230 protein-coding genes, 2 tRNA genes, 6 pseudogenes and 1 riboswitch (2 of these 239 cut by a window edge) are annotated in these 227,726 nt (G+C 56.4%); of the genes and pseudogenes, 93 read left to right on the forward strand and 145 right to left on the reverse strand.

The features are described from left to right. Positions 1-1,390, reverse strand: the 5' portion of a protein-coding gene (locus tag ETHHA_RS07700; RefSeq protein ID WP_013485419.1) for a putative polysaccharide biosynthesis protein. 326 nt of this gene lie to the left of the window's left edge; only the first 1,390 of its 1,716 coding nucleotides appear in the window; it begins with the start codon at positions 1,388-1,390; the stop codon falls past the left edge of the window. A 175-nt stretch (positions 1,391-1,565) separates the two neighbouring features. On the opposite strand from ETHHA_RS07700, the gene ETHHA_RS07705 reads away from it, so the two are divergent. Then, entirely contained in the window at positions 1,566-2,213 is a 648-nt protein-coding gene (locus ETHHA_RS07705; RefSeq protein ID WP_013485420.1) for a VTT domain-containing protein, read from the forward strand. On the opposite strand, the gene ETHHA_RS07710 is transcribed toward ETHHA_RS07705, so the two are convergent. The 13 genes from ETHHA_RS07710 to ETHHA_RS07770 all read right to left on the reverse strand — a co-directional run bounded on the left by ETHHA_RS07710 (position 2,210) and on the right by ETHHA_RS07770 (position 17,961). Then, positions 2,210-3,406, reverse strand: a complete 1,197-nt coding sequence (locus ETHHA_RS07710) for a class I SAM-dependent rRNA methyltransferase (protein WP_013485421.1) — start codon at positions 3,404-3,406, stop codon at positions 2,210-2,212. The two genes, ETHHA_RS07705 and ETHHA_RS07710, sit on opposite strands and share 4 nt — an antisense overlap. Beyond that, positions 3,400-4,467 carry an aspartate carbamoyltransferase gene (gene pyrB / locus ETHHA_RS07715; RefSeq protein ID WP_013485422.1) on the reverse strand — a complete coding sequence of 356 codons (1,068 nt, stop codon included), beginning with the start codon at positions 4,465-4,467 and terminating at the stop codon, positions 3,400-3,402. The genes ETHHA_RS07710 and pyrB overlap by 7 nt, the downstream gene beginning before the upstream one ends. Before the next feature lie 106 nt (positions 4,468-4,573). Then, positions 4,574-5,812, reverse strand: coding sequence for a glycosyltransferase family 4 protein (locus ETHHA_RS07720; RefSeq protein ID WP_013485423.1), 1,239 nt, complete (start codon positions 5,810-5,812; stop codon positions 4,574-4,576). Between the two features lie 32 nt (positions 5,813-5,844). Next, entirely contained in the window at positions 5,845-8,100 is a 2,256-nt protein-coding gene (locus tag ETHHA_RS07725; protein WP_041686771.1) for a glycosyltransferase, read from the reverse strand. Positions 8,101-8,107: 7 nt separating this feature from the next. After that, positions 8,108-10,744, reverse strand: a complete 2,637-nt coding sequence (locus tag ETHHA_RS07730; RefSeq protein ID WP_013485425.1) for a glycosyltransferase — start codon at positions 10,742-10,744, stop codon at positions 8,108-8,110. A gap of 78 nt (positions 10,745-10,822) precedes the next feature. Further along, positions 10,823-11,587: an ABC transporter ATP-binding protein gene (locus ETHHA_RS07735; RefSeq protein WP_341349184.1), complete on the reverse strand. Its 765-nt coding sequence runs from the start codon at positions 11,585-11,587 to the stop codon at positions 10,823-10,825. A gap of 18 nt (positions 11,588-11,605) precedes the next feature. Continuing rightward, complete coding sequence (locus ETHHA_RS07740) at positions 11,606-12,409, reverse strand: ABC transporter permease (RefSeq protein ID WP_013485427.1); 804 nt, start codon at positions 12,407-12,409, stop codon at positions 11,606-11,608. A gap of 53 nt (positions 12,410-12,462) precedes the next feature. Further along, complete coding sequence (rfbB, locus tag ETHHA_RS07745; protein ID WP_013485428.1) at positions 12,463-13,482, reverse strand: dTDP-glucose 4,6-dehydratase; 1,020 nt, start codon at positions 13,480-13,482, stop codon at positions 12,463-12,465. An 18-nt stretch (positions 13,483-13,500) separates the two neighbouring features. Next, the gene (gene rfbC / locus ETHHA_RS07750) at positions 13,501-14,058 is read right to left on the reverse strand and encodes a dTDP-4-dehydrorhamnose 3,5-epimerase (protein WP_013485429.1); all 558 of its coding nucleotides are present in this window, start codon (positions 14,056-14,058) and stop codon (positions 13,501-13,503) included. Positions 14,059-14,112: 54 nt separating this feature from the next. Further along, entirely contained in the window at positions 14,113-14,964 is an 852-nt protein-coding gene (gene rfbD / locus ETHHA_RS07755; RefSeq protein WP_013485430.1) for a dTDP-4-dehydrorhamnose reductase, read from the reverse strand. A 181-nt stretch (positions 14,965-15,145) separates the two neighbouring features. Next, entirely contained in the window at positions 15,146-16,036 is an 891-nt protein-coding gene (locus tag ETHHA_RS07760; protein ID WP_013485431.1) for a glycosyltransferase family 2 protein, read from the reverse strand. Then, positions 16,033-16,899: a glucose-1-phosphate thymidylyltransferase RfbA gene (rfbA, locus tag ETHHA_RS07765; RefSeq protein WP_013485432.1), complete on the reverse strand. Its 867-nt coding sequence runs from the start codon at positions 16,897-16,899 to the stop codon at positions 16,033-16,035. Before rfbA ends, ETHHA_RS07760 begins: the two co-directional genes overlap by 4 nt. A 21-nt stretch (positions 16,900-16,920) precedes the next feature. Next, entirely contained in the window at positions 16,921-17,961 is a 1,041-nt protein-coding gene (locus ETHHA_RS07770; RefSeq protein ID WP_013485433.1) for a glycosyltransferase family 2 protein, read from the reverse strand. Between the two features lie 217 nt (positions 17,962-18,178). Here ETHHA_RS07770 and ETHHA_RS14580 point away from each other — a divergent pair, with 217 nt between their 5' ends. Next, positions 18,179-19,246 carry a glycosyltransferase family 2 protein gene (locus ETHHA_RS14580; RefSeq protein WP_013485434.1) on the forward strand — a complete coding sequence of 356 codons (1,068 nt, stop codon included), beginning with the start codon at positions 18,179-18,181 and terminating at the stop codon, positions 19,244-19,246. 7 nt (positions 19,247-19,253) lie between these two features. On the opposite strand, the gene ETHHA_RS07780 is transcribed toward ETHHA_RS14580, so the two are convergent. After that, complete coding sequence (locus tag ETHHA_RS07780) at positions 19,254-19,616, reverse strand: EamA family transporter (protein WP_013485435.1); 363 nt, start codon at positions 19,614-19,616, stop codon at positions 19,254-19,256. Positions 19,617-19,620: 4 nt separating this feature from the next. Then, positions 19,621-19,971, reverse strand: coding sequence for an EamA family transporter (locus ETHHA_RS07785; protein ID WP_013485436.1), 351 nt, complete (start codon positions 19,969-19,971; stop codon positions 19,621-19,623). 313 nt (positions 19,972-20,284) lie between these two features. Between ETHHA_RS07785 and ETHHA_RS07795 the strand changes: the two genes are divergently transcribed. From ETHHA_RS07795 to gpmI, 4 genes are all read left to right on the forward strand, one after another. Next, positions 20,285-20,794, forward strand: a complete 510-nt coding sequence (locus ETHHA_RS07795) for a tRNA (cytidine(34)-2'-O)-methyltransferase (protein ID WP_013485437.1) — start codon at positions 20,285-20,287, stop codon at positions 20,792-20,794. A 159-nt stretch (positions 20,795-20,953) separates the two neighbouring features. After that, positions 20,954-22,147, forward strand: a complete 1,194-nt coding sequence (locus tag ETHHA_RS07800; RefSeq protein WP_013485438.1) for a phosphoglycerate kinase — start codon at positions 20,954-20,956, stop codon at positions 22,145-22,147. 113 nt (positions 22,148-22,260) lie between these two features. After that, positions 22,261-23,028: a triose-phosphate isomerase gene (tpiA, locus tag ETHHA_RS07805; protein ID WP_041686777.1), complete on the forward strand. Its 768-nt coding sequence runs from the start codon at positions 22,261-22,263 to the stop codon at positions 23,026-23,028. Between the two features lie 55 nt (positions 23,029-23,083). Next, positions 23,084-24,604, forward strand: a complete 1,521-nt coding sequence (gene gpmI, locus ETHHA_RS07810) for a 2,3-bisphosphoglycerate-independent phosphoglycerate mutase (protein WP_013485440.1) — start codon at positions 23,084-23,086, stop codon at positions 24,602-24,604. A 223-nt stretch (positions 24,605-24,827) separates the two neighbouring features. Here the strand turns inward: gpmI and ETHHA_RS07815 are convergent, their stop codons facing one another. Both ETHHA_RS07815 and ETHHA_RS07820 read right to left on the reverse strand, forming a co-directional pair. Further along, entirely contained in the window at positions 24,828-25,355 is a 528-nt protein-coding gene (locus ETHHA_RS07815; RefSeq protein WP_013485441.1) for a spore maturation protein, read from the reverse strand. After that, a complete protein-coding gene (locus ETHHA_RS07820) occupies positions 25,348-25,935 on the reverse strand; it encodes a nucleoside recognition domain-containing protein (protein ID WP_013485442.1) in 588 nt (195 codons plus the stop codon). The genes ETHHA_RS07815 and ETHHA_RS07820 overlap by 8 nt, the downstream gene beginning before the upstream one ends. A gap of 337 nt (positions 25,936-26,272) precedes the next feature. Between ETHHA_RS07820 and ETHHA_RS07825 the strand changes: the two genes are divergently transcribed. Further along, positions 26,273-26,515, forward strand: a complete 243-nt coding sequence (locus tag ETHHA_RS07825; RefSeq protein WP_013485443.1) for an AbrB/MazE/SpoVT family DNA-binding domain-containing protein — start codon at positions 26,273-26,275, stop codon at positions 26,513-26,515. A 68-nt stretch (positions 26,516-26,583) separates the two neighbouring features. Here the strand turns inward: ETHHA_RS07825 and tadA are convergent, their stop codons facing one another. The 3 genes from tadA to ETHHA_RS15120 form a co-directional block, all read right to left on the reverse strand. Then, complete coding sequence (tadA, locus tag ETHHA_RS07830; RefSeq protein WP_013485444.1) at positions 26,584-27,066, reverse strand: tRNA adenosine(34) deaminase TadA; 483 nt, start codon at positions 27,064-27,066, stop codon at positions 26,584-26,586. Beyond that, complete coding sequence (locus tag ETHHA_RS07835) at positions 27,063-28,124, reverse strand: CPBP family intramembrane glutamic endopeptidase (protein ID WP_013485445.1); 1,062 nt, start codon at positions 28,122-28,124, stop codon at positions 27,063-27,065. The genes tadA and ETHHA_RS07835 overlap by 4 nt, the downstream gene beginning before the upstream one ends. Positions 28,125-28,321: 197 nt before the next feature. Beyond that, positions 28,322-28,591, reverse strand: coding sequence for a hypothetical protein (locus tag ETHHA_RS15120; RefSeq protein ID WP_137143876.1), 270 nt, complete (start codon positions 28,589-28,591; stop codon positions 28,322-28,324). A 217-nt stretch (positions 28,592-28,808) separates the two neighbouring features. Between ETHHA_RS15120 and rpmB the strand changes: the two genes are divergently transcribed. Beyond that, positions 28,809-28,997 carry a 50S ribosomal protein L28 gene (rpmB, locus tag ETHHA_RS15125; protein ID WP_013485446.1) on the forward strand — a complete coding sequence of 63 codons (189 nt, stop codon included), beginning with the start codon at positions 28,809-28,811 and terminating at the stop codon, positions 28,995-28,997. A 90-nt stretch (positions 28,998-29,087) separates the two neighbouring features. Here rpmB and ETHHA_RS07845 read toward each other — a convergent pair whose 3' ends face one another. The 14 genes from ETHHA_RS07845 to ETHHA_RS07910 all read right to left on the reverse strand — a co-directional run bounded on the left by ETHHA_RS07845 (position 29,088) and on the right by ETHHA_RS07910 (position 44,061). Continuing rightward, complete coding sequence (locus ETHHA_RS07845) at positions 29,088-30,023, reverse strand: hypothetical protein (RefSeq protein WP_013485447.1); 936 nt, start codon at positions 30,021-30,023, stop codon at positions 29,088-29,090. A gap of 21 nt (positions 30,024-30,044) precedes the next feature. Next, positions 30,045-30,686, reverse strand: a complete 642-nt coding sequence (locus ETHHA_RS14585; protein ID WP_159033365.1) for a Fe-only nitrogenase accessory AnfO family protein — start codon at positions 30,684-30,686, stop codon at positions 30,045-30,047. Between the two features lie 124 nt (positions 30,687-30,810). Then, positions 30,811-31,650 carry a beta/alpha barrel domain-containing protein gene (locus ETHHA_RS07855; protein ID WP_013485449.1) on the reverse strand — a complete coding sequence of 280 codons (840 nt, stop codon included), beginning with the start codon at positions 31,648-31,650 and terminating at the stop codon, positions 30,811-30,813. 5 nt (positions 31,651-31,655) lie between these two features. Further along, a complete protein-coding gene (locus ETHHA_RS14590; RefSeq protein WP_013485450.1) occupies positions 31,656-32,636 on the reverse strand; it encodes a homocitrate synthase/isopropylmalate synthase family protein in 981 nt (326 codons plus the stop codon). Positions 32,637-32,828: 192 nt separating this feature from the next. Then, complete coding sequence (locus ETHHA_RS07865; RefSeq protein ID WP_013485451.1) at positions 32,829-33,140, reverse strand: (2Fe-2S) ferredoxin domain-containing protein; 312 nt, start codon at positions 33,138-33,140, stop codon at positions 32,829-32,831. A 66-nt stretch (positions 33,141-33,206) separates the two neighbouring features. Further along, positions 33,207-35,930 carry a nitrogenase component 1 gene (locus ETHHA_RS07870; RefSeq protein WP_013485452.1) on the reverse strand — a complete coding sequence of 908 codons (2,724 nt, stop codon included), beginning with the start codon at positions 35,928-35,930 and terminating at the stop codon, positions 33,207-33,209. Further along, on the reverse strand, positions 35,927-37,282 hold the full coding sequence (gene nifE / locus ETHHA_RS07875; RefSeq protein WP_013485453.1) for a nitrogenase iron-molybdenum cofactor biosynthesis protein NifE: 1,356 nt from the start codon (positions 37,280-37,282) through the stop codon (positions 35,927-35,929). Before nifE ends, ETHHA_RS07870 begins: the two co-directional genes overlap by 4 nt. A 279-nt stretch (positions 37,283-37,561) precedes the next feature. Continuing rightward, positions 37,562-38,923 carry a nitrogenase molybdenum-iron protein subunit beta gene (gene nifK, locus ETHHA_RS07880; protein ID WP_013485454.1) on the reverse strand — a complete coding sequence of 454 codons (1,362 nt, stop codon included), beginning with the start codon at positions 38,921-38,923 and terminating at the stop codon, positions 37,562-37,564. Beyond that, complete coding sequence (locus ETHHA_RS07885; protein WP_013485455.1) at positions 38,923-40,515, reverse strand: nitrogenase component I subunit alpha; 1,593 nt, start codon at positions 40,513-40,515, stop codon at positions 38,923-38,925. The genes nifK and ETHHA_RS07885 overlap by 1 nt, the downstream gene beginning before the upstream one ends. Positions 40,516-40,528: 13 nt before the next feature. After that, complete coding sequence (locus ETHHA_RS07890; protein ID WP_013485456.1) at positions 40,529-40,909, reverse strand: P-II family nitrogen regulator; 381 nt, start codon at positions 40,907-40,909, stop codon at positions 40,529-40,531. Positions 40,910-40,922: 13 nt separating this feature from the next. Further along, on the reverse strand, positions 40,923-41,249 hold the full coding sequence (locus ETHHA_RS07895) for a P-II family nitrogen regulator (RefSeq protein WP_013485457.1): 327 nt from the start codon (positions 41,247-41,249) through the stop codon (positions 40,923-40,925). 113 nt (positions 41,250-41,362) lie between these two features. Beyond that, positions 41,363-42,187, reverse strand: coding sequence for a nitrogenase iron protein (nifH, locus tag ETHHA_RS07900; RefSeq protein WP_013485458.1), 825 nt, complete (start codon positions 42,185-42,187; stop codon positions 41,363-41,365). A 42-nt stretch (positions 42,188-42,229) separates the two neighbouring features. Beyond that, a complete protein-coding gene (locus tag ETHHA_RS07905; RefSeq protein ID WP_041686783.1) occupies positions 42,230-42,445 on the reverse strand; it encodes a hypothetical protein in 216 nt (71 codons plus the stop codon). 761 nt (positions 42,446-43,206) lie between these two features. Next, a complete protein-coding gene (locus tag ETHHA_RS07910; RefSeq protein WP_013485459.1) occupies positions 43,207-44,061 on the reverse strand; it encodes an ABC transporter ATP-binding protein in 855 nt (284 codons plus the stop codon). A gap of 511 nt (positions 44,062-44,572) precedes the next feature. Between ETHHA_RS07910 and ETHHA_RS07915 the strand changes: the two genes are divergently transcribed. After that, complete coding sequence (locus ETHHA_RS07915; protein WP_013485460.1) at positions 44,573-44,779, forward strand: TOBE domain-containing protein; 207 nt, start codon at positions 44,573-44,575, stop codon at positions 44,777-44,779. Positions 44,780-44,877: 98 nt separating this feature from the next. Here the strand turns inward: ETHHA_RS07915 and ETHHA_RS07920 are convergent, their stop codons facing one another. Beyond that, positions 44,878-45,840, reverse strand: coding sequence for a helix-turn-helix transcriptional regulator (locus tag ETHHA_RS07920; protein WP_041687393.1), 963 nt, complete (start codon positions 45,838-45,840; stop codon positions 44,878-44,880). Between the two features lie 506 nt (positions 45,841-46,346). Here ETHHA_RS07920 and modA point away from each other — a divergent pair. The 4 genes from modA (at position 46,347) to ETHHA_RS07940 (ending at position 49,356) form a co-directional block, all read left to right on the forward strand. After that, positions 46,347-47,162, forward strand: coding sequence for a molybdate ABC transporter substrate-binding protein (modA, locus tag ETHHA_RS07925; protein WP_013485462.1), 816 nt, complete (start codon positions 46,347-46,349; stop codon positions 47,160-47,162). Positions 47,163-47,267: 105 nt separating this feature from the next. Beyond that, positions 47,268-47,936, forward strand: coding sequence for a molybdate ABC transporter permease subunit (gene modB, locus ETHHA_RS07930; protein WP_013485463.1), 669 nt, complete (start codon positions 47,268-47,270; stop codon positions 47,934-47,936). 15 nt (positions 47,937-47,951) lie between these two features. Continuing rightward, complete coding sequence (locus ETHHA_RS07935; RefSeq protein WP_013485464.1) at positions 47,952-48,689, forward strand: sulfate/molybdate ABC transporter ATP-binding protein; 738 nt, start codon at positions 47,952-47,954, stop codon at positions 48,687-48,689. Continuing rightward, complete coding sequence (locus ETHHA_RS07940) at positions 48,643-49,356, forward strand: hypothetical protein (protein ID WP_013485465.1); 714 nt, start codon at positions 48,643-48,645, stop codon at positions 49,354-49,356. The genes ETHHA_RS07935 and ETHHA_RS07940 overlap by 47 nt, the downstream gene beginning before the upstream one ends. Before the next feature lie 79 nt (positions 49,357-49,435). Here ETHHA_RS07940 and ETHHA_RS07945 read toward each other — a convergent pair whose 3' ends face one another. Continuing rightward, positions 49,436-50,206, reverse strand: a complete 771-nt coding sequence (locus ETHHA_RS07945; RefSeq protein WP_013485466.1) for a hypothetical protein — start codon at positions 50,204-50,206, stop codon at positions 49,436-49,438. A 271-nt stretch (positions 50,207-50,477) separates the two neighbouring features. On the opposite strand from ETHHA_RS07945, the gene ETHHA_RS07950 reads away from it, so the two are divergent. Next, on the forward strand, positions 50,478-51,236 hold the full coding sequence (locus tag ETHHA_RS07950; protein WP_013485467.1) for an MBL fold metallo-hydrolase: 759 nt from the start codon (positions 50,478-50,480) through the stop codon (positions 51,234-51,236). Positions 51,237-51,313: 77 nt separating this feature from the next. Here the strand turns inward: ETHHA_RS07950 and ETHHA_RS07955 are convergent, their stop codons facing one another. The 6 genes from ETHHA_RS07955 to ETHHA_RS07980 all read right to left on the reverse strand — a co-directional run bounded on the left by ETHHA_RS07955 (position 51,314) and on the right by ETHHA_RS07980 (position 56,531). Next, positions 51,314-51,676, reverse strand: coding sequence for a VOC family protein (locus tag ETHHA_RS07955; RefSeq protein ID WP_013485468.1), 363 nt, complete (start codon positions 51,674-51,676; stop codon positions 51,314-51,316). Between the two features lie 60 nt (positions 51,677-51,736). Continuing rightward, positions 51,737-52,927: an enoyl-ACP reductase FabV gene (gene fabV, locus ETHHA_RS07960; protein WP_013485469.1), complete on the reverse strand. Its 1,191-nt coding sequence runs from the start codon at positions 52,925-52,927 to the stop codon at positions 51,737-51,739. Between the two features lie 159 nt (positions 52,928-53,086). Continuing rightward, positions 53,087-53,593: a nitroreductase family protein gene (locus ETHHA_RS07965; RefSeq protein WP_013485470.1), complete on the reverse strand. Its 507-nt coding sequence runs from the start codon at positions 53,591-53,593 to the stop codon at positions 53,087-53,089. Between the two features lie 184 nt (positions 53,594-53,777). After that, entirely contained in the window at positions 53,778-54,191 is a 414-nt protein-coding gene (locus tag ETHHA_RS07970; protein ID WP_013485471.1) for an RrF2 family transcriptional regulator, read from the reverse strand. Positions 54,192-54,341: 150 nt separating this feature from the next. After that, positions 54,342-55,172 carry a hypothetical protein gene (locus tag ETHHA_RS07975; protein WP_013485472.1) on the reverse strand — a complete coding sequence of 277 codons (831 nt, stop codon included), beginning with the start codon at positions 55,170-55,172 and terminating at the stop codon, positions 54,342-54,344. A gap of 108 nt (positions 55,173-55,280) precedes the next feature. Beyond that, on the reverse strand, positions 55,281-56,531 hold the full coding sequence (locus tag ETHHA_RS07980) for a lysozyme family protein (protein ID WP_013485473.1): 1,251 nt from the start codon (positions 56,529-56,531) through the stop codon (positions 55,281-55,283). A 429-nt stretch (positions 56,532-56,960) separates the two neighbouring features. Between ETHHA_RS07980 and ETHHA_RS07990 the strand changes: the two genes are divergently transcribed. The 26 genes and pseudogenes from ETHHA_RS07990 to ETHHA_RS08105 all read left to right on the forward strand — a co-directional run bounded on the left by ETHHA_RS07990 (position 56,961) and on the right by ETHHA_RS08105 (position 76,663). Next, positions 56,961-57,299 carry a hypothetical protein gene (locus tag ETHHA_RS07990; protein ID WP_013485474.1) on the forward strand — a complete coding sequence of 113 codons (339 nt, stop codon included), beginning with the start codon at positions 56,961-56,963 and terminating at the stop codon, positions 57,297-57,299. Beyond that, positions 57,292-57,615, forward strand: coding sequence for a hypothetical protein (locus ETHHA_RS07995; RefSeq protein ID WP_013485475.1), 324 nt, complete (start codon positions 57,292-57,294; stop codon positions 57,613-57,615). The genes ETHHA_RS07990 and ETHHA_RS07995 overlap by 8 nt, the downstream gene beginning before the upstream one ends. Before the next feature lie 13 nt (positions 57,616-57,628). Then, positions 57,629-58,216 carry a phage protein Gp27 family protein gene (locus ETHHA_RS08000; protein ID WP_013485476.1) on the forward strand — a complete coding sequence of 196 codons (588 nt, stop codon included), beginning with the start codon at positions 57,629-57,631 and terminating at the stop codon, positions 58,214-58,216. After that, positions 58,183-59,625, forward strand: coding sequence for a phage terminase large subunit (terL, locus tag ETHHA_RS08005; RefSeq protein ID WP_013485477.1), 1,443 nt, complete (start codon positions 58,183-58,185; stop codon positions 59,623-59,625). Before ETHHA_RS08000 ends, terL begins: the two co-directional genes overlap by 34 nt. A gap of 3 nt (positions 59,626-59,628) precedes the next feature. Continuing rightward, on the forward strand, positions 59,629-61,119 hold the full coding sequence (locus ETHHA_RS08010; protein WP_013485478.1) for a putative phage minor capsid protein: 1,491 nt from the start codon (positions 59,629-59,631) through the stop codon (positions 61,117-61,119). A gap of 116 nt (positions 61,120-61,235) precedes the next feature. Continuing rightward, entirely contained in the window at positions 61,236-61,700 is a 465-nt protein-coding gene (locus tag ETHHA_RS08015) for a hypothetical protein (RefSeq protein WP_013485479.1), read from the forward strand. A gap of 54 nt (positions 61,701-61,754) precedes the next feature. Then, on the forward strand, positions 61,755-62,705 hold the full coding sequence (locus ETHHA_RS08020) for a hypothetical protein (RefSeq protein WP_013485480.1): 951 nt from the start codon (positions 61,755-61,757) through the stop codon (positions 62,703-62,705). A gap of 33 nt (positions 62,706-62,738) precedes the next feature. Further along, complete coding sequence (locus ETHHA_RS08025) at positions 62,739-63,101, forward strand: head-tail connector protein (RefSeq protein ID WP_013485481.1); 363 nt, start codon at positions 62,739-62,741, stop codon at positions 63,099-63,101. Positions 63,102-63,103: 2 nt separating this feature from the next. Continuing rightward, positions 63,104-63,433 carry a hypothetical protein gene (locus ETHHA_RS08030; protein WP_013485482.1) on the forward strand — a complete coding sequence of 110 codons (330 nt, stop codon included), beginning with the start codon at positions 63,104-63,106 and terminating at the stop codon, positions 63,431-63,433. A gap of 19 nt (positions 63,434-63,452) precedes the next feature. Continuing rightward, entirely contained in the window at positions 63,453-63,830 is a 378-nt protein-coding gene (locus ETHHA_RS08035) for a hypothetical protein (RefSeq protein WP_013485483.1), read from the forward strand. Continuing rightward, a complete protein-coding gene (locus ETHHA_RS08040; RefSeq protein ID WP_013485484.1) occupies positions 63,827-64,231 on the forward strand; it encodes a hypothetical protein in 405 nt (134 codons plus the stop codon). The genes ETHHA_RS08035 and ETHHA_RS08040 overlap by 4 nt, the downstream gene beginning before the upstream one ends. A 27-nt stretch (positions 64,232-64,258) precedes the next feature. Next, a complete protein-coding gene (locus ETHHA_RS08045) occupies positions 64,259-64,681 on the forward strand; it encodes a phage tail tube protein (protein WP_013485485.1) in 423 nt (140 codons plus the stop codon). 26 nt (positions 64,682-64,707) lie between these two features. Further along, positions 64,708-65,076, forward strand: coding sequence for a hypothetical protein (locus ETHHA_RS08050; protein ID WP_013485486.1), 369 nt, complete (start codon positions 64,708-64,710; stop codon positions 65,074-65,076). Between the two features lie 22 nt (positions 65,077-65,098). Next, positions 65,099-65,188 (forward strand): annotated as a pseudogene (locus ETHHA_RS16335) (hypothetical protein); the annotation flags it as partial. A gap of 45 nt (positions 65,189-65,233) precedes the next feature. Then, positions 65,234-65,392 (forward strand): hypothetical protein, encoded by a 159-nt coding sequence (locus ETHHA_RS16065; RefSeq protein ID WP_242822056.1) that lies wholly within the window; start codon positions 65,234-65,236, stop codon positions 65,390-65,392. A 44-nt stretch (positions 65,393-65,436) separates the two neighbouring features. Further along, on the forward strand, positions 65,437-66,390 hold the full coding sequence (locus ETHHA_RS08055; protein WP_013485487.1) for a phage tail family protein: 954 nt from the start codon (positions 65,437-65,439) through the stop codon (positions 66,388-66,390). Positions 66,391-66,579: 189 nt separating this feature from the next. Beyond that, positions 66,580-67,857, forward strand: coding sequence for a phage distal tail protein (locus ETHHA_RS08060; protein WP_013485488.1), 1,278 nt, complete (start codon positions 66,580-66,582; stop codon positions 67,855-67,857). After that, on the forward strand, positions 67,857-68,912 hold the full coding sequence (locus ETHHA_RS08065; RefSeq protein WP_013485489.1) for a hypothetical protein: 1,056 nt from the start codon (positions 67,857-67,859) through the stop codon (positions 68,910-68,912). The genes ETHHA_RS08060 and ETHHA_RS08065 overlap by 1 nt, the downstream gene beginning before the upstream one ends. 13 nt (positions 68,913-68,925) lie before the next feature. Next, complete coding sequence (locus ETHHA_RS08070; RefSeq protein WP_013485490.1) at positions 68,926-69,654, forward strand: gp53-like domain-containing protein; 729 nt, start codon at positions 68,926-68,928, stop codon at positions 69,652-69,654. A 45-nt stretch (positions 69,655-69,699) separates the two neighbouring features. Then, positions 69,700-70,875, forward strand: a complete 1,176-nt coding sequence (locus ETHHA_RS08075; protein WP_013485491.1) for a glycoside hydrolase family 25 protein — start codon at positions 69,700-69,702, stop codon at positions 70,873-70,875. Positions 70,876-70,887: 12 nt separating this feature from the next. Then, complete coding sequence (locus ETHHA_RS08080; RefSeq protein WP_013485492.1) at positions 70,888-71,166, forward strand: hypothetical protein; 279 nt, start codon at positions 70,888-70,890, stop codon at positions 71,164-71,166. After that, positions 71,145-71,927 (forward strand): C1 family peptidase, encoded by a 783-nt coding sequence (locus ETHHA_RS14595; RefSeq protein ID WP_013485493.1) that lies wholly within the window; start codon positions 71,145-71,147, stop codon positions 71,925-71,927. The genes ETHHA_RS08080 and ETHHA_RS14595 overlap by 22 nt, the downstream gene beginning before the upstream one ends. A gap of 239 nt (positions 71,928-72,166) precedes the next feature. Then, positions 72,167-72,610, forward strand: coding sequence for an urease accessory protein UreE (locus tag ETHHA_RS08090; protein ID WP_013485494.1), 444 nt, complete (start codon positions 72,167-72,169; stop codon positions 72,608-72,610). A gap of 217 nt (positions 72,611-72,827) precedes the next feature. Continuing rightward, positions 72,828-73,691, forward strand: coding sequence for a diadenylate cyclase CdaA (cdaA, locus tag ETHHA_RS08095; protein WP_013485495.1), 864 nt, complete (start codon positions 72,828-72,830; stop codon positions 73,689-73,691). Further along, positions 73,688-74,938: a CdaR family protein gene (locus ETHHA_RS08100; protein ID WP_013485496.1), complete on the forward strand. Its 1,251-nt coding sequence runs from the start codon at positions 73,688-73,690 to the stop codon at positions 74,936-74,938. Before cdaA ends, ETHHA_RS08100 begins: the two co-directional genes overlap by 4 nt. Positions 74,939-75,070: 132 nt before the next feature. Then, positions 75,071-76,663 (forward strand): NAD(P)/FAD-dependent oxidoreductase, encoded by a 1,593-nt coding sequence (locus ETHHA_RS08105; protein ID WP_013485497.1) that lies wholly within the window; start codon positions 75,071-75,073, stop codon positions 76,661-76,663. Between the two features lie 80 nt (positions 76,664-76,743). On the opposite strand, the gene wecB is transcribed toward ETHHA_RS08105, so the two are convergent. Then, the gene (gene wecB, locus ETHHA_RS08110; protein WP_013485498.1) at positions 76,744-77,919 is read right to left on the reverse strand and encodes a non-hydrolyzing UDP-N-acetylglucosamine 2-epimerase; all 1,176 of its coding nucleotides are present in this window, start codon (positions 77,917-77,919) and stop codon (positions 76,744-76,746) included. Between the two features lie 149 nt (positions 77,920-78,068). Beyond that, positions 78,069-78,995 carry a hypothetical protein gene (locus ETHHA_RS08115; protein ID WP_013485499.1) on the reverse strand — a complete coding sequence of 309 codons (927 nt, stop codon included), beginning with the start codon at positions 78,993-78,995 and terminating at the stop codon, positions 78,069-78,071. 154 nt (positions 78,996-79,149) lie between these two features. On the opposite strand from ETHHA_RS08115, the gene ETHHA_RS08120 reads away from it, so the two are divergent. Continuing rightward, a complete protein-coding gene (locus ETHHA_RS08120) occupies positions 79,150-79,638 on the forward strand; it encodes a DUF1648 domain-containing protein (protein WP_013485500.1) in 489 nt (162 codons plus the stop codon). Between the two features lie 14 nt (positions 79,639-79,652). Here ETHHA_RS08120 and speB read toward each other — a convergent pair whose 3' ends face one another. The 3 genes from speB to speD form a co-directional block, all read right to left on the reverse strand. Next, positions 79,653-80,552: an agmatinase gene (gene speB, locus ETHHA_RS08125; protein WP_013485501.1), complete on the reverse strand. Its 900-nt coding sequence runs from the start codon at positions 80,550-80,552 to the stop codon at positions 79,653-79,655. After that, entirely contained in the window at positions 80,542-81,402 is an 861-nt protein-coding gene (gene speE, locus ETHHA_RS08130; protein ID WP_013485502.1) for a polyamine aminopropyltransferase, read from the reverse strand. The genes speB and speE overlap by 11 nt, the downstream gene beginning before the upstream one ends. 69 nt (positions 81,403-81,471) lie before the next feature. Further along, positions 81,472-82,311, reverse strand: a complete 840-nt coding sequence (gene speD, locus ETHHA_RS08135; protein WP_041687409.1) for an adenosylmethionine decarboxylase — start codon at positions 82,309-82,311, stop codon at positions 81,472-81,474. A 311-nt stretch (positions 82,312-82,622) separates the two neighbouring features. On the opposite strand from speD, the gene ETHHA_RS08140 reads away from it, so the two are divergent. After that, positions 82,623-83,258, forward strand: coding sequence for a nitroreductase family protein (locus ETHHA_RS08140; RefSeq protein ID WP_013485504.1), 636 nt, complete (start codon positions 82,623-82,625; stop codon positions 83,256-83,258). Positions 83,259-83,341: 83 nt separating this feature from the next. Here ETHHA_RS08140 and ETHHA_RS08145 read toward each other — a convergent pair whose 3' ends face one another. The 15 genes from ETHHA_RS08145 to spoIIGA all read right to left on the reverse strand — a co-directional run bounded on the left by ETHHA_RS08145 (position 83,342) and on the right by spoIIGA (position 101,393). Next, positions 83,342-84,478 (reverse strand): GGDEF domain-containing protein, encoded by a 1,137-nt coding sequence (locus tag ETHHA_RS08145; protein WP_013485505.1) that lies wholly within the window; start codon positions 84,476-84,478, stop codon positions 83,342-83,344. A gap of 577 nt (positions 84,479-85,055) precedes the next feature. Further along, complete coding sequence (locus tag ETHHA_RS08150) at positions 85,056-89,429, reverse strand: PolC-type DNA polymerase III (protein ID WP_013485506.1); 4,374 nt, start codon at positions 89,427-89,429, stop codon at positions 85,056-85,058. Further along, on the reverse strand, positions 89,426-90,511 hold the full coding sequence (gene ispG, locus ETHHA_RS08155; RefSeq protein ID WP_013485507.1) for a flavodoxin-dependent (E)-4-hydroxy-3-methylbut-2-enyl-diphosphate synthase: 1,086 nt from the start codon (positions 90,509-90,511) through the stop codon (positions 89,426-89,428). Before ispG ends, ETHHA_RS08150 begins: the two co-directional genes overlap by 4 nt. A gap of 5 nt (positions 90,512-90,516) precedes the next feature. After that, positions 90,517-91,551 carry an RIP metalloprotease RseP gene (gene rseP, locus ETHHA_RS08160; protein ID WP_013485508.1) on the reverse strand — a complete coding sequence of 345 codons (1,035 nt, stop codon included), beginning with the start codon at positions 91,549-91,551 and terminating at the stop codon, positions 90,517-90,519. Positions 91,552-91,583: 32 nt separating this feature from the next. Continuing rightward, positions 91,584-92,765 (reverse strand): 1-deoxy-D-xylulose-5-phosphate reductoisomerase, encoded by a 1,182-nt coding sequence (locus ETHHA_RS08165; RefSeq protein ID WP_013485509.1) that lies wholly within the window; start codon positions 92,763-92,765, stop codon positions 91,584-91,586. Between the two features lie 41 nt (positions 92,766-92,806). Beyond that, the gene (locus tag ETHHA_RS08170) at positions 92,807-93,673 is read right to left on the reverse strand and encodes a phosphatidate cytidylyltransferase (RefSeq protein WP_013485510.1); all 867 of its coding nucleotides are present in this window, start codon (positions 93,671-93,673) and stop codon (positions 92,807-92,809) included. Between the two features lie 72 nt (positions 93,674-93,745). Then, positions 93,746-94,483 (reverse strand): polyprenyl diphosphate synthase, encoded by a 738-nt coding sequence (uppS, locus tag ETHHA_RS08175; RefSeq protein WP_013485511.1) that lies wholly within the window; start codon positions 94,481-94,483, stop codon positions 93,746-93,748. A 27-nt stretch (positions 94,484-94,510) separates the two neighbouring features. Continuing rightward, positions 94,511-95,062 (reverse strand): ribosome recycling factor, encoded by a 552-nt coding sequence (gene frr / locus ETHHA_RS08180; protein WP_013485512.1) that lies wholly within the window; start codon positions 95,060-95,062, stop codon positions 94,511-94,513. 108 nt (positions 95,063-95,170) lie between these two features. Continuing rightward, positions 95,171-95,887, reverse strand: a complete 717-nt coding sequence (gene pyrH, locus ETHHA_RS08185; protein ID WP_013485513.1) for a UMP kinase — start codon at positions 95,885-95,887, stop codon at positions 95,171-95,173. Between the two features lie 319 nt (positions 95,888-96,206). Then, positions 96,207-97,115, reverse strand: a complete 909-nt coding sequence (gene tsf / locus ETHHA_RS08190) for a translation elongation factor Ts (RefSeq protein WP_013485514.1) — start codon at positions 97,113-97,115, stop codon at positions 96,207-96,209. A gap of 224 nt (positions 97,116-97,339) precedes the next feature. Next, positions 97,340-98,080 (reverse strand): 30S ribosomal protein S2, encoded by a 741-nt coding sequence (gene rpsB / locus ETHHA_RS08195; protein WP_013485515.1) that lies wholly within the window; start codon positions 98,078-98,080, stop codon positions 97,340-97,342. Between the two features lie 156 nt (positions 98,081-98,236). Continuing rightward, positions 98,237-98,533, reverse strand: coding sequence for a YlmC/YmxH family sporulation protein (locus ETHHA_RS08200; RefSeq protein ID WP_013485516.1), 297 nt, complete (start codon positions 98,531-98,533; stop codon positions 98,237-98,239). An 80-nt stretch (positions 98,534-98,613) separates the two neighbouring features. Then, complete coding sequence (gene sigG, locus ETHHA_RS08205) at positions 98,614-99,384, reverse strand: RNA polymerase sporulation sigma factor SigG (protein WP_013485517.1); 771 nt, start codon at positions 99,382-99,384, stop codon at positions 98,614-98,616. Between the two features lie 382 nt (positions 99,385-99,766). Then, positions 99,767-100,462, reverse strand: coding sequence for an RNA polymerase sporulation sigma factor SigE (sigE, locus tag ETHHA_RS08210; RefSeq protein WP_242822116.1), 696 nt, complete (start codon positions 100,460-100,462; stop codon positions 99,767-99,769). Further along, on the reverse strand, positions 100,434-101,393 hold the full coding sequence (spoIIGA, locus tag ETHHA_RS08215) for a sigma-E processing peptidase SpoIIGA (protein WP_013485519.1): 960 nt from the start codon (positions 101,391-101,393) through the stop codon (positions 100,434-100,436). The genes sigE and spoIIGA overlap by 29 nt, the downstream gene beginning before the upstream one ends. Before the next feature lie 324 nt (positions 101,394-101,717). On the opposite strand from spoIIGA, the gene ETHHA_RS08220 reads away from it, so the two are divergent. Then, a complete protein-coding gene (locus tag ETHHA_RS08220; RefSeq protein ID WP_049776587.1) occupies positions 101,718-103,097 on the forward strand; it encodes an MFS transporter in 1,380 nt (459 codons plus the stop codon). An 82-nt stretch (positions 103,098-103,179) separates the two neighbouring features. Here the strand turns inward: ETHHA_RS08220 and dnaJ are convergent, their stop codons facing one another. From dnaJ to ETHHA_RS08285, 14 genes are all read right to left on the reverse strand, one after another. Continuing rightward, positions 103,180-104,331 (reverse strand): molecular chaperone DnaJ, encoded by a 1,152-nt coding sequence (gene dnaJ, locus ETHHA_RS08225; protein WP_013485521.1) that lies wholly within the window; start codon positions 104,329-104,331, stop codon positions 103,180-103,182. A gap of 145 nt (positions 104,332-104,476) precedes the next feature. After that, positions 104,477-106,354, reverse strand: a complete 1,878-nt coding sequence (gene dnaK / locus ETHHA_RS08230; protein ID WP_013485522.1) for a molecular chaperone DnaK — start codon at positions 106,352-106,354, stop codon at positions 104,477-104,479. A gap of 76 nt (positions 106,355-106,430) precedes the next feature. Then, complete coding sequence (gene grpE, locus ETHHA_RS08235) at positions 106,431-107,087, reverse strand: nucleotide exchange factor GrpE (protein ID WP_013485523.1); 657 nt, start codon at positions 107,085-107,087, stop codon at positions 106,431-106,433. Between the two features lie 86 nt (positions 107,088-107,173). Next, the gene (gene hrcA, locus ETHHA_RS08240) at positions 107,174-108,202 is read right to left on the reverse strand and encodes a heat-inducible transcriptional repressor HrcA (RefSeq protein ID WP_013485524.1); all 1,029 of its coding nucleotides are present in this window, start codon (positions 108,200-108,202) and stop codon (positions 107,174-107,176) included. Between the two features lie 185 nt (positions 108,203-108,387). Beyond that, entirely contained in the window at positions 108,388-109,494 is a 1,107-nt protein-coding gene (gene hemW / locus ETHHA_RS08245) for a radical SAM family heme chaperone HemW (protein WP_013485525.1), read from the reverse strand. Continuing rightward, positions 109,491-111,290 (reverse strand): translation elongation factor 4, encoded by a 1,800-nt coding sequence (lepA, locus tag ETHHA_RS08250; RefSeq protein WP_013485526.1) that lies wholly within the window; start codon positions 111,288-111,290, stop codon positions 109,491-109,493. The genes hemW and lepA overlap by 4 nt, the downstream gene beginning before the upstream one ends. Positions 111,291-111,440: 150 nt before the next feature. Next, entirely contained in the window at positions 111,441-112,295 is an 855-nt protein-coding gene (rsmA, locus tag ETHHA_RS08255; protein ID WP_013485527.1) for a 16S rRNA (adenine(1518)-N(6)/adenine(1519)-N(6))-dimethyltransferase RsmA, read from the reverse strand. Then, complete coding sequence (locus tag ETHHA_RS08260; RefSeq protein ID WP_013485528.1) at positions 112,292-112,705, reverse strand: cytidine deaminase; 414 nt, start codon at positions 112,703-112,705, stop codon at positions 112,292-112,294. The genes rsmA and ETHHA_RS08260 overlap by 4 nt, the downstream gene beginning before the upstream one ends. Before the next feature lie 119 nt (positions 112,706-112,824). Beyond that, on the reverse strand, positions 112,825-113,091 hold the full coding sequence (gene rpsO / locus ETHHA_RS08265) for a 30S ribosomal protein S15 (RefSeq protein ID WP_013485529.1): 267 nt from the start codon (positions 113,089-113,091) through the stop codon (positions 112,825-112,827). Positions 113,092-113,351: 260 nt separating this feature from the next. Beyond that, positions 113,352-113,498, reverse strand: a complete 147-nt coding sequence (locus ETHHA_RS15560; protein WP_013485530.1) for a hypothetical protein — start codon at positions 113,496-113,498, stop codon at positions 113,352-113,354. Positions 113,499-113,639: 141 nt separating this feature from the next. After that, positions 113,640-114,545, reverse strand: coding sequence for a class B sortase (gene srtB / locus ETHHA_RS08270; protein ID WP_083803675.1), 906 nt, complete (start codon positions 114,543-114,545; stop codon positions 113,640-113,642). After that, the gene (locus ETHHA_RS08275; protein WP_013485532.1) at positions 114,512-115,822 is read right to left on the reverse strand and encodes a competence/damage-inducible protein A; all 1,311 of its coding nucleotides are present in this window, start codon (positions 115,820-115,822) and stop codon (positions 114,512-114,514) included. Before ETHHA_RS08275 ends, srtB begins: the two co-directional genes overlap by 34 nt. 82 nt (positions 115,823-115,904) lie before the next feature. Continuing rightward, positions 115,905-117,080 carry a tRNA uracil 4-sulfurtransferase ThiI gene (gene thiI, locus ETHHA_RS08280; RefSeq protein ID WP_013485533.1) on the reverse strand — a complete coding sequence of 392 codons (1,176 nt, stop codon included), beginning with the start codon at positions 117,078-117,080 and terminating at the stop codon, positions 115,905-115,907. A gap of 68 nt (positions 117,081-117,148) precedes the next feature. Continuing rightward, a complete protein-coding gene (locus ETHHA_RS08285) occupies positions 117,149-118,285 on the reverse strand; it encodes a cysteine desulfurase family protein (RefSeq protein WP_013485534.1) in 1,137 nt (378 codons plus the stop codon). A gap of 218 nt (positions 118,286-118,503) precedes the next feature. Between ETHHA_RS08285 and ETHHA_RS08290 the strand changes: the two genes are divergently transcribed. Beyond that, positions 118,504-120,114, forward strand: coding sequence for a CTP synthase (locus tag ETHHA_RS08290; protein WP_013485535.1), 1,611 nt, complete (start codon positions 118,504-118,506; stop codon positions 120,112-120,114). 30 nt (positions 120,115-120,144) lie between these two features. Then, entirely contained in the window at positions 120,145-120,903 is a 759-nt protein-coding gene (ygiD, locus tag ETHHA_RS08295; protein ID WP_013485536.1) for a 4,5-DOPA-extradiol-dioxygenase, read from the forward strand. A 130-nt stretch (positions 120,904-121,033) separates the two neighbouring features. On the opposite strand, the gene rpmA is transcribed toward ygiD, so the two are convergent. The 6 genes from rpmA to yfmF form a co-directional block, all read right to left on the reverse strand. Further along, entirely contained in the window at positions 121,034-121,294 is a 261-nt protein-coding gene (gene rpmA / locus ETHHA_RS08300; protein ID WP_278244169.1) for a 50S ribosomal protein L27, read from the reverse strand. Between the two features lie 67 nt (positions 121,295-121,361). Further along, positions 121,362-121,673, reverse strand: a complete 312-nt coding sequence (gene rplU / locus ETHHA_RS08305) for a 50S ribosomal protein L21 (RefSeq protein WP_013485538.1) — start codon at positions 121,671-121,673, stop codon at positions 121,362-121,364. Between the two features lie 132 nt (positions 121,674-121,805). Next, positions 121,806-122,663: a bifunctional methylenetetrahydrofolate dehydrogenase/methenyltetrahydrofolate cyclohydrolase FolD gene (gene folD / locus ETHHA_RS08310; RefSeq protein WP_013485539.1), complete on the reverse strand. Its 858-nt coding sequence runs from the start codon at positions 122,661-122,663 to the stop codon at positions 121,806-121,808. Positions 122,664-122,665: 2 nt separating this feature from the next. Further along, the gene (lgt, locus tag ETHHA_RS08315) at positions 122,666-123,649 is read right to left on the reverse strand and encodes a prolipoprotein diacylglyceryl transferase (protein WP_013485540.1); all 984 of its coding nucleotides are present in this window, start codon (positions 123,647-123,649) and stop codon (positions 122,666-122,668) included. 185 nt (positions 123,650-123,834) lie between these two features. Continuing rightward, entirely contained in the window at positions 123,835-125,121 is a 1,287-nt protein-coding gene (gene yfmH / locus ETHHA_RS08320) for an EF-P 5-aminopentanol modification-associated protein YfmH (protein WP_013485541.1), read from the reverse strand. Position 125,122: 1 nt separating this feature from the next. Further along, positions 125,123-126,412 (reverse strand): EF-P 5-aminopentanol modification-associated protein YfmF, encoded by a 1,290-nt coding sequence (gene yfmF, locus ETHHA_RS08325; RefSeq protein ID WP_013485542.1) that lies wholly within the window; start codon positions 126,410-126,412, stop codon positions 125,123-125,125. Between the two features lie 338 nt (positions 126,413-126,750). Here yfmF and obgE point away from each other — a divergent pair, with 338 nt between their 5' ends. From obgE to ETHHA_RS08345, 3 genes are read left to right on the forward strand one after another with little or no spacing between them, the layout of a single operon-like run. Continuing rightward, complete coding sequence (gene obgE, locus ETHHA_RS08335) at positions 126,751-128,019, forward strand: GTPase ObgE (RefSeq protein ID WP_013485543.1); 1,269 nt, start codon at positions 126,751-126,753, stop codon at positions 128,017-128,019. After that, positions 128,009-128,437 (forward strand): Mini-ribonuclease 3, encoded by a 429-nt coding sequence (locus ETHHA_RS08340; RefSeq protein ID WP_013485544.1) that lies wholly within the window; start codon positions 128,009-128,011, stop codon positions 128,435-128,437. The genes obgE and ETHHA_RS08340 overlap by 11 nt, the downstream gene beginning before the upstream one ends. Positions 128,438-128,486: 49 nt before the next feature. After that, positions 128,487-129,383 (forward strand): YitT family protein, encoded by an 897-nt coding sequence (locus ETHHA_RS08345; protein ID WP_013485545.1) that lies wholly within the window; start codon positions 128,487-128,489, stop codon positions 129,381-129,383. A gap of 122 nt (positions 129,384-129,505) precedes the next feature. Here ETHHA_RS08345 and pflA read toward each other — a convergent pair whose 3' ends face one another. The 5 genes from pflA to ETHHA_RS08370 all read right to left on the reverse strand — a co-directional run bounded on the left by pflA (position 129,506) and on the right by ETHHA_RS08370 (position 135,446). After that, positions 129,506-130,282: a pyruvate formate-lyase-activating protein gene (pflA, locus tag ETHHA_RS08350; RefSeq protein WP_013485546.1), complete on the reverse strand. Its 777-nt coding sequence runs from the start codon at positions 130,280-130,282 to the stop codon at positions 129,506-129,508. A gap of 31 nt (positions 130,283-130,313) precedes the next feature. Continuing rightward, positions 130,314-132,563, reverse strand: coding sequence for a formate C-acetyltransferase (gene pflB, locus ETHHA_RS08355; RefSeq protein ID WP_013485547.1), 2,250 nt, complete (start codon positions 132,561-132,563; stop codon positions 130,314-130,316). Positions 132,564-132,630: 67 nt separating this feature from the next. Further along, a riboswitch (ZMP/ZTP riboswitch) is annotated at positions 132,631-132,716 on the reverse strand. A 90-nt stretch (positions 132,717-132,806) separates the two neighbouring features. Next, positions 132,807-133,940, reverse strand: a complete 1,134-nt coding sequence (locus ETHHA_RS08360; protein ID WP_013485548.1) for a glycosyltransferase family 4 protein — start codon at positions 133,938-133,940, stop codon at positions 132,807-132,809. Continuing rightward, a complete protein-coding gene (locus ETHHA_RS08365) occupies positions 133,918-134,553 on the reverse strand; it encodes a zinc dependent phospholipase C family protein (protein ID WP_013485549.1) in 636 nt (211 codons plus the stop codon). The genes ETHHA_RS08360 and ETHHA_RS08365 overlap by 23 nt, the downstream gene beginning before the upstream one ends. 296 nt (positions 134,554-134,849) lie before the next feature. Further along, the gene (locus ETHHA_RS08370; RefSeq protein WP_013485550.1) at positions 134,850-135,446 is read right to left on the reverse strand and encodes a DUF3794 domain-containing protein; all 597 of its coding nucleotides are present in this window, start codon (positions 135,444-135,446) and stop codon (positions 134,850-134,852) included. A 180-nt stretch (positions 135,447-135,626) separates the two neighbouring features. Here ETHHA_RS08370 and ETHHA_RS08375 point away from each other — a divergent pair, with 180 nt between their 5' ends. Beyond that, on the forward strand, positions 135,627-136,322 hold the full coding sequence (locus ETHHA_RS08375) for a hypothetical protein (protein ID WP_013485551.1): 696 nt from the start codon (positions 135,627-135,629) through the stop codon (positions 136,320-136,322). Positions 136,323-136,408: 86 nt separating this feature from the next. Here the strand turns inward: ETHHA_RS08375 and deoC are convergent, their stop codons facing one another. The 3 genes from deoC to ETHHA_RS16070 all read right to left on the reverse strand — a co-directional run bounded on the left by deoC (position 136,409) and on the right by ETHHA_RS16070 (position 138,857). Further along, positions 136,409-137,065: a deoxyribose-phosphate aldolase gene (gene deoC, locus ETHHA_RS08380; RefSeq protein WP_049776658.1), complete on the reverse strand. Its 657-nt coding sequence runs from the start codon at positions 137,063-137,065 to the stop codon at positions 136,409-136,411. Between the two features lie 291 nt (positions 137,066-137,356). Continuing rightward, positions 137,357-138,526: a C40 family peptidase gene (locus ETHHA_RS14605; RefSeq protein ID WP_242822057.1), complete on the reverse strand. Its 1,170-nt coding sequence runs from the start codon at positions 138,524-138,526 to the stop codon at positions 137,357-137,359. Next, positions 138,483-138,857 (reverse strand): hypothetical protein, encoded by a 375-nt coding sequence (locus tag ETHHA_RS16070; protein ID WP_242822058.1) that lies wholly within the window; start codon positions 138,855-138,857, stop codon positions 138,483-138,485. Before ETHHA_RS16070 ends, ETHHA_RS14605 begins: the two co-directional genes overlap by 44 nt. A 152-nt stretch (positions 138,858-139,009) precedes the next feature. Between ETHHA_RS16070 and ETHHA_RS08390 the strand changes: the two genes are divergently transcribed. Both ETHHA_RS08390 and ETHHA_RS08395 read left to right on the forward strand, forming a co-directional pair. Then, positions 139,010-139,095 (forward strand) — tRNA-Leu (locus ETHHA_RS08390). A 114-nt stretch (positions 139,096-139,209) separates the two neighbouring features. Further along, positions 139,210-140,109: a recombinase family protein gene (locus tag ETHHA_RS08395; RefSeq protein ID WP_013485554.1), complete on the forward strand. Its 900-nt coding sequence runs from the start codon at positions 139,210-139,212 to the stop codon at positions 140,107-140,109. Between the two features lie 456 nt (positions 140,110-140,565). On the opposite strand, the gene ETHHA_RS16340 is transcribed toward ETHHA_RS08395, so the two are convergent. Next, on the reverse strand, positions 140,566-140,715 hold the full coding sequence (locus ETHHA_RS16340; RefSeq protein ID WP_106919228.1) for a transposase: 150 nt from the start codon (positions 140,713-140,715) through the stop codon (positions 140,566-140,568). 143 nt (positions 140,716-140,858) lie between these two features. On the opposite strand from ETHHA_RS16340, the gene ETHHA_RS08405 reads away from it, so the two are divergent. Genes ETHHA_RS08405 through ETHHA_RS08415 form a run of 3 tightly spaced genes read left to right on the forward strand, consistent with a single transcriptional unit; the run spans position 140,859 to position 142,377 of the window. Continuing rightward, the gene (locus ETHHA_RS08405) at positions 140,859-141,125 is read left to right on the forward strand and encodes a hypothetical protein (protein WP_013485555.1); all 267 of its coding nucleotides are present in this window, start codon (positions 140,859-140,861) and stop codon (positions 141,123-141,125) included. Positions 141,126-141,169: 44 nt separating this feature from the next. Continuing rightward, the gene (locus ETHHA_RS08410; RefSeq protein WP_013485556.1) at positions 141,170-141,805 is read left to right on the forward strand and encodes a hypothetical protein; all 636 of its coding nucleotides are present in this window, start codon (positions 141,170-141,172) and stop codon (positions 141,803-141,805) included. Positions 141,806-141,837: 32 nt separating this feature from the next. Then, entirely contained in the window at positions 141,838-142,377 is a 540-nt protein-coding gene (locus ETHHA_RS08415; RefSeq protein WP_013485557.1) for a hypothetical protein, read from the forward strand. 15 nt (positions 142,378-142,392) lie between these two features. Here ETHHA_RS08415 and ETHHA_RS08420 read toward each other — a convergent pair whose 3' ends face one another. The 8 genes and pseudogenes from ETHHA_RS08420 to istA (ETHHA_RS16080) form a co-directional block, all read right to left on the reverse strand. Further along, positions 142,393-143,382, reverse strand: a complete 990-nt coding sequence (locus ETHHA_RS08420; protein ID WP_013485558.1) for a nucleoid-associated protein — start codon at positions 143,380-143,382, stop codon at positions 142,393-142,395. 506 nt (positions 143,383-143,888) lie between these two features. Continuing rightward, the gene (gene tnpC, locus ETHHA_RS08425) at positions 143,889-145,421 is read right to left on the reverse strand and encodes an IS66 family transposase (RefSeq protein ID WP_013484564.1); all 1,533 of its coding nucleotides are present in this window, start codon (positions 145,419-145,421) and stop codon (positions 143,889-143,891) included. Positions 145,422-145,452: 31 nt separating this feature from the next. After that, positions 145,453-145,836: an IS66 family insertion sequence element accessory protein TnpB gene (gene tnpB / locus ETHHA_RS08430; protein WP_013485559.1), complete on the reverse strand. Its 384-nt coding sequence runs from the start codon at positions 145,834-145,836 to the stop codon at positions 145,453-145,455. Beyond that, on the reverse strand, positions 145,836-146,195 hold the full coding sequence (tnpA, locus tag ETHHA_RS08435) for an IS66 family insertion sequence element accessory protein TnpA (RefSeq protein WP_013484562.1): 360 nt from the start codon (positions 146,193-146,195) through the stop codon (positions 145,836-145,838). The genes tnpB and tnpA (ETHHA_RS08435) overlap by 1 nt, the downstream gene beginning before the upstream one ends. Before the next feature lie 203 nt (positions 146,196-146,398). Then, positions 146,399-147,195: pseudogene (istB, locus tag ETHHA_RS08440) on the reverse strand (IS21-like element helper ATPase IstB). Continuing rightward, complete coding sequence (locus ETHHA_RS16075) at positions 147,192-147,386, reverse strand: hypothetical protein (protein WP_242822060.1); 195 nt, start codon at positions 147,384-147,386, stop codon at positions 147,192-147,194. The pseudogene istB (ETHHA_RS08440) and the gene ETHHA_RS16075 overlap by 4 nt, the downstream one beginning before the upstream one ends. A 10-nt stretch (positions 147,387-147,396) precedes the next feature. Beyond that, a pseudogene (locus ETHHA_RS16345) lies at positions 147,397-147,768 on the reverse strand (Mu transposase domain-containing protein); the annotation flags it as partial. Then, complete coding sequence (gene istA / locus ETHHA_RS16080) at positions 147,716-148,414, reverse strand: IS21 family transposase (RefSeq protein ID WP_106919181.1); 699 nt, start codon at positions 148,412-148,414, stop codon at positions 147,716-147,718. The pseudogene ETHHA_RS16345 and the gene istA (ETHHA_RS16080), both read right to left, overlap by 53 nt. A 525-nt stretch (positions 148,415-148,939) precedes the next feature. On the opposite strand from istA (ETHHA_RS16080), the gene ETHHA_RS15580 reads away from it, so the two are divergent. From ETHHA_RS15580 to ETHHA_RS08455, 3 genes are all read left to right on the forward strand, one after another. Then, positions 148,940-149,086, forward strand: a complete 147-nt coding sequence (locus tag ETHHA_RS15580) for a hypothetical protein (RefSeq protein WP_013485560.1) — start codon at positions 148,940-148,942, stop codon at positions 149,084-149,086. A gap of 93 nt (positions 149,087-149,179) precedes the next feature. Then, positions 149,180-149,905 (forward strand): BglII/BstYI family type II restriction endonuclease, encoded by a 726-nt coding sequence (locus tag ETHHA_RS08450; protein ID WP_013485561.1) that lies wholly within the window; start codon positions 149,180-149,182, stop codon positions 149,903-149,905. Beyond that, on the forward strand, positions 149,877-150,545 hold the full coding sequence (locus ETHHA_RS08455; RefSeq protein WP_013485562.1) for an MT-A70 family methyltransferase: 669 nt from the start codon (positions 149,877-149,879) through the stop codon (positions 150,543-150,545). The genes ETHHA_RS08450 and ETHHA_RS08455 overlap by 29 nt, the downstream gene beginning before the upstream one ends. A gap of 279 nt (positions 150,546-150,824) precedes the next feature. Here the strand turns inward: ETHHA_RS08455 and ETHHA_RS08460 are convergent, their stop codons facing one another. The 4 genes from ETHHA_RS08460 to ETHHA_RS08475 form a co-directional block, all read right to left on the reverse strand. After that, positions 150,825-151,103: a hypothetical protein gene (locus tag ETHHA_RS08460; protein ID WP_013485563.1), complete on the reverse strand. Its 279-nt coding sequence runs from the start codon at positions 151,101-151,103 to the stop codon at positions 150,825-150,827. Between the two features lie 218 nt (positions 151,104-151,321). Continuing rightward, positions 151,322-152,179: a hypothetical protein gene (locus ETHHA_RS08465; RefSeq protein WP_013485565.1), complete on the reverse strand. Its 858-nt coding sequence runs from the start codon at positions 152,177-152,179 to the stop codon at positions 151,322-151,324. 12 nt (positions 152,180-152,191) lie between these two features. Continuing rightward, positions 152,192-152,371 (reverse strand): hypothetical protein, encoded by a 180-nt coding sequence (locus tag ETHHA_RS08470; protein WP_013485566.1) that lies wholly within the window; start codon positions 152,369-152,371, stop codon positions 152,192-152,194. Between the two features lie 40 nt (positions 152,372-152,411). Continuing rightward, complete coding sequence (locus ETHHA_RS08475; RefSeq protein ID WP_013485567.1) at positions 152,412-152,819, reverse strand: hypothetical protein; 408 nt, start codon at positions 152,817-152,819, stop codon at positions 152,412-152,414. A gap of 145 nt (positions 152,820-152,964) precedes the next feature. Here ETHHA_RS08475 and ETHHA_RS08480 point away from each other — a divergent pair, with 145 nt between their 5' ends. The 5 genes and pseudogenes from ETHHA_RS08480 to ETHHA_RS08495 all read left to right on the forward strand — a co-directional run bounded on the left by ETHHA_RS08480 (position 152,965) and on the right by ETHHA_RS08495 (position 156,479). Continuing rightward, entirely contained in the window at positions 152,965-153,189 is a 225-nt protein-coding gene (locus ETHHA_RS08480) for a helix-turn-helix transcriptional regulator (protein WP_013485568.1), read from the forward strand. Positions 153,190-153,249: 60 nt separating this feature from the next. Next, entirely contained in the window at positions 153,250-154,128 is an 879-nt protein-coding gene (locus ETHHA_RS15585) for a hypothetical protein (RefSeq protein WP_137143878.1), read from the forward strand. 458 nt (positions 154,129-154,586) lie between these two features. Beyond that, positions 154,587-154,735: pseudogene (locus tag ETHHA_RS16085) on the forward strand (transposase); the annotation flags it as partial. A gap of 125 nt (positions 154,736-154,860) precedes the next feature. Continuing rightward, complete coding sequence (locus ETHHA_RS14610) at positions 154,861-155,460, forward strand: TetR/AcrR family transcriptional regulator (RefSeq protein WP_013485570.1); 600 nt, start codon at positions 154,861-154,863, stop codon at positions 155,458-155,460. Beyond that, positions 155,457-156,479, forward strand: coding sequence for an alpha/beta fold hydrolase (locus ETHHA_RS08495; RefSeq protein ID WP_013485571.1), 1,023 nt, complete (start codon positions 155,457-155,459; stop codon positions 156,477-156,479). Before ETHHA_RS14610 ends, ETHHA_RS08495 begins: the two co-directional genes overlap by 4 nt. 756 nt (positions 156,480-157,235) lie before the next feature. Here the strand turns inward: ETHHA_RS08495 and ETHHA_RS08505 are convergent. Beyond that, positions 157,236-157,700 carry a spore coat protein gene (locus tag ETHHA_RS08505; RefSeq protein WP_013485572.1) on the reverse strand — a complete coding sequence of 155 codons (465 nt, stop codon included), beginning with the start codon at positions 157,698-157,700 and terminating at the stop codon, positions 157,236-157,238. Between the two features lie 168 nt (positions 157,701-157,868). Between ETHHA_RS08505 and ETHHA_RS08510 the strand changes: the two genes are divergently transcribed. The 4 genes from ETHHA_RS08510 to ETHHA_RS08525 are packed head-to-tail and all read left to right on the forward strand — an operon-like array spanning position 157,869 to position 159,748. Beyond that, positions 157,869-158,609, forward strand: coding sequence for a YetF domain-containing protein (locus ETHHA_RS08510; protein WP_013485573.1), 741 nt, complete (start codon positions 157,869-157,871; stop codon positions 158,607-158,609). A 14-nt stretch (positions 158,610-158,623) separates the two neighbouring features. Continuing rightward, complete coding sequence (locus ETHHA_RS08515; protein WP_013485574.1) at positions 158,624-159,343, forward strand: YetF domain-containing protein; 720 nt, start codon at positions 158,624-158,626, stop codon at positions 159,341-159,343. Positions 159,344-159,345: 2 nt separating this feature from the next. Continuing rightward, a complete protein-coding gene (locus ETHHA_RS15865) occupies positions 159,346-159,546 on the forward strand; it encodes a hypothetical protein (protein ID WP_013485575.1) in 201 nt (66 codons plus the stop codon). A gap of 13 nt (positions 159,547-159,559) precedes the next feature. Next, entirely contained in the window at positions 159,560-159,748 is a 189-nt protein-coding gene (locus ETHHA_RS08525) for a DUF2383 domain-containing protein (RefSeq protein WP_013485576.1), read from the forward strand. Between the two features lie 298 nt (positions 159,749-160,046). Here ETHHA_RS08525 and ETHHA_RS08530 read toward each other — a convergent pair whose 3' ends face one another. Then, positions 160,047-160,748 (reverse strand): class I SAM-dependent methyltransferase, encoded by a 702-nt coding sequence (locus ETHHA_RS08530; protein ID WP_242822061.1) that lies wholly within the window; start codon positions 160,746-160,748, stop codon positions 160,047-160,049. A 411-nt stretch (positions 160,749-161,159) separates the two neighbouring features. On the opposite strand from ETHHA_RS08530, the gene ETHHA_RS08535 reads away from it, so the two are divergent. Both ETHHA_RS08535 and ETHHA_RS08540 read left to right on the forward strand, forming a co-directional pair. Continuing rightward, positions 161,160-161,492 carry a hypothetical protein gene (locus ETHHA_RS08535; RefSeq protein WP_041686793.1) on the forward strand — a complete coding sequence of 111 codons (333 nt, stop codon included), beginning with the start codon at positions 161,160-161,162 and terminating at the stop codon, positions 161,490-161,492. A gap of 157 nt (positions 161,493-161,649) precedes the next feature. Next, positions 161,650-167,292: a phosphodiester glycosidase family protein gene (locus tag ETHHA_RS08540; RefSeq protein ID WP_013485578.1), complete on the forward strand. Its 5,643-nt coding sequence runs from the start codon at positions 161,650-161,652 to the stop codon at positions 167,290-167,292. A gap of 465 nt (positions 167,293-167,757) precedes the next feature. Here ETHHA_RS08540 and ETHHA_RS08545 read toward each other — a convergent pair whose 3' ends face one another. Next, positions 167,758-168,933: an MFS transporter gene (locus tag ETHHA_RS08545; RefSeq protein WP_041687433.1), complete on the reverse strand. Its 1,176-nt coding sequence runs from the start codon at positions 168,931-168,933 to the stop codon at positions 167,758-167,760. A gap of 159 nt (positions 168,934-169,092) precedes the next feature. Between ETHHA_RS08545 and ETHHA_RS08550 the strand changes: the two genes are divergently transcribed. Beyond that, positions 169,093-169,419, forward strand: a complete 327-nt coding sequence (locus tag ETHHA_RS08550) for an ArsR/SmtB family transcription factor (protein ID WP_013485580.1) — start codon at positions 169,093-169,095, stop codon at positions 169,417-169,419. A gap of 106 nt (positions 169,420-169,525) precedes the next feature. Here the strand turns inward: ETHHA_RS08550 and ETHHA_RS08555 are convergent. After that, positions 169,526-171,046: pseudogene (locus ETHHA_RS08555) on the reverse strand (recombinase family protein); the annotation flags it as partial. Between the two features lie 121 nt (positions 171,047-171,167). Here ETHHA_RS08555 and istA (ETHHA_RS16090) point away from each other — a divergent pair. The 3 genes from istA (ETHHA_RS16090) to istB (ETHHA_RS08565) are packed head-to-tail and all read left to right on the forward strand — an operon-like array spanning position 171,168 to position 173,183. Then, a complete protein-coding gene (istA, locus tag ETHHA_RS16090; protein WP_106919181.1) occupies positions 171,168-171,866 on the forward strand; it encodes an IS21 family transposase in 699 nt (232 codons plus the stop codon). Positions 171,867-171,903: 37 nt separating this feature from the next. Next, positions 171,904-172,389, forward strand: a complete 486-nt coding sequence (locus ETHHA_RS16095; RefSeq protein ID WP_242822062.1) for a Mu transposase domain-containing protein — start codon at positions 171,904-171,906, stop codon at positions 172,387-172,389. Beyond that, positions 172,386-173,183, forward strand: a complete 798-nt coding sequence (istB, locus tag ETHHA_RS08565) for an IS21-like element helper ATPase IstB (RefSeq protein ID WP_013484866.1) — start codon at positions 172,386-172,388, stop codon at positions 173,181-173,183. The genes ETHHA_RS16095 and istB (ETHHA_RS08565) overlap by 4 nt, the downstream gene beginning before the upstream one ends. Before the next feature lie 47 nt (positions 173,184-173,230). Here the strand turns inward: istB (ETHHA_RS08565) and ETHHA_RS08570 are convergent. Next, positions 173,231-173,410: pseudogene (locus ETHHA_RS08570) on the reverse strand (Arm DNA-binding domain-containing protein); the annotation flags it as partial. Between the two features lies 1 nt (position 173,411). Beyond that, positions 173,412-173,615, reverse strand: coding sequence for a helix-turn-helix domain-containing protein (locus ETHHA_RS08575; protein ID WP_041686795.1), 204 nt, complete (start codon positions 173,613-173,615; stop codon positions 173,412-173,414). A gap of 340 nt (positions 173,616-173,955) precedes the next feature. Between ETHHA_RS08575 and ETHHA_RS08580 the strand changes: the two genes are divergently transcribed. Then, complete coding sequence (locus ETHHA_RS08580) at positions 173,956-174,465, forward strand: helix-turn-helix domain-containing protein (RefSeq protein WP_013485582.1); 510 nt, start codon at positions 173,956-173,958, stop codon at positions 174,463-174,465. 144 nt (positions 174,466-174,609) lie between these two features. On the opposite strand, the gene guaA is transcribed toward ETHHA_RS08580, so the two are convergent. The 3 genes from guaA to ETHHA_RS15590 form a co-directional block, all read right to left on the reverse strand. Then, positions 174,610-176,142 (reverse strand): glutamine-hydrolyzing GMP synthase, encoded by a 1,533-nt coding sequence (gene guaA / locus ETHHA_RS08585; RefSeq protein WP_013485583.1) that lies wholly within the window; start codon positions 176,140-176,142, stop codon positions 174,610-174,612. Between the two features lie 90 nt (positions 176,143-176,232). Continuing rightward, positions 176,233-177,381 carry an FtsW/RodA/SpoVE family cell cycle protein gene (locus ETHHA_RS08590; protein WP_013485584.1) on the reverse strand — a complete coding sequence of 383 codons (1,149 nt, stop codon included), beginning with the start codon at positions 177,379-177,381 and terminating at the stop codon, positions 176,233-176,235. Positions 177,382-177,402: 21 nt separating this feature from the next. After that, complete coding sequence (locus ETHHA_RS15590; protein ID WP_156793975.1) at positions 177,403-177,561, reverse strand: hypothetical protein; 159 nt, start codon at positions 177,559-177,561, stop codon at positions 177,403-177,405. 79 nt (positions 177,562-177,640) lie between these two features. Here ETHHA_RS15590 and ETHHA_RS08595 point away from each other — a divergent pair, with 79 nt between their 5' ends. Genes ETHHA_RS08595 through upp form a run of 5 tightly spaced genes read left to right on the forward strand, consistent with a single transcriptional unit; the run spans position 177,641 to position 181,598 of the window. Further along, entirely contained in the window at positions 177,641-179,308 is a 1,668-nt protein-coding gene (locus tag ETHHA_RS08595; protein WP_013485585.1) for a formate--tetrahydrofolate ligase, read from the forward strand. Between the two features lie 44 nt (positions 179,309-179,352). Then, positions 179,353-179,793 (forward strand): tRNA (adenosine(37)-N6)-threonylcarbamoyltransferase complex ATPase subunit type 1 TsaE, encoded by a 441-nt coding sequence (gene tsaE, locus ETHHA_RS08600; protein ID WP_013485586.1) that lies wholly within the window; start codon positions 179,353-179,355, stop codon positions 179,791-179,793. Beyond that, entirely contained in the window at positions 179,790-180,491 is a 702-nt protein-coding gene (tsaB, locus tag ETHHA_RS08605) for a tRNA (adenosine(37)-N6)-threonylcarbamoyltransferase complex dimerization subunit type 1 TsaB (RefSeq protein WP_013485587.1), read from the forward strand. Before tsaE ends, tsaB begins: the two co-directional genes overlap by 4 nt. Before the next feature lie 13 nt (positions 180,492-180,504). Then, on the forward strand, positions 180,505-180,951 hold the full coding sequence (gene rpiB / locus ETHHA_RS08610) for a ribose 5-phosphate isomerase B (protein ID WP_013485588.1): 447 nt from the start codon (positions 180,505-180,507) through the stop codon (positions 180,949-180,951). Positions 180,952-180,965: 14 nt separating this feature from the next. Continuing rightward, positions 180,966-181,598 (forward strand): uracil phosphoribosyltransferase, encoded by a 633-nt coding sequence (gene upp / locus ETHHA_RS08615; RefSeq protein WP_013485589.1) that lies wholly within the window; start codon positions 180,966-180,968, stop codon positions 181,596-181,598. Positions 181,599-181,675: 77 nt separating this feature from the next. Here the strand turns inward: upp and ETHHA_RS08620 are convergent, their stop codons facing one another. Together ETHHA_RS08620 and ETHHA_RS08625 are read right to left on the reverse strand one after the other, a co-directional pair. Then, positions 181,676-182,431: an NAD-dependent protein deacylase gene (locus ETHHA_RS08620; RefSeq protein ID WP_013485590.1), complete on the reverse strand. Its 756-nt coding sequence runs from the start codon at positions 182,429-182,431 to the stop codon at positions 181,676-181,678. A 210-nt stretch (positions 182,432-182,641) separates the two neighbouring features. Next, positions 182,642-183,334: a type 1 glutamine amidotransferase gene (locus ETHHA_RS08625; protein WP_013485591.1), complete on the reverse strand. Its 693-nt coding sequence runs from the start codon at positions 183,332-183,334 to the stop codon at positions 182,642-182,644. Positions 183,335-183,698: 364 nt separating this feature from the next. Between ETHHA_RS08625 and ETHHA_RS08630 the strand changes: the two genes are divergently transcribed. Beyond that, the gene (locus ETHHA_RS08630; RefSeq protein ID WP_013485592.1) at positions 183,699-184,628 is read left to right on the forward strand and encodes an FUSC family protein; all 930 of its coding nucleotides are present in this window, start codon (positions 183,699-183,701) and stop codon (positions 184,626-184,628) included. Positions 184,629-184,644: 16 nt separating this feature from the next. Here ETHHA_RS08630 and ETHHA_RS14615 read toward each other — a convergent pair whose 3' ends face one another. The 9 genes from ETHHA_RS14615 to ETHHA_RS08670 all read right to left on the reverse strand — a co-directional run bounded on the left by ETHHA_RS14615 (position 184,645) and on the right by ETHHA_RS08670 (position 193,493). Then, positions 184,645-186,072 carry an esterase/lipase family protein gene (locus ETHHA_RS14615; protein ID WP_013485593.1) on the reverse strand — a complete coding sequence of 476 codons (1,428 nt, stop codon included), beginning with the start codon at positions 186,070-186,072 and terminating at the stop codon, positions 184,645-184,647. Between the two features lie 131 nt (positions 186,073-186,203). Next, on the reverse strand, positions 186,204-187,097 hold the full coding sequence (locus ETHHA_RS08640) for a peptidase M14 (protein WP_013485594.1): 894 nt from the start codon (positions 187,095-187,097) through the stop codon (positions 186,204-186,206). A 3-nt stretch (positions 187,098-187,100) separates the two neighbouring features. Further along, the gene (locus tag ETHHA_RS08645; RefSeq protein WP_198009341.1) at positions 187,101-187,937 is read right to left on the reverse strand and encodes a metal ABC transporter permease; all 837 of its coding nucleotides are present in this window, start codon (positions 187,935-187,937) and stop codon (positions 187,101-187,103) included. A gap of 75 nt (positions 187,938-188,012) precedes the next feature. Beyond that, positions 188,013-188,666: a metal ABC transporter ATP-binding protein gene (locus ETHHA_RS08650; RefSeq protein ID WP_041687439.1), complete on the reverse strand. Its 654-nt coding sequence runs from the start codon at positions 188,664-188,666 to the stop codon at positions 188,013-188,015. A gap of 266 nt (positions 188,667-188,932) precedes the next feature. Next, a complete protein-coding gene (locus ETHHA_RS15165) occupies positions 188,933-189,082 on the reverse strand; it encodes a YezD family protein (RefSeq protein WP_013485597.1) in 150 nt (49 codons plus the stop codon). A gap of 86 nt (positions 189,083-189,168) precedes the next feature. Further along, complete coding sequence (locus tag ETHHA_RS08655; RefSeq protein WP_013485598.1) at positions 189,169-189,522, reverse strand: NifB/NifX family molybdenum-iron cluster-binding protein; 354 nt, start codon at positions 189,520-189,522, stop codon at positions 189,169-189,171. A 14-nt stretch (positions 189,523-189,536) separates the two neighbouring features. Continuing rightward, positions 189,537-190,853 (reverse strand): nitrogenase component 1, encoded by a 1,317-nt coding sequence (locus tag ETHHA_RS08660; RefSeq protein WP_013485599.1) that lies wholly within the window; start codon positions 190,851-190,853, stop codon positions 189,537-189,539. Continuing rightward, the gene (locus ETHHA_RS08665) at positions 190,837-192,318 is read right to left on the reverse strand and encodes a nitrogenase component 1 (protein WP_013485600.1); all 1,482 of its coding nucleotides are present in this window, start codon (positions 192,316-192,318) and stop codon (positions 190,837-190,839) included. The genes ETHHA_RS08660 and ETHHA_RS08665 overlap by 17 nt, the downstream gene beginning before the upstream one ends. A gap of 266 nt (positions 192,319-192,584) precedes the next feature. Beyond that, the gene (locus tag ETHHA_RS08670) at positions 192,585-193,493 is read right to left on the reverse strand and encodes a PLP-dependent cysteine synthase family protein (RefSeq protein ID WP_013485601.1); all 909 of its coding nucleotides are present in this window, start codon (positions 193,491-193,493) and stop codon (positions 192,585-192,587) included. A 565-nt stretch (positions 193,494-194,058) separates the two neighbouring features. On the opposite strand from ETHHA_RS08670, the gene ETHHA_RS08675 reads away from it, so the two are divergent. Both ETHHA_RS08675 and ETHHA_RS08680 read left to right on the forward strand, forming a co-directional pair. Continuing rightward, positions 194,059-195,390: an O-acetylhomoserine aminocarboxypropyltransferase/cysteine synthase family protein gene (locus ETHHA_RS08675; RefSeq protein WP_041686797.1), complete on the forward strand. Its 1,332-nt coding sequence runs from the start codon at positions 194,059-194,061 to the stop codon at positions 195,388-195,390. A gap of 28 nt (positions 195,391-195,418) precedes the next feature. Next, on the forward strand, positions 195,419-196,606 hold the full coding sequence (locus tag ETHHA_RS08680; RefSeq protein ID WP_013485603.1) for a trans-sulfuration enzyme family protein: 1,188 nt from the start codon (positions 195,419-195,421) through the stop codon (positions 196,604-196,606). Positions 196,607-196,873: 267 nt separating this feature from the next. On the opposite strand, the gene ETHHA_RS08685 is transcribed toward ETHHA_RS08680, so the two are convergent. From ETHHA_RS08685 to ETHHA_RS08710, 6 genes are all read right to left on the reverse strand, one after another. Further along, the gene (locus ETHHA_RS08685; RefSeq protein ID WP_013485604.1) at positions 196,874-198,052 is read right to left on the reverse strand and encodes a pyridoxal phosphate-dependent aminotransferase; all 1,179 of its coding nucleotides are present in this window, start codon (positions 198,050-198,052) and stop codon (positions 196,874-196,876) included. A gap of 51 nt (positions 198,053-198,103) precedes the next feature. Next, entirely contained in the window at positions 198,104-199,210 is a 1,107-nt protein-coding gene (locus ETHHA_RS08690; RefSeq protein ID WP_013485605.1) for an iron-containing alcohol dehydrogenase family protein, read from the reverse strand. Between the two features lie 63 nt (positions 199,211-199,273). Then, entirely contained in the window at positions 199,274-200,002 is a 729-nt protein-coding gene (locus tag ETHHA_RS08695) for a methionine ABC transporter permease (RefSeq protein ID WP_013485606.1), read from the reverse strand. After that, positions 199,999-201,027 (reverse strand): methionine ABC transporter ATP-binding protein, encoded by a 1,029-nt coding sequence (locus ETHHA_RS08700; protein WP_013485607.1) that lies wholly within the window; start codon positions 201,025-201,027, stop codon positions 199,999-200,001. The genes ETHHA_RS08695 and ETHHA_RS08700 overlap by 4 nt, the downstream gene beginning before the upstream one ends. Then, complete coding sequence (locus ETHHA_RS08705) at positions 201,014-202,336, reverse strand: aminotransferase class I/II-fold pyridoxal phosphate-dependent enzyme (RefSeq protein ID WP_243112254.1); 1,323 nt, start codon at positions 202,334-202,336, stop codon at positions 201,014-201,016. The genes ETHHA_RS08700 and ETHHA_RS08705 overlap by 14 nt, the downstream gene beginning before the upstream one ends. Positions 202,337-202,354: 18 nt before the next feature. Next, positions 202,355-203,194 carry a MetQ/NlpA family ABC transporter substrate-binding protein gene (locus ETHHA_RS08710; RefSeq protein ID WP_013485609.1) on the reverse strand — a complete coding sequence of 280 codons (840 nt, stop codon included), beginning with the start codon at positions 203,192-203,194 and terminating at the stop codon, positions 202,355-202,357. Between the two features lie 508 nt (positions 203,195-203,702). On the opposite strand from ETHHA_RS08710, the gene ETHHA_RS08715 reads away from it, so the two are divergent. Together ETHHA_RS08715 and ETHHA_RS08720 are read left to right on the forward strand one after the other, a co-directional pair. Further along, positions 203,703-203,924 (forward strand): hypothetical protein, encoded by a 222-nt coding sequence (locus tag ETHHA_RS08715; RefSeq protein ID WP_041686798.1) that lies wholly within the window; start codon positions 203,703-203,705, stop codon positions 203,922-203,924. 113 nt (positions 203,925-204,037) lie between these two features. After that, a complete protein-coding gene (locus ETHHA_RS08720; RefSeq protein WP_013485611.1) occupies positions 204,038-204,886 on the forward strand; it encodes a hypothetical protein in 849 nt (282 codons plus the stop codon). 581 nt (positions 204,887-205,467) lie between these two features. Here ETHHA_RS08720 and ETHHA_RS08725 read toward each other — a convergent pair. Then, positions 205,468-205,884 (reverse strand): TOBE domain-containing protein, encoded by a 417-nt coding sequence (locus ETHHA_RS08725; RefSeq protein WP_013485612.1) that lies wholly within the window; start codon positions 205,882-205,884, stop codon positions 205,468-205,470. Positions 205,885-206,124: 240 nt separating this feature from the next. Next, the gene (locus ETHHA_RS08730; RefSeq protein ID WP_013485613.1) at positions 206,125-206,883 is read right to left on the reverse strand and encodes an SDR family oxidoreductase; all 759 of its coding nucleotides are present in this window, start codon (positions 206,881-206,883) and stop codon (positions 206,125-206,127) included. A 241-nt stretch (positions 206,884-207,124) separates the two neighbouring features. Here ETHHA_RS08730 and ETHHA_RS08735 point away from each other — a divergent pair, with 241 nt between their 5' ends. Then, the gene (locus tag ETHHA_RS08735; RefSeq protein WP_041686799.1) at positions 207,125-208,075 is read left to right on the forward strand and encodes a glycosyltransferase family 2 protein; all 951 of its coding nucleotides are present in this window, start codon (positions 207,125-207,127) and stop codon (positions 208,073-208,075) included. Between the two features lie 395 nt (positions 208,076-208,470). Here the strand turns inward: ETHHA_RS08735 and ETHHA_RS08740 are convergent, their stop codons facing one another. Both ETHHA_RS08740 and ETHHA_RS08745 read right to left on the reverse strand, forming a co-directional pair. Beyond that, the gene (locus ETHHA_RS08740) at positions 208,471-209,559 is read right to left on the reverse strand and encodes a glycerol dehydrogenase (protein ID WP_013485615.1); all 1,089 of its coding nucleotides are present in this window, start codon (positions 209,557-209,559) and stop codon (positions 208,471-208,473) included. Positions 209,560-209,739: 180 nt separating this feature from the next. Further along, on the reverse strand, positions 209,740-210,594 hold the full coding sequence (locus ETHHA_RS08745; RefSeq protein ID WP_013485616.1) for a YitT family protein: 855 nt from the start codon (positions 210,592-210,594) through the stop codon (positions 209,740-209,742). A gap of 444 nt (positions 210,595-211,038) precedes the next feature. Here ETHHA_RS08745 and ETHHA_RS08750 point away from each other — a divergent pair, with 444 nt between their 5' ends. Together ETHHA_RS08750 and ETHHA_RS08755 are read left to right on the forward strand one after the other, a co-directional pair. After that, entirely contained in the window at positions 211,039-212,346 is a 1,308-nt protein-coding gene (locus ETHHA_RS08750; protein WP_013485617.1) for a DEAD/DEAH box helicase, read from the forward strand. Continuing rightward, complete coding sequence (locus tag ETHHA_RS08755) at positions 212,343-212,603, forward strand: MJ0042-type zinc finger domain-containing protein (RefSeq protein WP_041686800.1); 261 nt, start codon at positions 212,343-212,345, stop codon at positions 212,601-212,603. Before ETHHA_RS08750 ends, ETHHA_RS08755 begins: the two co-directional genes overlap by 4 nt. Before the next feature lie 58 nt (positions 212,604-212,661). Here ETHHA_RS08755 and ETHHA_RS15170 read toward each other — a convergent pair whose 3' ends face one another. After that, positions 212,662-212,835, reverse strand: a complete 174-nt coding sequence (locus tag ETHHA_RS15170) for an Arc family DNA-binding protein (RefSeq protein ID WP_013485618.1) — start codon at positions 212,833-212,835, stop codon at positions 212,662-212,664. Positions 212,836-212,901: 66 nt separating this feature from the next. Then, on the reverse strand, positions 212,902-213,075 hold the full coding sequence (locus ETHHA_RS15175) for an Arc family DNA-binding protein (RefSeq protein ID WP_013485619.1): 174 nt from the start codon (positions 213,073-213,075) through the stop codon (positions 212,902-212,904). A 108-nt stretch (positions 213,076-213,183) separates the two neighbouring features. On the opposite strand from ETHHA_RS15175, the gene ETHHA_RS15875 reads away from it, so the two are divergent. Beyond that, positions 213,184-213,348 carry a hypothetical protein gene (locus tag ETHHA_RS15875; protein ID WP_013485620.1) on the forward strand — a complete coding sequence of 55 codons (165 nt, stop codon included), beginning with the start codon at positions 213,184-213,186 and terminating at the stop codon, positions 213,346-213,348. 66 nt (positions 213,349-213,414) lie between these two features. Here ETHHA_RS15875 and spoIVA read toward each other — a convergent pair whose 3' ends face one another. From spoIVA to hcp, 3 genes are all read right to left on the reverse strand, one after another. After that, a complete protein-coding gene (gene spoIVA, locus ETHHA_RS08760) occupies positions 213,415-214,893 on the reverse strand; it encodes a stage IV sporulation protein A (protein ID WP_013485621.1) in 1,479 nt (492 codons plus the stop codon). 164 nt (positions 214,894-215,057) lie between these two features. After that, on the reverse strand, positions 215,058-216,620 hold the full coding sequence (locus ETHHA_RS08765; RefSeq protein WP_013485622.1) for a DUF3794 and LysM peptidoglycan-binding domain-containing protein: 1,563 nt from the start codon (positions 216,618-216,620) through the stop codon (positions 215,058-215,060). Between the two features lie 371 nt (positions 216,621-216,991). Then, positions 216,992-218,545 carry a hydroxylamine reductase gene (hcp, locus tag ETHHA_RS08770; protein ID WP_013485623.1) on the reverse strand — a complete coding sequence of 518 codons (1,554 nt, stop codon included), beginning with the start codon at positions 218,543-218,545 and terminating at the stop codon, positions 216,992-216,994. Positions 218,546-218,668: 123 nt separating this feature from the next. On the opposite strand from hcp, the gene ETHHA_RS08775 reads away from it, so the two are divergent. The 3 genes from ETHHA_RS08775 to ETHHA_RS08785 are packed head-to-tail and all read left to right on the forward strand — an operon-like array spanning position 218,669 to position 221,483. Then, the gene (locus ETHHA_RS08775) at positions 218,669-219,343 is read left to right on the forward strand and encodes a Crp/Fnr family transcriptional regulator (protein WP_013485624.1); all 675 of its coding nucleotides are present in this window, start codon (positions 218,669-218,671) and stop codon (positions 219,341-219,343) included. A gap of 32 nt (positions 219,344-219,375) precedes the next feature. Then, positions 219,376-220,719 carry a putative DNA modification/repair radical SAM protein gene (locus ETHHA_RS08780; protein ID WP_013485625.1) on the forward strand — a complete coding sequence of 448 codons (1,344 nt, stop codon included), beginning with the start codon at positions 219,376-219,378 and terminating at the stop codon, positions 220,717-220,719. Continuing rightward, positions 220,698-221,483 carry a TIGR03915 family putative DNA repair protein gene (locus tag ETHHA_RS08785; protein ID WP_013485626.1) on the forward strand — a complete coding sequence of 262 codons (786 nt, stop codon included), beginning with the start codon at positions 220,698-220,700 and terminating at the stop codon, positions 221,481-221,483. Before ETHHA_RS08780 ends, ETHHA_RS08785 begins: the two co-directional genes overlap by 22 nt. A 66-nt stretch (positions 221,484-221,549) precedes the next feature. On the opposite strand, the gene ETHHA_RS08790 is transcribed toward ETHHA_RS08785, so the two are convergent. The 3 genes from ETHHA_RS08790 to ETHHA_RS08800 are packed head-to-tail and all read right to left on the reverse strand — an operon-like array spanning position 221,550 to position 224,279. Next, positions 221,550-222,584 (reverse strand): ABC transporter substrate-binding protein, encoded by a 1,035-nt coding sequence (locus tag ETHHA_RS08790; RefSeq protein WP_013485627.1) that lies wholly within the window; start codon positions 222,582-222,584, stop codon positions 221,550-221,552. Positions 222,585-222,624: 40 nt separating this feature from the next. Then, the gene (locus ETHHA_RS08795; protein ID WP_013485628.1) at positions 222,625-223,476 is read right to left on the reverse strand and encodes an ABC transporter permease; all 852 of its coding nucleotides are present in this window, start codon (positions 223,474-223,476) and stop codon (positions 222,625-222,627) included. A 14-nt stretch (positions 223,477-223,490) separates the two neighbouring features. Then, a complete protein-coding gene (locus tag ETHHA_RS08800) occupies positions 223,491-224,279 on the reverse strand; it encodes an ABC transporter ATP-binding protein (RefSeq protein WP_013485629.1) in 789 nt (262 codons plus the stop codon). Between the two features lie 184 nt (positions 224,280-224,463). Here ETHHA_RS08800 and ETHHA_RS15880 point away from each other — a divergent pair, with 184 nt between their 5' ends. Together ETHHA_RS15880 and ETHHA_RS08805 are read left to right on the forward strand one after the other, a co-directional pair. Next, positions 224,464-224,607 (forward strand): hypothetical protein, encoded by a 144-nt coding sequence (locus ETHHA_RS15880; RefSeq protein WP_013485630.1) that lies wholly within the window; start codon positions 224,464-224,466, stop codon positions 224,605-224,607. Between the two features lie 132 nt (positions 224,608-224,739). After that, positions 224,740-224,816 (forward strand) — tRNA-Arg (locus ETHHA_RS08805). A gap of 135 nt (positions 224,817-224,951) precedes the next feature. Here the strand turns inward: ETHHA_RS08805 and tnpA (ETHHA_RS08810) are convergent. Next, a complete protein-coding gene (gene tnpA, locus ETHHA_RS08810) occupies positions 224,952-225,410 on the reverse strand; it encodes an IS200/IS605-like element ISEha1 family transposase (RefSeq protein ID WP_013485043.1) in 459 nt (152 codons plus the stop codon). A gap of 495 nt (positions 225,411-225,905) precedes the next feature. After that, complete coding sequence (locus ETHHA_RS15595) at positions 225,906-226,226, reverse strand: hypothetical protein (RefSeq protein ID WP_137143879.1); 321 nt, start codon at positions 226,224-226,226, stop codon at positions 225,906-225,908. Positions 226,227-226,357: 131 nt separating this feature from the next. Between ETHHA_RS15595 and ETHHA_RS08820 the strand changes: the two genes are divergently transcribed. Beyond that, entirely contained in the window at positions 226,358-227,491 is a 1,134-nt protein-coding gene (locus tag ETHHA_RS08820; RefSeq protein WP_013485631.1) for a universal stress protein, read from the forward strand. A gap of 124 nt (positions 227,492-227,615) precedes the next feature. Here ETHHA_RS08820 and kdpC read toward each other — a convergent pair whose 3' ends face one another. After that, a protein-coding gene (gene kdpC, locus ETHHA_RS08825) for a potassium-transporting ATPase subunit KdpC (RefSeq protein ID WP_013485632.1) crosses the window boundary here: on the reverse strand, positions 227,616-227,726 show its final stretch. The gene runs 495 nt beyond the window's last position; the window shows 111 of its 606 coding nt (coding positions 496-606); its start codon lies beyond the right edge, outside the window; its stop codon occupies positions 227,616-227,618.

The following is a 227,726-nucleotide window of genomic DNA, read 5'->3' on the forward strand; positions in this document are numbered from 1 at the left end:
GCAGCCCGCAGGAACCCACGCCCAGACGCTTGCGCGCCACGCGGTCGTTGAGCACGATGGTGACCAGCCAGCCCACGGCGTTGCCAATAATCGCGCCCTTTACATTCACCGAATGGATGGGAACAAGCAGAAGATTGCACAGGATTTTGGGCCCCATGCCGATGATGGTGTTGACCGGGCCGGCGAGCGGCGCCCCACCTGCGATCAGCAAGCCGCCCTGTACCGCCGCGATAACCGAAAGCACCGCTGTCCACACGCCGAAAACAAGCAGGTCGGAGCCGTTGTTGCGGTGGAAGAAAATGAGCGTGATGGACGGTTTGGCCAGAAACATCATGCCGGAAATGATGGGAATCATCAACAGATAGACCAGCTTATAACTTTCCGCCAGCCGGTGGCGGAACAGCTTTCGGTTGCCCACGGCCAGCGCCGCAGCCACGGCCGGCACCATCGTAAAGACCAACGGATTGGTGAACCCGATGGCTACTGTGAACAGACGACCATATTGGGTGGTGTAGATGCCGTACAGGCTGCTGGCCAGATCATTGGCCATGCCACCCCACTGCATGCTGCGGATGCAGGTGTAGGTGTCGATCATATTGGCCGCGTTCGCCGCGATTGAACCGATCAGCGCCGGAACGGCATAGCGCAGAATCTCCTGGAAAATCGTGCGGGAGTCCAGCGTGGGTCCGTCATATGTCTGTTCCTGTAATTCCTTGTGGCGCTGTTTTCGCATGACCACTGTAAAGAGATAACCCAGAAAAAGCGCCGAGCCGATCGCCCCCACCACAGTGCCGACGGCCGAACCGGCCGCACCGAAAGAATAGGAGGTATGGAGATCGGCGCCCGCATGCTGCGCAATGCGGTAGAGCAGCCAGACAAACAGCGCGGTGAAAATGGTGTTGAGCACCTGCTCGATGAGCTGCGCGATGGCTGTGGGCACCATGTTTCGCCGTCCCTGGAAATAGCCCCGCAGCGCACAGGAAACACAGGAAAACAGCAGCGTGGGCGCGATGACTTTGAACATCAGCACCGCTTCGGTGGGAAACGCCGCATAGGCCGCCAGCGCGCCGGCGCCAAAATAGGTAAACAGCGTAGCCGCCACGCCCAGCACTCCCAGCATGACGGAAGCGACACGCAAAATGCGCTGGGTGCAGCGGTAGTCGCCCAGAGCCGAGCGCTCGGCCACCATTTTGGAAACGATGCTGGGCAAGCCCACGTTGGTAACGGAATAAATCATCATATACAGGGTCATACCGGCGGCGATGATGCCGTTGCCGTAGTCGTGCATCACGGCGGCCTGCACCGGCAGATAGACCAGCGCCAGCACCTTGATGAGCATGGTGGACACGCTGAGGATTGCAAACCCCTTTGAAGTTGATTGCTGCTTCATATCGTTCCCCGGACGTCTGAAAGGCGCATACGCGGCCTTTTTAACGAAAATTCACAAAATATTCGTTTGCTGCAAAAAGAGTATGTTATAATGAAAACCGTACCTTTATTCGACAGGCGGCCGCAAGACACCGCGCGTCCGACACGCCGCAAAAAAACAAAAAAGGGAGTTTTCCATGCCAACCATACAAACTCTGATCGAAATTTTCCTGCATATCGACAAGCACCTCGGCAACTTCATGCACGCCTACGGCACCGTTGCCTACGTGCTGATGTTCCTTATCATCTTCTGTGAGACCGGGCTGGTGGTTACGCCGTTTCTGCCGGGCGATTCGCTCATCTTCGCGGCCGGCGCGCTGGCCGCCAAATCCATCGTGGCCCCCGCCGCAGTCATCATGTTCTGCGCCGCGGCCATCCTCGGCAATATGTGCAACTACCAGATCGGCCGCGCGCTGGGACATCGCGTGGAAAACGGGCACATCCGCTTTATCAAGAAAGAGTATATTGAGCGAACGCAGGCGTTCTTCCAAAAATACGGCGCCGTCACCATCATCATCACACGTTTCATGCCCATCATACGTACATTCGCCCCGTTCGTGGCGGGTGTGGGCGAGATGCGCTACCGCAAATTCCTGCTCTATAACACCATCGGCGGTATTGTCTGGGCATCGTTCTTCTTCGGCATCGGCTATTTCTTCGGCAACCTGCCGTTCTTCCGCGACCATTTCAGCATGGTCGTCGTCCTCATCGTGGTGGTTTCCCTGCTTCCGGCCGTCATCGGTTTCATCAAGGCCAAATTCGGGAAGGCAAAAAAAGCCGCTTAATCCATCTGCAAGATCACACACTTGAGGTAAAGCGATTCCTCGGCGCCCAAGCCGATGGGATGATCCTTCGCCTGATAGCGGATTTCCAGCACGCGCGCGGTTCTGCCCACATCGGCGGCCGCGCGCTTTATCATGTCCAGGAACAGCGGCGGCGTCATGAAATGCGAGCAGGAACAGGTAACGAGGAAACCGCCCGGGCGCACCAGTTGCATGCCACGCAGGTTGATCTCCTTGTAGCCGCGCGCCGCGCTTTGCAGCGCGGACTTCGATTTGGCAAATGCAGGCGGGTCGAGGATGACCAGATCATACTGCCGCCCTTCCTGCTGGTAGGCTTTGAGCAGGTCGAACACATTGGCTTCAGTGGTCGTGATGTTCGCAAGGCCGTTAAGTGCGGCATTTCGGCGCACCATTTCCAGCGCGGCGGAAGAAATATCCACCGCTTCCACCGTATCCGCACCGTACCGGGCCGCGTGCAGCGCAAACCCGCCGGTATGGCAGAAACAATCCAGCACCGCACCGGATGAGAACGGCGCGAGCGCCGCCCGGTTCTCGCGCTGGTCGAGGAAATAGCCGGTCTTCTGGCCGCCCACCACGTCCACCAGCACGCGCAGGCCGTTCTCTCTGATCTCCACCAGCCCGGGTTCCTCCCCATAGAGTACGCCGGTCTGCTGCGGCAGGCCCTCTTTTTCACGCGTGGGCAGGTCATTGCGCTCATAGATGGTACGCGGATGCAGCAGGTCCGCCAGCACATCCACCACCACATCCTTGAAACGCTCCATGCCCAGCGCCGCGATCTGCACCACAAGCACGTCGCCGAAACGATCGACCGTCAGCCCCGGCAGGCAGTCGGCTTCCCCATAGACCAGACGACAGGCTTCGAAATGCCCGAGCCGCCTGCGCAGATCGATCGCACGTGCAAGGCGGTGCGCAAAAAAAGCGCGGTCAATGGGCTCCGCTTCCCGCGTAAGCAGGCGGACACGAATCTTCGAGCGCATGTTACAGAACCCGCGTCCCAAAAACACGCCTTTTGCCGCAAACACGTCCACCAGCCCGCCGGGCTGCACATCGCCGCGGATACCCGCGATCTCGTTGTCGAACACCCAGAGCCGCCCCTCCTGCACATCACGTTCCTCGCGGGGGCGCAGTGTGACGGCGGGCAGCGCCGCCGCGCCCGCATTCTGCCCGCTCAGCATTTTTCCTCGCAGTACAGGCAGATGTCGTGCCCGTTCTCATCCTTGCAGACACTGCGCGACAGGTATTTTTCGGTGTGGGTGATGCAACGCGGATTGGAACAGACCGCCGCGTGCAGGTGATGTTCCCGCTCGGAATGGATGGTGATATCGTCCTCCAGCATACGCAGCATGAGCGCCATCCGGCCGAACATGCCCAGGCGCGCCTGCGTAAAATAGAGCGCGCGTGGGTCCTCGTCAATGGCAGGATCGATCTCGTCCACACGGGGCAGCGGGTGCAGGATGGCGAGGTCCGCGCGCGCTTTTTGCAATTTTTCGGGCGTAAGGACAAACACGCCGCGCTGCGCTTCATAGGCTTCCGGCGTGGCGAAACGCTCCTGCTGGATGCGCGTCATATACAGCACATCAAGCTCGCCGATGCAGTCATCCAGCGCAGGCACTTCCTCATATGGGCAGCCCGCGTTATCCAGTATCTCCTTGCAGTAATCCGGCACCGAAAGCTCCGGCGTGGAGATCAAGTAAAAGCGATTGCCCTCGAAACGGCTCATGGCCTTGAGCAGCGAATGCACCGTGCGGCCGTATTTCAGATCGCCGCAGACGCCGATGCGCAGCCCGGTGAGCCTGCCTTTGACGGTAGAAAGCGTAACCAGGTCGGTGAGCGTCTGGGTGGGGTGCAAATGCCCGCCGTCCCCGGCGTTGATGACCGGGCAGCGCGCATAGAGCGACGCGGCGCGCGCCGCGCCCTCCTGCGGGTGGCGCACCACGATGATGTCGGCGTAATTGCTGACGATGCGCATGGTATCCATCAGCGTTTCGCCTTTGGAAACCGACGAATTGACCGGATTGTCAAACCCGATGATCTGCCCGCCAAGCCGCAGCATGGCCGCCTGGAACGACATCTGCGTGCGGGTGCTCGGCTCATAGAAGAGCGTGGCCAGCACCTTGCCTTCGCACCGATGCATATAGTCGCGCGGGTTCAGACGGATGTCGTCCGCCAGTTTGATGAGGTTTTTCCAGTCGGTCACGCTGCAATCGTTCAGATCCAGCAAATCTCCGCATGGCATTCCGCAATCATCTTCCTTATCGCAAATTTCCGCATTTGTCCCACTGATCTGACACAAATCTTCTGTTTATTGTATCATACCGCCCGCCAAGGGGCAAGTTGCCGGTTTACCGCCGCTCCGCTAAGATGCCGCGGTAGGCCGCCAGCGCCTCCGCAGCGATGGCCGACGGCGCATACCGCTCCAGTGCGTCCGCTTTCGCGGCCCGCCGGATGCGCCCGCGCAGCTCTTCGTCGTCGATAAGCGATTTGATGGCCGCGTACCATTCTTCCTCCGTTTCAGCCAGCAGGCCGTTTTCACCCGGGCGGATGCACCGACGGAAGGTATCGGTGGGCGAAGCTACGGTGGGCACCCCCACCAGAGCGGCCTCAAAATATTTCAGTTCGCTCTTGGCGTGGCAGAACGGGCTGGACGTATCCAGCGGCGCGATGTTGAGATCACACGCGGCGCAATAAGCGGGCAGCTCCTGCCACGGCATATACGGCGCGCGGGAAACCCGCCCCGGGAAACGCGAGGAAAGGTCTTCGTCCAGATACCCGGCCACGCGGAGCCGAACGGACGGATATTCTTCCAGAATACGCGCAATGGCGGGTTTGGCCTGCGCAAAATCGACGTTGTGCGATTTGCTGCCGCTGAGATAGCAAATGCGGAACACCTGTCCCCGCGCGGTTTCCGGAAGCCCGCGGGCGACATCCATCTGCGTCTCGTTCAGCCCGTTGTGGATGACCCGCGCGGCTTTATACGGCTGCATCCGTTCGGCGATATAGGGCGTGCTGGCCGTGGCAAAATCACACCGCATGAACGCCTCATGGAACTTGGCGAACATATCCGCGTACATGTCTTTTTCAAACCCGTCTTGCACCGCGAGCGCCTTGCAGAACCCGTCGTAATAGTCGGGCAGGAAGATGAGATCGTCGATATCAAACACCGCGGGCACGGCATGCCGCGCGGCGAGGGCAAGCAGGCGGCGGAGCTGCGGCGTATCGAACACCCGCATGCAGACGAGGAGGTCCGCCCGCGCCACCTGCCAGTCGTCCAGATACACGCCGTCTTCCAGCATGGACCAAGATGCGTCCGCCTGCCCGCGCAGCGCTTCGATGAGGTTGAACACGCGGTAACGCACCGTCTGCCCGCCGGACATCTCCACCTCATTGACGATATACAGCACCCGGAGCGTTTCGCCCGTGTCCGCACGCAGCAGACGGGTGCGAAACAGCATGCCGCGCGCGGCATGTGCGGCACGCCGGGCGGCGCGCGCCGTTTTGGCCGAAAACACCGCCCATACGCTTGCGATGCCTTTGGTGCGCAGCAGCTCCGCCGCTGTTTTCAACTTGTGTGCGATGCCCATGCGCGTGCCCCTTCCCTGCCCCGTTCTGCCGTTTATCCGCGCAGGCGGCGGTAAAGCCCACCCGCCCACACGGCGGCGCGTTTGATCTGTTTTTTGAACGGATACTGCCCGCGCAGCAACGCGTCGGCCAGCGGGCGCGGCAGCACGCGGCGCAGTTTCTGCCGCAGTCCATCCAGCTGCGCGCCGTATGCCATCCCCATGGTCTCGGTGCCTTTCGCGGCGGCTTCCACCGCCGCCACGATCAGCGCCCTGTCGTATCCCTGGCCGACATGCGGCGCACCGAACAGACGCTCGTACAATCCGACATAGCCCGCCGCCATCTGCTCCGTCGTGACCGGCCGGAACGCCGCCAGCGCTTCCATCCGTTTCGCATACCCGGCGGCATCGTCACGGATGGCGCGGATGCGGCGCACGATCTCCTCGGTGCCGGCGTCCGGCGGCAGCAGCCAGCCGCAGCCGGTCTTACGGATGCGGCCGCCCACCGCACCGAGATCATACCCCAGCACCGGCACCCCAGCCAGCCAGCATTCGGTGAGCACATAGCTGTAGGTTTCCGGCCAGGTAGGCAGGAAGCATGCCAGCCGGATGCCGTGCCGACGCAGCAGCCCGACGATCTCCGCCCCCTGATACGGGCCGTGCAGATGCAGACTCGAATTGCGCGGACGGAACGTTTTGTCCTCGATGTTGCCGAACACATGCCAGTCGATATCCGCGCCGCCCCGCTCAATCACGTCCGCGATACGCGCGCTGCCCTTGTGCCGGGCAATGTTGCCCACAAACGCTACGGGAAATTTCCCGGAAGCGCCCGCGGAAACGGTCTCTGCCTGTTCCTGCACCGCCATGCCGTGCTCGTGCACTTCGACGGACAGATCCGGAAAAACCTGTCCAAACAGCGCCGCCACCGAATCATCCGGCGCCACCACAGCCTGCGCCTGCGCGAGCGCCTGTCCCATTTTCGCGCGCCACGCGGCGATGTCGATCCCCGCGCAGGCAGGGCAATTCGCGCACTGCGACGCATCCGCCCCGCAATACACGCCGTTTTTCAACAGATTGACCTGCGGGCAGAGCATATAATAGTCATGCGCCGTGAACACGCACGGCACGCCCGCACGACGCGCGACCTCAAATACGGCCGGCGTGAGATGCAGAATATGGTGGACATGCACCAGATCAATCGAAAAGGCCTTGAGAATCTCGCTGAGCACCTGCCGGATCTTGTCTTCATACGAGAGCGAGGTGACAGCCTTGAGCGGGAAGAACAGTTCCTTCCATTCCGTCCCGTTGCTGCCGATGAAGCAGATTCCGTCCTCTTTCTCCGGCCACAGGACAAAGACGTTATACCGCCTGTCCAACGCGCGGCAAAGCTCCAGCACATGCTTCTGCGTGCCGCCCATCTGGGAGTCCCCCTGCCGGTAGGGTACCGGCATATGCAGGATATACAGAATGTTCCGCCGCCCGTTGTCGAACGCGCGAAACACGTCGATATTTTCCCACAGGCGGCGCAGCGGATGAACCCGGCAGAACAGGTCGGTCTGGTGTTTTTCGTGCGGATGGCGTTCGGCCAAAATCTCAAGGTTTTTTTGTACCTGCGCCTGCTTTTGCGCATCGCCGAACGACGCACTGCCTTTATGGTAGACGAACACATCGTCGCAGAGCACATGGTGATAGCCTGCCTTCAGGGCACGGTAGCAGAAATCGTTTTCTTCCCCGTAGCCCTTGCCGAACGCTTCTTCATCAAACAGCCCGACCTGCTTGATGACCGCACGGCGGATATACATACAGAACCCCACTGCCGTCGGAATCTGCGGGTATTCCCGCAGACTCACCCGCTCAATCAGGGCGGCATACCGATCCGCCGCAAAGCCTTCGGGCAGCGCGTTGTCCCGCAGAAACTGCGGCACCGAGCAGATGGTGCCCGCGTTGGTGAAAGGCGTGGCCGTGGCCGTGCGCGGATCACGGCAGGCACAGGCGGTCAGCCTCTCCAGCCAGTGGGGCGTTACTTCGGTGTCGCTGTTCAAGAGCACCACATCGTTCTCGGACGCCTGCATCCCGCGGTTGACGGAATGGACGAACCCGCAGTTGGCCTCATTGCGGAGGACCACCGCGCCGGCGTCGGCCAATGCGCGCAGGAAGGGGGCGATGCGCGCGTCGGTGCTGCAGTCATCCACCAGCACCAGACGGAACGGCTGCTCCCCCGCGTTGCGGCGGATGCTTTCCACACAGGCCCGCAGATACTCGAATGCGTTATAAACGGGAACGATGATATCGACCGTCATGCCGTTATCCAATTGCCGCTCATCTCCGTCTGAATAGCCGTTTCAAAAATTTGAACGGGTTGGCGATTCCTTTGAACTTATTGAAGCGGTCATTCATCATATACGACCACGTCTGCAATTCCGCCAGCCGCTCGTTGGCGTCGCGCCCGTCGTGGGAAACGCGGCGGATGGATTTCTGCAGCTCGATCTGCCGTTGCTCGATCTCATAGAGCATCTGCTGCACCGAGCCTCGGCGGGCGGGACGGCCCACCGACGGCAGACGATCAATTTCGCGCACTTCCTCGCGTTCTCCGGATTCCAGTTCGGCGATATGGAAGGTCAGATCGCGCAAATGCACCGGATTCTGGCAGAAATCCACGATCGGCTTGCTCACCTTGCTCCAGCGGTAATCCTCGGCCACCTGCGCGATATGCTCCTTGCAGCGGGCATAGAACGCTTTGTCGTCCGCCAGCTTGCGGATGGCCTGCGCAATTTCGTCCACAGCCTGGAACCCGACGGTGACGCCCATTTCTTTTTCCCGGATGAGTTCGGCGAAATAGTCTCCCTCCGTGCCGATGATGGGCAGATTGGCCCACAGATAATCCAGGATGCGCGTGCGGAACGAAAAATGTGTCTCCACCGTGTCGAAATGGAAACTCACGCCCGCGTCCGCTTCCAGCAGATAATTCTGCCGGTCGTTATAATCCACCCAGTCGAAATTGAAAAACACATGGCGGTCATAAAGGTCCAGCTCTTTGGCCAGCGCCACCGCATCGTTGAGCATCCGGATCTCGGGAGTGGTGGGATTGGGGCGTTTCACGCCGAGGAAAAACAGCTTGATATCCGACCGCTCTTCCGAAAGGATCTTGACGGCCTTGATGAGCGAAATGGGGTCAAACCAGTTCCAGACGCCGCCGCCCCAGATCAGGATGAAATCTTCCTTGTTGATGCCGGGCCAGACGCCCCGCAGCACATCGCGCGCGTGCACCGGCTCCTCATCCGCAATGCCGAAAGGAACAAGGTTGATCATCTTGCTGAAATTGTTGCTGATGTCATAGGCTTCCGGCGAGATGCGGTTGACCGACGTGAGCATGCCCATCCAGTAATCGCGCTGGACGATATTGGCAGCCACAAAAAAGTCGCCAAGCCGCAGTTGCTTCAACAATGCTTTCAGCGAATAGGCCGCATTGCCTCTGCGGTGTGTCAGGGGCTGATCCTTGAGCGCCTCAATGTTCTCGATGACAAACGGATCATACAGGTCAAAAATCAGGTATTTCTGTTTGGCTATATCCGGAAAACTGCGAGTGTTGTCCAGGATGAAGCCCTGCAGGAGGATGACGTCCGCCTCGACCGCCGCCTGGCAGAGCTTATCCTCCATTTCAAATGTATACTGCACCGTTTTAAACCGGGTATCCTCCAGTCCTTCCATACCGTAGGAGGCAAGGGTCACGTCGCAGGTTTTGCTGATCGCTTTTGCAAATTCAAAATAACGGATCGCAGGGCCCGCCATCTTTTTGCCGGTCTGATCCGCGGTCACCAGAAGCACTTTCCGCTTGAACGGATGGTGGAAAGCCTGGTCGATGCCAAACAGATGGATCAGATCGTATTTCAGCGCATGGTAGGCATAGGCATCCGCACCGACACAGGCAAACGGGTCTGTGAAAAACGCTGCGATCTTGTCGTCGTCCATTTTACGGTTCTGCTGGATATACGCGCGTTTTTCCGTCATGACCCGCAGGTTCCGGACAAACGCGTTCTGTGCCGCCAGATGCGACGCGCCCAAATGGGTGATGTGCGCCTCTTGATGTATGAAATCCCCGCTGGATATCCGCAGGTCATAATCTTCCTCGTTCAGGCCGGATTCCTTGAAGATCAGGGCATTGTTCATCAACAGGGTGGGCCAGAACGCTTTGTTCAGCATCTCGTCGCTGGAGTTTTTATATACGGTATACAGGCTGTTTCGGAAATACAGGTAGCGCATCCGCTCACGCGCGAACGTGGAGCCGGTGCTGTGGTGTTTATGATTGACGCGCGATTTGGCCGACAGCACCACCCGATAGCCCAGGGTATTCATCCGCCAACCCAGATCCGCATCTTCAAAATAGGCAAAGAAATCCTCGTCAAACCCGCCGATTTCCAGAAAAATCTTCCGGTCCACCAGCATGGCGCCGCCGCAGGCAAAAAAGAGGTCTTTGTCCTGCGTGAAAAGCGGCTCCAACTCTTTGATCGGCTCATGGAAATGGTCTTGAAAACCCATCCCGTAAAACGTCAGGCTGCCGCCGGCAAAATCCAGCAGTTCGCCGTTCCAGTTGAGAATGACCGAACCCGCGCAGGTGGCCTGATTGACTTCAATGGAGCGCACCAGTTCGGCCAGCCAGCGTTTGTGCACCTTCATGTCGTTGTTGAGAAACGCCACATATTCGCCGGAAGCGGCGCGCGCGCCGTCGTTGCTTGGCTTGGCAAACCCCTCGTTTTTGGTATTGCGGATCAGCTTGACCCATCTGTATTTTTCCCGCACGAATTCCACGGAACCATCTTTGGAGCCGTTGTCTACCAGGACCACTTCGATCTTATCTTTCGGATAATCCAGCCGCTGGATCGATTTGAAGCATTCATCCAGATGGCGCAGGCCATTGAGGTTCACGATCACAATGGAGACCGACGGTTCAAAAGGCATTACATTCCCACCCATTCTTTGATATTCTTTCTTTTTATATGTCTTTTAGTTAAAACCCGGAATTAAAACCCGGCGAGGTCATTCCTGCTCCAAATGGCAGAAATCGGCATACGCCTCCAAAACAGCGTCGGTGTCATCAAGCATTTTCATATGGCCGTGATCCAGCCAGAGAACCTGTTTGCACAGCCTTTTGATGTCCTGCATGGAGTGCGACACGAACACCACCGTGGCGCCGCCGTGGATCATATCCATCATTTTATGCTGGCTTTTCTGCTGGAACGGCGGGTCGCCCACCGAGAGGATCTCATCCACGATGAGGATCTGCGGTGCCACCAGCGTGGCGATGGCGAAGGCAAGCCTTGCCACCATACCGGAGGAGAAGTTGCGCACCGGCACGTCCATGAATGTGGAAAGTTCCGAAAAATCGACGATCTCCTGGTATTTCTCCTGCAAAAACTGCTTGCTGTAGCCGAGGATGGAGCCGTTGAGGAACACATTCTCCTTGGCGGTGAGCTCCATGTCAAACCCGGCGCCCAACTCGATCATCGGCGCGATGGTGCCGTGCAGCTCCACTTTCCCGGCGGTGGGCTTCATCACGCCCGAAATCACCTTGAGCAGCGTGCTCTTGCCGGCGCCGTTGGTGCCCACCAGACCCAGCACCTCACCCTTTGGCACTTCGAAGGAGATATCCCGCAGCGCCCAAAACTCCTCTTTTTTTGCCAGATCGTGCTTCAGAGAACGAATCAGGAACTCTTTGAGCGTGTTCACCCGGTCTTTGCCGAGATTGAAGCGCATCGACACATTTTCTACTTTAATCAAAAGGAAAACCCCCGTAGCGGACATCCTGAAAACCAGCCGTTTTCAGATGTAGTAGATGAAGCGGTCCTGCTTCCATCGGAAAAAGAGGGCGCCGATGAGCAGCGTGAGCAGCGACGCGGCCAGACAGATCAGGTTGAGATGCAGCGTGGGAAGCTGGCCGTCGAGAATGATGTTCCGGGCATAGGTGATGTAGTAATACATCGGGTTAAGCTTCATGAGAGGCATCATAAACCAGTGGTATTTGCTGTTTTGAATGGTGTCGATCGAATAGATGATTGGCGTCATATACATCCACATGGTGATGACCACGCTGTAAATATAGAACATGTCCCGGAAAAAGACCGTGATAGCCGACAGGAACAGCGCCACGCCCATGGCGAAAATAATGACATAGATCATGTCCAGCGGCAGGAAAACATGCAGCCAGGTGACCTGCACCGGCTGGAAGAAAAGAATGACATAGAGCGCCACCAGCGAAAACACGAAGTTGATGGCGCTGGAAAGCACCTTGGAAAGCGGGAAGATATATTTGGGCATGTAGACCTTGGTGATGAGGTTGAAATTGTTGACCACCGCGCCCATGGCCAGACTGGTCGCCTCGGAAAAATAGTTCCAGAACAACAAGCCCGAAAGCAGGAAGACCGGGTAGCTCTTGATGGTGCTGTTGCCCCGCAGCTGCATGACTCCCTCAAAAACGACCGTCAGCACGATCATGGTAAGCAGCGGGTTGAGCACGCTCCAAAGCACGCCCAAAATCGACCGCTTGTATTTCACCTTGAAATCACGGATGACCAGCTGCTGCAACAGATAGGAATATTTTTTAAAATTTTTTAAAGTTTTCAGCATGACACACTCCAACAGTCTGCAAAAACTGTTTTCAGAAAGCCGAGACGGCCGTTTCAGCGGTTCTGGTACATTTTTTCGTAGTAATCCTGATAATCGCCCGCGAGGATGGTCTGCCACCAGTCCTTGTGCTCCAGATACCACGCGACGGTCACCTTGATGCCCTCGTCGAACCGGTAGGTCGGCTGCCAGCCGAGCTCGGTCTCGATCTTGGTCGGGTCGATGGCATAACGCCGGTCATGCCCCTTGCGGTCGGTCACATAGGTGATGAGGCTCTCGGGTTTGCCAAGCTCGCGCAGCACGGTCTTCACCACGTCGAGATTGCTGCGCTCGTTGTGCCCGCCCACATTGTAAACTTCGCCCACTTTACCTTTGCGCAGCACCAGATCGATGGCGGAGCAGTGGTCGCCCACATACAGCCAGTCGCGCACGTTTGCGCCCGTGCCATAAACCGGGATGGTCTGATCGTCCAGCGCGCGGGTGATGATGAGCGGAATGAGTTTTTCGGGGAAATGATAGGGACCGTAGTTATTGGAGCAGCGCGTGATGGTCACGGGCAGGCCGAACGTGCGGTGGTAGGCCAGCGCCAGCAGGTCGGCGCCCGCTTTGGAGGAAGAATAGGGAGAAGAGGTGTGAAGCGGCGTCTCCTCGGTGAACATCAGGTCCGGGCGGTCGAGCGGCAGGTCGCCGTAGACCTCATCGGTAGAGATCTGATGGTAGCGCTGCACACCGACTTCACGGCTGGCGTCCATCAGAACGCCGGTGCCGAGAATATTGGTCTGGAGAAAAATGCCCGGGTTCTCAATGGAACGGTCTACATGCGACTCGGCTGCGAAGTTGACGACCATGTCCGGTTTTTCTTTCCGGAACAGGTCGAATACGAACGCGCGGTCGGCGATGTCGCCTTTGACAAACCGGAAATGGGGGTTCTTCATCGCGCCGTCCAGCGTCTGCAGATTGCCCGCGTAGGTCAGCAAATCCAGGCAGAGGATCTCATCCTCCGGATGGTTCTCCAGCATATAGTACACGAAGTTGGAACCGATGAAACCGGCCCCGCCCGTCACCAGAATCTTCATACATTTTCTCCTTTATTTTTACGCCGGGTAAGTGAAATTGCAGTCGCTGTCCGCAAGCAGGGGCGCACCGAGGTCTTTCTTGGAAAGGATGGGGGCTTTTATGCCCCAGTTCACACCGATGGCCGGGTCGTCGAACCGGATGCTGCGGTCGCAGTCGGGCGCGTAATATTCATCTACCTTATACTGCACTTCCACGTCGTCGGTAAGCGTGACGAACCCGTGCGCGAAGCCCGCCGGGATGAACAACTGCCGCTTGTTTTCGGCGCTCAGTTCCACCGCCACCCATTTGGTGTAGTTGGGCGAGCCTTTGCGGATATCCACCGCCACATCCAGAATTGCGCCGTGGGTGCAGCGCAGCAGCTTGGACTGGGCCTTGGGGTGCATCTGGAAATGCAGCCCGCGCAGCGTGCCCTTCTGGGCGCTGAACGACTGGTTGTCCTGCACAAAATCCACCGTGACGCCAAGCGGCGCGAGCTTTTCCTTGGAATAGGTCTCCATGAACCATCCCCGGTTGTCGCCAAACACCCGCGGCTCCACGATGAGCACGCCGTCGAGCTCCGTTTTGATTACGTTCATAAGGACACTTCCCTTTCTATTCTCTGCAACTGTATCAGTATGACAAAATTCCCATCAAAAATCAATCTTTCCGGCCTGATAATCGAAATATTCCCGCAATGCGTCTTGCCAGTCCGCCGGGCGGTAGCCGGTGACGGCTGCGATCTTGTCCTTGGAAAGCACCGAATAGGCCGGGCGGTGCGCCGGACGGACAAATTCCTCGGATGTCACGTCCTTCACGTTCACTTCCACGCCGGCCAGCCGGAATATCTCGCGCGCAAAGCCGTTCCACGACACCACACCCTCGCAGGTGGCATGGAAAATGCCGGTGGATTTGCAGGCGACAACGGCGTCGATCATGCGGATGAGTTCAAATGTGGAAGTCGGGTTGCCCACCTGGTCGGTCACCACGCCAACCTCGCCTTTTTCGGCCAGCTTGAGCATGGTCTTCACGAAATTGTTGCCATGAGGCCCGTAAAGCCACGCCGTGCGCAGGATGGCGCTGTTGGGGCAGAGCGCCTGGACATGCCGCTCACCCGAGAGCTTGGACGCGCCGTAGACGTTCTGCGGATCGGGGCTATCGGTTTCCACATACGGGCGGCTGCCGTCCCCGGCGAATACATAGTCGGTGGAAATGTGCACCAGATGCGCGCCCACGCGGGCGGCCGCCAGCGCCACCAGCCCCGCGCCGTAGGCGTTGACCCGGTAGGCCTGCTCCGCCTGCGACTCGCAGCCGTCCACATTGGTCATGGCCGCGCAGTTGAGCACTGCGTCGGGCTTCACGGCCAGAATCGCTCCGTTTACCCGAATGGGATCGGTGACGTCCATATCGGCCGTTTTAAAAGCGGATACGTCGTATTTCTTTGAAAAATAGGAAACCGCATCGGTGCCAAGCTGCCCGTCGGCAGCAATAATCAGCATACGCATGGTAAGACCCCCGTCTTTCGTCATTTTTTCAGGGAACCGCTGATTGAATGGAGATTGCATGTCTGGACAAGACCATTTTTCGTTCGGCAAGGACAACAGCGCATGAATACTTGCCGTATCGGAGCATTTTGGACGCAGTCCGGACAGAAAAGCGGCCGTTCAGACACACGCTCGGCATCAATCAGCGGTTCCTGAGCTTCAATGTATGCAACGCCTGCTTGAGCAGGCATTCGCAGGTGCCAAGCGCCGTGGCCGCGCGCAGCGCAAACAGAGCGGCGGAACCGGCGCGCCGGTAGACCTTGTGATAATAGAAACGGCTGCGCTGCATGATGCGGTATTTCCGCAGGGAGACTGCGGCGGAAACCCCCTCGAGGTGGCGGTAGGTACAATCGGTGCAGACGGCTTCGCCCAGGCCGATGCGCCGCAGCTTTTCGCCCAGGATATCCTCCTCATAAAAGAGGAAGGAACGCTCGTCGAAATACCCGCAGGCCTTAAACGCGTTCGCCCGGATGAAAAAGCACGCGCCCGCCGCGCAGTCCACCCGCACAAACGACCGCTCATTCCAATACGACGGCGGATAGGCTTCGCGCCGCATGCCAAGCGTGCGCGCCAGAATGCCGGAACTGTAGGCCAGATCGCCGCGCACGGTGCGCCTGCGCCAGCCGGGCAGGTCGTGCGGAGTGCCGTCGCCGCGCAGCATGCGCGGGGCGGCGAGCGCCAGCTCCGGGTGTGTCCGCAGCAGGCGAACACACCGTGCGACAGCGTCCGCGTCGATGAGAATATCGGGATTGGCGATCAGGAAAATTTCAGGCAGGCCACATTGGGATTCTACGGCGGAAATTCCAAGATTATTCCCTTTGGAATAGCCGTCGTTGGCTGTTTGCAGAAACAGGACGCCGCTTTCTTTCAGCGGCTCCTCCCGCCCCGTGAGCCCCCCGGTCTCGGAGTTGTCCACCACGCAGATGGGGCCGACCTCCGCGCAGCCGCGCAGGGTGCGCACCAGCCGCAGCGCATTGGCGTTGTCCTTATGGTTGAGGATGACCGCCGCGACGCGGCCCGCCGGCGCCGTCATGCGTCTGCAAGCGAGAGCAGGTATTTGCCGTAATCAGTCTTTTTCAGGGACTCGCCGGCCGCCCGCATGTCTTCACGGCCGATGAAGCCCTTGGTGTAAGCGATCTCTTCCAGGCAGGCGATGTAGAGCCCCTGGCGGGTCTGCACGGCTTCCACGAAATTGGCCGCCTGCAGCAGGCCCTGGCAGGTGCCGGTATCCAGCCACGCCACGCCGCGCCCGAACAGCTTGACCTTCAGCCTGCCGCGCTCCAGATAGGCGTTGTTTATGCTGGTGATCTCGATCTCGCCGCGCGCGGAGGGCTTGACCGCCTTGGCGATCTCCACCACCTGGTTGTCATAGAAATACAGGCCAGGCACCGCATAATTGGACTTCGGCTTTTCCGGTTTTTCTTCAATGGAAAGCACGTTGCCCTGCGCGTCGAAATCGACCACGCCGAACGCCTTGGGGTGCTTGACATAGCAGCCGAACACCACCGCGCCGTCCTGCACGGCGGAAGCTTCCTGCAGCAACTGCGTGAGGCCCGCGCCGTAGAAGAAATTGTCGCCCAGCACCAGGCAGACGCTGTCGCCGCCGATGAACGACTCGCCCACGATGAAGGCATCCGCCAGCCCGCGGGGCTGATCTTGCACGGCGTATTCAAACCGCACGCCGAACTGCGCGCCGTCTCCCAGCAGGCTCTCGAACAGCGGCAGGTCACGCGGGGTGGAGATGATGAGAATATCCCGGATACCCGCCAGCATGAGCACCGAAAGCGGATAATAGATCAAAGGCTTGTCATAAATCGGCAGGAGCTGTTTCGACACCGCCTTGGTGATGGGATAAAGCCTCGTACCGGAGCCTCCCGCCAGAATGATACCTTTCACAAAGATGCCTCCATTTCAAAATCAATACGTAAATTTCCGCTTTTTGCGGAACGAGGATTTCATCAAACGGTATGCCTTGTTGAGCAGCGCCTTGGTGAAGGCCGTGCGCAAAAACAGGAAGCGCGTGCGCCGCAGCAGGCGCAGGTAGGCGTTTTCGCCCATCATAGCATAAAGCGCTGCGTCGTTCTTCTGCAGCCATGCGTCAAACCGGCGGGCGCGCCAGCCGCCGCGCTTGAGGTCGGGGTCATAAAACGCGGCGATCATGTACTGGGTAAAACACAGCTTGCGCAGCACGCTATAGGCATACGCCCTGCGCACCGCGTCGAGCGGCTTGTCCCGCACAAAGGCGACCATGCGCTTGACCACCCGCTCATGGTCGCCGTACCGGCGCACAAAACTGTCCACCGCGATGGACTGCGACGCGCGCCCCACCGCATAGCGGTAGACGACGGCGTCCAGAAACGCCACTGTATGGACATACGGGACGGGCAGCAAGCCATATTCCACATCCACATAGAACGTATGCTCCTGCAGACGGATATCGTGCTGCCGGAGAATCTCGGTGCGAATGGTGATGGAATGGATGCCGAAATACATCCCGTTCTCCACCGGCAGGTCCGCGAACGTGTAGACGCGCCCGAACTCCACGCCCTCAAAGCGCATCGGCTCGGGGTGGGCGGGATCGTTCGCCGGCACCTTTTCATAATGCGCCAGCACCAGATCGGCCTGCGTAACGTGCAGGCAGTCGAGCAGGCGCGCAAAACCGTCGGCAGCCAGCGTATCGTCTCCGTCCACCACTTTGAAATACCGCCCCACTGCGGCCGTGATTCCCGTGTTCACCGCGCCGCCGTGCCCTTTGTTCTGCTGCGTGATCACGCGCACACTGTCGGGATACCGCGCGGCGAACGTGTTTGCGAGCGCGGCCGTGCCGTCGGTGGAGCCGTCGTCCACCACGATGATGTCGAGCAGCGGCAGCAGCGACGGCAGGCACAGCGAGCACAGCGTGTTCCCCAGTGTTTGCTCCACATTATAGGATGGGACCGCGATGCTGAGCAGTTTCAAGCAAGCCCTTCTTTCTTTCCGCCGCGGCATCCCTCCCGGCCGGGCGGGCCGGATATCCTCCGCGGGATCGTTTCCGGAAAAGGCATCACATCCCTCGGCGGGAAATCCTTTCGTTTTACAAGGAATTATTGTATCATAGAAGTACCGTTCTGTTCAATACCCCGTGTGTTTTACACGGATGTCGGCGCCCGAAACGGGCCGGCGGAAAGGAAGCGCCATGCCTGCGGTCAGCATCATCGTCCCGGTCTACAACGCGGAAAAGACCCTGCCGCGCTGCGTGGATTCCCTGTTGAACCAGTCGCTGCGTGATTTGGAGTTGATTCTGGTGGACGACGGTTCCACCGACACGAGCCTGTCCCTCTGCGACACATTCGCCGCAAAAGACCCGCGCGTGCGCGTGCTGCACACGGCCAACGCCGGACCGGCCGCTGCGCGCAACGCGGGACTGGGCGCTGCCACCGGGAAGTTCATCGGCTTTGCGGATGCGGACGACCGGGCGGAACCCGGCATGTTCACCGAATTGCACGGGTGCGCGCTGGAAACAGAAGCGGATCTTGTCGTCTGCGACTATTTCGCGGACAGGCCCGGCCGCGCGGAGATCCGCAAGCCGTTCGCCGGAGGCAGCCGCGTGTTTGAAGAAGTAGACATCCGCGCGCGCATCCTGCCCTATTTTTTTGGGTACGCGCCGGGTGAACTGGCCGCTTTCGCGGACTGCTGCCCATTCGCGGACGCGCGCTCCTATGTGTGGTGCTGCCTCTATCGCGCGGCGCTGCTCAAAACGAACGGCATCCGCTTCCCAAACGAAAAACTCTATTATACGGAGGATAATCTGTTCAATTTGCTGGTGACGGCGCGCGCTGCGCGCATCACCTATCTCGCGCGGCCGCTCTACCACTATGTGGAACAGGCCGAAACCTTTACAGGTCGCTTCCAACCGGCATATTTCGACTGCCGGCTGCGCAAATACGCGTTTCTTTCAACACTTGCTTCACAGGAAAGATTAGATGTGCAGGCGCCCACGCGCCTGCCCCGCAAGATTTGCGCAGAAACGCCCACCCTTTTGAATTATTATGCCGCAAACGCGCCGTCTTTTTCAAAAAAATACCAATTTGTTTCCATAATCCTGCATCACCCGGTCATCGCGCAGGCACTGGAGGCAGTGCCTTCCTCCGAGTGGCCCGCCGGGCGGCTGGGCGCCACCCTCACGTTTGCAAAGCGAAAGCAGGCGCTGCCCGTCGTGCTCGCCTGCCTGGGGCAGAAAGCCCTGCGCGCGCTGAAAACATAAAACGCTTTTATTTGGCCAGTCCGGCAAACCCGTCCATGCCGAAAAACACCGCGCCGATGAGAATGGCGACGATGCCGATGAGTTTCTGCTTCGTGAACTTTTCTTTCAAAATGAGCCGCGAGAACACCATCGACCACACATAGGTGATGGCGGACATGGGATAGACCACCGAATACGGCAGCTGCTTGAGCACGAGAATGTTGGCTACGGCGCCGGCCAGATAGAACAGCACGCCGATATAAACGAATTTGCTTTTGGCGATCTCCCAGATGGTGGCGCCGCTGGTGCTGCGCTTGAAGAAAAAACCGCCGAGCGACCCAAGCAGTGTCATGCCCAGGATGCCGCCGACGCAGGACAACACGAAAATCATACCGTTATGCATCTCCGACCCCCACCATCGTCACACCGAACAGGATAAACAGCAGCCCGATGATTTTGTAAACGTCGATCGTTTCCCCCAGAAGCCCCACGCTGATGACCATGCCGAAAATATACCCCAGGCTGAGCATGGGGTGCAAAACGGAAAAGCTGCCGTAGCGGAACGCCAGGATCATGGTGAGCGCACCGAACCCGTAAAAGACGAACCCGATGAACATCAGCAACAGGTTGGAACCGTGGGACGCCTTCCAGAAATACTGACCGAACGCCGTAAAGGCCGCCGAAAGCGTCATGATAGCCATGCCGACCTTGTTTTTTTGCAGGGAAACCAGGAAGCGGTTGTCCATTTTTTCACCCAGACTTTCATATTGCAAAAGCCGCGCCGCAGCGGCCCCGCAGTTTTTGGAATCTCCAACAGAGCATGTCAAGTATATCGCCGCGGTGTGTTTTTTGCAAGACGGTTTGGTGAGAAAGATGTGCCCGTTTCGTGAATTTCTACGCAAAATCGACGGCATCCGCCCGCGCCGGAGCGGCTTTGCATTCCCCCGATCCGCAATTTTACAAGAAAGCATCGGAAATCATCTTGAAAAGCGGGCTTTCATGTTGTAAAATTTGAAAGGACTGCGGACAGAATGCCGCCGCACAGGGAGGAAACACAGATTGCTCCATATCGCGCTCATAGAACCTGAGATCCCGCAGAACACGGGCAACGTCGCGCGCACCTGCGCGGCCACCGGCGCCCATCTGCATCTGGTGAAGCCGCTCGGCTTTGCCATTGACGACGCCAAACTCAAGCGCGCCGGGCTGGATTACTGGCACCTGCTGAATATCACCTATTATGAAAACCTGGCGGATTTCCTGCGCCGCGCGCCCGGCCCGTGCTTCTTCTTTTCCTCCAAAGCGCCCCGCTCCTATACGGACGTGCACTATCCGCCGGACGCCTGCCTGGTGTTCGGCAAGGAAACGGCCGGGCTCCCGGAGGAACTGCTGCTCGCGCACGAGGACAGCGCCGTGCGCCTGCCCATCCGGGCGGAAGCGCGCTGCCTCAACCTTTCAAACGCGGTGGCCGTGGGCGCCTATGAAGCGCTGCGCCAATGGGATTTTTCCGGCCTGCGCGCGGACGGCGAGCTCACGCGGCACACCTGGAGCGGGTACCCGCCCGCCCCGTGAACGCGCGTCGCTTTTCCGCAAGTTTCCTTTTCTCTGTGCAAACCTCTTGAAAAACCCTCCGCCTTCGTTTAAAATAGGAGAGGTTGATTGTTTTTTATTTAACAATTAAACTGTATCCCGATGATGAAGGTAAATTTAATAATCAGGGAGTGCTAATTGATGACTTACAACAAGAAAACCATCGAAGACGTAGATGTGGCGGGCAAACGTGTGTTTGCCCGCATGGACTTCAATGTGCCCCTCGATGCCAACGGCAACATTACCGACGACAAGCGCATCACCGCTTCGCTGCCCACCATCGAATACCTGTTGAACCACGGCGCCAAAGTGGTGCTTTCCTCTCACCTGGGCCGCCCGAAGGGAGAATTCAACCCGAAATATTCCCTCGCACCGGTCGCCAAACGCCTGAGCGAGCTGCTCGGCAAAGAAGTCAAGATCGCAAAAGACGTCATCGGGGATGACGCCAAAGCGCTGGCCGCGAACCTGAAAGACGGCGAGGCCATGCTGCTTGAGAACGTGCGCTTCCACAAAGAAGAAGAAAAGAACGATCCCGAATTTGCCAAAGCGCTGGCCGGCTACGGCGAGATTTTCGTCAACGACGCGTTCGGCACCGCCCACCGCGCTCATGCGTCTACCGAGGGCGTGTCCCACTTCATTCCGGTCTCCGTTGCCGGCTTCCTTATCGGCAAAGAGCTCTCCGTGATGGGCAAGGCGCTGGACGACCCGAAACGCCCGTTCATCGCCATCCTCGGCGGCGCAAAAGTCTCCGATAAGATCGCCGTCATCAAAAACCTCATTGAGAAGGTCGATACCCTCATCGTAGGCGGCGGCATGGCCTACACCTTCATGAAGGCGCAGGGCCACCACATCGGCAACTCCCTTTGCGAGGAAGACAAACTGGATCTGGCCAACGAGCTGATGGCCGCCGCCAAAGCCAAGGGCATCAAGTTCCTGCTGCCGGTGGACAACCGCGTGGGCGACAAATACGATCCGGACTGCGAGAAGCAGGTTGTGGATTCCGATGAGATCCCCAACGGCTGGATGGGTCTGGACATCGGCCCGGCCTCTGAGAAACTGTTCTCGAATGCCATCGCCGGCGCCGGCACCGTGGTTTGGAACGGCCCGCTGGGCGTGAGCGAATGGGATTACTTCGCCGCCGGCACCCGCGCCGTCGCCACTGCGATCGCCAACTCCGGCGCCATCTCCATCATCGGCGGCGGCGACTCCGCCGCGGCCATCGAGAAACTGGGCTTTGCCGATAAGATGACCCACATCTCCACCGGCGGCGGCGCCTCCCTCGAGTTCCTCGAAGGCAAGGTTCTGCCCGGCATCGCCTGCCTCAACGACAAATAAAAAAACCGCATATCCGCGCCGCACAGCCTGCGGCGCGCCTGATAAATCGCAGACAGGTGACAAAGGCGGCGACGGCGTGCAGCCGCGCCGCCTTTGTCCGTACATTTGGAGGAATGGAAATTATGAGCCGTAAAACCGTCATCGCCGGCAACTGGAAAATGAACAAGACCCCGGATGAAGCCGCCGCCCTCATCAATGAGATGAAACCCGCCGCCGACAAAGCCGCCTGCGACGTGGTGCTCTGCGTACCGTATGTGGACCTGCCCGCCGCCGTGGAAGCCGCCAAAGGCTCCAAGATCAGCATCGGCGCCGAAAACGTGCACTGGGAAGAAAGCGGTGCCTTCACCGGCGAGATTTCCGCGCCCATGCTGAACGCACTGGGCGTGCAATACGCCATCGTGGGCCACAGTGAACGCCGCCAGTATTTCGGCGAAACCAACGAAACCGTTAACAAGCGCACCGCCGCCGCCCTGGCGCACGGCCTGACCGTGCTGCTGTGCGTTGGCGAAACGCTGGAAGAGCGTGAAAAAGGCATCACCTTCGATGTCATCGCCATCCAGCTCAAAGTGGCGCTGGCCGGCATTTCCGCCGAAGCGTTCAAAAACGTCATCATCGCCTATGAGCCGGTCTGGGCCATCGGCACCGGCAAGACCGCTACGGCGGAGCAGGCCAACGAGGTCAACAAGTTCATCCGCGACACCGTCGCCGCGCTCTATGGCAAAGAAGCCGCCGAGGAGACCACCGTGCAGTACGGCGGCTCCATGAACGCCAAAAATGCCGCGGAGCTGCTCGCCAAACCCGACGTAGACGGCGGTCTGATCGGCGGCGCGTCGCTGAAACCGGCCGATTTCGCCGTGATCCTGGAAGCGGCTTCCAAATAAGACAGCCCGCAAACCGCACGGCATCAGCCTTGGCTGAAAGGGGTAGTACAGCATTATGAAAAAACCGTTGGCTCTCATCATCATGGACGGCTTCGGCATGAACCCGTCCGACTACGGCAACGCGATTGCGGCGGCCAAAAAGCCAAATCTCGATCAATATTTCAAGGAATTTCCGAACACCCAGATCGGCGCTTCCGGCATGGCCGTGGGCCTGCCCGAAGGCCAGATGGGCAACAGCGAGGTCGGCCACACAAACATCGGCGCGGGCCGTGTCGTCTACCAAGAACTTACCCGCATCACCAAGTGCATCCAGGACGGCGACTTCTTTAAAAACGAGGCGTTCAAAGCCGCGGTGGAGAACGCCAAAACGCACGGCAGCGCCCTGCACCTGATGGGCCTGCTTTCCGACGGCGGCGTGCACAGCCACAACGAGCATCTGTACGGCCTGATCGATCTGGCCAAACGTGCCGGGCTGACCAAGGTGTATGTCCACGCGTTTCTGGACGGCCGCGACGTGCCGCCCAGCTCCGCTAAGAAATACATCACCGCTCTGGAAAACAAGCTGAGCGAAGCCGGCGTGGGCAAGATCGCCACGCTGGCTGGCCGCTACTACGCGATGGACCGCGACAACCGCTGGGAGCGCGTCGCCAAAGCGTATAACGCCATTGTAAGCGGCGAAGGCGTGCAGGCCGCTTCCGCGGCTGCCGCGGTCGACGCCTCTTACGCCGCCAACAAAACCGACGAATTCGTCGAGCCGGTGGTCGTGGACGCGGCAGGCGCCATCGGAGAAAACGACTCCGTCATCTTCTTCAATTTCCGTCCGGACCGCGCGCGGGAGATCACCCGCACCATCGTGGACCCCGCTTTCGACGGCTTTGCGCGCAAGAAGGGCTTCTTCCCCACCTTCTTCGTCACGATGACGCAGTACGACGCCACCATGCCCAACGTGGACGTGGCATTCAAACCGCAGACGCTGCACAACACGTTTGGCGAATACATCAGCGACAAGGGCCTGACCCAGTTGCGCATCGCGGAAACCGAAAAATACGCGCATGTCACGTTCTTCTTCAACGGCGGCGTTGAAAAAGTCTATCCGGGTGAGGAACGTGTGCTCATCCAGTCCCCGAAGGTGGCCACCTATGACCTTCAGCCCGAAATGAGCGAGCCGGAAGTCACCGAAAAAGTGGTTGCCAACATCGAGAGCGGCAAATTTGACGTCATCATCCTCAACTTTGCCAACTGCGACATGGTCGGCCACACCGGCGTGTTTGACGCGGCTGTCAAAGCAGTGGAAGCTGTGGACGACGGCGTGGGCAAAGTGGTGGATGCCGTCGCCAAAATGGGCGGCACCGCCCTCATCACCGCCGACCACGGCAATGCCGACCAGTTGAAAGCCGAGGACGGTTCCCCCTTCACCGCACACACCACCCGTCCGGTGCCGTTCATTGTGATCGGCCAGGGCGACGTGAATCTGCGCGAGGGTGGCAAACTGGCCGACATCGCCCCCACCATGCTGAAAATTCTCGGCCTGCCGGTTCCGGCGGAAATGACCGGCGAATCCCTGATCGCCGACTGATTGACATGCAGCCGCAAGCCTGATTTTTAAAAAAGCCATCCTGCGCACCGTATCGGCAAAGCTGATGCGTACGCCGGATGGTTTTTTTCTGAGGGCCATCCCAAAGATCAGGCGAAGGAGAAAGGTATACTTGCCGTATTCCGGCCGGTAAAAACGCCGGACTGCAGAAAAAGCCATTGCTTTTGCGGTTTTTATTTCGGGGACAGGCTCTCAATACGCGGTATCAGTTCCCGCCCAGAAACAGGCTGACGGTCAACACGCTCATGATCAGCCCCGTAAAATCCGCCGCCAGAGCCGCCGGCAGCGTATGCCGGGTTTTGGAAACACGCACCGAGCCGTAATAGACGGCGATGGTATAAAAAGTGGTTTCGCTGGACCCCTGCAAAACCGACGCCACCCTGCCCACAAAACTGTCCGGCCCGCTTTTCTGCAGGATATTCTGATAGAGCGAAAGCGAACCGCTGCCGGAGATGGAACGCATCAGCGCCAGGGGCACCACATCACCGGGCATGTGCAGCATGCTCCACATCGGCGCAAGCGCCTGTGTAAGCAACGCAAACGCGCCGGACGCATTGAGCATGGCAATCGCGGTCATCAGACCGATGAGCGCCGGTATGATGCTGACCGTAATGGGAATGCCCTCTTTGGCACCCTGCAAAAACACGTCGAACACGTTCTGTTTCCGGATCAGCCCGGCGAGCACGATGAGTACGATCACCAGCGGGACGATGACCGCGCCCAGACTAGCCATGCCGTTTTTCCTTTCCCCCCAACGCATAAGCAAAACCAATGCCGACCGCAAGGCTGACCAACGCGGAGATCCAGGTGCAGGGCAAAATATCAAAGGGGTTAGCGGAACCGAAGCGGATGCGGATTGCAGCCGTAGTCGTTGGAATAAGCTGGAGTGCCGCGGTGTTGATGACGACAAACATGGCCATAGAATTGCTCGCCGTGCCTTTCCGCGGCGCCACGGCGGCCATTTCCCGCATCGCCCGCAGCCCGAGCGGCGTGGCGGCATTGCCAAGACCCAATAAATTGGCCGTCATGTTCATGCAGACAGCCTGCATCCCTTCCCCACGCGGCGGCAGGTCCGGAAACAGGCGGCGTGTCAGCGGAAGAAACAGGCGCGCCAGCACCCGGGTTACACCGGCGCTTTCCGCGATCTTCATCAATCCGTTCCAGAGGCAGATCACGCCAAGCAGGGTGACGCAGAGCAGCACCGCGTCCTGCGCCCCTTTGATGGCCGCCTGCGACACCGCGCCGATCCGGCCCGTCGCCAGCCCAACCACCACCGACAAAAGCACCATGCCCGACCACACCCATTTCATCATATCGCTCACTCCTGTCCCGGAAGGCCGCGCCGTTTGAATCCCAACCCCCGTTTTGCAACTTCTTATGCATATTCCGGATCCGCAGATATGAAATTTTCGCAGGGGTCTGTATGATATTTACATTTTTGATATTAACTATTAATTTATAGATAATTATGTATATTTATGGATTATTATTACTGTAATTATTTAGAAACAAATCTTGAATTTACTATTATATTAAAGTATTTTCCTTTTTATCCCCCTTATCCTATTGACAAATAATGCAAAATGGGATATATTAAGACAGGCAGTTGCAGTGAGAGACAAAATATGACAGTTTTGGAGGTAGCATTCCATGAAATCAACAGGCATTGTTCGGAGAGTGGACGAGCTTGGCAGAATTGTTCTGCCGATCGAGCTTCGCCGCACACTTGAGATCTCCGAAAAAGATGCGCTTGAGATTTACGTGGACGGAGATGCAGTGGTTCTGAAAAAATACGAACCGTCTTGCATTTTTTGTGGAAACGCAAAGGACGTCGTAAATTTCAAAGGCAGAAACATTTGTCCCGCTTGTATCAAAGAATTGGCCGGGAAATAACAACTACATATTGGCAGTTCAAAAGATGCCTTTCCTGATGTCAGGAAAGGCATTTTTTGATTGGTTTTTCAGCAGCCGTCATTTTTGGGGCGGCGCAGGCCCGCAAAAAAGTCTTGCAGCAGCCTGCGGCAGTCTTCTTCCAGCACACCGCCCATCACCGCCGGGTGATGGTTGAACGGGCAGGAAAACAGATCGATCACCGACCCGGACGCCCCTGCCTTGGGATCATACGCCCCGAACACGACCGTATCCACACGCGCATTGATGATGGCCCCTGCGCACATGGGGCAAGGTTCCAGCGTGACATACAGGGTGCATCCGGATAAGCGCCAGCTGCCCAGCGCCGCGCAGGCCGCACGGATCGCCTCGGCTTCTGCATGCGCAAGCGCGTTATGGTCGGTTTCCCGGCGGTTTCGGCCCACGGCCAGGGCCGCACCGTCTTTCACAATGACCGCGCCGATGGGCACTTCCCCTTCACGCCCGGCACGCTCCGCCTGCTCCAGCGCAAGGCGCATCCATGTTTCGTGCATGCTGCCCGTGTTCACCGTCATGTCAGCCGCAGCCCTGCAATGCACAGAAGAATGAACAAAACCGTAAAGACGAGCATACCCGGGGTTAGGAACACCTTTTTAAACAAAAACGACAGGGGAAGACGCGTGTGCATGGCGCGTGCAAACCGCTCGCGAACAGACTGCCGACTGCGCAAGACCAGCACCGTGGAAACCGCAATGGCCAACAGTGTGACGCCCAGCCCCAAATAAAGCAGGTTGGCAACGGCTGTGCCCGCCTGAATTTCCACATAATTCACCAGTGTGGAGACCAGATTGACGCATGCGTGCATCAGGACGGTCGCCCAGATCGATTCAAACCGGACGACAAAATACCCGAACGCCAGCCCAACCAGGAATGCCAGCGGAAATTGCGCCAGATTGCCGTGCATCATGGCAAACAGGAGGGAAGAAAGCAGGATGGCAAATCCGTTTCCGTAAGGGCGAAGGGATTGCAGAATCACGCCGCGGAAAATAAATTCCTCGCAAACCGGCGCCAGTGCGCAGAAAAACAGGATATACAGAACGATCAGACCGGGCTGTGTGGGCGGCGTCATGTCCGGCGCGGAGATGCGCAGATGCAAAAACCCCAGAAACAGGTCGATATAGATCGAGACCAGAGCCGAAACAAAGGCAAGGGCCAGTGAAATGACCAGCGCCACAGGCAGCCGCCGTTTTTCGTGTATCGGGCCGACCGGCACGATCGCAAACGGATTTTTTTTCAGGCAAAACGTGAGCAGGATGAACGGCACGAACATATAGGCGAAATAGCAGACCATGTTCTGCAACAGCGAGGGAGCCGTATCGTATTGCTGAAATGCCCGGAAATGGTTCTGAAGATCGGCCAGCGTGAAACCTCCCTGCCAGAGGGTCTGGATGACGCCGCCGATGGCCACCAGGATGAACACCACCGCCGCCGCAACCAACTGCTGGGTCGCCAGGGAAAACCCGATGATGCTGGACATGCCGCGCAGCCTGCGCGTATCCTGCAACGCATGCTCTGCCTGCGGCGACGGCAGGTCCAGTTCTTCTATCAACGACCAGCGGGATGATTTCCGCACAACTCCGTCTCCTTTTTCTTTCCGTCTCGGCCTATCCATTCGTCCCGGCGCGCCTGCCGGTCCGCTCGTTTTGGTAATTGCATGGGCTTGTCCGTTCCAAACAAACATATGACCGGCAGCCCGCTTTACGGGCCACCCACGGCCGTGGGCGCGGAAGCCGCAGGATAGTCTTATTATACCGTTGGCGCCGGCCGATGTCAATCGACGGCCATGCGGCCTTTATGTAAAGATTGCCAATCGGCAATCTTGCAGGCAAAACAGGTGAATCTCGTTTTTATGCACAGAATCAGTCGTCGTGTTTTTTGCAGCAGGGCTTGTAACCGCGATAGACGTTCATTTTCGGAAAAGTCCCGTTCGGATCGTCCAGATGGCGGCAGGGGTTGCGGTTGGGTCTGCAGGTACGGTTGCATCCGCCTCTGTTTCCGCAGCAGCAGGCGAGCGGTAAAAGAAAAATCCACGGCCAGCACATATGCTTCACCTCCTGCACCAGTGTATGCCGGCATGGGACCTGCCGTTCGTCCCGGCGCCTCCCGTGCGGGCACGGGAGAAAATTGAGAATCCAGCCGGAAAATGCTTGCTTTTGCACGCAGAATCTGTTAAAATATAAGATGTCGTGCGCGGTGAAGCGGTATCCGCCGCGTTTTTGATTCGTATCGGATATTCCATACAAGGAGGTGCAGATAGATGGCAAAATGCGATGTTTGCGGGAAAGGCCTGACCTTTGGCATTAAAGTTTCCCACTCTCACCGTCGTTCCAACCGGACGTTCCGTCCCAATGTCAAACGGGTGAAAGCGATCGTGAATGGTACGCCCCGTCATATTTATGTATGCACGAGGTGCCTGCGTTCCAACAAGGTTGTGCGCGCGGTATAAAAATCCATATCAAAAAGGCGGCGGTTCTAACGATTAGAACCGCCGCCTTTTTGATATGGAACGAAAAACCGACGTTTAAAAAGTCATTCGTCAGCACCCTTCGCAGTCGTTGCTGACTTTCACGCCTTTCGGATCGAAACGCTCCACGGTGAACGTGCAGTCGGCCAGCGAAAACGCGCCCTGCGGAAAAACTGCCTTGCCGTCTTCAAACCGGATGGCCAGCGACTCGACGCGCATCACCTCGTCCTCAAAATGGCTCATGTGCAGAGTCGGCGCACATATAACGGACGTGCCGTCGGGCTGCCGCACCGTGACGACATTGGCATCGGTCGTGACTGTTTGCAGGCCGCCGTCCTCGTGCAGACTGAGGGAATTGATGTCTCCGTTGACACCGACGGCATCCACATCATACGCCACGATCTCGCCGATGGGCGTCTGCACCGGGGTCGGAAGGCGCGGTTCCAGGGATTTGACCGCGCCGCTTTCATAAAATGCCAGGCCAATGCGGGTCGCCACTTTGCCAAACGGAAGCTCGACTGTAACTGCGTCCCGCGGCCAGAATGTGAAACTGTGCACCGCCCCACCCGGATAAAACGACACGCCGATGATCTTTTGGTCGAACGCCAGCCGCCCGGTCTCGAAATGCAGCACCGGTTCGAGTTCATATTCGTTTTTTTCCGCCCAGAAGCCGGACAGCTTGCCGTTGAGCGGGAACACGCGGTGAATGGAACCGTCTTCATAAAATGTGATCAGCTCCGCCGGGATATCCCCCTGCGCCGTTTTGAAAACGGTCTGCTCCTGCAGCGAGATGCTCTTGAGCGTGCCGTTGGGATGGAAAGACAGCGAGCGGGTAAATTTGCGCCGCAGTCCGTCGTCCTCATACTGCGGGGCCAGCTCGCCATATGGCGTCTGGATGGTGTTGTGCACCACCAGGGTGCAGTCTTTCAGCGCGCCGCCGGGATACCGACTGAGTTTATGGATTCCCTTGAGCGTGCCGTATCGGGTCTGTTCTTCGAGTAAAGACATAGAATCGCCTCCAATAGCCTTTCATTCACAAGTGGTGGGATGGACGATGACTTTGTACTTCTCCGGGCCGACGACTTCCTTATCATATGCCAGCTTCAGCACGCCGAATTCGCGGTCAAACCACGGCGGGATATGCGAGCACATGAGGGTCAGTTCATAAAACGTGGTGCCTTTCAAAAAGGGCAGCAGCATCTGCTTGGTGGTCGCGTTGGGGTTGTTCGCCTGGGCCTGGGTGATATCCAGATAATAGATGCCGTCTTCCCCCGCGCGCTGCGGCTGCGGCACATCCCCCGTGCCTCTTTGCAGAACACGCAGGTCTTCCTGCTGTTTTTCCACACTGGCCAAAACAAATTCCAGGAATTTCTGCGGCCGTTTTTCCGGGATCTGGAACACATAATAGCCCGCCGTGTCAAACGCGTTGTACGCCACACCGCTGATCTCTCCCGCCACCAGGATGCGTGTGTCCCCCAGTTCCCCGATGAGTTCGGAAATCTCATGGCGCACATTGGCCAGCCCCTGTTCGGGGTGGAGTTCCACCGGGAGCTCCCGTTCCAGGTTCCAGTCGGCCAGTTTTTTCTGAAACACCTGGAGATGCACGGACTGCTCCAGAAGGGACGACGTATTACCATCCGGCCCGACGACCACTGCGACCGTATTTGCCATTTCGATCATCTCTTTCATGTTTTTTGAACCCATCCGCAAATTCGGAAAGAAAGGGAATGCGGGAAAAGCGCGCGCCTATTTGCCGCATGCTTTCCCCTGCGCCCATTTACGGAGGGGCTCTCATTTATATGGAGGCAGCGGAGAATGGGTAGCCCGGCAAACGCAGACAGCGCGCCACCGCTTCTTCCAGACGATGCAGCGCGTCCTCCCCGGCATCCACCGAGAGGGAAAAGCGTGTGCGGGCCGCGCGCACAAACTGCACAAAATCGCAGTTGCCCGCACGCTCCCCGATGCCAAGAAACGTCGTATCCACATACAGCGCACCCGCTTTGGCCGACTCCAGCGAATTGGCCACCGCCATGCCCAGGTCGTTGTGCACATGACACTCCACCGGCGAAACGGCCGCAAGCGCCGCAATGTCCACGCCTATCCGCGAGGGATGCGCGATGCCCACCGTATCCGCATAGCGGACGTTGCGCACGCCCAGCGCGGCGGCCTGCCGTGTCAGGTGCAGCAGAAACGCGCCGTCCGCGCGGGAGGCGTCCTCAAACCCCAGCGTGACCGTATACCCGGCCTCCCGCGCCAGTGTGACACACCGCTTCATCCGGCTTTCCACATCCGCGCGCGTGGTGCGCAGCTTCTCCACGATCTGGATATCCGACACCGGCACGCCAATGTGGATGATGTCCGGCCGACAGGCAAAAGACGCCCGCAGGTCGCTCTCCGACATCCGGTTCCATGTGGAAATGCGCGCACGCCTGCGGACCTGCATCATGCCGTAGACGGCTGCCTGCTCCTCAATGCCCATCGACGGCGTGCCCGCCTCGATCTGGTCGATACCGGCCTCATCCATGAGTCTGGCACAGGCGATCTTATCTTCCACCGAAAACGCCAGTCCCGCCCGCTGCTCGCCGTCCCGCATGGTGGTGTCCACGATATAGCGCCGTTCTTCCGCAGGCCGCACACTGCTCACCGCCTTCCATGCACCGATTTTTCCAGCTCCAGCAACTCCGCATCCGTGAAGCCCCGCCGCAGCCGCGTGCTTTCCGCGCGCACGCGCGTGTTCATCCGTTCCAATTCCGCATCGTCCAACCGCACGCCGAGTTCCTGCAATTTGACACGCAGCGCCGCCTTGCCGGAATGTTTACCGATGGAAAGTCTGCGCGCCCTGCCCACGTCCTCCGGAGGAAACGGCTCATAGGTCTTCGGATTTTTCTCAATGCCGTCCGCATGGATGCCGGACTCATAGGTGAAAATCTCCGGCCCCGTCACGGGTGCGTGCGCGGAAACCGGCTTCCCGAACAATTCCCCAAACAGCATACGCAGACGGGGCATCCGCTCCAGACGGTAGGGTTGTTGGCAGATGATGCGGAGCGCGGCGAGCAGTTGCTCCAGCGCCGCGCGCCCCCCGGCCCCGCCGAAAGAGGCCGAAACCGCCCCGCCGCCCGCCAGCAGCCATTCCAGCGACGCCGCCGTGGCGAGATGCCGGCTGTCTTCCGCATCCAGCGAGCCGACCGCCACGCGCAGCTTCGCAAACGCGGCGGCATAGTCGCCGGCCATTCCATCGGCAAACCCGGCGGCCCGGATGCCCGCGCAACGCCCGGCATCCGGCAGCACGCCGGACAAACATCCCCGCCCGTCGGCCGACAGCACCACCGTGACATCCGGATACGCGCCGGGGAACGACGCGGCAAACACGGAGCCTTCCGCAAAGAAGGCGGGCACGCCCTCCCGCAGCGCCTGTTCGCGCTCTTGGGGTGACCGGAGCACCAGCGCCGCTTTTGGCGCCGGAACGGCCAATTTCAGCCGTTCCCAAACGGGGAAAGGCATTTCCAGCCGGTCAATTCCGGTTTCCAATAAAAGCTGCGCATAGGCGGAAAGAAGCGGGACGGGCGCATCCTGCGGGACAGAACACAATGATGCGTCTGAAATATGATACAGCAATGCCAAAACGACCTTTCCCTGCCGTGCGGCCACAGCGAAAACGTGTCGCCACACGGCTCTCCCCAGCAGATACAACCCTGCATGCGTCGGCTTTTATAAAAAGTTTATGATACTGAATCAGCCATGTGCAATCTGCAAATGCAGGCCGCAACCATGGCTAATCAGAATAACATATTCGAATTACCTGAGGATGCGCGCTTACAGCACAAGACGTTCCACAACGTTGCCTTCTTCAAAGTGCGAGGTCACGATCTCTTCCACATCGTCAACCGTCACGTGTTTGTAAAACACACCGTCCGGATAAACCGCAACGACCACGCCGTTGTCGCACAAGCCAAAGCACCCGCAGTTGGTCACCATCACGTCATCGCGGATATCCTCGTCATCGATGACTTCCTGGAATTTCATGACCACGTCATTGGCGCCGTTTGCGAAGCATTTGCCTTTCTGCGTACCGTTCTGCCGGCAGCTGGTGCAAACAAAAACATGGTGTTTCAGATCCATTCCCATTCATTTCACCTCCTTTCAAAGCCGCTGCAACTTTTATTGTAAGCAACCTGCCAAAACTTTGCAAGCTTATTTGGAAACCTCGACTTTTTCGGCCGCGTTGCAGGCAACCTCGCCGGACAAAATCTTCCTGGCCGCCTCGCGCACGCCGCTCTCCACGCGGTCATACATCATAAACGGCTCGATGCCGCGCTCACGCAGCTTATTGGAAGGCTCCGCCCCGATGCGCATGCTGATGACACCCTGGCAGTCGCCGACCGCCTCAATGATGGCGTCGATACCGGGACCCTGCTGCTCGCCGCAGTCGCTGCCGCCCTTGCAGTAATTTTCCCCGACCGCGCGGCGCTCCACATAGATCACGTCGCCGTTTTGATAGTCGTATATATGGAATTCATTCGCATGGCCGAAATGAGTGTCCACGATCATACCGCTTTTGGAGGCCACGGCAAAGCGCAGGCGCTTGGGCTCTTCCTTTTTCTCCTCTTCCTCGCGGAACTGGATGGAGACATCGTTGTCCAATGTGCCGATGGCGTCCGCGCGGCACTGTTTGCAGTGGTACATCTGCTTCATGATGACAGAGCACGCCTTGCGCTTTTCCATCAGTTCCTTGTTGCTGACCAGCTCCATATCCTCAAAAGCACTGCCTTTGACCGGGATGAGCTGCATGATGTTGGTGATCTCGCAGCCGAGGTCGCGCACCGTCTGCACAACGGTTTCGATGTGCGCGTCGTTGATGCCCTTGAGCATAACGATGTTGATCTTGATGACCATGCCTTTGCCCACCAGATAACGAATGCCGGTAAGCTGGTTGTCGCGCAGGATGCGCGCACCTTCCACGCCCGTGTAGCGTTTGCCAAGATAATTGACGTGCTTGTAGATCTTGGCGCCGATGTTTTCATCCACCGCGTTGAGCGTGACCGTCAGATGGCTGACGCCCAGCTTGAGCAGGTCGTTTGCATAGAACGGAAGCATCAGGCCGTTGGTGGAAACACAGAACGTCACGTCCGGGTCCACCTTGCGAATGCCTTCCAGCGTGGCTTTCACCTGCTCGAAGTTGGCCAGCACATCGCCGGGGCCGGCGATGCCCACCACCGAGAGGTTAGGCACTTTTTCCTTGACTTTCAGATATTTGGCGACCGCTTCTTCCGGAGAAAGCACGCCGCTGGTCACACCGGGGCGCGATTCGTTGGGGCAGTCGAAATCGCGGGTGCAGTAGTTGCACTGGATATTGCAGGCCGGCGCCACGGGCAGGTGCATGCGCGCGCTGCCGGAGGAGCAGGCGGAGCAGTCATAGCAGGGGTGCTTCTTGGTTTTCGCCGCCACGTCCTCTTTAGAAAGGGAAAGAGTGGCCTGCGGCTCGGTTGCAGCCGCTGCCGGAGCGGCTGTCGGCGTCGTGGGTTGTTTCTTATCCGGGCCGTTATAATACATATCGTACATCGCCTTTCTGAATGTCGTCGCGGTCGCGTTGAGCATGGCATTGGCGATGCCGTCCATCACCTGCAGGGAACCTTCGTATCCGATGGAGACCTGGCGCTGCCCGCCCACGCGGTCGTGCATGGGGAACCCGATGCGCAAGAGCTCGATGCCGGTCTTCTCCTGCACGCGCCTGCCGTCCGAGTTGCCGATCATTAGGTTGACATGATGCTTGACTGCGAGGTCGGCGATCTTGTCAAAATCGGTATCGTCCAGTATTTCGTGAAACGCCGCCATTTTTACTTTAGCAAGGCGCTCGATCTCGTCTTCCAGTCCCTCTTTCAGCTTTGTGTTCCTGGAACCGGTGGCCACCAGCAACGGCAGCGCGCCCACTTCCAGGCAAAGACGGGTGAGCCCGAACACCTGATCGGGTTCGCCAAACACGACCACTCTGGCTTCCCCGGTGTATTTGTGCGCATCCACCATGGCATCGAGATACCGGCCGCGCGCGCGCCGGTATTTTTCGGGAATGGGTTTGCCGCTGATCTCGGAAAGGGCTTCGAGCAACGCGTCGGTGCCGCGCAGGCCGATGGGCAGCGGCACTTTTTTATATGGAATGCCAAACGTCTCGTGCAGATACTCCGCCGCGGAATTGCGCTCGTTGGAAAACACGCCGATCTCCAACGTGAAGCGTGCGCCGGCCATCCGGCGAATGTCCGCGAGATCGGTGCCGTCCTGCGGCAGACGGTTGTAAACCGGATCGTACACGCGGTCGAGGTTTTCGGAAATATCGGGCAGGAGCGTGTAGTCGAGTTCAAACGCATCCAGGATATCCTTGATCGTGCGCATTTCAGCCGGCGTCATATAAGAAGCGATGACGTTCACCGACCGGTTGGGCGTGGAGTCCGTCGCCAGCGTGGCCACAATGGCACGCGTGGCGGCCAAAAATCCTTCAAACTGGCTGCCGCCATAGCCCGGGCTGGGCACATTCACAAAGGTGATGCCCGGCGCGATGCCTTCCTGCTTTGCCTTCTCGATGATGCGGGGCACATCCTCGCCGATGGTTTCCGCCAGGCAGGTGGTGCAAATGCCGATCACCTGCGGCTGGTACAGCTTGGTGAGGTTCCCGATTCCCTTGAGCAGGTTTGCCTCTCCGCCGTAGACCGTGCCCTGCTCCGTCAGCGCCGAGGACGCGATGTCGATCGGTTCGTTGTAGTGCGTGGCCATATGGCGGCGGATATAGGTGCTGCACCCCTGTGAACCGTGGATGATCGACATGCAGCCCTTCACGCCGTAAAACGCCGTCACTGCGCCAAGCGGCATGCACATTTTACAGGGATTCACGGTTAGATTGGTATAGTTCCGATTGGTCGTTTTCAAACCGCTGCATCCCCTTTCAGATAGCTCCAGACCGGGCTGTTCATACTCAGATTCAGTTCCTGCACGAAATTGACCGCGCCGTCGTACCCGGCCAGCGCGTGCTTGCGCTCATGGTTATGGTCAAGAAACGCGACCGCCAGCTTATAGCCGAGCGGGCGTTCCTTCACACCGCCCACCAGAACGTCCGCGTGTTTTTCACGCATAAATTTTTCCAGTTCCGCCGGGTTGGCATCGTCGAGGATGACGGTGCCTTCGTCGGCCAGGCTGCGGATAACGTCGTATTCGTCCTTCTTACCGGTCTGCGTGCCGACCACCACCGTATCGATGCCCAGTTCCTTGAACTGCTTGAGCAGCGAGATGGCCTTATAGCCGCCGCCCACATAGATGGCGGCCTTGCGGCCTTCCAGAAGCGCACGGTATGGGGCGATTTTCTTTGCAGTCTCTTCGGATTTCCGCGCCGTGAACGCTTTGGCCCGCGCGATGATCTCGGGGTCTTTCAGCGCATAGGCGATGCGCATCAGGGAATTGGTGGTGTCCTCAATGCCGAAGAAGCTCACCTTGAGGTTCGGGATACCGTACTTTTCCTCCATTTGTCTGGCCAGATACATCATCGAGCCGGCGCACTGCACGATGTTGAGCGATGCGCGCGGCGCCTGCATCAATTCCTCGCAGGTGGCGTCGCCGGTGATCTTGGCCACAACCTTCACGCCGATTTCCTTGAGGTAGCTGTTAATGATCCACATCTCGCCGGAAAGGTTAAAGTCGCCGAGCACATTGATGCCTTTGAGCTTCGGGCCTTCTTCGGCGCGGGACATGAGGTTGAGGATGGCGTTGCAGGCCAGTTTATATCCCGTGGACTTGCTGCCTGAAAAACCCGGGCTCTGGACCGGAATGCAGACGATGCCGTGCTTTTGTTCGGCCGCTTTGCAGATCGCCTGCACATCGTCCCCGATGACGCCCACGATACAGGTAGCATACACGAAGATGAATTTGGCGTGGTAGGTCGCGACGATCTCATCGATCGCGCCCGCCAGCTTTTTGCCGCCGCCGAAAATCACATCCTGTTCGCTCAGGTCGGTGGAAAACGCGTTGCGGTAATATTCCTTGTCACTGCTCAGGCTGCCGCGCAGGTCCCAGGTGTAGCTCGCGCAGCCGATCGGGCCGTGGATGATATGGAAGGCATCCGTGATAGGATTGAGCACCACGCGCGCCCCGCAGTATACACAGGCGCGCTGGCTGACCGCGCCGGCCACACTGTTGCTTTCGCATTTGAACCCTTTTTTGCTCTCGCCGCTGACGCAAACGAAATCTTTGCGCTCATCAAGCACGTCGCTCATCATCATTTTTTTCATACTGACCATCCTCCAAAGAGCACGCATCAAAGGCTCAGGCGAAAAATTGTTGCATTTTTTATTTATAGACTGTTTATGGAGCCGCGGCGTTTTGCCTCCGGCATTCCTTGTATTCAAAAGAAAAAAAGAAACAGAAACAAAACAGAAAAATGAGACGCGAGAATACGATCCGTTGACTTCTGCAACTTTTCTATAAAGCACGTGCCGTATTTGCAGCATTGCAAACACGGCACAAAACCGCCCGTAAATCAGATATTCGGGTATAAACGTGTGGGACGATTACATGACCAGCTCAAGATCTTCATCGGCCGCGTCGCGGTCCTGACGATCCATCAGAGCGTTGGTGATCATCTCCATCAGGCGGATGGCGCCGCGATAGCCGACGATCGGGAAATAGTGGTGCACATAGCGGTCCAGGATCGGAAAGCCCACGCGCACGAACGGCACGTCTTCCGCACGGGCGATGTATTTGCCGTGGCTACCGCCCATCAGCAGATCCACCGGCTCGTTCTTCATCCACTGGTGCAGCTCGAACAGGTCGCCGGACTGCTTGTATTTGATGTCCACGTTGTACTTCTCGCAGATCGCTTTCATTGAGCGGTTGAAGTAGTTGCCCGGCGTGCCGGTAACGCAGAAGCGGGGGATCATGCCGATGGAAGCAATGAACTCCGCCAGGCCCAGCACGGTGTCGGGATCGCCGAAGATGGCCACTTTCTTCTTATCGAAGTACGGATGCGCGTCGATCAGGATATCGACCAACTGGCCGCGCTCTTCTTCCAGCTCATACGGCACTTCGTTATGCGAATACTCCATAAGCGTGGTAACGTAGCGGTCGGTGGCTTCCAGACCGATCGGCAGACCGACCTGGGTGTACGGCACTTTGCATTTCTTTTCAAGGAAAGCCGCCGGCGTTTCCGTTGCAAAATGGCCGAACGCGAACGTGTGCTCGCAGTTGCCCGCGTCGATGATGTCTTCGACTTTGGTGCCGCCCTTGGGGAACATCTCATATTTGCCGGTCATCGGCGCATCAAACACGCCGCTGGTGTCGGGCATCATGGTGAACGGCACGCCCATCAGGGTCGCAATGCGTTTGATTTCACGCATGTCACCGGGATCGATGAAACCGGGGATCAGCATCGCTTTGCCGTTTTTCACGCCGGTGTTTTCCGCCAGGCAGTCAAAGAAGCCTTGAATCATATTGGCATAGCCCGTGATGTGGGAACCCACATAGCTCGGGGTATGCGTGTGGACCACATAGTGGCCTTCCGGAATCGTGATCTGGGTGACATAGGTGCGGATATCGTCGCCGATGGTCTCGGAAAGGCAGGTGGTGTGCACGGCGATGATCTGCGGTTTGTAGATTTCAAAGATGTTGCGGATGGCCGTTTTGAGGTTGGAACCGCCGCCGAAAACGGACGCGCCTTCCGTGAAGGAACTGGTGGAAGCCATCGCGGGTTCTTTGAAGTGGCGGCTCAAAACGGTGCGGTGATATGAGCAGCAACCCTGCGAACCATGGCTGTGCGGCAGGCAACTGTGCACGCCAAGAGCCGCATACATGGCTCCTACCGGCTGGCAGGTCTTTGCAGGATTGATGCGGAGAGCTTCTCTCTCATAGATTTGTTTCGGGGTTGCATCCAGCATTATTTCTGCCCTCCAAGCACTTCACCGACAAGCATCGGATTTTTCTTCCAAGGCGCCTCGACAAGCGTCCAGGTGGGGGTGTGGACACCCATATCCACATCGCGCGCGAAGTTCAGCGCGCCGTTGAAGCCGGCATACGGACCGCTGTAATCATAGGAATGCAGCTGACGGGACAAGGTGCCGTTCTTCTGAGCGACGAATTTGTCCTTGATACCGGAGAAGAAAATGTCCGGCTTCAGTTTTTCCAGCAGCATTTCGGTTTCGTAATGGTTCAGGTCATCGATTGCCACGTTGCCGTCCTTCATGTCATAGAACATACCGTTATAGTAGTCCAGTTCCATTTCCTTGGACAGCTCTTCGGCTTTCTCCTTGGGGATATACATATGATAGTTCTTTTCATCCGGCTCAACCGTGATGGACTCGATGTTTTTGCTGTCGGCGTCCTCTTTCACGAAGGGCAGTACCTTGCGGCCCTCGTAATCTTCGCGGTGGCCGAACTCATAGCCCGCCAGAATGGTGCTGATACCCAGATCGTTAAGCAGAATCTGATAGTGATGGGAGCGCGAACCGCCGACATACAGCGCGGCAGTGCGGCCCTTCAGGCGCTCTTTGTGGGCATTGAACTGATCCTCGATCAGCGCGAACTCTTCCGCGATTACCTGTTCGGTGCGCTCGATCAGCTCGGGATCACCAAAGAATTTCGCCATGTTGCGCAGCGATTCCATGGTGCCTTTAAGGCCGATGAAGTTGATTTTCATCCAGCGCACGCCATATTTGGTCTCGATCATCTCGGCGATATAGTTGATGGAACGATGGCACTGCACGATACTGAGTTCCGCGCGGTTGGCGTTGCGCATGTCGTCGACGCTGGCATCACCCGTGTAGGTACAGACAATGTCATAGCCGATCTTGTTCAGAATGCGCTCGATCTCCCACGCATCGCCGCCGATGTTGTACTCACCGAGGATGTTGATGGGATATTTGCCCATCTTGCGTTCCTCGCCGGTACCGACTATATATTTGACGAACTGGTTGTTGGCGATATGGTGACCGGCCGACTGGCTGACGCCCTTATATCCTTCGCAGCTGAACGCCACGCACTGGACGCCGAGCCGTTTCTGGGCGGCGGCGGCCACGGCGTTGATATCGTCACCAATCAGACCGACCGGGCAGGTAGCCGTGATGAAAACCGCTCTCGGATGGAAGATTTCCACCGCTTCGTCAATGGCTTTCGCCAGCTTGTTGACACCGCCGAACACGATGTCACTTTCCTGCATATCCGTAGAGAAGGAATACGGAATCAGATCCAAACCATTGGAGCCCGGACGCGCCTTATTGCGGCGCGTCAGCCAAGAATAGTAACCGCAGCCGATCGGGCCGTGGGTAATCAGAACAATGTCCTTGATCGGCCCGAGAACCACGCCTTTGCATCCGGCATAGCAGCAGCCGCGGCTGGTGATGATACCCGGAACTGTACGGCGGTTGGCCTCAATGGGGTTATCCTCGCCTTCCAGTTCCACGATATGATCTTTACGATTTTTGAAAACCTTGGCGGGATACCCCTCCAGGATTGTATCACGAAAATTTGCCATGCAAGTTCACCTCTTAAACAACCGCCTCGCCGGATTCACCGGTACGAACCTGGAATGCCTCCGCAACCGGCAGGATAAAGATCTTGCCGTCGCCGGGATGACCGGTGGAATTGGCCCGGATGATCGCATCCACCGCTCTCTGGACATCGTCGTCATGCACGATCAGGTCGATCAGACGTTTCGGAACGAGCCGATGCGCTTCCGAAATCTCTTCCGCCAGAACGGCATCCACGTTGCCCTGCGCTTCTTCCTCGGCCACAAGCTCAAAGCTGACTTTAGCTTTGCCGCGGCCCATCACCTTGTAGCCGGTGAAGGACGGAAAGTTTTCTTCCAATAAAGCCTGTTTGGTTTCACCGATTTTGTTGAGCCGGATCACTGCCATAATTTCTTTCATAGCAATCCCCCGCTTACAGTTCTTTGGTGGCAGAACTGACGGTATAGGCCTCTTCGACCGGGCAGATGAAAATCTTGCCGTCACCGAACGCGCCCTTTTCGCCGGTCTTGGCATTTTTCATGATCAGTTTGACCAGATCGTCTTTGTCCTCATCCTGAATCACGAAAAGCAGGAGCGTTTTCGGCAGCTCATCATAATATACATCGCCGACGCGCACACCGCGCTGTTTGCCGCGGCCCGCCACATCGATCTTGGTGACCGACGGGAAACCCGCATCGGCCAGCTCCGACAAAACAACGCCAACCTTTTCGGGTCTGACAATAGCTTTTACCATTAACATACCACACAGCACCTTTCGCAGTTTCCCATTTTAAAATAAGACCGCTTCTTTAAGGTAATCCGCGAAGTGACCGCACTCCGCTTCTGTTGCCCCCTGCCACGGGAAACCGGTCATCAGATGTCCATCAGGCCGTAGTCGCTCATCAGTTTTTCCAGCTCCGGAATCGGCAGCGGTTTCGGAATGACGAACAGCTCGTTGTGCTCCACAGCCTCGGCGAGGGATTTATAAGCCAGACCCTGTGTGGATTCCGGTTCGAACTCGGTAACGGTCTTTTTGTTGATCTCGGCGCGCTGCACGATGTTGTCACGCGGAACGAAGAAGATCATCTGGGAGCCGAGGGCTTTCGCGAAGGCTTCGATGAGGTCGCGTTCACGGTCCACGTTACGGCTGTTACAGATGATGCCGCCCAGACGCACGCCGCCGGAGTTCGCATATTTCTGGATGCCTTTGCAGATGTTGTTGGCCGCGTAGATCGCCATCAGTTCGCCGCTGGCCACGATGTAGATCTCTTTCGCTTTGCCTTCACGGATCGGCATGGCGAAACCGCCGCACACAACGTCGCCCAGAACGTCGTAGAAGACATAGTCAAGGTCGTCGGTGTAAGCGCCGAGCTGTTCGAGCAGACCGATGGAAGTGATGATGCCGCGGCCCGCACAGCCGACACCCGGTTCCGGTCCGCCGGATTCGACGCATTTGATGCCGTGGAAGCCCTCAAGGAGGATGGAATCCAGCTCGACATCTTCGCCTTCTTCACGAAGCGTATCCAGAGTGGTCTTCTGCTGCAAACCGCCCAGAAGCATACGGGTGGAGTCCGCTTTCGGATCGCAACCAACGACCATGATTTTCTTGTTCATACGGTACGCCAGTGCCGCAGTCAAGTTTTGCGTGGTGGTGGATTTACCAATGCCGCCTTTTCCGTAGATAGCTACCTGCCTCATAACAGAACCTCCTAAGTTCTTTAAAAAAAGTTATAAAAAAAGTCATTGACCGCTCTGAGAGCTATCAATGACTTCTTTGTCTGAATAAAACTGGCCGCCATGTTCCACCGTGTGGAAGATGCGCTGGATTTTTTCGATGAATTCAGAATACACGATTTCCCCACGAAATGCAATACCTTTTTTTGCAACAACAAAAAGTTTATGCAATTTTACGCATACCACAATACGGTCCGTCGTTTTTTGGGCATTATGCAACACAAAATGAATCATCCTGCATGCCAAACTGCATAACAAGAGGAAACGGCCCCCATATTCCGAAATGGAAGCATCCGTTTGAGTCAGGCCACGCCGAAATTCCGCTGCCGTTTTTATATCGTTACAATCCGACAGAAGCTTTTAGAATCTTTAACACATCCGCAAAACATCTCTGCTCATTGCGGAAATGTCTTATTTGAAGATCCATCGTCCAAGCCTCGCCCGCATAGGGCGGTTTTTGATGTTTCAAGCGGGAAAGCGCCCGAAACCGTTGTGAAAACGAAAGCAAAACGCCGACGCCCTGCGCACCGGTTTGGGGCACCTTTATACAGTATATACCTTTCTACGCGTGTATGCGAGCGCGCAAATGACAGCGATGCCGGAAAAGACGGGCGGCGTAGGCAACGCGCCCCTTTTATCCGCAAAAAAATTCCGCGGCTCTCGCCGCGGAAAAAGAAAGGCAGATAACTGTGTTGGCAGGGCAATGATGCAAAAACAGAAAAAGCTATTGGCAGACACGAAACGGTATATAATATTTCATACGTGCAATATCATAGATATAATAGTATCGTTTCGTCTATTTACATTATATATTATCACGTTATAAAATGCAAGCGCAAATCAAAAAAGAATTGCATATTTTCAGGCAGCCGATCTGGTAAGCGAAACAGATGAGCCTGAAAGAACGCCGCGCACGCGAATAAGCATCTTCCAGCAACGGTTCGGGCTGCTGTGGACAACCGGATGCTCCGTACTTCTCTGCCTCACAAAATGGGACCGACATCCACCGCCTGCCCCGCCATAGGCGCCTTTTCCGGATAAGGCGGGCAGGGGCAATCGGAAATGAGAGGGACACAAGCAGCCACAGAGGAACCGCCGTCCCCGTTCAGGGTCCCGATCCGCACGCGCACACCATAAGCGGACATCATGTTCTGCTCGGTGACGACCTCCGCCGCCGTGCCGATCTGAAACCGGCTGCCGCGCTGCATCAGCGCCACTTTGGCCGAGCAGAGGAACGCGTGGTCCGGGAAATGCGAGGTCATGATGACACAAAGCCCCTCCCGTGCCAGGCGGTTGACCTGCTCCAGCACACGGATCTGATTGCCAAAATCAAGATTGGATGTCGGCTCATCCATGATGAGGATTTTGGGCTGCTGTGTCAGCGCGCGGGCGATGAGCACCATTTGGCGCTCACCGCCGCTGATTTCCGTATAGATACGCTCCTGCAAAAAGCCGACACCCAGGCGCTCCAGGGATTCCCGCGCGATGGCCAAATCCGCCTTGGTCGGCGAGGCGAACGTTCCAAGATGCGCCGTACGTCCCATCGTCACCACATCCAGCACCGTGAACGGGAAAGGAGGCGTATGGGCCTGCGGCACATACCCGACCGCTTTGGCAAACGCCTTGCGCGGCCACTGCGAAACATCCTCCCCGTCCAGCAGAATCCGCCCGCCTTGCAATTTCAAAAAACCCAGGATCGTTTTAAACAGGGTGGTCTTGCCCACACCGTTCGGGCCGAGCAGACAGAGCACCTCGCCCGAAACGGCCGACAACGACAGATCGCGGACGACGGTCTTCTCTCCATATCCGCAGGAAACATGCTGCAATTCCAAAATCATGAAAACCGTGCCCTCCCCTTCCGCTACACAAACATGCAAAGCGATGCGCCGATGATGGCTGCAAGAACAGCCCGGCGGGTTCTCCGCCGCAAGACCGTATGCGCCGCCACACCAAAGCCGTGCCGCAAGCAGGACACGGGCATCCGTATGATACGGCCGCGCTCCGCCGGCAGTAGAGCAGCCCCCACCGGCCGACGATCGGCATGGACTTTTGGCGCATATGCAGTTTTCTTCCTATTTAATATAACGTGAAGTGCTGTTTTAATTCGTTATATTGCGTTTTATTATATACTGCTTTGAATTTCTGTGCAAGTGATTTTCTGTTGCATTTCTTCTTTGCTTTCAAATTGTTGAACCGGCTTTCCTGTTGAACGTGCGCAATACCCCATTTTAAAACGCACCCTTTCCTTGCAATTTCGATAAAACACGTTAAAATATTCTGCATTTTTTGCAAAGTTTGTGGTATAATAAGGCAAAGAACTTTTATGAAAAAGCAAGGAAGGTGCCTGCTATGAAACTGAGCGCGCGCAACCAATATGAAGGTACGGTCGTCAATGTTGAAGTCGGCCCGGTTTCCTCCAAAGTCGTGCTGGATATCGGCGGCGGAAAAACCATTTCTTCCACCATTTCCACCGATTCTTTTAAAGAGCTGGATATCAAAAAAGGCGACACGTTAGTCGCCATTGTGAAAGCCACTTCCGTCATCCTCGGTAAATAAGCAAACGGGCCCCCAACACATACTGCGTTGGGGGTCTGTTTGTATGAAAAGCCGGCCATTGCAGAGCAATGGCCGGCTTTTTTGCACAGCGTCGGCGGTCAGCCGGTGTAAACGACTTTGCCCATATTGGTCATGTCATACCCGCCGATGCCTTCCATTTCCGCGCGGAAAACGGGCGATGCCACGATTTCCAGAATGGCTTTGAACGGGGGTTTATCGAGATCTTCCTTACGCATGATGAGGTCGTAGCTTTCCTCCTGCAACGGGATGAAGTCAATATTTCTCACCTGCATGGCCGCTTTTTCATTGCCGATGCCGAAATCACCGCCGCCGCGGGAAACCGTGCTCGCCACCGCCAGATGGGAAAGGCATTCGCGGCCGTAGCCGGGCAGCGTTTTCCCCTGCACACCCAGCAACCGGAGGTGCTCGTCCAGCAAAATACGCGCGCCGCTCCCCCGCTCGCGGTTGACAATGGTGATGTCCTCACGCCGCAGATCGTCCCAGCTCTTGATGTTTTTGGGGTTCTCCTTCGGGACATAAAGCCCTTCCATCCGCCTGCCGATATGCACCAGCACGGCCGGCGTACCCGGAAGCAGGGCTTTTACATAAGGGAGATTATAGGTGTTGGTATCGGCGTCCCACATATGGGCCGAAGCCACCTGCACGTCCCCCTTATACAGCAGATACAGCGAATTGTAACTCCCATAGTAAGACCGCAGGGGACGGACGCCCGAAGGGTGCATCTCCAGCAGACGGGCAAGCACATCCAGCACAATGTCCTGCCCGCAGATAACAAACCCGCGTTCCGGAATATGCTCTTCCGCCTCCAGCGGCGCGCTGAAAATATCCGCCCAGTGGGAATCCAGCGGCTCCGGGGCTTCGTCTTTGACGTTTTTGGTTTTGTTTTTATAAGCGACGACATCTTTATAATCGACCCGGACTTTTTTCCCGACCCGATACCCATTCAATTCGCCGCGTTTGATCAACACATAAACCGTATTTTTGGCGATTTTTAAAATATCGGCAACTTCCTGCGGAGTTAAAGACGTATTGTCTTCCAAAGCAATGAACATCCCTTTCAAATGCGCGGCAATATGCACCGCGCCAGATTACGTAGGCCCTTCATATTATATCAAAATTTTGTACAGCCGTGCAACTTTTTCTGGATGCTTTTCTTTCCCCTCCAAAAGGCGTCCTGTCTTATCACGTGATATACGTTTTTATACATCTTTTTGAAACATTCCTGCCATCACACGGCATACATCCCATGGTTTTTTATTGATCTTTCCCTCTTCTTTCTCCTCTTTTTTCTATGCGGCATCCTGCATATTCGACTGCTTTTTACGCAAAATAATTGAAATCCCAAAAAATTCTTGCCATTTTCCAAAAACTATTATATAATAACTATCACATTGTTATACACGCAGAACGTTACGATTTTATTTTGTTTTATCTTGTTACACACTGTTGTATAATCAACCGGCGGATGCATGACATAGATCTTCCCTTTCATACCATTCGATATCCATGTGCCCGCTGCACCATCACAGCCAAAGGAGATCAAAAAATGAAAAAGCAACGCATCCTTGGTTTCATCGCGGCGGCCGTCCTCGCGGCGACCACATTGGCCGGCTGCTCGTCCAGCACCGGCAATGCCGCCTCGTCTTCGGCCACTTCCAGCGAACCGTCCGTGACACTCACCGTGTCCGCCGCAGCCAGCCTGACCGATGTGCTCAAAGATGTGGAGAGCGCGTATAAAAAGGCCCACAAGAATGTGTCTTTCACCAATAACTTCGGCGCTTCCGGCACCCTGCAGCAGCAGATCCAGAACGGCGCGGACGCGGACATCTTCTTCTCTGCGGCCGAGTCCAACATGGACGCGCTGGATAAGGCCGGCCTGCTGCTTAGCGGCACCCGCCAAGACGTTGTGGGCAACACCATCGAGTTCATCATCCCCAAGGGGCAGAAACCCATCACGTCTCTGAGCGAGTTGACCTCCGACCGGTTCAAACAGATCGCCATCGGCAACCCCGCTTCCGTTCCGGCCGGCAAATACGCCCAGCAGATTCTGACGGAACAGAATATCTACAATTCCATCAGCCCCAAACTCGTGCAGGGCACCGACGTGCGCGCCGTGCTCAACTACGTGGAAACCGGCAACGCCGAAGGCGGATTTGTCTTCTCCACCGATGCGAAAACCTCTACGAAAGTCGAGAAAGGCTTTGACATCCCGGCCAGCTGGCAGCCCAAGATCAACTATCCGGCCGCTGTTGTGAAGGCCAGCAAAAACGCGGATGCCGCCAAGACTTTTGTGACCTATCTCTCGGCGTCCGACGCGCAGAAAATCTTTGGCAAATACGGGTTTTCCAAAGTAGCAAAATAATGTTTTTTTCCTTTGTTTTCTGAAAGCTGTCATGGCCGTGCGGCCGCGGCAGCTTTTCCGTTCTGTTTTCCATTTTTCATCTGACTCACACAGGGGGACCGCCATATGGATATGGACCTCTCTCCGATTTGGATCTCGCTGAAAACCGCATCCGTTTCCACGGTGATCGTCACCTTCCTGGGCATTTTCGCCGCGCGGTATGTCGCTTTCCGCTGCAAACACGGCAAGGCGCTGATTGACGGACTGCTGAATCTGCCTTTGGTACTGCCGCCGACCGTCGTCGGCTTTTTTCTCCTGCTCATTTTCGGCGTGCGCAGCCCCATCGGCGCGCTGCTGATGCAATGGAACGTCAAGATCGTCTTTTCGTGGGGCGCAACGGTGATCGCGGCCGCCACCGTTTCCTTTCCGCTGATGTATAAGACGGTACGCACCTCGTTCGAACTCATCGACACCAACCTGATGCGGGCAGGACGCACGCTCGGCAGCAGCGAATGGGAGATTTTTTTCCGCATCGTGCTGCCGCTTGCATGGCCCGGCATCATCGGCGGGTGCGTGATGTCGTTCGCACGCGCCATCGGGGAATTCGGCGCGACCCTGATGATCGCCGGAAGCATCCCCGGCAAAACGCAGACCATCCCCGTCGCCATCTACATCGCCATGCAGAGCAACGATATGGTGCGCGCCTATATACTGGTCCTCATCATCACCGCCATCTCTCTGCTGGCTACCTATGGCCTGAACCGCTGGCTGATACACAAGCAGAAATACAGGTAAAAGGAGGGCACCGGCGTGGCGATCGACCTGGACATACACAAGCAGTTGGACAAGTTCCGGCTGGATATCCATCTGCACACAGACGAAAAAAAGCTGTGCCTGTTCGGCCCGTCCGGCGCGGGCAAAACCATGACGCTCAACTGCATCGCCGGCCTGGAAACGCCCGACGAAGGGTATATCCGCGTCAACGACACGGTTTATTTCCATTCGGAAGAGCGGTGCAACATCCCGCCCGCAAAGCGGAAAATCGGCTATGTGTTCCAGAACTATGCCCTTTTCCCGCACATGACGGTGCTGCAAAACATCATCTTCGGGCTGCGCCGCCTGCCCAAGAAGAAGCAGTTGGAGCGGGGCGAACATTTTCTGGAGGTCATCCGGCTCACGGCGCAAAAAGACCGGTATCCCTCCCAGCTTTCGGGCGGGCAGCAGCAGCGCGTGGCGCTCGCGCGCTCCCTTATTCTGGAACCGGATGTGCTTCTGATGGACGAGCCGTTTTCGGCGCTGGATTACAGCCTGAAAAAAGAGCTGAAAGAGGAACTGCTCGCCATCCTGTCCAATTACAGCGGGCAAACGGTGTTTGTAACCCATAATCTGGAAGAAGCCTACGATATCTGCGACAGCATCGCCATCTACTCCGAAGGCCACATCATCGCATTGGACAAAAAAACAAAGCTCTTTCCGGAACCGCCGCAGGTGCGTGTGTCTATTGCGCCCGAATACACTCATTTGGCCGAACTGCTGCGGCTGGACTGACAACCTTTACGGTTCCGTTACCGCCGACGATGCATTCCGGGACGAGGAATCGGCGTTTTTTACAGAAGATGTGGAGGATGGCTGCACCGAAACGGTGCTCCCGCCGTCGGACGAAGATGTCTCCGGTGAGGACGAAGGCCCGATGCCGGAAGAACTGCCCGACGGTGTTGACGGCTCCGGGTTGGAGGAAGCGGACGGCTCGGAGGAGGGCACACCTGTGCCTGTATGGGAAACGGAGGCGGAAGACGACTCGGACGATGCAGTCCGGCTGGACGCGGGCACGCTGCCGGAGCCGCCGCCTGACGAAACCGCCCGCGACCCGGACGACGCCGCGGAAACCCCGCTGCTGTTTTTCTGCGATGTCTCGGAGCCGACCGCGGCAGAGCTGACCGACGGAACAGAAGCGCCCGACGTGCTGCCGGGAACACTGCGGATATGGTACGCCGGGATCTGCACGATGACTTTGATGATGATCACCGCCGCGATCACACCGCTGGCCGCTAAGATCAGGCCCACCTGCCCCTTGGGCGTGCCGGCGAGACGCCGCAGGCGCGCGCCCAATGCCGCCGCCCGTTCCTTGATCGCTGAAAGCATCTGCTTGAATTTCTGCATCGTTGAACCCCTGCCTCCCGGCTGTTTCAGTGCCAGCCGAAACCAGCCCCTTTGATAAAATACAGTCGGCACCGCCGCGGTCGTTCATACGATCCATCCGGCGATGCCGTTTTTTTTAGATTGGACGAAAACGTTTAAAGAGCAAATGCCGGTTCGGTCACCAACGGTTTGAGCAGTTTGGCGGCAATGTCCAGCTGCGGCTCCGTGCCGGTCACCAGAATCCAGCAGCCGCCCTCGGCGCCGCCAACGCCGCCCGCCGCCGCCAGTTCGGCCTCGGCGCCCGCCAGGATGCGGATGGCCTCCAGTTCGGTGACGATGCTGCCAACATTCACCGGCAGCATCCGCAGCCCGGAAGCGGACGAAGCGTCGAGCTTCGCGGCAATCTGCCCGATATCCCCGGGCACCCGTTTTTCCAGCCCGACCGGCACAATCAGCCCGGCCCGGCGGCCCACCACGGCCTCCAGAATCGCGCCGGAAGTGCCAAGCTGGGGATTGCCGACCAAGATGCCCGCCGTCCGGTGTGCGGTGTCCACCGCGTTGGCGCCTTTGATAATGATGTCGCCTTTGCCCAGGCGCGGCGCCACGTCGAAAATGGTCTGCCCCTTCTGGATGACGCCCTTTTCAATGATCAGATCGCCCGGGAACGGAGCGGCCTGCTCCGGCATCTTCGTTGCCGGAGGTAAGGTGATGCCGCGGAAAAAGTGCTGCCGGTCAAACGCGCCGCCCCGCAGGGGGTGCACCATGATCTCCTGCGCCACATAGCAGTTGGTCGTCCCGGCCAGAACCACCACCGTGCCCAACTGCAGCGCGCGCTTAACTTCCGTGAGCGCGCAGACCGCCTTGGCGATCAGCCTTTTGCCGGCGGCCGGTGTGAGAAAAAACAACTCCGTAGCATGTTCCGCCATCTTTACACTTCCCTTTTTTTCATGGTGCCCGCGTCTGCCCCGCCATAGGCAGGCAGCGCGGTCTTTCTCTGCTCAGTATATATGCAATCCATTCGGATTTCAATACATTTTCCAGAGATTTACTTCTTTTATGTGGACGCGCCGCGCGTTTGGGTGTATAATCCTGTTACGGCGAAATCCGCCGTCCTTTTGAAAACGACATACCAAACCGCCCATACAGTCCGCCTGTGCGAATAGCCGCACGGCGCGGGATATCCGGAAAGGAACCCCTATGAAAGCACTGCAACAAGAAGCCGATATCTGGTATCTGGGGCACAGCGGCTTTGCTGTGCAAACAACCGAACATTTTCTGATTTTTGACTATTATAACGACAAGCCGATCACCGTCACCCGCGGACTGGACGCGGGCGTGATCGAGCCCGCCGAGCTTCGGGACAAACAGGTGGTGGTCTTTTCCTCCCACCACCACGCGGATCATTTCAACCGCCTCATCCTTGACTGGGCGGAAAAGCTGCCGCATGTGCGGTATGTGCTCTCCTCCGACATCCGAGCGGCGCAGGGTGCGGCAAACACGACGGTGGTCACGCCCGGAAAGCGCCTGGAGCTGGACGATGTAACGGTGCAGACGCTGGAATCCACCGACGAAGGCGTGGCGTTTGCGGTAGAGACCGACGGCCTGTCCATTTATCATGCCGGCGACCTCAACTGGTGGCACTGGGCGGGCGAGCCCGAGAAGGAAAATGCGCAGATGGCCGCAAAATACAAGCGGGAAATCGACAAGCTGCGCGGGCGGCATTTCGACATCGCGTTCGTTCCGGTGGACCCGCGTCTGGAGAAACAGTATCTCTGGGGACTTTCCTATTTCATGCAGACCGTGGGCGCGGAGATGGTCTTTCCCATGCATTTCTGGGAAGATTATAACGTTTTCGCACGCTTGCGGCAGGATCAGGACGCCGCCCGCTTCCGCGAGCCCATCCAGGCCATCACGCGGCGGGGCCAGCATTTCCACTACCCGCGCAGCGCCGACTGAACCGGAACAACACCGCTGAAAAACCGCCCTTCCGCATATGGAGGGCGGTTTTGTGCGTCTTGAACGGCAGAGCGCACTCAGCCGAGGATTTCCAGCCAGTATCCATCCGGGTCCTCGATGAAATACAGGCCCATGTCATGGTTCTCATAGCAGATGCAGCCCATTTCCGTGTGCAACGCATGGGCGGCCGCTTTGTCCGGCACACGGAACGCGATGTGCCATTCGTTTTCACCCAGGTCGTATTTCTGCGGATGGTCCCGCAGCCAGGTCAACTCCAGCAGATAATCCGTTTCGCCGTCGCCCAGGTAGACAAGGATGAAGCTGCCGTCGGCGGCGGTCTTGCGCCGGGCTTCCTTGAGCCCCAGCGCTTTTCCATAAAACGCGACGCTCTTTTCAAGGTCGGTCACATTGATGTTGGTGTGCAAAAAACGCGATTGCATGTCTTCCGCCTCCTTCACAGGCAAGAGAGAACCCTGCCTCTTCTTCTGAAAAACGTCCGCTTATTCCGCGGAGCCGATGCTGGGGATGTCCACCCCGATCTCCACATCCGCCGTATAATCCACCTCGTCCACCTCAAAGCCAAACAGCTGGTAGAACTCCCGGCGATATCCTTCCAGATCCGCATACGTTTTCAGGTTTTCGTTGGAGATGGCCTGCCAGGCCGCATTGACTTTTTCCTGGATGGCCGGCGCCAGTTCCCAGTCGTCCATCCGCAGGAAACCTTCGGCATCCAGTTCCGGGGCGGGCACATACAGCTTCCGCGCCAACAGGCGATACATCTGCTCCATGCAGCCCTCGTGCGTACCCTGCTCTTTCATGATCTTGAACAGGATGGAAATGTAAAGCGGCACCACCGGGATGGCCGCGCTGGCCTGCGTGACCAGCGCCTTGTTGACCGAAACGTACGCATGACCGCCGCCGGCCCGCAGCTCCGCGTCGATGGCTTTGGCCGCCTCGGCCAAATCGCGCTTGGCCAGGCCGACCGTGCCGTCGTGGTAGACCGGATAGGTCAGCTCCGGCCCGATGTACGAATATGCAATCGTAGTGGCGTCCTTCGCCAGTACGTCCGCCTCACGCAGCGCGTCGATCCACCAGCGCCAGTCTTCCCCGCCCATCACTTTAACGGTGCCGTCGATCTCCTCCTGCGTGGCAGGCTCGATGGTCACGGTGTCCACTTCCATTTTGGCAACATCCAGCGATTTGCTGGTGAACGGCTGCCCCACCGGTTTGAGCACCGAGTTGTAAGTGACATCCCCCACCGCGCGGCGCGGCGCGGCCAGGCTGTAAACCACCAGATCGACTTTGCCGAGATCGCTGCGAATGAGGTCGATGATCTGCTCTTTGACGGCGTCGGAAAACGCGTCGCCCATCACGGTTTTGGCATACAGACCGTCCCGCCCGGCAAAGCTCTCAAACGCGGCGGTGTTGTACCAGCCCGCGGTGGCCGTGCGCGTGCGCGAGGCCGGGCGCTCAAACGCCACGCCCAACGTGGACGCGCCCGCACCGAACGCCGCCGCGATGCGCGTGGACAGCCCATAGCCGGTCGAGCAGCCGATGATAAGGGCTTTTTTCACGCCCTCGAAACGCGGCTGTTCACGGACATATTCAATCTGCCGCGCCACATTGGCGGCACACCCCGCCGGATGCGCCGTGGTGCAAATAAAGCCACGGGTCTTTGGTCCCACTACCATAACCTGTCCTCATTTCTTTTTTTCACTTTATTTTGAAACCGCCGGACGCCGCAGCATGCAAAACGGCCGGATTTTGCGCTCTACGCAAATGCACCGTTTGATTGAAACGGTGCATTTGTATTGTATCACGGGCACGTGCCAAAAGCAATGCACGCCGGCTCAGCGATACACAACGAGGTCGGCGAGCGGCTTGCGGATCTTGCGCACCGGTTCTTCCACCGGATAGCCGAGCGGCGTGAACGCAAGCGGTTCCCAGTTCGGCTCCATCTGCAGCACCAACCGGGCGGCTTCGGGATCAAATGCGCCCACCCAGCAGGTGCCCAGGCCCTGATCGGCCGCCTCCAGCACCAGATGGTCAAACACGATGCCGGCATCGAGGTCGCCATAGGGTTTCTGGTCGCTCCGGCGCACCCACTCCGTGCCTTTTACCCAGACGATGCCCAGGATATACGGCGGCTGCACAAACCAGTCCTTGGCATAGATTTTTTTGAGTTCTTCCGCGCGTCCGGCGGTTTTGACAACGATGATCCGGAACGGCTGACGGTTGCACGCGGTGGGCGCCAGGCGGGCGGCCTCCAGCACCAGTTGCAATTTTTCATGCTCCACCTCGTCGGGCTTGTAGGCCCGCACCGAATACCGTTTTGACAGCAACTGCAGCAACGACATCTGCAACCAACCTCCTCATCCTCTTGTTTTCATCTCTAACTGTACCGCCTGGCCGGGGCCTTGTCAAGAGCAGACAGGCACATCCCGCCAAAACGGGCAGGTACACAAAAAAGCCCCGCCGCGCCGCAGCGGCGCGCGAAGCCCGGTGCCCCCGCAGTCCGCGGGGATGCCTATGCGATCATGGTTACGGTTCAAGTTTTAGGATCTGCTCAAAGGTCAGCTCGTCCAGATTGGCCAGCAGCTTGTCCTGCACCATCTGCAGCGCACGGTGGATGTGGCATGTGGACGTGCGATCCAGATTGCACTGCGAGCTGTCCCCCAGGCACTTGTTCACATAGATGGGGCCTTCCACAGCCTCGATCACCTCGCGCACTGAAATCTCGGAGGGCTGCTTTTCAATGGCGTAGCCGCCGCCGCTGCCGCGATAGGAACGCACGATGTTGGCCGCTGCCATTTTGCGCAGCAGCTTGAGCAGAAAACGCAGCGGGATATTCTCTTTTTCCGAAATGACCCGCGCTTCCACCCGCTCGCCGATGCCCCTCTGATACAGAAAGATGATGACGCGCAACGCGTAATCGCTCTCTTGCGTTACTCTCATTGGGAACCTGCCTTTGCTGATTCTCAAGTATACTCTTTGAGTCCACTTGTAGAAGTTAACAATACCACATTTGTGCACATTTGTCAAGCGCTTTGCGCCACTCCGGCCCGCTTCCACACACTCATACCGCGGCGCGCGCATGTCCGGGGCTCAGTTGAAGATATAGACGCTATAGCCTTCAAAGATGCGGGAAATATACCCGATCCGCTCTGTCTGCAGGGCCATGTCCTGATTGTCCCGGACCTGCATCGGAAAACCGACCGTCATCCGGTGCTTGAGCACATAGTCTTTCAGCTTGCCCACTGCCTCATAATATGCCGCATCGCCGCCATCCGCGTCCAGGAACAGGGTGGCGATGAATTTGCCGTTTTCCGCCGCATAGGTGATGAGGCACTTGCCGACAAGCGCCCTTTTGTCGGCGGTTTTGTCCAGCAGCGCCTTGATTTTCCTGTAAACGGACAGATATTGGTCGGAAAACGTCTTGGTGATGCCGGAAAACGTATCGCCGTGATGATACAGCAGGAGCACATGCACATCGACTTTTTCTTCCAGCGCCTTGTCCCCGTTCGTCTCGATGACCGGCTGCCCCAGATATTTGCCGATGTCCGCGCAGAGCCTGCCGCGCAGTTCGCGGCAGTTTTCGCGCAGGTGCGCCCGGTCTTTGAGGCGCAGGGCCTTTGCAACCTTGACGATCTCCCGGTTTTCCGGCAGAATGCGCGGATAGGTATCCACCAGCCACGGATGCTCTTCCAACAGCTGCAGGATACACATGGACTTATACTGCGGAAACAGGCCGACATCCAATATCGTGCCGTTCACACAGAAATGGGACGGATTTTCGCTGAAAACAGGCATATTGGAGTCGGTCGGAATCACGATGACACCGTGCCTGTCCACATATCGCATTGCCAAAAATAAGGTATCGTTGAGTTTTTTAAAATACGCCAGCGCTTCCCGGTCGTTCTTGTCTGCCACGCCCATCAATCCGTTCTTCCTCTATATAAAAATCAATGACTATATCACCCGTGCCATATAACCGACATTATATACCATTTTCTGAACGGACGCAACCGAATCGGCGCGCGGCTTTTACCCAATGGTGTAATACCGCAGCACATGCGGCACATAGTACGGGTCGCCGTAGCCGTTGCTGTTTTTCATTTTGGAAAAAGCAAGGGCATTGGCGATGGAGTAGCCCCCGTTGCTCTTTGCCCATGGAATAAACGTCCAGCCAAAATTATACCCCTGCAGGGCGAGCTGGATGGCGGCAATATCATCCGGCCCCGTGCAGCCGGCCATCTGCAAATCTTCCTGAAGTTCCTGTATGCCGTCGGCAATGGATTGCGCGGGCGTGCAGGCGTTTCCATATTCAGACTGCATCACGTCGTCGCACTGCCCGTCGCTTTCCTGCTGGATCACGGCCATAATCAGGTTCACATATGGGCTGGCGCCAAATTGAGCGGCTATCTGCGTCACCAGGCCCCGATAGGCCAGCACGGAAGCGTCCAGCTTGCCGCCGCCCACTGTGACCGGGCCGGAGAAGCTTCCCCCTTGTCCGGCCGATGCCGCCGCACGGGCGGCCGCGGCCTGCTCCGCGAAAGCCTCCGTGATCTTGGCATAGGTCTGCGTAGCCTGTGCGCTCACCGCCGCAGCCTGCTGTTGCGCCGCCTGCATGCCGGCCTGCGCCTGCGCGACCATCTGGGCCTGCGCGGCGACCTGCCCGTTGAGCGCGTTCTGCTTGGCGGTCATCTGCCCCTGCGTCACAAACAGATCCTGCTGGGTTTTCTGCAAGGCGGCGCGGTCTTCCTGAAGCCTGCTCTCCGTTTGCTTCAGGTCATTGATGATCTTCTGGTCGTGTGACGAGACCGCGCGCACGATCTCGACCCGCGTGAAGAAATCCGAAAGGCTGGAGGAAGAAAAGAGGACATCCAAAAACGTGTCCTGCCCGCTCATATACAGGGCGCGCAGCCGCTGTTTCAGCAAATTCATGTTATAGTCCTGCTGCGCCTGCGTGTCGGTGATGGCACGCTCTTTGCTCTGCATATCCGCGTTGGTCGCATCCACCTGCGCCTGCAGTAGCGCAATCTGCTGCTTCGTCACGCCGATCTGCGCATTCAGATTTGTGATCTGCGTCTGTCCGGCCTGCACCGCGCCGCTTTGCGAGGATATCTGGCTTTGCAGTTGCTGCTGCTGTTTCTGCAGCTGCGCATACTGGTTCTGCAGCGCTTCAACGGAATCCGCCGACGCCGGAAGCGGAGCCGCAGCCCCTGCGCACAGCAGCGCAGCCAACGACACCGCCGCCGCCCGTACGGCCCACGTCCGTTTCCGCATGATATCCATCGCAAAGTCCCTTTCTTCCGTAACCGTATTGTAACGATATTGTAATCATACACCTTTTTGATAAATAAATCAACCACAATATCCAATAAATGGGCATTTCGCACTGTGCATGGGGCGCCGCAGCCCCAAGCACCGCATACCGCATGCAAAACAAAAAAGAGTGAAATTTTTCTTTTTCATCCGGCCGGTTTGTCCCGCCTTTTTCACCCGTCCGCGTAACCCGCCCGCCGCGCGATCCGACTGCTGCGGCCATTCGCCGCGCTTTGCGCGGTGTATGCCTGCACACCCGCCCTGCAGTCTTTTCCTGCACGCCCATACTGCAGGCGTGCAGTATTTTTTTGTTTGAAAACTCACTATAGTAAGAACGTGCTTTAAACCCACACCGGAGGACGTTCGTCCCCGGAAAACCAGACACCGGGAGCAGACAGTATGGACACAGCCACCTGGATCAACGCCATTCCCCCGCTCGCGCTTTCCGTCGGCGTCGGCGTCGTCGGTTTTTTCCTCCGGCGCACCATCGCGCAGGTGGACCGGCACGAAGCGGATCTCAGCGAAATCAAAGACCGCTTCGTCACCAAAGAGGAATGGGGCGGCCTGCAAGACGAACTGCGCGCGGAAATGTGCAGGCTTTCCGGCGGCATCGACTCGCTGAAGGAGAACACCATCCGCAAGGACGATTTCGTGCGGGAGATTGCCGACCTCAACAGGCGGCAGGACCGCATCTATGACATCCTGCTCGAGCTGAAAGGAGAACGAACCATTGGATAAAGCAGAACTCACCCGCCGCATCGAGGCCGGCGCTTTCGCGGAAAACAACGGCCGGGTGCTCCGCACCGTCAACATTTTGCAGGGGAACGACATCCGCCTGCACAGCCTGCGGTACGCGCTGGCCGACCTCTCCCCCGGCGCGCTGCGCGAGTCCCTTTTTTATTTGCAGGACGCGGGCTATCTCCGCGCGGAGGACGGCGCCGCCCACCGGCGCGCCGACGTTTCCCAAGCGGATGAAACCACCGTCCTGCGGCTTACGGCCAAAGGCATGCAGCTTCTCAAAGGCTATGCCGGCGACCCGGCCGTGCATATTTGAAAGGAGGAAGCCGATGGAAAACCACGGGCAAAACCCCATCCGCGGCCTGTCCCCCGCGGTGCGCGACACCGTGGAGCAGATGCTTCTCGGCGGCGAGTCCTATTTCGAGATCGCGGCCTATCTCGCGGGTCACGGGCTGCAAACCGGCGTCGAGAGCATCAGCGAATACGCGGCCACGCTCAACGCCAATGTAGCGACCCTGCGCAAAGCGCAGAACGACCTGCGGAAAATGCTCGCGGAGGTGGAGCGCTGCCCCGCGCTGGAAACAAGCGACGCCGTGCTCCGGCTGGCCATGGGGCATGTGCTCCGCGCCCTCACCGAATCCGACGGGGCGGATGCGGCGTCCATCGAGCGTGCCATCCACGCCGCCGTGGGGCTCATCAATGCCGCCGCCTATAAAAAACGGGCCGATTTCACCGCACAGCTCAGCGTCGAACGGGGACTCGACTCCGTCGGCGGGATGCTTTTCACCGCGCTCGCCCGAGAGCGCCCCGCGCTGTATAACGAAGTGTATGCCTTTTTAAAGGAAAAGAAAGCCGCCTTGCGGCGGGAAAGGGGGGAAAGCGCATGCCCGCGCAGCTTGAAAACATCCGGCGGCTGACGGGCTGGATGGAAGCCTGCCGTCCCTCCGAAAAAGCGGAAGCCGCCCTGCGCCGTGCCGGAGAAGATTTTTACACCTTCTGCCGCCTGCGCGCGCCGGCGTTCTACAAGCCGGATCGTGCCTATCTCGCCGCGCTCTGCCGGGCCATGCAGGCATTTTATGAGAGCGCGGAGGAGCTGCTCATCCTCAACCTGCCGCCCCGGCACGGCAAAAGCCGCACCGCCGGGTTGTTCGCGCAGTGGGTGTTCGGCCGCCGCCCCGCCGAAAAGATCATGACCGGCAGCTACAACGAGCGCCTTTCCGCTTCGTTTTCCAAAACGGTGCGCGCCGCCGTTATGGAAAGAAAAGCGGAACCGGGTCAAACCGTCTTTTCCGATATTTTTCCCGGTCTGCGCGTCAAGCGGGGCGAAGCGGCCTCCACCCTCTGGGCGCTGGACGGGCAGTTTGCCAGCTATCTGGCCACCAGCCCCACCGGCACGGCCACGGGCTTCGGCTGCTCGCTGCTCATCCTCGACGACATCATCAAAAACGCCTACGAGGCCCACAACGCCGCCCTGCTCGACGCGCAGTGGAGCTGGTTCACCGACACCATGCTTTCGCGGGTGGAAGAAGGCGGCAAGATCCTGCTCATCATGACACGCTGGGCCACCGGCGACCTTGCCGGACGGGCGGAAAAGCTCTTCACCGCGCAGGGCCGCCCGCCCCGCGTCATCCGCATGAAGGCTCTGCGGGAAGACGGCTCCATGCTCTGCCCGGACATTCTCGCCCGCCGCACCTATGAGCGCAAGCGCCGCCTGATGGGCGCGGACATCGCCTCCGCCAACTATCAGCAAGAGCCAATCGACCTCAAAGGCCGGCTTTACGGCGTGTTCCAAACGTATGACGTTCCGCCCCAGAGCAGAAGCGGCGCGCCGGATTTTTCCGAGCGTCTCGCTTATGTAGACACGGCGGACACCGGCTCCGACGCGCTCTGCGCCGTCATCTGGGGCGTGCGCGGGCACGATGCCTACGTCCTCGACGTGTATTACACCGCCGCCCCGATGGAGATCACCGAACCGGAGCTTGCCAGACGGTTAAAGGCGCAGGGCGTCACCCGGGCGCGCATCGAGAGCAACAACGGCGGGCGCGGCTTTGCCCGCGCCGTGGCGCGCTGTCTGGAGGAAGACCTGCGCTGTTTCCGCACGCAGGTGCGCTGGTTCACACAGAGCAAAAATAAAGAGGCGCGCATTCTCACCGCCGCGCCGTGGCTGGCGCTGCACCTGCGTTTCCCCGCCGACTGGCGCGGCCGCTGGCCGGAATATGCCGCCGCCATGCTGTCCTATCAGCGCGCGGGGAAAAACGCGCACGACGACGCGCCGGACGCCACCACCGGCGTTGCCGAAACCATGCTGCTTTTACAGGAGGGATAACAAATGGGATGGATGTCCGATATGGAGCAAACCCTGTCCGCCGTCCGGCAGCGCATCGTGTCCAAGCTGCGTTTTCAGCCCGCCGGCGCCTTTTCCGCCACCATTTACGAGCCGTACAGCCACGCGGCCAACGTCGCCAAAAACCGCATCTGGTATCGCGGCGAGCCGTCGGAGCTGTTCCAGTTTTATAAAAGCTGCGCGGCCTCCGCAGCGGGCGACGGGGTCAACCGCTCGCGCTTCTGGGCGGCTGTGCCCTCGCGCGGCATGCAGATCCGCAAGATTCACACCGGCCTGCCCGCTCTCTGCGTGGACAAGCTGGCCGACATCGTGGCCACCGACATGCAGCCCGTCGCGTTTTCGGGGCCAAACGCCGTCGAGGCGCAGGCAAGATGGAACCGCATCGCCGCCGCGAACGATTTTGCCGAGCTGGTGCGCCGCGCCGTGGTAGAGACCGACGTGACCGGCGACGGCGCGTTCAAAATTTCTTATGATCCCGGCGTCTCTCCCCTGCCGCTGCTTGAGTTCTACAGCGGCGAACAGGTCAGCTATACCACCGTGCGCGGCCAGATCACCGAAGTGCTTTTCTACACACAAAAAGAGCTGGACGGGCAGCGTTTTCAGTTCACCGAAACCTACGGCCCCGGCTTTGTGCGCTATGCGCTCTGCGACCGGCTGGGCCGTCCGGCCGACGCCGCGGCGTTTCACGAGCTTGCGGATCTCAAGCCGGTCGCATGGGCCGCGCCGGTCATGTGGGCCGTGCCGCTCGCTTTTGCCCATTCCCCCATGTTTCCGGGCCGGGGCCGCAGCGTGTTCGACGGCAAATGCGACATGTTCGACGCGCTCGACGAGGACATCAGCCAATGGACGGACGCGGTGCGCGCGGGCCGGGCGGCGCGGTATATCCCGCTCGACCTCATCCCGCGGGATACATCGACCGGCGCGCCCATCGAACCGAATCCCTTTGATAATCAGTTCATCGCCGTGCGCGGAACCATGTCCGAGACGCAAAACGGGCAGGTGCAGGTCGTCCAGCCGGAGATCCGCAGCGACGCCTACCGCCGGAAATACGCCGCCGATCTGGAGATCGCCCTCATGGGCCTGCTCTCTCCGTCCACGCTCGGTCTCGGCATGGAGCAGCGCGATAACGCCTCCGCCCAGCGCGAAAAAGAAAAAACCACGCTGTACAGCCGCGCCAAACGTGTGGCCGCTCTGGAGCAGGCGCTTCCAAAGCTGGCAAAAGCCGCGCTTGCCGTCGAGGACATCCTCGCGGGGCGGGCCGTCGGGCAGTATGCCTGCACCGTCAGTTGGGGGGAATACGCCAACCCGTCGTTTGAAAGCGTCGCCGCCACCGTCGGGCAGGCCAGACAAGCGGGCGTGCTCTCCATCGAGCGCGCGGTGGAAGAACTCTATGGCCATAACATGAGCACGGAGGAAAAGCGGCAGGAAGTCGCGCGCATCAAAGAAGAACGCGCGCCCGCCAAACAGAACACATAAAAGCAGATGTTCCCGCCACCCGCGCCCGCGTCCAAAGCGGCTGAAGACGAAAAAAGCTGCGCGCCGCCCGCCGGGCGAAAACGGCAGAGCACCCACCGCGACCAAAGGAGGAACTCATGGCAGATCATCGGGAAGAAAACGCGGCGCCGGATATCCCGGCCGCAGCCCGGACGGATGAAAAGCGCTATACCCAAAAAGAGCTTGACACCGCCGTCGAAAAGCGGCTGGCCGAGGAGCGGCGCAAGGCTCCCGGCCGCCTCGCCAAAGCCAACCGGCGGCACCTCGCCGCCGAGGCCAAACTCGCCGCCGTCACCCTCGGCGTGCCGCCAAAGCGCGCCGCCTACGCCGCCAAGCTGGCCGATCTCGCCGCCGTGCCCGTGGATGAGGAAACCGGGCCGGACGCTGCCGCCGTCAAAAAAGCCGTGCAGACCGTGCTGGCGGACATTCCGGAGCTGAAACTCTCCGCACAGGATGAAAAAGCCCCCGGCCTGCGCATCGGCGCAAACAGCACTCCTTCACACCGGGAAAGCGCCGCGCCCGCGGCCTCCCGCGTCAAACCGTGGAATAAATTCCGCGGCTAACCGTCCGAATACAACGCGGCATCCCGCATGCCGCCCCGCAAAGGAGGAACTACCATGGCACTCAATTATGCCGAGCAGTGGAACAATGAACTGTTGGACATTTTCGCGCAGGAAGCGCTCTGTTCCCCGTTTATCACCACCAATGTGCGCTGGCTTTCGGCCCGCGTGTTCCACTTCACCCAGATGAGCACCAGCGGCTTCGGCGCGCATAAGCGCAGCGGCGGCTGGAATACCGGCACCTTCACGCAGGCCGACAACACCTATACCGTCGGCTTCGACCGCGACATCCAGTTTCTCGTGGACAAGGCCGACGTAGACGAAACCAACGAGGTCGCTTCCATCCGCAACATCTCCGACGTGTTCCAGAAAACGCAGGCCGTCCCGGAGCTCTGCGCCTATTTTTTCTCCCGCGTGGCGCAGGCCGCGCAGGCACAGAGCGGCTACCACTCCGCCACCGCCGCGTCGGACAATGCCTTTTCGCCCGCCAATGTGTTTGAAACGCTCAAAGGCTTCCTTGCCGCCGGCAAACTGCGCCGCTATCGGGCGCGCGGCGCGCTCGTCATGTACGTCACCAGTGCCGTAATGAGCGCACTCGAGCAGTCGCCCCTGTTCACCCGGCAGATCAATATGACCGCCCTCACCAACGACGGCGTCGGGCTGGAAACGCGCGTGACCAACATTGACGGCGTACCGGTGGTTGAGGTCATCGACGACGAGCGATTTTACGACAAATTCGATTTCACGTCCGGCTTCGCACCGGTGGCGCACACCGCTTCCGTCACCGGCTCGCATAAGATTAACGTTCTCATCGCGTCCCAGCTCACCACCTTCTGCGTGCCCAAAATTTCCAGCATCTATTTCTTTGCGCCCGGCACGCACACCGAGGGCGACGGTTATCTCTACCAGAACCGGCAGCTTTCCGACGTGTTCGTCTTCCCCAACGGCAAAGACAACGCCATTGACAGCGTCTATGTCGATGTGGACACGGCGGAGTATGGCGCATAACCTTTCCAAAACGCGGGCGAAGGAGGTTTTCCCATGGCTTATGCGGATACGGATTTTTACACAAATACCTACGGCGGCACGCTGCCCGCCGGCACCGCGCTTGAAAACCTGCTGGCGCGCGCCACCGACGACATCGACAGCGCGGTGTATGGGCACATCGGCGCGCAGGGCGGCTTCGCGGCTCTTACGGCGTTCTGCCAAAGGCAGGTGCAGTTTGCCGTCTGCGCGCAGGCCGACCACCTGCAAGCCGCCGGCGGCCTTGCCGATCTGGCCGGCGTGGACAGCTATCAGGTCGGAGATGTGTCCCTAAAACTGCAAAGCGGCAGTTTCCCCCGGCTCGCGCCGCGCGCGCGGCGCTATCTCGAACCCACGTCGCTGCTCTGTCGGGGGGTGTGACCATGCGTGTGCCGTACATCGCACAGATTTGGGATACCACGCCCGTCACCGTCCGTCTTACCGACGGACTGACGGAGGGCGGCGCGCCGCAGGAAGCCGTCTCCTACACCGGCAAATGCAATTTTTCGGAGGTTGCCAAAACCAAACGGCAGGCCGACGGCACGCTCGTGCAGTTGGCCGCCCGCCTCACCATCGGCGGGGACATCGCGCCCGGGCTGCCGGTGCTGACCGGCTGCGTGGAAATCGGCGGGCGAACCTGGCAGATTGTCACGGCCGCCCGCCCGCGCAACCCGGACGGCACCGTGCATCACACGGCGCTGGGCCTTGCCTGAACAAAAGAAGGCGAACGGCATGGTATCCATCAGCCTGCAATCGAATGCTCTGGAGCAGTTGAAAACCGCGCTCACACGCGCCCTTGCGCAAACCGCCGAGGCGATCCTCGCCCGGGAGCGGGCCGATGCCGTCATCCCCATGGACAGTGGGCGGATGCAAAACCGGCAGACTTTTGTGGACGCCGCCCGCGCACGGAACGGCATCGTGGAGATCGTGACCGACGCGCCGCAGGCCGCCCGCCTGTATTTTCATCCTACGTATCACTTCCGCCGTGATAAAAACGCCAACGCGCGCGGCGAATGGTGGGAACCGTGGATAAGCGGCAGCCGCCGCGGTGAAGCCGCCGGGCTGTTTGCCTTGTCCGTTCAAACACTTGCAAAGGAGATTTTGCGATGATGCATGTATCCGATGTCATCGGCTGGCTCAAGACCAAATACCCCGGGACCGGGGTGTTCCACAGCGCCATTCCAAAGCGCGAACCCTTCTGCCTCGGCGTTTATCCCAAGCAGCGAGGCGCTTCCATTCTCGCGGTCGGCGGCGCCGCCTGCACGTCCTGCGCCCTGTTACCGGTGGACATCCTCATTCATTGGGGCGAGGATGCGGGCGCCTGCGAAGCGCTCGCCGACAGCCTGTACGCCCTGTTTTGGGGCAACACATCCGAGCGCGTCGGGGGGTATCCCGTCCGTCGGTTTCTGCTGCCGGACGCGGCCCCCGCCGGCGTCGGGCGGGACAGCGCGAATATTTGCGAAATGGTCATCCGCGTCAACATTTTATATGAAACCGCCGCGTCCTCTTAAAGCGCGGCGTGAAAGGCAGGAATTTTTATGGCTGTTTATCCCACACACGGGTTGACTTTCAAAGTCGGCAAGGCGGGCGATGCGTCCGCCGCCATCGCGGTCAAAGACGTTTACAGCATCGAGCCCAAGCTCAAAGGGCAGGTCAAAACCTGGAACCCGCTCGACCAGCACGGCTGGCAGCGGGCGCTGATGACAGGCAAGGCCCTCACCATCACACACAAGGGGCAGCGCAACGAAGGCGACCCCGGCAACGACCTCATCGCCGACCTGCTTTTGGCCGTCGGCAGCGCCTGCACCATCCCCTACGAGATCGACTTTCCAAGCGGCGCCAAACTCAGCGGCAATGTCGTGGTCGATCTCTCCACCCCGTTCGGCGGCGCGTCCACCGATCTCTCCGCGCTGGAGTGGGACGCGGTGTTCGATGGCGCGCCGATTTGGACGGCGGCCTGATTTTTCTAATACTTGGAGGTTTCCGCATGAATGTGAATCTGGATACTTATTTTGACGCGCAAAAGCCCACCGTCACGGTGTTTGGCCGCGCGTATGAAGTGGACAACGACTATAAAAAAGTGCTGGCCGCGCAGCGGAAATTCACCGGCATACAGCCGGGCGCCGACAGCGGCGCGCTCATGCGCGAGCTGCTCACGGACGCGCTGACGGGCGGACGGCAGGCGGCGGAGGAAATCCTCGCGCACAACATGCCGTTTGCGTTCTGGAACCTGCTGCAATTCGGCGTGCTTGCCGCCATGACGGGCAAAAGCGTCGAACAGCTCCGCGAGGCCGCGCGGCAGGCGCAGACCGGCGCCACCTTTCGCCCCGGAAACGGCACGGAGAAACGGCTTTGATTTTGAGGAGGATTATCCACTCATCGTCGCCTCCTTCGCGTTTGCTTACGGGCTGCGGCTTCGTTCGCCCGCCACGCACATTCCATGGCCGGAGTTCACGGCGCTGCTTGCCGGTCTGCCCGCACAAGCGCCCCTCCCGCAGCTTGTCGCCATCCGGATGGCAAGCGATGAAGAAGCGGAGCATTTCGGCGCGGCGGCGCGTCAGGCGCGCGCGGACTGGCAAATGCGCCTGGCGGAACGCGCGGCAGGCGGAAGCGAAAACCCGGCGGCCTGTCTGGAACAGGTCTTTGGAGCGCTGTTCGGTCGGCGGCGCTGAAACATGAAGCATACTGACCGAAGCGCCGGAAAGAAGGATTTTTTATGGCAGAAAACGTAGGTGCCGTTTCGTTTGGCGTCCATCTGGACATCAGCACGCTTGAAACACAAATCTTCAATATCGGCGGCACGGCCGGTGCGGCGCTGCAATCCGTTTTGTCCGGCGTCTTTTCTTCCACGGTCGTCTCCGGTTTTTTCGACGCCGTCGGCACGGGGTTTCTCGACATGGCGGGCGGCGCGCGGGCGGCCGGGCAAAACGTCGTGGGGGCCATGTCGCAGGCGTGGGGCGGCATCCAAAATATCTGGGGCGGCGCGGGCGGCTGGTTTCGCGGCTTATGGGGCGGCATGCGCGGCGTCTTTGACGGTGCAGTCGGCTGGCGCGACCCGTTCGCGCAGGCATGGGGCGGCATCCAGAGCATCTGGAGCGGCGCGGGCGGCTGGTTCGATTCGGTTGCGCACAGCGTCACCGGCGCGTTCAACGGTACAGGCGACCGTATCCGTGACGCATTCCTCTCAGGCACCACTTTTCTCCAGTCTCTGCCGCAGGAAGCGGCGGCATGGGGCGGCGATATTGCTTCCGCCCTTGCCGAGGGCATCCAAAACGCCGCAGGCGCCGTACGCACCGCCGTAAGCGGCATCGCGCAGGACATTCGCAGCTTCCTGCACTTTAGCGAGCCGGACACCGGCCCGTTGGTCGGCTTCCACACATGGCCCCAAGACATGCTGGACGGAATGGCCGACGATATCCGAGGACATCAGGACTCTGTGCTGGCGGCCGTGAACGGTCTGGCCTCCGGCATGGCCGCCGCGCTGCAAACCGCGCCGTACGCACTGGACATCCGAGCAGGCATGTCGGCGCTGAACAGCGTGCAGAGCGCCCCCATCACCACCAATAACACCCGGGCCCCGGTCATCAACATCAACGGGCCGGTGTCTCTGGCGCAGGCAGGCGGAAAAAAGCAGCTCCTGCAGCAGCTTCAGTTCCTTGCCGGGATCTGACGTACGCGATGCCCAAACATACAGGACCCGGACACAGCCCGGTTCATCTGACTCTTCGGAAAGGAGCACTCATGTCACGTACGGCTCAAAACATCTGCTTTCCCCCATGCAGCGGATCGCTGCACATCCCGCATCGACGCGGCTCTCCATTTTCATACCTTGGGCAAATGCCGTCGGGAGGATATTCTGATGCTGCATGACGTCATCTTCGGAGCCCCCAAGAACCTGCTCAGGCTGCTTTCCAGCGCGCAGTCCGCAAACGGCGTCACCGCACAGGTGGCTGCAAACGGTCTGGTCACGCTTTCCGGCACCGCCACGGCGGATACCACCATTACCCTGCCCGTAAACGCAGTCACACTCGGCACGGGTGCCTACACCGCCTCGCTTACCGCCAAAAACGGCTATGCGACCGGAACGGTGACGGCGGCCATAACGCAGACGGCGCAAGCTACACAGGTCATAACCAATGGTAATTTCGCCACGTCAAGCAATAATCTGGCGACGGGATTTGCAGTAGGACATGGGGTAGCAGTATCTTGCACAAATAACACACAGACATTTAGAGCGACTGCACAGAGTGGCCAGCTTGATATGTACAATTATCCATATTTATCAGGTCATAAATATTTCATACGCTGTTATGTGCAGGCTACATCTACGAGCGTAGTCCTATACGCCCAAAATGGTACTGCCGTTACTCATCCAGGTGACGGAAAGTATGAGCCATTGTCATGCATAGTAACAGTAACGGTTTCAAATTTTTATGCGGTTATTGTCGACAGAAGAACATCCGGATGGGACAACATCTCCGTCCAATCCTTCATGGCTATTGACATGGGAACCGATGCATCCAACCCGCTTTACAATCTCGCCGCCGCCCAGATGGCGGCATTGTTTCCGTCGTATTTCGATGGCGCCAAAGCCGTTACACTACCCAATCCATTCGCGACCGTATCCGTCGGTAGCCCCGCCACGTTCACCGCACAATCCGGGCAGTCCATTCCGTCCGTGCAGATTTCTATTCCGGCCGGCACAGCCTGCTCGCAATATGCGGTGGGTCTGCAGGTCGAATCCGGAAGCACGGCGACCGGATGGGTGTCCCCCGGTACACAGGGCGTCATTTTCTACCCCGCCGAGGGTGAAACCGGCACCATCACCAACACCGGAAATGTGGACGCCTATCCGATCATCACCATCACCGGCGCGTGCGCCAACCCATCCGTGACCAATGACACGACCGGGGAGAGCATCTCCGTCAACCTCGCCCTTGGCAGCACGGACACGCTCGTCATCGACTGCCGCCCCGCCACGCGCGGCTGTTACCTCAACGGCACGCTGGCGTTCGGCATCAAGCAGGAACTTGGGTGGATACACTGCCCGCCGGGTGACAATGTGCTGACGTTCGCCCGCAACGGCTACGACACCAAGCGCCACTGCACCGTCAGCCTGCAAGGGAGGTATCTGTAATGTACGTCAAGCTCTTTGACCGCAGCCACATACAGCTCGACGAGCTGTACCAGTTCAGCCCGCCGAAATACGGCTGGACACTGAACGACATCGACACCATGGCGCTGGACATTGCGCTGTCCGACCCCAAATGCACGCCCGCCAACATGCAGCTCGGCAACCATCTTGAATATGCGGCGGACGACGGCACGCCCATCTGGGGCGGATATATCGCCGGGCACAGCTTCGACGACGCCAAGCTGACCCTCAACTGTGTGGATTACAATGCCCTGCTCAAATACCGCCGCCTGCGCGCCAAACAGTACGCCACGATGGACTATGGCATACTCAACCGCCAGCTCATCGACGACGCGCAGGCCGCGCGCCCGGATTACCCCATCGGGCTGACCGGGTACTCCATCGCCGCCGGAGCCATCGACACCACGCGCGAGGTCAAGGCGACCGACCTGCTGCTTGCCAAGCTCAAAGACATCAACGCCGACGCCAACTATGACTATTGGATGGACGAGGCCCGTGTCTATCACTTCGCCCTGCGGCGCGGGGCGGACAAGCCGCAGTATGTGCTCGAATACGGCGGCGAGGCGGACAACATCATCGCCGCGCCCACGCTGGCACGGGATATCCTCAACCTCGCCAACGACGTCTACGCCGAAAGCACCGTGACCGACGATAGCAACAACAGCACGACCATCACCAGCGAACAGCAGGACGCATCCAGCCAGTCCACCTACGGCCTGTATGAGGGCACGTTCAGCCCCAATGACGGCGTAACCGATCAATCCACGCTGGATACGCAGACGCAGGCGGCGCTTGCATTGGACAGCGCTCCGGCGGACAGCATCACCCTCACCTGCACCGACGGCACGCTCTGCCCGTTTGACGATCTCGCCATCGGCGACCGCGTGACTCTGCATCTCGCGCCCTACTTCGACTACACCGCCAGCGTGCGGGTGCTGCGCATGGTGCAGGATGACGACAAACAGACGCGCGAGATCACCGTGGGCAGCGTGGTATATAAGCCGCAAGGCCCGCAGCGCCGCGCTTACGCCGGATAAGGAGGACTATTTCATGGCAAACCGCACCCAATTTTTCAGCGACGGTACGACCGTCTACGGCGCGTCGGACTTCATCGCGCCAATGAACGCGCTCACCACCAGCGGCATTATCGGCGGCTATCAGGTTACGGCCCCGTCATCCGGCATGACAGTCAACGTCGCGGCGGGCAGCGCCATCCTGAATGGTGTGCTGACGACCGACGACACCACGCAGGCCGTTCCCGTTCCCACCAACACCGGCGGAAACGCACGCACCGACGCCATCGTGCTGCAAATCGACGCCACCGCCATGACCACGACCGTCGTCGATGTTCCCGGCGCCACCACGGAGGCAGCCAACCAGATTCTGCTGGCGGTCGTCACGGTGCCCGCCGGGGCAAGCAGCATCGTGGCCGGAAACATCGACGGCAGCGGGCGCGTTTACGCCGGGCTGGACAACCCCTTCGCGGCGGTAGCATCCGCTTCGCTGGGGTCCAACGGCTATGTGCTGCTGGGGAACGGTCTGGCACTGCAATGGGGCACACTCTCGCTTGGCGCTTTCCCCGCTTACACGGATGTATCTTTCCCGCAGGCATTTAGCGCCGTGCCGTTTACCATCGTGGCCACCATGGAGGACAGCGCACCGTATGCCGTATCCACCGCCGTGTGGACGGCAACCAAATTTACGGCAATCCAGGCGGATAGCGTGGCGCACCTTGTACACTGGTTCGCCATCGGCCCGATGACGGTGGCAAGGATGTGATTCACATGCATTATACAGGCAGACCGCCGCAAAAGGAGGAATGACATGCAAAGAAAAATTTTATGTGCCGCTGCCCTGCTGGCCGCCGTGTTTCTGCTGGCCACGCCCGCATGGGCGTCTATGCCTGCCGCAGGCACTGCGTACTGCCACGGCGTGGATATCTATCACGGAACAAGCGACAACGGACAGATCAATTGGAACAGACTGGCGCAAACACAGAATTTCGTCTACATAAAAACCGACGAAGGCATATCGTATGTGGACAGAATGTGGACGGTCAACCGCACCGCAGCAGCCGCTCACGGCATGGCATGGGGGCCGTATCACTTCCTGCGTCTTAACAGCGACCCCGTGGAACAGGCAGACAGTTTCTGGGCGCGCATCCGGGGCACCGGATATTCTCTTGTTCCTGCCGTAGATGTAGAAAGCTACGACGGACAACAGAGTGCCGCCTCCATGCGGCAGATCATCCGGGTATTCATCACGGAGTTTCAGCGCGTTTCCGGCATCACACCAGTGCTCTACACCTACACGGCCTACGCCAATGACATCCTGCACGGGCAGTTTTCCGATCTGCTGCTCTGGCTGGCCGATTACCGGGGCTATGCCGGAGATGTGGTCGGCTGGGGGGCATGGGATGCCTGGCAGTACAGCGAGCGGGGGCAGATAGACGCCATTGCCAACGGCAAAGTCGATCTGGACTATGCCACGGCGGAAATCTTCCTGGCTGCGCCGGCAGCCGCCATTGCCAACCGACCCGTGCCTGCGCCGTCCTGTGAAGCGTCGGACTACTACGAGGTTCCAAGCCTGCCACAGGCCCCCAACAGCCGTGCCGGGGCGGATTTCTACATCCGGGACCGGGATGGCGCACGCATCAGCAGCCACCAGGTAGACGCAGGTGACCCGCTCATCATCCTGTCGGTGGATTACGCCACGCAGCTCACCGAGGTGCTGTATCCCAACTACGCCGCCGACGGCTGGTTTCACGGCTATATCGTCAATGACGAGGCACACCTGCATAACACCGGCTGGCGCCAGTGGAAAAATGGCAGGTCGGACGAGCCCGCATATACTGTAGATGGCGAATATATGGGCACGCTCAGCCCATATGAACACGCCACGATCCTGAAACGCTGCGCAGACGGGCGCACACTTCTTCTGTACGACACCGCCCGCGGGAGCGAAACCAAAAGCGGATACGTTCGGTATCCCGGAAAATAAGGAGGATTGTTTATGAAAAACGCCATTCAAAGCCTGCTTTTGGACAAGTCGTTTTGGGCAGCCGTCATTTCTCTTGTCACATCCATCCTGATTGCTTACAATGTGCCGCAGGGAAGCATCGAGCAAATCACCGCCATTATTGCGGCAGCCGGCACCTTTATCGCATATATTGTCTCCAACGGCATCCTGTCCGCGGCTCGAATCAGAGCCGACGCCCAAATCAGAACCGCAGAGATTGCCAAAGGTATACAGAACACGGAGGCTCGCACATGCCGCACCAATACACGCTAAAAAAAGATCCTGAAGACTTGCGCGACTTTAAATTCTCCGCACTGGCACCGGTTACCATTCTGCACGACACCGACTACACCGCCAAATTTCCGCCCGTCTGGGATCAGGGGCAGCTCGGCAGCTGCCAGAGCCACGCCATCGACGCCATCGACGCCTATATCAAGGGCTATGCGTTCACGCCGTCCCACCTGTTCGAATATTATAATGTCCGCGTCCTTGAGAACACGGTCAACCAAGACGCGGGTGGCAACCTGCGCGACACCTGTGCGGCTCTGGCCAAAAATGGCGTGTGCGACGCGACCATTTGGCCGTATGACATCTCCAAGTTTGCCATAAAGCCCCCACAGGCGGCTTATAACAACGCCAATTTCGACAACGACAGAATCTACACCTACTACCGCGTATCCGGCATCGACCAGATCCGGCAGGCACTTTCCGCCGGGCACACGCCGCTCATCGGCATCCGGATATACGAAAATTTTGAGTCGCAAACCACGCTGAGCACCGGTATCATTCCCGCGCCGCGCGGCGCGCTCCTGGGCGGTCATGCACTGGTCATCGTCGGGCACCATGACGAGCCGGCAAGCGGTTGCAAGGCCAAAGAGTTCATTCAGCATGTTTTCTTTAAAAAATCCACGGGCAATGTCAAGATCCGCAACAGTTGGGGCACCGGAATCGGGCTGAGCAGCAGCGGATATTTTCAGGCAACCTATGAGGTATTGGAGCAGTTGCTCATGGACATTTGGGTAATTGTTTCCTGAAATTCGCCCGGCGCGGCATAAAAGACGGGGGCCTCCCTCTTTGCAGAGCAGAGGTTCCCGCTTTTTTATGCATCATAATCGAGCCAATCGGGTATAAAATCTGTTGAATTTGACAAAAGGATGTTCTATAATGGGTACAACCGGTCGAACGTCGGCAGCCAATTGGCTTCGGCTGTCCTCGTCTGCATGGATCCGGAATCTATATCTTTCAAGAACACGAAAACAGGGGGGACGTTTCCATGTTTTCTACCGGCGTTGAAGGAAACCTGTCTCACTTTGAAACACATGGCCGAGAAATCGATTATGCTCTGATCGAATGGTTCGACGCAAGCAAGCATGTTCTGCGCCTGCCCACACAGGCCGGGCGGGAAATCGGTATCCGCAAACCGGAAGGCGCCGCTCTGCGCGACGGCGATGTGTTGTACCATGATGAAAACCTCGTCATCGCGGTACGCATCCGGCGCTGTTCCGTCCTTCGCGTCCGCCTGCACGACCCCGTGCAGGCAGCCCGGCTGGGGTATGAGTTGGGAAACCGCCACCTGCCTATTTCCATTACAAAGGATGTGCTGGAAGTACCGTTTGACGAACCCACCGAGCAGCATCTGGTAAAACTCGGCTTCTTGCCTGAGCGGGCGGAATGCATCTTCCGGGGGCATATGCCTTCGCATCATCACCACGAATAGACACGCCGCGGAGGAAGTTTTCTTTCCTCCGCTTTTTTTTGCGCGGATTTTATGATACAATAAAATAAACGCCTGCCGGTGCGGATTCGGTGAACCTGTTCGCACCCGTTTTATCGCAAAAAAGCGCTGTCCGCGCCGCGAGAGGGCGGCCGATTTTTTACGGCGGGCGGCATGCGCCGGCGTGCGCGTCCGGCATCTGGACAAAGGGTGCGCAGAATTGATCAATATCATTTACAGCGGGTTTCAGACGTTTTTCAGCGTCATGAAAACCTTTACCATCTGGGACGCGATCGATATCGCTCTGGTGGCTTTCATCATTTATAAAGGTATCCAGCTCGTGCGGGAAACACGCGCGGAGCAACTGGTAAAAGGGTTGCTGCTGCTTGTCATTGCCTATAATCTGTCACTCTGGCTCAATCTGAAAGCGATGTCGTTCCTGCTCGTCACGGTTGTGCAATTTGGATTTGTGGCAATCGTCGTGTTATTTCAGCCGGAGCTGCGCAGCGTGCTTGAGCATATGGGCAGCACCGGCATGGATAAATTCCGTGCGTTCGGTTTTGGCGGAAAAGAAACGGACAACTATACCAGAGAGGCCATCGACGCTGTCTGTTCTGCCGCCGGTATGCTGCAGAAAAACCGCATCGGCGCACTCATCCTGTTTGAGCGCAATACCAAACTGGGCGAGATCGCCAAAACCGGCACGCTGGTCAATGCCGACGTCAGTGCCGAATTAGTGGAAAACATTTTCTATCCCAAATCGCCGCTGCACGACGGCGCGATGATTATCCGCGGTGGACGGATCTTTGCCGCAGGCTGTTTCCTGCCTCTTTCTCAGAATCAGGAGATCAGCCGTGAGCTGGGCACCAGACACCGCGCGGCGCTCGGCATCAGCGAAAGTTCCGATGTACTGGTGGTCGTGGTTTCGGAAGAGACCGGGGTTATCTCTCTGGTAGAACGCGGTGTCATCAAGCGCAATCTGACGACAGACACGTTGCGCATCGCACTGGAGAACGGCCTGCTTTCGGAGACCGTCTCCAAAAAGTATGGGTTCACATCCGGATTCAAGGTGTTTCGAAAATGAATGACAAAGGCTTTTTTTACCGGCTGATGCATAACACCCTCTTTTTGCGTATCGTTTCGGTGGCAGCCGCTTTTGTCATCTGGTTCGTCGTGGTCGTCAGTGTCAGCCCGGGTTATACGCGCACCGTCTCGGGCATACCGGTCACCATTGATACCAAAAGCGGTTTTCTGGCCGACGCGGGTCTTGGACTGGTGGATAAACTCAATCAGAATATCTCCATCGACGTATCCGGCCCCCGCACGACCATCGGTCGACTGAGCGCAAAAGACTTCTCTGTTACGCCGGACGTCACGCCGGTCACCAAATCCGGCAGCTATACCCTGCAACTCAACGCTTCCCTGAAAACGCCGGACAGCCAGATCCACATCCGCAGCATCTCCCCCAGCCAGATCCAGATCCGGTTCGACACGGTGGCATCCAAAACGTTCCCGGTGAACGTGCGGGTGCAGAACAGCAAGGTGGCAGACGGATATGTGATGGAAACCGCTACGGCGTCACCCAAAGAGATCATCGTTTCCGGGCCGTCCGCCGAGGTTGCGCAGGTCGCACAGGTGCGCGCGGATGTTGATATGGGCAATGGCGTCAATGCCACCTATAAAACCAAGGCCGGTCTCCAACTGATCGATGCGTCGGGCAGCGTGCTGAATCTGGCGCATGTCAAGCTCAGCGTATCCTCGGTATCGGTCACAGTGCCCGTTTTCAAAGCCGGCACCGTACCGCTCAAGGTGAACTTCAGCAACCTGCCGGCCGGGTTCGACACCAAAAACATGCAATACACCGTTTCCCCCGACATGTTGCATATTGCAGGCAGCGCGCAGGAAATCGACAGCCTGACTCAGATCAATCTGGGCACCATTGATTTTCGCACTCTGTCCCTCACCAACAAGATCGTCCTGCCCGTGACGCTCACCGGCACCTTGCAAAATCTAGACAACCTTTCCAGCGCCACCGTCAGCATCGATCTGCTTGATACCGTTACACAGGCCGTAAACACACAGGATATACAGGTTGTCAACGTGCCATCAGGTTACCGCGTGCAGTTGCGCACAAAACAGATCAACGGCATCCAGCTCTATGGTCCGGCGGCACAGATGGCCACGCCCGCTGCCGTCACGGCTGTAGTCGATATGTCCACAGCACTCAACGGCACCGGGCAGTATGTCGTGCCGGTCACCATCAGTACACCGTCCGGTTTCTGGGCAACCGGCAATTATACTGCCGTCGTCCAGGTGTCCAAAACCAAATAACCCGTCTGAACAGACGCGTACAACAGCAAGTCATCGCGGCGGCAGAAAACCGCCGCGATTTTTTTAGTCTGTCGAGAGATCGCGGCAGGCGCCCACATCCCCTGCGGCCGCTATTTGCAAGAGGAGGAACCCATGGCAGTCATCGTCAGCAATATCCGGCTTCCACTGGAGGCCGAAGACGCGCATGCACTGGATGCCGCCCTGCGCAGGGCAGGCATCCCACGGGCATTGCACGACCGGGCATATGTCGTTAAATGTACACCCGATCTTCGTCATGGTCAAGCACATCTGGTCTATTCCGTGGGGATTGACCTGGCTGATGATGAGGAAGACGCGGCCGTGCGGCGCGCCGCTTCCCCCTCCGTTACCCGGCGCAACCCCACGGCGTTTGTCCCGCAACCGGGCAAGGAAATGCTGCACGGCCGGCCGGTGATTGTCGGATTCGGCCCGGCGGGGATGTTTGCCGGATTGCTGCTGGCGGAATATGGCTACCGTCCGCTCATCGTAGAGCGCGGTGCAAACGTGGAGGAACGTGCTGCGGCGGTCGGCCGGTTCTGGAAAACCGGTGAGCTGGACACAAAATCCAATGTCCAGTTCGGCGAGGGCGGCGCGGGCACGTTTTCGGACGGGAAACTCACCACGCGCATCGGCGATCCGCTCTGCGAACAGGTACTCCGGCAGTTCGTGCGTTTCGGCGCGCCAAAGTCCATCGCGCGCCTGGCCAAACCGCACATCGGCACCGACCGGCTGCGCGGCGTGGTGCGCGCCATCCGCGAAGAGATCCTGCGGCTCGGCGGCTCCATCCGGTTCCATACGCAGCTCACCGGCCTGGTTCTGGACGCAGGACGGATAAAAGCGGCACACCTGAGAGAAGAAGACGCGCCGACCGACGCGCTGATCCTCGCGGCGGGACACAGCGCGCGGGATACATTTGAAATGCTGCTGCAAAGCGGCGTCCGGCTCGAACCAAAACCATTTTCCGTCGGCGTGCGCATCGAGCACTTGCAGGAACAGATCGACCGGGCACTCTATGGGCAGTATACCGGGCATCCGCGCCTGCCAAAGGGCGAATACCAACTCTCCTTGCGGCAGGGGAAACAGGCGGTCTACACGTTCTGCATGTGCCCGGGCGGCACGGTGGTGGCAGCGGCATCGGAAGCGGCCGGCGTGGTCACCAACGGCATGAGCAACTATGAACGCGACGGCCGCAACGCCAACGCCGCACTGGTTGCCTCGGTGGATGCGTTTGCCGCGCCGCTGGACGGTGTAGCGTTCCAGCGGCAACTGGAGCAGGCTGCCTTTGCGGCGGGTGGTGGGCAGTTCCGCGCCCCCTGCCAGATGGTTGGCGGATTCCTCAACGGCTTTGCCGCCCCGCCGGACGGCGTGGTGCATCCCACCTACTCTGCGGGTGTGACACCCGTACGGTTGGACACGCTGCTGCCGCCGCCCGTCACCGATCTGCTGAAAACCGGTCTGCGCACATTTGAAAAGCGCCTGCACGGTTTTTCCTCGCCGCAGGCAGTGCTCACGGGAGTAGAGACCCGCACCTCCTCGCCGATACGCATCCCGCGCGGCGCAGACTATATGGCCGTCGGCATCGATGGACTTTATCCGGCCGGGGAAGGCGCCGGTTACGCGGGCGGCATTATGAGCGCCGCCGTGGACGGCCTGCGCGTCGCCTCCGCCGTCATTGAGCGATACGCTCCACCCCAAGGAACCGGCTGATTCGCCGCTTTCTTGGGGCATAAACCGAAAAACAGACGTACCCTTTTTGCCTGAGGTACGTCTGTTTTTATATGGGCATATCATGGTTCCGGCTGAAAATCCACTGGCTTTTCCCCGCAACCGAACAGATACAGCAATGCCTGCCGGATACGCGCACAGGCATGTCCATCGCCATATGGATTGACCGCCCGCGCCATTCCGGCATAGGCCGGCGCGTCGGTGAGCAGTTCTTTGGTCAGCGCATAGATTCGTTCCGTTTCCACTCCGGCCATTTTCACCGTACCGGCGCGCACCGCCTCCGGGCGTTCCGTTTCGGTGCGCAACACCAGCACGGGGCGGCCCAGTGCGGGCGCTTCCTCCTGAAGGCCGCCGCTGTCCGTCAGCACCAGATACGCGCGTTCCATCAGATTGTGCATGTCGTCCACATCCAGCGGATCGCACAGCAGCACATTCTGCAGGCCATCCAGCATTTCGTGCGCCGGCTCCCGCACCGCCGGATTGAGGTGCACCGGATAGACCACCTGCACATCCGGAAATTCTTCCGCAACCTGCCGCACCGCCGCAAAAATCTGCCGCATGGGTGTGCCCAGATTTTCCCGCCGGTGCGCAGTGAGCAGCAGAATGCACCGGTCGGTCGGAAACAACCCCCGCACGGCGGATGTTTTGAAGGCATAATCGTTCCGCACGGTATAGGAAAGCGCATCGATAGCCGTGTTACCGGTGACGAAGATCGGCGCCGCGATGCGCTCGGCCAGCAGGTTTTCCCGATTGGCGGGCGTGGGCGAAAAATGCACCGATGCCATCGGTGCCACCAAGCGGCGGTTGAGTTCCTCTGGGAACGGCGAGGACATATCGAACGAGCGCAGCCCCGCTTCCACATGCCCCACCGGGACCTGCTGGTAAAACGCGGACAGCGCGCTGGCAAAGGTGGTGGTGGTGTCGCCATGCACCAGCACGATATCGGGTCTGCAGGTTTTCAAAACCGTTTCCACGCCGGTCAGCACCGCCGTGGTGATATAAGAAAGCGTCTGCGCGGCCTTCATAATGTCCAGATCATAGTCCGGGCTTATCCCGAAGATCTCCAGCACCGTATCCAGCATCTGCCGGTGCTGCGCAGTGACACAGAGCAACGGTTCGAAACGCGCGTCTTCCCGTAATGCAAGATAAAGCGGCGCCATCTTCACCGCCTCCGGCCGGGTACCGAAAATAAACAGCACACGGATCTTTTCACCGGATTTTTTCTTTTCAAACGTCATGCAGCCCATCCTTTGGCTTTGTTATTCCCGGTGCGCACGCCCCGGAACGGACTTTAGTATACCACGCCGCCGACCCGCGCGCAAACCGGGCACTGCAAAGCGGTTTGCCGGAAAAAGCGTCATGCTTGGCCGCACAACGCGGGCATCGCTCAGCCTGCCGCCGTCCACCCGAGCGCCTGCCGGAGATGCGCATACTCCGAACGGGTATCCGCGGGGGCTTTTTCATTGAAATAAAAAGCGGAACCGTCTTTCAACATGGCCTTGATATAGGGCGGGCGTCCGCAGTAAATAAACACCGTCATTTTTTTACCGTCGTGCACAAACGTGCCGCGCGCCCACTGGGAGGTGCCCGCGCCGTTGGTATGGTAGCTGGTATCGGGTTCCGCCGTCGTCAGCGAGACAGACTCGATATTCGCAAGCGGGATGGACGTGCCGAACACCGGGTAATTGACCACCACGCTCCCATGCGCCAGCGAAAAACGCGGCGTGCTGAAATCAATGGGCATCAGGAAAGCACACAGGCCGATCAAAACCGCCGTGATGACGGTGCAAAGCGCGATGAATCCGGCGCGCCCTTTCCGGCTGCCCAGATTGAACGTCATGCCGTTGCGAACCTGCCCCGGCACGCAGGCGGACGGGTCGTTCGGATTGCAGTAGAACAGGCCGTATTTCCAATACCGGTCGTCCTCCCACGGCTCTCTGCCGGGGAGCGCGGCCCAACCGCTCTCCGCCTTGCAGGCCGCCATGCTGCGGTTGGCCGCGATATACGGGCGCAGAACCGCCAGATAATAGAACAGAAAGAGCCAAACGATCCAGTACAGAAACGAAAGAGACGGAAACCGGCCGAACAACACGGGCACCCAACAGGTGGCCGCGGCAACAAGCAGCATCCGCCTGCCCTGCCGCCGGTATGCTTTTCGGATGGCCTGAAAAACAGGGCTGCCCGTTTCCTCCGACGGTATTTTCACGCCGAACAGGCGGGAGTTGTATGCCTGCCCAAAGCCATGCTGTAAAACAGCAAGCATCGCCAACGCAAACACGCCGATCCCGAGAAAAAACCAGGAAAGAACGCTCATGGTGTCCACCCTCTCTGCCAAAGTTCCTCAAGCACCTTTTTATTATACCACATTTGGCGCTGTCGTCTTCGGCAGTTCTGCACTTGACAAGTCGAACCAAACGCCTATACTGGGGCTGTAAGAACCTGTCGACATCCTCAGGGAGTGACATTGCATGAAAAAACGTTACTCATACACCCCGCTCCAACTTGCGTGCGAGATCGTGCTCGCCGCGCTGGCGGCGCTGCCGTTTATCCTGCTGCCGCTGTTCTGGAACCAAATCCCAGCCCGCATCCCTACGCATTTCGGCATCTCCGGGGCGGCGGACGCCTGGGGCAGCAAGGGAAATCTCTGGATCGTGCCCTGCATGGCGGCGGGGCTCTATGTTTTCATCACCCTGATTCTTGCGCTTATCCCGCCAACCGCATGGAACACGCCGGAGGGAGTCACGGATGAGAACCGCGGGGCATTTGTCTACGTTATGCGCTGGATGATGCTCTTTGTCAAACTATGCATGCTTGTCATCATGGCGCAGACTGTATGGACACAGGCGCACGCGATACCAAGCCCCATCTGGGCTTTGCCGCTGAACCTCGGCATTCTGCTTGGGGGCGTTATCCTGTTTCTCATCTACACCCACAAAAAATTCAGCAGCATTCTTTAAACAACCGGGGCAATCTAAAACCGTCCCGGCTTTTCCTGCTGAGATTCACGCGCCGACATGGCAACGGCCAGTTCCCGCACCACCTTGCAGGCCACGGCAGTGGACACGCCGCTTGCATCGTAATGCGGGGCAAGCTCCACCACATCCCCGCCCGCGATGCGCAGGCGGCGCAGTTTGCAGAGCGCGGCGAGCAGTTCTCTGAACGTTACGCCGCCGGGTTCGGGTGTACCGGTACCGGGGAAGACCGACGGATCGAGCACATCGAGGTCGATGGTGACATACACCGGCCGACTGCCGATGGCATCCAGAGCCGTGTCCAGCCCGTCCAGATCGAACGGGTGAAGGTGCGTGTGCGTTTTGGCCCACTCGAACTCCTCGCGCAAACCGGAGCGGATGCCGAACTGGAAAATGCGCCCGTCGCCCAGCTCGTCCCACACGCGGCGCAGCACCGTGGCATGGGAAAGCGGCTCACCCAGATAATCCGCGCGCAGGTCGGTGTGCGCGTCGAAATGCAGCACGCACAGATCGGGATGCTTCGCATGCACCGCCTTGAGCGCGGGCAGCGTGACCAGGTGCTCGCCACCCAGCATCAGCGGCTGTCTGCCTGCTTCCACCACCCGCTTTGAAAACGCGCCGATCTCCGCCAACGCGCGCTCCACCCGGCCAAACGGCAGGTCGAGGTCGCCCGCGTCGTGCACGGCGGCATCTTCGAGATCGGCGTCCTGATAGGGGCTGTAGGCTTCCAGCCCGTAGGAATCGGGGCGCATCTGCGCGGGCCCGAAGCGCGAGCCGGGGCGGAATGTCACCGTGCCGTCAAACGGCGCGCCGAACAGCACGATCCGGCTTTCCGCAAGCGGCGTTTCGCACCCGATGAAGCAGGTGGGAAGCAGCGGTATGTTCGGTTCATGCGCCATGTTCCAGCAGCTCCTTTACATAAGTGGGCAGCGCAAACGCCGCCGTGTGCAGGTCGGTGTTGTAATACCGGGTTTTCAGCCCAAGCGCGTTCCACCGCTCCGGGCGGAAATCCGCGACTGGGTCGTACCGCTTGGACGCGAACCCAAACAGCCAGTGCCCCGACGGATAGGTCGGCATGTGGAACTCATAGACCCGCGCGATGGGGAACGTGGCCCGGATCTTGGCATGGGCGCGCAGCATCTCATGCGCATAAATCGGGTAATACGGGCTTTCGTGCTGGTTGATCAGGATGCCGTCTTCCGTCAGCGCGCGGTGGCAGTTTTGGTAAAACGCATGGGTAAACAGCCCTTCGCCGGGGCCGACAGGGTCGGTGGAATCCACCAGGACCAGATCATACATGCCTTCTTCCGCGCGGCCGACGAATTGCAGCCCGTCCTCAAAATGCAGATGCACACGCGGGTCGCTGTCCAGCACCGATGCCGTCTGCGGCAGATACTGCTGGCACAGGCGCACCACCCGCTCGTCGATGTCCACCAGATCGACATGCTCCACGCCGGGATAACGGCAGACCTCACGCGCCGTGCCGCCGTCTCCGCCCCCGATGATGAGCACCCGCCGCACCGCCGGATGCACCGCAAACGGCACATGGGCAATCATATCGTGGTAGGCGAACTCATCTTTCTGTGTTGCCATCACCAACCCGTCGATGGTGAAAAATGTACCGAACGTCTCCGATTCAAAAAAGTCGATTTTCTGGAACGGCGTCTGCTCGCTGCAAAGCTGCCTGGTCACTTTGATGGAAAAGCGTACGTCGGCGGCATGATACTCGGAATACCACAGATCGGTCATAAAACCGCCCTCCTTCTGAAAAAACAAGCGGCGCGCACGGGCGACGGCCTGAGGACAGTACCGGCAGGCTCAGACATGGAAATCCACCATGTTGCGCCCGTAAAAGATTTCATCCATTTCTTTCTGCAGTTTGCGGGTCACACGCTGTGCTTCGCCGGGGTGGATGTCTTTTTCTTTATAGCCAAACAGGTAGTTATCCAGATCAAACTCCCTGAGTTTGCATTTGGTATGAAAGATATTGTCCTGATAAACGTTGACATCAATCATCTGATACTGCTCGCGGATCTCGCGCGGGATGTAGTTCTGGATGGACGTCATCGGGTGCTCCATAAACAGCTTCTTTCCGGTGATGTCCCGCGTGAAGCCGCGCACACGGTAATCAATCGTCATGATGTCCGCTTCAAAACTGTTGATGAGGTAATGAAGCGCCTTCAGCGGGGTGATCTCGCCGCAGGTAGACATATCGATATCCACCCGGAACGTGCAGACGCCGCCGTCCGGATGGTATTCGGGGTAGGTGTGCACGGTGATATGACTTTTGTCCAGATGCGCCAGCACCGTTTCCGAAGAAGCCGGGCCGGGGGCCGCAGGACCGGGAGTCGCCTGCGTGTCCCCCGCCCGTTTGGCAAGCATGGGCTCTTCGCAGATCAACAGCGCCACGCTGGCACCCTGTGGGTCATAATCCTGCTTGGCAATATTCAGGACGGTGGCCCCGATAATCTGAGTCAAGTGTTTCAAGATATCGGTCAGGCGCTCCGCGTTATACTGCTCGTCAATATACGACAGATATGCGTTACGGTCTTCTACCGTTTTGGCATAACAGATATCGTACATGTTAAAACTGAGCGATTTTGTCAGATTGTTGAAACCATAGAGCTTTATCCTGTTTTCCATCTTACCCCGTATCATGCTCCTTCGGTTAAAATCAGGCTCAATCGGGCCGGCGCCCACAGATTTGCGGCGCCGCGCCTTTTCAAGAAAAAGGGACGCGACGCCGCCCACGCACAACAGTATTATTGTATCCATTATGCTCCGCTTTTTCAATAGATACGCGGCACAATCCTCGCAAACGTCCTGTAAAATTTTGTTGACAATCCGCATCATCCATGCTGTTTGGGAAAAATGAGAAAAGGGGTTGATTTTTCAGAAAATGTAGTATACTATAAAGGTGTATTTAAAACATCTTATTTTTTCGATCAATTTATATGGGAGGGTTCCATATGTCCATATTATACAAAGACAAAGCCGAAAGTGCGCAAACGTCCGCATTTTGGGAGGCCGTGAAAAGCCGCCGCACCATCTATTCCATCGGCAAGGAGGAGATTGTGTCTGCCGAACAGGTGGAGCAGATCGTCAAAGACGCTGTGCTGCATGTGCCCAGCGCATTCAACTCGCAGAGCGCGCGGGTGGTTCTGCTGTTTGGCGCGCAAAGCGATCAGCTGTGGGAACTTGCCAAGAAAACGCTCAAGGCCATCGTTCCGTCGGCCAATTTCCCGGACACCGAGGCCAAACTCAACGGTTTTCAGGCGGGCTATGGCACCGTGCTGTTCTTTGAGGACCAAAACGTGGTGAAAGGTCTGCAGGAGCAATTCGCACTGTATAAAGATAATTTCCCCATCTGGTCGCTGCAGTCGTCCGGCATGCTGCAATTCGCGGTCTGGACAGCGCTTGAAGAAGCCGGACTGGGTGTCAACCTCCAGCACTACAACCCGCTGATCGACGAGCAGGTCAAAGCCGCATGGTCCATCCCCGAAAACTGGAAGCTGCTCTCCGAGATGCCGTTCGGCAAGCCGCTTGTAGCGGCCGGAGAGAAAGACTTCTCTCCCATCGAGGATCGTGTAAAAATCTTCAGATGATCTTCCTGCCGCCACGTAAAAAGCCTTCCGCCGGGGATGTGCCCCAGAAGCGGGAGGCTTTTCGCATGGCGGCAGGTGCATCCTTATACCTGCTCCATTTTGGCGCGCCGTTTGTCCGTATACATTAGGTTGTCAATGTGTTCAATGAAGCGCGGGATATCCATTTCGGGTGTAAAGATGTCATACCCGATGCTGAAACGGATGTTGTAGGGCAGGGTTCGATCCAGTCTGGCCTGCATCTCGGTCTGTTTCAGCCGCTTGACGACGCGGGTCATGTCCTGGTGGTCACGCACCTGCAGGATAACGATGAATTCATCGCCTCCATACCGGCAAATCAGGTCCTTTCTCCGGAAGGTCGCCTTGAGAATGGCGGCCGCTTCCACCAACGCGCGGTCGCCGGTTTCATGCCCCCATCGATCGTTGATCTTTTTAAAATCGTTCAGATCCAGCATCACACCCGCAAGCTGGCCGCGGCCTTTCCTGTTTTTCAGCCACCCGCTGAGATAATGCTCCAGGTGCTTGCGGTTATACAGCCCGGTCAAATGGTCGGTATAAAGCTGATTGTTCTGAATGTTGAACAGGATAATCAGAAGCGAGATGGTGATGCATGGCCAGACGAGCGGCAGGCCGTAAAACAAACTCTGGAACACGCCGCCCAACATGAGCGGAAGGGTCGCCACCAGCATAGAGGTGAAGGCCTTTTTGGGCAAGCTTCTGCGATGGCGGAGCACGGCGATGAACGCATACAGCAAATATCCATAGTATCCCAATATGACCCCCACGGCCAGCAAGCCGCGGTGATAGGCATTATGCGCATCCACATAAAAGCCCCACCCCGTGAACGGGCTGGAAAGCTCGACACACAGGATGGCAACGGCAATAACCAGAAACGGCAGCATAATCCGATGCGTTTTGCGTTGGTCACGGTATATTTCGTAGTCCACATACAGGCCCCACAGCAACCCGAGGAACGGAGTGGCGCACATATAAACAAGATTGACGGCATAGTTGAGTGCGCGCGCCATATCGCCGGGGCGCCGGTCAACCAGCCAGGCCGCCAAGTCCAGAAGCACCAGGGCACAGCTTGCCAGAACCATATAAAAGAACACCCCGGCTTGCGGATCATAGGTGTCCGCATCGCGCCGCCGAAGATTCAACAAGACCAAAATCAGAACCGCAAGGGCAAAAAGGTCTATCTCCGCATATCCCAAAAGATCCATAAATCAGCACCTGCACCGGCTTCCTGTTTTTCTGCGCGCCAAATACCCGCACGGCCCATGCCGACATGGTCTGCCATTTTGCGGCTTTCCTTACGCGCTGCCTCCGGCCGGCATTGCCGGGAGACCAATGGAAAAACGGAAAACCGTCCAGCACACGCAACGGACAACAAAACGGGATCGGCTCGTTTATCTACCCGTTTAAACGTGGTTTCATTATACACTTCCATCTTTGAATGCGCAATGAGAAACGTGCCTCATAATGTAAATTTTAATATATTTTTACATATTTTACTAATCCAGTGCTTTCGCCACGTTCTTTTCGGGCAGATAGTGTACAAATCTGAAATCTTTACAACGTTTTCACAGTTTGTTAATGAGCGGCCCTTATAATAAAAGCATGCTTTTTCATTCTTTTTCTCCTCTCTCTTTTCTTTATCTGATCTGATTTCACTTCACCTGATCCCCGGCTTCTGCCGGGGAATTTTTTTGCCCGCCACCGGCGGATGCCCGCGCCACAGCCCCCCGGCAAAGCTGGAGGCCATAACCGGCCCGGAACGGTGAACCATCCAGCTGTATATCAGAAAAAGGTCATCTGACTGGTGCGGGGCATCCCGGCCAGCGCGCCGAAACTTTCCAGGCTCTCCACCACAGTCTTGGACGCGCCGCCGCGGCTCTGCAGCTCTTCCATTGAGAGGAATTTCCCCTGCTCGCGCGCCGCCGCAATGGAACGCGCCACCGACTCGCCCAGACCTTTCACCGAGGTGAGCGGCGGGCGGATTTTCCCCTCCTGCGGCAAGAACCGCACGGGGTCGGACCGGTAGATGTCCACCGTCAAAAACGGGATGCCGCGCGCATAGATCTCCCGCACGATCTCAAGCATGGCGTGCATGTCGCTTTCCTTCTGGGTGGCGTCGCGACCCTTTTGTGCGATCTCTTTCATTTTGTCCACCACGCGCTCCACGCCTCTGGTCATAATCTCCGCGTCGAAATCGCCGCCGCGCACGCTGAGGTAGGCGCAGTAATATTCCAGCGGCATGTAGACCTTATACCATCCCAGCCGCAGCGCCGCGATCACGTAGGCCGCCGCGTGCGCTTTCGGAAACATATATTTGATCTTCATGCAGGAATCAATGTACCAGTCCGGCACGCCGTGTTCCTTCATTTCCTGGATATAGTCGTCGGTCAGCAGCTTGGGGGCGCGGCCTTTGCGCACGATCTCCATGATCTTGAACGCCGACTTGGGCTTGAGCCCTTTGTGCAGCAGATAGGTCATGATGTTATCACGCGTACCGATAACCTCGGAGATGTCGCAGGTGCCGTTGCGGATGAGTTCCTGCGCATTGTTCAACCACACGTCGGTGCCGTGGGAGAGGCCGGAAATCTGCAGCAGGTCCGAAAAGGTCTTCGGTTGGGATTCCACCAGCATGCCGCGCACAAATTTGGTGCCCAGTTCCGGCAGGGAGAACGTGCCCGTCTCACTGTCGATGTCCTCCGGCCGGACACCGAGCGGCGCGGTGGAAGTGAACAGTTCCAGCACTTTCGGGTCGGGCACGGGCACGCTCATCACCGGCTTGTCGGTGAGTTCTTCCAGCCGCTTATAGAGCGTGGGCACATCATGGCCGAGGATGTCGAGCTTGAGAATGGTATCATGCAGGCAGTTGAAGTCGAAATGCGTGGTAATGGTGTCCGACGAGGTGTCGTCGGCCGGGTGCTGCACCGGTGTGAAGTCATAAACATCGTAATCGCGCGGCACCACGATCATGCCGCCCGGGTGCTGGCCGGTGGTGCGGCGCACGCCCGTGCAGCCCAGCGCCAGCCGCGCCTCCTCCGCCTTGTGCAGCGTCTTCCCCTTTTCCTCCAGATACTTTTTCACAAAACCGTAGGCGGTCTTTTCCGCCACCGAGGAAATGGTTCCCGCACGAAACACATGCCCCTTGCCGAACAGCTCCTCCGTGTATTTATGGGCGGTGGGCTGCTCGTCGCCTGAGAAGTTGAGGTCAATATCCGGGGACTTGTCGCCGTCGAAGCCCAGAAAAGTCTCGAACGGGATGTCGTGCCCGTCCCGCCAGAGAGGCTCGCCGCAGACGGGGCAAGTTTTGGCCGGCAGGTCAAAACCGGAACCCACGCTGCCGTCGGTAATGAATTCGCTGTGTTTGCACTTGGGACAGACATAATGCGGCGGCAGCGGGTTGACCTCGGTGATGCCGGACATGGTAGCCACAAACGATGAACCGACCGACCCGCGCGAGCCGACCAGATAGCCGTCGCTCTCCGACTTGGCCACCAGCTTCTGCGCGATCATATACAGCACCGAGAAACCGTGCTTGATGATGGAGTCCATCTCGCGCGCCAGGCGCTTTTCCACGATCTCCGGCAGGTTTTCGCCGTACATATCGTGCGCGCGCCCCCAAACGATGCGCGTGAGGTCGTCGTCCGCGCCGTCGAGGGAGGGCGGGTAGGTGCCCTTGGGTATGGGGCGGATGTCATCCTCCACCATATCCGCGATTTTGTTCGGGTTCTCCACCACCACTTCCTGGGCACGCTCTCCCAGATAGGCGAATTCCTTCAGCATCTCCCCGGTAGTGCGGAAATAAAGCGGCGGCTGCTCATCCGTGTCCTTAAAACCCATGCCGGACATCAGAATCTGACGAAAAACGCCGTCCCGCTCGTCGATAAAATGCGCGTCGCATGTGGCGACGACCGGCAGGTGCAGTTCGTCGCCCAGCCGGAGGATCATGCGGTTGAATTCCTCCAACTGCGCCTGCGTGGCCTTGCCCTCGCGCACGAGAAAACTATTGTTGCAGAGCGGCTGAATCTCCAGGTAATCGTAGAACGCGGCGATCTGCTTGAGTTCTTCCCACGGTTTGCCTTCCAGAATGGCGTGGAACAGCTCGCCCGCCTCGCACGCGCTGCCCACCAGCAGACCTTCGCGCAGACGGCTGAGTTCGCTGCGCGGCACGCGCGGATGTTTGAAATAATAGTCCAACTGCGATTTGGAGATGAGCTTGTACAGATTCTTCAGGCCGGTGCTGTTTTTCACCAACAAAATCTGATGGTAGGACGGCAGGCGCCGCACGTCTCCCCCGGTGGTAACGCCGTTGATGTCCTTGACATTGCCCACGCCCTTCTGTTCGCGCAGCATGTCCAGCACCTGAACCAGAATCTGCCCCAGCACGAACGCGTCGTCCGACGCGCGGTGATGGTTGAACGGCGGCAGGTGCAGCCCGCCTGCCACCGTGTCCAGCTTGTAGTTTTTCAGGCCGGGCAGCACGGTGCGGCAGAGCGGGATGGAATCCATATAGGTATAGGGGAACTCCATGCCGCAGCGGGCCGCGGCAGCCCGGCAGAACCCCGTGTCGAATTCCGCGTTGTGCGCCACGAGCACCGCGTCGCCGCAAAAGGCGAAAAACTGCCGGAGCGCCTCGTCTTCCTCCGCCGCGTCTTTCACCATGTCGTCGGTGATGCCAGTCAGCTCGGTGATGCGCGGCGGAATGGGCTTGTGCGGGTTGACAAACAGATCGAACCGCTCTCCGATCTCGCCGTTCCGGATGCGTACCGCGCCGATCTCGGTGATGCGGTCGTTTTCACGGTTCAGCCCGGTGGTCTCGAGGTCGAACGCGACGAACTCGCCGGAAAACGGCATATTCGCCCCGCCGACTGTGGCGGGCACGGTGTCGTCCACGAAATACGCCTCGATGCCGTAGATGACCTTGATCTCGCCGCCGTCTTTGCGGATGGCCTCCACGGTATTCATCGCTTCAGGAAACGCCTGCGCCACGCCGTGGTCGGTGATGGCGATAGCTTTGTGCCCCCAGCGCGCCGCACGCTTGATATAAGCGGCGGCGGGCGTCACCGCATCCATCGCGGACATATTGGTATGCAGGTGCAGCTCCACCCGCTTGACCGGGGCGTCGTCCTGCTTTTCTTCTTTTTTGGCCTGCGCGATGTCGTTTGCGCGGATGTTCACGTCGTGATCGTATGTATCGTAAGAAGCCTCGCCGCTCACCGCCACGGTCATGCCGTTTTTCAGCTTGGCGAGAAGCGGCTCCAGCTTCTTTTTATCCTTGATGATCTTGACGGTGTTGGACGAGGTGTAATCGGTGATGTTGAACGATACGATGTTCTTTTTGCCATCGCGCGTTTCGCGCACGTCCAGCCCGAACACGTCGCCCCAGACCGTCACTTTGCCGGATTCCTGCGTCACGGTGTCCAGCGGCTGCATCGCGCCGCGAACGGCACGCCCAAACAGCACCCCGGTAATCTGCACCTGTTGTCCGTTTCCGGCGGCGCGGCGGGCGGGCGCCTGCCGCTTGGGTGCAGCCTGCGGCGCTTCCGGAGGCGCATCGCGCACGGGCGGCGGCGTTTCTTCCCAGGGCGGAGGCACGGCGTCGTCCCGCAGGGGCGGAGCGTCATCCTCCCAAGGAGGAGGAGGCGCGTCCATGCGGCGAGCCGGGCGCTCGATTTTGACATCGTCCGGCAGATCCTTTTTCTCATCCGCCAGCACCACAGAAAGCTGCACGCCGAACAATTCCCGAACCAGCCTCGCAAGCGCCTTGTCGCATCCGGCTTTCATGAGCAGGTCCGCCCCGCCACAGAACAGCCGGATGGTGAGCGTATCGCCGTCCAGCTCCGGCTTGCAGTGGTCGAAAAAGCCGTTGACCGCCGCGATGCGCTGCCGCAGGCAGTCCACCAGTTCGGGAAAAAACGACAGCTCAAACAACGACGCGTCATAATGAGGACGGACGGAGAGCCTGCTCATATGATACGCCGCTGCCGCGCCCTTTTCCAATGCGGACAGCGCGGCAAACGGCAACAAACCGGAGAACGCCACGTCCACATGGAGCGCGCGTCCCTCGCGCGAGACCTCCATGCCGGTCACTTCGCCCGCCCGCAGCGTGTCCGCCTCCGGGCCGGACGGCGCATAGTTTGCAAACAATTTCCCCAATGTCATGCCTGTTGCTCGCTGTCCTTTCGATTTTGTTCATCCATGGCGCGCACTTCCGCCATCAGTGCGTCCAGCAGTTCGCTTTCGGGCACGCGGCGCAGCACCACGCCCTTTTTGAACAGCAACCCGATGCCGTCTCCCCCCGCGATGCCCACGTCCGCGTCTCTGGCTTCGCCCGGTCCGTTCACGGCGCAACCCATCACCGCTACTTTCATCGGCGTTTTCACCGAAGCAAGCAGCGGCTCCACTTTGGCCGCCAGGCCGATGATGTCAATGCGCGTGCGCCCGCAGGTGGGGCAGCTGATAAGCTGCGCGCCCTCGTTTCGCAGGCCGCAGGCGGTGAGGATATCCTTAGCTGCACGCACCTCGCGCACCGGGTCGGCGGTGAGGGACACGCGCACCGTGTCGCCGATACCCTCCATGAGCAGCGCGCCCAGCCCTACGGCGGATTTGACAAGCCCCATCCGCTCGGTGCCCGCCTCGGTCACGCCCAGATGCAACGGATACTCGCACGCGGCGGCGGCCAGGCGGTAGGCCTCCACCATGGTGGGCACGTCGGACGCCTTGAGCGAAAGAACGATGTCATGGAAATCATACCGTTCCAGCAGCGCGGCGTGATAGAGCGCACTGTCCACCAGAGCCTGCGGGGTGGCGCGCCCGTATTTCTCCAGAAACGGCTTCTCCAGCGAGCCGCCGTTCACCCCGATGCGGATAGGGATGCCTCTGGCGGCGCAGGCTTCGGCCACCGCCTTCACCCGTTCATCTCCACCGATGTTGCCGGGGTTGATGCGGATTTTGTCCACGCCCGCGGCGGCAGATTCCAGCGCCAGCCGCCAGTCAAAATGAATGTCGGCGACCACCGGCATGGAAACGGCTTCTTTGAGCACGGGAATAAGCCGCACGGTGTCCATATCCGGCACGGCCACCCGCACGATCTCACAGCCGGCCTGTTCCAGCCGCCGGGCCTGCTCCACGTTGGCGGCCACATCCCGCGCGGGTGCGCAGAGCATGGACTGCACCGAAACCGGCGCGCTCCCGCCGATGGCGACTTTGCCCGCCCGCACCTGCCTTGTCTTTCGTCTTTTCATAGGTTCTACCTCTTGATCAGCCTTACAATGTCATTGAACGTCACAAACAGCATCAGTGTCATCAGCAGAGCAAACCCGATGAGATGGACATAGCCCTCGTATTTCCGGGAGATGGGCTTGCGGCGGATACCCTCGATGATGACGAACAGCAGACGGCCGCCGTCCAATGCCGGAAGTGGGAACAGATTGACCACGCCAAGGTTGACGGCGATCATCGCTACGACGTTGAACAGCATGGACGGACTTTGTGACGCCGCCTGCCCCATGGCCGCCGTAACGCCCACCGGCCCGGAAAGATCCTTGACGCTGTAGCGCCCGGTGAACATCTGCAGAATGGTCACCCACACCAGCTTCACCATGGCGATCGTCCAGTAAAACGCATAGGAAATCACCCGGCCGGGCGTTTTCTGTTGGGCATAGACAACAAAATCCCGCGCCATCACCTTGCCGCCGTTGCCGTCGTCGGTCATGGGGAACTGCACGGCGGGCAGATCGACCACCTTGCCGCCCCGCAGCACCTGCATGTTCACTTTGCCTTTGTTGCTGGTGATGAGGCCGAGCGTGATGTCCATGTTGATATGGACGGCCGCGCCGTCGATGCTCAGAATCCGGTCGCCTGCCCGCAGGCCGGTCTGCGAACTGGTCGCGCCGTCGGCAAACTGCGCCACCGTGGTGGACGGGATGGGGTTCGTCAGCATAATAATAATGAGGATGATGACAAACCCCGTGAGGATATTCATGAACGCGCCGGCCACCAGCACGATGATGCGCTGCCAGACCGGCCGGTTGACGAACGCGCGCGGATCGTTGTTCTCGCCGTCCTCGCCCTCCATGGCGGTGAAACCGCCGATGGGCAGCGCGCGCAGGGAGTATCTGGTCTCCCCTTTCTGGAATTTGAACAGTGCTGGACCCATCCCGACGGCAAACTCATTGACCTTGATCCCGCAGAGTTTCGCGGTGAAAAAGTGGCCGAATTCGTGCAGGAAAATCAATACGCCGAATACGATCACGGCAATCACGATATATAAAATCGCAGTCATACCCACCACTCCTTTGGTTCAGATAGAAACGGTCACAGCGCCCGGCGGGGCACGCTTCCGTCGGCTTTCCGCGCCTGGGCGCGCACAAACGCGCGGGCGGCCGCGTCGGCCTTCCGAATGCCCTCATAGGTCACCTCGCCCGGCTCCTGGCGGTCGGACGCGGCCTCCGCCAGCGCGGCGATGTCCAGAAAACCGATCTCCTTCTCTAAAAACAGCGCCACCGCTTCCTCGTTTGCGCCGTTGAGCGCTGCCGGAACCAGCCCGCCGCGGCGGATGGCCTTTTTGCATGCCCGCAGCCCGGTGAACGTGTCTTCATCCGGCCGCTCGAACGTGAGCGCGCCTAACGAAAACCAGTCCATCTGCCGGACGGGGGATGGCACACGGTGCGGCCAGGTAACGGCATACTGGATAGGCACGCGCATATCCGGCACGCCGAGCTGGGCCAAAACGGCATGGTCGGCGAATTCCACCGCCGAGTGCACGATGCTCTGGCGGTGCACCACCACCTCTATTTTCTCCGGAGGCAGGCCGAACAGCCAGATCGCCTCGATCAGTTCCAGCCCTTTGTTGATGAGCGTGGCACTGTCGATGGTGATCTTGGCACCCATTTTCCAGTTTGGATGATGGAGGGCCTGCTCCGGACCCACCTGCGCAAGTTCGGCACGCGAACAGCCAAAAAAGGGCCCGCCGGATGCGGTGAGGATCAGACGTTCGACCTCCCCGCGCCCCGCGCAGCCCTGCAGGCATTGGAATACGGCGGAATGCTCACTATCCACCGGCAGAATACGCACGCCGTTCTCCTCGGCGAGCCGCATGACCAGTTCACCGCCGACCACCAGAGATTCCTTGTTGGCCAGCGCCAGATTCCGCCCAGCCCGTATAGCCGCAAGCGTGGGCGCCAGCCCGGCCATGCCCACCACCGCGTTAAGCACCAGGTCGCTTTCCCCGCGTGCAACGGCGCACACGCCTTCTTCACCCGCAAGAATTTCCACCGGCACATCGCGTAGCCTGGCGCGCAGCCGTCCGGCCGCTTCTTCATCCGACACCGCCGCCACGGCGGGGCAGAACCTGCGCACCTGCCGTTCCAGTTCCTCCACATTGCGGCCGGCGGCAAGCCCCGTTATCCGAAGCCCCAGTTTTTCGGCCACGTCCAGCGCCTGTGTACCGATGGAGCCGGTGGAACCCAGTATCGCGAGGGACTGCACTGCCATCATATGAAAGCCCTTTCTGTTAAAATGCCTCTGCCCGCCGTCAATTATACCGGAATCGTACCCACCGATACGACATGCACGATCTGCACCAGCACATACAATAGCGGCGCGACAAACATCACACTGTCAAAACGGTCCATGATACCGCCGTGGCCGGGTAGGATGTGTCCGAAATCCTTAATCCGGCATTCGCGCTTGATGATGGACGCCGCCAGATCGCCGAAAATGGCAGCGAGCGCGCAGAGCACGCCCATCACGACCAGCAACGGATAGTTCACCGTCACCCCGATATGCAAGGAGGCGGCGTAGCTCTGATAAATCAGCCCCGCCACCGGAAACAGCACCGTGGAACACACCACGCCGCCCACCGCGCCCTCGACCGTTTTCTTTGGGCTGATCTGCGGCGCCATCTTGTGCCGTCCTAAAAAACGCCCCACAAAATACGCGCCCGCGTCGGTGATCCACGCGCCGATGAAGATAAGCGCGAGATAAAACAGCGAATCGAAAGTGGTATAGCCATGCGTCGAGAAAATATCGCGCAGAAACACGATGCTGGAAAACGCCAGGCTGATCATGACCGTGAGCATGAACGCCGTGCCGATCTGTTCCAGCTTGAGGCCCGCGCGGTAATGCATCAGCAGGCTGAACAGCACCACAATAAACAGATAACTGAATATCATCACGATCAGGTGCATTCGGCTAATATTGAAAAAGGGCATCACCGCCGTGTAAACAAAGCTTGCGGCAGCCAGTCCGCGGCTCTGGATGTATTTCATGGCCACGAAGACCTCATAAAGCGCCAAAATGCTGATGAGCGCCACCACGATATTCAGAACCACGGTGTTGTAAAGCAGCAGTACCGCTGCGATCAGGGGCACGCCGAACGCCGCCGAGATAAGCCGTTGTCTCATGTTAGCCCCTTTCCACAGGATGCATCCCGCCGCTTCCGCAAGGCCGCCCGCACCGTCTGCCGGCCGGGCGGCTCAGGAGCCGCCGAAGCGGCGCTTGCGTGTGTTGAAATCGGCGATGGCCTGTTCCAGAACGTCCGGTGTGAAATCCGGCCAGAGCACATCGGAAAACCAGTATTCCGCATAGGCCGACTGCCACAGCAGAAAATTGGAGATGCGCTTTTCCGCACCGGGCATGATGACCAGGTCGGGATCGGGCTGCCCGGCCGTTTCGAGATGCGATGCCAGTACGTTCGCATCCACCGCTTCGGGCGCGAGCGTGCCCGCCCGCACGTCCTCCGCAATGGCGCGCGCGGCGGCCACCAGTTCGGGGCGCCCCCCGTAATTGATCGCGATGTTCAGCCGCAGGCCGGTGCGATTTTCGGAAACTTCCTCGGTTTCCGCCATCAGCGCCTGCAATTCCGCATCCAACCGGGTGCGATCGCCGATGAAGCGGGTGCGGATGTTCTCATCTCGGAAAATGGTAAGCACATCCCGCAGATTTTTGCGCAGCAGGCTCATCAGCCCGGACACTTCATCCTCCGAGCGTTTCCAGTTTTCGCTGGAAAATGCATAAACCGTGAGGTACTGCACACCAATCTTGTTGCAATACCGCGCGATGGTCTTGAACGCCTCGGAACCGGCCACATGCCCGGCCTGTCTCGGCACATGGTGCTGTTTGGCCCAGCGGCGGTTGCCGTCCATCTTGATGGCGATGTGCACCGGCAAAATCCGTTCGGACGGCGCTTCCGTTTTTTTGCGAAACCCAAACATGCCAAAGCCCTCCGCACGGCGCTGCCGTTATATTTCCATGATTTCTTTTTCTTTTTTGGCGGCGATACCGTCGATCTCCTTGCAGAAGCGGTCGGTGGCGTCCTGCACCTTCTTCTCCGCGTCCTTGAGGTCGTCTTCGGTCAGCTCACCGCCTTTTTTCTGCTCCTTGAGCGACTCGATCGCATCCCGACGAATGGAGCGGATGGCCACTTTGGCATCCTCGCCGTATTTGCGCACCGTTTTCACCAGTTCTTTGCGCCGCTCCTCGGTGAGGGGCGGGAAAGCGATGCGGATGATTTTGCCGTCGTTCTGCGGGTTGACACCGAGATCGGAAGCATAGATCGCTTTCTCGATTGCCCGGAGCTGTGTGATATCCCACGGCTGGATGGTCAGGTTGCGCGCCTCGGTGACCGAAACGGCTGCGATCTGGTTGATGGGCGTGGGGGTGCCATAATAGTCCACCCGCACCTTATCCAAAATGGCCGGGTTGGCACGGCCGGCACGGATGGTGCCGTATTCGCTTTCCAGCGCCGCCACCGTTTTGGTCATTTTCACCTGATAATCCTGTTTGCCTGCCATATCAAACCCTTTTCCCCGCTGCCGCCGCGGTCTATCACATGTCCGCTTCCCTGCGGCCGGATTGGGAAGCGGCTCTTTTTTGTCATCCGATGTGCCGACAGAGCGCTTTCAAAGTGTGTTCTGCACGATGGTGCCGATGCTTTCACCCAGCACGGCCCGTACAATGTTGCGCGGGTCTTCCAGGCTGAAAACCATGATGGGCACTTCATTGTCCATGCAGAGGGAGGTGGCGGTGCTGTCCATGATGCCCAGCCCGCGGTTGAGCACGTCGATATAGGCAATATGGTCGAACCGCTTGGCATCCGGATGCTTGGTGGGGTCGCTGTCATATACGCCGTCCACCATGGTGGCTTTCAGGATGATGTCCGCGTCGATCTCCACCGCGCGGAGGGCCGCCGCCGTGTCCGTCGAGAAGAACGGGTTGCCCGTGCCGCAGCCGAACACCACCACGCGCCCTTTTTCCAAATGGCGCACGGCGCGGTTGCGGATATAGGGCTCGGCGATCTGCCGCATCTCGATGGCCGTCTGCACACGCACCGGCACGTCCAACTGCTCAAGTGCGTCGGCAATGGCCAGCGAGTTGATGACGGTGGCCAGCATACCCATATGGTCGGCACGCGTCCGGTCCATCTTTTCGTTGCTGCGCCCGCGCCAGAAGTTGCCGCCGCCGACCACCACCGCGATCTCGGTGCCGAGATCCGCCGCCTCTTTCACGCTGCGGCAGATCTCGGTGACGACGTCATAATCCAGGCCGAAATGCTTCGGCCCCGCCAAAGCCTCTCCGCTCAATTTCAGAAGAATACGCCTGTATCGGGGCTGCTCCATATTAAACCTCCACGCTTTCTGCCGATATGGCCCGCGGCGGCCCGCGCCGCACCCGTGGACTATCGGCGGATGGCACGGGCGCCCCTAAGCGGCACCCGCCCCATAGCAAATCTTATTCTACCCGAAATGGAATGGGCTGTAAACCCCTATTTTGTGAACAACACGCCCGGCACCCGCGAGAATGCACACGCGCGCAGCAAAAAGAGGCTGCTTTCACAGGAAGCCGGCCCCGCGTCCTTCGCGGACCGATCATCGGCCGCACCGGGAACACGGGCGGGACAGTTCCATTGGAAACACCCTCTTGTTTGCAAAACGTATCTTATTTCACCATGCCGGCGACTTCCGCCGCCAGATCGTCGTGCCGTTTCTCCAAGCCCTCGCCTTTTTCAAAGCGCACGAACTGCGTGATTTTGATGCCGCCGCCCAGTTTCTTGGCGGTCTCTTCGGTATATTTCGACACCGTCAGATCGGCGTCCTTGACGAACTCCTGATCGACCAGGCAGATTTCTTTAAAGAACTTGCGGATGCGGCCGTTGACCATTTTCTCCGCGATGTTCTGCGGTTTGCCCTCGTTCATGGCCTGCACGGTGAGCACTTTCTTCTCTTCCTCGACCACGTCGGCCGGCACGGCCTGCTCGTTGAGGTAACGCGGGTTCATCGCCGCGATCTGCATGGCGATGTCTTTGCCGTATTCCCCAAAGCCGTCTTTGCCCGCCACGTCGGTGTCGAACTGCACCAGCACGCCGATGCGCCCGCCGCCGTGGATATAGGTGATGAGGTCGCCTTCCAAACGGACGAAGCGGCGGATCTTAATGTTCTCGCCGATGGTGAGCACTTTTTCATGCAGCACTTCGGCCACGGTCAGATCGGAGCCTTCCGCTTTCAGTGCCAGCAGGGTATCCAGATCGGCCGGGTTTTGCTTGAGGATGGTGTCGGCCACCTGCCGCACAAATTCCTGGAACGAATCGTTCTTGGCCACAAAGTCGGTCTCGGCATTCACTTCCAGCACCAGGCCCGCGTGAAGGGACGGATCGACCTCGGCAAAAACCACGCCTTCCGCCGCGATGCGGTCGGACTTTTTGGCGGCCGCGGCCAGGCCTTTTTCACGCAGGTATTCCACGGCTTTGTCGAAATCGCCGTCGGACTCCGTCAGCGCCTTCTTGCAGTCCATCATGCCGGCGCCGGTCTGCTCCCGCAGCGCCTTCACGTCTTTTGCTGTAAATGCCATTTATAATTCCTCCCTGTATGTGTGTCGTCAAACCATTGAAAACGACGGATGTATCCTCATAAGAAAAGGGCGCCCCGCCCACGGCCCGAACCCGATGGCGCCCCGCATACGGGGGAATCTCCCTATATGCGGAAGCGGCGTCGGGCCGTCCATGTGTCGGAGGCAGCCCCATCCACATTGCCTGTTTGCGGGGGCGGATGCCCCATTTCCCTGGAAATGCGCCTTTATTGCGCGGCGGCGGTTTCCCCGGCCGCTTCGCCGGCGGCCTGTGCGTTCTGTTCGCCCTGCTTGCCTTCCAGCAGCGCGTTGGCCATCACGGAAGAGATCAGGCGCACAGCGCGGATGGCGTCGTCGTTGCCGGGGATGACATAGTCGATCTCATCCGGATCGCAGTTGGTATCCACGATAGCGACGATGGGAATGCCCAGCTTGCGCGCTTCGGAAACGGCGATGCGCTCTTTGCGCGGATCGACGATGAACAGCGCCGCCGGCAGTTTTTTCATATCTTTAATGCCGCCGAGGTATTTCTCCAGCTTCTCGATCTCCAGCTTGAGTTTGACCACTTCCTTTTTCGGAAGCAGTTCAAACGTGCCGTCCTCTTCCATCTTGCGCAGCTGGGCAAGACGGTCGATGCGGCGGCGAATGGTGCGGAAGTTGGTGAGCATACCGCCCAGCCAGCGCGCGTTGACGAAATACGCGCCCGCGCGCTCGGCTTCCTCGCGGATGGAGTCCTGCGCCTGCTTCTTGGTGCCTACGAACAGGATGGTGTTACCGCCCTCGGAGAGCTTGCGCACGAAGTTGTAAGCTTCTTCGAGCTTGCGCACGGTCTTCTGCAGATCGATGATGTAGATGCCGTTGCGCTCGGTGAAGATATACGGGGTCATTTTCGGGTTCCAGCGCCGTGTCTGGTGGCCGAAATGCACGCCCGCTTCCAAAAGCTGTTTCATAGTAACGACAGATGCCATAATCAAAAAACCTCCTGGTTTTACCGCCGCACCGCGTGAAATTTCGCCCGGGGAAACCCTTCCTGCGCATTGCAGAAAAAAGGCACCGTCCCGAACGCACGGTGCGTGTGTTTTAGCAGAAGTATTGTACCACATTCCGGCAATCTTTGCAAGCTCTCAGTGAAGAAAACTGAAAATGCCTTTTTTTCTGCACGGCCGCGCGGGGCCGCAGCAGGGCTCGCAGTCCACCAGGATGGTATCCTCCCCGATCTTGTCGATATTTTCCCACGGGATGAGCAGATCCTCATCCCGCCCGAAAAGGCCGAAAAAACGCGGCCGGCCGAAAATGATAAGCGCTTTGACACACCCGTCGCAAATGCTGATCTGCACGTCGCAGACATTACCGAGCCGGCTGCCGTCCCGCAGGTTGATGACATCTTTGCAGGAGAGTTCCTCGATCGTGGTCAAATCCACACTGCACACCTCCACAAGGGCCGGCGCGGCGCCGGCGTTCCTGCTTCCACTTTATGCGGCAAGGACAGTGCGGATACCCGTCACATCTGGCTTTTGATCTTGGAGAGCGCCCCTTTTTCCAGCCGGGAGACCTGCGCCTGCGAGATACCGATCTCGGAAGCGACCTCCATCTGGGTGTGCCCTTCGAAAAAGCGCAGGTAGAGAATGCGTTTTTCCCGCTCGCTGAGGGCGCCCACAGCCTCCTTGAGCGTGATCTCGTCCAGCCAGTCGCTGTCTACCGTTTTGTCTCCGATCTGGTCCATCACATAGATGGTGTCCCCGCCGTCGGAGTATACCGGCTCGTAGAGCGACACCGGTTCCACCACCGATTCCAAGGCCATCACGATCTCCTCTTTGGGCATATCCATCTCTTTGGCCATCTCCTCAATGGTCGGCTCCCGCTGATTTGCGTTCATCAGCCGCTCTTTGCACTGCATGGCCTTATAGGCGATGTCCCGCAGCGAACGGCTGACACGGATGGGGTTATTGTCGCGCAGATAGCGGCGGATCTCGCCGATGATCATAGGAACGGCATAGGTGGAAAAGCGTACATTCTGAGAAATATCGAAGTTGTCTATGGATTTCATCAGCCCGATGCACCCCACCTGGAACAGATCGTCCAGATTCTCCCCACGGTTGGTGAAGCGCTGGATGACGCTGAGCACCAGCCGGAGGTTGCCACTGATGAGTTCTTCCCTGGCGGCAAGGTCGCCCTGTTTCACGCGCTTGAGCAGCGCCGTTTTTTGTGATTCCGTCAACACTTTCAATTTGGAAGTGTTCACGCCGCAGATTTCCACTTTGTTGAACTGCATACACGACCCTCCCGAAAACTGGAAATAAAATTCCATTTCCAGTATTGCCGTGCGGAACGGTTCGTATACGCATGCGCTGCGCGCCCACCCATTTTTTATGAGCGGTAAATTTTTCATGCGGGCTATGCCCGCCCCCGCTCACCGCCGCCGCACTGGAAATCAAAAAGCATGGAAAAGATTTACCTGGTTTTCAAGCTGGATGCCTGCCATTCGACTTGCAGACCTTTGCTACGGCCGTTTCCGCGCTGAAATCTTGCAGTTCTGTCATGCAGAACTGCGGTATACGGCAGAAAATCTCCGTGCTATACTGAGCGCAAGACAGGCGGCCGGGCGCAAAACAGCCGCCCGGCCAATGCCGGACGGCTGTTTTGTTTCGGTTGGTTTACCCCACGCGCTCGATCTCCTTCTTCAGCCGCTGGATGATACGTTTTTCCAGCCGGGAGATATACGACTGCGAGATGCCCAGCGAATCCGCCACCTCTTTCTGGGTGCGCCCCGGGCCGCCGCGCAGACCAAAGCGCATCTCCATAATGACGCGCTCGCGTTTGGACAGGTGGCTGATGGCGGCGGCCAGCAGACTCTTATCCACATCCTTTTCGATGTTGTGGTGTACCACGTCGCTGTCGGTGCCCAGCACATCGGAAAGCAACAGCTCGTTGCCGTCCCAGTCCACATGCAGCGGTTCGTCTATGGAGACCTCGTTTTTCTGGTTCTGCGTTTTGCGCAGGAACATCAGAATCTCGTTCTCAATACAGCGAGAGGCATAGGTGGCCAGCTTGATGCCGCGGGACGGGCAGAACGTGTTCACCGCCTTGATGAGGCCGATCGTGCCGATGGAAACGAGATCCTCCACGCCCACGCCGGTGTTTTCAAACTTTTTGGCGATATAGACCACCAGCCGGAGGTTGTGCTCGATGAGCCGGTTTTTGGCATCCTTCTCCCCCGCTTCCAGCCCGCGCAGACAGGCGGCCTCGTCCTCCGCCCCAAGAGGAGCCGGGAGCGTATCCGGCCCGTTGATATAATAGATGCGGTTTTCGTCTAAAAGCAGCTTATGTATCACGGCCATGCATGCGCGCATGGCCCGCCGGTACAGTTCGCGCATCGCCGGCAAAAGAATCATCTCCCGATAATGTGTTGATCAGCATGGGGGTGAGCAAGGCCCGATACCGCCCGTCGCTGCTCAGGCGGCCCCCGCAAACGGCTATGAATACATCCTTGGTTTTCACCGTCCGGTTTTTCATCTGTACCGCCAGTTCATCCGGCCGGAAGGCGGGCAGCAGGCCACCCTTCCCGTTCAACCCGCCATATGGCACCATGCGCAGCCGGTTCTCCCAGCCGCTCCCCTCCAGCCGAGGCAGTTCCCCGGCCGCCCCCTTTTGAAACACGGGCCGCAGCGCACGCGGCAGCAGCGGCTGCACCGCTCCATATTCGACCACCATCACCGGCATGCCCGAGAGCGGATCGCGCAGGCTGTTGCCGGTGTCCAGCATGGCGGAAAGCGAAACCGTTTTGCCGTCCACCGAGAGCGCCAGGCTGTAAAAGCGGGACTCGTGCCGGCGCACCAGCCTGGAAAACAGTGTGATGGCCACATAGCAGGCGCCCGCCGCCAGGATGAGCGTGACCGGCGAGATATCGAAATATACCACGCCGTTGCGCATGAGCATGCCCGGCGGTGTGCAGAAAAAATAAAGTGCGAAAATCAACCCGCCGAACGCAAAACTGACCAGATAAAAAAGCCCCAGCATCTGCAAAAAGGATTTGACGGTGGAAAAGCGGTAGGCCGCCAGCACGATACCCACGGAAAGCAGGGCTTTCAGGCCGGCCGTATAGAGGATACCCATTTCCGGCAAAAAGATGAACAGCGCGTACAGCGCGCCCACCCCCGCCCCCAGAAGCAGCCGCAGCCTTTTATCCTGCCGGTGGAGCATACGGGACACGGTAAGCAGAATAAAATAGTCCAGGATGAGATTGACGGCGAACAGAACGTCTATATAGACCACTCGTACCATTGCATCGCCTCGGCAAACCAATTTCCCGCGGCCCCAAACGGGTTGCTTTTATTATAAGCGCGGCGGCGTACAAGGATTGTCACATTTTGGACGTTCCCGCATATGTTCCGTTTGCCGGTTCCGTTCTCCCGGTTCCGCGCCCGGAGCCAGGCGCCGCACCGGGATCTTCCTTCGTGTTCCATGCTCTTTCGTCCGACACTGGACAAAGCAGGCACAAATAGTATAATGTATAGGAATTCACACACAAATCCAACTATATTCAATCACATTTCATCACATCCTTGTTACTACAACTACAAAACAGCGAATCGGAGGAAATTCTACATGGAAAGCGAAAAAATCAGCTTTCGGGAACGCTTCGGCTACGGCGTGGGCGATTGGGCCCACAATCTCGGATATGCCTCGTTTGGGTGGTTCATTGTCATCTACTACACGCAGGTGCTGAAGATCAGCGCGGCGGCCGCGGCAGTGGTCACGCTGGTGGCCATGTTCGTAGGCGGGCTGGCCGACGTGGCCGCCGGCATCGCGGTGGATAAGACCCAGACCCGCTACGGCAAGGCGCGACCGTGGATTTTGCGCATGATGGTGCCGTATGCCGTTTTTCTGGCGCTGATGTTCTCGGTGCCGGACATCGGCATGACCTGGAAAATGGTCTGGGCCTTTTCCAGCCTGCTGATCTTTCAGGTCATCTATTCGTTCATCAACTCGCCCTACGGCATTCTCAATTCCCTCATCACGCACAATCAGTATGAACGGTCCGTCGTCAACCTGTTCCGCACCTTCCTCGCCTATGGCAGCGGCATCATGGTCAGCTGCGCCACCCCGCTCATTGTCACGTCCTACGGCGGCAGCTACGCGGGCTGGAGCCGCACGGGCATTACATACGGTGTTATCGCCGTCGTGCTGTTCCTGATGGTCTTCTTCTGGACCAAGGAGCGCGTGAACCTGCCGGGCGTGAAGCAGGCCGGCCTGTCGCTGGGCAAATCCATCCGCACGCTGCTGAGGAACGACAACTGGCTGTTCATCGTCATATTCGGCGCGATCTTTTTCTTTTTCTATGTCTCCAACTGCTCCACCACCATCCTCTACGTCACCTATGTGGTGGGCGCGCCAACCGGACTGCAGCAGACGCTGAACATCGCCGTGGCGCTCGGCTTCTACATTCCCATCATGATCGGTACGCTGCTGCTGCCCAAGCTGATTCTCCGCTTCGGCAAGCGCAACCTGTGCATGGCGGGCGTCGTCATTGTCATGCTCGGCTCCGCCGCCATGCTGGTGCAGCCTTCCAACCTCACGCTGCTGATCGTGGGCAGCATCATCAAAGGATTCGGCATGTCTCCCGTCATGGGCTGCTACTATGCGATGGCGACCGACACCATCGAATACGGCGAGTGGAAGACCGGCGTGCGCATCGAGGGCCTGACCTACAGCACCTCAAGCTTCACCGTGAAAGTCGGCAGCGGCCTGGGCACCGCGGCGGTGAGCATTGCACTGGCCGTCAGCGGCTATTCCGCGCAGGCACATACGCAGGTATCCTCCACTGTGACCGCCATCCAGTTCATGTACCTCGTCCTGCCACTACTCGTGGGCGCACTGATGCTGTTCCTGCTCTCCCGCTACAAGCTGGACAGCGTCTATCAGAAAGTGGAGCAAGACCTTGCCGAGCGGCACCATAAAGCCGCAACAACCCCCGTAGCAGGCTGACAGACTTGCTCGCCGGATATCCATTTGCGCGCACAAAAAGCCCGGTACGGTTCAATACCGTACCGGGCTTTTCTCTATGCCTTTAAAACAGGCCTTTCAGTTTTGCAAAGAAGCTCTTGCGCTTTTCATAATGCGGACCGTCTTTGGTCGCGTCGTCAAACTGGCGCAGCAGCGTCTTTTGCTGCTCGGTCAGGTTTTTGGGTACCTCCACCGTCACGCGCACGAACTCGTCGCCCGAACCGTAGCGGTTGAGGTTCTTGATACCCTTGCCCCGCAGGCGGAAGGTTTCGCCCGGCTGGGTGCCGGCCGGAATGTGCATATCCACCTTGCCGTCCAGCGTGGGCACATGGATGTCGCTGCCCAGCACAGCCTGCGCAAATGTGAGCGGCACGTCACAGTATATATCGAACCCACGGCGCTGGAAGATCTTGTGCGCGCGCACCGAAACAGAGATATTCAAGTCGCCCGGAGGACCTCCGTTGCGGCCGAAATCGCCCTGTCCGCGCAACGTGAGAACCTGCCCGTCGTCAATACCGGCGGGAATGTCGACCTCCAATTTGCGCGGCTTGCGCACTTGGCCCACGCCGCGGCAGTCCGGGCAGGGGTCTTTGACAATCTTGCCGGTGCCGTGGCAATGCTCACAGGGGTGGGAAGTGGACATGACGCCGAAGGGTGTACGCTGGCTGACCTTGACGGTGCCGGTGCCGTGGCAATAGGAGCAGGTTTCGGGATGGGTGCCCGGCTTGGCTCCCGTGCCGCCGCAGGTGGAGCAGGTGACCACGCGTGAGGCCTCCACCTGCTTCTTGGCACCTTTTGCGGCCTCCTCAAAGCTGATGGTTAAATGGATATGGATATCATTGCCGCGCATGGGGCCGTTGCGCGCACCACCCTGCCCGCCGAATCCGAATATATCGCCCAGATTGGAGAAAATATCGCCGAAGTCGCCGAAATCAAACCCGCCGCCGTAGGCACCGCCCGGGCCGCCGGCCCCCGGATTGAAGTTCGGGTCCACGCCCGCGTGGCCAAACTGGTCGTAACGCGCGCGCTTTTCCGAATCGGAAAGCACTTCGTAGGCCTCATTGACCTCTTTGAACTTTTGCTCTGCCGTTTTGTCCCCCGCATTGAGGTCGGGGTGGTACTGTTTTGCCAGACGGCGGTACGCTTTTTTGATCTCATCGTCTGAAGCGCCCTTGGCTACACCCAGCACCTCATAAAAATCGCGTTTGTCGGCCAATCCTATCACCACTCACACTGTATTGCAGTTCACGGCGCGAAGCGGCCGCCTGAGCTGCATGGGTTCGATGCGTTCGCTGCCGTTCTGCGGACCGATACGGTTGCAGGAGAGAGCCGCACCCTCCCCTGCAAACCGCATTGATCGTTTATTTGTTTTTGTCGTCGTCGTTCACTTCGTGGAAATCCGCGTCGTGCACATCGGGACCCGCGCCGCCGTCTTCGCCTGTGGAACCGGCGCCCGCTTCGGGACCACCCGCTTCGGGGCCGCCCGCTTCCGGACCGCCCTGGCCCGCGTTCTGCGAATAGATTTTTGCGGTGACTTCATACAGTTGCTTGGAAAGCGCTTCCTGCGCGGCCTTGATGGCCTCCATATCGGTGCCTTTGAGGGCCTCTTTCAGCGCTTTAGATTTTTCTTCCACGGCGCTCTTATCCTCTGCGGAGACCTTATCGCCCAGATCGGTCAGCGTTTTTTCCGCCTGGAACACGGCTTGGTCGGCGGCATTGCGGGCATCGACCTCTTCACGGCGCTTTTTGTCTTCTTCGGCAAACTGTTCGGCTTCCTTGACCGCCTTTTCAATGTCGTCCTTGTTCATGTTGGTGCTGGACGTGATGGTGATGTCCTGCGATTTACCGGTGCCGCGGTCTTTGGCGGACACATGCACGATGCCGTTGGCGTCAATGTCAAAGGTGACCTCGATCTGCGGCACGCCGCGCGGCGCGGCCGGAATGCCGTCCAGATGGAAGACACCGAGCGATTTGTTGTCCTTGGCCATGGGGCGCTCGCCCTGCAGCACATGCACCTCAACGGAGGTCTGGCCATCGGCCGCGGTGGAGAACACCTGACTCTTGTTCACCGGGATGGTGGTGTTACGCTCAATGATCTGGGTAAACACACCGCCGAGGGTCTCGATGCCCAGAGAAAGCGGGGTGACGTCGAGCAGCAACAGGCCCTTGACCTCGCCGCCAAGCACGCCGCCCTGAATAGCCGCGCCGACCGCGACGCATTCATCCGGGTTGATGCCTTTAAACGGTTCTTTGCCGGTGAGCTTCTGCACCATTTCCTGCACAGCGGGCACGCGGGTGGAGCCGCCGACCAGCAGAATCTTATCCAGCGCGCTCGGCTGGAGACCTGCGTCCGACAGCGCCTGTTTGACCGGACCGGCGGTCGCTTCGACCAGTTCGGCGGTCAGCTCGTTGAATTTCGCACGGGTGAGCGTCACATCCAGATGTTTCGGGCCGGTGGCGTCCGCCGTGATGAACGGCAGATTGATCTGCGTGCTGGTCACGCCGGAAAGCTCAATCTTCGCCTTTTCCGCCGCTTCCTTCAAGCGCTGGAGAGCCATCTTGTCGCTGCGCAGGTCGATGCCGTTTTCCTTTTTGAAGCCGTCGGCCAGCCAGTCGATGACACGCTGGTCGAAATCGTCGCCGCCCAAGTGGTTGTTGCCGGCCGTGGCGAGCACTTCCTGCACGCCTTCGCCCATCTCAATGATGGAAACATCGAACGTGCCGCCGCCGAGGTCGTAAACCATGATCTTCTGGTCTTTTTCCTTATCAATGCCATAGGCCAGCGCGGCGGCCGTCGGCTCGTTGATGATGCGCTTAACATCCAGACCCGCAATCTTGCCCGCGTCCTTGGTGGCCTGGCGCTGCGCGTCGGTGAAATAGGCCGGCACGGTGATGACCGCTTCGGTCACGGCGCCGCCGAGATAGGCTTCCGCATCCGCTTTCAGCTTGGCAAGGATCATAGAAGAAATTTCCTGCGGGGTATAGGCCTTGCCGTCGATGTTGACTTTATAATCGCTGCCCATTTTCCGTTTGATGGAAATGATGGTGCGGTCCGGGTTGGTGATGGCCTGCCGCTTGGCAACCTGCCCGACCATGCGCTCGCCGGTCTTGGAGAACGCCACGACGGACGGCGTGGTGCGCGCGCCCTCGGAATTGGCGATGACAACCGGCTCGCCGCCTTCCATCACCGCCACGCAAGAGTTGGTGGTACCCAGATCAATTCCGATAATTCTGCCCATATACAATTACCTCCTGTATACATGCCTGCCGGCATGGATCATTTCATATATTTCCAACTTCCCCAAAAAGGAATGCTCAGTTGGCGACTTTGACGACCGAGTGGCGAATAACCTTGTCCCCGATGGCATAACCTTTCTGGAACACTTCGGCCACCACCGACTCGCCCAGACTGTCGTCATCCACATGGGCGACGGCGTTGTGGCGGTCGGGGTCGAACGCCTGCCCGGCCTCGGCCTCGATCTCAACGACGCCCAGAGCGGAAAACCCGGCTTCCATCTGCTTGAGCGTCATCTCCACGCCCTGCTGGAAACTCGCAGGGTCGGCTTCGGCAAAGTCGATGGCGCGCGCCAGACTGTCCAGTGCGGGCAACAGCGCCTTGACCGCTTTGGCCGAGGCATCGGCGCTCAGCGCTTCTTTTTCGGAAGCCGTGCGCCGCCGATAATTCTCATACTCGGAGAGGGTGTTCGCCAGACGCTGGTTGAGCGTGTCGGTCTGCGACTTGCAGGTCTGCGCGTCGGCTTTGGCAGCGTCAAGCTCTTTTTGCAGGCGTTCGATCTCCGCTTTCTGGCTCTGGAGCAGCAGCTTGATCATTTCCGCTTCGGAAAGCTCTTTTTTGTTCCCAGCGTTCTCCTTTGCGGATTCCGCCGCCTGCGTGTCCGGCTCTCCGGGCGTTTCCGCCTCGATCTCCAGCTCCGGCTCTTTGGGTGTCTCCGCGTCTTTGCTGTTCTTCAAGGAAAATGCCTCCTTCGTACGGCTTTTCTATACGACGTCCATTTTTACTCCGCAATCCGGCTTGTCTTTTTCGAATCGGCGGAGCACTACTCATCGGGAAAGGTGTCATTGATGAGTTTGCTTAACACGGACGAGAAATATTCGATATGCGAAACCAGCTTGGCATAAGGCATCCGGATGGGACCGATGATACCCACGGCACCCTGTGTTTTGCCGCCCACCCTGTACGGTGCGGCGATCAGGCTGGAAGATCGCATGAGGTCGGCACCGTTCTCCGTGCCGATGCGCACCTTCACCTGCCCGCGCACGCCGTCCACCAGCTTGGAAAGCTGCTCCCGCTGCTCCAAGAAGCGGATAATCTCCAGCGCGGAGCCGTCGTGAAATTCGGGGTAACAGAACAGGTTCGTTTCGCCGCCGAGGAATACTTCGGCGTCGCCCAGCACGCCGATCTCATCGAACACGGCTTCCAGAACCGGTTTCAGCGCTTTGGCGTACTGCATCAGCGCCTTGTTCATTCTTTCTTTCAGTTCCGGGGTAGCCGCCTCGGGCGGCAGGCCCGCGAGCTTCTCACGCAGCATATTGGAAAAATAAGCCAGCATATCGGCGTCCACATCCTCGCCCGCCTTGCAGAGGCGGCTGCGCAGCACACCCGGCGAAGCAACCAGCACGATGAGCATCGAGCGCCTGCCCGCGGGCATGACTTCCACGCTGCGGATGCGGATGTTGGCGCGCTGCGCGGCGGAAACCGCCACGCAGCCGGTAATGGCCGCCAGCACATCCCCCGCCTTGGCGAGCACGCCGTCCAGATCGCTGCCGTCGATGCGCAGCACGACGTTAATGCGCGCCTGCTCCGACTTGGTGAGCGGGTAGGCGTTCATCAGCGAATCGACATAATACCGGTAGCCCGCCTGCGTGGGGATGCGACCTGCCGAGGTATGCGGCTGCTCAAGCAGGCCCATCTCCGCGAGTTCGGACATTTCGTTGCGGATGGTGGCTGAAGAAAGGTGCATTTCCAGCATGCCGGCCAGCAGTTTGGAGCCCACCGGTTCCCCGGTCGCCACATAGCAATCCACCAGCGCGCCCAAAATGTGCTTCTTTCGATCATCAAGCTGCATGAGAATCACCCCCGATCCCGGAAAAACGCCGCCTCGGCGCCGATACGCTCCTATCCCCGGCGAATGCCGGTGTGGAATTTAGCACTCACAGCCTTCGAGTGCTAACACTATGTACTCTATCACCATTCGCGCAAAATGTCAAGGACTTTGCACAGGGAAAGCGGAAGGAATTTCCGTCCCCTTTCCTATGGAAAAAGCAGCGCGCCGATCACCGCATTGCTCACGAGAAATCCCTGCCGGGTGAGCGCGATGCGCCCCGCGCCGCGCCGCAGAAACCCGCCGTTTTCCAGCCGCTCGACCGTCTTTGCGTCGAAGGCGGAGAAATTCGCGCCGCACCGCGCACGCAGAGCGTTTTTCTCCACACCGTCCGCCAGGCGCAGGCGCAGCATGACATATTCCTCAAAGCCGCCGCCCGGGCCGTCGCCCTCCGGCGGCCTGCCCGTGAGAAAAGCGGCAAGGTCACGTGCATAATGGAAGCGACGCCCATCAAGGAAGCCGTGTGCGCCCGGCCCCAGCCCGAGGTATTCGCCGCAGTCCCAATACCGCAGGTTGTGTCGGGAAGCAAAGCCTGGTCTGGCAAAATTGGAGATCTCATACTGCGCGTAGCCGCGGGCTTCCAGCGCGTCACAGGCGGCAAGGTAACAGTCGGCCTGCAGGTCCGTGTCCGCTTCCTGCTGCCCGCGCATGGCGAACGCCGTGCCCGGCTCCACCTTCAGCAGATAGGCCGACACATGCTCCACGCCCTGCGCCGCGGCAAATGCCACCGAGCGGCGAATGCTCTCCGGCGTCTGCCCCGGTGTGGCCAGCATCAGATCGAGTGAGAGGTTGGCAAAGCCCGCCTTCCGGGCAGCCTCCACCGCGCGCGCCACGTCCGCCGTCTTATGCCGGCGGCCCAGCGCGGCAAGTTCCGCGTCGCAGGCCGACTGCATACCCAAAGACAGCCGGTTGAAGCCCGCCGCCCGCAGCACCGGCAGCAACTCCGCCAGATCGGAGCCGGGATTGGCCTCTACCGTGATTTCCGCATCCGGCGCGACGGGATAGATCTGTTTGAAATACGTAAGCAAAGCAGCCAGCGTGCCGCCAAGCAGCACGGGCGTGCCGCCGCCGAAATAGACGCTCTCCACCCGCCGCCCGGCCAGGCGCGGCACATAGGTGCGGGCGGCGGCACGCAGAACATCCGCATACTGCGTGGCCACTTCCGGTGCGAACGGCACCGAGTAGAAATCGCAGTACGGACACTTGGCGGGCGCACAGAACGGCACGTGGACATACAGCCCCAGCGACGCGCTCATTCGTCCAGCTTGAGCACGGACATGAACGCTTCCTGCGGCACCTCTACCGAGCCGAGCTGGCGCATGCGTTTTTTGCCCTCTTTCTGCTTCTCAAGCAGTTTCTTTTTGCGGGTGATGTCGCCACCGTAACACTTAGCCAGCACGTCCTTGCGCATGGCCTTGACCGTTTCGCGTGCGATGATACGCCCGCCCACCGCCGCCTGAATGGGCACCTCAAACAACTGGCGCGGGATGACGTCCTTGAGCTTTTCCGCGATGCGCCGCCCGCGTGCATAGGCCTTGTCGGCGTGCACGATGAACGACAGCGCATCCACCACCTCGCCGTTGAGCATGATGTCGAGCTTGACCAGCCTGGAGGGCGCGTAGCCTTTCACTTCATAGTCAAAGGAAGCAAAGCCGCGCGTGCGGGATTTGAGTGCGTCAAAGAAATCATAGACGATCTCATTGAGCGGCAGTTCGTAATGCAAATCGGCGCGGGTGGCGTCGAGGTATTTGGTGTCTTTATACACGCCGCGGCGCTCCTGACAGAGCTCCATGATGCTGCCGATATAATCGGTGGGGGTGAGGATGTGCGCCGTAATCATCGGCTCCTCCGCCTGCGCGATCACGTCCGGCGACGGAAAGTTGGTGGGGTTGTCGATGAACACCGTTTCGCCGTTTGTCTTGATGATCTTGTAGACCACGCTGGGCGCGGTGGTGACCAGATCGAGATTATATTCGCGCTCCAGCCGCTCCTGAATGACCTCCATGTGCAGCAGCCCCAGAAACCCGCAGCGGAAACCGAACCCCAGCGCGATGGACGTTTCCGGCTCGAACGAGAGCGAAGCATCGTTGAGCTGGAGTTTGGCCAGCGCGTCGCGCAGGTCGCCGTATTTCGCGCCGTCGGCAGGATAGACGCCGCAGTAGACCATTGGGTTGACCTTTTTGTATCCAGGCAGCGGCTCTTTCACACCGTTTTCCACGGTGGTAACGGTGTCGCCCACGCGGGTGTCCGCCACGTTTTTGATGCTGGCGGTGAGGTAGCCGACCTCGCCCGCGCACAGGGCCTCGGCGGGCTGCAAACAGGTGGGTAGCATATAGCCCACCTCCACCACGTCGAACTCCGCGCCGGTGGCCATCATCCTGATGCGGCTGCCGGGCTTCACGGTGCCGTCCATCACCCGCATGTAAACGATGACGCCCTTGTAACTGTCGTAATAGGAATCGAAGATAAGCGCGGAGAGCGGCTTTTCCGGGTCGCCCTGCGGCGCAGGGACAGCGGCGATGATCTTGTCCAGTACGTCCTGAATGTTCAGGCCCGTCTTAGCGGAAATGCAGGGCGCGTCATCCGCCGGGATGCCGATGACATCCTCGATCTCGGCTTTCACACGGTCGGGGTCGGCGGAGGGCAGATCGATCTTGTTGATGACCGGCACCACCTCAAGCCCGTGATCCACCGCCAGATAGGTATTGGCCAGCGTCTGCGCCTCGATGCCCTGCGACGCGTCCACCACCAGGATGGCGCCCTCGCAGGCCGCCAGAGAGCGGGACACCTCGTAGTTGAAGTCCACATGGCCGGGCGTGTCGATGAGATTGAGCTCATACGCCTGCCCGTCGGTATGCGTATAGCTGAGCTTGACGGCGCGCGCCTTGATGGTGATGCCCCGCTCGCGCTCAAGGTCCATGTTGTCGAGCAACTGGGCCTCCATGTCACGCGCGGAAACGGCGCTGGTCTTTTCCATCAGGCGGTCGGCCAACGTCGATTTGCCGTGGTCGATATGGGCGATGATGCAGAAATTGCGGATATTCTCTTGCAAGCGGCTCACCTCAACTGCCGGTCGCCCGGCATGATTCATTCAGCTGGTTTGGTTTCTATTTACAGGGAAACATCTGTTCCCGGACCCTATCAACAACATCATACGATATTATAATAGCACAGAACGGGGTGCTTTCAAACTCCCCGCTGTTCATTCTTCCGCCAGCGCGTCGGCCACGCGGGCAAAATCGGCCAGCGTCAGCCGTTCGCCGCGCAGGCTTTCGTCCACGCCCGCCTTGCGTAAAGCGGCGGCCACCCGCTCTCTGGGCAGCCCCAGCCCGGCAGGCAGCGCGCTGCGCAGCATCTTTCGGCGCTGGGCGAATGCCGCGCGCACCACGCGGAACAGCAGCGCTTCGTTCCGCACGGCCACGGGCGGCTCTTGGTGCAAATCAAGCCGGATCACACAACTGTCCACCTGCGGGCGGGGCAAAAAGCTGCCCGCCGACACGTCGAACAGCACACGCGGGCTGGCGTAATACCGCACCGCCAGACTGACGGCGCCCGTATCCCGGCTGCCGGGCGCGGCGCAGATGCGGGCGGCAGCCTCTTTCTGCACCATCACGGTCACGGCCGTGACGGGCAGGTGGGACTCCAGCAGGCGCATAAGCAGCGGAGAGGTGATGTAATACGGCAGATTGGCGCAGACAGCCACCGGGCCGCCAAACTCCTCCCGGATAAGCGCGGCAAGGTCGGCTTCCATCGCGTCACCCTGCACGACCCTCACGTTGGAAAATTGATCCAGAGTTTCGGCCAGCACCGGCAGCAGGCGGGTATCCAGCTCAAGCGCTACCACCTTTTTGGCACGGCGCGCCAGTTCCGCCGTAAGCACCCCGATGCCGGGGCCGATCTCCAGCACGCCGGCGGCTTCCTCCGCACCGCAGAGCGCGGCCATGCGCGGGCAGACCGACGGATTGATAAGGAAATTCTGTCCCAGCGCCTTGGAAAAATGGAACCCATGGCGTGCCAACAGAGCCTTGATCTGCGCGGGGTTGGCAAGATCGGTCATTCGGTTTCCTCCGCGCGGAACGAATCGAACGCCTGCGGCAGCAGCTCCGCCAGCGTGAAGGTGCGAACCTCTTCCGGCCCCGCACAGTAGATGGGCAGCGAACCGTCGCTGGAAAATTCAGCGAGCACCTGCCGGCAGATGCCACAGGGGGTCACGTCTTCCCCCGCCGCGAGCGCAAGGGCGACAAAATCCCGCTCTCCGGCGGCCACAGCGGCAAAAACCGCCGCGCGCTCTGCGCAGACAGTCGCTCCAAACGATACGTTTTCCACATTGCAGCCGGTATAGACATACCCGCTGCGCGTGAGCAGGGCCGCCCCCACGCGAAAATGCGAATACGGCGCGTAGGCGTTTTCACGCACTGCACGCGCCCGCGCCACCAGCGCGAGGATGACCCGTTCCTCTTCTGTCATACCGTTCCTCCCATACGTTGCGCATTTACGAAAAAAAGCCGCCCTGTCCAAAGCAGATGCCATGGAAGAACGGCCATTTTATACCGCAGGCGGCCAAAACCGTCCGCTCCCGGAAAGACTCACTTACGCAGCGACAGTTTTTCGAGAATCGCGCGATAGCGGGTAACATCCTTTTTCATCAGGTAGTTGAGCAGGTTGCGGCGGTGGCCGACCATCTTGAGCAGACCGCGGCGGGAATGGTGGTCTTTTTTATGCTCTTTCAGATGCTCGGTGAGCTTGTTGATGCGGGCGGTGAGCACCGCGATCTGCACCTCGGGCGAACCGGTATCTTTCTCGTGGATGCGGTTGGATTCGATTACGGCTTGTTTTTCTTCATCTTTCAGCATTGCAGATACACCTCATAAAATAAGTTCATTCGCCAAGGCCGGGCGCGGGGTTCAGGTGAGGGCCCAAACGGGCCATCCCCCCGTGCTGAGCGCAAGGTAACGACAGACGGAAAAAACCGTACGATACAGTATACCAGCCCGCCGGGATTTTGTAAAGGATTTCTTTGCAAATATGCCCCGTTTTTTCATCACGCACCGCGCGGCAACAAAAAGCGCCCCGCTTTCGCGGAGCGCTTTTTGTTTGATCGTGCCAAAAAAAATCAGCGGGCGCACTGATCCTGCTTGCAGTTATCGAATTTACCCTTGTTGTCCTGGTTCTGCGCGCCCTGCTGGCGCTTGTCCTGTGCATTTTTCTGGTTTTTGTCGAAGTTGTTCTGGTTTTTTGCTTCTCTATCCCTTTGTGCCATTTTTTATCACCCCTTTTTTGGTTCCACCCGTAGTATGCTCCCACATCTGGAAAATATGCGGGTAAAAAGCGGGGCGCAAAAACACCCGCCTGTTTTCAGACGGGTGTTTTGCAAAACGGTGGCGGCCGTGCCTATGTAAACTCAGGTGCCGCTTTTCTTATTGGTCTTGTACCAGATCTGCGGCATCTGCGGATTGGGGTTCATGGTTGCGGTACCGGGAGACAGGTCTTCACCGTCGCGCGCCAGCCGGGCAAGCACGACCACACGCGCGTCGTTGAACACATAGGAGCAGGTGGACAGGGTAAGGATGTGGTCGGTGGGTTGCACATCCACCGTGGTATTGACCAGCGAACGTTTTTTGACCTCGCCGATGTAGTTCATAAACGCGTCGTTCGATGCAAAATCCGTATCGAGATAGTAGAACGTATCGCCCTGGCTGGGCACCGTGTTCACGATCATCACGGCGAAGATCTTCCAAGTCTGCTGTTTATAAACCGTGTTGAACTGGATAAGCGGCGCTTTGGCGTAGAAACCGTTGTCCTCGTAATTGACCAGTTCATGGAACATCTGGTCGTCTTTCATATTGTGCCCGTAGATAATAAGATTTTTGGAGGGTGAATCACCCAGCTTGTCGCGGTAATCCAGAAACGGTACGCCGTGCTGGTTGCTGTTCTTATAAAAATCGCGGCGCAGGTAGAAATCGTTGTCCGAAGCCTGCATCACGGGATAATTGATGTTGGTACCGGGCACGTTCACCCAGCCCTTCATGTCGCTGTTCTGTGCATAGAGCGACGCGTATTCCGGCAGGACCGGACCGGAAGACGCGGAAGCGGACGAAACCGCAGACGAGGACGCATGCACCTGGCCGGCAAGGTTGTCGTTCATCCGCTGGTTCTGATACGCTTCAATATAATACTGGATGATGGGCACCATGCACCCGATGAAAACGGCCAGCGCGGCCAGAAAAACGATCTTGCGGAAAATCTCGGCAGGTTCATCCCTCCTATGCGGAATCAGTTGCCAAAAAAAGAGTTCGGCACCTGTAATTTCGGCGGCTCAACACGGACGGCGTCCTCCGGCTGCGGCAGGCCCAGGATGAGCCTGCGCGCCATATCCAACGCATTGGAGGACGAAAGATAACGGATGTGCGCCCGCTCGCTGTTGCTGTGCCCCAACAGCAACCGGCGGACATAGCAGTCCTTCCCGTCGGACACGGCTACATAGACCAACCCGACCGGCTTTTCCTCCGTGCCGCCGCCCGGCCCGGCGATGCCGGTGATGCCCACGCCGAAATCGGCCTGTGCGCGCACCCGCACGCCCTCGGCCATCTGCACGGCGGTCTGTTCACTTACGGCGCCGTAGTCCTTGAGCGTTTTGGCCCGCACATCCAGCAGCGCCTGCTTGACACGGTTGGCATAGCTGACGATACCGCACTCGAACACGTCCGAACTGCCGGGGATCTCGGTGATACGGGCGGCGGTCAGCCCGCCGGTGCAGGATTCGGCCAGCGCGATCTTTTTCTGCCGCTCCCGCAGCGCCTGCACCACCACCTGCTGCATGCTGTCCACGTCTTCACCGTAATAGGCGTTGCCCAGCCGCTTTTTGGTCTCTTCGGCCACCGGGCGGCAGATGGCCAGCGCCTCGTCCTCGGTCGCGGCTTTGGCCGTGACGCGCAACTGCACCTCGCCCTCTTTCGCATAGGGGGAAAGGGTGGGATTCGCGCCCGCCATCAGATCACCCAAAAGCTCCTGCACGGTGGATTCGGGCAGGCCGAACTCCCGCAGGTTGATGGACGCGATGACCCCGTCGGAAAACTTCGCCAGATATGGTTTGACGCGCTCCCGAAACAGCGGGGCCATCTCCCGCGGCGGGCCGGGCAGCATGATGACGGATTTGCCGTCCTGCTCCACCACGCAGCCCGGCGCGGTGCCCCAATCGTTTTGGAGCACGATGCAGCCCTCCGGCAGCATGGCCTGTTTCTCATTGCTGGGGCCCATCTTGCGGCCGGAGCGCGCGAAATAGTCACGGATGACCTCCATGCTGTGCTCATCCCGCACCAGTTTGCGGCCAAGCACCTTGGCGATGGTCTCCCGCGTGATATCGTCGCCCGTCGGCCCGAGGCCGCCGGTGGTAATTACGATGTCACTACGCGAGAGCGCCAGTTTGAGCGCCTCGACCAGACGGGCTTCGTTATCGCCCACCACCGACTGATGCAGCACATTGATGCCGAGCAGTGCCAGTTCGTTTGCGAGATATTGCGCGTTGGTGTTGACGATGTTGCCGAGCAGCAGTTCCGTGCCCACGGCTAGTATTTCCGCATCCACTATAATCCCTACCTTTCGTTTGCCAAACCGATGATTCTATGAAAAATCCGTAAACCACAACCGGGATTTACAGACCGGGCAGTCATTCCGGGCAGACAACGATCTTTTCGGCGGCTTCCACCGCCGCGTCGAGCAGCGGGGCAAAATCGAATTTTGCCTCTTCCTGCTCCACATCCCACATGCGGGGCTTGGTGCGCGGGTGGCGCGGCGTGAACACCGTGCAGCAGTCCGCATAGGGCAAAATCGACGTTTCAAAAGTGTCGATCCGCCGGGCGACCCGGATGATCTCTTCTTTATCCATGCCGATGAGCGGGCGCAGAACGGGCAGCGTGGAGGCCGCCTGCGTGCAGGTGATGGCCTCGATGGTCTGGCTGGCCACCTGCCCGATGCTTTCGCCCGTGATGAGCGCCGCGCAGTCCTGCCCCTCGGCGATGCGCGCCGCCGCTCTCATCATAAACCTTCTTAATAAAATTGTAAAGAATTCCTCTTTGCAATGCGCGCGGATCTGCTCCTGCAGCGCGGTGAACGGCACCACAAAGCATGCGATAGGGCCGCTGTAGGCGCTGACGATTTTAAGCAGATCCAGCACCTTGGCCTTGGCGCGCGGGCTGGTGTAGGGTGGGCTGGCGAAATGCACCGCACAGACCGACATGCCGCGCCGAGCCATCATATAGGCGGCCACGGGGCTGTCGATGCCGCCGGAAATGAGCACGGCCGCGCGGCCGCAGCTACCCGACGGCATGCCGCCCGCGCCGGGCAGGCTGTCGGCGTGGATGTAGGCGGCGGTGTCCCGTATCTCCACGGTGATGGTCAGCTCAGGCGCGCGCATGTCCGCCTGCAAATCGGGAAAAGCGTCCCCCACCCGCTCCGCCACTCGTTTTGCGATCTCCGGCGAAGGCAGCGGAAAGCGCTTGTCCGCCCGCCTTGCGTTCACGCGAAACGTTTTCGCCTGCTCGATCTCATCCCGCAGGTAGGGCACAACGGCGGCTTCAATGGCCGCCATGTCTTTTTCCACCACACACGCCCGGACAAGAGACACGATGCCGAACACCTTCTGCAGACGGCGGATCGCATCGTCGATGGAGGCATCCGCATCCTGCGGCTCCACATACACGGTGGACTGCGCCTGCGTGACGGTGAACGTGCCGCAGCCCCGCAGCGTGCTTCGGATGCGTTTCAATAATTTATGTTCAAACTGCGGGCGGTTGAGCCCTTTGAGGATGAGTTCCCCATACTTTAAAAGGATGACTTCCTGCACGACGATGATTCTCCCCCGGCGACCTGTGCCGCCTCCTTAATATTTTTCAAAACCGTGTTCCGCTCTGTTCAACGGCGCGCGAGCGTGCGTGCCCCTTCGGCCACGGCGTCCGCCAGCCGCCGCACGTCCTCCCCGGTGTTGTCCCGGCAGAAGCTGATGCGCAGCGCGCTGTCCACCCGTGCGCCCGGCAGTCCCATGGCAAGCAGCACGCGGCTTTTCGCGCCGCGCGCGCAGGCGGAACCGCTGGAAACATAGATCTCCCTGGCCGCCAGAAAATGCAGCATGGTCTCGGAGCGTACCCCATCCACCGATACATTGAGGATATGCGGCGCGCCGTTTTCCGGCGAGTTGACCGTGATGAACGGCAGCGGCGCAAGCAGTTCGAGCGCCAGCGCGCGCAGTTCGGTGAAACGGGCGGCACTCTCCGCGAGCAGGGCGCGCGCCTTTTCCGCCGCCGCCCCCAGACCCGCGATGGCGGGCACCGGCTCGGTGCCCGGATGCAGGCCGCGCTCCTGCCCGCCGCCGGAAAGCACCGGCAGAACGCGGGCGCCGCGCGCCACAAACAGCGCCCCCGCACCTTTTGGCCCGTGAATCTTGTGCCCGCTGACGCTGAGCAGATCCGCGCCCAGCGCGGAGGGGCTGAAGCGCATTTTGCCGAATGCCTGCACGGCGTCCACATGCACCAACGCGGGCGCGCCCACCCGTCGCACCGCGCGTTTTGCGGCTTCCACCGGCTGGAGCGCGCCGGTCTCGTTGTTGACGAGCATCATGCTCACCAGAACGGTATCGGGCGTGACGGCTTCGGCCAGTGCCTGTGCAGGCACCACGCCGTCCGTACCCGGGCGCAGGCGCACCACTTCGAACCCCTCTTTTTCCAGCGCCGCCGCGGGGCCTTCCACCGAGCTGTGCTCGATGGCGGTGCTGACGATACGCCTGCCCCTGCGGGACAGCGCCCGCGCGGCGCCGAAAACAGCCAGATTGTTCGCCTCGGTGCCGCCGGAGGTGAACACAACCTCTCTGGCCTCACAGCCAAGGGCGGAGGCCACCTGCGCGCGCGCTTTTCCCACCAGTTCCTCAGCGGCCACTCCCATGCCGTGCAGCGAAGACGGGTTGCCAAAACAAGTGGTCATGGCATAGAGCGCGGCGTCCGCCGCCTCTCGGCAAACGCGCGTGGTCGCGCTGTTATCCAGATAAACAAATGACATCTCTGTTCGATTCCTCCAAAGTGCCCGCCTGGGCGGGCACTCTTTTGATTATAGCCAAAAACGCGGCACGTTGCAACGTGCGGGACTGCCTTGCATTTTTTCCTTGACCACCGGACGCAAACGGGGTAAAATAGGTGAGTATGTTTGTTTGTCTGTTCGGAAATAGGCAACCAAAAAGGGGACATGCGCGCATGTCCGAACGTGAGGAGGAAGCGGTTTTGGCGGTAAAATACATTTTTGTGACGGGCGGTGTGGTATCCGGCCTCGGGAAAGGCATCACGGCCGCATCCCTCGGCAGGCTCCTCAAAGCGAGGGGCTACCGGGTCACCATGCAGAAATTCGACCCCTATATCAATGTAGACCCCGGAACCATGAGCCCGTATCAGCACGGCGAGGTGTTCGTGACCGACGACGGCGCGGAGACCGACCTTGATCTCGGGCATTATGAACGGTTCATCGACGAAAACCTGTCGGTCAATTCCAACATCACCACCGGCAAGGTATACTGGAACGTCATCACCAAAGAGCGGCGCGGTGATTTCCTAGGCGGCACGGTGCAGGTCATCCCGCACATCACCAACGAGATCAAAGAGCGCATCTACCGCGTGGGGCGCACCGGCAACACCGACATCGTCATCACCGAGATCGGCGGCACGGTGGGCGATATTGAGTCCACCCCGTTTCTGGAAGCCATCCGGCAGGCGGCCAAGGAAGTCGGCCCGCACAACGCCATCTTTATCCATGTGACGCTGGTGCCGTTCATTTATGGCTCGGAAGAGTTGAAATCCAAGCCCACGCAGCACAGCGTAAAGGAGCTGCTTTCACTCGGCATCCAGCCGCATATCATTGTCTGCCGCAGCGAGCGCCCCATTCCCGAGGACATGCGGGAGAAGATCAGCCTGTTCTGCAACATCCGCCCGGAGGATGTTATCCAGAACCTCACCGCGCCGGTGCTCTACGCCGTGCCGCTGATGCTGGAGCAGGAAGGGCTTGCCGCATCCGTCTGCCACCACCTGCAGCTTGATGAGAGCCGCAAGCCTGATCTGGACGAATGGCGCGCCATGGTCAAGCGGTTTGAGGACGTCAAAGGCGACCTCACCATCGCACTGGTGGGCAAATATGTCGAGCTGCACGACGCCTACCTCTCGGTGGTAGAATCACTCTGCCACGCGGGCATCGCCAACGGCGTACAGGTACATGTCAAATGGGTCAACTCCGAAAACGTCACACAGGAGAACGTGGCCGAGCAGGTCGCGGGCTGCAACGGCATCCTGGTACCGGGTGGGTTCGGCGACCGCGGCATTCCCGGCATGATCCAGGCTGTGCGGTACGCGCGTGAGCAGAACATCCCCTATTTCGGCATCTGCCTGGGCATGCACATGGCCGCCATCGAGTTCGCGCGCGACGTGCTCGGCTTTGCCGACGCGAACTCCGCCGAGTTCGAACCGGAATGCCCGCACGCGGTCATCGCCTTTATGCCCGATCAGAAAGACATTACCAACCTCGGCGGCACCATGCGGCTGGGGCTTTATCCCTGCAAACTGAAGCCGGGCAGTCTTTGCCGCGAGATTTACCACGACGAGGAACTGATTTACGAGCGGCACCGCCACCGCCTGGAATTCAACAACGAGTACCGCAGCGAATTTGAAAGCCACGGCATGGTGCTGGCCGGGCTTTCTCCGGATGAGCGCCTGGTGGAAATGGTGGAGCTGCCCACACATCCGTGGTTTGTGGCCGTGCAGTTCCACCCCGAGTTTAAATCCCGCCCCAACCGCCCGCATCCGCTGTTTACCTCGTTCATCGCGGCGGCAAAAAAGCATAAGGCATAAGATTTCCGCAACAGACGGGAGGAATGACAGATGATGCCGGTTCTTTTCATCGGGCACGGCTCGCCCACCAACATGATTAAGCCCAACCGCTACGCGGACGGCTGGAAACAAATTGCGCAGCGCCTGCCGAAACCCGATGCCATTCTGTCGATCTCGGCGCACTGGTATACCCGTGGCAGCTATGTTTCCGTTTCGGAGAAGCCGGAAACCATCTATGATTTTTATGGATTTTCCGAAGAACTATACCAGCTGGATTACCCCGCCCCCGGCGCACCCGGGCTGGCCCGCCGTGTGCTGGAACTGTGCGGCGACACCGTGCGGCCCGCCGCATATGGGCTGGACCACGGCAGTTGGAGCGTGCTGCGCTCGCTTTTCCCGAATGCGGACGTGCCGGTCGCGCAGCTGAGCGTGGACGGCATGGCGGATGCGGAAACGGCGTTTCGGCTCGGCCAAACGCTTGCGGCGCTCCGGAAGGAAAACATCCTCATCCTGGGCAGCGGCAACGTGGTGCATAACCTTGGGCGGGTCGATTTCGACAAATCGGACGGGTATGCATGGGCGGAGGAATTTGACCGGTATATCCAGAACGCCGTGCTGGATCGGCGCTTCGACGACGCGATCCACTACGGGCGCGCGGGCGAATGTGCCAAGCTGGCCTTCCCCACGCCCGACCATTTCCTGCCTTTGCTTTATGTACTGGGCGCGGAGAAGCCGGAAGATACGCCGGACGTTTTTCTGAACGAATGCGTGATGGGTTCGCTGTCGATGACCTCCTATCTGTTTTCCTGAATCTCATAAAAACACACGGCCGACGGAATTGCTCCGTCGGCCGTTTTCTGTAAAAAATCCCGGAAAGCACGAACCGCTTTCCGAGATTTTATAGCTGTTCCACTTACGGAACAGGCAACGCCTGTCGCTCTTACTGCGCTTTGGCGTACACGCTCACTTGTTTGCGGTCGCGCCCCACGCGCTCAAACTTCACGCGGCCTTCAATCAGCGCGAACAGCGTGTCGTCGTTGCCGCGACCGACGTTCTCGCCCGGATGAATGTGTGTGCCGCGCTGACGAACGATGATGTTGCCCGCGAGAACGGCCTGACCGTCGGCGCGTTTTACGCCGAGGCGCTTGGACTCGGAATCGCGTCCGTTTTTAGTAGAACCTACACCTTTTTTATGTGCCATCGAATTTACCTCCCTGCGCATCCAAAGCAAAAGCCGAACGGCGGCTTCGCTTTTCATTCTACCCGCATCAGCCCTCGATTTTTTCGATCTGGACCTTCGTATAGGGCTGACGATGGCCCTTGCGTCTGCGGTAATTCTTCTTGGCCTTGAATTTGAAGACCAGAATCTTCTTCTCTTTACCGTTTTTAATCACTTTGGCGGACACCTTCGCGCCGTCCACATACGGCGCGCCGACGACCAGACCATCGTCCTTGCCGAGCGCAGCCACTTTCTCAAACGTGACTTCCGCGCCCTCATCCAGGCCGAGCTTTTCGACGAAAACGGTGTCGCCCTCGGCAACTTTATACTGTTTTCCGCCGGTTTCAATTACTGCATACATTTCAATAGGCACCTGCCCCTATAATCTCGCTGCACGGGGCAGAACTTGCGTTCTTTTTACAGGCCCATAACAAGCGGCACTATATAGTGTACCGCAACGGGAGCGGCCTGTCAAGCTGTTTTTACGGCCTTTTCAGTCCTTTTTCTGTAAAAGCGCCGCGGCCCGCAGTGTGTTTTGCAGCAGCATGGCGCGGGTCATGGGGCCCACGCCACCCGGCACCGGGGTGATATAGGACGCTTTTTCGGCCACCGCCTCAAAATCGACATCCCCGGCCAGCTTGCCGTTTTCCAACCGGTTCATGCCCACGTCGATGACCACCGCGCCGGGCTTGACCATATCGGCTGTGACGAAATGCGCACGCCCCACGGCGCACACGAGGATGTCCGCGCGGGCGGTCACCTCCGCCAGATTGGGCGTTTTGGAATGCGCGACGGTGACGGTGCCGTCGGCATGAAGCAACAGCATGGCCATCGGCTTGCCCACGATGTTGCTGCGCCCGATCACCACACAGGTCTTCCCCGCCGGAGAGATGCCCGCATCGGCCAACAGTTCCATCACACCCGCGGGCGTGCAGGGCAGAAACTCATACTCTCCCAGCATGATGCGCCCCACATTGGAAGGGTGAAACGCGTCCACGTCCTTGGCAGGGTCTATGGCCTCGATGACGGCCCGCTCGTCGATCTGAGGAGGCAGCGGCAGCTGCACCAGAATACCATGCACCTGCGGGTCGCGGTTAAGCTCGTCCACCAGGGCCAACAGTTCCGCCTGTGTGGTTTCGGCGGGCAGCCGCCGCCCCACCGAGCGGATGCCGACCTCGGCGCAGTCTTTCTCCTTATTGCGCACATAGACCTGCGAGGCCGGGTTGTCCCCCACCAGCACCACGGCCAGCGCGGGCGTGATGCCGCTCTCCCGCAGACGCCGCACATCCTCTGCCACCCGCGCGCGCACGCTTGCCGCCACGGCCTTACCGTCCAGCAGTTTCGCCGGCATCCTTATTCCTCCTCTTTCTTCGGGCCGTCCGGCTCGGAAGCATCCGTTTTATCCGCATCGGCGGGCTGCGCATCGTCTGATTCGTTTGCCAGCTTCCTGCGCTCGGCTTCCACCGCTTCGGCCGCTTCGGTGAACAGCGGCGTATAATCCGCTTCTTTTTCGGAGGCGACTTCACGCAGCTTCATCCGTTTATAAAGAATAATGCAGAGCGCGATGACGAACGAAAGCACCGCCACCAACTGCGACACGCGGATATTGCCGATCATCAGGCTGTCGGTACGCAGGCCCTCGATGAAAAACCGCCCAAAGCCGTACCACATCACATACAGCAGGAAAACTTCGCCGTTGAACTTGCGGCGCCCGGATTTGGAATAGAAATGCAAAATCAAGAACCCGAGGATGCACCAGACGGATTCAAAGAAAAAGCAGGGCTGGTAGCCCGTATTCACATTGTTCGGGTCCACCCCGGCCATGCGCCACCATGCGTTGGTCGCCGCACCGTAGGCTTCGCGGTTGAAAAAATTGCCCCAGCGGCCGATGGCCTGCCCGATGGGGAAACCAAGCCCCGCGATGTCGAACACCGCGCCTACGCTGATCTTTTTCACTTTGCAGACGATGAACGCTGAAACGAGCGCGCCGATCACACCACCGTAGATGCCAAGCCCACCGTCGCGCAGCATCAAAATGGAGAGAGGGTTCTCAAAATACGGATTGACGCCATAGGGTGACGGATAGAAGATCACATAATACAGACGGGCGCCCACCACGCCGCAGATGAGGGAAATGATGATGATATCGACCAGGTCTTCCGCGCTGACGCCGAAGTCCTTGCAGCGCCGAAACGCATACCACATGGCGAGCAGCAGACCGATGGCGATGAGGATACCGTACCATTTGATCTCAAGCCCGCCGATGCTAAACGCGGTCGAGTGGATCGGAAGGGAAAGGCCAAGCCCCGGAAATGTGACCGGAATGTTTTCATTCATGTGTTTGCAACTCCTGTTTAAATCGTTTGAACAGCGAATGCGGGGATGCTCCGGACAATGAGCCTGTCCATAAACCGGGAAAGAAGAAGGACGTGGGAAGATTCGGCGCATTCCTTCCTTTTCACTCATTTATAGCCAGGCTTTATGTAAAGCGGGCGCGCCGCGCCCGCCTGCCAGCCTGTTTCTCAGGATACCGGTTCGGCCTGCACCGGCAGAATGACCGACAGCGCCGCGTTTTCCCGCCGCAGGACGGTTTCCAGCCGGTTTTGGACGTCGTCCTCCGTCACCTGCGCGACGGCTTCCACCATGTCGAACGGGCCCATGCCCAGGAAATGCAGGCCCGCCATGGCGTTGGCCACACCGTCCACCCGGTCGTAATGCGCCGCCAGACGGCCGTAGGTGTATTTTTTGGCGCGGGCGAACGCCGCCGGGTCGATTCCTTCCTGTTTGAGCTGGTCGATTTCCGCGAAGATTGCTTCGGCCACCGCGTCGGGGTCGCGCGATTCGCCGCCGAACAGTACCGTACCGAAGCTGCGCCCGGTGAAAGTCTCGGTGCCGAAGCTGGTGTTGATGAGTCCCTCATCATACAGCCTGCGGTAAAGCGGCGAAGCGCTGCCGGACAAAATTTCCAGCAGCACGGACGTGACAGCCTCACCTGCGGCAGCCTCTTTGCCCGCGGCCGGTTTATCTTTGAACCCGAGGTTGAACAGCGGCACCGAAACCGACAGGCGCTGCTCCACACGGGGCTTCACCACGCTGTCCGGCTCCTCCTCGAACAGACTTTCCACCCCGCTGGGCGGCGCGTCCTTGAGCAGCTTATCGGCCAGCTCGGCCACAAGCGCGGGGTCCACGTCCCCCGCCACGCAAAGCGCCATGTTGTGCAGGTTGTAAAACGCATGGTAGCACTCGTAGAGCAGGTCGGCGGTGATGTGCGAAATGGATTCGGTGGTGCCGGCGATGTCGATCTTCACCGGGTGCGTGTGATAAAGCGCCCCCAGAAGGTTGAACATCACCCGCCAGCCGGGATCATCCTCATACATTTTGATCTCCTGCCCGATGATGCCCTGCTCTTTCTGCACGGTCTGCTCGGTGAAATACGGCTTCTGCACGAAATCCAGCAAAATCTCAAGGGATTCCCTGAACCGCTCGGTGCTGGAAAACAGGTAGCAGGTACGGTCGAACGAGGTATAGGCGTTGGCGCTCGCGCCCGTACGGGCGTAGCGCGAAAACGCGTCGCCATCCTCGCTCTCAAACAGCTTGTGCTCAAGGAAATGCGCGATGCCCTCCGGCACCGTCACATCTTTATCGCCCACGCGGAAATGGTTGTCGATGGAGCCGTAGCGCGTGCCGAAGATGGCATATTGGGACGCATAGCCCTTTTTGGGCGCGATGAAGATATCCAGGCCGGTGGGATGTTTGGCATACAGCACCGTTTCGCCCAGCCGCTCGTTTGTAATGGTGGTGAATTCCATCTCACTCCGCCTCCTTCTCGCCCGCAAGCAGGTAGACCGTGTCCAGCGCAATGCCGGACGCAGCGCGCACCACATCCTCTTTGGAAAGCGCGGCGATAGCCGCGGCCACCTGCTCCGGCGTGCGGACACGGCCCGCCAGCGCCTGCGCCAGGTACCACATGGCAACACCTTCCAAAGAATCGTTGACTTCTTTATAGGAATTCTGCAGACTGAGCACCGCAAAACGCAGATCGTCATCCGAAAACGCGCCGGCTTTGAGCGCGTCGAGCTGCTTAAGAATCTCCACGCGCGCTTTTTCGGCGTTCTGCTCCTCCACGCCGGATTCGACGAACACCAGACCCTTGTGCCGCTCATACCGCGCGTAGCAGTAATAACACAGGCTCAGTTTTTCTCGCACGTTCAAAAACAGCAGCGCGTGGGGCGAGCCGCCCAGCACCGTGCAGGCAAGCTGCGCGGCGTCGGTGTCGGCGTCCGGCAGGGCCACGCCCGCGCGGAAGCCCAACCCCAACTTGGCCTGCGTGACCGGAAGGCGCTCCACCGTTTCGTGCACCGGGCCGTGCGGCATGCGCAGCACCCGTGTTTCGCAGACAAGCGGCTGATCGCGCAGCACCTTGCGGAACGCTTCGGTGAACCGTTCGCACACGCCCTCCGCATTGCCCGCGCCCACAAAAACCACTTCAGCCCGGGCGCGGGTGAGCATTGACCGCCACGCGCACACCAACGCCTCGGGCGTAATGGCTTCCACCGCTTCCACGCTGCCGTATTCGTTCACACCGAACGCCTCGCCGCGGCACATCTCCTCACGCAGGCGGTAGCCGGCGTATGCGCGCTTGTCGTTGAGCTTGGAGCGGATGATGTCGATCAGGTTGTGCTTTTCGATCTCCACATCCGTTGCGCGGAACGCCGCGTTTTCAAACACGGGGTCGAACACCACGCTGCGCAGCAACGCCGCCCCCTCCCGGAGCAACGCCTCCTGCCCGAGCGCATAGCGGTCGCCCAGCACCTCGATATACAGCGTGACGATCTGCATCTCGCCACGCTTGGAGATATCCCAGTCCATCTGGGCGCCGTAAAGTTCCGCCAGCCTCTCGTTGAGCGCCGTCATGTCCGGATGATCGCGACAGCCCCGCCGCAGCACCATCGGCAACAGCGCATGGAGCGAAGCCGTTTCCACCCGCAACGGCAGGATGAAACTCAAGGAGATATGGTTGTATTTGAATTTGTCCTCATGCACCGAGGTGAAATAGACGCCCTCTTTCAGTGGCTTTCGATGAACCTTTTCCGTAGACACGCACCTCCGTCATTTGCAGGCAGGCCGCGCGGCCTGCCTGTTTTTTCCGATAAACATCTTTATTATAACACACGGAGGGTAAAATAACTACATCCGTACCCGCCCGAACGGAAAAGCAAGCCGCACACCGCCCGCATCCGGCACTCCCGCCTGAACAGAAAAGCGGAACGCGCCCACTTCTGGCTGCGCGCCCGCGATTTCGGTGCATTTTTCTGAACAAAGCGCGCCGTTGACAAGCGCAAGCAAAACCGATATGATGAAAGGTGTCAAATTTTGCATGGAATCCGTAAAGGATATCGGATAGAAACACCCGCTTTGCGCGGGAAAACGGAGGCATTATGTTCGTCGATACAGCAAAAATCCTGCTCAAAGCAGGCAACGGCGGAAACGGCTGCGTGTCGTTCCGGCGGGAAAAATACGTGGCGGCCGGCGGACCGGACGGCGGCGACGGCGGCAAGGGCGGCGACATCCTTTTTGAGGTAGACGACAACCTCTCCACCCTGTCGGATTTCCGCTATCGGCGCAAATACGCGGCCGAAAACGGCGAAAGCGGCAAGCCGAAAAAGAGCTTCGGGCGGCGCGGCAAGCCGCTTGTCATCAAAGTGCCGCGCGGAACGCTCATCAAAGACGAGGCCACCGGCAAGCTGCTGCATGATATGTCGGATGACAAACCGTATGTCGCCGTGCAGGGCGGCAAGGGCGGCTGGGGCAACTGCCACTTTGCCACGCCCACCCGCCAGGTGCCGCGTTTTGCCAAAAGCGGCGTGCCTGGTGAAGAACGCGAGGTGCGTCTGGAACTCAAGCTGCTGGCGGACGTCGGTCTGCTCGGTTTTCCCAACGTCGGCAAATCCACGCTGCTCTCAACGGTGAGCGAAGCGAAGCCCGTCATCGGCAACTACCCGTTCACCACACTCTCTCCGGTGCTGGGCGTGGTGCGCATGGGCGAAAGCTCGTTCGTGATGGCGGACATTCCCGGCCTGATTGAGGGTGCGAGCGCAGGCGTGGGGCTGGGGCACGATTTCCTGCGCCATGTGGAGCGCTGCCGCCTGCTGGTGCATGTGGTGGACGTTTCCGGCAGCGAGGGGCGCGACCCCGTGCAGGATTTTGAAACCATCAACGCCGAGCTGGCGGGCTACAGCCCTGAGTTGGCCGAGCGCCCACAAATCGTGGCGGCCAATAAATGCGACATTGCCGACGAAGAAGCCGTGGCGCATTTCCGCCGCTACATTGAGCAAAAAGGGCTGGTGTTCTTCCCCATCTCGGCCGCCACCAAAGACGGAGTGGCCCCTCTGCTGCAGGCCGTGGCCGCCAAACTGGCCGCGCTGCCGCCCATCAAAACGTTCGCGGCCGAAGAGCTGCCGAAAGAAGATTACGAGCAGAAGGCCGACCGGGAGATCACCGTCACCGAGCACGACGGCGTTTATTTCGTGGAGGGCAAATGGCTGCTTAACGTCATTGGCTCGGTCAATTTCGACGATTATGAATCGCTCCAGTATTTCCAGCGCGTGCTGCGCAACAGCGGCGTGATCGACAAATTGGTGGAAGCGGGCATTGAAGAAGGCGACACCGTGAGCATCTACGACGTGGAGTTCGATTATGTTGGCTGACCTGTTTGACACGCCGCTCTCCCCCACCCATGCGGCGCAGTTCAGCCCGCTCGCCCTTGCCTTCATCGGCGACGCGGTCTATGAACTGCTGGCCAGAGGGCAGGTGCTTGCCGGCGGCAGCGCGCCGGTGGGCAAGCTTCACCACCGCACGGTGGGCTTCGTGCGTGCGGACGCACAGGCACAGGCGGCGCACGTTTTGCTGCCGCTGCTGGATGAAGCGGAAATCGCCGTGCTGCGGCGGGGGCGCAACGCCAACACCGCCCATGTGGCCAAGCACGCCGACCCCATCGACTACCGCTACGCCACGGGGCTGGAAGCATTGTTCGGCTACCTCTATCTCACCGGCCGCACCGACAGGCTGCGGCAGTTGTTTGCGCTTATTATAAAGGAAAAAGAAGCGGCTGCCGGGACAACCTGAACCCCGCACGGAACAGCCGCGCCTCATTTTGCGGTTTTGGAGGGGTATTATGAACAGCGGAAAATCCATGAACGTGGCGGGCAGGTTCCCGCTGCGCGAACTGGTCAAGGACGGGGTGTTTTTCACCGTTGGCACGTTTCTTTACTCCATCGGCGTATCGGTCTTCACCGTGCCCAACCGCATCGCGCCCGGCGGTGTGACGGGCCTGTCCACCATCCTGCATTATCTCATCCATACGTCCGTCGGTACGATGATCCTGGTGCTGAACATCCCCCTGTTCATCCTGGCGTTCCGTTTCCTTGGCAAACGGTTCGTAATGAAGACCGTGTTCTGCACCGTACTGGTATCGGTCTTCACCGACATCCTCAGCCTGCCGTTCGTACCCAAATATACGGACAACCCCATTCTCGCTGCGCTGTATGGCGGCGTGCTTTCGGGCGCAGGGTTGGGCATGGTCTTCCTGCGCGGCGGCACCAGCGGCGGCTCCGATGTGCTCAGCCGCCTGCTGCGCCTGAAATGGCCGTATGTGCCGATGGGCCGGATGCTGCTCACCATTGATTTCTGCGTGATCTCGCTTTCCGCCTTGGTATTCTGGAACGTGAATGTTGCGTTGTATGCCATCGTGGTGGAATTTACCTCCTCACGCGTGATCGACAGCCTCCTCTACGGAGCGGACAACGGCCGTATGGCTCTCATCATCTCCGACCAGTATCGGGAGATCGCGGCGGCGATACGCACCGACCTCAACCGGGGCGTCACCTTGTTCAAAGGGCAGGGCTCCTACACCGGCAGGGAACACGAGATCATCCTGTGCGCCGTGCGGAGAACACAGGCGGCCAAACTGCGTGTGCTGGTGCGCCGCATCGATCCCAAAGCGTTCGTCATCCTGTGCAGCGCCGACGAAGTATTGGGGCAGGGTTTCAAGCCGCTCAGGCAGGCAGACTAGCGCCCCCGCAGACCGTAAACAAAAGAAGCCCGCGTCATCCGGTTTTTCCGGATGACGCGGGCTTCTGCTTTATCCGCCAGGTGCAGAAACGCACGGCGGCCTATCCTGCATATGGGATAGGGTCAATGCGCGCCCGTAGGGATGTGTTCTTCCTCAAGCACGCGATACAGCGCCCGGATGGTCTGCTCCGGGCAGGGCGGATATCCCTGCAACGGGAACGGGATGCCCAGCGCGTCGTATTTGGTCTGGCAAAGTATCTGGAACGGCAGCAACTCAAGCCTTTCCAGATTGGGGAACTGCCGCGCAAGCGCGGCCAGCGCGCGGATATGCGTTTCCCCATCGGTGAGGCCCGGCACCACCACATGCCGGAGCCACAGCGGCACGCCCAGCTCCGCGGTCTGCCGCAGAAACGCGAGGACCGCCCGCAGGCTGCCGCCGCAATAACGCGCATACGCCTCTTCGGTGGTGAATTTCAGATCGCAGAGTACCAAAGAGGTGTGGGCGAGTACGGCGCGCGCGCCGGCCGGGTCGCCGACACCGGAGGTATCAAGCGCCGTGTGGACACCCGCTTCCCGCAGGAGGCTGAACAGCCCCGCCACAAAACGCCACTGCAGCAGCGGCTCGCCGCCCGATACGGTGACGCCGCCGGTTTTGCCGAAATAGGGGCGGTAACGCAGAATCTTTTCAAAGAGCGCCTGCGCCGTCGTTTCCTCGCCGCCGTCCGCAAGCCAGGTGTCCGGGTTATGGCAATAGGCGCAGCGCAGCGGACAGCCCTGCATGAAGACCACCGCGCGCAGGCCGGGGCCGTCTACCGCGCCGAGGCTCTGGAACGAGTGGACGCGCCCGGTGATGCCCGTTCCCCGCCCTGCTTCCGCCGTATTGATCGGTGTGCCGTCCATATCCAACGCCCCTTTCTGCCGCGCGTCGGGTTTACGCGTGTACCGGCACCGCCAGCGCTTCATGGAACGTGCGGGAAATCACTTCGCGCTGCTGCTCTTTGGAAAGCTTGTGAAAATGCACGGCATACCCCGAAACGCGGATGGTCAGGTTGGGATATTTTTCGGGGTGCTCATACGCGTCCACCAGCATCTCACGGTTGAGCACGTTCACGTTGAGATGGTGCGCTTTCTGGACAAAATACCCGTCGAGGAGCGCCACCAGATTGCTGTAGCGTTCTTCCGGCTCATGCCCCAGCGCCTGCGGCACGATGGAGAACGTGTTGGAAATGCCGTCCTTGCAGACGTCGTAGGAAAGCTTAGCTACCGAGTTGAGCGAAGCGAGCGCGCCGTTTTTGTCGCGGTTGTGCATGGGGTTGGCGCCGGGCGCGAACGGTTCGCCGGCTTTGCGTCCGTCCGGCGTGGAGCCGGTCTTTTTGCCGTACATCACGTTGGAGGTGATGGTGAGGATGGAAAGCGTGTGCTCCGCACCGCGGTAGGCCGGCGTCTGTTTGAGCGCATCAAAGAACAGGCGCACCTGCTCCTGCGCGATACTGTCCACGCGGTCGTCGTCGTTGCCGTAGGCCGGATATGCGCCCTCGGTCTCGAAATCCTTGATGAGCCCGCTTTCGTCGCGGATGCAGCGCACGCGCGCATATTTGATGGCCGAAAGCGAATCCGTCAGCACCGAGAGCCCCGCGATGCCGAACGCCATAAAACGGTGGACATCCGTGTCGTGCATCGCCATCTGTACGGCTTCGTAGGCGTACTTATCATGCATATAGTGGATGATGTTCATGGCGCTGACATAGGTGTGCGCAAGCCACGGACGGTAGAAATCCATCAATTCCAACACCTTGTCGTAGTCGAGGTAGTCCCCCTGATACGGCGCGTGCACGGGCCCGGCCTGGATGCCGTAGCGCTCGTCCCGCCCGCCGTTGAGACTCATCAGCAGCAGCTTGGCCAGGTTGGCGCGCGCACCGAAGAACTGCATGTCCTTCCCCACCCGCATGGCCGACACGCAGCACGCGATGGCGTAGTCATCGCCGAATTTGGGGCGCATCACATCGTCGTTCTCATACTGGATGGCGTCGGTGTCGCAGGACACCTTGGCCGTGTAGCGCTTGAACGCCGCCGGCAGGTTCTCCGACCACAGCACTGTGAGATTCGGCTCGGGCGAGGAACCGAGGTTATACAGCGTGTGCAGCATGCGGTACGAGCTTTTGGTGACGAGCGTACGGCCGTCTTCTCCCATGCCGCCCACCGACTCAGTGATCCACATCGGGTCGCCGCCGAACAGCTCATTGTATTCCGGCGTGCGGAGGTGCCGGGCCAACCGCAGCTTCACCACAAAGTCGTCCATGATTTCCTGCGCCTGTTCCTCGGTGAGCACGCCGTCGCGCAGGTCACGTTCAAAATAGATGTCCAAAAACGTGCTGGTGCGCCCCAGGCTCATGGCCGCGCCGTTCTGCTCCTTGATGGACGCGAGATAGCCGAAATACAGCCACTGCACAGCTTCTTTGGCGTTTTGCGCCGGGCCGGAAATATTGCAGCCGTACTGGGCGGCCATCTCCTTGAGCGCGCCCAGCGCCGCGATCTGTTTGGCCAGTTCCTCAAGATCGCGGATGTTGTCTTCGCCCATGCCGCGCTCGCCCATCTGCTTTTTGTCCGCCTTTTTGACTTCGATGAGGCGGTCCACGCCGTAGAGCGCCACCCGGCGGTAATCCCCGATGATACGCCCGCGGCCGTAGGCATCCGGCAGGCCGGTGATGATGCCGCAGTGCCGGGCCGTGCGGATTTCGTCGGTGTAGGCGTGGAACACACCGTCGTTATGAGTAGTACGGTAGCGGAATTCCTCCTCCACCTTCTGCGAAAGCTGGTAGCCGTACGCCTTGCAGGCTTCGCGCGTCATGCGCAAGCCGCCGAACGGGTTGACACCGCGGCGCAGCGGTTTGTCCGTTTGCAGGCCCACGATAATGTCCTTCTCTTTGTCCAGATAGCCGGGCGCATAGGCCGTCGGCGTGGTGACGGTCTCGGTATCCACGTCCAGCACGCCGCCCGCGGCCTGCTCTTTTGCCAGCAAGTCGTTGAGCTGGCGCACCACTTCCTGCGTGCGGGCCGTCGGCCCGGCCAAAAAAGACTCGTCCCCGGTATACGGGGTGTAGTTCTGCTGGATGAAATCGCGCACGTCCACGGCGTCCTGCCAGTTTCCGCCGCAAAACCCTTCCCATGCCTGTCTGCTCATCTGCATTTCCTCCATAGCGGCCTTTCACCGGCCTGCAAAGACAAAAGGGCAGCATTCGGTCATAACCAAATGCTGCCCAGACGGTCGGCAATTTCAGCAGGCTTTTACTCCCTTGTGGTGTGCTCCACAATTCCGTCAGTCATAAGAGCCTGATTCAATTTCTGTCCCTATTGTACTATACCTTTTTGGGGGTTGTCAAGCCAAAATATTTAAAATGAATACAATTTTTGAGCGTGCGGGACTTCAGCCGATCTTGTCTTCCATCAACTGCGCGTAGCGGTCAAAGAGCTGCTCAAACACACACTCCCACGAGCGGCTCTTGGCGGTTTGCAGCGCGCGGTCGCGCATGGCCAGGCGCAGGTGGGGAGAATTCAAAAACTGCTTCATGGCGTCTGTAAAAGCGGCGCTGTCGCGCGGCGGCACGATCAGGCCATCCTGTCCGTGCGTGACAATCTCCACCACACCGCCCGCATTCGGCACAATAGCGGGCAGCCCGGAGCACATGCCCTCAAGCACCACATTGCCGAATGTCTCGGTCGTGGAAGGAAAAACAAACACATCGGAGGACGCATAGGCCACCGAAAGGTCTTCCCCTTTCAGGAAACCGGTGAAATGCGCCAGCTTGCCGAGCTTCTGCTTTACCTCTTGCAGAGAAGGCCCGTCGCCCACGATGGCGAACGCCGCGTGGTCGCCGTAGGCGGCCTTGATCGCACGGATGCTCTCCATCAGGATATCGAGGTCTTTTTCGGGCGAGATACGGCCCACATATGTAAAGAGCAGGGCGCCATCCTTCGCGCCCGCTTTTTTGCGAAACGATTCGCTGCGGAAACCGGGGTTAAAGCGGTTGCCGTCCACGCCGCGGCGCATAATGTCCACCCGGCGGATGTCTTTCTGGAACAGGTATTCCTTCGTGCGCTCGGAGGGGCAGAACGTCAGCTCGCAGCTGTTATGGAACCAGTTGAGGTAAGTCTCCAGAATAGGGCTGACGATGTCCATGTTGTAGTAATGCAGATAGGAATTGAAGTTGCTGGTATAGGAAGAAACGATGGGAATGTTTTTCTTTTTCGCATAGCGCATGGCCGCCAGCGAAATGCCGAACTCACTGTAGGCGTGAATGACATCGGGCTTGAATTCGTCCAGGATCTTCTCCGCCTTGAAGACCGGTGGGATGACGATGCGGCACTCTTTATAGAAAAGCAGCGGAAACGATAAAAACCGGTACACATTTTTATCCTGTTTCTGCGGGCCGGGATATTCCGGCACCAGAAAAACAGTTTCAATGTTGTTTTTCATCGCGTAGAGCTGCAGTTTTTCCAGCGTGGTGGATACGCCGTTGATCTGGGGGGCAAACGTATCACAAAAGTAAGCGACTTTCATTCCAATTCTCCTCCAGTCTGTGGAAAACATACAGGTTCTTCGCATGATAAAGCCGTGCCGCCTCCGTGCAGATGGCCTTGCGCAGCAGCAGCATGGTCATGGCCGTGGAGACCCGCAGCGCATAAAAAACATCCGCGCAGCCGCCCGGAGGGGTCTTCTGCTGCTCCCGCAGGCTGCGTTTCAAAAACAGACGGAAGGTATCCGGCGTATCCGCCATCTCCGGCATCTCTTCGCCGAACCGCGCGGCGCCCTTGCCAAACGCGAAGAGCATCTGCCACTCGTACCAGTGATGCTGCTTCATGTCGCCGCAAAACCGCTTGGTGTGCACATAGCAGCAAAAATCGGACAGATAGTGCGTGACGACGCCGATGTCTTTTGCAAACGCAAACGAATCCAGAGACTTTTCTTCCTCTCTGTCGTACAACGCCGTGGCGCGTCCAAGCACAAAGTCCATTGATACATCCGAAAAATGCGGATGGACGTTATACTTTGCAGACAGATCCGGCAGGATATTTCCGAGCAAAAAGCCGCTCCAGCTCAGCCTGACCCCGATCTGCTCGCGGACGGCCGCATGGATACGCCGCGCAAACAGCAGGTGCACCAAAACATTCATGAAACCACCCCACCGTTTATTATACGAAAGAACATTTTTTGCGAACATCAAAAATGTGTCAAGTTTGTGTAAGCGCGTGTCAATTTTCTGTAATATCCGTGTAGAGACCGGCCGAACCCGGGCAAAACGGCAGAAAAGGAGCCGGGTGACCGGACAGGCCCTTCCGCGGCCATGCGCTCTTCACATCGATCCGCCGTATTCGGCCACACGGAAAAAAAGACCCCCGGCAAGCCATATCCGCAATGCCGGAGGTCCTTTACCTATTCAGTTATGCAACCAAGAACTGCCGGTGAAAATTACTCGTCATCCTCATCGGGCTCCGAAAAATCCTCCGTGTCACCGCAGCTTTTCTCTTTCGAGATCGGCATTTGGTCATCGCAGGAATACGGGGGCTTGGGAAGGGTCGCCACCGTGACATGCTGGATCGTGGTTGCCTTGAATTTCAGGCGCACCACGGTCTTCTCCAGCAATTTGTTGAATACCTTGATTCCTTCGACACAGTCTTCATCGTGCCAGATATCCTTGCTGCCTTCGATATCCGCATCCAGCAGTTCGGCCTTGGCACCCTCTTCGACTTTTTCACCCGGGAACGGGCAGAGCTCCACAAAGCCACCGAACGGAATCTTGAACGTGCTGTGGTAGACCGCGCCGTTCACCGTGCCGTCATGCACGTGCTCCACCGTCGTATAAACCACGGTTTTCCAAAGAAAAGCATTGAAAATCACCTTGCCCTTGATGACCTTCGCGGTGTAAACCTCCACCCACTTTTTGATGTCTTTGACGGTAAAAACCGGCGGGCTGGGCGGAGAGATGCGCGTATCCTTTTCGATAAAGAACTGTGCTTCTCCTTCGCCTACGATCACGGGCACCTGAAGCGTTTTGATCATGCTCATCGCAGTATACTCCTTTTCCTCTTGTCCAGTTGTCGCATGGACAATACCAGTATATTCCAAACAAAGGACGAGCGACATTCCCCGTGTACCGTGGGAACCCCGCCGTATTCTGCGCATATACTGGGAACATCATGGCGCCCGCCGTGCGGGCATACCCTTTGCGGAAAGGAGATCGCCGAGATGTCGAGAACTTTGGTCGGATCGTGCGAAACGCCCTACCGGAAAACCATCCTCCTGCCCGCCTCCCATTATGAAAGCGAACTGGCGGATGCGCAAACCTGTGTCGAGCATATATTCTGTAAGGACCTGGGCGGCGGCGTGATCGCCGCATACGGTTCCTATGCGGTGTTCCTGCTGTTTACATACAAGGATTTCAGCGGAAAGCCCGCCTGCTTCCACCAGATGATCCGGCAGACGTTTTCCCTGCTGTTTGAAGACGGCGTGCCGGATGCGGACGCATTTGAGATCCAGTTTACCCCACAGGCCGCCGCCCGGCCCAAAGGCGCGCACGCGATCGAATGGGCGGTGGAAATCACCGCGGCCGCAGGCGTCTCCTTTTATAAGGAAACCATGCCCGCAGAAACGCTTATCCCCGCGGCCGCAGAAAAACCGGAGCAGGATGCGCCGCCCCCGCCCGACGGGGAAACAAAGGCCACCCCGGCCGCTTCCCTGCCCGCGCATGCACCCGAGAAAAACTCGCCGAAACCCACGGAAGACCACGCGCCCGAAACGCCTCCGGACAAAGACGCCGAACCCAAAAAGCCGGAAACCGGCGGGCGGTTCTGGCGTATCCGCCCCGATGCGTCTGTTTCTCCGGAGAAACTATTGGAAATGGAAGAAGCACACCGCAGCACATTCATGGAAGAATCGACCTGACCATGCCCTGGTATCACACAAAGAGCCGCGGTCTAAAAGACCGCGGCTCTTCCATTCGCAGATATGACCGATACCGGCACGGCCGGTTATGCTTCATGCTGCCGTTGCCTGTATTCCTCAACGAGAGCGACGCCCGAACTGGTACCCAGCCGTTCCGCGCCCGCTTCGATCATAGCCAGCGCGGTCTCCAAGTCCCGGATGCCGCCGGCGGCCTTCACCTTCACGCGGTCGCCCGCCAGGCTCTTCATCAACCGGACATCCTCAACCATGGCGCCGGACGGCCCGAACCCGGTGGAGGTTTTGATAAAATCGGGCCCGACGTTGCGCGCGATCGCACACAGCTGCTTTTTTTCTTCGCCGGTGAGGTAGCAATTTTCAAAAATCACTTTGGAGATCACGTCGTGTGCCCGACAAACCCCCACGATTTCCCGCATTTCCCGCTCGACATAATCCGGATGCCTGCTTTTCAGCTCCACCAGATTGACCACATAGTCGATCTCGTCCGCGCCGTTTTCAATCGCTTCCACAGCTTCAAACCGTTTGGCCGCGATGGTAGTCTGCCCCAAAGGGAACCCGACAGCCGCCCCAACATGCACCGAGCTGCCATGCAGCAGTTCCTTGCAACGCTTTGTCATGGTACTGTTGATCGCCACCATTTTGAACGAATACTGCGCGCTCACCGCACAGAATTGCTGGAAATCTGCATCACACACCGCTGGCTTGAGCAGCGTCTGGTCGATCATTGCGGCAAATTGCTGCACGGTCAATGAAATCTGTCCGTTTTGCAAAAAAACATCTCCCTATGTCGTCATTCCGGAAGCCGGCATATCACCAGACGTTCCATATCTCCAGTCAGACCAATCGTATATATTGTATCATATGCACAAATTTATGCAAGATTTTCTCAAATTTTACGGATTATCACCAACGATATCCTTTTAAAGCACTCCGCGGTGAAATGAACGCGCAGAAAAAGCGCCCGCGAAACCGCAAGCGCTTCCATTGCAGACCGTATCCGATATGGGTAAGCAAAGTCAATTTAAAAACCGCCGCGCACAGGCAAAGCGGGACGACCAGTAACTCGATGTGACCGAATCATACGTCACGCCCACGCTGGAATTCTCCGCGTTGACCATCCTGCCGCCGCCGATGTAAATGCCTACATGGTCGATGCCGCTGCCATCCACATTGAAAAACACCAGATCGCCCGGCTGCAGGTCGTTTCTGCTGACCGACGTGCCCAGAGAAGACTGGGACTGCTCCGCAGCCGAATGTGTCAGACCGATACCGGCAGCTTTTGCAAAGACCCATTGCACATAACCGGAGCAGTCAAATGTATCCGGCCCGGCGGTTCCAAACACATAGGGGTAACCGACAAACGTTTCCGCATAGTTGATCACATAGGCAGCCGTTCCGAATCCACCCGGAGGCGCCGTTGCAACGGGGCCAGACGCCGTGCCGGAGCCGCTCTGGGATGCGGACGACGTGCTCCCCGTGCCGGCCTGTGTGGAACCGGAAGACCCGCCCGAGTGGGAAGGAACCGAGGCAGCAGACTGCGCGGCCGTCTGTTGTGCTGCTTTCTGCGCGGCGGCTTTTTTTGCAGCGGCGGCTTCCGCCGCGATCTCCGTATTGATCTGTGCGTCGGTCTTGGCTGCCTGCTGCGTTACGGCACTGATACTCTGCTGCGTGTTGCTGGCATTGGCCTGTACCTGCGCCACCGTTTGCGTCTGCTGCGCAAGCTGGGCGTTCAGGATGTCCTGCTTGGCAGCCATTGTCCCCTGCTCCTGCAGCAGTTCCTGTTGAGCCTGATCGAGCACTTTCTTGTCGGCATCCAGTTGAGCCTGTTCCGCCCGAAGCTCATCAATGATGCGATTATCGTGGTCGGAAACGGCTTTCACTATCTCTACCCGGTTCAAAAAGTCGCTCACACCGTTTGAATTGAGCAGTACAATCAAAAACGAATCGTCACCGGAAACATACATGGCACGAAGGCGCTGTTTTAATAATGTATAATCCTGATCAATCTGCTGCTGCGCTGCGGCAATTTCTTTTTCTTTATTGCTGATCTGTGTATTGGTTGAATCAACTTGACTTTGCAGGACTGCCAGCTGTTTCTGGGTCAGAGCTACTTCGGAACCGATCGCATTCTGTCTGGCCTGCTCAGTTTGAACCTGACTGTTCTGATCCTGAAGCTGTGTCTGCAATTGCTGTTGCTGCTGCTGTAACGCAGCGTACTGCTGTTTTAAGCTTGTCAGGTCTGCCGCAGTTGCCTGAAACGGCATCCATAACAGCCCTATAGACAGCAAGGCTGTGCCGGCAACCAAACGGATACTGCACCGATGCTTTTTCAACCGCATGTGTCCCTGCCTCCCATATCGCCTTACCGGAAAGTAACCAAACTGTAAGTTTTTTTACATTTTTCATTTTATCACATATTACACAGATTTTCAAAAGGATTTCCATAAAATCGATAAATATCGGCATTAAATTTCTGGGAACGGTATGAGCATTCAAAAGCGGTATGTATAGATCCATGTGCCCGGCCTCTGCGATTCGATACCAGCCGGACAGTGGGCCTGTGTATAAAATCCTTGAAACATCACAAAAGCACTTGCTTTTTTTGCATCGGTTCTTTATAATAAAAAAGCGCTGTTTGTAAAACAGCGCTTATATCATCTCTCATTTGAGCCGGTGTGATGGAATGGTAGACGTAGTGGACTCAAAATCCACCGCTGGCAACAGCGTGCCGGTTCGAGTCCGGCCACCGGCACCAAGTTAAAAGCTACATTTATTGTGTTTTTGTACAATGAATGTAGCTTTTTTATGTATGAAAATAGACTGATACAGATGCCGTTTCTTACCTTATATGACAGAAAGGATGTTCACAATGAGATATGAAGTATTTGAAATTCCGGCTAAAGCAAAGGCGCCCTTGAGGGTGGCAGCTTATTGCCGGGTTAGTACACCGTCCGAAGAACAGCAGAACAGTCTGGAAACGCAGGTACAATATTACGCCGAGACCATCTCAGGCCATATCGGTTGGACTCTCGCCGGTATCTACGCTGAACAAACCTCAGGCACACGATTCGATACCAGAGAAGCGTTCAATCGCATGATAATGGATTGCCGCAAGGGCAAAATCGACTACATCATTACGAAATCAGTCAGCCGCTTCGGTCGAAATACGCTACCGTTCATGCAGGGAATCGAAGAGTTGCTTCAGCGGGGCATCCCTGTCCACTTTGAGTTGGAGGGGTTGAACTCATCCGACTGGCGCATGAAAAAAATCATCACGGCTGCGGCCGCCGTTGCTCAGAGAGAAAGCGAGTCAAAAAGCGCGGACATCAAATGGGGTATCCGGCACAGTTTTCAAGAAGGGCATGTTAAGCTCAACTACAGTCAGTTTCTCGGTTACACAAAGGATGCAAATGGGAAGCTGGTCGTAGTGGAGGGTGAGGCAGAGGTTGTCCGGCTAATCTATGACCTATATTTGAAAGGATATGGCTGCCGTAAAATCAAGACGCACCTCGAGACAAACGGTATCAAAACGGCAACAGGCAAAATCGTTTGGAGCACCTCAACAATAGACCGCATCCTCTCCAATGAAAAATATATTGGGACCGTATTGTCGCAGAAAACTTTTGTGGAAAACTGCCTGACGCATAAGCAAATGCAAAACACGGGGCAATTTTCTAAATATGTGATCGAAGGTAACCACGAGGCGATCATCAGTAAAGAAGTTTTTGAGGAGGTGCAACAAAGAAAACAGGGCGTTCCAGTCAGATAACGGTTGGGAGACCGTCCCGGATTTTGTGTAAACCTCAAAGTGATGTAAAATGGATGTACTACCACGGCGGTTTATGAAAAATGGCCAAACGGAAAATCACACCAGAGAGACGCGCGCAACGGAAGCAAACCAGTGCGGCCCTTGTTTCGCTCATAGCTGGCTTTCAGCACATCATAAATTTTCCGATTTTCCCATTTGGTTGCGCTTTCCGGGCAGGCCAACCACCGGTAATATCCGCTTGTGGAGACTTTCAATACCTGCGCATCTTCTCCACAGAATGCTCCCCGCTGCGTTCACGGATTACTTCATATTTTTTCTCTGGCTTTGACTGAAGACGGACGCCGCTTTTTTTAGGATCTCTAACGTGTCCTCCAGATCCGCTTTTCCCTTGCGGAACTGGCGGTTCTCTTCCTCCAGCTGCCGCAGGCGGACTTTTTCGGCATCGTGGCTGCCCGCCTAGGCGGCGAGCCAATGCTCCATGGTCCCTCTGAGCACACCCAGATTCCGGCATGCCTCCGCAATGCTCTGCTTGTTTTTCAATACCAACTTGACAGCCTCTCGCCTTAACTCTTCGCTGTGCCAGCTCCCATTGCTTTTCCCCGTGATGGAACACCCCTCCGTAGTGCCTTTATTTTACACTACTCCTGACCGTCCATCAAATCGGGTATGGCTCAGGTCGTATATAGCAATTTCTTGAGATTTTCTGTACAATGTTCTATAATAAAGTAAATATAGGGGGAGGGTATGATATGTCAACAAAAAATGTATATTTTTACAAGGTATCCCTTTTTGAAAGCAATCCAAACGTAGAGCATCCTATCGACCAATTAAAGGCTCTCTTTGATGAAATTTTCAATGCGAATGTACGTAACAGCGCCATTGCTCTGTCCCACGACGACATAGAGCCAATAATAATGGACATAATAAACATAATAGTGAGTATTTATTTGCTAGACTTTCAAAAAAACGCCCTAACAATACATTACAAAAAAGAGATTATGGTACCCTTGCAATAGATGACGTCCTCGCAGCGGATGAAGTCAGTAAAAAGGGAATCGAATTGTTTACTTATTGCATTTTGGGATATAAACATGGGGTATTATCCATTGCCAACTCAAAGGGCGCACCTAAAGAAACCTCATTAAATAGACTGTTTCAGCTATACAACAACCATTATTATTTGAACGCAGATCCAGTACCTAACAGTGACTTAATTAAAGAACTCTATGAGTCTGATTCGTCTATACTAAATCGAATATGTGTTGAAATACCTACACCCGACGCAACTGTATTAGAGCAAGCCCTTAAAATGACAGATTCTGAACTAATCGATGCCGTAAGCAAAAACACACAATCAGTTATATTTGAGGTAAAACCGCAATATCGCAGTGATTTGACTAAAGATCCAGATCTTGTAAAGCGTTTAATTGATGCCTTCCGGAAAAGTAAAGACAGTTTTTCGAAAGTCATACTTCATGGGAAAACCGAACATCGTGGGAAGCAAGTTGGATATGATTTGTTCGAAGAATATTTTAAATATCCAATTGAAATAACAGAATACCATCAAGAATACAACCGGAAAGTCGAATATCCAAAAGAAAAAATCCAAGCGGACTATAGAGGAAATATGATGGATATATATAATGAATTTAAGAATATCATTTTGGCATTTTGTGATAGAGCGCCAACAGAATAATTCATACATAAAAATGAAAAGGAGGGGTGGCAATGAAAAAGCGATTGATAATCCCACCGGTAATTATCTCCATGATCGTAACTTGTTTTTTTTATTTGGTAAACCCCCCCTTCCTTTCTTGTGCAAACCAATCCGGATTTCACTTTAATATGGTAACCATTAATTCTATATTTGCTGGATTTTTATACACCAATTACTCTTTGCTGCTGGGTTTATTAGATAATGACACTGTTCAAAAATTGTTGGGAACCTCTGTTATTCGGCGAAGAAACGATCGCATATTTGCAGGCATTGTATGTGCAGTTATCTCAATAATCACTGGAGTAATTCTTGCAATTGTTACTGCTGGGAACACAACAAATAGCGTTTCTAAAGCTGTAAATATTTCTGGAAATTGGATTTTGACCTTTCTTTGGGCAGCAGAGTGTGTATTTATGGTTTTTGGGATATTTTATTTTACAATATCAATCAGGGAAATGCATATGCTTGTTAATGCTGCTGGACAGCCCAAGAAGAAAGTGAAGCAAGATGTAATCGACGACGTAAAGAAAGTAGTAAAAAGAGAAAAATAGCGAGCGGTTTTCATTTTATAGCAGTACATTTTTTACAAGAAGGGATATCGTTCCATCAGGATTATTAATAAACTCTATAGCATCACCATCTTGATATAACGCTACAGGAATTTTGATTTCAATTCCATCGGAAGTTTTTACCGACTGCTTTTCAAGTCGTTTAATTGTAGCTTTTGATACTTTTATAGTATCTGTATTTTTAATGCTTTTATCTTTAAGAGTGTCTTCTAACGACTGCGCTATTTGGGGATATTGATAGTATATTTCCTGACACAATTCATTTATATCCACTTCATTATTATTAATAATTTGCTTATTTATTTTTGATGTAATTTCACGTTCCATATTGCCCTTATCATTTGGAATTTCTTTACTGATTTTTATCACTGCTTTTTTTAGTGCAGTGAATTTTTCTCTTTCAGATACATTGGACTGACAATCTAGTATATATGTGGATAAATAAAAATCTTTGACTCCATCTATTTCATATTTTTTTTCAGATAGCAATATTTCATGCGTGGAACAATTAACAGTAAATGCTTCTTCTATCCTACTTGCAGGGCTGGGTAGAAGGGTCTGCTGTGGAATTATGGACAAAGCTTGCTGAGAATTGACTTTTTGATAATGATGTATATAACCATCACGATAATTCATTTTCAATACGGAAAAATATGTGTCATTTGTTTGATCATTCCATAATATACAAACTAAATCTGCATGAGGTATCAATGGGTTACGGAGCATAATCTTAAAATACTCCGTAGCAATATACTGGGTCTTTGCAACGAATTGATCTGACAAACCGTCTAACACTTTCAAGAATTGTGAATGTTCCCTAAAAATGCATTTCTTGGAAGCATCATCGTCTATGCACTTTTGGATGTGATTTTTTAGATAATCACATATATTATAATTCTCAATGGCCAAGCAGTTATCCGATAAAACAGGCATAGTAATGTTTGTATCTAATACGTGCAAAATAGCCGAGCTGATAGTTATATCCATTTTTTACCTCGCGTCATGTTTCATATATTGATTTCAAAAAATGCAATCCTATATTAATTTAACTTTTTAAAGCAGCAGTGTCAAGAAGTATGCACAAAAATGCCTACAAATTTTAGCTAAAAAAATCAACCAGCGATGGAGGAATCTTGGAAAGCGCCCTTCAGATACTTCAACAATTTTTGGGCATAGTTTACTGTCCCCCTCCCAAGCGAATGTCTCACGACGCCGCTCAATCAGAGACCCGCAGCCATTTTCCCTTTTGCGTGACCCATTCTATCTTATCGGATCTCATGCCGATTCGTTATTGTTCTTCTTTCCTACAATGTTTTGCGACCTTGCGGGGGATTCCGCCCTCTCGCAAACCATCTATATTTTTTATGACCACACTTTCCATCATATCCACGAAAAAGGATAAAACAGGAAACCCGATTCGCCTTGTGCGGACTGGGTTTCTTCGTTTTTTTGCATATTTTTCAGAATGGATGCGCACACCTGAAAAGTAACCGTCAAATCAACGGGCACGCCCCCCAAGGCATGAGGTTTTCAACATCCGCGCCATTGGGCGCTTCGGTGAAAATCTTTGTGAGGTACTCAAAAGGCACAAGACCATTCTCCCTGGCAGAGACGATCAAGCTGTAATAGATTGCGCTGGCTTTTGCACCGTTTGGCGTGTTGGAAAACAGCCAGTTCTTCCGTCCCATTACAAAAGGTCGAATGGCGTTTTCCGCGCGATTGTTACTGATTTCCAGCCGTCCGTCCAACAGATACCGCACAAGATACATGCGCTGTGACTGTGCATAATGGATTGCTTTACCCATCAGGGTTTTAGGCAGTTCCCGGAGCGATCCGACCCAGGCGTAGAACGCCTCAACCACCGGTTTACTTTGCTGTTCGCGTTCCTTCAAACGATCTTCCGGGGTCAGCAAAGTGAACTGTTTCTCCAAATGAAACAGCCTGTCACAGTAAGCAATCCCCTTTGCGGCGTCAGACGATTTCCGTTTATCCTTCGGCAGTGTTTGCAGCGCTTCGTCAAATTTCCGACGCAGATGCGCCCAACAGCCCACCACGGTGATTCGGTCAGGCAGCTTGTGGTATCCGTCATAACCATCTGCATGGAGAAAACCTGAAAAATCCTCTAAGAAGTCTTTCGGACGGATATGCTTTCGATCCCGCTGGTAGTCATACAGCACAATCTGGCGCTTAGCCTCGCCGCTTGTACGATAAAGCCACATGTAACTTTTACTCTGGGCGGGCTTGCCGTCCTCATGCAGCACCTGAAGGGTGGTTTCGTCTGCGTGAAGGACTTGATGATTGCATAGCTGTCGCTTCATTTCCTGATAAATTGGCTCCAGCCAATCTTCACAGGCTCTGATGAGCCAGTTGGACATGGTTTGACGTGAGAGCAGAATGCCGCTTTGCGCCCACTCCTGCTCTTGCCGATAAAGCGGGCTGCCCATCACAAATTTTTGCACGGCGATATGGGCGACGGATTCGGGTGATGCGAACCCTCCCTTGATGACGGGTTTTGGCATCTCCGCCTTGACAATCGGCACACGATCAGAGGACTCCTCGCAGTGGCGGCAGGCATAGACGTGCCGTACATGGCGTACAATCACGGCTTTTGCCGGGATGATTTTCAGTTCCTCACGGATGTCTTCCCCCATTTTGTGCAGAGGACAACCGCAGTCCGGACAGATACGCGCCTCGATCGGCAGCTCGTGTTCAATGGTCTCAACAGGTAAATCTTCCGGCAACTTGTCGGTGGTCAGGCGCGTCTTTCTGCGGTAATGCGCCTTGACCTCGGTGGTTTCCGGCTCTGGCACGGTCAAATCGGCGGTTTGCTCTGCTTCGTTAAACAGACATAATTGTTCGTTGTCCGTCTGTTCACTGGACGCGCCGAATTGCTTACGTTTGGCCAGGCGGAATTGCTCCATCAGCCACTGAATCTGCTGTTTTAGCTCGGCAATCTGCTCCGCCTGTTTGAGAAAATTCTCGTAAACAGAAAGCGGTATTTCAATTGTTTTTTCTTGTTTTTCCATTCTCTAATTATACCGGAAAAACCGCATAGAATCAAGAAAAAACGGCATTTTCGTATCCCGATGTGTTACGAAATATTGTGTTCAAGAACTTCGCTGCGGCGAAGCTTTTCTCCAGCCTTGCGCCATCGATCAGACAAGACAGTTCCTCACTGTTCAGCGTCATTGTGGTTTCCTCGTCTGACGACGGCCAGCGGAAATGTCCGCGTTCCAGCCGTTTGAAATACAGCCAAAAGCCATCGCCGTCCCACTCCAGTATTTTCAGGCGGTCACGGCTTCGGTTGCAGAACACGAACAGCGCGTCGACAAAAGGGTCGAGAGAAAAACTGTGCTGCACAAGCGTCATTAGCCCGTTGATCGATTTCCTCATATCCGTGCACCCACAGCAAAGATACACAGGTTTTTCTCCGAACTGCATCACAGCGATCTCAGGATGCGGCAGACTCTCGCCAGCAATTCCAGGTCGGTTTGGGCATTTGCAAGGATATGGCAGCCGGCGATTTCAATGTCTAGGGTGCCTTCGCCGGCAGTAACAGATTTTGCTTCCGTAAGCTGCGTCCAGCCGTCCGGCACAAGCCCGGTTCCGCGCTTTTGTTTCTCCATAAGCTCCATGCAGGCAGCTTCCCGTACTTTTTTCTGCCTGTAGTAATAGGTGGCCTTGCTGATGTTTTTTTCTTCGCAAAATGCGTCCACGCTCTGCCCGCCAGCTATTCGCTCCTTTACCGCCTCGCCCCACTCTGATAGCCGGAACTCCCTCGCGATTTTTTGCGTATCCATTTTATTCACTCCAATTTGGTCCAAAACACTCCATTACATGTTTTGAACCCTTTTGAAGTTCATTGTACCTTCCCCGACACCATGCTTACAAGGTGCGCGCGGTCTTGACGGTTACCCTGAAAAAGTGTCAACGCCGATTTGAATTTGCAGGTTTTCGCCAGTTAAAAAATGCATGAAAACAGCGGTAAGGAAATGTTGAAAAATTAGTTTTGGCCCTGCTCGAAAAGGGTGTTGACGATGTGCTGCTTCTGCTTCATGTACTCCTTTCGCTCTTTAAGGCGATAGCTCTCACCCTTGATATTGACAACGGTGCAGTGGTGCAAAACACGGTCTAGGATTGCAAAGGCGATAGTGACGTCGGCGAAGATCTCATTCCATTGGGAAAAGGTCTTATTGGAGGTAAAGATCGTGGAGACTCTCTCATAACGTCTCGCAATCAGTTGAAAAACAGATTCGCCCCCTGAATATCCATCGGGAGATAGCCAATTTCGTCAATGATGAGCATTTTGTACTTGCCCAGAGTTTTGAGCTTGTCCGGTAGTCTATTCTCAAAATGAGCCTTTTTGAGCTGCTCAATTAGGGTGTGGCAGTTGATGTAATAGGTGGAGAATCGATGCTTGGCGGCAACCAGCCCCAGTGCTGAGGCCAGATGGGTCTTGCCCACACCGGGCGGGCCGAGGAAGACGATATTCTCTCCGTTTTCAAGGAAACGCATGGTAGCCAGTTCTTCAATCTGGCGCTTGTCAATGGAGGGCTGGAAACTGAAATCAAAATCCTCCAACGTTTTTTTGATGGGAAATCCGGACATTTGCACCTGCTTTTCATAGGCGCGTCGCCGTTTTGACAATGCTTCCTCGGCAAAGATATGGTCGAGCACATCTACAACGTTAAGTTCGTCCTTTACAGCTCTTTCAAGATAATTGTCCAATATCTCCAGCGTGTTTTTCATCTTAAGGCTTTCGAGGTTTTCCCTGAGACGTTCCATCGTCAGTTCCGTCATAGCAGCACCTCGTCATACCGGTTCAAATCGTGTTGTTGGATAGGAAGGTCGATGACACTGTCGCCGTCCAGCAGGGTGTTTTCTGTATCAAAGGATTGCTTGACGGTCAGCCTGCGATAATGATGGGCATTGACGACCATGTCTTTTTTTCTGGTAGGATATTCGGTGCAGGGCAATTTGCTTTCCTTCATAGTAGACAGCAAGCACGTTGTCCAATGCTACGACTGCCACATCTTCGCCGGCGTATTCCGATGGCACGGAATACTGATTACCGCCGTACGAGATGAGGCAGTCTTTTTGTACCCGGCGCAGATTGATTTTGTCGATGATATATTCACGTTTAAGAGGGTTAAGGCCCTCTTTTTTTAGTCTCTCGAAGGGAATTTCATTTGTTGTGGCGTGGACTTTCCCATTGACCTTATTACACCATGCGAGGGCCTGGCCATTGAGGTCGTCAAGTGAAGAGTACTTGATGCCAATCATGAAATTATCCCGTACGAACTGTACCGTGCGCTCTATTTTACCCTTTGTCTGGCCTCGGTATGGCCGGCACAGCACATGGCTTGAACCCATAGAATCCGGCGAAATCCTCAAACTGCCGGTTGAGGGTACTGTCTTCCTGCTTCAGCAGCCGTTTGATGACGACCTGCTTCATGTTGTCATACAGAATTTCCTCCGGGTAACCGCCTAAATACCGGAACGCGTTGGCATGGCAGCGGATCAGAGTGTTGGTACTCATGTTGGTCACAAACTCTATGTACCGTGTCCGCGAGTACCCCAAAATGAACAGAAAACAGTACAGCTTTTTCAGCTTCCCATCCTCCGGCACGGTGTGATCCTCAAAAAACGCCCAGTCCATCTGCCCTTGAAGTCCCGGCATCGTTTCAAACCGCACCGTTGCTTTCTCGTCCAACTGTTCCTTCTTGTTTCGCACGTATTCCCGCACGATGCTGTGCCCACCCTCGAAGCCCTGCTCCTGAATTTTCTCCAGTATCCGCTCCGCTGAGTACGGCGCTTCCTCCAGCCATACCGTTATCTGCTCCTTGTAGGGGTCCAGCTTCGACGGCTTCGTTGCGCTCAGGCTGTATACCGGTCGCGCCTCGCTCTCGGCGTATTTCTTCGCCGTCCTCGGGTCAATGTTGTACTTGCGCGCTATCTCTGTGTAGCTCAGTCCTTTTTGCCGGTCGCTTCGGATATCCATCCGGTTTGCTCCTTCCATTTTGACACCCTTTCCGCCTGCTGCTTAACAGACAGATTTGAGTGTACCATATTGCATCCCTTTCCGCTGCAAACCTACATTTTTTGACCGGCGTTTTTCTTCATTTTATCACTGGCGCTGACAACGGTGATATGGCGTACTGTAAACCATCGACACGGTCGACACGCTTTTGCCAAATCACTTCAAAACGCGCATCATTTTTCCCTTTACCGCTTCATTCTGAGCAATAAAAAGAAGATTAAGAGGTGGGAAGCGAAATGGAAGAACATTGATGCCGGAAATTCTCGCATTTTGCTTCTTAGCAAGCATAGCCAAACGTGACCCCACTCCGTTGTGTCAGTTTGGCGCTTGTTAGTCATTTTCGGCAACGCCGTAAACTGGGGTTGCACCCCCTAATACCCCTGCCTAAATTGCCGACGGCGCGGCAAAAAAATACAACACTTTCCTCACGGTGAGGACGCCGCTTTTATCCGGATGCTTTTTTACAAAAAGTATTGAAAGAAAAGAAAATGTGGAGGGTATATTATGAAAACAAAAACTGAGTTTGAGATTCCTAAAGTGTTTTGGAAGTTTTATGATGAATACAGGCGAAATGTGATTTCTTTGAGCGAGTTTTCACGGTGTACCGGATTGAGCATTGGAAAAATCAAAGTTTATCTTGAAGCTCTGTAATCTTTTAGACGAAGAAAAGAAAAAATGCCGTGAAACCCGGCGAATCTTATGTTATAATATTTTATTAGTATGGTGCGGTTTGGAGGCTGGCTTATGAATATCAGAGATTACATCGACGCTGATTTGCTGGAACGATTTGAATTTTATAACTACAACCATGCGCTGGAGATTATCACGCAGGCTTTTCCCAAAGAATGGAAAGAGATCGTTGAGTGCCTGCGTAAGCTTGATATTACAACGGACGATCTGCGCGAGTCCGGCGGCAATGAGACGAATATCCCAAAGAAATTTGATGACGTCCTTTACCCATATGGGTGGCGAGAAATTCGTATTTCAGGGGATTTGCATATCAAGTTTTTTCCTCGGCAGGCCGATCAGCGCGGGCGCTTTTCAAAAGAGCCGTTTGAGGAAAAAGTGTTGGAAGGATATATCGACGGCCACAATATCGACTTTTTAAAAAACAGAGTGGCCTTTGATTTAGAATGGAACAGTAAAGACCAGACTTTTGACCGTGATCTGCTAGCGATGCGCACCTACTACGATTGCGATATTGTAAGCGCTGGCATTATTATCACGCGGGCGGAGGAATTGAACGACGCTTTCAAAACTATTTACGATTTTGATAAGCGTGATCGTACATGGAAACCCATTCTAAGGAAGTATGGCGCAAGCACCACATGGATTGGTAAACTACTGTACCGTCTGGATTCAAGGCGAAATGGCGGCTGTCCGATTTTGGCCGTAGGCATGAAGAAACGGTGCATTTCGGATTGGGAGGAAGGATATATAGATGAGCACAGCAAAGGAAACAGCGAATAATCTCCTGCAGTTTTGCGGGGAAAAAAAATACGCCACGGTTTACGCAGATCCCCCTTGGCGCTTTCAAAATCGCACCGGCAAGGTAGCCCCGGAAAACAAAAAGCTGAATCGTTATCCAACAATGGATTTGGAAGATATTAAGGCTCTGCCCGTTGGAAAAATTGCGGCAGAGAAAAGCCATCTTTATCTTTGGGTTCCAAACGCGCTTCTCCCTGATGGACTGGAAGTTATGAAGGCATGGGGCTTTGAATATAAGGGGAACATTATCTGGGAGAAAGTGCGTAAAGACGGAGAGCCGGACGGACGAGGCGTAGGATTTTATTTTCGTAATGTCACTGAAATATTGCTGTTCGGCATCCGTGGCGGCAACAATCGAACTTTGGCTCCGGCTCGTTCACAGGTAAACTTGATTCGCACCCAAAAACGTGAGCATTCGAGAAAGCCGGATGAAATCATTACGATTATTGAAAGTTGCTCTCCTGGCCCATATTTGGAACTGTTTGCGCGCGGAGATCGTGAGAATTGGGATATGTGGGGCAATCAGGCAACCGCTGAATATGAGCCTACATGGAATACTTATAAAAACCATACCACTAAGGAAACTACATCGGGCGTATCTGGCTCTCAGTCGGAAACTTAAAAGCAAATGGTTGCCGCCCTCCGGCATTGGCGGCAGAAAAAAAGTCGGTGCAGATATACGGCTATGGCCGCCGCTGCTTAATATCGCCAATTCAAATATGAAAAAGGCGGCTCTGCTTATCGGCGGAAGCCGCCTTTGCTGTAATATGATGCTCAGTACGCGTTAACCGTCGTTAACGCGCACGGGAGTAAAATCAGGGCTTACTCCCTGCTTCATCTGCAAGGTGGCATACAGAGCCGTTAAGAGCCTTATAGCCAGGCGACTTTATTATTGAGCATGTTAATTTTCCCTTCCAGCTTTTTGATCTGTGCCGTAGACAGCAATTACATTGGGGTCATTTCTGTCCATGATATAGGTGTCTCTTTTCTCACTAAAAACAGACTGTATTGTACTGCCTGATTTGCGTAAAACAAAACCGTCTTTTTCATCGGTAATAGGTTCAAACCAGAGCGTAGTTCCGTTATTATATTTTTTGATTATGCCATAGGAAAGCTCCTGCTTTTCCGGAGTAGTTTCTGTAACTTCTTTGCCTGTTATCAAATATTCAGTAACGTCCATTTTTCCTTATCCCTCCATTCTCATCATAGAAATATTGTACCAAAAAACAATTGCAGCCACAACCGATCCTTAAAATCGTTATGTTCGGGAATTGCCAAGTGGACTATACAGTCCATAGCTTCCTCGTAAGATAGCTTTCGCTCCCACTGCTTTTCAAGCATATAAGTATACTTCCTTGCCTCATCTGTAAAGTAGCATACAGAGCCGTTAAGAGCATCCTACAGCCAGCCAACTTTATCATGAAGCGTGTTGATCTTTCCTTCCAGTTTCTTGATCTGTGCTGTTTGATAGGAAAGTTCCCGCAGCATGATATTATGCGCCTTCAAAATGTCCTGCTGCCCCTGTTCCATAAGGCGCTTATGGGAAAAATCATCATACTGCAAAATGGCTTCCTGTAAAGTGGCGGCCTTGCCGTTGGCAAAGCTACGATAGAAGAACTCTATGGCCTCACTGAAACGGTAATCTGGCGGTACGAACGAGATCGGCGCCGAAAGTTCGTTGAGCCGAACGCTCAATTCCGCATCCAATGTTTCAACCTCCTGCTGCTTTGTCTGTATCACTATTTTGGCGCGGAGGACGGAAAAAACGGTTGTAACAATGCTTAACATCATCATGAGCGGCAGGAAAAATAGCACCACGGGTGCCAATACATTTTCTACAATGAGATAGCGCAAAAACGTAATGGGGATTCCAAACCACAAGGGAACTTTGCCCGGCGCAATGATTTCGCTGATTTTGGCGGGCAGCCACAAATGTCCATACCATGCGTCATAAAGCGTCAGCCATTTTACTCCGTTTGCATCGTGCTTGACGTTGCAGACAATTAGAAAGAGAATGACCCACGGAACAGCAAACAGCAGCGTCCGAGAAATTGCCGATGTAAGCGGCAAAAGGAAAGCCGAGGAAACAGTGTGCTGTGCCTTATGTAGTTCATCTTCTGCGACCTGCTTCCTTGCTGCTGTAGCCTCATACTGCCGGACAGGCTCTATCAAGTCCCGGTACAGGTTGAACAAATCTGCAAAGCTGCCGATTTTAGTCGCGACGCCTCCCGCAACTGGCGGATTCATTTCGCTCATACGATTTTCTCCTTATCCTTGGTGCAAAGCATTTTTTACTGCATGAGCATCCGTGACAGAAAGCACGGTCATCGCCGCCTCTGGCGAGGATAAGTATTGCTCCTCTGCTTTCTGCTGTGCCTCCACCAAAATATTGATGGCCTTTTCGGTTGCACGGAACAGGTCTAAGTACAATTCTTTATAATCCAGCATTTTTCTTTCTCCTATTAGTGACTTCCTCATGTGTGAGGAATCAGTCCTCGCCAGTCTCAAAATTGACAACTAAACTCTCGATTGCGCATCTTTCCTTTACCGCTTTTTCTTGTAAGGATTCTATGTAAGCGCGTTCTTCCTCGGTTTCTGACTCACATTCACCTTCATCCTCAGAATTTTTTTCCGGCGGCACTGTTTGGTTCCATAAAATCATGCCAGAATGTTCCATCCAAATCACGGCATCCAAAAAACCGATCATGTGAAAGTTTCGTTCATTGGCCGTCATATAAAAATCATGCTGTTCCTCATACGATTTCAAACGGTAACGACGCTCCATAAATGCCTTGAAATGCCGATCATTTGCCAGTGCAATTTTTAAACCCGCATAGCATTCCTCAAAGCTTTCTTTCGCAATGCTTTGCATGGTTTTGTATGTTTCTCTGTTCAAAATGAGCACCTCCAACAGTTTCATATATAAAGCATATCACACATGCGAGCAACTTTGCAACGTGTAATATAATATAAATTATATTACACGTTGTCGATATGACACAAAAAATTCCATAAGCTATATGTAAGAGGTGATATAGCCTATGGAACGCCGCCATAATGAAAAATATAAAAAGCTGGGATTGAATATCGCATACTACCGCAAGGAACGCGGCCTATCTCAGATGCAGCTTGCTGATGCCATCGACATCAGCCGCACCCATATGTCTCGAATTGAAAACAACGACTGCGCTGTTTCGCTCGATGTGATTTTCAGCATTGCTGATGCGTTGAACATTGCAGTTGAAAAACTATTTGAATTTCGATGAGGCGATAATAAGAAGTATTACTGTTCACTTTGCTATATGAGAATTACAACTGAATTGGACATGGAAAATGTTACAGTTATGGCATTAAATCATATGAAAAAGTTCCATATTATACCCCATATGAGTATTTATCAACCTGCTATTCACGGTAGAAAGGAGAAATATATAACGAATAACATGTATTGCATATTTAACATTTTTTTTCGTTTGTCAACAAAAGTACAAAGATGGTCAGTAAAGCATTCTGAAAACAGCATACTAAAACAATATAAAATAATTGTATTTTTTATTTGTTTGCTATTATTAGTTTTGTTTGCAGCAACTAACGCTATTTTTCTGGGATATTTATTTCTGGCAGCATTTTTGAGTTGGTATGTTATGAATTTGGTTACTGCCTCTTTTATAATGTTGTCGTCAATTAGAGGGTTTTTTAAGAACGCATTTTCTTTCTCAGTCGTACTTTTTGTGCTATTGTTACTTTTGTTGGTTCCTTTGGAAAATGTATTAAGTAATACAGTTGGAACATCAGTTGCGGGAATAATTATTCTTGTTTCATCATTATTAATTGCGTGCTTAATATGGTCTTTCATAAGCTGTTGTGCTGACACTTCAGTCTCAATCCTTGCAAACGCAATTCTTACTGGGCTAGTTGGAATTGTTTCACAGATATGCAATTATTTATTATTATTTTTACCATCAAATATAGCTGTTAATCTTCCCATATTTGAAACTTTTGTAAATGAAATGGGCAATTATGGATATACAGTAACACAGGCATTACAACTTGCTGTTAATACATTGTTTTTTCCGATTGCTGTAATTTTAGGAGTAGCAACTATTATTTGTGCACTGAAAAAATATTGGATTACTAAATATAATGATGGTCAAGATTTAATAGCTTACAGCAAAAAAAGTGAAGCACATAAGCCTTCCACCTAAACGGCATACGCTATCATGTCGAAACTCACAAATAGTTTTTCAAAGATCTGAGTGCATTTTGAGTACAATAATTTCCGCAGCCGCAAACAGGAGACACCAAACGGCAAATTAACAATCTTAATTCACGGGAAAACACTAAGAATACCCGGTTATAAAGTCCTGTGAAAAGAGTGGAAATGATGATGAGTCCGCAAACACGCATGGATGCTGGGTTTGTCGGACATCAAGGCAGCCGTTGATACTGTTTTGATACTATAAATCATTCTCCACAACTTCATATAGAGATGAAAATGTCCGTCGAAACGCTAAGTTTCAACGGGCAATTTTTGTTGGAGCTTTTGCGCAATAAATCACCGGCTCTGCCGGTGGAATAAAAATCTTTAGATTCAAGGAAACCTCCTTTTGCTAAAATAGATGCAGGTTTGCCAACCGCATCATCAAGCAAAGAGAGGTTTGTCATGGATGACATACAAAGTTTATCACATTTGAAGTGGAGATGCCAATACCCTATTGTGTTTGCGCTGAAATACAGTAGGAGGGAGATATATGGAAAGCTAAAAGCTGACATTGGAAAATACTTAGAATGTTGTGTGAGCAAAAGGGTGTTACAGGCACTTTGATATGTGTTTAAATTTCAAGTGTTCGTTGCGCTGATCGACATCAGTGAGTTCTTGACAAACGATCGACCGTTAGCTATACTGATATTAACGAACGTTAGTAAGGGTGAACGAAATGTCAACAAAACAGGAGATTTTCAACAGTGCCTTGTCGCTGTTCGCACAAAAAGGTTATGACGGCGTTTCCATACGGGATATTGCAAAAGCCGTAGGAATAAAAGAAAGTTCGATTTATAATCATTATTCCAGTAAGCGATCAATCCTTGACGAAATATGCAGGCGATTTCTTGAAACCCTTATGGTATCGCGTCCCCCACTTGCGGAAGTGGAACAGATGATTTGTGACATGCGGCCCACCGAGTTGTTCTTAGAACTGATTTCTTCTTATGGCAGCAAGATTGATCCGCAGATTACGCAGATGGCAAAAGTTGTATTTGGCGAGCAGTTTTATGACGAAGCGATCCACGAGATTTTTGAACGCGAATTTATCAGAAATAATGTCAACTACTATATAGAAGTTTTATCCATGATGGAAGACAAAAAGCAGATTCAGCGTTGTGACAAAACCGTGGTCGCCAATCTCTTTAACAATGAACAAATGATGCTTTCTCTCCAGTTTTCAGGCTGCAAAACGGATGAAGAACGGCTGAAATTGGGAGAATTGATGCGATTGAGCGCCGAATATCTTTTTCATCCTTTGGAGGTGGTAACATGACGGATTTATCGCAACAGGCCAGGTGCATATTGAATAAACGGCGTTCCCGCGGCGGCTCGGCATTCGGGAGCAGAAAGCCGTTTTATAGAAGACGTAAAGTCATGAGTATAATTCTGGCTGCTCTCTTCCTGTTTATTGTTTTTGTGGCCGTCGTATTCAATATTCAGTTGTCATGGGCCACCCACGCTCTGCATTCCATAAAGGTTCGAACGATTGCCACCACCTATGGGAAGCTTACTTATGCACAAAAAGGCAGCGGTATCCCTGTCTTAATCGCGCACGGAACGGATGGTGGCTATGACCAGGCCCTTATCAGCGGCGAAGTGTTCGACGGCAGTTACCGAGTGATTTGCCCTTCCCGTTTCGGCTATCCTGGTTCCGACATGCCAAAGGACGCCACACCGGAGGCGCAGGCGGATGCATATCGGCAGTTGCTAGACAAGCTTGGCATTGACAAAGCCTATGTGATGGGTACATCGGCAGGTGGACCCCCGGCGCTTCAATTTGCTCTGGAATATCCGGAAAGAACAGCGGGAGTCATTCTGCTTTCAACCGGAATGCCGGTTCGTGGAAAAACGATCGGGAACGTGCCGACTTTTATTTTTAATGATTTTACCATGTGGTTGGGTGCGGATGTGTTCAAATCCATAGCGCTGCAGCAACTGGGCATCAGCCAAAATGATTACAGTCATGCTACCGCCGCCGAAAAGCAGAATATAGATGAATTTTTGAAAACTATGCTGCCAATGTCGGAAAGAAAACAGGGGTTTGTCAACGACATGTCTTCCAACTATGACATGGGGCTTCACTATGACGATTATCCGTTGGAGAAAATCACCGTGCCGGTGCTTATGATACATGCCCAAGACGACACCATTGCGAAATATTCCGATGTTGAAACAGCGCGGAACCGATTTCCGAACGCTACCTGGGTCATTTTCGACCACGGCGGCCACATGCTCTTCGGTCAGGACGTTTCCGGTGCAATTAATAAATTCATACGGTCAACGCCGATTTGAATTTGCGGGTTTGGAAGTGCGGACATTTTCCTGGGCTTACTTATGCTGCTAACCCCATACTTTTTCTGTAATCTATCGGGCTCATGGCGCCGAGAGACATTTTGATCCGCATACCATTATAGCCCGCTTATGTGGGAAACGGGTCCAACCGCTGGCCCGCCGGCCGTTCGCCGGCTTGATGTGGCAAATCCGCCTCGCAATCGAAAAGGCTCCGGTTGGTTTACGGCTATTGGGTCGCACAGAGGATGGGGGTTCATTCCGCGCCATTGCCGAAACCATTGGTAAACATCTGAATCTGCTGGTTTCCAGTATTTTACACGAAGAGGCAAAGGCCCATTTCGGTTTCCTTGGTGTCTTGGCGGCGCTCGATATTCCAAGCGTAATGCCGGGGTCTAGGATGCAGACAAAAGAACTTTTGGGATGGCGGCCTGTGCAATCTACGTTGATTGAGGATCTGGAGTAGGGGGACTATTTCAAGAACTGAACGATTGGAATTATATACCAAATCATTGAAAAATTTTGTAACCCGCATGTTGATTTCGAGTGACCTGATACGATTTGCAGTCCGCTGACCCGCATAAATACAGCACTAATGAAAGACCGGCGATTCAAAACCGCCGGTCTTTCGCTGGTCGGAGTGGTCTTATAGGATTTACAGCACAAGCCCGGTAAAATCAAGATTTCACAGGTAGTCGAATAACAATGTTTACGTTCAAAACTGAAGAAACCGGCAGTAATGGTGTTTTGTATATTATGCTATTGTACATTATACATGCCATGGCTATTCATATAATTAAAGAGCTGTTCGCCATGACGCTGCTCATCCTGCTGAATATGCTGCAGAGCCTGCCTGACGGTTGGACAAGCAGCCTCAAAAATACCGGTATCATAAGTTCCTGAAACATATTTTTCAGTTGACAGCAGATCGTTGCAAAGAATTTTGTCACCGGGATTGACCATGCCGCCTTGAGGAGTCTGCTGCTGTGCTCCCTGCTGCTGAGCCTGTTGGGGATGGGTCATATTGGGTTGCTGACCCTGAAGCATTTGGTTGAGCATATCCAAATGATGTTGTTCTTCCGTAGACAGTGTATTGAAGAGTTGATTCAGTTGAGGATCCTGAGCCTGCTGGGCGTAATTTTTATATTTTATTACGCATACTTCTTCCTGATTTTTCTCGTCCTCCAGCAGCATTCTTTCTTTTTGGCTTAATTGTATCTGCATAAAAGCTCCTTTCGCCGCATTCCTTTTGTTCACAAGTCCGTAAACTTATCGGGAGTAATTCGATTTTTGTTCACATATAGCTTGGTGTCATCCTGTTTTTATGCCATACAGGGGAAATTGCAAAAATCTTTTCCCTTATGCAATATTCTTTACAGCAGAGGACAAAATATGTATTGTGATTTTAATGCTGAATTGAAAATTGGTGCAATTATGACATGGAATGGTTTCTTATTTGGAGCGAAAGAGTTGCCCCTTTGGGTTTTTCCCATAAGAGCGATCATTTTGTATGCATTTTTGATCCTGGCAACCAGGTTGATGCGACAACGGCAGATTGCCATACTGGCCGGACATAATTATCTGGTGGCGGCAGGAATCGTAAGCCTCGCGGCTGTCAGAATGGTTAATCCGGAAAGTTCGCTTGTATCCGGAATCGTCATCATTCTTATTTATGCAGCCGTGAATGTGTTGTTATCTTATTTGGATGTAAAATTCCCGAGAAAAGTCGGTCGGCACTCCACCATCTTGATAGAAAACGGGCGACTTATTAAAAAAAATCTGCTGGATGCGCGTATAACCATCGACAATCTTCTGGGTCAGTTAAGAATTAAAAACATATTCAACTTTTCGGAGATTGATACGGCGATTGTCGAGCCCACTGGAAAGATCAATGTGATAAAGAAACCCCAATTTCTTCCTATAACAAGAAAACAAATGAATCTTCCGTTTAAAAATACCGGTATTCCTGTGATCTTGATCTATGACGGAGAGATTCAGAATGATAGCCTTCAGACAATTGGTCAGGACTTTTCGTGGCTCGATAAGAAATTGAAAGAAAAAGGAGTTATCAAAGTAAATGACGTTTTCCTGGCGGCATACGAAAGCGACGGAACGGTATACATCAGCGTATAATGGAGATTGTATAAATGGACGGTATCTGGAATTCCACGCAGGATTTAAACGTATGGGGCTTTGCTATAAGAACACTGATTGTCGGTGCTATGCTATATGTTGCAAGCCGTTTTTTACCACACAGGTCGGGCGGGCAATATGCCGGTTTTGACTTTACTTTTTTCTGGATGATGGGTGGGCTTATTGCCTCACCACTTTTTGACTCCAAAATAAGCTTCACAAATACAATTATGACGGCGGCTACCATTTACCTTATGCATTATCTCATATCATTTATTGCGGTGAAATCAAGAACCTTTGCAAGAGTTGTGTTTGGAAAAGAAGAAATTCTTATATCAAAGGGACAGATACAGCGAAAAAATATGATGAAGAGCCTGTTCCCGATTGAGCTTCTGCTGGCCGGGCTTCGTGAGGTGGATGCTCCCAATATTGATGAAGTCGATACGGCGATGCTTGAGACAAGCGGCCGTGTGAGTGTGCTGAAAAAAACTGATCATATTCCCGTCACTCCCGCCGACTTGAATATTCCCGTAACCGGAGGAGGGCTTCCAAAAGTTTTAATCAACGATGGGAAAATTATAGATCAAAACCTCGAAGAAATAGGACACGACAGAAATTGGCTGATTGGTGAACTGAACCAGCAAGGGGCTATGGATGCTGAGGACATTTACCTTGCGACTATAGATGAAACGGGGAAAGTATATTGTTCTCTGAGGAAAAAGAAAGGAAGATAACATTGTTAACTGAACGGGAAATCATAAACAATGCTTTGAAAGAAATGTTGTTTATGGAAGATGTGGCCGCGCAAAAGATTGCACAGACCGCACAACAAATCACAATTCCTAACCTGCAAGGTATTTTAAATGGCATGGAAGCAGCCTCAAGGAGCAACATGCAGTCTATTTCTCAGAAAATGTCTGAAATGTCGATCTTCTGAAAGGAGGTGCCTTGTGAACAACAACTTGAATATGCTGCATGATTTACTGCAAACCGAGATAACAAACCAATCCATGTACAACAAGTACATGATGGATATCCAGAATCCGGAAATCAGGCAGATGTTTATGCAGATGCGGGATGGGAAAATGCAGCAGGTAACGCAGCTGCAGCAGGAAATAAAAAATTTCATGCGATCCTGAAAAATCCCTTTCTTGCATGGCGGATACAGTGTTCTTATAGAATTTGCAACCCGCAAATCCGCATAAATACAGGCAAAGTGAAAGACCGGCGATTCAAAATCGTCGGTCTTTTGCTGGCACCGGTGGCCCGTGACCCTGTGTATTCAAGAATCAATGGTAAATATATGAGGTAGATATCCAAATCATAGGGGAACGGTGTCGTGATAATAAGTAATTGCATCAAAAAGGCTGGGATACTTAATGAATGGAATATGGACAGTAAAAACATTGATTTTTCAGTCAAGTCTCTCAGTTTTGCTCATTTTGAAAAGGAGAGAATCGCCGAGCAAAATGATGCTTTTTTGAATTGCATAAAAGGAAATGCAGGCTTTAACATTTCCACGAAAAGGTATATCTCATCGGCATCCCAATGACTTCCGCTTTGTGCTTTACACTGCCTCATTTCCTTTGTTGTTTCAAAAGCAACATCTCCAATCAGTACTTTTCCACCAACAGATAGATGGCTAATTGATTCTTTAATTAGCCGAATTTTTTGAAAATCATTCAAATGATGAATCGCATATGTACAAACGATAAAGTCAAATGATTTATCAGAGAGAATGACAGGCAGCCCTTGCGTAAAATCATGCTGAACTAATACTGCATTCGGCATTTTCTGTTTTGCAATTTCAATCATCTTAGGTGAAAAGTCGATACCGCAAATCGAGCATTCCTCGTCATATGGTTTTTTTGACAAAATTCCCGTTCCAAAATCAATATCGAGAATATTTTTTCCATTCTCGCTTTTTACAATGTCATAGATTGTCCCTAATACTTTTCTATACCCAGCAAACGGGTATTCATTTGCTTCTTCGCTAAGGTTGACGCTTTTATCGTAGCCGTCTGCCCATAAATTAAACTCTTTACTATTCAGCACCAGCTTACCTCCTGTTCTATAAAATGCTTGCTGTTTGATATCTAACAATATATGGTATTTGGCAAACAAACTGGGAAGTTCCATAGGCACTTGCAGCTGCCCTGTTTACTCATAACGTACTTCTAAATCGCTTCGCAACGATTTAATAAAATTCCCCAATATTGGGTTTTCAAATCTTTCGCAGAAACTTTGCCGTTTCTGATTTGTCCTTATTCAAGATGAAACATACATGGACATGCATCGGCCACGTTTTTATAGGGAATAACGTATCCCCCTGGAATCAAGTAGCCAATACAACCTCGCTTACATCAAGTGTACCATTTTGGAGCTGAAATGGTAGAATCACCCTCACAAGCAATAAATCATCCCGGTTTTCTGCAATAAGTCGGTGTTCAATAATACAAGCCTTAGGTTTAAAAGCAGATTCCGGGTGATAGGAAGCTACGAACCTATCCATAAATTAAGGAATCATTGGTAGATATAGAAAAAGCTTCAATGGATTTAATCACTGCGACCGTGGCTCTTATTTATGTGCGGGTTTGCATCCCGCCAGCTACCAATTTTGAAAAACAGGTTTATTATCTTATCATGGCAAGTCTGGTCAAAAAAGATATGCGGGAAAAGCGCGTACGCAAAACGAAACACACCCCACAAAGTGAGGTGCGCGCCATGCCTGCGGTCAAAAAAGACAGCTACAGACCGCAACCGGTGAGAAGAACCTGCATTCCAAGCATAAGATCTATTCTTCTCATTTTACATCAGCAGCATCTTTCCGCAAACAATTTCGAGGATTTACACAAATGTGAATGGAAATTTACATGCCCATAACAATCATTACATAAAGTGGGTGGAACAACTTTTAAACTGGAAGGAAAATGATAAGGTGGCACGAAACAGCACCTTTCTTGTGCTTCTATTTTAATTTTACCCGGCAATGTCGGGTATACGAAAAACGCTGAATTAAAGAAAGAAGGCCAGTTCAGACATGAAAAAGAGGACGAAGAAAAAGTGGGCAGCGGCGGCAGTCGCGGCAGGGCTATGCATTGCACAGTTGCTGTCGTCGGCTTCTGTGTACGCCTTAGGTGCGATCGATATTCAGTCATCCGTATTCAAATCCGTAATTGATGAAGCAAAAACGACTATTTCACCCGGAGTCGGCCAAAAAACATTTACATACGTAGACAAAGGCGACGGCAACCGGGTCGCCTGCTATGAGACGGATGTGGATCTGTCTGGGAAAAACGCCTCTCTGGTCGTCGGCATGCCCAACGACGGGACGACTTTTGCCATGCAGTCCGTGCGTGACCAGGCGTCCGCCGCGATCAAAAACGGTAAAAATGTGGTAGCCGCCGTCAACGGCGATTTTTATAACATGGCCACTGGCGAACCGAACAGCCTCATTATCAAAGACGGTGTGGAACTGCACGCCACCAACAATTCCGGCGGTTTCTTCGGTATTAAAAAAGACGGCACCGCCGTCATCGGCGATGTCGCTACCTATAATCAAATCAAGGACGACCTGCAAGAGGCCATGAGCAGCAACACCTTGCTGGTGCAAAACGGCAAAATTGTGGGCAGCAGCACGGATCTGGAACCGCGCACAGCCGTCGGCATCCGTGCAGACGGCAGTGTGTTTTTCATCGTGATCGACGGCCGTCAAAGCCCCTATTCGGAGGGCATTACGCTGACCAATCTCGCCAAACTGATGTTGGACGACGGTGCGGTGCAGGCCGCCAATCTGGATGGCGGCGGTTCCTCCACATTTGCGACCAAAACGCCCGGCGACGACAGTCTGACGGTGAAGAATTCACCGTCAGACAATGATGAACGCCCGGTGGCGAACTCCTGGTTCATCGTTTCCAATGTTCAGCCGGATCACCAGTTTGCAAGCGCATATATCACCCAGCGCGACATGACTTACACACCCGGCACGACGGTGAACTTTACCGCGAAGGGTGTCGATAAAGACGGCTATTCCGCCACTCTGCCAGCCAACGGATTGACTTGGAGCCTTACGGATGCGTCGTACGGCTCCATTGATGCGGCTACCGGCGTTTTTCAGTCAAACGGCAAGACCGGCCAGGTGGGCATACAGCTTTCTTATAACGGTACGGTGGCCGACACGGCATACATAGAACTTGAACTGCCGGATACGTTTTCGTCCCCGCAGACCAGCGTGATTGTTCAGCCGGGCGACACCAACTCGCTTGGTCTTACGGCGACGTATCAGGGCCGCACCGTGCACTTTTCCGCGTCGGATGTGACGTGGACCATTCCGAACAATCTGGGCACGGTTAACGGCGATAACGCGTTTGTTGCAGGTTCCGCCACAGGAAGTGGCGATGTTACCATCGCGTTTAACCACACGAATCTTTCCGTTACTCTCCATGTCCAGGTTGGGCAAGACCCGGTCGTGGTCGAGGACTGCGAAGAGTTGACGGATGACGCTACCGCACAGTCGCTTTGGACCTCCACGCCCGGTAAACGCGGCGAAAAAATCAGCGTGGGTGCCAGCAGCTATCCTGATTCGCCTGTGCGGTTTGGCAACCACGCCGCGCGGGTGGATTTTGATTTCACCGGTGCGCAGTCCCAGACGACCCTGATTGCTTATGCCGGACCAAAAACCGTAACGAAAAGTGCGTCGGGCTCGCCAACAAGCATCGGCGTTTGGGTTTACGGTACGCCGGAAACGCAGGGTATGTGTCTCTGGTTTGGCCTTGTGGACGGAAATGGAAAAAATTTCGGCGTTTATATGCCGCCAGAGGCCGGTGAGCCGAGCATCGCAAATCTGGGGCAAATCTATTGGGAAGGCTGGAAATATGTCAGTTGCCCCATTAACACAACGCTGCATCCCGGTCCCTACACGCAACAGGGCGGCGGATATGCCGCCGGTATTATCTCGTTGCATTCCGGCATGGCGGGTGGCGGCCCGATGACCAAGGGCAGCATCTACTTTGATAACTTCCGTTTTGTCTATGGAACAGCCAACGATGACTTGACCGCGCCGGTTATCGACTCAGTGAATGTGGACGGCAAAACATACAACACGTCCTCCGTCAGCATTACGACGGCCATTCACGACGTGGTCGAGGCAAATGAGAGCGGCATCAACTGGGATCGCAACCGCATCTGGGTGGACGGCGTGGAGTATACCAATGTCGCCGGCCATTACTCGTACGACAAAGACGGCACGTTCACCCTTTCCGGCTACAAATGGGCGGATGGCGTGCACCATGTGCATCTGTCCATCCAGGACAATTTCGGCAACGAGACGGACAAGGACGCCTACTTTACCGTAAACACCGGCAACGGCACCGGCGTCTCGCTGGCGCCGCTGGGCGCGAGCGCACCGCTGGGCGGCACCTACTCCTTAGCGCTGAACGCGGACGACCTGTCCAACGTCACGGGCGCAACGGCCACCGTCAACATCGGCACCGGTTTCCCGGTCACGGGCGTGGATTTTGCCGCCAGCGCCGCCGGCAGCACGTATCAGTATGACGCCTCCACCGGCAACGTGACGCTCAATCTCACAAACACCGGCGCGGCCAAAGGCGCGGGCACGCTGGCAACCATCCATGTGTCGGTGCCGGCCGGCACCGCGCAGGGAACGTCGATTTCCTACGGCATCACCGGTGGCACCGCGACCTATGCCGCCGCGCAGGGCGACAGCTTCAACGGTACCTTTGCCAGCACGTCCGGTACCGTTCCGGTTTCCGCCGGGCTGACCGTCTCGGTCGGGCAGATGGTTGTGGGCGCGAACGGGCAGATTTCCGTCACGACGGCGGACGGTAAGCCCGCCACGGGCGCGGACGTGTCTTTCACGCCCGCCGGCGGCTCCGCAGAGGACCTCGGCGTTACCGACGCAAACGGCAATTTGTCCAACGCCGCACCCACTCAGCAAGCACAGAAATTCACGCTTTCCGCGCAGCTTGGCGCAGCGTACAGCTTCCAGACGGCGGGGCAGTCGTTCAACCCGCAGAAGAGCGCCGCGCCCGCCAACCTGCTGGCCGGTTCCACACAGGACCCGACCACCGAAAAAACATTCACCTGGATGACCAACCCGCTGCAAGGCAACGATCAGGCAATCATGCAGGTGGCCAAACAGGATGATTACACCAAAAACGGAGATAGCGCCTTTACCAATTACACCGGTACCCGGCAGCTCATCACTTACTCCGCTGACAGCAGCGCCATCAAGCTCAGCTCGGTCACGGCAACCGGCCTGACCCCCGGTACGACCTATGCCTACCGCGTGGGCGACGGCGCCAACTGGTCCGATGTGCGCAGCTTCACCACGCTGACGCCGGACGACTCGAATCTCACCTTCAACGTATTCGGCGACACGCAGGTGACGGACGCCAGCGGCCTGAACGATTACAGCCAGTTCCTCACCGATATTGAAACCGCGGCGACCAAATCCGACTTTGCCATCCATGTAGGCGATTTCACCGACGACCAGACCATTTTCAATGAGATGGATATCACCGCCAATATGCTCAGCGCACACTCAATCTTTGATTCTATCGACACCATCCACGTAATGGGCAACCACGAGCTTCAGGGCGACGACGGCACGAAGTCCGCCGCCATCCTCGGCATGCCTAATACAAACGGACCGGCGTGCGATAAAGCGGGCACCTACTCGGTCGACTACGGCAACATGCACATCGCCGTGCTGGGCTGGACGGACAGCGTGGATGTGATGAACCAGAAACTGAACTGGCTGCGGCAGGACATGAAAGCTACCCAAAAGACCTGGAAAATCATCGCGCTGCACCAGCCTGCTTTCAACAAAAACCCGGCGGACAGCGCGACCTTAATCTACGACACGCTGCCGCAGGTATGCGACGAGCTGGGCGTGGACCTTGTGTTCAACGGCCATGATCACTCCTACGGCCGCACCTATCCCATCTATAACAAAACGCCTGTGACCACCAATCCCACCAACTGCAACAACGGCACCGTCTACATCGCCGCCGGCCACACCGGAGACAAAACGTACGACATCGACCCGGTCTATCCCAACGCTTTCGTCACCTATCAACAGGAGGCCAACAAGGACGATAAGGTCTACCTCACCTGCACGGTGAACAACAACAAGATGCACATTGCCGTGAAGGATTCCGAAAACGGCCTGACGACCGACGACGTGACGCTGACCGCCCATCAGGCGGACAAGACCGCGCTGCAGTCGGCCATCACCGGTGCGCAGGCGCTGCACGACGCGGCCGTGGCCGGCAACCACGAGGGCAACTATCCGCAGAGCGCTATTGGTGCGCTTCAAACCGCGCTGGATGCCGCGAACGCGGTGAACAGCGACGTCAACGCCACGCCGGAGGGCGTGGCCGCGGCTGTGACCGCGCTGAACACGGCAACGGCCGCATTCCAGAGCGCGGTCGTGACCGTAAACCGCACGCAGTTGAACGCGCTGGCGGCCAGCGCCGCAAAGCTCGACACCACGAAATACACGCCTGACAGTTGGAAACCGTTTGGCGCCGCGCTGAGCGCCGCGCAGACGTTGCTGGCCGGCCACCCCAGCCAGAGCGAGATCGACGACGCGTTCACCGCGCTGTTGACGGCCGAAAACGGGCTGGTGTTTGCGGCGGACAAATCCGCGCTGCAGCAGCTGGTCGACGCATCGAAGAACACGGATACGTCGGACGACAAGCCCGCGCGCGTGCAGGCCCTAACCGATGCGCTGACCGCCGCGCAAAAGGTGCTGGACGACCCAGACGCCACGCAGGCCGATGCGGACAGCGCGTTCACGACCCTGCTGCAGGCGCTGACCAACCTGCAGGAGATCGCGGACCGCACCGACCTTAATGCCCTGATTGCTACCGTGCAGGCGTTCGACGGCGGCAAATACACCAAAGCAAGCTGGCAGGCGCTTCAAACGGCGCTGACCGCCGCCCAGGCGGCCACCGCCAACTTGGACAACGATGCGTCTGATATCCAGACCGCCTACAACAATCTGTCGGCCGCGGCGACCGCGCTGGTTCCTATCGCCAACAAGGCCTCGCTGAACAACTCCATCGCGCTGGCAAGCCAGATCCTTGCCGACGCGGACAGTTACGCACCCGCCACGTTGAGCGGCCTTTCCGACCTCGTGGCGCAAGCCAAGGCCGTGCAGGCGCAGGATGACGCCACACAGGACGCGGTGAACAGCACGGACAGCGCGCTGATTGGCGCACTCGCCAAGGTGCGTGTCAAAGCGAATAAGACCGAGTTGACCACGCTGGTAAACACGGCGTCAAATCTGACGCTGGCCCAATATACCGCGGCGAGCGCAGAAAAGCTCCGGCAGGCGTTGACGGCGGCCGAAGCGGCGCTTGCGGATGAAAATGTCACGCAGGACGCGGTCAATACGCTGACGGCCAATCTGCAAAGCGCGGTGAACGGCCTGGTGCTCACCGCGACCGGGTATGCGACGGCATCGTCTGCTGCCTCATCCGCTTCTGGCACAACTTCGGCCGCTTCTTCCGCCGCCTCATCCTCCGGCTCGAACGCGGCCAGCCCGAAAACGGGCGCCGCGCAGGCGGCTGCGCTGCCGGCCGTCGCGGCAGGTCTCGCGGGCGTATGCGGCATCGTCATCGTGCTGTTCCGCCGTCGGAAAAGGGGAAACCGGTAATCCAAAGAATTTGACCGCATAACGGGTCTCAAACTCGACATCCTGTCAAAAATCCCGCCGTCCACTCCTAAAGAGCGAACGGCGGGATTTTTTTGCAGTTTTTTGCAAAAGCGCCTCGAACCGACGCATGTAGTCATCAAGCGCAGCACGAGCCGCGTTAAAATCCGCAACAGTCGGGGGACAGGCATCGGTCTCGACGGCTCCGGATACTTTTAGGCGGACTGTTCGGTACTCGAAAAACTTCTCATGAAAATGTGGGTAATTGCGGCCTGAGGAGATAATTTCCCATCTCGTCGCGCTGGGCGGTGTAATCAAAGCCAGCAGTTCAACTGGTGGTTTTGATTGCCTGTTCAACGACAAAAAAGATATAGCGTAATCGCGGGCACTGCCCGCTGGGAAGTGTGGTCATGAAAGATGAGAACAAGGCACGAACGGGAGCAAAGGAATGAACGCATCATCACTCGATTAGTTATGCTTCGCTTTACTCTCCAAATGATCGTTGATCAAAAGCATACTCAGTAAAAGCGTGACTGCAAGTGCGACTCCATAAACCAAGAACAATTTATCAATAGCCATAATTGGAATCATTTTTCCACCGATGGCAGTTCCGATGCCTCCACCGCCCATAAAACAAAAGGCTACCAGCGACATGGCGACTCCGCGCGCCTTTTGTGCAAATCCCGTGGCTCTCATGAGCAAAGTGGAGTGAGTGAAAATAAAACCAAGGCCAAGCAATGCGATTCCGATCACAAGAAGCACAAGCTGTTTTCCAAAGAGGTAGAGAATCATATCTGCGGCCGACGCCGACAGCAGGCCGATCATAACCAGCTTTTTAGCACCTGTTTTTTTTACGATCTTTCCGCTGAGCCTGCCGCCAATGACCGTCATAATGCCGAAAGCCGTCATAATCAGGCCAATATAAAAGTAGTTAAACCCATACGTCTTGGAAATAAACGCTCCGGCATAGGAGAAGCTGCCCACAATAAACATGCCTTCCAACAGAACAACGATATAAGTAAACAGGCTTTTCGATGTGCTCAGCAGTTTGAAATAAGGTGCAAAAATCTTACTGTCTGGATGTTTTTCGGATGGTAACGCCTTATAATTCTTAATCAGCAATACGGTAGGAACGAAAGCAAAAATTGCATATAAAAAGAACACACCCCGCCAATTCAGAAAATACGCGATTGTACCGCCAATCGCCATGCTGAGCCCCTGGCCGAGAAATGAAATCCCCATAAAGGCTCCGATGGCTCCCTGCCTTTCGTTGACCGGAAAAACGTCGCCGATCAAAGCAAGCGAAATCGGCATTACAGAAGCCGCAAACATTCCTGTCAACGCCCTGAAAATTGCGAGGCTAGTTATATCATAGCCCAATGCACAAAGTCCTGCAGACAGGGCAAACATCGCAACAGAGAATGTAATTACCTGCTTTTTCCCGAAACGGTCGGCCAACGGACCAAAAACCAGCTGGAAAAAGCCAAAAGGTATCATGTAAGCCGTTATCAGTAACCCTGCCCGTGCAATATCCACGTGAAGATTCTGTGAAATGGCTGGAAGTATGGGGGATACCACCCAATTATCAGCCATCACAATAAATCCCGCAAGCCCGAGCAACAAAACAATGCTGTTCTTTTTCATAAAAGGCATCTACCCTTCCGTTCACCTTGACACATCGCAAATACTATATTAGAATATTATAATATAATTATATTACTAAATCTCAAAATGTCAACAAAAACCTATTGACAATATTTTTGAAGAACTTTATGCTCATAGCAGGTAAAGGAGTGGAGCAATATGACTCGTGAAGAACCATATGTGAAGATATATAAGGCACTCGCCCATCCCATCCGAGTCAAAATTGTGAAGCAGTTATTGGATGGGCCGCTATGTGTCTGTGTCTTGAATGAGGATGTGGAATTCAGCCAGTCAAACCTATCGCAGCATTTGAGGATACTCAAAGACGCCGGCATTCTTCAATCTGAAAAGGATGGCCTTCGGATTCTTTACAGTATCAAGGATGATGAGATTAAGAATCTTCTAAAAATTACCGAAAAAATCATTAAAAATCAGTTTGATCAGATTCAAAGGCAATTTGCGGAGCAAACAGGATCGGAGTCTTAATGACTCTGAGCGGGCCTTTTTCGATTTTTTAGAGACAAACTTTTCTTATGTACACTATATATGCTGTTTTGAAACCATAGAAAACGCAAAAACTCCACGTGCGGGTTCAGACCCTAACACATGGAGTTTTTGTGGTGGGTGTGGTCAAAAAGGATATAACGTAATCGCGGGCACAGAGCAAAACGCCCTCCACATAAGTGAAGGGCGCGTCTTGTCCGCAGGCACAAAGCAAAACTGGTGCAGCTTGTGCGACCAAATCCGAACCCTGTACTTCCGCATAGGTAAGCGTCTTTGCGCCATCTTTGTAGTTGAACGTCAACACGATCTTGTTATCATACAGGTAAATGGCGTTGATGAAGCTGTCGATCAGGCGTTGACGCTGTGCCTGTTTAGTTACGTCCATCTCCCGGAATTTATGGAGCCAGAACGTGATCTGATCCCGGGTTAGAACCGGCTTTTGCATTTCCTCCTGTAAAATGCTGACTTCCAATTTGCCTTTGGCTTCTTCCAACTCGTCCAGCCGCTTCTTGGTGGAGGGTGTCAGGATGCCCTGTTGGATGGCATTGAGCATGTTCTGGATACCGCGCTCCGCCTCTGCAAGCTGCTGCTTCAAAAGAGGGAGCGTCGTGTTCTCCCGGCGCTGCAAATCCATCACCATGTCCGTGATGCGCCCGATCACCGCATCATCAAACAGCAACTTCATGGTCTGCTCGACCACCAGATTTTCAATCCACTCTTTGTGGACGGTCTTCTTGGGGCAGCCCTTGCGCCTTTTTGCGGTTACGCACTTGTAGTAATGGTGAACCTCGCTGGTATGGCTTGTTCCGCTCTCACCTACAATAAAGGCCCCGCAGTGCCCGCAATGGAGCTTGGTTGTTAAAAGATATGCATCCTCGGCCTTGTAGCGGGCCGGGGCTTTTTTATTCTTCGCCAACCGTTCCTGCACCCGGTCAAACAGCTCTTTGGGAACGATGGCGGGGATGCTGCCCGGCTGCACAATGTCCCGGTAACGGTATTCCCCTATGTAGCGGCGATTCTTCAACAGGCGGTCTACGCAGTCAATCCGCATCGGGCGGTTGCGGTAGGAGTGGATGCCTTTTTCATTCAGCCATTTTACAATACCCACGATGGTATCGCCTTCGGCATAGCGTCGAAATGCCTCCTGCACCACCGGCGCGGTCAGCGGGTCGATCTGGAAGTGCTGCTCTTGGTCGATAGTGTAGCCAATGGGCAGCCCACCGCCGTTATACCGGGCCTTGAGGGCGTTCTCCGTCAGACCACGAACCACCTTTTCCGAAAGCTCGGCGGAGTAGTACTCGGCATACCCCTCCAGCATGGATTCCAGAATAATGCCCTCTGCCCCCTCGGAGATGTTCTCCTTGGCGGATAACACCCGAATACCGTTCTTTCGCAGCACCATTTTATAGTGCGCGGAATCGTACCGGTTGCGGGCAAAGCGGTCAAGCTTCCAGACAATCACCGCTTCAAAAAGCTGTTTGGTGCCGTCTTTGATCATGTGCTGGAATTCGGGCCGGTGGTCGGTTTTGGCGGAGAGCGCCCGGTCAATATAGCAATTTAGAATCGTAATATCGTTCTTCTCCGCATATTCTTTGCACTCTCGGATCTGTCAGCGCCAGTGATAAAATGAAGAAAAACGCCGGTCAAAAAATGTAGGTTTGCAGCGGAAAGGGATGCAATATGGTACACTCAAATCTGTCTGTTAAGCAGCAGGCGGAAAGGGTGTCAAAATGGAAGGAGCAAACCGGATGGATATCCGAAGCGACCGGCAAAAAGGACTGAGCTACACAGAGATAGCGCGCAAGTACAACATTGACCCGAGGACGGCGAAGAAATACGCCGAGAGCGAGGCGCGACCGGTATACAGCCTGAGCGCAACGAAGCCGTCGAAGCTGGACCCCTACAAGGAGCAGATAACGGTATGGCTGGAGGAAGCGCCGTACTCAGCGGAGCGGATACTGGAGAAAATTCAGGAGCAGGGCTTCGAGGGTGGGCACAGCATCGTGCGGGAATACGTGCGAAACAAGAAGGAACAGTTGGACGAGAAAGCAACGGTGCGGTTTGAAACGATGCCGGGACTTCAAGGGCAGATGGACTGGGCGTTTTTTGAGGATCACACCGTGCCGGAGGATGGGAAGCTGAAAAAGCTGTACTGTTTTCTGTTCATTTTGGGGTACTCGCGGACACGGTACATAGAGTTTGTGACCAACATGAGTACCAACACTCTGATCCGCTGCCATGCCAACGCGTTCCGGTATTTAGGCGGTTACCCGGAGGAAATTCTGTATGACAACATGAAGCAGGTCGTCATCAAACGGCTGCTGAAGCAGGAAGACAGTACCCTCAACCGGCAGTTTGAGGATTTCGCCGGATTCTATGGGTTCAAGCCATGTGCTGTGCCGGCCATACCGAGGCCAGACAAAGGGTAAAATAGAGCGCACGGTACAGTTCGTACGGGATAATTTCATGATTGGCATCAAGTACTCTTCACTTGACGACCTCAATGGCCAGGCCCTCGCATGGTGTAATAAGGTCAATGGGAAAGTCCACGCCACAACAAATGAAATTCCCTTCGAGAGACTAAAAAAAGAGGGCCTTAACCCTCTTAAACGTGAATATATCATCGACAAAATCAATCTGCGCCGGGTACAAAAAGACTGCCTCATCTCGTACGGCGGTAATCAGTATTCCGTGCCATCGGAATACGCCGGCGAAGATGTGGCAGTCGTAGCATTGGACAACGTGCTTGCTGTCTACTATGAAGGAAAGCAAATTGCCCTGCACCGAATATCCTACCAGAAAAAAGACATGGTCGTCAATGCCCATCATTATCGCAGGCTGACCGTCAAGCAATCCTTTGATACAGAAAACACCCTGCTGGACGGCGACAGTGTCATCGACCTTCCTATCCAACAACACGATTTGAACCGGTATGACGAGGTGCTGCTATGACGGAACTGACGATGGAACGTCTCAGGGAAAACCTCGAAAGCCTTAAGATGAAAAACACGCTGGAGATATTGGACAATTATCTTGAAAGAGCTGTAAAGGACGAACTCAACGTTGTAGATGTGCTCGACCATATCTTTGCCGAGGAAGCATTGTCAAAACGGCGACGCGCCTATGAAAAGCAGGTGCAAATGTCCGGATTTCCCATCAAAAAAACGTTGGAGGATTTTGATTTCAGTTTCCAGCCCTCCATTGACAAGCGCCAGATTGAAGAACTGGCTACCATGCGTTTCCTTGAAAACGGAGAGAATATCGTCTTCCTCGGCCTGCCCGGTGTGGGCAAGACCCATTTGGCCTCAGCACTGGGGCTGGTTGCCGCCAAGCATCGATTCTCCACCTATTACATCAACTGCCACACCCTAATTGAGCAGCTCAAAAAGGCTCATTTTGAGAATAGACTACCGGACAAGCTCAAAACTCTGGGCAAGTACAAAATGCTCATTATTGACGAAATTGGCTATCTCCCGATGGATATTCAGGGGGCGAATCTGTTTTTTCAACTGATTGCGAGACGTTATGAGAGAGTCTCCACGATCTTTACCTCCAATAAGACCTTTTCCCAATGGAATGAGATCTTCGCCGACGTCACTATCGCCTCTGCAATCCTAGACCGTGTTTTGCACCACTGCACCGTTGTCAATATCAAGGGTGAGAGCTATCGCCTTAAAGAGCGAAAGGAGTACATGAAGCAGAAGCAGCACATCGTCAACACCCTTTTCGAGCAGGGCCAAAACTAATTTTTCAACATTTCCTTACCGCTGTTTTCATGCATTTTTTAACTGGCGAAAACCTGCAAATTCAAATCGGCGTTGACAGTCTTTTGCAACTGTTCGCGCTCCCACGCGAGTGCTTCCCACTTGGTCAAAAAGCCGCGTTTGCTGCTCTGCTTGCGTCCTCCCTTCCAGTCGGTGTAGCGATAAATCACGCGCCAAGTATTGTTACTGGAATCCTTGTACACTGCCATCCTATTTGCTTCCTTTCGCTGCGCCGGTATTTTCACCGTAGCAGAGCTTTTCTACAAAATATTGCCTGCTAACTCTGCCAGAAACGGTGAGATACCCCATTCTTTTGAGTTCGTCGTTCAACTGATGTACGATTTTATAGGCATAGGATTTGGAAACGCCTAATTCCTCTGCAACCTCGCCAACGGTCATGAATGTACTCCCCATGAAATTTCCCCTTTCTATTATGTGGCCTCGCCGCTCTCTCCAATGCAGCTTCCTGACAGGCAACCTTTTTTGCGCTGTGCCGTTTTTTCTCCTTGGCACGCTCGCTTACTCCGTAAGGTTATCGCCTGCTTCGCCGGAAGGTAACTGCTCGGACGGTCATTTAATTGTCTGTGTTAAACTTTTATGTTTAACACCTTCCTCTATTTTACTAAGCATATAAGTTTATGTCAAGTGGTTTAGCCAAGGATATTTAACTTTTTTGTTTAACAATTATTGACTCCACTTAAACATCTATGTTATACTGACTGCATGAATAAAATGCAGACTGGAGTTGGCTGCTATGGCAATCGGTGAGAGAATCCGATTTATTCGCAATCTGCGGGGTATGACCCAAAAATGGCTTGGCATGGCGATCGGTTTTGATAAAAGAACCGCTGATGTGCGTGTGGCGCAATATGAAGCCGGTACAAGAACACCGAAGGGAAATCTGGTCGAGTCGATTGCCAGAGCACTGGATATACGCCCTCAGGCACTTACTGTGCCTGATATAGACACATATATTGGGTTAATGCATACTTTTTTTGCTTTAGAGGACATGTATGGCTTTGAGCCGGACATATGCGACAATCAACTTTGTATTGTTCTTAAGCAACACACAGACAATCAATCCGTTGTTGACAATCTCCAATTGTGGTATAAAGAAGCACAAAAGCTACGAAAGGGAAAAATCACGAAAGAGGATTATGACGCTTGGCGCTACACCTTTCCTAAAATGGAAGCAGAACGCTCCAGGGCACAGTTGGATGCGATACGGGCCAAGCGGAACGCCCATCCAGGCGAAGAGAAATAAAGACATAGAAAAAGAGCGAACTGACAGAAAATCAGTTCGCTCTTTTTCTATGAATAATGGAGCTTATGTTGCCAAACCGTTGCCACAGAGCTTCACAGATTCCCGCGAAGCCGCTTCAGCACTGGGTTTGTACAGATCACCAGATTATTCCCACTCAATGGTTGCAGGCGGCTTGCTGGTAATATCATATACCACACGATTGATACCTTTTACCTCATTGATGATGCGATTGGAGATGGTATCCAGCACTTCATACGGGATACGCGCCCAGTCTGCCGTCATAAAATCGCTGGTTGTCACACCACGCAGAGCCAATGTGTAGTCATAGGTACGCCCGTCGCCCATCACACCCACCGAGCGCATATCGGTCAGCACGGCAAAATACTGGTTGATGTCGCGCATCAGCCCCGCGTGGGCAATCTCATCGCGGAACACGGCATCCGCATCCCGCAGAACGTCCAGTTTTTCTTTTTTAATTTCGCCGATGATCCGAATGGCAAGGCCCGGTCCCGGGAATGGTTGCCTCCAGACCATATAATCCGGTAGGCCCAGTTCCAGACCCAGTGCGCGCACTTCATCCTTAAACAGTAAGCGCAGCGGCTCCACAATCTCTTTAAAACGGACATGCTCCGGCAAGCCGCCCACATTGTGATGGCTCTTGATAGTCGCCGCATCGCCAAGACCGGATTCGATAACATCCGGATAGATCGTTCCCTGCGCCAAAAAATCGACTGCGCCGATCTTATTGGCCTCATCCTCAAATACACGGATGAATTCCTCACCGATGATCTTGCGTTTTCGTTCAGGGTCGCTTACGCCCTGCAATTTTTCCAAAAACCGTTCTGCAGCATCCACGCGGACAAACTGGATATCCCGTCCCTGAAATGCCTGATCGACTTCATCGCCCTCATTTTTGCGCATCAGGCCGTGGTCTACAAAAATACAGGTAAGCTGTCTGCCTACCGCGCGCGACAAAAGCGCCGCCGCCACCGCCGAATCCACACCTCCGGAAAGCGCGAGCAATACACGCCCATGTCCGATCTTTTCTTTTAATTCCGCCACGGTGGTTTTGGCGTAGTCCCCCATCGTCCAGTCGCCCACACATCCACAGACCTCAAACAGGAAATTCCGAATGATCTCCTGCCCCTTTTCGGTATGCAGCACTTCCGGATGGAACTGCACACCATAGAACCGGAGGTGCGTGTTCTCAATGGCAGCCACAGGGCAGTTACGAGACTTGGCGATCACATGGAACCCTTCTGGTAATTGTTCCACATAATCGCCGTGGCTCATCCAGGTCGTAATGGTAGAGGCCAAGCCGTGAAACAACGGGCTGGCTGTATCAAGGTCGGTAGCCGTCCGGCCGTATTCCCGCCCACCGGCGGCGGCTACCCGTCCGCCAAGCGTCTGCACCAGCAAATGAATTCCGTAGCAAATGCCCAAAACCGGGACACCCAGCGTGAAAACGCCCGGGTCGCAGAGGGGCGCGCCCTCCGCATATACGCTGCTCGGCCCGCCCGTAAAAATGATCCCTGCCGGATGCAGCGCCCGAATCTCATCCAGCGGCAGATCGTGTGGACGCACCTCACAATACACCCCGCATTCGCGCACGCGGCGTGCGATCAACTGATTATACTGCCCGCCAAAATCCAAAACCAGCACAAACTGATGCTCCATGCAATACCCTCCGTTTTTCCTTCCCATCGCCGGGCAAAAAACAGCCCGCCGCCACATTCCGGCAGGTGCCCGGCCAGACATTGTTTGCCGCTAATCTTCTTTTCCTGCAAATATTTCATTCTTGCGGTGTATGTACACCGACAGTGCCAATCCTATCAGCCAGTAAGACGCGATCATCGAGGAACCACCCGCGCTGAAAAACGGCAGTGTGATCCCGATGACCGGTAAAACCATCAACACCATGCCCACATTGATAAAAATCTGCATGGCAAACGCCGAAAACACCCCGATACAGATCATAGAACCCGCAGGGTCTTTGGACATCCGTACATATCGAAGCAGACGCACCAGCAACACCAGGAACAACAGCAAAATCACAATGCACCCGATAAAACCGAGTTCCTCCCCGGCGACTGCAAAGATCATATCGTTCTGCCGCTCGGGCAGCTGCCCGCTGATGGGTGACTGCGTGCGCGGCCCGTGGAACAGCCCATATCCCCACAGTTCTCCGGAACCAATGGCACTGCGTCCATACAATTGCTGGAGCGACACATCCTTCAAGCTGCTGTTTTCCGGATCGAACAACGCAAGGATACGGTGCCGCTGCGTATTTCCGAATACTTTGCTCCAGATGATCGGCGTCCCCGCAAGCAGACAGACGGCGCCCAACGCAAAATAGCGCAGCTGCGTGCCGGACGCAAACAGCATAAACACAAATATGCCCGCGAACACGAACGCCATGCCCATATCCTGCTGCACCACGATGATGCCGATGGGCACCATGGCGTGCAGAACCAGCAGGATCACATTAAGCGGAGAAGTCAGCCGGTCCTTCACGGTATCAAAATGCTTTGCGAATGTCAGGATAAAGCACAGCTTCACAAATTCCGCCGGCTGCACGGTCGTAAAGCCCAGATTGATCCAGGACAGATCGGCAGAGCCCGAAACCGTATATGGATGCACATAAGGCAGCAACAGCGCAACCACGCCCGCCACAGCCGCTACTTTCCACCAGTTGAGCATGTCGTGATAATCGATACGTGAAATAACCACCATACCCGCGATGCCGATCACAATACAGAGGATCTGCATGACCATGGTCCTGGATGAGGTGTGGGTGGCATTCGTGGCGCTCAGCACCAGCACCAGCCCATAAACGGACGCCAGGATCGCCGCAAACATCAGCACCAGATCCGTCTGCCGGAGATAGCGCCCGATGGCACGAAAAACATTGCGCATTCTTTTCACCGCCTTTTGCTATTATATCGTCTGCGCGCCGTCTTTGCAAGCGGATTGCGCGGCTTTCAGGGGCGCGCGGCATGAACCAATTTTTACAGCAAACAGTGCCGTACCGCCGCCGGTTGAAATTTTTTGACGCGGCCCTTGTTTGCGAGTATAATAAAAACGTATCGACATCATCCGTTTTCTTCCCGCGGCCGACAGGGACGGGAGAAAAGCGAAAACAAAATAGAATGTAGGAATGACGGGGGAACACACTATGCAGAGCGATATCGAGATCGCACATCAAGCCGTTTTGCAGCCCATCGCGGCCATTGCCGCCCGGCTGGGGGTATCCGAAGACGAACTGGACTTATATGGAAAATACAAAGCAAAGCTCAATGATTCTCTGTTCCGGCGCCTTGCCGATAAAACAGACGGAAAATTGATCTTGGTCACGGCCATCAACCCCACCCCCGCAGGCGAAGGAAAGACCACCACCACAGTCGGTCTGGGCGACGCGCTGCGCCGTCTGGGCAAACAGGCGGTCATCGCGCTGCGCGAACCGTCTCTCGGTCCGGTGTTCGGGATGAAGGGCGGCGCGGCCGGCGGCGGCTATGCGCAGGTGATGCCTATGGAAGACATCAACCTGCATTTTACCGGAGACATGCACGCCATCACCGCCGCCAACAACCTTCTCTGCGCCATTCTGGACAACCATCTTCAACAGGGCAACGCTCTCGGCATCGACCCGCGCCGCATCCTGTTCAAGCGCGTGCTCGACATGAACGACCGCGTACTGCGGCAGACGGTGGTCGGCCTGGGCGGCAAAGGGAACGGCATTCCCCGTGAGGATGGGTTTGTCATCACGGTGGCCAGCGAAGTCATGGCTATCCTCTGCCTGGCGAGGAACATCGCCGACCTGAAAAAGCGCCTGGGCACTATCCTCGTCGCCTACTCGTACGCCGGCGAGCCGGTCTACTGCCGGCAGCTCGGCGTGGCGGGCGCTATGGCCGCCCTGCTCAAAGACGCGCTCAACCCCAATCTGGTGCAGACGCTCGAGGGCACGGCCGCCATCATCCACGGCGGCCCGTTCGCCAACATCGCGCACGGCTGCAACTCCGTACGCGCCACCTCGCTTGCACTCAAGCTCGGTGACTACTGCGTCACCGAGGCCGGCTTCGGCTCCGACCTGGGCGCGGAAAAATTCATGGACATCAAATGCCGCGCGGCCGGTCTGCATCCGGCGGCAGTGGTGCTGGTCGCTACCATCCGCGCGCTGAAATACAACGGCGGTGTCAAGCGGGATGCGCTGGGCAATGAAGACGTCGGGGCGCTTCGCCGGGGCGCGGACAATCTGCGCGCGCACATCGCCAACATGCGGCGGTTCGGTGTGCCGGTCGTGGTCGCCATCAACCGGTTCGGCACCGATACGGAAGCGGAGCTCTCCGCCGTGGAAGGAATCTGCCGGGAAGAGCACGCATCTTTTGCCCTGTCCGAAGTATTTACCAAGGGCGGCGAGGGCGGCCTGGACCTGGCCAAAAAAGTGATTGAAGCGGCAGACACGCCTTCTTCTTTCCTGCCACTGTATGACCTCGGCCTTAGCTTGAAAGAAAAGATCGACACGCTGGCGCAGAAACTCTATGGCGCGGGCGAAGTGCAATATACCCCGGCGGCGGAAAAAGCGCTGGCGGAAATCGCGGCGCTGGGCGGAAACAAGCTGCCCATCTGCGTGGCCAAAACACAGTATTCCCTCTCGGACGACGCTTCGGCGCTGGGGCGGCCGAAAGGGTTCACCCTGCATGTGCGGGACGCCCGGTTGAGCGCGGGGGCGGGGTTTGTCGTTATCTACACCGGCAACATCCTGCAAATGCCCGGCCTGCCGAAAAAGCCGGCTGCCGAGCTGATCGACATCGACGAGAACGGCACCATCACCGGGCTTTTCTGAGCATACGCTTCACATTACACAACCGAAAGGATTGGGAAAAGACATTGGCTGCATGCATCAGCCGTTCACCGGCGGATACGGAACAGGCTGGCGAACAGCTGGCACAGGAACTGCACCCGGGCGATGTGGTCGCACTGTTCGGCAATCTGGGCGCGGGCAAGACCCAGTTCATCCGGGGACTCGCACGCGGGCTCGGCGTCACCGACCCGGTATCCAGCCCCACGTTCGCCATCGTGCATGCCTACCGCGGCCGCATCCCGCTCTACCATTTCGACATGTACCGCATCTCCGGCTGGGCCGATCTGGAATCCACCGGCTTTTTCGACTATCTGGAAAGCGACGGCGTCTGCGCCGTGGAGTGGAGCGAGAACATTGAAGCCGCTCTGCCTGAAAACACCGTGCGGGTGCAGATCGAACCGGGCGCGGATGCGGATACCCGTCGTATCACCATCCTCCGCGGTCGGAAGGAAGGACACAAGAAATGAACATACTGGCTGTCGATACTTCTTCCGTCACGGCTTCCGCCGCGCTCTGTGAGGATGACCGCCTGCTGGGCGAGACCTACGTCCGTGTGCCGCAGACTCATAGCGAAACGCTGATGCCCTCCGTCTGCGAGCTGCTGCGCCGCTGCGGGGTGACCTTTTCGGAGATCGGCCTGTTTGCCGTCGCCGCAGGTCCCGGCTCGTTCACCGGGGTGCGCATCGGCGTGGCCGCTGTAAAAGGAATGGCGATGGCATGGGGCGCACCCTGTGTCGGCGTATCGGCACTGGAAGCGGCAGCGTGGAACCACCCGTTTTTTGCGGGCACGGTCTGCGCCGCGATGGACGCCCGGCGCAGGCAGGTCTATGCCGCACTGTTTGCCGCTTCCCCCGCCGGACCGGCGCGCCTTTCCCCGGATCACGCGGTCGCACTGGAGGAATTGTCCGCAGAGCTTGGCAAAGAACCGGTTTTACTGGTTGGAGACGGTGCCGAACTGTGTTATAATGCGTTTAAAGAAGAACATTCCTGCGTTTTGGCGCCCGACCGGCTGCGATTCACCCATGCGGGCGCAGTAGCCGCCTTGGGTTTGCGCGCGTTCCGGTCAGGGCAGGCACTGCCACCCGACCGGCTGCTGCCGGTATATCTGCGTCTGCCGCAGGCGGAGCGTGAACTGCGCGCCAGAACGGCGCAAAAAAACGATTGACGGAGGCAAACATATGATTGCTTTGGGCTGTGACCACGGTGGATTTCTGCTGAAACAGGAGATTAAGGCTTATCTGGAAGAACAGGGCATCCCTTACCTGGATTTCGGGACGGACAGCTGCGATTCCTGCGATTATCCCGATTTTGCCAAAGCGGCCTGCGCTGCCGTTCTCGACGGCTCCTGTGAAAAAGCGCTGCTTTTCTGCGGCACCGGCGTCGGCATCTCCATGGCCGCCAACAAGATCAAAGGCATTCGCGCGGCGTGCTGTTCGGATTATTTCAGCGCCAAATACACCCGCCTGCACAACAACGCCAATGTGCTCTGTCTTGGCGGGCGCGTCGTTGGCCCGGGGCTTGCGCGCGAGCTGGTCGATGTGTTCCTGCACACCGCATATGAAGGCGGGGAGCGCCATGAACGCCGGCTGAAAAAAATCGAAGCGCTTGAGAACGAAAACAAATAACGGGGTGTAGATCCATGAATCAAAACATTGCCTTGCTGGACCATCCGCTGATTCAGCATAAGCTCACGCTTCTGCGGGACAAACAGACCGGCAGCAAAGAGTTCCGTGAAATGGTCAGCGAGATCGCCATGCTGATGTGCTATGAAGCGACTCGCGACCTGCCGCTCAAGGAAGTGGACATCGAAACACCGGTCGCATTGGCCAAAGCGAAGGTGATTTCCGGCAAGAAGCTGGCTTTCGTACCCATCCTGCGGGCAGGGCTCGGCATGGTGGAAGGCGTTCTGCAGATGGTGCCCGCCGCAAAAGTGGGGCACATCGGCCTTTACCGCGATCCTGAAAGCCTGCATCCCGTGGACTATTATGTGAAACTGCCGGAAGATGTGCGGGAGCGGGAGGTCATCCTGCTCGATCCGATGCTCGCCACCGGCGGTTCCGCTGTGGAAGCCATCCATGTCCTTAAAAGGCAGGGCGTGCAGCACATCAAATTCATGTGCATCATCGCCGCGCCGGAAGGTATGAAAACGCTGACCGACGCGCATCCGGACGTTCCGGTCTTCTGTGCCGCGCTGGACAACCACCTCAACGAACACGGTTACATCGTGCCCGGGCTTGGAGATGCCGGCGACCGCCTGTTCGGCACCAAATAAAACATCCGAAATCCAAAGTGCCCATGCGGATAAATCCGCGTAGGCGCTTTTTTCATGCGGCTCCCGTCGGGCTGCCTTCAGCAGGCGTCTTCCCACAGACCCGCCTGTTCCATTGCCGCGCGCAGTGTTGCACCCGCCGCGGCACGGATGCACAGGTCGGCACGACGGTCATACGGTGTTCCGCTTTTATTCAGCAGCGCCAGATGTTCCCCGTGGAAATAATCGATCAACCCCGCAGCAGGATAAACCGCCAGACTTGTGCCTGCCACCAGCAACAGGTCGGCCCGCTCAATGGCGCGCACCGCGCCCTCCACGGTCGCGCTGTCCAGCCCCTCCCCATAGAGGACGACGTCGGGGCGAATCATACCACCGCAGGCGCACTGCGGAACAGACGGCGCCTCCAGCACGACGTCGAGCCCATATCGTCTCCCGCATGAAAGGCAGTGATTGCGATACACGCTGCCATGCAGTTCATAGACCGTTTGTGAACCGGCCTTGCTGTGCAGACCGTCAATGTTCTGCGTGACAACCGCAGACAGTTTCCCCTGCCGCTCCAGCATGGCAAATGCCTTGTGGGCGTCGTTCGGCTCGGCGTCCGGGAACACCAGGTAGCGGCGCAGATAGTCGTAGAAAACAGCGGGATTCTGCATAAAGAAATCGTGAGAAAGCAGAACTTCCGGCTCCTGCCCGTATTGTTTCCGGATGGATTCGTACACGCCCCCGGAGGAACGGAAATCCGGGATCTCGCTTTCTGTGGAAACGCCCGCGCCGGTAAAGGCCACGACGCGCTCCGATGTTTTCAGCCATGCAGCCAGTGTTTCCATCTCTTCCATTTTTGCGGCACCTTCCCTTTGTTGCGGCAGTCCGCCTGCCCTGTGGTTCCAGCATACCATCCCCTCCGCCCGATTGCAAGCAAAACCCTGCAGGAAAAACGCGTCTTCACCGATCATTCGATTCTTTCACAAGAAATGAGAGAATCGTATAAAAACACCGGTAAAGACGCGTCGGATTCCGCATGCGGAGAAGCCAAACGGCCGCTTTGTTCATATTTTTCCGAAAGTGTAAACCGGCTCGCGCTCCGGCTTGCACCCCAGCCATTGCAAGGCATTTTCCATCAATCTGGCGAAAATGCCGTATGTGTCCACTGCATGCGGCGAGAGTTCCCCGCCTTTGACGGCGATCATCGCCTGCGTGTACTCCGGATGAAACTGAAACCCAACAGCAGGCACTTTTTCGATGGCAAACATGGCGCTCGGCGACACGCTCGAGCGTGCAAGGCTGCAATACGCAGGCAGCGCATAATGGTCGCTGTGGCTCATGTAGGAATAAAAACCGTGCTCCAAGCCGCGCAGCAAGGGGTGCGTGCTTCCCTCTTTCCACGGGCGGATGAAATAAAAGCCCTGTTCCTCGTCACCGCAACGGTATGCCGGCGCGCCCAGCGCCTGCGCAAGGATACCGGCGCCCATACCGAACCCGATCACCGGTTTGCCCTCATGGAGCAGCATCCGCACATATTCCACCTCACCATACAGCCACGGGTCGGCGTCCTTGTTCCAAAGATGCTGACGCCCGCCATGCAGCACGGCAATATCAAAGTCATACAGCTTCGGGAAATCCTCGTTGCGGTCTATACGAATCTTGCGCGATACGGGCAAACCGTTCGCCTGTACCCATCGATCCAGGTTGGATGGGACGGACGGATGATCCGCATCATGTAAAAATTCTACAATCCTCACAAATAATCCCTCCTATCTATGAAAAAAATACAAGGATGCCGAACAAGCGTCCTTGCTTATGGGATATTCTGGATATCGAAAAACCGGATAAAAGATGCGCTTCGAGAAAAACTCAAAGCGCCGTTGCTTTCATTTGATCCATTTACCGTAATTTATTATAAACGGTCATGCAGGATCTGTCAAGCCACATTGCAAAAAATTTACACAATCTTCCTAATATGCCGCAAGTCCGGCAAACCGGCGGGCGGATGCGGTCATTTCCTTTGACGGATAGCGAACGGATTTTCAAGTTTTCATATTTTTTATATATTTTATGTTATAATGATAGCGAATCAAAATCATACGATCGAATCCGGGTGGATACATGAAAATCTTACCGGGCATGCGCACGCTCAAAACAGCGGTTGCCGTTGGTCTGAGCGTGGCGGTTTCATATGCCCTGAAACTGGAATATCCGTTCTACGCGGCCATCGCCTGCGTGGTGGTTCTGCAAATCTATTCCAGGGACACCGTTACAGCCGGCCGCAACCGCCTGATTGGCACGCTGGCAGGCGGGCTGGCCGGTTCCCTGTTTGCCTGTATCCCGCTGGATAAGGCCATCACATCCTTTTTCGGGATCATTTTCCTGTTCGTCATCCTTGCGCAGTGCAGGCTGAACCGGTCGATGACCATCGGCGGTATCGTTTTTATGCGGATCATGGTCGATCTGGACTACAGCAAGGAAGCCCCCCTGCTCTTTACCTATAATCGCATGCTCGCCACGTTTGTGGGCGTGGTGATCGCGGTGGCGGTCAATCTGCTGCTGTTTCCCTACCACCGAACGAAAGAAAACGATAAGCGGTTCATATTGCTCCGTTCCCATTTGCTCGACGGGCTGACGGACCTGCTGGCTCACCGCATTCCGGTGGAGATCGCGGCGCTGCGGAAAGATTGTGACGTGCTGCAGGAGCATCTGGGAAAAAACAGTGCGGAATACAAACTGTTTGCCCGCCGGGAAGAACAGGTGACGGAAATGCACAGGGCCGTGGATCTCTACCAGGACATTCTGCGCCACATGGCCATGATACAGGAACTGCCGCCGGAGCATTGGCAGTTGAGCGGGCCAAACATCCAAAGGCTCGCCGCATTGGCCAACTGCCGCCCCCCGGACAGCAGCGCGGAAAACGTCGAGGATGCCCATGTGGTGGTCTACAATTACCACGCGGGCCGTATGCTGGACTGCGCGGAACAGGCCGAAAATACCCTTTTGCAGCCGCCGCGGCTCTGGTCTCCCCGAACGCAGGCGCCATCCTGAGGTCTGAGGGAAGCCGCTATGCCCGCTTGCGCCGCATGGAAACCTGACGCACCACGTCGCGCTCATACGGACTGCCGTCGTCCAGTTCACCCCGCAAAACCTGTTCCACCGAATAAACGCCGTCGTCGAATACGGACGGCAGTTCCCCGCTTTCTCCCGCATCCCCCTCATAGACCAGTTGGAAATGGTCGGGAAACGTCTGGAATACGCGCAGGATGCGATTCAGTTTGCGGACAACCCGCTTCCCCACCGCACGATGCGCCGGCACCGCGTCGAAGCGGATAGATGCCAGATAGGCGCCGCTGCTTTTGGGGCCGTCCAACTGCCAGTTTCCCGGCGACGGTTTGCGAATTCGCGTGCACAGCATCTGCGCGCCGCCCTCCGCATGCGCCGCACGCAGCGGGACGATCGTTCCGTCGGGCGCCGTGAGCGTGAAGCGGCCGGTAATATCTCCGCCGCCCGCCGCCATCATGCACACGTTCAGGCCGCTTGCGGCGCTGTCCACCGCAAAGGTTTCCCGCACGCCGCCCGCAAGCGCGCCGCCGCGCAGCACCAAGCCGTCCGGCACCTCCTCCGCAGTATCCTGTTCCGGCAGCGCCGTTTTCACGGAAACAGGCTGTACCGCTATGTGCGCGCCCGCTATCGCCCCGCAGACATGCGGCCAGACAAACTGTCCGCTCTGCATCTGGATATGGTCAAAATCCAGCGTGGCCAGGTGCTGCCCGAACGGGTTTTGCGCACTGCGCACCGTGACGACACCGTCGTTTTTGCCCCAGCGGGAAAGAATCTGCGCGCCTGCCCACACCCGGCTGAATGCCGGGCCGCTGCCGCAGCCCGCGAAGGTGTACAGCGGCACCGCGCGGCCGGCCGTATCGGTCTTCTCACGATAGGCCCGCATGTACCCCGTTTGCATGACGTAGCAGCCGTCGCTGTGGACGCCCATCCGCTCCCCCAGCGAAAACCCGACGGAGGAATAGGCCAGGTCGGCCAGTTCGGAACCCCAGTGAGGGGAACTGAGCGTATACAGTCCCCGGATCCGCCCCGCCGCACCGTAATAGACGGCCGCCGTCTGGGCGTCCACCCCGCCTTTGCTGTGCGCCACCAGCGTCACCGCGGGCGTTTGGTAATGCATGCAGATGTCGGCAAGCTGCCACGCCAGGATACGCCCGTTGCGCCACATATCCATGGGTCGTTCCTTTTCCGCCGCAAACCCGACAAACGCGGTGCGGAACCCTTCCGCCGTGGCACGGGCATACATTTCATTCAGCCCGTATACCTCGCTTTTTTCCCAGAAACTGCGCGCGGGCTGCCCCAGCCCGGGCACAAACACAACCACCGGCGCGCCCGGCCATTCGACCGTGCCCGCATACCATCCGCCGCGCCCGGCATCGTCATATGTATGGATGAGCCGCGGCGCGGGCGGCTGGGCCATATGCTGCTCCATGAACACCCCTCCCGCTGCATTTTCTATTGAAACTATATGCAAAAGGGGCTTGGTTGTGTTCTTATCTAAAAAACGCGCCAAAACAGCCGATGCGGAACATGCCCCCCGCATCGGCTGTTTACTGTATGCATTCATTTGCCCAGTATGCCTGCCAGCCCGGCTAGGCTGCCTTCCACTCTGGAAATATAAAAATCCGTTGGATACAGTCCGCTTTTTTTCCGTGGCAATTCCAGCAAAGCGGCCCTCGCCCCCTGCGTGGATGCCCACAGGCTGAAAAAGCCATTGCACTTTTCATCAAACGGTCCATACCGTTTGGTCGTCGTAACCGGCAACAGGTAAGACGCCAACGTCTGGTCGCCCAACACATGATTTTCCCAGCCATGCACGTCGATCACGGCCGCTGGTTTGACTGCCCCCACCAGATCGGCCAGCGCACGGCTTTCCGGCGCCGCCAAAGGCGCGGAAAGGGTATGGTCGCGCGCATCTGCAATGACCTTGAACCCGGCGGGAAAATCACGGTTGATGTTCACGCCCAACGACACCTGGCACCGGCCCACCCCATTGTTGCTGACGCCGTGCGCCAACCCATCGGGGTTGGCCGAAGCCACCAAATACAGCGCGGTGTTGCCCAGCGCGCCCCGGTTGCTCTGCGCCCACTGCGCGACGGCATGACCGATATCCACCAGGACCTGCCCGTCTTTGGCATACGCATCCTCATAGCCATGCACCTCAAAGGTGAGCAGCAACACCGCGTTCACCGGACCGTTCGGCAAAACGCGCGTGCAGGTCAGGTCGGCGCCGAGGCCGCTTTTCCCATAAACAAAGGTGCCGACCGGCGGCAAAGCCTGTATCTGCGCGGCGATCTGCTGCTGGTTTGGAACCGCCGCCGCAGTCTCCTGCTGCCCTGCGGCGGCCTGCTTCTGGCCGGACGTCTTTTGCTGAAACAAAACTGAAAACAACAGCACGAGCGAAAGCAGCAGCACAAACAGCAGGAAAGCGCGCGTCTGCCTGCGCAAAGCCTCCATCGCTTATCTCCCGTCCGTGTGAGCGCGGGGCCGCTTCCGGAGGCGGAAAAGCAGCCAAAGGCGCTTGGCCAGCATAACCGCCAGCAAAAGAGCCACCGAGACCAGCGCCGTGAATCCGCCTGGCGCCACATTCAGCTGATACGACGCGTACAGGCCCGTTAAAATATCCACCACGCTAAACAGCACGGAAAACAGCAGCGTGCGCCGGAAACCCAAACGGAGCTGGAGCGCCGTGGCCACCGGCAGGGCGATCATGGAGCTGAGCACCAGCACCCCCACCACGCGGATGGACACCGAGATGGCCGAAGCCACCAAAATGGAAAAAACATAGTTGATAAGCCGCACACGCACCCCCGCAATGCGGGCGGCGTCTTCATCATATGCAATATAGATCATCTGGTTATAGAGCAGCACGAGCACGGCCACGGACGCGATGCTCAAAACCAGGATCGATACCATATCGAATGCGGAAACCGTCAGGATGCTGCCGAACAGAAACGAATCGGCATTGGCATGCAGCCTGCCCGAACTGATGATGGTGATGGCGATGCCGACGCTCAGCGCCAGGATGATGGTGAGCAGCAGGTCGGTGAATTTTTTAAAATAGATGCGGAGGAATTCGATCAGCGCGCCGCACGCGGATGTGAAGGCAAAAGCCCCGATCACCGGGCTTCCGCCGCTGAGCAGGCCGATGGCCACGCCCGCCAGCGAGGCGTGTGAGAGCGCGTCGCCGATCATGGAATAGCGCCGCAGCACCAGAAAGATACCGATGCATGGGCAGAGAATGGCAATGAAAAACGATACCACCAGCGCATTTTGCATAAAGCCGTATTGGAAAATATCAAGCATGGAAACGGGTCCCCTCGTCGTGTTATTTCATCTGCCCGGCGGCCGCCTGTTAGCGGCCCGGTCCTGTCAGGAGGAATGCAGATATTCATCCGCATACTGCTTTGGCGTGCAGAGATGCCCCCGCCCCTCCACCAGATGGTAAATGAGCGTGGAACTGGTCATGGCCGCCTGCAGATTGTGCTCAATGGAGACGATGGTCACGCCGCGCTGCTGGTTCAGCTTTTTTAAAAACGCATAGATCTCGTGCTGGCTGCCCACATCCACTCCGGTGGAAGGCTCGTCCAGCACCAGCAGGTCCGGCTCCCCCATCAGCGCGCGCGCAATGCGCACTTTCTGCGCCTGCCCGCCCGAGAGCGTCCCCATCAGCCGGTGGGAAAACGCCTCCATATGCAACTGCTCCAACGCGTGTTTCACGCAGTCTCTGTTCCGGATCTTCAACAGCCTGCGGTAACTGTCCAACATCTCATACACGGTGATGGGAAAATCGGCATTGGCCTCATGTTTTTGCGGCACATAGCCGATCCGTCCGGCATCCACCACGATGCTGCCCGCGTTCGGCTTCAAAAAGCCCAGCAGCAACCGGATGAGCGTGCTCTTCCCGCTGCCGTTTTCGCCCAGAATGGAAATGTATTCTCCGCTCTTGATATCCAGCCGCAGATCGTCCAGCGTATAGGGGGGCAGCCCCGTATAGGAAAAACAGAGATGATCGACTTTTATCATGGCATACGCCCCTTTCATCTGCCGGGCCATACGCCCGTCTCCGTTCCCCTTTATTATACGTGTTTTTGCAAACGTTTTGCAAGTGCCAGGCCTCGACGGCGTGTATCAGCGTTTGCCCTTTTTCGCTCCATGCCAAAGCCCCCTGTTGCAGTTGTTTATCCTGCAACAGGGGGCTTGATGCAATGTGCATTTTAGCTGGGGCAGTTCAAACCCGGGGGATTTTTATTTGAGCATGCCGCCCGCCTGTCCGAATCACGCATCGGCATTCAACGCAAACGGACCTTTTCATTTTTCTCGATCTGTATGACTTTTCCATCCTGGATGATTACGGTGACGGAACCATACTGCACGCTTTGTATGTACTGCAAAAGCTGTTCGGCGATTTCCTCGCGTTCCCGGCTTGAAATATCCGACATCTACCCACCTGCTTTCCCGACCGCATGGACCCAGGGGCCTCCGGCCATCCGCACCGACCGACATCCCACTTACAAACAAGCAAGCGTCAACACGTCTGGGACGATTTTTCCTGATTCAGCGGCAACACATCCGCGCGCAGTTTTTCCAGAACCGGCTCGATCAAATAGGGTGCTTCAAACACACGCAGGCCGGCCTGCAGAACATACTGTGCGGCCGCCGGGCCGATCTGGCTGACAAGCAGCGCGTCACAGTCCTTCAGCGCATGGGACAGATCGCGGAATTTTTCCGTGCTGTGCCCGTCCGACAGGAGCATGCTGCGTTTTTCCACAAGTTGTGCCGATTCTTTTGTCAGCTCATAGATATAAAACGTATGCGCCTGCCCGAAATGGAGATCGATCCGCTCTCCATCCGAGCTGGCCGCCGCCACACGAAACGCCATGCAGGGCCTCCTTTTCAACGGTAGGTATTGAGCACCCGGTCGTAAATGTCCTCGATCGCCCGCAATCCCCCCCGATACCCGGCATAGCCGCAGTTGAGGATCAAACGGTACTGGACCGGCACGCTCAAAATGAGCAGATCGGCATGCAGGTCGCTGGCCAGGTCACGATCCCAGCCGCTGCCCAGAATCAGCGCACGGGAAGAGTTCCCATCCTGCCGGATCTCCCGGGAGATCCGGCCGCCGTCCGTTTCAAACACGACCTCCGCCGACCGCCGGTCGGAAAGATGCGCAAACTGCTCCTCAATCGCTTTGCGGTGGGCGGGTGGCGTGTCGTCGATGACATACTGCCTGGCGGGCAGAATGCCCAGCTCGTTGAGCAGATATTTGGAAAAACCGATCGCATAGGATGCGTCCAGAATCGAGTAAAACCGTCTGGGCAGCCCATAGCGGAACTCCAGGATGAAATCCGCCATCCGCTCGATGTGCGTGTAAAATTTGCGCTCCTCGTCGGCGACAAATGCTTCTACCTGTTGTTTCGGCAGGCCGCCGAACGCGCCCGCAGCACGCAGGAACTCCGTGGACGCAATGCCGCCCACCGGCAGGTATGGAAAGTGGAGATACGGTGTGCCGACGGTTTCTTCCAGATGTTTGGCGACGCGCAGCCCCACCCATGCGCCCACGACGATATTGAACTGCGCATTGGGGATCTCCCGCCATTCGGACAGCCCCTCGGACTCCGGTCCGAACAGGATGTTGACGGTAAAGCCAATGCCCGTCAATATCCGCTTGAGCTCGGCCAGATTGCCCTGCCAGTAAGGGTCCTGATACGGCACGGTAGCAAATACATTGACCAGCCCCTGTTTCACCCCGCCGGGCGCGCGGTTGGGGATGGCATACTGGTCGATGATGGCGTTGACCACCACCTCATGGCTTACATAGTTGTTGCTCTTGAATCCGCCCGTCTCCGCGAACACAATGGGCAGGCCGCGTTTGCGGTAATCCTTGACCACGCTGCCCACATCGTCGCCCACGATGTCCGACGTGCACCCGGTCAGCACGACGAACAGGTCGGCGTCGATAACTTTGAACGCACCGTCCAGCACTTCGCGCAGGCGTGTTTCGCCGCCGAACACAACTTCCTTTTCGCTCGCGTTGGTGCAGGGAATGGTGCTGCCGCCCGCATAGCCTTCCCCCTGACCGATCAGCCGCTCGATCTTGTTGGCGCAGCCGGGCCCGGAATGCAGCACCGGCACCGAACGGCGGATGGCCACGACGCTCTGCTGTGCGCCCAGCGCGCAGGAAAAACGCGGCTGTTCAATACTGCCGGACATGCAATTCCCTCCCCAAAAACGCATACGGTTGCTGCTTCAGCCACCATTTTGTATATGGCATGGTGCTGTGCCTGGCCAGATTGGTGACAAATTCGGTGTTATCCAGTGTTTCGGCAATGCGCCGGGCATAATGCAGGATGCCGTCGTAACCGAAGCTGAACTGTTCGTCCCCGATGAGCAGCGTGGGGATGCCCAGCTTGGCGCCCCAAACCGTCATGCCGCCGTGCCGGGCAATCATGATGTCCGGCCGCATGCGGTTAAGCAGGTTGACCAACTCGAACGCCTGCTTGTTGCAGATGTTGTACTGCCGGACATCGCCGTAGGTCTCCACATCATGCGCCAGCACATCCGACGTGGGGCAGCCGTTGTCATAGACCGGGTCGTGGTGAAAGATGGCCGCGCCTTTTACATCCAGCCCCAGCTCACGCAGCACAGCGATGAGGGAATGCCCGTGTGCCGCGCCCGCCGTCAGGTAGGCAGTCTTGCCGGCGAATTGTTTGCGGTATGCCTCGATCTGCGGCAGGACACGTTCGTGTCCGTCACGGATCAGTTGTTCCACTTCTTGTTCCCGATGCAGAACCTTACCGAGTTCCCGCAGCCAGATGTCCGTCCCGGCCATGCCATAGGCTGGCGGCACCTTGATCTCCGGCACCCCGTACACCTGCTCCAGCGCCGCGCCCAAATAGGTGCCCAGCGTGGGGCAGATCTGGATGGTGGCGACCGCTTCCGAAATATATTCCAGATCTTTGACCGTGTTGAACGGCACGATATACTGCGCTTCATACCCCAGCCTGCTCAGGAGATCATCAAAAATATGGCTGCCCCAGAAATTGATGATATTGACCTTTTTGGATCGTTTACGCGGTGGCTTGACCAGCCGGCGGACGATGGCGTGGTAGGCCGAATCGAACCCGCTGGTCCAGATACGGGAACGAAAACCCTCGCAGAAACAGGAAATAACCGGAATGCCCAGGTCCTCGCTCAAATGGTCGGCAACACTCTCCACGTCGTCGCCGATAATGCCCGACGCGCAGGAGGTCGTGATAAAGATGGCATTGGGGTGTTCGCGCTCAAAAGCGGTGCGTACGGTATCGCGCAGCTTCTGCATCCCGCCGAAAACCGTATCCTTCTCCAGTAGGTTGGTGCTGTAATACTTGCCGATGGCGGACGGCAGGCCCCGGTTCTTCTGCTCCACGCGATAGACGAAATTAAAGCCGCTGGCATCCCCCAGGCACCCAATCGGCGCATGGTTGACCACCACCGCATCGGTAATCATGGAAAGCATGCAGAAAGCCTGCCCGGAACTGCACCCCATGCATTGGCTGAAGCTGCGGGCAGAATCCTTGAGCGTGCCCGCCTGCGCGCGGCTGACCAGCTCGCTGGCCTTGCCCTGGTAGGCCGTGATGGAACCGAGCCGCAGTTCCCGGATTTGGACAGTGGGCAGATCCAGATTGACTTTACTCATTGTGCAATACCTCCGCTTTCAGTATTCGCCATGTGATCGGGTCTTACAAACTCCATGCAGCGCCCGTTTGCGGGAAAACAAAAAGGCCGCATCCCAGACGACGCAGCCTCCGGTATTCCGGTCAGATGCATTAATATAACTATTATTATTATATTTATAATATATAGTGTACGCCAACCATTTCCGATTGTCAACCCCCAAACGGGAAGATAGCCGCCGCATCCGCGCACCATGGGGATATGGAACAGAGAACGCGCTGGGTACGCTTACAGCAAATGCTTACTGAAATACCGGTCGCCACGGTCGGGAAGCACCACCGCAATGTTTGCGCCCACATGCCGCTCCGCGATCTTCCGCGCGGCAAACAGCGCGGCGCCGGACGACGAACCGGCAAGGATACCTTCCGCTGCCGCGAGACGGCGCGCTTCCCGCACTGCATCCTCATCGTGGATCTTGATGACAGTATCCACCAATGCGGTGTCCATTGTCCCGGGCATGAATGTGTTACCGATTCCCTCGATTTCATAATGTCCCGGTTCTCCGCCCCCCATGGTGGAACCGTACGGGTCGGCCAGAACGCATTGGACGTCCGGATTGTGTTCTTTCAGGTACCGCCCCACGCCCGAAAGGGTGCCGCCGCTACCCGCGCCGGCCACAAAAAAGTCAATCGCTCCATCCAAGCCATGGTATATCTCGGGCCCCGTCGTGCGATAATGGATGTCGGGGTTGGCCGGATTGTCAAACTGCCCCAGCAAAACCGGGTCTTTGATGCTTTGCTTGAGCTCCTCCATTTTACGGAACGCGCCCTGCATGCCATCTTCTTTAGGGGTATTGACAATCTCCGCCCCAAAAGCACGCATGATGGTCTGCTTTTCTTCCGAAAATTTTTCAGGCACCACAAAGAGGATGCGATAGCCTTTGCCCAGCGCAGCCAGAGCAATGCCGATGCCGGCATTACCCGCCGTCACTTCCAAAATGGTGCTGCCGGGCTTGAGAACGCCGCGTTGTTCCGCGTCTTCAATCAGCGCCTGCCCCATTCGGTCCTTGATACTCCCGCCCGGGTTCCACAGCTCCAATTTGGCAAAAACACGCGTTTCGGGCGCGTAACCCATGTGGTGCAGCCGCACCAGCGGCGTATGGCCGATCAGTTCCCGAATCGTATTGATGTACTGCATAACCTATCTTCTCCCTTTTGGTGTTCGCGTTATTTCACATAGAAAACGGGTATTTGGTGTATCCGGGCACATCACAGGGAGCAGTTGCAGCCTAAATCATCCGCATAGGCTTTGCGGGGATAAAACCACATATGTGGCTCTTGCATGTCAAACACCTGCCAAGCCGCGTTTATTTATTATAATATATATATGAATTATATTATATGGTTTATCATATGCTGTTTTTGGAAATATGTCAATACATATCTAAAAACATATATTTTTCTGTAAATGCTTGACAAGGCAGCCAAACAGCCTATAATACATATTATATTAATCAGTTTAATAATTAAAGGTAGGGTGCATCTTTTGCGTACAGATCGTGCTTGGTGGTTGTGCTGCAAACAAGGAGCCGTGCGATGTATGACCCTTTGCTTCGGTTTCGGCGGGGCACATGCATGCGTGTGCGCTCCCTGTTCAGAAAAAATTACGTATTTTTAAGGTGACCGACTGGACAACCAGAGGCCCTGTGACAAACCGGCTGCCCACAACCGCAGGTTGTGGAAAGGAAAGGGGCTCGCGGCTTATGTCAAATCCATCTTATCGGTTCGACACGCTGAAGGTGCGGGGCGGATATGACCCCTCGGAGCACAACCAATCGGTAGCGGTGCCGATCTACCAGACGGCGGCGTTCAACCTGGGATCGCCGGAAAGGGCTTTGCGGCTTTTTTCCAACGAGGAATTCGGCCCGATCTATACCCGCGTGGGCAACCCCACGGTGGAAGCCGCAGAAAAACGGCTGGTGGAACTGCACCCTGGCGCGACCGGCGCCGTCGGGCTTTCGTCGGGGATGGCCGCCATCTCGTTCACGCTGTTTAACGTAACGGACGGCAGCGGGCGCATCCTCACCACCCCACAGCTCTACGGCGGCACCATCGACAGCTTCAAGAAGATTTATCCGCGTTTCGGCGTCGAGGTGGACCTGGTGGAAGACCCGGAAGAACCGGCATCGTTTGAAAAGGCGGTCACACCGGAAACCAAAGCCATCTATGTCGAATCCATCAGCAACCCCAAAGCCGTCGTCGCCGATCTTTCGGAGCTTGCGCGCATCGCCCACGCGCATGGCATTCCCCTCATCGTGGACAATACGTTCGCTACGCCCTACCTGCTCAATCCATTTGCATTCGGCGCGGACATCGTGGTCTATTCGGCAACGAAGCTGCTCAATGGACACGGGAACCTGATTGCGGGCTTTGTGCTCGAAAACGCCCGTTTCTGGTGGGACAGCAAACAGTTCCCTCAATTCCACGAGCAGCTCTACACCCTGCGCGACGGCAACGGCAAGGAACGCAGCTTCTTGGATACGTTTCCTTCCCTACCCTTCACCGCGCGCATCCGTCTGGTCTACCTCAACTACATCGGCGCAGCGCTGGGGCCGTTTGACGCCTATCTGTTCCTCATCGGCCTGGAAACGCTGTCGGAACGCGTCGCCAAGCAGGTCGCCACCACACAGAAGCTGGTGCAGTATCTGGAAAGCCGCGAAGATGTGGCGTGGGTCAGCTATCCGGGCACCAGCGGCTACCGCCACACGGAACGCGCGAAAAAATACCTGCCCCAAGGCGCGGGCACGGTCTTCAGCTTTGGCTGGAAAGGCAGCGAGGCGCAGACCGAGCGCTTCCTCACCGCCGTCAAGCTGTTCAGCTACCACGTGAACGTGGGCGACGCTCGCTCGCTCATCGTCAACTCCCCCAAAACCACGCACGGAGAACTCACACCGGCCCAGCAGTTACATGCGCAGATCACGCCCGACACCATCCGGATCTCGGTGGGTCTGGAAGATGCCGACGATTTGATTGCCGATCTCAAGCAGGCGTTCCACACGGCGTCTCTGCAGCCGCTGCAAACGGCCGCATCCTGAAATCCTCACGCAGAAAGAAGAATTTTGAATGGCAAATCAACAACCGGGCAATCACCTGCATCCGGAGTCCCTTTTGATCCACGGCGGCATCGACGGCGACGCACGGACCGGTGCGGTCAGCGTCCCCATCTACCAGACCTCCACCTACCGGCAGGCGGGCCTGGGCGAAAACAACGGCTATGAATATTCCCGCACCGGCAACCCCACGCGCGAAGCGCTGGAAAAACTGATTGCGGAACTGGAAGAGGGGACGGCAGGCTTCGCCTTTGCTTCCGGCATGGCCGCTATCACGGCGGTCTTGCTCCTGTTCCGCTCCGGCGACAAACTGCTGATCTCCAGCAATGTGTACGGCGGCACGTTCCGCGTGCTCGACAAAGTCTTCAAGCCGTTCGGCCTGGCATACGAGATTGTGGATACGTCGAGTCTGGGCACGGTGGAAAGCCGGATCGACCCGACCGTGAAAGCGCTGCTGATCGAAAGCCCGGCCAATCCCCTGCTGACGGTCACGGACATTGCGGCAGTCAGCGCGCTGGCCAAAAAACACCACCTGCTCACCATCGTGGACAACACGTTCATGACCCCCTATCTGCAGCGCCCGCTGACACTGGGGGCCGACATCGTTGTGCACAGCGCGACAAAATATCTGGGAGGGCACAGCGACCTGGTTGCCGGGCTGGCCGTCGTAAAAGATTCAGTGCTGGCGGAGCGGCTGGCTTTCCTGCAAAACGCCACCGGCGGCATTTTGGAGCCGTTTGACTCCTGGCTGCTCATCCGGGGCATCAAAACGCTCTCCGTCCGGCTGGACCGGCATCTGGAAAACGCCGCTTTCCTCGCCACCTTTTTGCGGGAGCACCCCGCGGTAAAAAAAGTGTATTATCCCGGCCTGCCCGACTTCCCCGGATACGATATCCAGAACGGGCAGGCGCGCGGCGCGGGGGCAATCATCTCGTTCGTTTTGGATGAGCAATACGACATCCGCGCCTTTTTCAAAAGTGTCCGCCTGATTACGCTGGGAGAAAGCCTCGGCGGCGTGGAATCGCTGGTCTGCCACCCGGCCAGCATGACCCATGCCTCCATCCCCTATGAGATACGCCGGAAAGTCGGCATCGTCGACCAGCTGATCCGGCTGTCGGTGGGGATCGAGAACAAACAGGACATCGCAGACGACCTGCAGGCTGCGTTCCGGCAGGCGCTGTCCGCCAAAACGTCCACCTGACAAAAGCCTCGCCGCTTCAAACGAATGCCCCCTGCCGCTGCCGAAAACAGGATATCGCACCCGGATTGCCAACCGGAAAGCCGTAGGCCACATCGCGAACCGATGTAGCCTACGGCTTCTTTTGGCCTGCTAGACATTTTACAGAAAACCATGCGGGAGCGAATCAAGTGAACCCGCCGAACCGCCTGATCGCCCTGTTTTTGGCGGCCGCTGTCCCGGACAGGGCCTCTTTTCCCAACAGGCCATTGCCACACAGAGCGGGGCACTTCACCATCCGCGTGCTGTTTGTGGAAGTTTATGCCGAATCGATTCCAGACGATTGAGGGCCGCCTCCAACGTCTCATTTTTTTTCGCAAAATGGAAACGAATCAAGTGCCGGATGTCTTCACGAAAAAAAGCAGATCCCGGCACAGCTGCGACCCCGACCTCCCTTGCGAGCCATTCGCAAAACCGCAAATCATCCGTGCAGCCAAACTCAGAAACATCCACCATGACATAATATGCACCCTGCGGCACCGTAAACGGCAGGTTCAGTCGCTTAAGCCCTTCAAGGAAAAGGCTTCTCTTTTCCTCGTAAATTTTCTGCAATTGTTTATAATAACCGTTTTCAAAACGAAGAGCAGTCACTGCAGCTTCCTGTAATGGGGATGCCGCACCGACAGTTAAAAAATCATGCACCTTCTTCGCCCGCTCGATGATATATGCCGGGGCGATCAGATAGCCGAGCCTCCAGCCGGTGATGGAATAAGTCTTGGACAGAGAACTGCACGATATGGTCCGTTCAAACATACCCGGCAGTGCAGCGAAATAAGTATGCCGATACGGCTCGTAAATAATGTGCTCATATACTTCGTCGGCAATGACAAAAGAGTCATATTTTTCCGCAAGCCCCGCAATCAGCCGCAACTCGTCGGGGGAAAACACCTTGCCCGTCGGGTTGGAAGGATTGCATAAAATCAGCGCCTTGGGATGCTGCGCAAACGCCGCCTCCAATTCGTTGGCGTCAAAGTGAAAATGCGGCGGCTTCAACGGGACATAAATCGGCTCCGCACCCGAGAGGATCGCATCCGCCGCATAATTCTCATAAAACGGTGAAAACACGATGACCTTATCTTGCGGATTGCACACGGTCATCATCGCCGCCATCATCGCTTCAGTGCTACCACAGGTAACGACGATTTGCGTCTCAGGGTCAATCGGGATGCCCATGAACCGCGCCTGCTTTTCCGCAAGTGCCTGGCGGAAATTTTGGGCGCCCCATGTGACTGCATATTGATGGACACTTCCTTCTGCCACCTTTTTCAATGCCGCTTTCAACTCATCTGGCGGGTCGAAATCCGGGAACCCCTGCGAAAGATTGATCGCTCCGTATTGATTGGCAACCCGTGTCATCCGGCGGATGACGGAATCGGTGAACTGCTCCGTTCTTTCACTCAAAGATGGCATATCAAAACACCTCCGGTCTTGTCTGGATTCCACTCAAACACATAAAAGAGGTCAGGATGCCTCCGCCGTTTTCAAGCTTTCGCGCCCCAACTCATCGGCCTTCAGCAGGGCTTCCGCAATAAGCGAGGCCGTGACGGTGAAATTCAGACGTGAAAACCCCCATTTTTCAATGTCGATCGTGCCTGCCGCAAAACGGATTTTAGCCGACACATCCGATTCAACACCCAACTGGCGCAATGTAACCGGCAGATGAAGTTCATTCATTTGGCAAATAAACGTGCGGATCTCGCTTTCGGGCTTGTTTTCCAGCAAGAACAGCGCAATCAGGCTGAAAACAACCTTTTCTCCATGCAGGCTTCCGTGGGTATCCTTCAGCTGAGTTAGCCCGTTGTGGATAGCATGCGCGGTCGCTGGGCAGTATCCGGTATCCTGGATGCTTCCATTCAACCCTGCGAGAAAAAGGATGGAGTCGATCACATCTGAAAAATCGGGACTGCATTTTCCGCCTGCCAGCTCATGAATGACGGGGATACTTTTGTTCTCCAGAATCTCCAGCGCGTACCGGGATGAGTCAAGCCGGAATTTCAGCGCAAAGTTCTGCGGGTCGATTTGCAATATCGGCTCATATTCATACCATTTGGCCAGCGTATCCCCAATCCCGGCCGCCAAGTAGCGAAGCGGCGCTCTCGCCAGAATATCAAGATCAACGATCACGGCATATGGAGAAGATTGCAGCTCCAGATTATCGGTCTGCCGGCCCTTCTCGTCATAAAGAATGGAAAGGGCGGACCATGCCGCGCAGGTCCCCGCAACGGTGGGAATGCAAACCACCGGCAGACGTGCGCCGTCGGCGACCGCTTTGGCCGTATCCAGGGCCCTTCCGCCTCCAACACCAACGACTACTTCATAATCTTCCGACACCGCCATGTCCGAAAACCTTTTCACTGCTTCGGCTGTGCAATACCCTGCATACACTTCCAGATGGTACGTCACGCCTGCTTCTTCCAGGCTGGTAAGGAGACGGTGCCTCGAAACATTCCATGCGGTCGCCCCACCGATGATCAACGCTTTTTCCCCGGCCGGCGCAATGATTTCACCCGCCTTATCAAGCGCGTTTTTTTCATTGATATAATAAGCGGGCATTTTCAGTTGTACCATGTTCCAACCCCCACTGTTGTATGCACAAAAATATCCTTTGAGCTAAATACACAGGAACGCCTGTTATTCCCGGCGCGCGATATACGCAAGCCGGTTCCCCCATGTTTGCAGCCCCTGCACAAAAGCGATGAGAACGACGACGGTGGTAATCATGACAAATCGGTCAAACCGCTCATAGCCATAAGAAACCGCAAGATCTCCAATTCCTCCTCCGCCAACAGTACCGGCCATCGCCGTGGCCCCGATCAGGCCAATAGTCGCGGTCGTCAGTGCCAGGATGAGAGAACCGATCGCTTCTGGAAGCAGGAAATACCGGATGATCTCAAACATTGTCGCTCCCATGGACTGCGCCGCCTCCAGAATGCCGGGGCTGACATCCAGCAACGAGTTTTCCACCAGTCGGCCGATATATGGCGCGACAAAGATCACCAGCGGAACAATGGCTGCGTTCGTACCTATAGAGGTGTGAACGATCAACCGCGTGAAAGGGATGATCGCTACCATCAAAACAATAAACGGCAGCGAACGGATGATGTTGATCACAGTGTTCAGCACCGCGTAGAGCACTTTCTTTTCGCACATGCCGCCCGGCCGCGTAAGCACCAGCAAAATGCCGACGGGAATGCCAATGAGAGCTCCCAGAAAAAGGGAGATGCCCACCATTTTCAAGGTCTCACCGATCGCCTGCAAAAACTCCTGAGACGTGATCGTCGTTTCATTTACCCCAATCAGTTCCCCGAAAGCATGGAACAACGACCCCGCAGACGATTGCACGGCCAAAAAAGCCGTCATACGCCGGTCACCTCCTGCACTTCAACCCCCTTGGTCTTGAGAAAAGCAACCGCCCGCGCGACCTGCCCATCTTCGCCGTGAAGTCGAATAATCATCGTACCCAAAGTTGTATCCTGAACCTCGTTCATGTCGGCAAACAGAATGTTCGTCTGAACGTCGTACCCTTTAATCAGTTCATTGACGATGGGAGCGGAAACATTCGCCCCCACAAAGCGCAGCTTATACAAACGCTGCCCTTTTTTAAATGAAAGACCGCGCGAAACACTTTCTGGAATGGCGGTTCGGATGACGGTCTGCACGAAACTCTGCGTTGTGGGATGCTTGGGATTTCCAAACACCTCAAGCACCGTGCCGTGCTCGATCAGTTCTCCCTTTTCCATCACGGCCACGCGGTTGCAGACTTGCTGGATGGCACTCATCTCATGCGTGATGAGTAAAATCGTGATGTTGTATTCCTGGTTGATCGTTTTGAGCAGTGCCAGTATGGATTGGGTCGTCTGGGGGTCCAGCGCGGAGGTCACTTCGTCGCAGAGTAAAATCGAGGGGTTGCTGGCCAATGCTCTGGCAATACCCACGCGCTGCTTTTGCCCGCCGGAAAGCTCCTTCGGATAGCTCTTCGCCTTGTCTGAAAGGCCGACATATTGCAGCAGCTCCGTCACCCGTTTGCGGATCCGCTCCTTGTTTTGCCTAAGCAGCACGAGCGGGATGGCCACGTTATCGAAAACCGTTCGGGTCTCCAGCAAATTGTAATGCTGAAAAATCATACCGATATATTTTCTCTGCTTCCGCAGTTCCACCGGGGTGAATGTGTCCAAGGGTTTTCCTTCTATTAACACCTGCCCGGTGGTAGGCCGCTCCAGATAGTTGATCAGGCGAATCAACGTGCTTTTGCCGGCGCCGCTGTAACCGATCACACCAAAGATGTCACCCTTTTCGACCTGTAGATTGATGCCTTTGAGTGCGTGGATTTTCTGACGCTTGCCTTCAAAAATCTTGCTGACATTTCGCAGCTCAATTTCGACCATCCGCCCTCCCCCTTCCCGCGATTGGCTCCGTCGATCCGAAAATTCCGACCTGTGCAATACGGCTAATGGCTTCAAGCAGACGTTCTTCACAATTGGTCAGGCCGATGCGGACATATTGCCTGCCCTGCCGGCCGAATCCTTCACCTGGTGCAACCGCCACATGGGCCTTTTCCAGTAACAAGTCAGAAAACGACACCGAATCGTATCCCTCCGGCACTTTCAGCCACACATAAAATGTCCCCGCAGGGGCCGCGGCATCCCAGCCAATCGCACGCAGCCCGTCCATCAACAAATCACGCCTGCGCTCGTAAGTGGAAACCAGCGCACCGACGAAATCTTGGGGCCCCAGCATAGCCACTGCGGCCGCATCCTGAACCGCTCCGAAAATAGCGCTGTATGCATGCGTATGATACTCTTTCAGAGCGCCGATCACAGAAGCGTTACCAACCGCAAAGCCAAACCGCCACCCGGCCATGTTCCATGTTTTCGATGCTGTGTAGATCTCCACGGCGTATTCCTTGCCGCCCGGCGTCTGTAGCAGGCTGAGCGGTTTGCGCCCGTCAAAGCCGAATGCCCCATATGCAAAATCGTTGACGACGAGCATGCGGTTTTGCGCGGCAAAATCTAGCGTGCGCGCAAAAAAATCCCGGGTAGCAACCGCTCCAGTTGGGTTATTGGGATAATTCAACATCAAAAGCCGGATTTTTTGCAAAACGTTCTGCGGCACCGCAGTATAATTCGGCAAAAAACCATCTTTTTCATAGACCGGAATCCTATAGTGGGATGCTCCGGCAAACACGGCGGCCGTATGATAAGCGGGATAACAAGGATCGGTTGTGAGTAAAAAATCACCGGGATTGAGCAGAACTTTTGGAATAGCCAAAATGCCTATGCAAGAGCCTTGGAAAATGGCCACCTCCGTCTGCGGATCCAGCTCCACACCATATTCCCTACGGTAAAAAGCGGCCACCGCTTCCAGTGTGGACGGTTTTCCTGTAAAAGGCTGATACCTGTGATTGTCCGGATCATCCGTTGATTCTTTGAGCCGTTGCACGATATGTCCCGGGGTCGGCAGGTCGGGGTTTCCGATGGATAAGTCGATTATGTCGATTCCATTGCTTTGATACGCCGCAACCTTGTTTTGGAGCGCGCCAAAAAACTGGAACGGAAGCCGCTTGTAAAAATTGGAAAACTCAAAATTCAAAACCGACGTCAACTCCTCAAGTGCGTTTCTGACAAGCGTTCCGGGGAAGCCCCCAAAACAACCGGGAGGATCTGTTGGCAGACACCTCGCGTGTGCTTGGGCCAAATGGCAAAAGTCTGCCGTTTACTTGTTGAAATAGCTTGGCAACCAGTACCCATCATAGATATTGTTCGACTTGATATATTTTTGGAAAGCTTCCGATTTATAACCGGCGACGATATCGTTGGCGAACTGGCTATTCTTGTTTTTGCTGTCTACAGCCACGACATTGGCATAAGGATCCGTCATCTCCTCAAGCTTCAGAGCGGTCGTGAGCTTTATTTTATTCGCAATGGCATAGTTGCCTTGGATGCAGACATAATCCGCGTCATTCAGCGCCTGCACGGCCTGTGCGCTGTCGACCGTCACGATCTTGATGTTTTTGAGGTTGGCGGTGACATCGCTCAACGAAGCTTTCAACGGGTCGATGTTGTTCTTGATTGTGATCCAGCCGACTTTTTGTAGAATGGTAATGGCGCGAAGCAGATTTGTCGGGTCGCTCGGCACAACGACCTGCGCGCCATCGCTGACTTCCGTCAGACTTTTATGCTTTTTGGAATAGAGTCCCATCGGCGGTGTGGGCACGTGAACAATACCAACCAGGTTGATGCCTTCTTTTTGGTTGATCGCATTTAAGTAGATGGTATGCTGAAACACATTGGCGTCAATTTCACCCTGCGACACGGCCATATCCGGCTGGATGCCGTCTGTAAAGGTTTTATAATGGATGGTGTAGCCTTTGGATTTCAGATACGGGGCAACACCATTTTTGAACTCGTCTTCGTATGGGCCCGGGTTAAAGCTAATGGTAAGCGTTTTCTTTTCCGAAGTGGTTTTTTGCGCGGTGGAACTGCTGCAGCCTGAAAATACCAGCGTTGCGGCCATCAGCAAAAACACTGCTACCAGCATATTTCTTTTTATCATGTAAGTCATCCTTCCCAAAACAAAACCGTTTACAAAACCAGCAAAACCGTCTTCTTTCATTACCCATATAGGATATAGCCTCCGGTTTTCCGGTCAGCAGCAAACCGTCTTATATGGAGCAGATTATCTGAAAATCTATGTTTAGAAACGCGGATGGGTGGGAGACATCCCGTTTTAATAGTGTATATTGCAAAACACCGTTGTGGAGAAGTGCGCCATTACATCGTTTCATATTAATTATAATAAAACATGTATGTTTTGTTATAATTAATATACCCCATCACCCATGAAATGTCAACCCTCGATCTAAAATATTGAACGAAACCGACGCAGACTCACGCCGGGCCAACTAAAATCAGGGGAACATCTATCTGGAAACTGAAAATCCAAACGCAAGCGGCCGATGCGGTATGCTCTTTATTCCAGTATGGTAAGCGGCTCCCTATGACCTATTTGTCGAGTCGCCCGTATAGCCCCGGATCCACCGGGGCCATACGGGCATAACCCTATGATGCAAGTAGCGTCACGCCGCGCTACTGCCATTCGCAAGTTTCACAAGGAAAAGGCGGTTCTGGAGAATATGATGAAGATTCTAAAAAACGGCGGCCATCCCCCTGCCATATGCATCCCAGGCGATACCACGGGAACATTCAGCTACGGTACGGCACTCTCTGTCAAAATAATGGGCGGCGATACGCTGTCCGAGACTGCGTTCGACACCTACGCATAAAAGCCGGACGGCCGCTTGCCTGGCTCAAAAAACTCAAAGCCTATCACATCCACCGTCCTCCCTCATAGAATGGTAGTGTAGTGAAATTACATGATACATTTAGGAGGATTTTTATGGCGGACAGCAAAGCTTCCCCCGCAAATACCAGCGGGCACAAGACCTTTAAAGAAGCTGTGTGCATAGATACCCCGCGTGTTTACGATTCCTGCAGTGACAAGGACTGCTTCGAGGACCTCCGGGTCTATTTCCCTGACGAAGCACAGGAAGCCGTAAACAATGCCGCGACCGTAAAAGGCCGCTGCGCGGAGTTGTGCCGCGTGTTTCTGGACGTGGAGCCGGTGCAGTTCAACCGGGGCTTTTATTCGGTAGACATCACATACATTTTTCGGGTTACGGTGGAGCTCTATAAAACACCGAACTGCCATTCCGGCAGTAAATCCGAAATCGTGACCGGTTTTGCCAGCTTCAACAAAAAAGTCATCCTGTTCGGCAGTGAAGGCAACATCAAGATCTTCAGCTCCGACTACGAACCGGGTGGCGACGACGACCAAAACCGTCCAACCAGCAACACGCCGCGCGCCATCTGCGAAGCAGTGGATCCGATCTTTCTGGCGGCCAAACTGGTAGACCGTGACTGCACCTCCGACAACGGTACGGACGTTCCTGAAATCTTTGCGGACAACATCGAAGGCAGCATCGGTTGTGTTTTGCCCACCCGCGTCGTGCTGGTCACGCTTGGTCTGTTCTCCATTGTCAAACTGGAACGCAACGTGCAGTTGCTGATCCCTGCTTATGACTTTTGCGTGCCGGACAAAGAATGCACGACTTCTTCTCCCGGCGACCCCTGCGAGCTGTTCCAGAGCCTGCGTTTCCCGGTGGACGAATTCTTCCCGCCCCGTTTTTCCGATATGGACGCCGACCAGCCGGACTGCAAATGCGGTAAACATGAAGGCTGCCGATAAGCCGCCCGACTTTTCCTGCAAACCCAAAGGGTCTGTCGGCCTTGAACCGGCTCAAATCTTAGCGGACAACAACAGAAGATCCCCATCACCGGATATTGCAGTGTTACATGGACTGACGCCGTATTTTAAGCGGCGTCAGTTCTGTTTTGTGGCTTCAGCGTAAGTCAACCACCGGCCAAACCCGCATAATGAAACATCGTTGGATACAGGAAAACCTCCCTTTGCCAAAGCAGACGCGGGATTACCGTCCGCATCACTACACAAAGGGAGGTTTTGTCCTGCAATACGTGCCGGGTTTATCACACTCGAATATGCAAACCAAAAGTTGAAGAGTATATAAACTCAATCCATTGCCGGAGGATAGCGCAAACGATCCGGTCACGCGGAAAAAAACATGGGCCCGTTTACGTCTTGCAAGAATACGAAGACATAAAAACAGACCGCTCTATGGCGGCCTGTCAAAGTAATGCGGTTATCGAACCATCCGTGTGCCTGGATATGCTGAGCGGCAATATGCCCTTTCAGGGTTTGTGCAAACCGCCAGCGCAACCGGTGGTTGCGATTGAGCCCCAGAACAATGTTCAGATGGCAATGATGACAGCGGTGGCCTTAATGATGGCCTTTGCTTTGACCCCGGCCGCCAGACCGAGCTCTTTAACCGCTTCCAAAGAGATCGTTGCTTCGATTTCCGTACCGCCTTCGGTCTTGATGGTGACGATGGCATTCACCGCCCCCTCCTGCACTTTGGTGACCTCGCCGGCCAGTTGGTTCCGGGCGCTCAGTTTGGCATCGCCGATTCCCACCAGAACCTCTGTCGCTTTGACCACAGCGGTAGCTTCTTTTCCGGCCGCCAGACCAAGCTCTTTGACTGCTTCGAGCGAAACGGTAGCGGTGATGATGTCATCGGCTGCTGTTTTTACATGAACAAGCGCGTTGACCGCACCTTCCTGCACCGATTCGACTGTTCCTTTGAACTGATTTCTTGCACTGATCGTCATAATAAACTCCTTCTTTCTGCCACTGTATTGGCTGACTTCTTTTTACAGATTCATCATAGCACAGGTTTTTCCATATGTAAAATTGTATAATATTATTTTAACCATAGGTATTTACATATACAGTACATCCGCCCTCGACAAGCTTTTCCCCAAACCAAGGGCATCGAGCTACCATGACAAAGGCGCCCCGCATCCGCTGCTCATTGGCCGGATGCGGGGCGCCTTATCGGTCCGCTTGTTTCAATATGCCGTCCAACCACCGTCTGCAACAATCACCGCCCCGTTGATAAAACTTGCGTCATCCGAAGCAAGGAACAGTGCGACCCGTGCAATTTCTTCGGGAGCGCCCATACGGGGATTTCCCGCAATGCCCGACATGGCCCGCTCCATTCCAAGCGCGCTGGGATTGGCAATACCCACACCGATATTGGTCTGCACACTGCCCGGGCAAATCGCATTGCAGCGGATGCCTTTGTTGGCATACATAAACCCGATGTTTTTCGACAGGCCCACCAGCGCAAATTTCGACGCGGTGTAAGCCGCTCCCGCCCTTGCGCCCTGCAAGCCGCCGATGGACGCAATGTTGATGATATTGCCCTGCCCTTGTTTCAACATCTGGCCGATCGCCTTTCGGCATAAATACAGCGGCCCGTTCAGATTGACATGCAATACGCGCTCCCAAAGCTCATCGCTGACTTCCCCGGCAGGCATCATTTCGTCCATAATGCCTGCGTTATTCACAAGAATATCCAGTTTCCCGTGATTCTGCACCACTTGGTCTAGCAGGACTTCCATTCCTTTTCTGTCGGTCACGTCGCCCTCGTACGTGCCGACGCTTCCCACCATTCCATCGGCGTCCCGGGCCAGCGTTTTTAACCCGCCCATATTGCGGTCCATTGCAATCACATGCGCGCCTTCTTTTGCGAACAGCAGCGCCATCGCTCTGCCCATGCCCGAACTTGCCCCGGTTATCACAGCCACTTTGCTATCCAGTTTCATAATGAGCGCCCCCTTCAACATCTGTTTCTTGTATTATAGTACTATTTCATTTTGCATTATTAAATATTTTTGTGTAAAACATCATGTTTTAAAAGAATGTCTTGTTTTCCGAACAAAATTGAAACCCCACACCGGTGAAAGAATTGTATCTGCTTTCAGCCTGTTGTATAATAAAACCGTTATGTCCGTTTGAAACGGGATATGCCTGAACCAACCAGCCACAAAACAATTCCAGAAAGGAATGGCCGACGTGGATACGTTATATATTGTGGTTCCCTGTTACAACGAGGAAGCCGTCCTTCCTGAAACCGGCAGAAGGCTGGTGGAAAAGCTGGGCCGCCTGACACACGACCAGATGGTATCGGAAAAGAGCCGGATCGTATTTGTGGACGACGGCTCCCGGGACAGCACCTGGAAATGGATTGCCCAGTTGCACAATGAACATGCATGCATCAGCGGCATCCGGCTTTCCTGCAACAAAGGGCATCAAAATGCATTGTTGGCCGGGTTATCTACCGTCAAGGATGAAGCAGACATGGTGATCACCCTGGATGCCGATTTGCAGGATGATATTGATGCCATTGACGAATTCGTGAAAAAATACAACGAAGGATGCGACATTGTATACGGCGTGCGCAGTTCCCGCACCACAGATACGTTTTTTAAACGCCGGACAGCCCTCCTGTTCTATCGGCTGATGCAGACGCTGGGCGTCGATATCATCTACAATCATGCCGATTACCGGCTGATGAGCCGCCGGTCTATCGAAGCGCTGATGCAGTTTAAAGAAGTCAATCTGTTTTTGCGGGGCATTGTGCCCCTGATTGGTTATCGAAGCGCCGTCGTGGAATATGAACGGCATGAACGGTTCGCCGGAGAATCCAAATATCCGCTGCGCAAAATGCTCGCCTTTGCATTGGAGGGCGTTACCTCGTTCAGTGTAAAACCCATCCGCCTGATCGCGGCGGCCGGCTTCCTCATTTTTTCGGTCAGCATCCTTATGCTGATTTATTTTCTGGTGTTGTTTCTGCTGGGAAAAACCGTGGCCGGGTGGACAAGCATCGTCATTTCCATCTGGGCTATCGGCGGCTTGCAGATTTTAAGCGTCGGCATCATCGGCGAATATATTGGAAAGATCTATCTGGAAACCAAAGGGCGCCCCAAGTTTTTTGTGGAACAGTACCTGAAATAAACGCGGAGACCGCAAAATCGCCTGGAAATTCACCAACCCGCTTGATGTGCCAGAAACAACCCTTTCGTCTGCTGCAATCCGTTTCTCAAAGCATGCCGCGATCTTGCGTCATATTGCACTTGCTTTTCACCAGATTACGGATTACAGACGGTTTTTCCGGGTTTTTTCGGCTTTTTGCATGAAGACCTTTGCGTTTTGCGTGACGGACGACGTCTCCCGTATTTTTCAGCATGCCGATCCATATCCGTCCATTTTCGTTTCATAACAAAGCCCCCTGCCGTAGTTGATGATCCTACGGCGGGGGGCTTTTTCACCATATTCGTTTAAAAGGAAATCGTTCCGTACCGGCAGGGCCTTTTTAAACGGAAATGCCCGTCTTACCGGCAAAGCACGGATTACTGCAGGTAGGTCTTGCCCAGCGCATCCGCGGCGAGCAGCGCATCATACAGCGCGTCCGGCGTCACGTCGCCCAGCAGGTTGTGGATGGACTCGCCCGGCGCGCAGGCTTTTTCCGCCGCGATGTGCACACGTTCGACATCGGTGACACCGATCTGCTCCAACGTGACCGGCAGGCTGACGGAGATGCAGAAATGCACCACTTCGCCGATCTCTTCCAGATCGGCGTTTTCCAGCAGGAGCTGCGCGATGGTACCGAACGCGACGATGCTGCCGTGCTGGGTCTTTTCACATTCCTCCAATGCCGTAAAGCCGTTGTATACCGAATGCGAGACCGCGAGACCGCCGTTGTCCGCACCCACGCCGCTCAGGAAGGTATTGGCTTCGATGATGCTTTCCACCGCCGGGGTAAGCAGGCCCCGTTCCACCGCCTGCTTGGCTTTCAGGCCGTCGCGCAGCAGAGTCTCATAGCAGAGTTCGCAGAGCGCCATAGCGGATTTGGTAACGCCGCCGTTTTCCAGGCTGGGGGCGTTGCTGGCCACGCAGGCGCGGGCTTCAAAATAAGTGCCCAGCGCGTCGCCCATACCGGCCACAAGGAATTTAACCGGCGCTTTGGAGAGAATGGTGGTATCCACGATGACCACATCGGGGTTTTTGGGATAGAAAATGTACTTATCGAACGAACCGTCGTCGTTGTAGATAACCGAAAGGCCGGTGCAGGGCGCGTCGGTCGCCGCAACGGTCGGGATGATGACAACCGGGCGGTGCTCATAATAGGCCGTCGCCTTCGCGGTGTCGATGGCGCTGCCGCCGCCCACGCCGCAGACGACGTCGATGTCGTTTTCACGCACGATCTGACGCATCCGCTCGATTTCGCCGTTGGAACTGATGCCGCCGAAAATTTCAAAAATCAGCTTGTTTTCTTTGCCCTCGAAGCTTTTTTCGATTACCGGGCGCGCCTGCTTATGCGCACTGCGGCTGCACACGAACAAAAAAGATTTGCCAAAATCTTTCACATTGTCATAGGTCTCGAGTAAAGCGTCTTTCCCCTGCACATAGTTATGGGGTGCTCTGAATAATTTTAACACAAAATCAACTCCTTACCCCCATTTTATAATAGGAATGCCGGTTAATCAAGAAAAATTCTCAAACCGTCCGCGCTGCCGCCGCATATCGTCCACTCCACGCAGCCGATGTGATCGGAATCCGCCGCGCCGGCGATCTCAATCCAACCCTTTATGCAGGGGTTGGTGAAAACGATTGGAAAATCAATGGATAGGTCGCTTCTGATATTTCTGCCCGGCCACCTCCACGCTGCCGATGGTGACCAGCGCGTTCGGGTCAAAATCCAGCACGATGGACTTCAGTTTGGCGATCTCCAGGCGGGAAACCACCACATACAGCACGGTTGCATCGTTTTTCAGGTAGCCGCCGCGCGCGTCGAGCAATGTACCGCTCCGGCCAAGACGGTCGCGGACAGCGGCGGTAATGTCTTCATACCGGTCGGAAATCACCATAACCGCGCGCGATTCGTCCACACCTTCGACGACCACGTCAATGGCCTTAAATGCGATGAAGTAAGCGATGAGCGAATACATCGCCCGGTTCCAACCGAACACGAACCCCGCGCTGGAAAGGATGAACAGGTTCATAAACATCACGATCTCGCCGATCGAGAACCCCACTTTTTTATCAAGGATGATGGCAATGATCTCCGAGCCGTCAAGCGAGCCCCCGTTGCGGATAATGAGCCCTACGCCCACGCCAACAATCACGCCGCCGAACACACCGGCCAGCAGCGGCTGATCTGTGAGACTGGGCACCGGGTGCAGGAGCGAAACACCCAGTGAAACCGCCAGGACCGCGAACAATGTGGTGAATGTGAAGCTTTTGCCGATCTGCTTATAGCCGATGACAAAAAACGGAACATTCAGCAAAAACGTGAACAGACCGAGCGGCAAACCGCTGAGATGGCTGACGATAATCGCCACGCCCATCACACCGCCGTCAATCACATTATTGGGCACAAGGAAGATCTCCAGACCTATGGAGTAGAGGGCCGCGCCCAGCAGCACCAGAAGCACACGGGCAGCCAGCGCGGCCTGTTTGTTATTGTGGAACAAAGCGCTCCCCCCTTTTCATAACCTTTGAACAAAAGGAAAAACGTTGGAAAAATACAAAAACGAACGGCACCGCCGCCGCTTTTGTACCAGTATAGCATGGCGCCGGACGTTCTGCAAAGCACAATCCACTGCATGAACCGCCCCGCCCGATCTTGCGAAAAGTGCGAAAGACTTTTGGGGCGTCCAAAAAAGCAGTCGGGCTCGTCCATTCTCACACGATGGGACAAGAATACAAAAAGAATCTTTCTATCCCGGCAAAAACGTGGTAGAATAGATGCTGTTTGGTTGCGGCGGACGCGGCGCCTGCCCGCCCGCATCGTTCAGGAACGAAATTTACAGGCCGGCGCACACGCTGCCATCAACTATAAACGTGCCCTACACCGGACACAGCGCGCGCACTTGCATGCGAAAAGCCGGCTATTATAGAACCTTAAGGAGATCTACATGCAGTTTTCACAGCTTCAACTGAACCCCAGCATCCTCAAAGCCCTCGCGGCCGCCGGATATGAGCAGCCCACCCCCATTCAGGAACAGTCCATCCCCTACATTCTGGAAAAGCGCGACCTGCTCGGCACCGCGCAGACCGGCACCGGAAAGACCGCCGCGTTTGCCGTGCCCATTCTCGATCTGCTTTGCCGGGAGCATGGTCAATCCACCGGTTCGCGGCACATCCGCGCGCTGGTGCTTTCCCCCACCCGGGAGCTGGCCATCCAGATCAAGGAGAGCTTTGACCAATACAGCCGCTTCCTGCACCTGCGCAATACGGTGATCTTCGGCGGCGTTTCGCAGATCCCGCAGGTGAGCAGGCTGCGCGAAGGCGTGGATATCCTTGTCGCCACCCCCGGCCGCCTGCTGGACCTGATGAACCAGCGGCATGTCGATCTCTCGCATGTGTCCTATTTTGTACTCGACGAGGCCGACCGCATGCTGGACATGGGCTTCATCCACGACGTGCACAAGGTGGTGGAAAAGCTCCCGCAAAACCGGCAGACCCTGCTGTTTTCCGCCACCATGCCGCCGGACATTGCCAGGCTGGCCGACAAGCTGCTCAAAAACCCCGCGCAGGTGTCGGTGGCGCCGGTCTCCTCCACGGCGGAAACGGTGGAACAGAAACTCTTTTATGTGGATAAAAAGAACAAGAAACACCTGCTGGTGCATCTGCTGAAAACCGCCGATATGGAATCGGTGCTGGTCTTTTCCCGCACCAAGCACGGCGCGAACAAGATTGTGGAGCACCTCGAAAAAGCAGGCATTCCGTCCAAAGCCATCCACGGCAACAAGTCACAGAGCGCGCGCCAACAGGCGCTGCGCGAATTCAAGAGCCGGAAGATTCATGTGCTGGTGGCCACCGACATCGCCGCGCGCGGCATTGACGTGACCGAGCTGTCACACGTCATCAACTACGACCTTCCCAATGAGCCGGAAACCTATGTGCACCGCATCGGGCGCACGGGGCGCGCCGGGCAGAGCGGCATGGCCTTTTCGTTCTGCGACGAAGAAGAACACGATTACCTGCGCACCATTGAGCGGTTGATCGGCAAGCACATCCCGGTGGAAAACGATCACCCGTATCCGGCTACCATGGCGCCCACCGCGCCGCCGAAACAGGGCGGACACGGCGGCGGACGCAGACCGGCTCCGCGCAATCCGCGCACCGGGAACGCACACAGCGGCGGATATCGCCCGGCGGGGCGACCGGGTAATCCGCACGGCGGGCGCGGCGGCTCCGTGCGCCAGCGCACCGGCATATGATGCTCACCACATTGGCCGGCTTTTGGAAAGGGGTCACGGCACTCCTGCTCATTGCGGCCATGTTCGCGCTTGCCGTCGTCTTCTATTTTCGCTATTTCCTCTCCCATCGGAAATTTCGCCGGGACGACACGTTCCAGTGCCCCTATTGCGGCACGGTGTTCACGCTGCCGCACTTCCAGCCCAGCATCCATTTGATCCGGCAGCGTCTGGTGCGGTGCCCCTCGTGCGGCAAAACGTTCTGGCAGCGGTGGATGTAATAGATACTTGATATGCAGTAAAAACCACCTTTGCGGTTTGTCCGTAAAGGTGGTTTTGTCAGTCTTCCAACGGGATTTCGCCGTGCTCTTTCTCAAACGCCTGCACATGCCTGCGAATGAGCAGCTCCACTTCCCGGTTTGCGGAGCGTGCGTTGTATTCGGCTACATATCTTATTTTTTTCAGTGAAACAGATGAAATACGGATCGTAAAACGCGGCAAATCAGATGGCATTGCAACTCCTTCACGTTATGTCAAAAAAGGCGTTATGGAAGTGTTTTCTATACCGGCACCCTTTTCTTAGTCTTTCAGATGAATTTCCCCATGCTCTTTTTCAAATGACCGCACATGCTTCTGAATCAGCAGTTCCACCTCACGATTGGCGGAACGCGCATTGTATTCGGCGATATAGCGCAGTTTTTTCAATAGTATAAGCGATATGCGTAACGTGAATTGCGGCAGATTAGATGGCATTGCAACTCCTCCATGTCATTTCGATATATAGACATGATAAGATTTTGTTGACGCCAAGGTGATCTCACTTTATAATAATACCATACTCCATGACGAGGTGGTTATACCATGCCCGACTATAAATCCATGTATTTCCAACTGGCCGCGAACGTGGCGGATGCGGTCGACTTGCTGGTGAAGGCGCAGCAAGATGGAGAGAATACCTACACAAAAGAACCGCAGGACATAGCTCTTTTGGAGAAGCTCCGGCCCAATTCCCGCCGCAATAAGTAGAAAACACGTCGCCAAAACGCCCGGCAGAAATATCTGCCGGGCGTTTTGCGATATACGGCGCGCGCGTCACAGGATGATGCAGATGAGGCCGCCGCAGCCCTCGTTGATAATGCGTTCCAGCGTTTCCTGCAATTTTTCCCGCGCGTCCACCGGCATATGATAGAGCTTGTTGTGCAGGCCCTCGGTGACCAGTTCCTGCAAGGATTTTCCGAAGATGTTGGAATCCCAGATTTTCTCGGGGTCTCCCTCAAACTCCTTGAGCAGATAGTCCACCAGTTCTTCGGACTGCTTTTCCGTCCCGACGATGGGGTTGATCTCCGACACCACGCGGCATTTGAGCATATGGATGGATTCCGAGCTTGCTTTCAGGCGCACGCCGTACCGCCCGCCCTGCCGCACGATCTCGGGGTCTTCCAGCGTCATTTCCTCCATAGTCGGCATCACGATGCCGTAGCCCGTGGCTTTCACCTCGTCGAGCGCGTTTTTCACCTTGTCATACTCTTTCTTGGAAGCGGCCAGGCTCTGCATCAGCTCGATGAGATCGCCCTCACTGGTGATCTCAAAGCCTGTCGTCTCACCCAGCACCTTGTAGAAGAGGCCCGGCTGCACCTCCACCTTCAGCCCGGCGGTACCGCGCCCGAGATCGACGCTGGCCAGCCGCACATCCGTCACATACTCGTTTCCGCGGATGCCGTCCAGCGCGCCGCGCACCTCGCGGATCTTCGAGATATCCTGCGCGGAGTCGTGGATGGTGCTGTACAGCGAGGTGTGCAGCCAGTGGCCGGGTTCCAGCGCGGCGATCCAGTCCGGCAGATCGACCCCGATCTCCTTGACCGGGAACTCGAACAGCACCGTCTCGATGATGCTGCGTATCTCCCCTTCCCCGAGGTTCACGCAGTTGACCGGCAGCACCGGCACGTTGTATGCCGCTTCCATTTGCGTGCGCAGCGTCTGGGTTTCGTCCGCCGTGGGATGGACGCTGTTGAGCAGGATGACGAACGGCTTCTCTATTTCTTTGAGCTCGTTTATCACCCGTTCTTCCGCCTCTGCATATTCGTCGCGCGGGATCTCTCCGATGGAGCCGTCCGTCGTCACCACCAGGCCGATGGTGGAGTGCTCGGTGATGACCTTGCGGGTGCCGATCTCGGCCGCCATATTGAAAGGAATCTCCTTGTCGAACCACGGCGTCATCACCATGCGGGGATTGTCGTTCTCGATGTAGCCCAGCGCACTGGGCACGATATACCCCACACAGTCGATCATCCGCACGCGGAACTTCGCGTTGTCGGCCAGTGTGACCTCCACGGCCTCGTTGGGGATAAATTTCGGCTCGGTGGTCATGATGGTGCGGCCCGCCGCGCTCTGGGGCATTTCATCCACCGCGCGGTCGTGCTTGTAGCTGCCCTCGATATTCGGGAGCACCAGCGTTTCCATGAACCGCTTGATAAAAGTCGATTTCCCGGTGCGGACGGGGCCGACCACCCCGATGTAGATGTCGCCGTCCGTCCGCTGTGCGATATCCTGATAGATGCTGCGGCTGTCCATGCCCGTTCCTCCTTGTTTGCTTTTCACGGCACCCCACCGCGCCCGCATGGGCGGCCTTGGCGGGCCCGCTCTTTGTCAGTGTTTGATCGACCGCCCTATTTCTCGCATGGCCAGCCGCGTATACGGCCTCATGCTGCGCGTATCCAGCGGCGGCTTGTGACCGGTCAGCTCTTGTGCCGGCGCTGTTTGGGAATCAACAGCATACTGCGCGCGTCCAGCGCGTCTTCTTCCAGATTGTTTTCCTGCTTGATGCCCTCCGGCGACGTATTGTATCGTTTGGCGATTTCCCAGACACTCTCGCCTTTATCGGCAAAATAGAGCGTCAGTGTTTTCTGCGGCGGCAATTCTTTCGGCTGCGAGTCGTCCATATCCAGGTCGGCCACAGCGTTTTCCTGCACTGCCGTAAAAACGGTGGCGTCCACCGCGCATTCCACCCGCAGGTCCAGCCGGTTCGGCCCGGAGAGCGTATAGCTGTTGGAAACCACCTGCACATCCGGGTCGCCGCGCATGCTCCCGGACGCGTTTTTGAGTTCCTCCCGAATGCTGAACGGCACCGTTTTGTCGGCGCAGACCGGCCCGCCCTGCACATCCACCGCAAAGACCGAGACCTGCAGTTCTCCCGTCAGCAGCAGCGCGCCACCCTCAAACTTGCTTTCGGTGAGGTTTGCCTGCACCGTGCAGTCGGTCACGGACTTGAGTTCCACCGCTTCCAGTTCCACCGTCTGTCGCACCATCTCGGTGGTGTGGACGGTGTCGGCCACATGCAGCAGCGTGACCGGCCGCGTCTGGAGCGCCACTTCATACTCCGGGCTGAACGCGTCGATCAGCGCCGTAACCTCCCGGGTGCGGTAGGCGCTTACCTCCGCCGTCACGGTCATCTGCACATCCAGCTTGCGGTTTTCGCCCTCGCCGTCGGGCTGGGCGGTGGAGTTCACCACTCCGGGGATGAGCCGCAGCGTGCAGCCGCAGTCCTCGTCCACACCCGGCAGGTCGATGATCTGGCTGACGGGGATGGCGTGTTCCATCACTTCCACGCCGCCCTCTCCGTCTTCCGTTTCAGCGGAATAGAGGGTCTTGAGCCGAATCTCGCCCTTGGCGATGACTTTGTTGCTGATGAGTTTGTAGTCCTGCACGACGGCCACCGCGTCGGTCTGAATGACAGACGCCACCGGAGGTTTGCCGTAGCTGATCTCCAACTGCTCATGCACGTCGAAGGGTTTTTCCGCCGAGCCGACATGCGTGCTGCACCGCACGGGGCGGGCGCACGTTTCCAGACGCGTATCCTCCACGCCGCTGATGAACTCCTCCTCCCGCTCGACCATCACGATCGCGCGGATGGCGAGCGACCCACGCACCTGCACCCGTCTGGGGCCGATCAGCCGACAGTTGACATAGGCCACCCGGGCCCTTACCCGCGCGCGGGCTTCCACGCCCTCCTCGCCCAGATCGAACGTATGGGTAAACGCCGTTTCATGCTTGAGGCAGCGCACATTGCCCGAATTTTCCGTGATGTATAGCACCCGGACATAAAAGGTGCCGCTGACCGTCAGGCGCGCGCCGTCCACCTGCTTGGCGTCGATCTCCACGCAGCCCTCGGTCTTGAGCACGCGCGAAACATCGGGGCAATAGTCTGGCAGGATGATGTCGCAGTCCACAGGATGGTCGGCGGCGGTATCCAGAACGGGCGCGCTGACACGGACCGTATCCCGCGTGATGGGCAAATCCATAGGTTATCTCTCCTTTGAACGCAGGGCGCGGCGGCAGAGTGCACACGCCTGGTGCGCGGTTTGGCGGCTCGCCGCGGAGCCGGTATGCACCTGCGGCCGCGTATGGCGAGTCCCTTATTTCGATTGGCAGTACCATGTATATTCGCCGTTGTCCCCATTATGCAGCATTTGCCGCGCAAACGGCAAAACAGCGCATTTTTTCCATGCCCGCGCAGGGCTCCGCACTTGCATTTTTCGCAAAAACAGGATATAATGAGATATCTCAATTCCGTTCCCCGCCGCAGCCCGCAGGCGGCAAACGCCCCCCTGCCGGGCGCGCAAAAAAGCCGTGTGCACACGGCACACGGCTTTTTTTAATTTTCTCCGGGAGATCAGGCAAGCAGTTTCTGCAGATCCGCGTCGGGGGTGGAAATGGGGGTCAGCCCGAATTTTTCAACCAGCACGTTCAGCACGCCCGGCGACACGAACGCCGGCAGCGACGGCCCGATGTGGATGTTCCGGATGCCCAGCGAGAGCAGCGTGAGCAGGATGCAGACGGCTTTCTGCTCATACCACGACAGCACCAGGCTGAGCGGCAGCTCGTTCACACCCGCGCCGAACGCTTCGGACAGCGCGAGCGCCACCCGGATGGCGCCGTAGGCGTCGTTGCACTGGCCCATGTCCAGCAGGCGCGGGATGCCGCCGATGTCGCCGAGATCCAGGTCGTTAAAGCGGTATTTCCCGCACGCCAGCGTGAGGATAACGGTATCCTTCGGCGCTTTCTCCACAAACTCCGTGTAGTAGTTCCGGCCGGGCTTCGCGCCGTCGCAGCCGCCCACGAGGAAGAAATGCTTGATGGCTCCGGCCTTCACCGCGTCGATCACCTTGTCGGCCACCGACAGCACCGTGCCCCAGCCAAATCCGGTGGTGAGGGTCTCGCCGCCGTTGATGCCGGTCATCTTCCGGCCTTCGGGGTATCCGCCCAGTTCCAGCGCCCGCTCGATCACCGGGGTGAAGTCCTTGTCTTCCCCCACATGCACCAGCCCGGGATAAGACACCACCTCGGTGGTGAACACGCGGTCGGCGTAGCTCGGCTTCACCGGCATGAGGCAGTTGGTGGTGAACAGCACCGCGCCGCGGATGTCGTCGAACTCCTTCTGCTGGTTCTGCCACGCCGTGCCGAAGTTGCCTTTTAGGTGCGCATAGGCTTTCAGCTTGGGATAAGCGTGCGCGGGTAACATCTCGCCGTGGGTATAGACGTTCACGCCCTTGCCCTCGGTCTGTTTGAGCAGCAGTTCCAGATCTTTGAGGTCGTGGCCGGACACCACGATGAACGGGCCGGGCGCGACGTTGGTGGTCACGTTGGTCGGTTCGGGCGTGCCGTAGGTCTCGGTGTTGGCTTTGTCCAGCAGCGCCATGCATTTGAGGTTGACTTCGCCGCACTCCATATCCAGCCCCAGCAGCGCGTCGATGGACCGTTCCGCACCGAGCGCGCGCAGGCCTTTGAGAAAAAACGCATCCACCGCTTCGTCCCGGTAGCCCAGCACGCGCGCGTGATACGCATAGGCCGCCATACCGCGCATGCCGAACAACAGCAGGCTTTTCAGCGAGCGATCGTCGTCCTGCGCGTGCCAAAGGGTCTGCATATCCAGCGGATGGGCGGTGTCGCCGCCCAGCGACGCCGTCAGCCGGTCGGTTTTCTCGATCTGCGCGCGGATGGCATCGTCGTCGAACGCCACGTTGGTCACGGTGACAAACAGACCGTCCACCACCGCCCGATAGACTTCTTCGTTTCCTTCTTTGGCAGCGAGCGCCAGCGCGGCCAGCGCGCCGGTCAGTTCATCCTGTAAGTTGGCCGTGGACGCCTTTTTGCCGCATACGCCGGCCACGGTGCAGCCGCAGCCTTTCGCCGTTTGTTCACACTGAAAGCAAAACATCTCAGACATTTCTGTTCCTCCTGCATCGGTTTGGATAAAACGGGTGCAAACCCCGGAATCACTTGCTTTTGTGTGCCCAGTATAGTACAATGAAGCATCCAAATCGGTTGTAAAAGCAACGGAGTGAGTGAATTGCAGAATGATCTGACCCAAATCGCCGCAATGCCTGTTTTTGAACACATCCGCCCGGAAGAACTGGAAAAGCTGCTGCCCTGCCTGGGCGCGCGGATACGTTCAGCCGTAAAAGGTGAGATTGTACTGCTGGCCGGGGAACCGGTGGACAGTGTGGGACTGCTGTTGGCAGGCAGCGCACAGATCGCCCGTGAGGACGAGGCCGGTAACCGCAACATGCTCGGGCGGGTGGAACCGGGCGAATTGTTTGCCGAAATGTTCGCCTGCCTGGGAATGGCACATTCCCCCGTAACCGTGACGGCCGAGACCGACGTGCGCGTGCTGTTCCTCAATTTTCACCGTATCATTTACAGCTGCACGTCGGCCTGCGCGTTCCATTCCCGGCTGGTGGAAAACATGCTGCACCTGTTTGCCCGCAAAACGCTGGCGCTCAACGAAAAGCTTGATTGCGTGGGCCGCCGCACGCTGCATGAAAAGGTGCACGCGTTCCTCGCGCAACAACGGGAGCACGGCGGCGGCAATCCATTCACTATCCCGTTCTCCCGCGCGGAGATGGCCGACTATCTCTGCGTGGACCGCAGCGCGCTCTCCGCCATACTCAGCCGGATGAAGCGGGCTGGCGAGATCGACTACCGGAAAAACCGCTTCCGGCTGCTGGACGGGTTTTACCGATAGAAACGGTCTCCGCGAAACAGAGGGAAAAAACAATGGCACAGGATGTCTTTGCAAAATTGCAGATTTTGTCCGACGCGGCCAAATACGACGCGGCCTGCACCTCCAGCGGAGTGGACAGGCAGCCCGCGCTCGGGCAGATTGGCAGCGCGGTCGCCTGCGGCATCTGCCACAGCTTCGCGGGCGACGGGCGATGCATCTCCCTGCTCAAGGTGCTGATGACCAACAGCTGCATCTACGACTGCAAATACTGCGTCAACCGCCGCTCCAACGACACGCCGCGCGCCACCTTCGCACCGAAGGAACTGGCCGACCTCACCATCCAATTCTACCGCCGCAATTACATTGAAGGTCTCTTTCTAAGCTCCGGCGTCCTGCGTGATCCCGATTATACCTGCGAGCGCATGATCGAGACCCTGCGGCTGCTGCGCGAGGAATACCGCTTCGCCGGTTACATCCACGCCAAAGCCATCCCGGGGGCAGACAGCGCGCTCATCGCCCGCCTGGGCATGCTGGCCGACCGCGTCAGCGTCAACATCGAAATGCCGTCCAACGAGAGCCTGCGGCTGCTGGCGCCCGACAAATCGAAAACGTCCATATTAAAACCGATGGGCTTCATCACCGGGCGCATCGCGGAGAACCGCACCGATCTGGTCAAATACCGCCACGCGCCGCGTTTTGCCCCCGCCGGGCAAAGCACCCAGATGGTCATCGGCGCCACACCGGAAAGCGATTACCAGATTTTGCGCCTGTCGGAAGCATTGTATGGCAAGTACAAGCTCAAGCGGGTCTTTTATTCCGCCTATATGCCGATGAACGAGGACACCCTGCTGCCCGCGCGGGATGTCAAGCCGCCGCTGCTGCGCGAGCACCGTCTCTATCAGGCGGACTGGCTGCTGCGGTTCTACGGCTTTTCCGCCGACGAACTGCTGGACGATGCCCACCCGGACTTCAACCCTTATCTTGACCCCAAGTGCAACTGGGCGCTGCACCATCTGGAACAGTTCCCGGTGGAGGTCAACCGAGCCGACTACGCCACGCTGCTGCGGGTGCCGGGCATCGGCGTGACAAGCGCCAAACGCATCCTGCGGGTGCGACGCGCAGGCTCGCTGGATTTCGACGCGCTCAAAAAGCTGGGCGTGGTGCTCAAGCGCGCGCAGTATTTCATCACTTGCCGGGACAGGCAGCGGCAAGGCTTGATGCAAACCAAAGACGCGGCCATCCGCGCACTGCTCTCCGAGCAGGCGCTGGCCCGCCTGCAGGAAGACGCGCCGTCCGTGCTTCGGCCCCGGCAGCTCTCGCTGTTTGATCAACCGGGCGCGCCGCAGCTTACCCCGACCTGGGAGGATCTGCAAAAATGCCTGACCGGCCAAATCTGATCTACCGCTATGACGGCAGCTTCGACGGCCTGCTCTGCTGCGTGTTCGAAAGCTACGCCGCCAAAGAAGTCCCGGCGGATATCCTCTCCGCCGCGCTGCCGCAGACCACTTTCTTTCCCGTCAAGGATATTGCCACCGACCCGCAGAAGGCCAGACGGGTGGCAACCTCCATCCCGGCAAAACTGGGCGCCGAGATGCCGGAATTCATACAGCACGCGTTCCTGACCTGCCTGCCGCAGAAAGAGCGGCACATCCTGCTGTTTCTGCGGCTGGGCTACCGCCTGGGTCCCGCCGTGCGCGACCATCTGGCCGACCCGGCGGTGGACACCCTGCAAAAAGCCGTGCGGCACCTGCTCAACGAAAGCCACCTGCTCAAAGGGTTCATTCGGTTTTCAGCTTTCGGCGGTGCGCTGGTAGCCGAAATCGAACCGAAAAACATTGTCCTGCCGCTGCTTTCACTGCATTTTCGCTCACGCTACCCCGAAGAGCGGTTTCTCATTCTGGATAAGACACACGGCATGGCGCTGGTCTACCGGCCGCATCAGGCGCGCATTGTCCCGGTGGAAGAATTGACACTGCCAGACCCCGACGAGACGGAACAGGCCATGCGCCGCCTATGGAAGCAGTATTACGACACCATTGAGATCCAGGGGCGGCACAACCCGCGCTGCCGCATGGGGCACATGCCCAAGCGGTATTGGGGCAACCTCACCGAGTTCGACCACGGCCCCACCGGCCTGCACGATCCGTTCAAAGACACGTAACAGGCCAAACGCTGCCGCACAGTTTGTGCGGCAGCGTTTGGTAAATCTATATGAAGGCGCGGCGTGTTACGGCTGCGCTTTTTTCACAAACTGCATATCCACCAGCGTGTTGTAGGAATAGCTTCCCTGGTAGATGCCTGTTTTGATGAGCACATCCATATCGTTCTGCACGGCCTTCTGCGAGATCACGCCATCAGTGCTCCAGAGGTCATCCTGATACGCCCGGTTCAGCGAGGCGGTCAGCGCCGCGTCGGTCAGGGTCGGGAACTCCAGCTTCAGGTCCTTTTTGGCAAGGGCCTTGTTGGTATGTACGGTCTTCAGCGCCCGAATCATGGCATTGGTGAATTCCTGCACGGTCCGCGGGTCTTTTTTCAAGGTGGATTTTTTCGTTCCCATCACGGAATAGGAAAAGTCGCCCAGATCGGAGAATTTATAGAACGGCTCGCCCCACACCCCTTTAGAGATGCCGTCGCTGATCTGCGGCTCCGCGCCGTTGCCGATCTGCCCGGCACCGTTTTGCAGCATGGCGACCACGGTGGATGCGTCGGCCGGTTCCAGCAGTTGAGCATCTTTGTCGGGGTCAAGTCCAAGCTGGATGAGCAGGTAGCGCGTGAGCAAATTAGGTGAGCCGCCGTGCCGCCCTGCCACGATCTTTTTGCCTTTCAGAAATGCTTTCAAGGCTTCCTTGCTGTTGTTCGCCGGTGCAAGCCCTTTTGCCGCCACCAGATAGACATTGGCGCGGTTGACGACGTTGCAGAACCCAACGATGGGATCGCTGTTGTTTTTATTTGCCAGCGCGTTGGAATCCACCCCACCGATGACGCCCCACGCGCTGCCGCTTACCACCGCGGTGACATGCGCCCCGCCGGTGGCCTGGATGACCTTCACATCCAGCCCCTGCTGCTTAAAATACCCCTCGCGCTGCGCAACATACAGCGGCAGATAGCCGATGAGATGTACCGGCTCGGCGATGGTGATCTCTTTGAGTTTGCCGGACGATGCGGTTCCGCCCGTTTTCTGTGCACAGCCGGTGAACACCACGGCCGACAGACAGACCGCGGCGGCCAGCACCCCGGCCAGTGTACGTTTTGGCTTTTTCATTTTTAAATCCCCTCCGATTCCATTACAAAATTCAGCAGGTTTACGAATGGATGATGGCCAATCGTTTGGACAGCCACTTTTCCAGTGCCACCACGCCCGCATACATCACCAGAGACAGAATGGACAGCACGAACACACCCACCCAGACGAGGTTGATGTCGAGGATGGTTCCGGCGTAGATGACCATGCGCCCCACACCCTGATTGGATGCGATAAATTCCCCGACGATCGCGCCCGCAAGCGCCAGCGCGATATTGATGCGCAGGCTGCTGACGATCCACGGCATCGACCACGGCACCACGACTTTGCCAAACACTTGCAGACGGGTGGCCCCCAGCGAATAGAGCAGGGTTTCCATCTCGGGATCGACGCTTTTGACGCCGCCATAAGCGGAAAGCGCGGTGACGACCACCGTCATAAGGAACGCAAGCGCCACTTTGGAGAAAAATCCAATGCCAAACAGGATGACCAGCACCGGCGCAAGCGCCAGTTTCGGCAGCGCGTTGAACACGATCAGATAGGGTTCGGTGATCGCCGCATACCGCTTCGACCACCAGAACGACAAACCCAGGATACTGCCGAACAGCGTACCGAACACAAATCCCAGCAGCGTGGAGCCCGATGTGTAGGCCATGTCACGCAGTAAGGTGCCTTTGACCATCTGGATATACGCGGTATGTAAAATGGTGCTGGGGCGGCTCCAGTAATAGGGGTCCATCCAGCCGATACGGGTAAACACTTCCCATACGACCACAATGGCCATGCCGACGGCGATGCGCCCGAACAGCACCGCGCGCTTTTTGCTGGCGCGCGCCTTTTGCTGCGCGGCCTCGCCGTCCTGCTCCGGCCCGGTTTGGGCAGGATGCCGGGCAGGCTCTGCCGATACAGCCATGTTTCCACCTCCTTTCAGCCGGCCGCTCCCACGATGGGCGCCTCGGAAAACAGCAGATCCAGCAAGCGGTGTTTCAGCTCCGTGAACACCGCCTGCGTCATGTCGCCCGGTTTGCGCGGGCGCGGAATCGGCACTTCAATTTTAGCCCGGATATGCCCGGGCCGCGGTGAAAAAACATAGATTTCGTCCGACAGATAGATCGCTTCATCAATATCATGCGTCACAAACAGGACAGTCTTCTGAAAATCCCGCCAGAGTTCCAGCAGCCAGTTCTGCATATGTAAACGAGTCTGTGCATCCAGCGCGCCAAACGGCTCATCCAGCAGCAGGATATCCCGGTCATACAGCAGCGTGCGCAGCAGAGCCGCACGCTGCCGCATGCCGCCGGAAAGCGCAGTGGGATACTGCGTCTCAAACCCTTTCAGGCCGTACTGCGCCATCAGCGGAAGCGCCCGCTTCACCGACTCCGCGCGCCGCACACCGCGTATCTCCATCCCCAAGATAATATTATCCAAAATCGTGCGCCAGGGCAGCAGCATATCCTTTTGCAGCATATAGCCCACGGTGCCGGGACGGGCCACGATGTCCTGCCCGTCCGCCAGCACCTGTCCCGTGGTGGGGCACAGCAATCCTGCAATAATGTTGAACAACGTCGATTTCCCACATCCGCTTGGCCCGATCATACTAATGAACCGACCTTCTTTTACAGAAAAATTCACTTCGCGCAAAGCGACGATTTCTTTTTCGTCCCTGCGGAACGTTTTGCTTACCCCCGCAACGACCAGTTTGCCAGATTGCTCCATTTTGCGCTTCCTTTCCGCCGGAAAATGGGGCATATGGTTCATTTTCCTGGCTGCATGTCATGAACACCTTCAAACCAGTGTATGCCGCCTTGCCGCCGCGTGACGCACTTCCGAAAAAATGCCGGGCCCGCCGCGCACAAACGGCGCAGCTTTGAGGAATACTACTCAAAAGGAGGTATGCACGATGCCGAAAGATTCCCAGCCGGACAGCAAACACGTACGCAAAGTAAAGGCAAACGGTCAGACCCCGCTGACGCGTGAAAATCAAAACCAGAACCACAGCGCCAAAAAGGAAGCCAACGGGCAGAACCACCGTCGCCCTTCTTGACCCATCCCCCCTGACCGATTGTTTCTCAAATAATCTTTCGCTTTTTGAAAAAATCATTTGACAAGTTACAAAAGTTATGCTATTATAGTCAAGCACTTTAAAAACACAGCAAACTTCACCACTTCCAAATATGCGCCAGTAGCTCAGTTGGATAGAGTGTTTGACTACGAATCAAAAGGTCAGGGGTTCGAATCCCTTCTGGCGCACCAAGTAAAAAAGCCTGCAGATCGCTTATCTAAGCTGTTTGTGGGCTTTTTACATATTTTAACAAATTTAACCTGCATCTAAAAAAATGAATCACCCCGCCGCAAGCGGCGGGGTATCCAATGCTAACCCTACCCTTGCTAAAACAACGTGAGTTGTTCTATTGTTTCAACTTTGTAAAGTTGTTTATACTCCTCTGTCTTACCCTGATTCTGCAAGTATCTTTTTATTACTTCTTCACTGCCAAATTTGCTTACCGTATTCACAAAATATCCATCCGTCCATAATTCTCCACCCCATAATTGTTTTTTTACTTCCGGATGTTTAGAAAATATTTCTCGTGCTGTTATACTTTTCACTGTTGTGATTATTTTCGTCGGGCTGTACTTGGGTACTGATTGTATTAGAAAATGCACATGATTTTTATCTGTACCTATTTCAACAAAGTACATCTCAAATCGTTCGCTTATTCCTCCGCACACTTCTACGAGTGTTTTGGTAACTTCTTCGCTAAATATCGCTCTGCGATATTTAGCGGGGCATACAAAATGGTACATCAGCACTGAGACATTGTGAGATTTATGAATATACTCACTCATCTCTTCCCTCTTCTCGTTTTTTGTTATACCAATTTTATACCCTTTTATTTAACGCCGCAAGCGGCGGGGAATTAAACCCTCAGAGATTAAAAGCGGTCAGTCGAAACGTCAGTCGGTATTTTTCCTCTAATCATAAGCGTATAATGGGTTCATCAGAGATATCCTGCACAACCGTCAACGCGCGGGTTTGCGTTACTCACATGCATACCACCGCACACGCCGAGCATGACAAAGGACGTTTGCATACGTGGTATGATAATAATTTGCATTCATATCCAGAATTCGACAAAAAATGATAATTTGCTATTTTAAAATATATAATACAATATACATTTGTCATATTAAAGGGGATAGCAAAGTGAGTAATTTAAATTCAGGAGATTGGGTTAAGACGACCGAGTATTTTAACACACAGCCATTCAGCAACGAGCGCATAGAAAAGGGCAGAGTAATTGACGTGCTGGAAGAAGACGGTTGGGAAACCGCGACGGTTAGTTACGGACGGGGACAGATCACAAAAATCTCTACGAAATATCTTATAAAAATCAAGTGATTTCCACATTCTTCCCAATCATCGCCACACACGCATTCGGGCTCATGCCACAAGGCATGGGCTTTTATTTTGCCGTTGCAGATTGCTTCCTTACCACAATCCCTGCAATATAACGTTGTTCCTCCGTCATCCGTTGTCTCCGGATCATCAAAACCAGCCCTTATCTTGCCACAACATAGCAAACTGCCGGCAGAAACAACCGAAATCGTGCGATCTTCAAAAGAAAAGTTTTTTGAGCTTTCCCGCATCAGAAACATTTCCAAAACGAGACAACGTATACCTCTGCCATTGCTTGCCTAGGTCAATGCACGGTGTTATTCTATATAGTAGAAAACAGCGATTGAACGCATATGAAATCAGCGCACCATCGTAAGTCTGAAAAAGGATGATATTTATGAGCGACAAAAGGCTGACCCCGGAAGAGGCCCTGAATATATGCAACAGCCAGAGCAGAGGAACACTGAAAATATTTCTCGGTTACGCACCCGGCGTCGGCAAAACGTTTGCAATGCTCAACGAAGCAAACCGCCGTCTGAAATATGGGCAGGATATCGTGATTGGATACGTTGAAAATCACGGCCGTGAGGAAACCGACAGCCAGATCGGTGATTTGGGAGTCCTGCCGCGCAAGACCATCCTATATAACGGGGTGGAACTTTCCGAGCTGGATGTAGACGCGATCCTGCAGCGCAAGCCGGATACCGTTTTGATTGACGAGCTGGCCCACACAAACATTCCCGGCTCAAAAAACAAGAAACGATATGAAGACGTGCTTGAGATTCTGTCCCACGGCATCAATGTAATCTCTACGCTCAACATCCAGCATCTTGAGAGCTTGAACGATGTCATTTTTCAGATTACCGGCATCCGTGTCAACGAGACCTTGCCCGACAACATTCTACAGCAGGCAGACGAAGTGGTGGTGGTCGACCTCACGCCGGACGCACTGCAAAACCGCCTGCGCCGTGGAGCAGTGTACAGACCGGAAAAGGTGCCGCAGGCGCTGAAAAATTTCTTCCGCAAGGGCAATCTGAACGCTCTGCGGGAACTGGTGCTCCGCCAGGCGGCTGAGGACGTGGATGAAGACCTCGACGCCTATATGAAGCGCAAAGGCATTAAAGACAACTGGCACACCGTAGAACGCCTGATGGTCTGTATCAGCTCAAGCCCCAATTCCAAAAAACTGATCCGGCGCGGCGCGCGCATTGCCAATCGATACAAGTGCGAATGGCATGTGGTTTCCGTCAACAGCACGCGCCTGTTCTTTGACAACCATACCGAAACGGATCAAAAAATGCTGGAATCCCATGAACAGCTTGCCAGACAGCTAGGCGCGGAGGTCATTGAACTTACCGGCCGCAGCGTCTCCGAAACATTGGCCGTTTATGCCAACCAGAAGCATATCACGCAGATCATTATGGGCCAGTCGGCGCGAACAAAGGTGGAAACATTCTTTCGCGGTTCCACGGTCAACAAGCTCATAAAAATGGTGAAAAACGTAGAAATCCATCTGATTCCGATTGGCTGATCGGCTTCATAACAGAAAGAAGCGCGGTGCATAACGCTCCGCGCTTTTCCATTTGCAACGATCCCGTTGCCTGGACATATATTGGGGAAATCAGCCCCGCGGTGACAGCGAAGCCGCAGGGCTGTCATTTGTGATGCAACAACTGGTAGATGTCCAGGTTTGCCTTCAGCACATTCACACGCGGTTCGCCAAGCACGCCGAGGTCGCGGCCCGCTGTATTCTCCTTGACGATCTT

This window comes from Ethanoligenens harbinense YUAN-3 (assembly GCF_000178115.2).
In the GTDB taxonomy this organism is placed as follows: domain Bacteria; phylum Bacillota; class Clostridia; order Oscillospirales; family Ethanoligenentaceae; genus Ethanoligenens; species Ethanoligenens harbinense.

Coding starts and splice junctions, on each gene's coding strand:
- pyrB (WP_013485422.1), bottom strand. CDS start 4,467: ATGCCATGCGGAGATTTGCTGGATCTGAACGATTGCAGCGTGACCGAC.
- uppS (WP_013485511.1), bottom strand. CDS start 94,483: ATGTTTGGGTTTCGCAAAAAAACGGAAGCGCCGTCCGAACGGATTTTG.
- lgt (WP_013485540.1), bottom strand. CDS start 123,649: ATGAATGAAAACATTCCGGTCACATTTCCGGGGCTTGGCCTTTCCCTT.
- sigE (WP_242822116.1), bottom strand. CDS start 100,462: ATGCGCGCATGCATGGCCGTGATACATAAGCTGCTTTTAGACGAAAAC.
- ETHHA_RS08075 (WP_013485491.1), top strand. CDS start 69,700: ATGCAAAGAAAAATTTTATGTGCCGCTGCCCTGCTGGCCGCCGTGTTT.
- ETHHA_RS08105 (WP_013485497.1), top strand. CDS start 75,071: ATGGCAGTCATCGTCAGCAATATCCGGCTTCCACTGGAGGCCGAAGAC.
- ETHHA_RS08420 (WP_013485558.1), bottom strand. CDS start 143,382: ATGGATATAACTATCAGCTCGGCTATTTTGCACGTATTAGATACAAAC.
- terL (WP_013485477.1), top strand. CDS start 58,183: ATGCCCGCGCAGCTTGAAAACATCCGGCGGCTGACGGGCTGGATGGAA.
- ETHHA_RS08595 (WP_013485585.1), top strand. CDS start 177,641: ATGCAGAGCGATATCGAGATCGCACATCAAGCCGTTTTGCAGCCCATC.
- ETHHA_RS15175 (WP_013485619.1), bottom strand. CDS start 213,075: ATGCCATCTAATCTGCCGCAATTCACGTTACGCATATCGCTTATACTA.
- frr (WP_013485512.1), bottom strand. CDS start 95,062: ATGGCAGGCAAACAGGATTATCAGGTGAAAATGACCAAAACGGTGGCG.
- ETHHA_RS08100 (WP_013485496.1), top strand. CDS start 73,688: ATGAATGACAAAGGCTTTTTTTACCGGCTGATGCATAACACCCTCTTT.
- nifE (WP_013485453.1), bottom strand. CDS start 37,282: ATGAAAAAAATGATGATGAGCGACGTGCTTGATGAGCGCAAAGATTTC.
- tnpC (WP_013484564.1), bottom strand. CDS start 145,421: ATGGAAAAACAAGAAAAAACAATTGAAATACCGCTTTCTGTTTACGAG.
- ETHHA_RS08765 (WP_013485622.1), bottom strand. CDS start 216,620: ATGGATTTGCCCATCACGCGGGATACGGTCCGTGTCAGCGCGCCCGTT.
- ETHHA_RS08170 (WP_013485510.1), bottom strand. CDS start 93,673: ATGAGACAACGGCTTATCTCGGCGGCGTTCGGCGTGCCCCTGATCGCA.
- rplU (WP_013485538.1), bottom strand. CDS start 121,673: ATGTATGCAGTAATTGAAACCGGCGGAAAACAGTATAAAGTTGCCGAG.
- spoIVA (WP_013485621.1), bottom strand. CDS start 214,893: ATGGACAGCCGCAGCATCTATCAGGATATCGCACAGCGGACGGACGGC.
- ETHHA_RS08010 (WP_013485478.1), top strand. CDS start 59,629: ATGGGATGGATGTCCGATATGGAGCAAACCCTGTCCGCCGTCCGGCAG.
- spoIIGA (WP_013485519.1), bottom strand. CDS start 101,393: ATGGTACGAGTGGTCTATATAGACGTTCTGTTCGCCGTCAATCTCATC.
- ETHHA_RS08665 (WP_013485600.1), bottom strand. CDS start 192,318: ATGAGTAAAGTCAATCTGGATCTGCCCACTGTCCAAATCCGGGAACTG.
- ETHHA_RS08715 (WP_041686798.1), top strand. CDS start 203,703: ATGATGCAAGTAGCGTCACGCCGCGCTACTGCCATTCGCAAGTTTCAC.
- ETHHA_RS15560 (WP_013485530.1), bottom strand. CDS start 113,498: ATGGCACAAAGGGATAGAGAAGCAAAAAACCAGAACAACTTCGACAAA.
- modA (WP_013485462.1), top strand. CDS start 46,347: ATGAAAAAGCAACGCATCCTTGGTTTCATCGCGGCGGCCGTCCTCGCG.
- tpiA (WP_041686777.1), top strand. CDS start 22,261: ATGGAAATTATGAGCCGTAAAACCGTCATCGCCGGCAACTGGAAAATG.
- ETHHA_RS15880 (WP_013485630.1), top strand. CDS start 224,464: ATGCCGAAAGATTCCCAGCCGGACAGCAAACACGTACGCAAAGTAAAG.
- ETHHA_RS08450 (WP_013485561.1), top strand. CDS start 149,180: ATGAATATCAGAGATTACATCGACGCTGATTTGCTGGAACGATTTGAA.
- rpiB (WP_013485588.1), top strand. CDS start 180,505: ATGATTGCTTTGGGCTGTGACCACGGTGGATTTCTGCTGAAACAGGAG.
- rseP (WP_013485508.1), bottom strand. CDS start 91,551: ATGACTGCGATTTTATATATCGTGATTGCCGTGATCGTATTCGGCGTA.
- ETHHA_RS15875 (WP_013485620.1), top strand. CDS start 213,184: ATGCCCGACTATAAATCCATGTATTTCCAACTGGCCGCGAACGTGGCG.
- ETHHA_RS07800 (WP_013485438.1), top strand. CDS start 20,954: ATGACTTACAACAAGAAAACCATCGAAGACGTAGATGTGGCGGGCAAA.
- speB (WP_013485501.1), bottom strand. CDS start 80,552: ATGGCGCATGAACCGAACATACCGCTGCTTCCCACCTGCTTCATCGGG.
- ETHHA_RS16070 (WP_242822058.1), bottom strand. CDS start 138,857: ATGGATCTATACATACCGCTTTTGAATGCTCATACCGTTCCCAGAAAT.
- hrcA (WP_013485524.1), bottom strand. CDS start 108,202: ATGCAGCTTGATGATCGAAAGAAGCACATTTTGGGCGCGCTGGTGGAT.
- ETHHA_RS08140 (WP_013485504.1), top strand. CDS start 82,623: ATGTCCATATTATACAAAGACAAAGCCGAAAGTGCGCAAACGTCCGCA.
- nifK (WP_013485454.1), bottom strand. CDS start 38,923: ATGCTGGATGCAACCCCGAAACAAATCTATGAGAGAGAAGCTCTCCGC.
- ETHHA_RS07820 (WP_013485442.1), bottom strand. CDS start 25,935: ATGATGAAATGGGTGTGGTCGGGCATGGTGCTTTTGTCGGTGGTGGTT.
- ETHHA_RS07970 (WP_013485471.1), bottom strand. CDS start 54,191: ATGAGAGTAACGCAAGAGAGCGATTACGCGTTGCGCGTCATCATCTTT.
- ETHHA_RS08795 (WP_013485628.1), bottom strand. CDS start 223,476: ATGGCTGTATCGGCAGAGCCTGCCCGGCATCCTGCCCAAACCGGGCCG.
- rpmB (WP_013485446.1), top strand. CDS start 28,809: ATGGCAAAATGCGATGTTTGCGGGAAAGGCCTGACCTTTGGCATTAAA.
- ETHHA_RS08460 (WP_013485563.1), bottom strand. CDS start 151,103: ATGGACGTTACTGAATATTTGATAACAGGCAAAGAAGTTACAGAAACT.
- ETHHA_RS07910 (WP_013485459.1), bottom strand. CDS start 44,061: ATGATTTTGGAATTGCAGCATGTTTCCTGCGGATATGGAGAGAAGACC.
- ETHHA_RS08755 (WP_041686800.1), top strand. CDS start 212,343: ATGATGCTCACCACATTGGCCGGCTTTTGGAAAGGGGTCACGGCACTC.
- ETHHA_RS08470 (WP_013485566.1), bottom strand. CDS start 152,371: ATGCTGGATTATAAAGAATTGTACTTAGACCTGTTCCGTGCAACCGAA.
- ETHHA_RS08690 (WP_013485605.1), bottom strand. CDS start 199,210: ATGGTACAACTGAAAATGCCCGCTTATTATATCAATGAAAAAAACGCG.
- ETHHA_RS07865 (WP_013485451.1), bottom strand. CDS start 33,140: ATGGGAATGGATCTGAAACACCATGTTTTTGTTTGCACCAGCTGCCGG.
- ETHHA_RS08415 (WP_013485557.1), top strand. CDS start 141,838: ATGAAAAAGCGATTGATAATCCCACCGGTAATTATCTCCATGATCGTA.
- yfmH (WP_013485541.1), bottom strand. CDS start 125,121: ATGGAATTCACCACCATTACAAACGAGCGGCTGGGCGAAACGGTGCTG.
- ETHHA_RS08020 (WP_013485480.1), top strand. CDS start 61,755: ATGGCACTCAATTATGCCGAGCAGTGGAACAATGAACTGTTGGACATT.
- ETHHA_RS08030 (WP_013485482.1), top strand. CDS start 63,104: ATGCGTGTGCCGTACATCGCACAGATTTGGGATACCACGCCCGTCACC.
- ETHHA_RS08260 (WP_013485528.1), bottom strand. CDS start 112,705: ATGACAGAAGAGGAACGGGTCATCCTCGCGCTGGTGGCGCGGGCGCGT.
- ETHHA_RS08455 (WP_013485562.1), top strand. CDS start 149,877: ATGAGCACAGCAAAGGAAACAGCGAATAATCTCCTGCAGTTTTGCGGG.
- ETHHA_RS08285 (WP_013485534.1), bottom strand. CDS start 118,285: ATGTCATTTGTTTATCTGGATAACAGCGCGACCACGCGCGTTTGCCGA.
- ETHHA_RS08065 (WP_013485489.1), top strand. CDS start 67,857: ATGTACGTCAAGCTCTTTGACCGCAGCCACATACAGCTCGACGAGCTG.
- ETHHA_RS07825 (WP_013485443.1), top strand. CDS start 26,273: ATGAAATCAACAGGCATTGTTCGGAGAGTGGACGAGCTTGGCAGAATT.
- ETHHA_RS08790 (WP_013485627.1), bottom strand. CDS start 222,584: ATGAAAAAGCCAAAACGTACACTGGCCGGGGTGCTGGCCGCCGCGGTC.
- ETHHA_RS08055 (WP_013485487.1), top strand. CDS start 65,437: ATGGCAGAAAACGTAGGTGCCGTTTCGTTTGGCGTCCATCTGGACATC.
- ETHHA_RS15165 (WP_013485597.1), bottom strand. CDS start 189,082: ATGTCGGATATTTCAAGCCGGGAACGCGAGGAAATCGCCGAACAGCTT.
- rfbC (WP_013485429.1), bottom strand. CDS start 14,058: ATGAACGTAATCAAAACGGAGCTCGACGGCGTGCTCATCGTGGAGCCG.
- tsf (WP_013485514.1), bottom strand. CDS start 97,115: ATGGCATTTACAGCAAAAGACGTGAAGGCGCTGCGGGAGCAGACCGGC.
- fabV (WP_013485469.1), bottom strand. CDS start 52,927: ATGGTAGTGGGACCAAAGACCCGTGGCTTTATTTGCACCACGGCGCAT.
- rsmA (WP_013485527.1), bottom strand. CDS start 112,295: ATGACCGATCTTGCCAACCCCGCGCAGATCAAGGCTCTGTTGGCACGC.
- pflA (WP_013485546.1), bottom strand. CDS start 130,282: ATGGACGGCACACCGATCAATACGGCGGAAGCAGGGCGGGGAACGGGC.
- tnpA (WP_013484562.1), bottom strand. CDS start 146,195: ATGGATACGCAAAAAATCGCGAGGGAGTTCCGGCTATCAGAGTGGGGC.
- ETHHA_RS08340 (WP_013485544.1), top strand. CDS start 128,009: ATGTTGGCTGACCTGTTTGACACGCCGCTCTCCCCCACCCATGCGGCG.
- ETHHA_RS14615 (WP_013485593.1), bottom strand. CDS start 186,072: ATGGAGCAGCATATGGCCCAGCCGCCCGCGCCGCGGCTCATCCATACA.
- ETHHA_RS07915 (WP_013485460.1), top strand. CDS start 44,573: ATGAAACTGAGCGCGCGCAACCAATATGAAGGTACGGTCGTCAATGTT.
- ETHHA_RS15585 (WP_137143878.1), top strand. CDS start 153,250: ATGGAAAATGTTACAGTTATGGCATTAAATCATATGAAAAAGTTCCAT.
- hemW (WP_013485525.1), bottom strand. CDS start 109,494: ATGAGCGCGTCGCTGGGGCTGTATGTCCACGTGCCGTTCTGTGCGCCC.
- ETHHA_RS08115 (WP_013485499.1), bottom strand. CDS start 78,995: ATGAGCGTTCTTTCCTGGTTTTTTCTCGGGATCGGCGTGTTTGCGTTG.
- ETHHA_RS07990 (WP_013485474.1), top strand. CDS start 56,961: ATGGACACAGCCACCTGGATCAACGCCATTCCCCCGCTCGCGCTTTCC.
- ETHHA_RS08725 (WP_013485612.1), bottom strand. CDS start 205,884: ATGACGATCAGTGCAAGAAATCAGTTCAAAGGAACAGTCGAATCGGTG.
- ETHHA_RS08550 (WP_013485580.1), top strand. CDS start 169,093: ATGACTCGTGAAGAACCATATGTGAAGATATATAAGGCACTCGCCCAT.
- rpmA (WP_278244169.1), bottom strand. CDS start 121,294: ATGGCACATAAAAAAGGTGTAGGTTCTACTAAAAACGGACGCGATTCC.
- ETHHA_RS08150 (WP_013485506.1), bottom strand. CDS start 89,429: ATGACATTGGGGAAATTGTTTGCAAACTATGCGCCGTCCGGCCCGGAG.
- obgE (WP_013485543.1), top strand. CDS start 126,751: ATGTTCGTCGATACAGCAAAAATCCTGCTCAAAGCAGGCAACGGCGGA.
- ETHHA_RS08545 (WP_041687433.1), bottom strand. CDS start 168,933: ATGAAAAAGAACAGCATTGTTTTGTTGCTCGGGCTTGCGGGATTTATT.
- ETHHA_RS15590 (WP_156793975.1), bottom strand. CDS start 177,561: ATGATGTCGATACGTTTTTATTATACTCGCAAACAAGGGCCGCGTCAA.
- ETHHA_RS07845 (WP_013485447.1), bottom strand. CDS start 30,023: ATGTCTTTACTCGAAGAACAGACCCGATACGGCACGCTCAAGGGAATC.
- rpsO (WP_013485529.1), bottom strand. CDS start 113,091: ATGCTGAAAGATGAAGAAAAACAAGCCGTAATCGAATCCAACCGCATC.
- modB (WP_013485463.1), top strand. CDS start 47,268: ATGGATATGGACCTCTCTCCGATTTGGATCTCGCTGAAAACCGCATCC.
- tnpB (WP_013485559.1), bottom strand. CDS start 145,836: ATGCAGTTCGGAGAAAAACCTGTGTATCTTTGCTGTGGGTGCACGGAT.
- tsaB (WP_013485587.1), top strand. CDS start 179,790: ATGAACATACTGGCTGTCGATACTTCTTCCGTCACGGCTTCCGCCGCG.
- ETHHA_RS08675 (WP_041686797.1), top strand. CDS start 194,059: ATGTCAAATCCATCTTATCGGTTCGACACGCTGAAGGTGCGGGGCGGA.
- istA (WP_106919181.1), bottom strand. CDS start 148,414: ATGGAAGGAGCAAACCGGATGGATATCCGAAGCGACCGGCAAAAAGGA.
- ETHHA_RS08640 (WP_013485594.1), bottom strand. CDS start 187,097: ATGGAGGCTTTGCGCAGGCAGACGCGCGCTTTCCTGCTGTTTGTGCTG.
- ETHHA_RS08000 (WP_013485476.1), top strand. CDS start 57,629: ATGGAAAACCACGGGCAAAACCCCATCCGCGGCCTGTCCCCCGCGGTG.
- ETHHA_RS08510 (WP_013485573.1), top strand. CDS start 157,869: ATGTATTGTGATTTTAATGCTGAATTGAAAATTGGTGCAATTATGACA.
- ETHHA_RS08735 (WP_041686799.1), top strand. CDS start 207,125: ATGGCCGACGTGGATACGTTATATATTGTGGTTCCCTGTTACAACGAG.
- nifH (WP_013485458.1), bottom strand. CDS start 42,187: ATGAGGCAGGTAGCTATCTACGGAAAAGGCGGCATTGGTAAATCCACC.
- ETHHA_RS08395 (WP_013485554.1), top strand. CDS start 139,210: ATGAGATATGAAGTATTTGAAATTCCGGCTAAAGCAAAGGCGCCCTTG.
- ETHHA_RS08495 (WP_013485571.1), top strand. CDS start 155,457: ATGACGGATTTATCGCAACAGGCCAGGTGCATATTGAATAAACGGCGT.
- ETHHA_RS16075 (WP_242822060.1), bottom strand. CDS start 147,386: ATGAAGGAAAGCAAATTGCCCTGCACCGAATATCCTACCAGAAAAAAA.
- ETHHA_RS08345 (WP_013485545.1), top strand. CDS start 128,487: ATGAACAGCGGAAAATCCATGAACGTGGCGGGCAGGTTCCCGCTGCGC.
- ETHHA_RS08035 (WP_013485483.1), top strand. CDS start 63,453: ATGGTATCCATCAGCCTGCAATCGAATGCTCTGGAGCAGTTGAAAACC.
- ETHHA_RS08050 (WP_013485486.1), top strand. CDS start 64,708: ATGAATGTGAATCTGGATACTTATTTTGACGCGCAAAAGCCCACCGTC.
- ETHHA_RS08365 (WP_013485549.1), bottom strand. CDS start 134,553: ATGAATGTTTTGGTGCACCTGCTGTTTGCGCGGCGTATCCATGCGGCC.
- pyrH (WP_013485513.1), bottom strand. CDS start 95,887: ATGGAGCAGCCCCGATACAGGCGTATTCTTCTGAAATTGAGCGGAGAG.
- ETHHA_RS08780 (WP_013485625.1), top strand. CDS start 219,376: ATGGCACAGGATGTCTTTGCAAAATTGCAGATTTTGTCCGACGCGGCC.
- ETHHA_RS08375 (WP_013485551.1), top strand. CDS start 135,627: ATGTCGAGAACTTTGGTCGGATCGTGCGAAACGCCCTACCGGAAAACC.
- ETHHA_RS08535 (WP_041686793.1), top strand. CDS start 161,160: ATGGATTTAATCACTGCGACCGTGGCTCTTATTTATGTGCGGGTTTGC.
- ETHHA_RS08530 (WP_242822061.1), bottom strand. CDS start 160,748: ATGGAACTTCCCAGTTTGTTTGCCAAATACCATATATTGTTAGATATC.
- ETHHA_RS14595 (WP_013485493.1), top strand. CDS start 71,145: ATGCCGCACCAATACACGCTAAAAAAAGATCCTGAAGACTTGCGCGAC.
- ETHHA_RS08670 (WP_013485601.1), bottom strand. CDS start 193,493: ATGCAGTACATCAATACGATTCGGGAACTGATCGGCCATACGCCGCTG.
- ETHHA_RS08165 (WP_013485509.1), bottom strand. CDS start 92,765: ATGATGGCAGTGCAGTCCCTCGCGATACTGGGTTCCACCGGCTCCATC.
- ETHHA_RS08685 (WP_013485604.1), bottom strand. CDS start 198,052: ATGCCATCTTTGAGTGAAAGAACGGAGCAGTTCACCGATTCCGTCATC.
- ETHHA_RS08650 (WP_041687439.1), bottom strand. CDS start 188,666: ATGATAAAAGTCGATCATCTCTGTTTTTCCTATACGGGGCTGCCCCCC.
- ETHHA_RS08405 (WP_013485555.1), top strand. CDS start 140,859: ATGTCAACAAAAAATGTATATTTTTACAAGGTATCCCTTTTTGAAAGC.
- ETHHA_RS07965 (WP_013485470.1), bottom strand. CDS start 53,593: ATGTCGTTGCTGCAGTTGCTGTCAAAACGGTATTCGGTGCGGGCCTAC.
- ETHHA_RS14580 (WP_013485434.1), top strand. CDS start 18,179: ATGCCTGCGGTCAGCATCATCGTCCCGGTCTACAACGCGGAAAAGACC.
- ETHHA_RS08025 (WP_013485481.1), top strand. CDS start 62,739: ATGGCTTATGCGGATACGGATTTTTACACAAATACCTACGGCGGCACG.
- istA (WP_106919181.1), top strand. CDS start 171,168: ATGGAAGGAGCAAACCGGATGGATATCCGAAGCGACCGGCAAAAAGGA.
- ETHHA_RS07740 (WP_013485427.1), bottom strand. CDS start 12,409: ATGCTGAAAACTTTAAAAAATTTTAAAAAATATTCCTATCTGTTGCAG.
- ETHHA_RS08680 (WP_013485603.1), top strand. CDS start 195,419: ATGGCAAATCAACAACCGGGCAATCACCTGCATCCGGAGTCCCTTTTG.
- ETHHA_RS08700 (WP_013485607.1), bottom strand. CDS start 201,027: ATGGTCGAAATTGAGCTGCGAAATGTCAGCAAGATTTTTGAAGGCAAG.
- gpmI (WP_013485440.1), top strand. CDS start 23,084: ATGAAAAAACCGTTGGCTCTCATCATCATGGACGGCTTCGGCATGAAC.
- ETHHA_RS08360 (WP_013485548.1), bottom strand. CDS start 133,940: ATGAAAGTCGCTTACTTTTGTGATACGTTTGCCCCCCAGATCAACGGC.
- ETHHA_RS08505 (WP_013485572.1), bottom strand. CDS start 157,700: ATGCAGATACAATTAAGCCAAAAAGAAAGAATGCTGCTGGAGGACGAG.
- dnaK (WP_013485522.1), bottom strand. CDS start 106,354: ATGGGCAGAATTATCGGAATTGATCTGGGTACCACCAACTCTTGCGTG.
- ETHHA_RS08580 (WP_013485582.1), top strand. CDS start 173,956: ATGGCAATCGGTGAGAGAATCCGATTTATTCGCAATCTGCGGGGTATG.
- ETHHA_RS07760 (WP_013485431.1), bottom strand. CDS start 16,036: ATGACGGCGCCGGCGGGCCGCGTCGCGGCGGTCATCCTCAACCATAAG.
- ETHHA_RS08070 (WP_013485490.1), top strand. CDS start 68,926: ATGGCAAACCGCACCCAATTTTTCAGCGACGGTACGACCGTCTACGGC.
- ETHHA_RS08820 (WP_013485631.1), top strand. CDS start 226,358: ATGAGCGACAAAAGGCTGACCCCGGAAGAGGCCCTGAATATATGCAAC.
- ETHHA_RS08630 (WP_013485592.1), top strand. CDS start 183,699: ATGAAAATCTTACCGGGCATGCGCACGCTCAAAACAGCGGTTGCCGTT.
- ETHHA_RS08710 (WP_013485609.1), bottom strand. CDS start 203,194: ATGATAAAAAGAAATATGCTGGTAGCAGTGTTTTTGCTGATGGCCGCA.
- ETHHA_RS08720 (WP_013485611.1), top strand. CDS start 204,038: ATGGCGGACAGCAAAGCTTCCCCCGCAAATACCAGCGGGCACAAGACC.
- ETHHA_RS07885 (WP_013485455.1), bottom strand. CDS start 40,515: ATGGCAAATTTTCGTGATACAATCCTGGAGGGGTATCCCGCCAAGGTT.
- ETHHA_RS08655 (WP_013485598.1), bottom strand. CDS start 189,522: ATGGCGTTTCGTGTGGCGGCGGCCAGCTCGGATGGAGAGCGGATCGAT.
- rfbD (WP_013485430.1), bottom strand. CDS start 14,964: ATGCGTATGCTGATTATTGCTGCCGACGGGCAGCTTGGCACCGATGCG.
- hcp (WP_013485623.1), bottom strand. CDS start 218,545: ATGTCTGAGATGTTTTGCTTTCAGTGTGAACAAACGGCGAAAGGCTGC.
- ETHHA_RS07950 (WP_013485467.1), top strand. CDS start 50,478: ATGAAAGCACTGCAACAAGAAGCCGATATCTGGTATCTGGGGCACAGC.
- ETHHA_RS07735 (WP_341349184.1), bottom strand. CDS start 11,587: ATGTCCGCTACGGGGGTTTTCCTTTTGATTAAAGTAGAAAATGTGTCG.
- ETHHA_RS08515 (WP_013485574.1), top strand. CDS start 158,624: ATGGACGGTATCTGGAATTCCACGCAGGATTTAAACGTATGGGGCTTT.
- speE (WP_013485502.1), bottom strand. CDS start 81,402: ATGACCGATCTGTGGTATTCCGAGTATCATGCCGCCGACGTACGCTTT.
- ETHHA_RS07975 (WP_013485472.1), bottom strand. CDS start 55,172: ATGGGCGTGGCAGACAAGAACGACCGGGAAGCGCTGGCGTATTTTAAA.
- ETHHA_RS15170 (WP_013485618.1), bottom strand. CDS start 212,835: ATGCCATCTGATTTGCCGCGTTTTACGATCCGTATTTCATCTGTTTCA.
- tnpA (WP_013485043.1), bottom strand. CDS start 225,410: ATGAGTGAGTATATTCATAAATCTCACAATGTCTCAGTGCTGATGTAC.
- istB (WP_013484866.1), top strand. CDS start 172,386: ATGACGGAACTGACGATGGAACGTCTCAGGGAAAACCTCGAAAGCCTT.
- ETHHA_RS08620 (WP_013485590.1), bottom strand. CDS start 182,431: ATGGAAGAGATGGAAACACTGGCTGCATGGCTGAAAACATCGGAGCGC.
- ETHHA_RS08695 (WP_013485606.1), bottom strand. CDS start 200,002: ATGACGGCTTTTTTGGCCGTGCAATCGTCTGCGGGGTCGTTGTTCCAT.
- ETHHA_RS14585 (WP_159033365.1), bottom strand. CDS start 30,686: ATGGCAAATACGGTCGCAGTGGTCGTCGGGCCGGATGGTAATACGTCG.
- ETHHA_RS07955 (WP_013485468.1), bottom strand. CDS start 51,676: ATGCAATCGCGTTTTTTGCACACCAACATCAATGTGACCGACCTTGAA.
- ETHHA_RS08730 (WP_013485613.1), bottom strand. CDS start 206,883: ATGAAACTGGATAGCAAAGTGGCTGTGATAACCGGGGCAAGTTCGGGC.
- wecB (WP_013485498.1), bottom strand. CDS start 77,919: ATGACGTTTGAAAAGAAAAAATCCGGTGAAAAGATCCGTGTGCTGTTT.
- sigG (WP_013485517.1), bottom strand. CDS start 99,384: ATGCAGTTCAACAAAGTGGAAATCTGCGGCGTGAACACTTCCAAATTG.
- ETHHA_RS08480 (WP_013485568.1), top strand. CDS start 152,965: ATGGAACGCCGCCATAATGAAAAATATAAAAAGCTGGGATTGAATATC.
- ETHHA_RS08465 (WP_013485565.1), bottom strand. CDS start 152,179: ATGAGCGAAATGAATCCGCCAGTTGCGGGAGGCGTCGCGACTAAAATC.
- ETHHA_RS07895 (WP_013485457.1), bottom strand. CDS start 41,249: ATGTTAATGGTAAAAGCTATTGTCAGACCCGAAAAGGTTGGCGTTGTT.
- ETHHA_RS15580 (WP_013485560.1), top strand. CDS start 148,940: ATGAAAACAAAAACTGAGTTTGAGATTCCTAAAGTGTTTTGGAAGTTT.
- ETHHA_RS07710 (WP_013485421.1), bottom strand. CDS start 3,406: ATGCTGAGCGGGCAGAATGCGGGCGCGGCGGCGCTGCCCGCCGTCACA.
- ETHHA_RS08120 (WP_013485500.1), top strand. CDS start 79,150: ATGAAAAAACGTTACTCATACACCCCGCTCCAACTTGCGTGCGAGATC.
- ETHHA_RS08015 (WP_013485479.1), top strand. CDS start 61,236: ATGGCAGATCATCGGGAAGAAAACGCGGCGCCGGATATCCCGGCCGCA.
- ETHHA_RS07720 (WP_013485423.1), bottom strand. CDS start 5,812: ATGGGCATCGCACACAAGTTGAAAACAGCGGCGGAGCTGCTGCGCACC.
- ygiD (WP_013485536.1), top strand. CDS start 120,145: ATGATGCCGGTTCTTTTCATCGGGCACGGCTCGCCCACCAACATGATT.
- ETHHA_RS08750 (WP_013485617.1), top strand. CDS start 211,039: ATGCAGTTTTCACAGCTTCAACTGAACCCCAGCATCCTCAAAGCCCTC.
- ETHHA_RS08040 (WP_013485484.1), top strand. CDS start 63,827: ATGATGCATGTATCCGATGTCATCGGCTGGCTCAAGACCAAATACCCC.
- guaA (WP_013485583.1), bottom strand. CDS start 176,142: ATGGAGCATCAGTTTGTGCTGGTTTTGGATTTTGGCGGGCAGTATAAT.
- ETHHA_RS08800 (WP_013485629.1), bottom strand. CDS start 224,279: ATGGAGCAATCTGGCAAACTGGTCGTTGCGGGGGTAAGCAAAACGTTC.
- rpsB (WP_013485515.1), bottom strand. CDS start 98,080: ATGGCATCTGTCGTTACTATGAAACAGCTTTTGGAAGCGGGCGTGCAT.
- ETHHA_RS08785 (WP_013485626.1), top strand. CDS start 220,698: ATGCCTGACCGGCCAAATCTGATCTACCGCTATGACGGCAGCTTCGAC.
- upp (WP_013485589.1), top strand. CDS start 180,966: ATGAATCAAAACATTGCCTTGCTGGACCATCCGCTGATTCAGCATAAG.
- ETHHA_RS08590 (WP_013485584.1), bottom strand. CDS start 177,381: ATGCGCAATGTTTTTCGTGCCATCGGGCGCTATCTCCGGCAGACGGAT.
- ETHHA_RS07980 (WP_013485473.1), bottom strand. CDS start 56,531: ATGGATATCATGCGGAAACGGACGTGGGCCGTACGGGCGGCGGCGGTG.
- ETHHA_RS07705 (WP_013485420.1), top strand. CDS start 1,566: ATGCCAACCATACAAACTCTGATCGAAATTTTCCTGCATATCGACAAG.
- ETHHA_RS08145 (WP_013485505.1), bottom strand. CDS start 84,478: ATGGATCTTTTGGGATATGCGGAGATAGACCTTTTTGCCCTTGCGGTT.
- ETHHA_RS07890 (WP_013485456.1), bottom strand. CDS start 40,909: ATGAAAGAAATTATGGCAGTGATCCGGCTCAACAAAATCGGTGAAACC.
- ETHHA_RS08370 (WP_013485550.1), bottom strand. CDS start 135,446: ATGAGCATGATCAAAACGCTTCAGGTGCCCGTGATCGTAGGCGAAGGA.
- ETHHA_RS08660 (WP_013485599.1), bottom strand. CDS start 190,853: ATGTCCGGCAGTATTGAACAGCCGCGTTTTTCCTGCGCGCTGGGCGCA.
- ETHHA_RS07780 (WP_013485435.1), bottom strand. CDS start 19,616: ATGATTTTCGTGTTGTCCTGCGTCGGCGGCATCCTGGGCATGACACTG.
- ispG (WP_013485507.1), bottom strand. CDS start 90,511: ATGAAAAGACGAAAGACAAGGCAGGTGCGGGCGGGCAAAGTCGCCATC.
- ETHHA_RS08060 (WP_013485488.1), top strand. CDS start 66,580: ATGCTGCATGACGTCATCTTCGGAGCCCCCAAGAACCTGCTCAGGCTG.
- ETHHA_RS07945 (WP_013485466.1), bottom strand. CDS start 50,206: ATGGCGGAACATGCTACGGAGTTGTTTTTTCTCACACCGGCCGCCGGC.
- ETHHA_RS08080 (WP_013485492.1), top strand. CDS start 70,888: ATGAAAAACGCCATTCAAAGCCTGCTTTTGGACAAGTCGTTTTGGGCA.
- speD (WP_041687409.1), bottom strand. CDS start 82,311: ATGATACGGGGTAAGATGGAAAACAGGATAAAGCTCTATGGTTTCAAC.
- ETHHA_RS08220 (WP_049776587.1), top strand. CDS start 101,718: ATGGAAAGCGAAAAAATCAGCTTTCGGGAACGCTTCGGCTACGGCGTG.
- tadA (WP_013485444.1), bottom strand. CDS start 27,066: ATGACGGTGAACACGGGCAGCATGCACGAAACATGGATGCGCCTTGCG.
- rfbB (WP_013485428.1), bottom strand. CDS start 13,482: ATGAAGATTCTGGTGACGGGCGGGGCCGGTTTCATCGGTTCCAACTTC.
- ETHHA_RS08090 (WP_013485494.1), top strand. CDS start 72,167: ATGTTTTCTACCGGCGTTGAAGGAAACCTGTCTCACTTTGAAACACAT.
- ETHHA_RS16095 (WP_242822062.1), top strand. CDS start 171,904: ATGATTGGCATCAAGTACTCTTCACTTGACGACCTCAATGGCCAGGCC.
- pflB (WP_013485547.1), bottom strand. CDS start 132,563: ATGAGCAGACAGGCATGGGAAGGGTTTTGCGGCGGAAACTGGCAGGAC.
- ETHHA_RS07815 (WP_013485441.1), bottom strand. CDS start 25,355: ATGGCTAGTCTGGGCGCGGTCATCGTCCCGCTGGTGATCGTACTCATC.
- ETHHA_RS16065 (WP_242822056.1), top strand. CDS start 65,234: ATGGCAAGCGATGAAGAAGCGGAGCATTTCGGCGCGGCGGCGCGTCAG.
- ETHHA_RS07785 (WP_013485436.1), bottom strand. CDS start 19,971: ATGGACAACCGCTTCCTGGTTTCCCTGCAAAAAAACAAGGTCGGCATG.
- ETHHA_RS08575 (WP_041686795.1), bottom strand. CDS start 173,615: ATGGGGAGTACATTCATGACCGTTGGCGAGGTTGCAGAGGAATTAGGC.
- folD (WP_013485539.1), bottom strand. CDS start 122,663: ATGCCGGCGAAACTGCTGGACGGTAAGGCCGTGGCGGCAAGCGTGCGC.
- ETHHA_RS07730 (WP_013485425.1), bottom strand. CDS start 10,744: ATGCCTTTTGAACCGTCGGTCTCCATTGTGATCGTGAACCTCAATGGC.
- ETHHA_RS08540 (WP_013485578.1), top strand. CDS start 161,650: ATGAAAAAGAGGACGAAGAAAAAGTGGGCAGCGGCGGCAGTCGCGGCA.
- ETHHA_RS14610 (WP_013485570.1), top strand. CDS start 154,861: ATGTCAACAAAACAGGAGATTTTCAACAGTGCCTTGTCGCTGTTCGCA.
- deoC (WP_049776658.1), bottom strand. CDS start 137,065: ATGATCGACCAGACGCTGCTCAAGCCAGCGGTGTGTGATGCAGATTTC.
- ETHHA_RS08045 (WP_013485485.1), top strand. CDS start 64,259: ATGGCTGTTTATCCCACACACGGGTTGACTTTCAAAGTCGGCAAGGCG.